Genomic DNA, 230,686 nt, shown 5'->3' on the forward strand with positions numbered 1-230,686 from the left:
AGCCGGCTGCTGCAGGAATGTATAAATATCAGGCCGGAAAATCAAAATCTGTATAAAATATTGCCATGCAGCAGACAATATTTTAAAAATTCACCGAAATTCGATTAATTTTGGTAGGTCTGTCTAATAAGCATTCATTATTTATGGAAAACAGCCAATTTAAGATCCTTCTTGTTGACGATGAAACGGATGTGCTGGAATTTCTCAGTTATAATCTGAAAAAAGAAGGATACCATGTTTTGAAGGCAAAAAACGGTCGTGAAGGTCTGGTACTGGCCCGGGATGAAAATCCTCACCTGGTTATTCTGGATGTGATGATGCCTGAGATGGATGGAATTGAAACCTGCCGTGAAATCAGATTGCTCCCCGGTTTCGCAGATACCATTATCGTTTTTCTCACTGCCCGGGGCGAGGACTATTCCCAGATCGCGGGTTTTGATGCCGGTGCTGACGATTATATTACAAAGCCCATTAAGCCGAAAGTGCTAACAAGCAGGGTAAAAGCCCTGCTGCGCCGGCACAGAAGCAGAAAATCGCCGGAGCCGCCGGTAAATCTGCCGGACCTGACCATTGACCGCGAAAAGTATGTTGTAATAAAAGACGGTAAAGAGATTTCGCTTCCGAAAAAAGAATTTGAACTGCTTCTGCTGCTTACTTCACGTCCAAATAAAGTATTTTCTAGAGAGGAGATATTTTCAAGTGTATGGGGCAACGATGTAATCGTCGGTGACCGTACCATAGATGTGCATGTGAGAAAAATACGTGAAAAAATAGGGCTTGAGAATATTAAAACCATCAAAGGGGTGGGGTATAAATTCGAAGCCTGAACAATCACAAATAAGTCCGGTCTGATATGAACATTGACTTTTCCAATCCCCGTAAACTCGCGCTTAATAATGCGCTGCTGATCACTGCGTTATTCCTGGTGCTGGGTATGTTACATACCTTTCTTTTCCCTGCTGCTTCAGGCTGGTGGCTTATCGCCGGAGGAGGATTGGTACTGTTTGTCTTTACCAACTTCCTCTTCAGATATACCCTTGAAAAATTCATTTATGAAAAAATCAGGCTGATATATAAAACCATCAGAAACCGGAAAATCTCAAAGGATAATGACAAAACTTCCTCCTATAAGGGAAAAACAATCGAAACTGTTTATCAGGAGGTTGCTGAGTGGGGAGAAACGAAAAGCAAGGAAGTTGAAGAACTTAAACGAATGGCAAAATACCGCAGGGAGTTTCTGGGTAATGTTTCCCACGAATTGAAAACACCCATTTTTAACATTCAGGGTTACGTGCTTACGTTGCTCGACGGCGGGCTGGAAGATCCCAGCATCAACAAGGAGTACCTCCTGCGCACTGAAAAAAGCATCAACCGCATGATCGCCATTGTTGAGGATCTGGAAACCATTTCACAACTTGAATCCAGCGAACTTCAACTTAATCTGAAAAAGACGGATATTCTGGCCCTGACCCGCGAAGTAATGGAATTTCTGGAAATCAAAGCCAGGAAAAGAAACAATAACATTTATTTCGGCGGTAACTATGAAAAGCCGGTTTATATTCTTGCTGACAAGGAGCGGTTGCGCCAGGTTCTGATCAACCTGATTGACAACTCGATCAAATACGGTAACCAGGAAAATGGCTCAACCAAGATCAGCTTTTTTGACATGGATGAGAATATCCTTGTAGAAGTAACCGACAACGGCAACGGGATCAATGAGGCTGATTTACCGCGCATATTCGAGCGCTTTTACCGGACCGATAAAGGGCGCTCCCGTGAGCAGGGCGGTTCGGGACTCGGGCTGGCCATTGTAAAGCATATAATCGAGGCCCATGACCAGACCATTCATGTGCGCAGCACACAAGGCGTAGGCACAACATTCGCCTTTACGATGAAAAAAGCATAATCCGGGTTGCACCAAACTTAACCATTGCGTTCGGTGGTAAACACAACCAGCTTTTCAAGTGATTCCCTGGCCGGACCGGGTTTAAACTCCCGGAGTATATCCAGCGCCTGCTCCCTGTATTCCAGCATACGGGCTTCGGCATAGGCAATACCTCCGGTTTCCTTTACCTGTTGTATCAGGGCAGCCACCTTGCGGGGATTATCATTGTTATTTTTCACAACATTGATAATCCTGCGCTTTTCGGGCCAGCTGCTGTTATTGAGCAGGTATATCAGGGGGAGGGTCATTTTCTTCTCTTTGATGTCAATGCCGTTGGGCTTGCCCGTATCGAAGCTTTTACTGTAATCGAAAAGATCATCCCTGATCTGAAAAGCGATTCCGGTAAGTTCGCCGAAACGGTGAAGTTTCTTTACTGTTTCTGCATCTGCCCCTGAAGAAGCGGCCCCGCAGGCACAACATGAAGCAATCAGTGAAGCGGTTTTTTTACGGATGATCTCAAAGTAAATTTCTTCGCTGATATCAAGCCTGCGCGCTTTTTCTATCTGCAATAATTCTCCCTCGCTCATTTCGCGGGTTGCATCCGAAACAATCCGCAGCAGTTCGAAATCATTATTATCAAGCGATAACAATAATCCCTTCGAGAGCAAATAATCACCCACCAGAACAGATATTTTGTTCTTCCACAATGCGTTGAGGGAGAAAAAGCCACGCCTTTCATTGGAATCATCCACTACATCATCATGGATGAGGGTGGCAGTATGTAAAAGTTCGATCAGCGAAGCAGCACGGTATGTCGCATCATTGATGTTCCCGCATGCCTCTGCCGTCAGAAACACAAAAAGCGGCCTGATCTGCTTTCCTTTCCGCTTTACCAGGTACGCCGTAACGCGATCAAGCAGCGGCACATTGCTGCGCATCGAATTCCTGAATCTTTTTTCAAATTCCTTAATGTGTTCCCCGACCGGAGCTTTTATTTCATTGAGAGAGGGCGTCATAAGCTTTGTGAAAGTGTAGCAGGTACAAAGATATTCCAATACAGCAGTCGGATACCTGTTTTGCAAATAAATTTAAAAAGAACCGTATCATCATGGCCGCCAATACCGGACGTTTGTGATTATAATTAGTTCGTACATTTGCACAAAAGTCTGTTATGGCCTGTTTCCTGTTTGATGATATTGTTTTCGGCCCCGTGAAGAGCCGGCGGTTTGGCGTATCGCTGGGGGTGAACCTGCTTCCCCTCGATATGAAATTCTGTACTTTCAATTGTGTTTACTGCGAATGCGGACTCACCCATCCTGCCCAGGACAAAAAAGCAAAGCTCAACAACACCGAAAGCATCATACACTCTTTGGACAGCCGTTTCAGGGAACTGAAAAATAATGGACTGAAGCCCGACAATATTACTTTTGCCGGAAACGGAGAGCCTACCCTGCATCCCGGTTTCCCAACCATTATTGATAATACCATCAGGTTGAGGGATGAAATCTTCCCGCAGGCCGAAATTACCGTACTCTCAAATGCCACCCGCCTGCACATCCCTGCAGTCAGAGACGCCCTGCTGAAAATCGATAACAATGTGCTTAAACTCGATGCCGGCACCCAGGAAACCTTTGAACTGATCAACCGCCCTGCTTCCCCCGTAAAACTGGCAGATATCGTCAGCCGGCTTGCTTCCTTCGGGGGAAGAGTTGTGATACAGACCCTTTTTCTCCGGGGCGTGATCAACGGGGTTTCCATTGACAATACCCTTGAATCGGAGATCGGCCCCTGGCTTGGTTATCTTGAAAAAATCAAACCTTCACGGGTCATGATCTATCCCATTGACAGAAGCACGCCCGAACAGGGAATTGAGAAAATTTCACAGGCCGAACTTCTGGGCATCGCCCGGCGGCTTGAGCCCCTGGCTATTCCCTACGAGGTATTCTGATCAATGAACATTAACTACAGCGCTGTTGTTGATCTGATATATTAAAACTGCAGGTATGTGGGAAAAAGTTGTACTGGAATCAGGTCATAAAATTGCCATTGAAAAAGTCTTTACATTCAGCAACTTCAGCGAGGCTTTTGCTTTTATGACCCGGGTGGCCCTGCTTGCTGAAAAATCGGATCATCATCCGGAATGGACAAACGTTTATAATAAGGTCATCATCCGGTTATCAACGCATGATGCCGGTAATGTGGTCACTGAAAAGGATTATACTTTGGCAGCCGCGATCGACAATTTGTTGTAAACAGTTATTCCTCGCTGATTATCCGGTTTACCGGGGTGATTCAGGGAACCAATGATACAATTCTGTATTTTCGTGAAATGGTAGATTATCCGGTAAAGGTGTTGATTGCTTTCGGTGAGACTTTCACCGGCAATGAAGAGCTGCTGAACTGGCTGCTGAATAACGGCTATCCGGAACTGGCAGCCCTGTCGAGTGCCATCAGGGGCAGTGAGGAGGCATTCAAATGGCTGATGGCCAACGGCTTTCCTGAACTGGCAGCCCTCGATTCTGCCATTGATGAAGATAAAAAAGCCTATGATTGGCTGAATTACCACAAACATTTCTTCCTGGCCGTGTTATCCGATGCCTGTCATAACCAGCCTGAAGCCATTGCCTGGCTCACCCGGCATGATCTGAAGATATTCCTTCTGATCGCTGCTAAAATCAGGCACTTCAGGGATAATCAGACCTTTGATTATCATAAAATTCATTTCTGACAGAAAGTCCGCAAACCGCAGATGCAAAAAACCCCGTCCTGACCGGAACGGGGCTTTCTGCATTTAACCACAATTATTAACTGCACTTTGAATATCCGCAATGCTTACAGGTAAGGCAACCCTCTTTATACATCAGGCCGTCTTTCTCGCCACAGCTCGGGCACTCCGTTTTACTGCTCACCGATGTGCCATCGGGAATATAGCGTTTCAATGCACGGACAACCCCATTCTTCCATGTAGTGATGCTATCATTGTCAAAATTCAGGTTTTCAACCAGGTTAACCAGGAACGGCAGGGGCATCCCGTGCCTCAGGATTCCTGAAATCAGCTTGGCATAATTCCAGAATTCCTTATTGAAAGACCGCGAAAGCCCTTCAATGGTTACTTTGTATCCGTCTTTATCAAGAAACTGAAAATCATATCTTGCCGGTTCATTCTCGACTTTATTGCGCAGTACCCAGCCTTTCTGCACCCAGGGCGGGAGATAGAACCCATCAGCTTTCCCTGTAAAAACCTCATAGGGTTTATTGTCAAGCAGACCGATAACGGCTATCCATTTTTCATAATCATTCTGGAAGCGGACCACATCGGCTTCGAGTTTCTGCGGTCTGGGAGGGGCCTTTGTTTCGCGGAACTCAACAGTATCTTCCTTCTTGTCGGCGCCTATCAGCACCCCTGAGCGTGAGCCATCGCGATAAATGGTCATTCCTTTACAGCCACTTTCCCAGGCTGTTTTATAAACCTGGCTTACCAGCTCTTCGGTAGCTTCCTTCGGCAGGTTAACCGTTACACTGATTGAATGATCCACCCACTTCTGTATGGCGCCCTGCATCTGCACCTTGCTTACCCAGTCAATATCATTCGAGGTGGCTTTGTAATAAGGCGATTTCTCGATGATTGCCTGAAGTTTGGCTTCTTCGTACAACTTTACCTGATCCGGGTCGTAACCGTTTATCTGCAGCCAGTCAATGAATTTAGGGTGAAATACATTATACTCTTCCCATGAATCCCCGACTTCATCAACAAAGGTTACATTGACGTTTTTATCATTGGGGTTCACCTTACGGCGGCGCTTATAGCTCACCATAAAAACCGGTTCTATCCCCGAGGTGGTTTGCGTACAAATGCTGACACTTCCTGTTGGTGCAATGGTCAGCATGGCTATGTTGCGCCTGCCGTTTCTTACCATCTTTTCATACACTTCCGGTGACTCCTGCCTGAGGCGCTGAATGAAAGGGTTGCCTTTTTCGCGCTCGGAGTTGTAGATCGGGAACGGGCCACGTTCACCGGCCAGGTCGGCAGAGGCACCGTAAACCTCAACAGCCAGCGTTTTATGTACTTCAACAGAGAATTTTGTGGCTTCGTCGGTGCCATATCGCAGACCAAGGGCAGCAAGCATGTCGCCTTCTGCAGTTATTCCGATACCCGTCCGGCGGCCCTGCAGGGTCTTCGTTCTGATATTTTCCCACATTTTCCTTTCTATGCGCTTGATCTCTTCATCTTCAGGATCCGAATCTACTTTACCCAGAATGGCATCGATTTTTTCGGATTCCAGATCAATGATGTCATCCATGATCCTTAGGGCATAGGCTGAATGCTTCCTGAAAAGGTCAAAATTAAACCTGGCTTCAGCAGTGAATGGATTCTCTACATAGCCATAAAGGTTCAGGGCGATCAGGCGGCAGCTGTCATAAGGGCACAACGGGATTTCGCCGCACGGATTGGTGGAAAGGGTCTTGAAACCAAGGTCAGCATAGCAGTCGGGAACCGACTCACGGGTAACCGTATCCCAGAAGAGCACACCGGGCTCTGCCGATTGCCATGCATTGTGGATAATTTTATTCCACAATGCCTGAGCGTCAATCTCCTGAATTTTCATCGGATTGTGCGCATGAATCGGGTACTGCTGGCGGTATGGCTTCCCGCTTATGACTGATTGCATGAATTCATCGTCAATTTTTACCGATACATTGGCACCGGTTACTTTTCCCTGTTCCAGTTTGGCATCAATAAATCTTTCTGCATCAGGATGTTTCACCGAAATGGTAAGCATCAGGGCTCCTCTGCGGCCATCCTGGGCTACCTCGCGGGTGGAATTTGAATACCGTTCCATGAAAGGCACTATACCGGTTGAGGTAAGCGCGCTGTTTTTCACCGGGCTGCCGGTTGGCCTGATGTGTGAAAGGTCATGGCCTACACCTCCCCTGCGCTTCATCAGTTGTACCTGCTCCTGGTCTATCTTCATGATGCCGCCATATGAATCGTAGTTTCCATCACCCCCTATCACAAAACAGTTCGACAGGGATGAAACCTGGAAATTATTGCCCATTCCTGCCATGGGGCTGCCCTGGGGTATAATAAAGCGGAAATTCCGGAAAAGCTCAAATATTTCATCCTCGCTTAACGGATTGGGATATTTACGTTCAATTCTGGCTACCTCGGCGGCAAGACGCCTGTGCATGTCATCAGGGGTCAGTTCATAAATATTTCCATCGCTGTCCTTGAGGGCATACTTATTCATCCATACATTGGCTGCCAGTGTATCGCCCCTGAAATATTCCGTAGCCTTTTCAAGGATTTCTTCATGCGAATAAGATACAGGGGCTTTCTTGTCAGCCGCCTGCACTATGGGCTCGTTTTCAATTACCAATTCTTCCATTTTGTTAACTTTCTGTTCCGGTTGAAGTTCGATCTTTTCCGGCACAGCAGGCCTTACGCGCTTTTCAAGCATTTCATTATAATAATCCCCTGCTCTTTCCTTTTCTTTTGTTTCAGCAACCTCTTCGAGATTTGCAAACAAGTTGATATCCATAGTTTAAGGCTCTAATGGTGGTTTTTGAATACGTTAACAGCCAATTTATATTTATCTGATCAAAAGGCAATTACAACAATTTTTACTCCCTTCTGATCGGAAAGACCAATATACAACAGCTAATTGTGAGTGGCAAGATTGACTTTTCAACAATCTCCCCGGATTCTGTCGTAATTGATTGAAACCGAAAAAGAAATATTATTAATAATTATTTTTCGGCAGGGCTTTTCTGGTTAGTTGCATCAAGTAATGGCAGATAGAAATAAGAAACTGATTATCAATATAGAAGCTGAAAGCCGCGTAGGCGTAGCCGGAATGCAAATGTCGTCAAACTTCCCTTTGAGACAGGTTTAAAATTTCCACAATCGGTCAGGAGTTATTAACAATTGACATGGTGAATAACCTGAGGCATTGATTATAAGAGAATAAGGGAAACGGAACAGGCAGAACTATGCGCAAATCGTTCATATCATACTCATTATCAATGATTAAAATGAAATGAAAAAAGAAGGAGGCCTGAATCAGAAGTCGAGGCTAAGGGATATGTAGAACACCGGTTTGTTGATAACCATATCCTCAATACCCCAGGCGTAATCTGCCCTGAGAAAATAACCGAGTAACCTTGTCCGTGCGCCGAAGCCCAACCCGCCAACCAGTGGTTCACGTTGCTCACGGATGGTAATCAGCAGGGGGCCGCGGTTGATTACCCGCGTAAACAATGCGTTTTCATCGGCATAAGGGGTGGCTCCCGTCCAGGCTGTCCCCAGATCGCCGAAGGCAATCAGCTGGAAATTGGTCAGAAAATCAGACCGCAGCGGACGGTTGGCCAGGTAACTAAAGACCGGGAAACGGAGTTCTGAATTGATTACCGCAAAACTGTTGCCGTTCCGCACATTCTGATAGAAACCGCGCATATTCGTAGCCAGGGTCTGGTAGGCATAATTCTGGGAATAATCAATGGGTGCGTCGGTGGTAAACTTCGGTGCTAGCCAGGTGTCAACCCCACCCATATAATAAATGAGCCTGCTTTTACCAAATGAGGTACTGGTGGCAAAACGGTTAGCCCAGATGAAGTTCCGGTGAATGGGCAGATAATGGCGGATATCAAATCCCAGAACCACCATATTGGTGTTTTTGCTGTCCCCGTCGAGTTGCTGGTAATATTCTCCGAAAACCTTGTAACGCAATCCATCGAGCAGGTTCAGCCCAAGTTGCCTTGTGGCATCATAGGTCAGTTCACCCTTACCTGACACCCAGTAACGGTTGATGTCTGGTTCCCGCAGGTTATACTGGTCGGTCGACATAAAAACAGCCCTGTCTTTGCGCATCGAGGCAGTACCTTTTACCGAAAGCAAGGGGTTCAGGGGATATTTCAGAATGTAATGAAGTTCATGAATACGGTATCTTACAATTGAGTAAAGACTGGTTTGCTCAATTGATTGGCGGTGGAAATAGATCTCCCTGTCGAGGCGATGTTTGAGGTTGGCAATGCTGACGACATATTCATTATTCACCAGGTTGAAGTCAAGCCTCACGCCTGCAACAATCCGGTAATCCTCAAGCAGATCGGACAAGCCTATCCTGAAAAAGGCATTTAACCCTGGGGTAAGAAAAATAGGGCCTCCTCCTCCTGAAAAAGGCTGATAGGATGTGCTCAGAAAATTAAAGTCGAGCTGGCTCACCAATTCGTTGATCCGGTATTCCACATTGTAATTTCTTTGTTTGGGAATCACGAAATTATCTTTCTCATCAACAGGAGACAGCCCGCCTTTACTGCCCGGCCGTTTCAGCTCTTCCCTGCCAAGCCGGTACTGATCAAGATCAATGAGACTGTCGGATGCTGGTAATTCCGGGTCTCCGGCATATACATTCACGAAGCGCCTGCGCCTCTCCTTAGGCTTGGCCTGGGCCGGAGCCGACTTCTCTTTCTCTTTCAGCAAGCTGATTTCCAGCATCTTTTGCTCCATGTAGCCGGTAAGCGGCGGCGTTAAGCGCTCAACTCCGCGCGCGGAAGCCTGATCGTAACTATAGATGGTCCTGAACTGGCCCGAGTGGATGATCTCAGCTATTTTTGCCGAACGTGGCGAAGATGTGTGCGACACAATATTCCGGGCGTAATTGGTAAGCCCGTAAGTGCGGGTAAAATAACGGTAATGCGCTGCCGTATCAACATGGGTAATCACGCTGTCGAAGCCGGCGAGGTAACGGTTGTATATCCCGTTCTCATCGCCCAGGTAAGAGATATAGCCCTTTTCATATTCCACCGGCTGAATTTCATTGGAATAGGGTGTATCCGTAATACGACGAAGTACTTTGCCTTTAGCGGCGTAATCATAGAGAAAAAGATCATGCTTATGATCAAATCCCGGTTTACTGATCTTTGGCTCTTCAGTGAGGGTATCCGAAGGCCGGTTGGAACTGAAAACTATCTGCCGGGAATTGTTGATGAACACAGGATTAAGATCGTTATACACATCCCTGGTGATCTGCTCGGCCGCGGAAGCAGCGATATTGTAAACATAAATGTCGGTCTGCCCTTTCCTGACGGCCGACATCACAAACCTCCGCCCATCGTGCGAATAGGCCATATCCACGATTTTTTGAAAACCGTAAATAAACTGCCATGTCCGCCGCTTCGATTCAAGGTTGATCTGGTAAAACCTGATTTCGCCCTTGCGTTCAGTGACCAGACCCAGGGTATTCCCGTTAGGGTGAAACTCTATCAGGGGATAGGAAAGGTCATTCTTCTCATCGAGCCTATGACCCTGCCGGTAGACAACTTGAGATTTACCGTTACGGGTATCATGCAACCACACTTTTACCTGTCCGTCCTGATTGCTGATCCAGGCCATATACTTTCCGTCAGAGCTTAATCGAACACGGTCATAAACTACGGCCTTTTTAACCTTCTTCTGCACCGGAGCGGTGACGGGCTTCAGACGGTTTTCGTCGCTGTTAAGGTATTGACTGCGGTATGATTCGTACCATTCTTTAACCAGATTACGAAACGAAATATTAAGGACGTAAAGAAATCCGGTCTCAACATTGCGGCTTACCCTAGCCAGATAAATGATATTCGGAATTGCTTGCTTACCATATTTGTCTGCGATGTATTTCCAGATTCCATGTCCGGCATAGATGGCATCTTCCCCTTTCAGATGATTGAATTTACGGTAGCGTCCGGAAATGATGCCTTCGCGCATATAGTTGTCAATCTCGGTATTCCAGTCTTCCGCTATGTAAGATACGAGACCGTCGATAAACCAGGCTGGCATACTCATCAGCGTGGCATTGGTAATCTGCCTGCCCACCGAGCCCCCATAAATCGATTGATCTATCAATGCCCTGGCCATTCCCGCCCTGATCTGCTTTTCAAAGTTGGCATAATTGCCATCGAAATAGATAAAGACTTTATTTTCAATGATATGCGTAATACCGCCGATATTATATTGTTGTTCACTGACCAGGCCTATATTGCTCTGTTTAAGATCGGTGAGGGAGTTAAAAACGATGAATTCGATTTTATCACTCATCCGCGTTTCCAGCAACGACTCCAGTTCCGGTAGTATCTCTTTGGCATACCGTGCAGTATAAATGGCCAGTTCCTTACCGTTCAGATAAAAATAGGTATCAAAGTCATTGAACCGGTAGTAAGTCCAAAGGAAATCCCCGTATTGGACACGGCTTTTACCGAACGGCATCTGCGAACCATTATAGAACTGGGCATGCACAGGCATCAGGGACAGCACTCCTAAAAGGAATGTGCCCAATAATTTCAGTTTATAAATACCGTATCTGCCAGACAAATTGTTCATCTTCGATCTGAAAACCAGGATGTAAAATTAACACAAAAATCCCGTACTTGTTGAAGCGGGCCTGAAAACAGGTTTTTTCGCAGCAAATGTCATACCGATATACCAGACAGGCAAAGAAATTTTCATGGCCACGCATAAAATGACACTTTCATGCAGGGCTTTGACGAACCGGAAGACAGCAAACGGATGGAATAATCAGTTACCTTTGCTAATTCATTTGAATTACATGAATTATGATAACCGTTAAAACCTTTGTATTCAATTCATTTTCAGTAAATTCATTTGTCATTTCAGATCAGGATGGCAACTGTGTAATCATTGATCCTGGCTGTGAGAATATCCCTGAACAGCAGAAACTTTCGGGCTACATTGATGAAAAGCGGCTCCGGCCCATAGCCCTGATCAACACCCATTTCCATGTTGACCATATCCTCGGAAATCATTTTGTTTGCAACAGATATGGCCTGAAACCGACCGGGCATGCGGCCAGTAAAATGTTCTGGGAAACAGCCAGGGAGTTTGGGTCCGTTTTTAACCTGAAAGTGGAGGATATTGTTAAACCGGAGATTTTTACCGAAGACGGTGATGTGCTTAAATTCGGCGGCATCACGCTTGAGGTCCGTTACACCCCCGAGCATGCCAATGGCAGCATCTGCCTGGTGAACCACGAACAGAAATTTGTGATTGCAGGCGATGTGCTCTTCTATGGCAGTATCGGGCGGACCGACCTCCCTACCGGCGACTTTGACATCCTGATGGAAAGCATACAGCAGAAACTTTTTACCCTACCGGATGAATATAGTGTTTATCCCGGCCACGGCCCCAAAACCAGCATTGGCTACGAAAAAATGAGCAACCCCTTCCTCAGCTGACAACCGGCTGATGATCACAGGCACTGTATTGATTTTCGTTAACCCGAACCAAGAGACAAATGGAGTTAATTACAACCATAAAGCAAAAAGCCGCTGATTTACAGGCGGAATTGCAGGACATCAGGCGCCACCTTCACATGCACCCCGAACTTTCGATGCAGGAAAAGGAAACTTCGGCATTTATTCAGGCAAAACTTTCCGGATACGGGATTCCTTTCACAACCGGAATGGCGGTACATGGCGTAGTGGGCATGATTGAAGGCAGAAATCCAGGCAAACAAGTGATTGCACTCAGGGCTGATATGGATGCCCTGCCCATAACCGAAAAAAACCAGGTTGACTACTGTTCTCAAAACCCGGGTGTGATGCACGCCTGCGGTCACGATGTGCACATGACCTGCCTGCTGGGAGCGGCCAGTATCCTGAATGATCTGAAAGATCACATTGAAGGCAGCATCAAACTGATCTTCCAGCCCTCGGAGGAAAAATTTCCCGGAGGTGCATCCATGATGATCAAAGCCGGCGTATTGGAAAATCCCGCCCCGCAGAAGATGTTCGGACAGCATGTGCTTCCCTCGCTCGAAGCCGGAAAAGTCGGCATGAAGCCGGGCAAATACATGGCCTCCACCGATGAGATCTACCTGACCGTCAAAGGCAAAGGTGGTCATGGCGCAACCCCTGAATTGAATGTTGACCCTGTGCTGATAGCCGCTCATATCCTTGTTGCCCTGCAGCAGATTGTCAGCCGCACGGCTCCTCCCCAGCTGCCGGCAGTGCTTTCGTTCGGCCGCTTTATCGCCGAAGGGCGCACAAACATCATCCCCAATGAAGTGAAGCTTGACGGTACGCTCCGCACTTTCGACGAAGTCTGGCGCTCAGAAGCCCATCTGAGAATTGAAAGAATGGCTACCTCCATCGCCGAAAGCATGGGTGGCTCCTGTGATGTATTTATCGACAAGGGATATCCTTTCCTCGTCAACGACGATCAGGTCACCGAGGAAGCCCGGCATGCGGCCGTGGAATATCTTGGAGCGGAAAACGTTGCAGACCTTGACCTCAGAATGACTGCGGAAGACTTCGCCTACTATTCACAACAGATTCCATCGTGTTTTTACCGCCTGGGAACCAGGAATGAAGAAAGGAATATTGTGCATAACCTGCATACCGACCGTTTCGACGTGGATGAAAAAGCGCTGGAAGTTGGCGCCGGTCTTATGGCCTGGATGGCGGTGAAATCCTTGCACTGAAAACAAAGGTTGAATTCAGCTTATCAGTTTAATTTTCATGGTTTTTGTTTCCGTCATTTATTCATTATCTTTGTGAGATAAACCAATAAAAAGCAGCAACATGGGATTTATCAACTCTTTGAAGAAACTGTTCGGTACTTCGAAAGAAGCCGCCACTGTGAAGTCAGCCGAACTTAAAGACAAGGCCGCCGATACCTTCGAATCGGTGAAGGAATACACCAGAGAAGTTGCCGATAAACTCGACGACAAGCTTGAAGATGTGGTTGAGGATGTGAAAGAAGCCGCTGCAGAAACCAAGGCGAAAGCAAAAGAATTTGGAACCAAAGTCAGGGACAAGGCGGAAGATGTAATTGAAAAACTGGATGACAAAGCATCTGAAGTGGTTGACAAGCTTGAAGAAAAGATACGGGCTTCCACCGCTAAATCTGAGGAAACCACTGAAGTTGTGGCAGATAATGTGGGAGAAATTGTTGAAGACGCCACTGAAAAGGCCGGGGAAGTTGTTGAAGATGTTGCAGAATCCATTGAATCAAAAGCTGAAGATGTGGCTGATGAAATCAAGGATGTGGCAGATGACGCGACAGAAGAAATTCCTAAAGCCTGAATACGTGACATATACCAAAAAGCCCTGCAGTGATTTGCAGGGTTTTTTTTATTAATCCTGTTTGGATGGATTTCGGGCATCAATCAACCCGGGGTAAAAAATTCCGGGAAAGATTGGCAGGGGCAACTGCTTACCCTGTCTGCTTGATACAGTCAGACAGTTTATTTGCAGGGAAGACAGTTTAAAAAAATAGAGTGCGCTCCAATCTGTGAGCCAATGGCTTTGCCAATAAATCCGGAAAACTTCCTAGGTCAGAAAGTTGTGATAATTTTCCCTGTCAATGATCTGATATGTACTTTGTGGGTAAGCATTCCTGAAACCAGAAGGAATTTTTTGTCCCGGTCTGGACTTCCATTTGAATTCAAATGTATCGAGAATGCCTTCATGCTCTTCTATCAGGTCAATTTCCTGTTGCTGATAGGTTCGCCAGAAATACATATTGACCCTGCGATCTTTTGCCTGATTTTTTTTGATTCTTTCGATTATGCAGAAATTTTCCCAAAGTTGTCCTGTATCATTCCGGCTGGACAAGGGGGTAAAGTTTTGAAGCAGGTTGTTGCGGATGCCCAGGTCGTAGAAATAGTACTTCCGCCCTTTAGATATTTCATTGCGTAAGTTTCGGCTGAACGACGGAAGTGAGAACAGGACAAAAGACTGCTCAAGCAACAAAAGATAGCGTTGTACCGTTTCCACGGCAACTTTGAGCAGGTTACTGAGTTCACGCATTGAAACCTCGTTGCCGGTTTGTAATGCGATGGCTTTAAGAAGGTTCACCAGAATGTCGGATCTTCTTATATTTTCAAAACGCAGAACATCCCTGAACAGATAGTCGGAGGTTAATTCATCCAGCAGCTTCCGTTTCTGTGATTCCGGCCGGTCAATGATGTCGGGATATGATCCGAAAAGCAGAAGGTTTTCAAGCATTTCATCCTTCTGAAACCGGTTAAAGTGCGGTGAAAGTTCGATGAGCGAAACAGGGTACATAATAAACTTGACATTGCGCCCTGTAAGTGGCTCTGACAAAGCATTTGACAGGTCAAAACTGCTCGAACCGGTAGCGAGGTATTGAATTTCCGGATAAGTATCAATCAACAATTTTAGTAAACTACCTATCTGAGGAATTTTCTGGGCTTCATCAAACACCACGATTTTTGCATCGCCAAGGTATTGCCTGATGCGATCCTGGTTCCCCGAATTCAATAGTTCCCATACCTGCTGGCGTTCGCAATTCAAATATATGGCTCCGGATTGCCCTGATATGATCTCATTGGCAAGCGTTGTTTTGCCGACCTGCCGGGGGCCGTAAAGAATAATTACCTTACCCTGAAACAACCATTCAGTGATCTTAGCCTGTAAAGTGCGCTGATACTTCAATTTCTTCATAATATTGAAATATGTCGATTATACCCGACAAATTTAATAAAATTTGTCGGGTATAACAACAGTAACTGATAAAATCTGAATACAAGCGGCCTTTTTAAAATCTGGAGTCTTTTCCCGACAATCGGATAATTTGATTATAAAATTAGAATCAGAATGTTCGTCGAATGCCCGACACAGTTAAAAACTGTTTATATTCGTTGCCTTAATGGTATAGTAAGTCAGCATAATTATCCTGTGATATGAAAACTATAGTATGGCTATTCCTTCTGCTTCTTACCTTTTCTATGTCAGCTTTTACTCAGGAGAACGACGAAGTGTGTAAAGGTTCCTTCAGGCAGGTTGTTTTTGGTGAATCCATCGGAACCACCGGGCTTTCTGTGGTAGATATTGACAATGACGGGATTGATGAGATGATCCTGAGTGCCGGGGATGAAACCTTTGAAGATGGACGTTACTGGTATATTCTTGAATATGTCGCTGCTGAACAGACATTTAAACAGACCTGGGTAAGCCCCTACTATACTGACCGCATTATGATGATGTCGGTACTGGATATCGATGACAACGGGGTTTATGAGGTGGTACTCGGATTGCAGAATGGCCGGGCTGAGATCTATAGTACTGCGGATATGTCGCTGGTCAGCTCTTTTGCGGTTGATCATACCAACACCGGCTATTACAATGAAGGTGTTGTTACTGTGCTTAATGCCGATGCCGACAACGATGGTGAAACTGAGCTGGTGTTTCTGAGTACCGATTCAACCTATTTCTATTCGGGCTATCCGCCGGTGCTGGAACATGTGATTCCTATCGGAGGACAGGACATAGTTTGCGGAAATGTTGACAACGAACCTTCGCTTGAGCTCTGTTACAGTAAGGGAGAGGTTGTCCGGTTAAGGAATGGCGTGTATACGGTTTTATGGGACTTCTACGGGAATCAGAATTATGGATACAGCCGTATCGGACTTGCCGATCAGGATGGTGATGGAAACGATGAGATTTTTGCGTGCGGAAACAATACCATTCAGGTGTGGGATGTTGAAACCCAGTCAGAGAAATACAGCATGGCAGCCGACATTGATCCCCTTGCCTTCTACCTGGCAGATACCGATGACGATGGCATAAAGGAATTGTATTACGGGGAGGCTGACTGGGGTAATGTTTATTGCCGGCTCACAACCACCGGAGAGGTGTTGTGGTCCAGAAATTATGGTCATGGCGGTCTGAATTGTCTTGCAACCGGCAATGTTGACAATGAGCCGGCAAAGGAAATCATCTGGGCAGTTGCCCATGGCAGTACTGGCGAGGATTATCTGTACACCTTCGACCTCGGAACGCAGCAACAGGAATGGCAAAGCGAATCGGTGAACGGCCCGTTTGAGAAAATACAGGTATTCGACGTGGACAACGATGGAATCGAAGAACTCATAACCCTGGCACCAGGCACCAGTAATTATTACAATGAAAGCCAGGTCTCTTTCTGGGACCCATACACGCATGAACAGGAGTGGAAGTCGCCGGGAAATATGTTTTATTATTCTACGGTTATCTTTGATTTTGCCATTTTCGATACCGACAATGACGGAGTATCAGAAATCGTGCTACCCACTTCCAAAAATTACAAAGCGGCCCTGTATGTGCTGGACCCGGTTACACATCAGATACAGAATGAATATTTCTATGATAACCCTGAAAGGTTCACTGACATTGCTATCGCAGATCCGGATAACGACGGAAAAATGGAATATATTCTCGGGGCTCCCACAACCGTAATGGTGGTTGATGTTGAAACAGCCGTTGTTGAATGGTCATTGCCTGAATATCATTATTTTGATCAATATCATTGTCAACTGATGGTAGAGAATATTGATCAGGACCCCGCCGGTGAAATCATCCTGTTTTCAGATTCACTGAAGATCATCGACGGTGTGACCCATGCTGTTGTCACAGTGGGAGATAACATCGCTTCATTTGATCTTTACGACCTCGACAACGACGGATACAAGGAGATCATTTTTGGCACCACTAACGGGGAAATTGGGGTGGTCGATAGTCCGGGAACTACCATTTCGTGGCTGCCGGTGCAGATGGAGAAACGGATTGGTGGCCTGCGGGTGGACGATCTCACCGGTAACAGCGAGCCGGAACTGATTTTTGTTTCATCCGGAAGGGTATGGTTCAGCACGCTGGAAGGGCACATTGAATACACAGCAAGAGTTTCCCGGGATGAATATTATGAGCACTGGCATGTAAATGAGTGTATTGAAATCTCTGATTTTGACCACAACGGTGAAAAAGAGGTATTTGTCGGAGGGAGCTTTCAGGTTACAGAACTTGGAACACATTGTTACCAGTGCGTGGATTTCATTGCAACTACCGAAATGCAGCAGTCAACCTGTGAGCCTGGCAGCGACGGACGGATTGTGGTAACGGCCACCGGTGGTTTGCCACCTTATACCTATGCATGGAACACGGGCAGTACCGGCAGTGAAATCAACGGACTGGAGCCCGGGACCTATCATGTGGTTTCAACCGATCATGTGGGGTGTGTGGAACGGAACGAGGTGATACTGCCACCCCCGGTATTCGATGCTCATCTGGAAGAATCCTACATTACCGGATGTACTGCAGAACATGCGGCCCGGCTTTCGCCCGAGATTGTTGAAGGGCTTCTGCCGGTGACATATCAGTGGAACAATGGTCAAACAGGAGCCGTACTTGAAACAACCGACCCGGGAACATATTCCGTAACAATCACGGATTCAAGGAATTGCGCTGAAACCCTTACCACCGAAGTTACACAGGAAACAGTCCCATTTACCAGTCAGGTGAAACAGATTACCTGTCACGATAGCCCCGCCAGAATTACCCTTACTCCGCAAGGTCAGGCTCCGCTTACCTATTTGTGGTCGAACGGGGCAACAGGTGCTACAGCCGAATTTTCTGTTCCGGGTAATTACACGGTTACCATTACAGGCCCACTTGGATGCAGCCAGGTATCAAGCTACGAAATTGAGCCTTATGAGCCCATTTCCGTGAGCTATACCGTTGTGCCCGATAATCCGTTTACACCCCCGGCCGATGGTTCCATTGATGTTTCGGTTTCCGGAGGCTTTCCGCCATACACCATGAGTTTATCTGACAATTACGGATTGCACGTGGATAGTACTTCAGGCCTGAAGCCTGGTACTTATCAGGTATACCTGTCAGATTCAAAATGGTGTGTTGTCAGAACAAGCATTGATCTGCCTCTGGGAGACAACCGTAATTTTGCCACGGTTTACCCGGTGCCGGCCATCGACTGGCTCACCATCGACCTCGGCATCAACTATCATCCGGATTTCCCGGCAGATTTTGTATTGTGGAATATGAGGGGTAAAGAGATCATCTCAGGGCCCATTGCCGGAGCAATAACCAGGCTGAACCTCACCACCCTTCCCGAAGCAATCTATATGCTGAGGGTAAGACTGAACGGCAGCAAACAGGAGTTTAAGGTAGAGAAGGTGCATTGAGGTAATGGACAATGGTACAGAATTATAAAAACTGAAGAAAGGATTCAACCTGCAGAAGGCACGAAGGGTGATTGCCTGATTACTGAGATAAACAGACTGCATGATAAGAAACTGCCGCAGACTGGCGGATGGGAATCAGCCCGGTCACCGGAAGTCTATTTTATGACAGAATCCCGATGAACCCTGAAAAGTAACAGGTCGAACAGTCAAAGCCCTGTTATTGGTTGCAGGGCTTTATATTATGTTTAAATGTGGGTTTTACCTTACTTTTTCCACAATCAGGATGTAATTAACCTTAGCTCCATAGCAGAGAAAGTATTGTGTAACATTTGGTAAAACCGATATCACTTCCCCGTCAAGTTTGTTCAGAAATTACTTCAGACGTTCCTGTAAGTTGTCCCTGCTTACTTCCAGGCGATGAACCCTGTATTTCATGGTTGCTCCTTTCTTTTTGCCAGTGTTTAGAAACGTATTCGAACTATAGTTTTATTGAACGATCAGCTTTTTTCTCAAATTTCCATGATTGGTCACCATTTCAACAATGTACATCCCCGGCCTGAGTATTGAAATATCCAGGGTATAGTTTACCGGTTTGCTTTGCAGGACTTTTTGGCCGGTTTGGTTGTAAATAACGATTTCCCGGATAGCTGTAGCGTTATTGCCGGAAATCGTTACGGTTTTACCGGCTGGGTTGGGGAAGAGCAGAAAGTCATTTTCAAAACATTTGCTTTTGATTGAGACTTCGTCGCAGGCGGCTTCCACCTCTTCCGGACTGTTGCAGCCGGGGGCGTTGTTATGAATTTCGATGGTTCCGTTTGGACTGGCCAGGTATTCGCACATGCTTTGCACAGCGCAGTTTGATAAAGAAATATTATAAATAATAATTAAATCAGATATTGATCCGGCATCTATATTATCCAAACCGGTTAAACTGGTCAAAGCGGTATAGCTGATACCTAGACCATCACCTATGGAATTCAGATTATTCAATCCCATCAAACTGACAAGAGGACTACTGCTAATGCTAAGATAACCCCCTATTGAAATCAAACCTTCCAATCCCGTAAGACTGGTGAGTGCCAAGTTACCGCCCTCATAACCGCCAATCATTAACGACCCACCAATGGAAGAAAGATTGTCCAGCCCAATCATATTGATCAGGTTGGTGCCATAAATGGAAACATCATTTTTGATTGAGGACACATTATCCAGCCCTGTCAGGCTGGTCAGGGATGAATTCCATTGAAGCCATAACCCACCCGTAATGGAAGATAAGTTCTCCAAGCCTGTCAGGTTTGCCAGTGAATCATTCATTCTAATGTCGAGAGTACCTCCAATGGAGGTCACATAATCCAATCCTGTTAAATTTACAAGGGAATTATTCACATTAATTACAAGATTACCCCCTATTGAAGTCAAACTTTCCAGCCCCGATAGTGTGCTTAGCCCAGTCCATTCAATTTTCAAATATTCTCCTATTGATGTTAAATTATCAAGCCCTGATAAACTGGTCAGATTTTGAAGTCCTTCAATATAAAGTGCTCCACCAATGGAAGTCAGCGCATTTAATCCATTAAGATTTGTAATGTTGCCGCTCCAATTATTTGAAATTGTTACATCCCCTTCAATTTCAGTGCAGCCTGGATAATTGGCCTGGAAATTATCAATCTGTGCCTGAGTGGTAAATGTGATGCCTTCGGGCAGGCAGGACTGGGCAAATCCTGAAGTGTGGCCGATGGCCACAAAGGCCAAAAGGAGTAGTAACTTTTTCATGATAGCTGAACATTAAAAGCTTTTTAAATCACTGTTTTATAAGCTTCGCCGTTTCAACAGTTTTGTCATTTGCCACTTTCAACACATACACTCCCTGTAGTAGTTTTCTGACGTCTAATTGGATTTCAGGTTCCAAAACTTGCCTTTCCAATATTTTCACCCCGCCAATGCTAAACACTGACAAGTGTGCGTTTCCAGAAAAAGCCGGAGCAGCGATCGTAATCTTGTCATCCGAAGGATTGGGATACAATGTCAAAGATTTGACAGGATGCCCAAATTCATTTAGATTGGTTAATCCTCCATTGGTTGTTTTTAAGATTGTACCATTTTGACCAACAGCATAACCTGTTACGGAATCAGTAAAATAAACCCAATTTAATCCATAGGATGTAAGTACGGTAGGTTCTGACCATGTGAATCCTGCATCGTTGGTTTGCAGGAAGATACCTTGACCCCACTCCATCTCCAAACCCACGATATATCCGGTATCAGGAGTTGGAAAACAAACAGAAGCAGGACTTAACATTCCAAAATCATTTATTTTTCCCCAAGATAATCCGCCATCTGTGGTTTTAAAAATGTGCCCCATTCCACCTTCACTTCCTCCTAAGATAAATCCTGTTTCATTATCTCTAAAATATAGATACCCCAAACCTGAGCACTCTCCCTGCCCAAAGGAGAAGCAAGTCGTCCAGTCGTTGCCCCCATTCGTTGTTTTGAATATTATTCCCGAGCATGATCCGGTCCAGCCAAATTGAGTTGCAGATACAAAACCAGTATCAGCACTAGTGAAATAAACCGAATTTAAAACCAAAGGTGAATTATTAGAAAATTCATGTCGTTCCCAGCTTAATCCCCCATCAGAGGTTTTTAACACCAAACCGATTTCCCAGTATGATGTATCGGAAGTGTACCCAACGGCATAACCAATATTTTCTGAAGGGAAATGAACAGAACTTAAAAATGATAAACTATCTGTTGAGTTAAGAAACCATTCTGTTCCCCCGTTAATTGTTTTAAGGATATTGCCAGAGTAGCCAACCACATAACCTGTATTTGCATCAGTAAAATAAACAGATAAAAGGCTGGTCAAAGTACCCGAATACTGTGCTTCCCAGTTAGTTCCACCATCAGTTGTTTTAAGGATAGTTCCACTATTACCGACAACATATCCTGTGTTCGCATCTGTAAAATAACCGGAATAAAGGCTACTCGTGGTTCCCGAATTCTGCGGGAACCATTGTGCCATTGCGCAGTTGGCTGTAACCAGAGTAAACATCAATATGTATAGCTTTTTCATAGCAATTGATTTTTAAGTTTATTGCTTTACAAATTTTCCCACATGCACTGTTGTATCATTTTGCAAGTGCACAAAATACACTCCCCGCGGCAGGACGGAGATGTCGAGTTGGGCTTCAGGGCCGCATATCTGCATTTCCATCACCACCTGACCGGTGAGGGTGTAAAGGGTATTAATGAAGCAATCTGCAGACCCGGGTCCTGAGATGGTGATCTGGCCAGTGGCCGGGTTTGGATAAATATTTAAACAGCCATCCCGGAGTTTATTTACCGGAGGAGCACCGGTATAGATATCAAAAAAGTTCAGTATCCTTTGCAGCAACTCCTCACGGGTATCCGGGTTTTCTCCGTCCTCAAGTTCAGCCAGTGCATAGGAAAAACAAAAAGTACGATGAGCGCCGGGAAGACTATGTTGTACGGCCACAATTCCGTAGTCCTTTTCCACAAAGGCAGCGCCGGCATCGTCAATGGGCACATAGCGGTCGATGTAGGCGACAGAGGACTGCTGACTGCCGGTGAACAACAAGTCTTCAGCCAATGTTCCTGCTTGTCCCTTCAGGCTGTCGATCGGATTGTTCGTCCCATCGGTTGCAGAGGCTATACCAAACATTTCAAGCAAATGGTCATTTTCTGCCTGATCATAACCCAGGGCATCGCCACCTTCCAGGTAAATGTATCCGCCACTCTCAAGATAATCGCCAATGGTTTTAGCCATTACTGCATCCATGACAGTATATCCGGATTCATAATTGCCAAATGAAAGAAATGCTGCCGAAAATCCTTCCAGACTTTCCGGCAGGTTGTTCCGATAGGTGACCGTGTAAACATGCTCCAGAAGATAGTCCCTGATAAACGAACCACTGTATGCGTCACCACCGGCAACACCTTCGTATACAAGGTACCCGGTATTAATTCCGATAAAACCTTCCTTCACCAGGGTATCTGATTCCAATTCATTAGAAACAATCAGCCTGACATCATAAGTGCCCGGATCATAGTAAGTCCATGCCGGATGCTGATCCTGGGAGTCTATGGTTCCGTCGTTGTTAAAATCCCATTGCCATGACAAGGCCGGATGTGCAGGATCGGTGAGCGAGAGATCAGAGAAGTTTACATCCAGGGGAATTCCACCCACTTTTTTATCCGCAATGAAATTAGCCAGGACATAATTCTCTGGCAGTATCTCAAAAAAGTCGAGCACCTTTAGCAGGACATTGTTTTTTGAATTTACAGGATCGGTGTCAACAAGTTCTGCCAGTGAATAGCCGAAATAAAAAGCTTTATGGCCATAGGTTGCAGCACCGTCGAACATAATGGAAACATTGCCGTAATTGTATTCATAAAACGGGACGATGGCATCTTCTACCGGAGTAAGTTTATCAATATACCAATTGTATAACTGGGTTGAGTTATTGAATTCAATCCCTTCGAAAGCACTGCTTTCCGACCCTATCAGCGAATCGAGCGAATGTTCAATCATCACGATCTGATTGCTGCTAACTCCAAAAAGCTGTTTCATGGCAGCATAATTCGGGTAACCAAGGTATTGCATCCCCGTGAACATCCCTCCGGCTTCAATATACAAATTGCCTCCGTTCTCCAGAAATTCCTGGCAGATCATAGTATGTTCCTCCGTTGGAATAGTACCTTCGGAAAGCGTTTCGCCGAAATTTGCATGGGAGAGGAATACGTTGTCAAATCCCTGCAACGTTGCAGGATAAGTGTTGGAATAGGTATAAGGAATACCCAATTGATCGAACACACCTTTGATATAGGTTCCGCTGTAATCCCGTTCGTTGGGTTCCCCTTCAAAAACAAAGATGCCTGAGGGCGCCACCAGGACTTCAACAAACTGCTCGCCGCCGGTAACAATCTCTGCATCACCATCGAATGTAATGGTGAAACCTGCAAAATGAGAGGTGGCATCTTCACTGACCAAGAAGCGAAACTGATTTTCAATGGTGAAGAATCCATCCGGTGGAATATCTACTATTGCAGTATCATTCAAAATAGTAATATACTCATCTTCAGTACTTAGTGTAACTATGACCTGGTCATCGCCTGCATATTGAACAAAATTTCTGAATGTAGGATTCAGGATTACTTCTTCACCGGGCTCATTAATCTGATTCCCATTGGCATCATCAACATTCATACTGAACAGCTCCAGTTTAAGGATTTGCGGCAGGATTACATTTTCTTCCGACAGAAGACGAAAAGCATTTACCCGGCCGGTTCCAAGCTGATATGCATAGCCGGGGTTGAGGGTATCGATGTCATCGGCGGTTCCCAAAAGCTGGTTTATAAGTTGTTCGTTCGACCACGCGGGGTGGTATGATTTTAAAAGACCGAAACAACCGGCAACCAGAGGAGTTGCCATGGAAGTACCCGAAGACAGTCCATAATTGTTTCCGGGCAGAGTACTTAAAATTCCTCCTTCAAGCCCACCCCCGGGTGCAGAGATATCCACACCCGGACCAAAAGAAGAATAAGCCGCTTTGGTGTCGTCCACGCTGACAGAGGCGACCGATATTACGCCAAGGTAGGAGGAGGGATAATGTACGTCATCGTTATTGTTGTTACCGGCAGCGGCCACCACAATACTGCCAAGCCCTGTTGCATAATCAATAACTTCCTGGCTGGCGATGGAATACAGAAATCCTCCCCAACTGTTCGATATGATATCAGCGCCGTTTTCAGCAGCATAAATAATTCCGTCCCATCCATATTCAAGGGTATTATTCTGATCGGCACAAACCGGCATCAGGGTCAGGTTCCAGCTGATACTGGCAATTCCGGTTCCATTGTTGGTAGCTCCGTTCGAAATACCGGCACAATGGGTTCCATGATTCCCGACCGGATTGCCCGGGATTGGATTGGGATTCCCATTGTTTGTGATGAAATTCCAGCCGATCAGGTCATCCGGAAAACCATTGAAATCGTTGTCAATTCCATTTAAATCTCCTGGATCAAGTATCCATTGAATTCCGTTAAACTCCAAAGTGTGGCCGTCACCATCGGCATCTTCGGCCAGGTTTTGCCACACATTGCTTTGCAGGTCAATATGATCCCAGTCAACTCCGGTATCGATGATGGCTATGATGATTTCTTCGGCACCGTTTTCACCTTTGTGGATATCCCACGCCTGCAGCGCAAAAATCTGAGGAAGGTGCTGCAACTGCTCATACAGTACATCATCGGGAACTTCCAGCACGTGCCCGGTTGGAACCGGCTCCGCGTATTCCACATTCGGGTCGGATGAAAAGGCTTCTGCCACCTCCCGTACAGGAAATCCGGCCGGAAAAGAAAGCTTATAAATTCTTGAAAGGTCGGGCACATCTGATCGCAGTTTTGAGGGGTTATACCTGAATCGCTTATCCAGTTCAAAAACCTCAAAATCAACAACCTTTTCGTCCAGCGATTTAATCCCGAAATGCACATCCCCGGTTTGTCTCTGGAATTCACCGGTACCTGGTTTCAGTTTAACGGTAATTTGCCCCTCAACAAAACGCGGACCTGTTTCTTTTGCCGGTATAAATTTTCCTGTCTGACCAAATGAAAGACATACAGTACAGAGAATGGCTGCAGAAAGAAAAGTGAATGTTTTCATAATGAATGAATTTAATGGTTATACACTGTTTTTCGTTATTTCCTTATCAGCTTCGTTACCGCCACTGATTCATTATTTTGCAGACGCACAATAAATACTCCCGGAGGCAGACCGCCAATGTCAATCCGGATTTGTGAACCGGTAAACTTCAGTTCCATAACCAGTTGTCCGGTGAGGGTAAGGATCAAAAGTCTGGCAATGTCTGTTGAGACAGCAGTTGAAATGGTAACCATGTCATTTGCCGGATTGGGATTCAGGGAAAGGGAATTCACCCGCGACACTCCGGAAACAGAAAGAGCATCGCAGGCAGCTTCCACCTCTCCGGGGCTGTTGCAACCGGGAGCGTTATCATATATTTCAACAGTACCATTGGGGTCCGCCAGATAATCGCAGATGCTTTGCACATTGCATTCGGCCAGGGTATGATTGTAAATGATTTCGAGATCCTGAATGGATTGGGAAGTGATATGCTCCAGACCGCCGATGTCTGAGAGGGCATTATTCCAGCGGATTTTCAGACTTCCGCCAATGGAGGTAAGCTGATCCAACCCCTGCAGGGACGATAGTGACTCATTCAGATCGAACCAGCAATGTTGACCTGCGGTAACCAGTGAATCCAGGCCGGTAAGATCAGCCAGGTTATTATTCCCGGCTACAAACAGGCCTCCCCCAATGACAGATAACCGGGTAAGGCCGTTTAAATTTACGAGCAAAGGATTTCCGAAGGTGAATCCATAAATAAACTCTATACCTCCCACCTGCAGGTTTCCCCCGACAGAGGCCAGATTTTCAAGGCCTGAAAGCGTAACCAGTGAATAATTGCCACACAGTTTCAGGTTCCCCTGTACGGAAACCAGGCTGCTGAGCCCGGCCAGGCTGGTAAGCAAGGGATTCCCCGTGCTGTATGGGTATTGTCCCCAGACAATATCTCCGATGATCAGGTCACCGTTGATTTCTGACAGGTTTTCAAGACCCAGAAGATCTTCAAGAACATCATTCTGCTCAATACGTAAATCACCTCCCAGGGTTTCCAGGTTCTGAAGTCCCGACAGGTCACCAAGCAATTCATTGAGTCTGATTTCCAGATTGCCTCCGATGGATAGCAGCACACCCAGGCCATCGAGTCTGGTGATATCAGCACCTGAAATAATTACATTCCCTTCAATCTCCGAGCATCCCGGGTAATTTACCTGGAAATTATCAATCTGTTCCTGGGTAGTAAAGGTGATGCCCTCCGGCAGGCAACCCTGAGGAAAAACTACCTGTTGGCTGATGACAAAACCAATGATAAAGAGCAATAATTTCTTCATTATCCGGTTTCCTGATAACTGATTTGTAAATAGTTGCAGCAGTATTGAATTCAGGATATAATGATCCGGAAGTCATAATAAATTTACCCTCCAGGATTGGAAGCGCTGCCGGAAAGATTGAATAGATGCCAGCAAAGTATGAATAAGGGCAGGAAAAAGCAGGAAGAAAGCCAACAGGCTTCTAAAGGCGTCAAGATACAAATTATTACTCAGAATTCCAAGTAATTGAACCGGTTTTGCATCAGAAGTATAATCCTTAAGCATTTAATTGCCTCAGATCCCGGAAACGGTATTTCCCGCATCAGGGATACTGCAGAAAGAATTATCAGCGGAATTTTGTCCGGTTCAAAATAACCTATAGCAAGGCTTTGATTATGATTTGGATAAATTTACCGGATCAAATATTTTGAAACAAATCCCGGAGGTATCCGTTATTGAGAATAACGCTTCTGATGCAGCGGTTCAAAACCAGCATTTACAACCAATGACCAGTCCGATTTCCATTACCGCTCTTACCTGCGAGTATCTTGCACCGCAAGCGTTGAATCCTGCTTCAACCCACCGCCACGACCATGAAGAGTTGTGGATCATCACCCATGGAAACCCTGAGTACACGGTTGATTTCGTTTCTGAAACCCTGGAAGCCCCGGTAATTGTATATGTTGCCCAGGGGAAGGTCCACTCATTCGTGCCCGACCACCAAACGCGCGGCTGGCTGATCCGATACCGGAATGATTTTATCCCGCAAAGCCGCTTTAATTTTTATTCCGGATTTATTGAGAAGGTTCAATACCCGCTGAGCCACGATTACTGCAGCACCACCCTGCATGCCCTGTGCGAGATTATGCTGAGGGAAAGCACGGAGCACAATCCGGACTATCAGGTACTGCGCCACCTGCTCAGCGCAATACTGGCCAAACTTGAGAAAGATGCACACACTGAATACCTGGGGGAATCCGGCACGGCCAACACCCGCCTGATCACCTTCAACAACTTCCTGAAAATCCTGGAGAATAACTTTCACCGGCCTGAAGGCGCAGATTTTTATGCCGAAAAACTGAACATGACTGCCCGTAATCTTAATCTGATCACCCAGGCTTCGTTCGGAAAAACCGCCACTGATATCATAGAAACCCGGAAACTGATAGAGGCCAGAAGGCTATTGTTGAACACCGAAAAATCCGTTTCGGAAATCGGTTTTGAGCTCGGATATAACGAAAAGTCTTATTTCACAAGGGTTTTCAAAAAGAAGACCGGGATAACCCCCACCGGTTTTCGCGAAAAATCATTTGCCCTGATTTCCTGATCCTGTATTAAAGATCTTTAAAACGGCCACACAACCACAAATTCACGAAGGTTAATCACAAAGGCGTCAAAACTTTGAATGAGCATCTTCCTACTGAAAACTTTGTGGGCCTTAGAGTCTTAGAGACTTAGTGGCTAAAAAAACATGTTAATAGCAGAAATTGACCCAGTCTTAAAAAAGAACAATAGTGAAGTTGCTTTTATTATTACTTAAATGTAAAAGAAAGCAGCCACAAAGGCTCGAAGGCACAAAGATTAATCACAAAGTGATTTGAACTTTAATTGCCAAAGCCAAATTCAATAACTAAGAGGATCACAGAGGCCTTTTGTCCAGACAAGTAAACTATTTAGATACTTCCCGATTTGTATTAAACGACAAATCTCCTTATACCCTGCTTTATTTTAATGACATTAAAATTGATTAGAAAGCCTAACTTTTTGTTTGTCAGCTTTAAATGACTTAGTATCTGTGCTTCCCACAAAGGATTAATTGTTTCAAGGGCTTTTAGTTCACAAATAATTCTATCTTCAACAAGAACATCTAACCTCAGACCTTCATTAAAAGTGATATTATCATAAACAATTGGAATATCAATCTGTCTTTTGAAGTTTAAACCTCGCTTTTTCAACTCATGACAAAAGCAAACTTCATAAACCTTTTCTAATAAACCAGGCCCTAGATTGATATGAACATAATAGGCTGCATCAACAATTAAACTGGCAATTCTTTCAGTATTCTCATCGGGCGGCTGGTAATTTGATCTTTTAATCTTCTCGTTTTCGGTATTAACTGACATAAGAATAAAGCTTTATATGTTTCTGGTAAGTGAAAATACAAAGAATCTGAAAACAATACCAATAAGCCCGAGGAATATTTAATTCAACTTTTAAAGTAATTAAGACTAGTGGCTAAAAAACATGTTAAATAGTATAAATTTCCCCAGTCTTAAAAAAGAACAATAGTGAAGTTGCTTTTATTATTACTTCAATGTAAAAGAAAACAGCCACAAAGGCTCAAAGGCACAAAGATTAATCACAAAGGAATCTGGACTCAGAATGAGCATCTTCCTACTGAAAACTTTGTGGGCCTTAGAGTCTTAGAGACTTAGTGGCTAAAAAAACATGTTAAATCTTATAAATTTACCCAGTCTTAAAAAAGAACAATAGTGAAGTTGCTTTTATTATTACTTCAATGTAAAAGAAAGCAGCCACAAAGGCTCGAAGGCACAAAGATTAATCACAAAGGAATCTGGACTCAGAATGAGCATCTTCTTGCTGAAAACTTTGTGGGCCCTAGAGTCTTAGAGACTTAGTGGCTAAAAACATGTTAAAAAGTATAAATTAACACAGTCTTAAAAGAGAAGAATGAAGAGGGTACTTCTAATTATTACTTCACTGTAAAAGAAAACAGCCACAAAGGCTCAAAGGCACAAAGATTAATCACAAAGGAATCTGGACTCAGAATGAGCATCTTCCTACTGAAAACTTTGTGGGCCTTAGAGTCTTAGAGACTTAGTGGCTAAAAAAACATGTTAAATCTTATAAAATTATCCTTTTCTTAAAAGAGAAAAAAGGAGATGCCCGTTTAAATTCCGCGAAAAATCATTTGCCCTGATTTCCTGATTGTACCACACATGTTCCTGAAAGTGTAACCCTCCGCCTTGCGGACCGGTGTAATTTTGCATCATCAGAAACAACGTAAAACTTTAAGAAAATGACGACAACAAAATGGGCTCTTGATCCCTCACACTCGGAAATAAGTTTCAAAGTAAAGCACCTCATGATTTCAAATGTAAAGGGTGTATTTGCAGGATTTACAATTGATGTTACAACAACAGGAGACGATTTCAGCACTTCTGATATTTCATTGAGCATTGATCCCGCAACCATCAGCACCGGCAATGCCGACCGCGATGCCCACCTGAAAAGTGCTGATTTTTTCGATGTAGACAATTTTAAAGCCATCGCTTTTAAATCAGAAAAGATGGAAAAAGCCGGTGATGATGCATTTAAGCTCACCGGTGACCTGACCATTAAAGGTATTAGCCGGAAAGTAATCCTCGATGTGGAATTTGGCGGCCTGATGAAAGATCCCTGGGGCAACCAGAAAGTCGGTTTCAGCCTTAACGGAAAAATCAATCGCAAAGACTGGGGGCTTAACTGGAATGCAGCCCTTGAGGCCGGTGGCGTATTGGTAGGCGAAGAGGTAAAGATCAGTGCTGAAGTGCAGTTCGTAAAACAGGCCTGATAAATCTGATAGTTTAGGATAAAACAGGTTGGATGGTTGAAGCCTGTTTCACCTCTTTAGAATAATGAGCAGGCAGACGTTAAGTCTGCCTGTAAAATATAACGAATTCACCATCAGAAAATTCTAAAATAAAAAGATTAAACCCTGCGCTATGAACCGAAAGGATTTTTTAAGAAAAGCGCTCATGGGTAAAGGATTACTGCTTACATCAAAACCTGCCGGAGAAATTTTCCGTTACGCAGGGCAGAAATGCCGAATGTGCCGGAGCCATTGGGGTTTAATCATTTACCGGATACAAAAGAAAAATTATGAAAAACAAAGTGCTTCACAAAGCGGGCAGCCGCGGCCTTGCCAATCATGGTTGGCTGGTAAGCAGGCATACATTCAGTTTTGCAAATTACTACAATCCTGAACGGATGAATTTTGGCGTACTCAGGGTGCTGAACGATGATTTTGTGGCAGCGGGGAAAGGTTTTGGCACCCATCCGCACGACAATATGGAAATTATCTCCATCCCGCTCGAAGGCGACCTGGAACACAAAGACAGCATGGGAAATGTAGCCGTAATCAGAAAAGGCGACATTCAGGTTATGAGCGCCGGAACCGGTATCACACATAGCGAGTACAACAAAAACAGCGACAGGCCGGTGAAATTTCTTCAGATCTGGCTGTTTCCCAAATCTCAGAATGTGAAACCACGTTACGACCAGATAACGCTGAAAACAGAAGATCGCCTGAACAAACTACAGCAGATTCTATCGCCCGATCCGCAGGATGCGGGAGTGTGGATACATCAGGATGCATGGTTCCATATGGGCATTTTTGACGAAGGATTTGAGACAAAATACCAAATCAGAAAAAGCGGGAACGGGGTTTACGCCTTTGTGTTGAAAGGAAGTTTTACCATTGATGGAACTGAGCTCAGTGAACGTGACGGACTGGGGATCAGCGATGAAGACGGTGTCGATATAAAGTCTGGCCAGGCCGGCTCAGAAATTCTGCTTATGGACATACCCATGAGCATTTAAAAACAAAAAACATGAACCGGCGAAAATTTCTGTTATCATCTTTGGCCCTGTTAATAACACCTTATGCCATAAAAGTAAATGCGTTGCAAAATATAGTTTCACATTGGGGAAACACCCCCTCCATGCCGGTGCTTTTTCTCGGCCATGGCAGTCCGATGAATGCCATTGAACTGAATGAGTTTTCACGTGGGTGGCAACAAATTGGAAAAAGTCTTCCGGTCCCTAACGCTATTCTTTGTGTTTCAGCACATTGGGAAACGCGTGGTACTTTCGTCACCGCCACGGAAAAACCGCGTACCATTCACGATTTCGGCGGTTTTCCCCAGGCATTGTTCGATGTTCAGTATCCGGCGCCCGGAAGTCCTGAACTGGCAATTGAAACCAGCAAAATAATTACTCATACCAACGTCGGACTGGATGAGCGCTGGGGACTTGACCATGGCGCCTGGAGCGTGATCAGACACCTATATCCGAATGCCGACATTCCGGTAATACAACTCAGCCTTGACTACGGTAAATCGCCCCGTGAGCATTATGAGCTTGCTGCCGGACTTGCTGCACTGCGTAAAAAAGGTGTATTGATCATCGGCAGTGGAAATATCGTACACAACCTGCGGATCATTGACTGGAAAAAACCCGATTCAGGATATGACTGGGCTGTTGAAACCGATTCAAAAATGCGGCAATGGATTGCAGAAGGAAACCATCAGGCATTAATTGATTATAAAAAGGCCGGAAAGGCTTTTGAACAATCTGTCCCCACTCCGGAGCATTACCTGCCATTGCTCTATACACTCGGACTTCAGGAAAAAAACGAGGACGTCTCCTTCTTCAACACCAAAACCATTATGGGGTCGATTTCCATGACTTCGGTGAAGATAGGATAGCATGCAGATGAAAATTTCATAATACCCCGGAATTGCTTTTCCTGAGATAAATATAGACAAAAACAAAGAATAAAACTCCTGAAACAAGACTTACCGGAAGGCTGTAAATGCACGACATCAGCGGAACGTAAAATAGAACAGCTTTCCATTCCAGGCCTGAAATAGCTCCCGTTATTTTACCAGTCAGGTAGGCCACTACCCAGCCTGTAATAAATGCGGCCGTCGATGAGGCAATCATCATTGCCAGCGAAAGGAAGGCGTTAACAAGTACAGAGAACAGATCTGAGAGAAGTTTCCCGGCCAGCAACCTGAAAAGAAAAGCACCCGCACATGCCCCGGCTGCAAAGGAGGCTATTCCGGTAATCATTACTTTCCAGAGGGGACCTTCCATCCCGCTTCCCGGGCCCCAATCCAGCAAATACCCAGGAATGGTCAGAATCAGGCCAAAGATGCTTCCTGCAAATGCCGCGAGCACCATTCCGGCATTCCTGATGATTCTCCGCTTTTTGTCGTTCATCACTGGCATGGTGGCTCCCTGAAATTACTGAACTGATCCGGTTGTTAATAAAAACCATTGAGGGCCTTTACAAGCTTCCTGGTTACCGGTAATCAGGGCGGCCCAATATCATTGATAAATGTACCATAATTATCAGGGTGAAGTCTTTCAGCAGCCAGCGATAAAACAGCTCCTCTTTGTTCATCATGAAGTTGTTTCAGATAAGTGGCCAACAACTGCATACCGGAGGCCGTGTAATAGTTGTAATTATTATCAACAGCCCTGAAATATGACAGTATATACGGAACAACCAAATCCTTGTCTGAAGCCGGGACTGTCCAGTACAGGCGCTTTAAAGCATTGATATTATCCGGTTCCAGTTCAAGGATTCTTCTGTACATGGCAATGGCTGTATCGCGACAGGAATCCCCTTTGCGGGAATAAAGCGCAGCAACTTCACTCAGAAGTCTTATATTATCAGGATCTGATTGCAGTAATTTTCTGTATTCAGGATAAGGATCATACGGTTGCTTTCCTGTCTCCATTAATTCTTTTGCCATAACCCCATAAACCGGGTCAGTTTCCGATATCGTATCCGTGTGCAAAAGGGCAAGCTTCCTGTTGCCTGATAATAACCAGCCAAAGTGCAATACATTGATCAAATTATATCGGTATTCAGGATTAACCGGATTTAAAAGGACTGATTTCTTAAGATGTTTTACAGCGGAGTTCATTACACCTGGGATAAGCAGCCACTCCCAGGGCGTGTAGAATTCCACCAGTGCTATCGTCATCGCATTTTGTCCTGCCCAATAATGATAACGGGCATTCCCGGGTTCATAATGACATGCTTTCCGGAAGCAATATCTGCAATCTTTCAGCGTTGGTTTAAGAATCCTCCATACATCTGTAAACTTTTTGCAATTCTGCAGTTTAATCCAGTCCAGGCAGCGTCCCTTTTCGAACCATAGTTCTGCGTTATCAGGGGTGACTTTCAAAGCAGAATCAAGCAATGAAAGGGCCATCTCCGGATTGCCATTCATCCTGCTTTCATAAGCCCTGAATGCAATACCGGAATTTTGAGCATAAAGACCAAAAGCTGTGATCAATTGTAAGGTGATCAGCACACAAAGCAACCTTTTCATAATTTACCAGGTTTAAGATCAGATGTAAAAAAACAGATGCTGCCCTCTCAATGTAAAATCCGGTAAATTACCTCATCACAAACGGAACAATGATTGAGATAATCCCGGTACATACAACCACCAGAATAAACAGATTGTACCGCACACTGTAGCTGCTCATCAGTGAAGCATCATAATATTTGTCGACCTGTTGATCAACATACATTTTAATCAACCCGTTAAGAAGTTTGGTGCGGGTTTGTTTGCCTTTGGTCAGTCCGATTATGGCAACCAGATTAATGATGATGATCAGTGCAACAAAAATGAACATCACCAACAATGCGGTGTCATCGGTACGTGATTTTTCGACCGATCCTGAATTGATAGCCAGCGCTATCAGGTTGAGGGCGATGGAAGCAAGAATGAAAATAATATCCGTTTTTGCATTCTGCTGCAATTCGGAAGTAATGTGTTTGTGAACGTGCTCGATCATGGCTTTAGTTTTTTCAATGAATTGATATAAGAGAGTTCTTGTGCGTTCTAAAAAGCGGATTATCTGATATCCGGTTGATTTATAAAACGCCATTGCTTGATATGCGTACCAGGCCAACCGGCCTTAAACCGGAAGGTATCGGGTCCATGAATTGCATTAATAGTAATGATGGCAGTAATACAGGAAGCAAGTACCAGGGTGCTGCCCAGTGCCCAGTATTTATACCTTTCCGCATTCAGTTCCCCTTCTTTAAAATTGTAACTGATAATCGGCGAGAGAAAGAGGGTGAGTAAGGATAAATAGATGGTTGGTTCTACAAAACCTCCGAATTCGTTCTTTTTTGCAGGGCGAAATTTCAGATAGTCTATTTCTGGCAATGCAAAGCTCATGAAACCAGAATCCCTGAGCGCTTCAGAGGTAAAATATTTCACTGGAATGGTTGATTGATGCTTTATCCCGTTGGTGAACACTGAATTTATTTTTACTTCATTTAACCTGATCCGGATAGAATCGGCGGTGCCGCCAAGGAATATCCCGTTATAATAATTATATTCTTTCAGGGTATCGTTATCATTCAACAGACGTCCGATTTCGAGTCTCATTTCAGGTTTCAGTCTGAGCGTTTTTACCTTCGAATTGCCTGAGACCTGTTGCATTTGAACCTGCCAGGGCTGAGCATTCAGTATAATTACGAAACTCAGCGCTATCATAAGCAGAAATAACTTTCTCATCTCTGTGATTTTAAGATATGGACCAATTGCAAAGTCCGAAACTAATTAATCTCCTGAAAAAAAACAGTGACTTGGTTTAATACATTCCTGAAACATTTCAAGATTTAACCTCCTCAAAAAACCAGCTTCTAAAACGGACTGAAAAATGAGAAGTAGTGATGGCAGATTTTGTCGGGCGGCTCAAACAGGATCTGGCTAGGGACACCTGACGCCTTTGAGAAGTATTTGTCAATGGCAGCTGCCTGCTGCTGAAGTTTTTCACCTTCTTCCTGATTGCCAAGAAACATGTTAGCCCTTGCCATCAGGCCCAGCGTGTATGCCTTAAGAGGGACAACCGGTTCAGGCAGGGTCTGAAGATATTTCTCAAAACAGGTGATTGCAACCGGTAACTCAGTGGAAGCAATTTCCCTGTTCTGCATTACTTTCATCATATGATACCTGCCGAGCTGAAGTTGAAGCAGATTGGCCGAAGGATCCCTGCTTTTCACTTCATTGTAATACTTTTCAGCTACCTCCGGATTCCCGGCTAAGATTCCGGCAATTGCCGTGCGGTAAAGGAGTTCGGGGGTCCGTCCGTTTCCGGCAATTTCATTTTCCCAAAACTTAACCAGATCAGTTCCTTCAGGTGCGAGTACCTCTCTGGCCCTGGCGCCGAAATAAGCATTTGTTTCGGAAAGCTTTCCGGCATAATGTGCAGCCTGCGCACTATCGCCTCCCATCTCAGGCGGTAGCATTCCGTAAATCTCTACAAGATAGAGCATGGGTTCATAATAATCGGGTTTCAGCAGCAGCACCTTCCTGAGTAAGCTACAGGTCTCATCCACGGCACCTTTAATCTTGTCCTCCTGCCCCGTTTGCATAAACATAAATGCATTCATAAAACCGGAAACTGCCCTGTAATAAGCATAGATTACATTATCCGGCTCCAGGTCGGCTGCCTTACTGATGTGGGCGGTAACGTCTTCCAGGCGGGTACCTCCTCCCCCGGTCAGCAGGTAAAAGTTTAGCCTGGCCATTTCGTAATGCGCCATGGCATTGGTTGAGTCTGTGTCAAGCACCTGCAGAAGCAATGCTTTTGCTTCATCCACCTGGCCGCTCATCCTGAGTTCATAAGCCCTGAAGACATCCCTGTCTCCGGGATTCCCGCTTATATAAGCCATGGCGGCCAATGAACAGGCAAGCAGGTAAAAAATCATCACATACTTTTTCATGATCATCCGGTTTAAAATAAGTGGTTTTTTTGTAACTTTAAGAATCGAAATTAGTATCTGCTTCGCTTTTTCATTTGAATCAACCTTGTAAACCGATTGTAAAACACTTTACCACCGTTTTGCCATCGGTTCAACCGGAAATTAACCACTTTTGTGAACGACAGGGATTTACTGACCTTCGGAATCCTGAAGCAAAAGATTGTGGAACGTATGCTGCAGTCCTATCCGGGAATCAATCCTTCCATTTCACAATGGAAAGGACAGGAGATCGTTGATTTTCAGGAAGAATTACTGCAAAAGGTGAATGCCCATATCAGTGAAAAGTGGTTTTACATGCACATGAAATCGGAAAACGGGGGGCTGCCGCGCATCGATATCCTGAACATCCTGAGCCGCTATGCCGGATATGCAAACTGGGATGATTTCAGATTCAAACATGCGGCAAATTCAACCAGACTTCATTCATTGAAGCATGCCAACCGCTACTTCTACTTTGTACCTGTTGCGGCACTGATTTTATCTGGTTTGTTTTTTCTTCTGTTCAAATTGCTGAACACAAAGGAATACCGCTTTACCTTTTATGATGCTGATACAGGCAATGCAATAACGAACAGCCTTATCAAAGTCAGTATGCTGCGTGACAACGAATCCCCGGTAAACTATCTGTGTGGTACCGACGGAAGTTTCGTTGTGAAAACAGGCCGGGCCAGTCTCCGGTTTGTTGTGGAAGCGCCATGTTATCATACGGATACCATAGTCAGGTTGCTCGACAAGTTTAATCCTCAGGAGTCCGTAACCCTGAGGCCGGATAACTATGCGCTGATGATTCAGTATTTTTCGGCCAGCAGGGTGACCGACTGGCAGAGAAGAAGAGACCAGCTGAACGGAATCATTTCGGACAATGCGATGATTTACCAGGTAAATGGCAAGGAAACCCTCGGAGTGGAATTATACAACAAAGGGGAGTTTATCAATAAACTGACGCTTCCTTCTGCCAGTTTACAAGGAATTGAAATTTTTGACACCAGGTATGAAGCGGGTAAAATTTCACTGATCCGCTTCAGGCAAAAGGAGGTAAAGCCATGAGAAAAAGTTACTATATACTGATGGCTATCCTTACCTGGTTTATACTGAGCTCAAGGTCGTGCGGCCCGGAGGAAGAAAAAAAAGCCGGAAGAGAAAAAGCCGATCTGGAGCAGTCCAGAGAGCGGATCAGGACTGAATTCGGAGCGGATATCCTTTCAGAACAATCATTGAGGGCCTTTGAGATCAATGCAAAACAAAAGATCGTGGATTATGGCGATTACCTGGGCATCGCTTTCAATAAAAATCTGGATACAGCCCTCAGGGCCGAGGCTGAACGTATGATCAGCAATATGTTTACCAGCGAAGATATTGCCTTAAACAGGCATCTGGGCTTAATCACCAACAACAAAATTCTGAAAAATAAAGGAGTAACCGGCCTGCACAACGCTTCAGGGTTCCAATCAATCTCTTTTCAAATTGAGGATGTGTGTATTGCAGCGCTGCTCAGGCCTGCCGGAGAATCCTGTTACACCGGAAAATTAAACTTCAGTTGTACCACATCAACAAGCACAAAACAAGATACCGTAAACCTGGGAAAAGAAAAACTGAGTGCATTGTTTTATGCCCGTAAACTACCCAAAGCATTCGGCAACGACACGCTGCTGATGTGGAGCGTGTTTCTGGGAGAGATCAGGTAACAGCATCCGCTGATATTTCATTTCTCTCCGGACCTTCCTCAATAAAAAAGTTGAGCAAACTCAATTCCGGGCTTGTGCCCCTCACCTCCTGTATGCTTGCCGGGGAAAGATATGGGGGTTAATTTTGCAGCATCAAAAATTCAGCAACATGAAACAGACCTTAAATACCTCCTGGAACGGCAATATGCAGTTTGATGCCCTTGTAAGCGGACATCATGTAATTATGGATGCGAGAGCGGAAGTGGGCGGACAGGATGCAGGACCCAGGCCCAAAGAGTTAATGCTGGCTTCACTGGCCGGATGCACCGGCATGGATGTAATCTCCATCCTGAAAAAGATGCGGGTGGAGCCCAAAACCTTCAACATACGCATAGAGGCTGAACTCACCGAAGAACACCCTAAACACTACAGCGGCATGCACCTTATTTATGAATTCTCCGGGGATGGGCTGGATGAAGAAAAACTGCGCAAAGCCATTGATCTTTCTCAGGACCGCTACTGCGGCGTTTCGGTGGTTTACCGCAAAGCAATGCCCATCACTTACGAAATCAGGATAATGGAAAACGAATAAAGTTCATCCAGCATCTTAAACAGAATAACCAACGACTTCAACCCAAATAGTTAAAAATCAAAAACAATAAGACAATGCTCTACACCAACCTTCACCATGTAATGACGGCTGCTGAACATCAGAAGCTGATTAACGAAAACCAAAATGTCATGATCTGTTGCGGCCGCATGGGCCCCATGTGTATTCCCGTTTACGGAATCATGGAAGATCTCGAAGAGGAATACAAACATGTGAAATTTGCCGATATGGAATTTGACAATCCTGAGGCTTATGTGATCCGCGATGTGCCGGAAGTACGTGGCTTTATGGGGATTCCCTTCACCATGTATTATAAAAACGGCAAACTGGTAAAAGCCACTTCCAGTATCCAGAGTATGAGCCAGGTAAGGGCCATCCTTGACAATGAATTTGCTCCTGTAACAGTCAGCTAACCTGACTCCGGGTATTTCATGAACCGGAATAACCTGAGGTCCTGCTTATCTGCCAGACACCTCATGTTGTTCCGGTTCCAGATAATTTATCAGAAGACTTTAAAAGGGACTCCGGATTCCCGCTAACCATTCCGGAATTTGAAAATGAATACAAATAACCACTTCGATGCCATTATTATAGGCGGAGGCCCTGCGGGAATGACTGCCGGAATATACCTTTCGAGAGCCAGACTGAACACATTGATAATCAGTGATGGAGTGCCTGGCGGTCAGATGATTTTAACCCATGAAATTGCAAACTACCCCGGGGTGGAAAGCATTTCGGGTTACCAGCTTTCCAATATCATGAAAAAGCAGGCCAAAAGTTTCGGCTGCACGATCAAAGGAAATTCCCAGGTAACAGACCTGCAACTTGAGGGTGAAATTAAGTCTGTTACCTTGTCAGATGGAACAACTTATACCTCAAATGTCATTATCCTGACGCCCGGTGGCCGCTCGAGGACCCTTAACGTGCCTGGTGAAGCTGTATTCAAAGGCCAGGGAATTTCCTATTGCGCTACCTGCGACGGAGACTTTTTCACCGGGAAGGAAATAGTGGTGGTAGGTGGCGGCAACTCCGCCCTCGAAGAGGCAGTGTCACTGACCAAATATGCCACCAAAGTGACCATCGTGCACCAGTTTGACCATTTCCAGGCATTTGAATACGCGGTGGAAGAGGCGAAAGCCAACCCGAAGATCCATTTCATCATGGAATCAACCATTACCGGTTTCCATGGCAATGAAAAACTGGAGCACGTGGATATTAAAAACCTGAAAACCGGAGAAGTGCAAAACTTCCTTACCGACGGGGTGTTTATCTTTATCGGATATGTTCCGAATACCGAATTTCTAAAGGGAAAAGTTGAAATGAACCAATGGAACGAAATCCTGGTAAACAGCGATATGGCCACCAGTATTCCTGGCGTCTACGCCGCCGGTGATTCCATCGTGAAGCGTTACCGTCAGGTTACAACCGCCGTTGGTGACGGGACCATTGCCGCCCTGGCCGCTTCCGGCTATATTCATCAACTGAAATCCAGACATCTCCACGAAACTTTAGCTCACTGATATGTCAACAGGTCTGATTATTGCCATCACCATTGTCGCACTTTTTGCAGTTTACATGATTTATTCTTTCAGAAGAATGAAAAACATGTCCGCTGTGCCCGAAAGTGAAAAGATCATTACCCTTACCGATAAAAACTTCCTGAGCCAGACTAAAAAAGGATTGGTCCTGGTTGATTTCTGGGCCGAATGGTGCATGCCATGTAAAGTGATGGGCCCCGTACTGAACGAACTGGCTGAAGATGAAAATTTTAAAGCCGTTGTTGCCAAACTGAATGTGGATCATTACCAACCAGTTTCACAGCAATTCGGCATCAGGGGAATCCCTACCATTATCCTGTTCAAAAACGGGAAAGAAGTAGATCGGATAGTAGGTATCAAGCCGAAAGATTTCCTTATCAAACAGGTAAACAAACATTTGTAAGATCGGTGTTGTTTAACAGCGGTTTTGCAAAATGCTTGAACCTGGATAAACAGGAAAATTGTTAACCAATAAATCCAAATATCAATGAAGATAAGTTATTTGCTCTCTTTTTTACTGGCACTGACAGTTATTTCTGTTTCAGGCCAGCAAACAGGCATTGAAAAGCAGGCTGTTATGATTGAAAATCAGAGCAGTTTTGGTTTTACCGAAACAATGGAAGTGCTTTCAAAAACAATTGCAGAGAAGGGTTGGAAAATCACCACCATCCATGATCTGCAGGAAACCATGAAGAAAAACGGAAAGGAGGTCCTGCCGGTTAAAGTGATTGAATTGTGCAATCCTGCTCATGCTTTCGGGATCCTTTCGAAGGATGAATACCGTGATGTAAGCCCCATGCTTCCCTGCCGGATTTCAGTATATGAGAAATCTGACGGAAACACTTATGTTTCGCGGATGAATGCACCCGCCTTCGCGGCAATGATTGGCGGGGATGCCGCAGCAACCATGGTAAAGGCCTACAACGAGACAGAAGAAATGCTCAGACTGGTTATACAATAATTACCTGAAATCAAGACCAACCAACGATGCCGGCGGGGTTAACTACCTGCCGGCTTTTTTATTTTTATGAAGGTTCAGGGGGTCATCCTGCTGACAAAGTTCGCGGCGTTATTATCCAGCAAAGTCATATCGGCTGAATCGGTAATTCCGTCTCCATTCACGTCCGAAAGCAGATATCCTGTTGCAAAACCCTGCGCGTCATTATCCACTACAGTCATATCCGCCGAATCCACCACTCCGTCCTGATTCACATCTCCGGCAAAAATAAGGAAAACATCCCCGGCAGGTTTAAGATTGCCGCCCCAGGCCCTGGTAACAGCATCGGAAAAATTATAACCTACACTTGCATTACTGAATGAAACAGGACCGCTGCTCCAGGTTTCAATGCTGTTCCGGTGTTTTATCACAATAAAATAATCTGATGAAATTTCCGGCGACAGTGTGAGCTGAGCATTGCCTATAATGTCAAGGAACACTACAAAAGGACCCGCCGCCAGCGCATAGGGCGCTTCAGCCTCCCGGAGTTCCACCTGAATCAGGTCCGCAATATCACCGGGAAACTGGTCTCCTGATTCATTTTTCGCTTTGTTCATCCCAGGGCCCTGATACAATCCCTCGAGTAAAACGGTCAGATTCAGGACTTTCTCCTGTAAGCCTTGCTGAGTAAGCGTAACCTCTACCGGTTCCAGTCCCGGAACAACAACAGCAATGACGGCCACCCGCTGCGTACTCCCTGTATTTGCCTCATAATCCGCAACCAAAGACCCGTTTCCGCTTCCTGATGGCGTAACCACACACCATTCCTGATCTGAAAAAGCCTCCCAAATACTGTTTGACTCCACTGTAAAATCAGCGTTACCGGAAGCCGCATCAACCATCAGGTTTGAAGGAGTGACCGATAAAGTTCGGAATGTTCCTGAAACCATTATATCATCCACACATATCCCATAACCGTATTTTGCGTTGCCTTCGAAAGCAATACAATAGGTTTCCGAAGCATCCGGCAAATCAAGGGAGTGCATCGTCCATGAAGCAATGTTCTGAGTGTATGACTGAAGCAATATCCATTCACTGTCAGCGGTGGTCCTGTATAAAACCCTGAGTTCATCCTGATCCGGCGACCAGAAGGCCTGTGTATGCCAGAATTGAAGGGAGGGGTTGATCAATGCACTCAGGTTCAGTGGCGGACTGATCAGCCGGGTTTTGTTATCTGCTGAAGAATTATCTTTCAGGCATGCATTGTAAGCGCCTCCGTGCGCAGTTGCCGGGTTGCTGCTACCATTTCCGGCAATGAAAGTCCAGTTGATTCCCGAATTGTTTACCTGCTCCTGGGTCCAGCAGGCGGGGATCAGACCTCCGTTTTCGAACCCTTCGGTAAAGGGAAACTGCTCAATGACATCGCAACTGGTGGTAAATTGAATGTTTTCTCCGTAAACGGTACCTTCAGCATTGCTTGCATAAGCCCTCGCGTAGTATGTCGTACTGGCAGAAAGGCCCGAAATGAGGCTGATAAATGAGCCCGCACCGCTTCCATCCTGGGTGTGCTGGCCTGACAGCGACGGATTGACTGAGGTATCCCAGCAAACGCCACGCGCGGCAACAGGAGAACTCCCTTCACAGATCACCTCACCCCCACAGGTCGCCGAGCCTGAAGTAATATCAGTTACACCGGATGTTGAAACCCCGGCCGAGGGGATTAGCTGAATATTCTGCGTATAAGTACTGAAATCGGCAATGGTCAGATTGCTGAAAGTCTGCGTCTGGTAACAGGGAGCACTTACCTGCAGGGTGTATGTTCCGGCTTTAACCGGCCTGTAATAATCACCATGAAGCACCGAAGAATAAACTTCCGAATTATCTGCATCATGTCCGGTCAGGGTGATTTTGGCCTTTACGGGCAGTCCTGACAACTGGTCGGTTACCACACCCCTGAAACCGTATGTTGCCTGCTTCAACAAATTCAGCATACTGGGGTAATTGTAGTTCCAGTAGTCAGGTAGCTGGGCAGCAGCCACCATTTTGGTGGTGGAGATTTCAATGGTAACTTCCCGGCAATGCCTGAAATAATTCATATAATCCTGCCGTCCGCCGGTAATCCGGTACCAGGCATAGCCGTTGGTAATTCCGTTATCCAGGTCATCCATATACCAGGAAGGGCCATTTACCTGACAGGCATCCGCATATTCACGGCTTACCATTACCCACCAGCTGTTATCGGCCGTCAATCTGCTCCAGGTATCCCACGGATAGTTCACCACTTCAATACCTCCGTGAAAGTTGGCCCCGGCAACAAAACTGCGCTGTTCAGCAAAATTCATAAAAGCGACAGTTTCCGGCTGCCATGCATTTCCGTCGGGATGGTCACCTTCGGCCGGATCAGGGTAGTTGCGGTTCAGATCCACAAAGTTTGCATTATAACGGCGTGCACCGCTCACAGAACTGTTGCCGCCGTAATATGTTCCGTCGGGATTGGCCAGTGGACAAATGTATATTTCCATATTGTCAACCAGATTCGTAACCTCAGGATCCGTGCCGTAGTTCTGCAGCAGGTATTCAATCAGGTGAAGCATTAATACATAACCGGTGGTTTCATCTCCATGCATGGAAGAAGAATAGAAAAATTCAGGCTCTGCTTCGTCTTCATTAATATTATCCGAAATTTTCGCGACCAGCAGCTTTCGCCCGCTTGCCAGGGTACCGATGTTTTCCACCCGGCAAAGCGAAGGATACAGTGTCTGAAAATCCGCCATAATTGCTTCATAAGCCTCATAAGTAGGGTAGAAGTTCCATGTGGTCCGCACAGCGCCGGATAATTCCACCTGGTCGCGCGTGATTACGCCCGGTGCATCGCCCGGATGCGGCAGAATGGTAATGTTAAAGCCCTGCCCTGAAAACTTTTCAAATTGTTTGCGGTTCGCGTATGCCCAGACCGTATCGTTCATGATATTATCCATGGAGATTTGTCTGGAAACAGCCAGCAGGTCCACCTCCTTCGTGAAAGGAAAGCAAAAGTGAATCTCCTGATCATCAGAAAAAACCCGGAATCCCGGATTCTGAGCGCTGGTCTCATGAATGATTGCCACAAGGAGACACAGCAGAATCAGCAATTTTGGTTTCATAAAATACGCTTTTCAGATGATCTTAATGTGCTGAAAATCATCTACGGCAAACAGAAAAGAGGATTACAACCTTGATGTTTATCCTTCAAAAGAGGGAAATAAATCAATGAAGCATCTCAATAATCAATGGTCAGAATCCTGCCTTTGGTAAAGTTGAAAAACTGATCCTTCTGAGCCAGCAACACTCCGGGCATAAGATCAGCCTCACTTTTACCGGCTGCCTTCAGGCAGGAGGGACAGGCAAAGATTGTAACACCCTTTTCCATGAGCAGCTTCAGCGATTCTTTCGAACTTGGGAAAGTCGGATAACTCACGTCAATGGCATCATTCAGCACAACTTCAATCCCTTTGATGTCAAAATACAACAATACATCCTTGTCTTCGGCCATCATAACCGCCTGCTTCAGTGCCATTACTACCTTGTGGGGGCTTTCGGGGCCACTCGAAATATGGTAGAATACGCCATCGCGCGGAGCTACAGCAGTGGTATCCTGCACAATGTTTACTTCTTTTTCAATGGTCTCCCTGCAAGAAGTTGCCACGAATACAAGGGCTATCAACCCCAACAAGATTCTTTTCATAAAATATGGTTTTAGGAAACATAAAAATATGGATTAATAAAGCAAAAAGCAATAGCAATTTCAAACGGATATATCCCAACCGGAGGGTTATGCGGGGGCAATTACAATTATTTCGCCATTAAAATCAACTTTATCCCCCGGGTATAATTTTTTTCGTTTTTGCAGTTCAACTGTTCCGTTCACTTTTACTTTGCCTTCAGTGATCATCAGGTTGGCTTCTCCACCAGTTTCGGCAAGGTTAAGCAGTTTGAGTAACTGATTAAGCTGTATGAAGGGGTAATCTGATAAGGTAAAACTTTTCATTTGCCGGATTTTTATCAAATTTAGTGAGGTTCATGATAGAAAAGTATTTTTACGGCAGGTTTTTAGTTATAAAAGGGTACTTTCCGGTCAATGAACCCCTGAATAAATGCAGGTTCAATCTGTGCGGATGAAAACCTTAGTATTGGAATCTTCTCCCTTCCGTTCACTTTTCTTACTTTTGCGCTTTACTAAAAAACAACCATGCAATCAGTCTTTACCCCCACGCAATATAAATTGCTATCACTGGCAACAGGAAAAATATTTAAAGACAACGGATGGATGCTCGATGCGCCGGGTGAGGATAAACCAGCGCTGATCCGTGCAATTTACGAAAGACAACAGTTGCATTTAAGGGGTAATGACACTGGTTTATATACCTTTTCCGACTGGTTGCCACTGAAGCGCACCCTGGAAGGTTCATCTGCCCCGGTGACCTACAAAAGTGAAGGACTAGCCGCAACATTGGGGCTAAAAAACCTCTGGATTACTTTCAGCGGATACTGGCCCGAGAAAGGCGCCGGTATGACTACCTGTTCCTTTAAGGAAACCGAAGCTTACTCCGTGTGTGGCCGCATGGATCCGGCCCTGAAACAGGTGCTTGTTGTCGCATCGGCAGGAAATACTGCACGGGCCTTTGCAAAGGTTTGTTCCGAAAACAATATTCCCCTGCTGCTATGCGTACCTCACGATTACATCAATGCCCTGTGGTTCGAAAAACCGCTTAACCCTTGTGTAAAACTGGCTGTAACAGCACATGGAAGTGACTATTTCGATGCCATTTACCTATCGAACCTGGCCACTCAATGCGAGGGGTTCCTGGCTGAGGGGGGTGCAAAAAATGTGGCCCGGCGCGATGGCATGGGCACTACCGTGTTGTCAGCGGTCACCACCATCGGACAAATTCCTGAGTATTATTTTCAGGCTGTTGGCAGCGGCACCGGCGCCATTGCAGCCTGGGAAGCCAACCTGAGGCTTATCGCCGACGGACGGTTCGGTAGCAACAAAATGAAACTGATGGTTTCGCAGAACGCGCCCTTTCAGCCTATCTACGATGCATGGAAAGCCGGCTCCCGTGCCATGCTTCCTTACGACGACGACCTGGCCAGGGAACATGTTACCGAAATTGATGCCAAAGTACTGTCGAACCGGCGGCCGCCCTACCCCATTAAAGGGGGCCTTTACGATGCCCTTCTAGATACCGGAGGAGATGTGTTGAAAGCAACCAATCGCGAAGCCCGGGCAGCCAAGGAACTTTTCCTTGAAACGGAAGGCATCGACATCTATTCTGCTGCTGCCGTTGCAACCGCCTCGCTGAAAAACGAACTGAATGCCGGCCGTCTGGACCCTGACGCCCTTATTATGTTAAATATCACCGGGGCCGGCGAAGAACGCTTTAAACGTGAGCACAGCCTTTTCTATCTGGAACCTTCACTGCATTTCGACATTACGCCGGAACTTCAGGAAGTCAGGGAAAAACTGAACACCCTCACCTGGTAAGCGAAATTCGCACACTTACTTCTGATGCATGTATCTGTAATACAGTTTACTGCCGGGATATATGACATTCCCTCCATCGGGATTATGCCCGTAATACAGGCATCAACGCCCGTTTAATAATCCAAAATCAATTCTTACCTTTGCCGCATGGCAAACTACGACGAACTTTTCAAAAAAATAACCGCCCATGCCAAGGAGTATGGGTTTATATTTCAGTCAAGCGAGATCTACGACGGCCTCAGCGCCGTATATGACTACGGCCAGAATGGCGTGGAGCTGAAGAACAACATCAAGGAATACTGGTGGAAGGCGATGGTACGATACCATGAGAACATCGTGGGGATAGATTCGGCCATTTTTATGCATCCGACCATCTGGAAAGCATCGGGCCACGTGGATGCATTCAACGATCCGATGATCGACAACAAGGACTCGAAAAAACGGTACCGCGCCGATGTACTGGTTGAAGATCACCTCGCAAAACTTGAAGAGAAAATCAACAAGGAGGTTGAAAAAGCCGCCAAACGCTTTGGTGATGCCTTCGACGAAGGCCAGTTCAGGGCCACCAATCAAAGGGTGCTCGAAAATCAGGCTAAAATAGACGCTATCAAGCACCGTCTTTACACAGGACTTGAGAACAACGACCTGTCCGATATCAAGAAACTGATTGAGGATTGCGAGATTGTTTGTCCCGTTTCAGGTTCGCGCAACTGGACAGAAGTAAGACAATTTAACCTGATGTTCTCCACCCAGATGGGCTCGGTCAGCGAGGAAGCCAATACCATATTTCTTCGGCCTGAAACCGCCCAGGGTATTTTTGTGAACTTTCTGAACGTGATGAAGACCGGCCGTATGAAGATCCCTTTCGGGATTGCCCAGATCGGCAAGGCTTTCCGAAACGAAATTGTCGCCCGCCAGTTTATCTTCCGCATGCGCGAGTTTGAGCAGATGGAGATGCAGTATTTTGTGCGCCCCGGCACTGAACTGGAGTGGTTTGAATTCTGGAAGAAAGAGCGACTGAAATGGCACCTTTCCCTGGGCCTCGGTGAAGATAATTACCGCTTCCACGACCACGAGAAGCTGGCCCATTACGCCAATGCCGCTGCCGATATCGAATTCCGTTTCCCATTTGGATTCAAGGAACTGGAAGGCATTCACTCCCGCACCGATTTTGACCTTGGCGCCCATCAGCAATACTCGGGCAAAAAAATCATGTATTTTGATCCTGAGCTGAACGAGAGCTATGTGCCTTATGTAGTGGAAACCTCCATCGGTCTCGACCGCACCTTCCTGGCCCTGCTCAGCAATGCTTTCACCGAGGAGAAACTCGACGATGGCTCGGAGCGCGTGGTCATGAAACTCCCCCCGGTGCTGGCACCCATCAAAGCCGCCGTGTTACCGCTGGTGGCCAAAGACGGACTGCCTGAAAAAGCCCGCCAGATCATGGATACGCTGAAATATGATTACAACTGCCAGTACGAGGAGAAAGACTCCATCGGCAAGCGCTACCGCCGGCAGGATGCCATAGGAACCCCTTACTGTATCACCGTCGACCACCAGACCCTGGAGGACAATACGGTCACCATCCGCGAACGCGATACCATGCTGCAGGAACGGGTGGACCTGGGGAATGTCAGCAAGATCATCGCGAAAAAACTGAAGGTAAACTAATCCTGATCAGCAAAAAAGCAGACAGCAGACCCCGTGGTCTGCTGTTTTGTTTTATTATCCTGAACCTGCCGCATGAATATTCCGGAAGACCGGCTTCAGACCAACTGTGCTAGATTTATCTCAGGTTATCCAACCGGAATAAAATGATTCATTTATTATTAAAAGCATTCATGGTATTGGTTGCCCCGGCGGCAATGTAGCTTTTAATCATTTCCACAGCTACGGGAATGCGCTCCATAAACAGTTTCTCTTCTTCGCGTGTAAAACGCCCCAGCACATATTCCACCTGGAATCCCCTGGCAAAGTTGCTGCCGATGCCCACCCTCAGCCGTGGAAAATTGTTATGCCCCAACGTTTCTATAATATGGTTCAGCCCGTTGTGGCTTCCTCCGCTTCCCCTGGTTTTCAGACGGAAAACGCCGGAATCTAGGTCGAGGTCATCAACAACTACGAGCGAATTTTCAATGGGAATATTTTCCTGTGTAAGCCAGTAACGGTAGGCCTTACCACTCAGGTTCATGTAGGTAGTGGGTTTGATGATGATCACCGTTTTCCCCCGGTAACGGGCCTCGGCCCGCGATACCAGGCGGTCGGAGGTAAATCTGGCACCAAGATCCTGCGCCAGGGCATCGGCAATGATGAAACCGATGTTGTGCCGGGTGTTGGCATATTCATCACCTATGTTTCCAAGTCCGGTTATCAGATACTTCACAGTTTATGCTGATTTAGACAGGTGCTGTCCGGTTTTGGGAAAACAGCCGGGTTCAGACCTGATTTTATTCTGAGATCAAAAATACTTATTCCGGGAATATGATCCGATGATCCGGAAAGCCATAGACAATAAAAAAACCGGAGGCAGTGAATGGTGTCGCCTGCCTCCGGTATTCATATTCAGTAGTTCCCTGATTATTTTCCGGGTGCTGCAGGCTCAACATTACGGGTTGACATAACGCTGACGATCACACCACTCCTGATATCGAGGAATTCTACATTTTCCATTTTCAGGTCGCCAACTTTTACCGCCTGGTTCAGGTCGAGATTGTTAATGCTTACCTCAACTTCGTCGGGTAAGTGCTGGATCAACGCCTTGATTTTCAGTTTGCGGAATTTCTTGACCAGTTTACCACCGCGCAGTACGCCGGGCGAAGTGCCGGTAATGCGGATGGGAACAGAAATGATCACAGGTTTCAGGGGATCCAGTTCAAGAAAATCAGCGTGCAGGATACTGTCGCTTACCGGATGAGACTGAACATCCTGCAGGATGGTCAGGTATTCTTTACCGTCAACATTGATGTTGATAAGGTGTGCATTCGGGGTGAAAAGGATGGGCTTAAAGCTTACTTCATCGGTTGAGAAGTGAACCTGGTCTTTGCCGCCGTAAATTACACAGGGTACTTTACCTGCAGCGCGCTGGGCCTTAGCATCTTTTTTCCCTACGTTCCCGCGAAGGGAACCGCTCATAGATACTGTTTTCATTGTTTAGAGATTTAGTTGATGATTATTAAAGGTAACCTTATGGTTATTCAAATTTGAAAAGTGTTGAGATGGACTCGTAGTTGTGCACCTTCCCTATCACATCAGCCAGCAGGGTTGCGGTACTGATCACCTTGATCTTCGGGCTTTCACGCCGCAGGGGGATGGTATCAGTAACGATGACTTCGGTAAACGGAGAAGCTTCAATCCGTTCGATGGCATTTGCCGAGAGGAGCGGATGCGTGCAGAAAGCCCTGACACTTGCAGCGCCGTTGTCCATCATCAGTTTTGCCGCCTTACAGATGGTACCGGCGGTATCGATGATATCATCCACAAGGATTACGTCCTTTCCGGTGACATCGCCGATCAGTGCCATGGTATCCACCTGGTTTGCCTTTGATCGCTGTTTGTAACAAATTACAAAACTGGTATTCAGTATCTTGGCATAAGCTGCAGCCCTGCGGGTCCCTCCGGTATCGGGGGATGCCATTACCAGGTTGGGCAGGTTCAGCTGCTTGATAAAAGGCACGAAGATCGAAGAAGCGTAAAGGTGATCAACAGGTACATCAAAGAACCCCTGAATCTGATCGGCATGCAAATCGATGGTGATGATCCGCTGAACGCCTGCGGCAGTAAGCAGGTTGGCCACCAGTTTGGCGGCTATCGACACCCGGGGTTTATCTTTCCGGTCCTGCCGAGCAAACCCGAAATAAGGGATGACGGCAATGATATGCCTGGCCGATGCCCGCTTGGCAGCATCGATCATCAGCAGGAGTTCGAAAAGGTTGTCGCTTGGGGCAAAGGTTGATTGTACAATAAACAGGTCGTTCCCCCGAACATTTTCTTCGAAGGAGGGTTGAAATTCACCATCCGAAAAATCAGTGATCAGGACATCACCAAGTTTCTTACCATAGCTGACAGCTATCTTTTCGGCCAGGTAACGGGTGGCTCTGCCCGAGAAAATGTTAACCACTGTGGCCATTTCAGATGTGCTAATAGAGGTTGAACGATCCGGTTTTAAGGCCGCAAAATTATAAATTATTTTGAAGGTTGAGGTAATGATTTTAACAAATGTTAAAAATAAACCTTCTAAACCCTTGATTTTTCGGCAAATTAGTATTACTTTTGCACCCCTTTTGAGGAGCGCGGTAAGGCGAGTGGGGTGCAGACAATATCAGGGATAATATAGCCGTTACATTCGATGTCCGTGCAAACATACGACTTTTTTTAAACCGGCAGCTAAAATAATGGCTATTCAATCCTCTTCAGGAAGTGGATATCTCAACACATAAAACCTTCAAAGAATGAAACTCTCGCAATTTCGCTATCAACTGCCCAATGATCTGATTGCAAAGCAACCGGTCGATAACCGGGACAAATCGCGGCTTATGGTATTGAACCGCAAAACCAAAACCATTGAACACAGGATGTTCACTGATATTCTGGAATATTTTGGAGATGGCGATGCATTTATAATTAACGACACCAAAGTGTTTCCGGCACTGCTTACCGGCGAGAAGGAAAAAACCGGAGCTAAAATTACCGTATTCCTGCTACGGGAGCTCAACGCGGAAGCCCGCTTGTGGGATGTTCTGGTTGATCCGGCAAGAAAAATCCGTATCGGCAACAAGTTGTATTTCGGTGATGATGACTCATTGGTTGCTGAAGTGATTGACAATACCACTTCCCGGGGCCGCACCCTGCGGTTCCTGTTCGACGGCCCCTATGACGAATTCAAGAAAACCATTGAAAGCCTTGGCAAAACACCCCTTCCGGAGGAACTGCAGGCCATTCGCGAAATTCTTCCCGAAGACAAGGACTGGTATCAAACCATTTACGCTTCCAAAGAAGGGGCGGTTGCCGCTCCAACAGCCGGCCTCCATTTCAGCCGGGAGCTTATGAAACGCCTGGAACTCAAAGGAGCCTCATTCGCTTCAGTTACGCTTCACGCGGGTGTGGGTAACTTCAGGGCCATTGATGTGGAAGACCTCACCAAACACAAGATGGACTCCGAAGAACTGATCATTGACGAGGAAGCCGTCCGCATCGTCAACAAAGCCAAAGAAAACCGCAAACAGGTATGCGTGGTCGGCACTACCACAATGAAAGCCGTGGAATCATCGGTTACTATCTCGGGCATGCTGAAACCATACAAAGGATGGTCGAACAAGTTTATTTTCCCTCCTTACGAGTTCAGTATTCCAACCTGTATGGTCACCAACTTCCACCTGCCTCAGTCACCCATGCTGATGATGACGGCCGCTTTCGCCGATTTTGATTTCCTGATGAAAGCATATAAGGAAGCCATCAACGAAAAATACCGCTTCTTTACTTATGGCGATGCCATGCTGATTTTGTAAAGTCACGGACAAAATATCCGCAAGGCTGTCACTGAAGGAAAAATCCTCTTCAGCGGCAGCCTTTCTCTTTGCGTTTCAGCCACCCATGCCCGGGAAGGCCGTTTGCAAATCAGCGGTTTTCTGCGTAGGTTTGTTTAAAAATTCCGATCTGTGGAACGTTTCGTGATTATTGTAGCCGGTGGTACAGGGCAACGAATGGGAGCCGGAATCCCCAAACAGTTTCTTCCTTTATGCGGCAGGCCGCTGTTGATGCATACCATGGAGGCCTTTCACCGCTTTGATGCAAAGACCCGCGTGGTGCTGGTACTGCCGGCCGGACAGGCTGTGCTGTGGAATGAGTTGTGCACCCTTCACGGATTCACCCTGCCCCATAAGTTGGCAGAGGGAGGTGAAACCCGTGGGATCTCGGTGCGCAACGGGCTGGATACCATCTCGGCCACAGGGGGAGTTGTGGCCGTGCACGATGGCGCAAGACCGCTGGTAAGCCAGGAAACAATTGCTACAGGATTTGCCCTTGCCGAAAGCGGGAAAAATGCCGTTCCCGCCTTACCCCTTACCGACTCGCTCAGAATCATTGACGGGAACGGCACCCGCGCATTAGACCGGACTTTGGTAAGGCGGGTTCAAACTCCGCAGTGTTTTCCGCTGTATGTCCTGCGCATGGCCTATGATCATCCGGACTTCATGCACTTTACCGATGATGCCCAGCTGGTTGAAAAGGCCGGTTTTGCCATTACCCTGTATGAAGGCAATGCCGAAAACATCAAAATTACCGCACCTTTTGATCTGAAACTGGCCGGATTACTGGCCGGGGGAATGACACCTGGATTATTGAGTCAGCAAAACAGGCAATATGATGAATGAAGAAGGACGTATACTTGCCAATCGTGAAGGGTGGGTTTCCATTGTCGGGAACCTCCTGTTGTTTATACTTAAATTCTGGGCCGGGATTGTTTCCGGCTCCATTGCCATCATCGCAGATGCCTGGCATACATTGTCTGATTCGCTGACCTCGGTGGTGGTGCTGGCCGGGGTTAAGCTTTCGTCGCGTCCGGCCGACCGTGAGCACCCCTTCGGGCATGGCAGGGCCGAACTTATCGCCGCATTGGTGATCGGCGTGCTGCTGAGCGTGGTGGCGTTTAATTTTGTGGTTGAGGGGGTACAACGACTTCGCGACCGTCAGGCAGTGAATTACGGGGCCTTTGCCATTATTGCAACAGTAATCTCTGTTGTGGCAAAAGAAGCCATGGCCCGTTACGCCTTTTGGGTTTCCAAACGTTCGGCTTCACGCTCGGTAAGAGCCGATGCCTGGCACCACCGTTCCGATGCCATCTCGTCCGTTGTTATCCTAGCAGGTATTTTTCTGGGCAAACATATCTGGTGGATTGACGGTGTGCTGGGGATTATAGTGGCATTCCTGATTTTCTATGCAGCTTACGATATCCTCCGCGACGCCATGAATACCATGCTGGGTGAACAGCCAGAGCCTGAACTTATCTCGCAGATAGCAGAAATATGCCGCAATGAAAGCCTGCTTGAACTTCAGCCGCACCATATTCATGTGCACCGCTACGGTGAACATACGGAACTGACCATGCATATCAGGCTTCCTGATAACATGACCCTGTTTGATGCCCATGAGATAGCCACTCGGGTTGAAGTCCGGCTGAAAAAAGAAATGAGTATCATCAGCACCATTCATATGGAGCCACAGGGCCTTACCCACCCCTGAGACGACGGCCTTTCCAGCGTACAGGCATTATCTGGCCGGTCAGGGCAACGAGTGTTGTGTAAAAAGCCACCAGCGGCTCGGCCGGAATTATCAGCCACAATAATACATGCTTTCGGGTAAACCTTATAAACCCTGCAAGCAATGGCAGATCTGCCAGGGTTTTCAACAGGAGGATCAACAGAAACCATAACATAAATCGCGGGACAAAAAGTCCGGCAACCAGGCTGAATACCAGCAGCGCGTTCATTAAAAAAACCATCGTTGCCGAAAGGATAAGCGGAGGATATCTGTAGGCCATGCTTTTTGAAGTCCACCGCAGGCGTTGGTTTAAAAAATCACCAGGGGTCCCGGCTGGTCCCGTAAACACGAGGGCATCGCGGCAGCGGGCAAAGGCGATTTTATCACTGCCATACCGGTCAAGCATGGAAAGCATCAGAAACACATCGTCACCCGACACCGTCTGATTGCGGAGTGCATCACCCTGCAACGAACGGTAGGCCTTAAGGGAAAATCCCATATTTGCGCCATTGCACATCAGCGGAAATCCTGCGCCTATGGATCCCGCCCCTGAAGCCACCAGCGAAATAAATTCCAGATCCTGAAGTTGCCTGAATATACCGTCCGTATTCTTAAATGTCACAGGGCCTGAAACAAAAACGGCCTTCCGGCTTTCCATCACCGATACCATGGCAGCAATCCAGCCCGGGGTAACTTCGCAATCGGCATCGGTAGTCAGGATATAAACTCCACGGGCCTGTTCCAGCGCCAGCGCGATGGCTGCCTTTTTCCCGTGACGACCGGTCTGGCGGAACAGGTAAAGGTTAACTTCCGGATTTTGCTTAATAAATTCTTCAACGATCGCAGCAGTCTGATCTGTAGAATAGTCATCCACCACCAGCACTTCAAATCTGTCACGCGGATAATGCTGATCAGCAAGGCTTTGCAGGCACAATCCGATATTCTCCGCCTCATTTCTGGCGGCTATAATCACACTGACCTTCTCCGTTGGTCTCAATGGCGGGCAGCCCCCCAGCCGTGACCATCCCCTTGCAAGCAAGGCCATCAGAAGCACGTAACCGGCGGTTATCAGCAACGGAATCAGTATCAGCGCGGGAGCAGTCATAGGTTCATGGCTTTCTGATGATACTGATCCTCCTGATAAAAAAAACACCCAAAAGTGCCGGCAATGCCAGATTGATGATCCATATCAGGGTGGAAGCAGAGAGTATTGATGCTGCAGCCGCGGTATTGCCTCCAAAATACATCCCGATAAAGTAAATGGAAACAGATCCCCTTATGCCCAGATCGGCAAGCGCAACGGTAGGGATGGCGGCCATCACAAAATAAGTTAATGAAATCAGCATCATGGCCTGAAAATAAGGGATTTCCAGGCCAAATGCCCGGAGGAGCAGGTAAAACTGTGCGGAAAAAACCAGGTATCTCAGGGCGCTCAACAGCAGCACTCCGGTCAGTGTCCGTCTGCTAACCCTTTCTATTACTATCAGATACAAATTAATATGCCTCCATTGCGGCCGGATAAGTTTGTCGAGGCGGGCGGTAATCACCGGAACTTTGAGGAGTAGCAGCACCAGCAGCAGAGAAAGAAGCAGCATGAAAATTCCCAGGCCGGCATACAGATAATCCTGCCACCGTTCGCTGAAACCCACATATTGCGGAATAAAAAACAGCAGGGCGACCATACCCGCCACCAGGGTGACTATCAGTTGGCTTATACTGCCGGCAATGGTAAGCAGGGCACTTTTGATGCGGTTTGCCCTCAGGGTGAAGATGCGGCCAAGGAACTCGCCCACCCGGTTGGGGGTAAACAGGCTGAAGGTAATGCCCGCCAGCACAGACCGGAAAGCAGAAGGGAGGGTGACCGGTTCAAGATACCGGATCAGTGAGCGCCATTTTACCGTTTCGAGCAGCCAGTTCAGCGGCATCATCAGCAATACTGCAGGCAACAACCAGCGAAAACCTTCCGAATGAAGACTCTCAGCCAGTTGTTGACTGAAATGCGCAAAATCGCCAAGCACAAACACCTGCCGGTAGATAAACCAGCAGGATGCCGCAACAATGAGTATACGGGCCGTGCTATTAAGTGTTTTCTTTACCTTTGCTGAAAGTTTCATTGCGCTATAGTATCCGATCCATGGCAGGCGAACGCATCATCCTCGGCATTGACCCCGGCACCCAGGTTATGGGCTACGGTTTAATCGCCGATAAAGGTAAGAAAATAGAGCTGATCACCCTGGATGTGTTTAAGTTCGCCTCTAAAGAGCCGCAGGCACTGAGGCTGAAGCGCATATTCACTGCGGTTCTCGGGCTTATCGACAAATACCACCCTGATGAACTGGCCATTGAAGCCCCTTTCTACGGCAAAAATGTGCAATCGATGCTGAAACTCGGGCGGGCACAGGGGGTGGCCATGGCCGCAGCGCTTTATCGCGACATTCCCATATTTGAGTACTCACCGCGCAAAATCAAACAATCCATTACCGGTAACGGCAGTTCATCCAAAGAACAGGTTGCCGGTATGCTCGGACATCTGGTAGCGCTGGGCGATGAACCGAAAATGCTTGACGCCACCGACGCCGTGGCAGTGGCAGTGTGCCATTATTACCAGGGAAAACCGGAAGCACAGGGGAAAAACTATTCTGGCTGGAAGAGCTTTCTGGATCAGAACCCCGGCAGAATCGCCAAAAAATAGGTAATCAGACACAACCCTCAGCCGCCGGACCGCTTATTTGCGCAAAGATATCCTGAAGGTAGTCCCCCTGCCCGGTGATGAGGATTTCACATAGATTTTCCCATCGTGAATTTCGCGGATAATCCGCTGGGTAAGCGACAGGCCAAGCCCCCAGCCCCGCTGCTTGCTGGTATAGCCGGGATTGAAAATGGTGCGGAATTTCTTCTTCGGAATTCCTTTCCCGGTATCCGAGATATCAATGTGAACCAGATTTTCCTCTTCACTTATTTCGATGCGTATATCGCCTTCACCCTCCATGGCATCCACGGCATTTTTCACCAGATTCTCCACCACCCAATCGAACAGCTGGTAGTTAAGCCGGGTAAGTATAACGGCATCGCGCTGAGGCTGGACATAAAACGATACTTTATTGGAAGTGCGCGTTTTCAGATAAGCCACAGAGTTGTATATCACCTCCACCAGATTCTCGGTTTTCAGGTTCGCCGCCGATCCGATTTTGGAAAAACGCTCGGCAATGGTATTCAGGCGGCTTACATCTTTGTCCAGTTCATCTATAGTTTCATCTCCTATATCCTTGGTCCTCAGATATTCCACCCAGGCCATCATGGATGAAAGCGGTGTTCCCAGCTGATGTGCGGTTTCCTTGGCCAGCCCCACCCACACCTGATTTTGCTCCGAACGGCGTGCAATGCTGAAAAGCAGATAAGAAACCAGTAAAAATATACCAATAATAATAAGTTGAATAACAGGAAAATACCTTAACTGAGTCAGCAGAAAGGAGTCTTTATAGAAAATGTAATGTTTCCTGTCGGCAATAACGATCTCAATGGGTTCATTATAGGCCGCCATTTCATCGATGGTATTTTTGACAAATGCAGGATCGTTCAGCCGCGTGGTATCAATTTTACCCCATGCCACCAGTTCGGTACGGGTACTGTCGGTAATAATCACCGGAACCGAAGCCGAATTGTTGACCACCTCGTTGAAGAAGGATTCCACCAGGTCGTCGAGCACCACTTTCAGTTCAGAAAACAGCCGTGAATCCTTATAATAGAAATACACGAAGTTACCTGAATAATAATCGAGCTTGAGCGGGGGATATACCGAAAACTCCTCCAGGAGTGCAGGGGTGAAGTTTTTGACTGTATCCGGATCAAAGTCCACATTGCGGGCTTCCTTGATATTTCCCTGCCCATCAGCCAGGATAACCGGAATGGAAGTATTTTTTGAGATGATGCTCAGATAGAAGAGGATGTTCTCATCATCGCCTGCCTCTACCATCCGTTCAGTAGCCTCGGCCAGGATTTCCACCCTTTTGCGTTCTTCAGCCCTGATCTGATCAAAAAAATCATCGGTGTAATTAACCAGGCTTACACGTTGCTGAATGGCGTTGGCCCAGGTTGTGATTTTACTCCGCTCATCCCTGGCTATGTTCTTCACCAGCTGGTTTGTGTACCACAGCGAAAAACCCACGATCAGCAATGCGATCAGAAACAACCAGCGCTTCCAGGTTTTCTTCTGCTCGTATATGTTGGTAACCCGGGGTTTAAAAAGTTTTCGGATATTCATCTGGATTAAGCTAGATGATACAAATATCGGATATTTATCGGAAATTGCTCAGTACAAGTCAATCCAATGTATTACTGCCATTAAGGACATTTTCCATTAGAGTTGATTCTGTCAGGTCAGTCTTCGTCCCATTCTATTTCAAACTTTACTTCTGAGGCCTTTTTATCCTTTGTTGGTGCATTACGGTCTTTCCCAAACTCCGACCTCAGGGCCTGCCTGAGTTCCTGTTTCTGATTTTTAAAGTCATCTGCCATTTTTTTCACCACTGCCTGGCTGTCGTAACGAAACACCGGCTCGTCAACCGTTCCGGTAAGGTGCAGGAAAAGCCGGGTATTTCCGCCTTCAGCTGTTTCATAGGCACCGGAAGGTGCCGGATTGCGTCGTTTTTTGTTCCTTCCTATCTCCGAAAGCAGCAGATTCAGATGGTAGTCGATGTCGTTGCCAAAGGTGTGTGATCCATAACCCTTCAGGCCCATGACCGACGATTTCACTTCCATTTCAGGAATCATCACCGTTTTGCGTGCTATTTCAATGCGGTTTTTCAGGGTGGAAAACTTCACATTCATCAGTTCGCCCGCATCCAGAAAGCGCGACAATTCCTGAAAAGGTTCAAATCCGACCAGTTCCCCGTCCCTGATTTCAAGGTCGGCGATGGCACTCACCGAGGCGGCATCCGTTTCGAAACGGTTATTCATGGTAGCCCCGTACTGAACTTCGGCATCGGCCCGGCCTTTCAGGTGACGGCTCTGCAGGCTGGTTTGCCCGAAATCTCCGAATTCCCTGAACAGTCGCCGGATATCCACATTTTTCAATGAGGCATTACAAACCATCTGGGCATGACTGCCGTACCGGTTGTTGAGCACCCCGCTGCCACTGACATCTCCATCCATGGCTTTCATCGAAAAGGAGTCAACCCTCAGCACCCTGTTGTCCAGGCTTAACCTGCCGCTGACCTTTTCGGCGCTGAAATCCCGGTAGGTAAACAAATCACATGAAATCGCAGCATTGAATCCTACCCTTTCGGGGAAAATCCCTGTTGCGGGATTACCGGGCTGCCCCACCCCGGTCGCGGGTGCCGCCGAAGCCGGTGCAATATCTTCAAGGCAGAGCCTTTCCGAACGAACATCGGCATCAAAAAACAGGGATTGATCCTCTTGAAAAAGAAAAGCGGCCAGATTGCGGAAATTTCCCGACAGGCTGAGGTCGCTCCGGCCGGTTCTCAGACTGAGCCGGTCCACCATTACCGAGCCGTTCTGCAGTTCAAGAGCGGCATTGAGATCTGTTATCCTTCGCCCGTCTTGCACAAGCACAAAGTCCGCGTCCGCCAGGCTCACCAGACCCGAAGCCTTCTCAGGCACCCTGGCAGCGGCATCAAAGCTCCCTTCGTAGCTGATGTCAGCCACCAGTTTTCCGCGGGCATCCGTAATCTGTCCTTCAGGCATAAAGGCTTCAATCTCATCCAGGAAAAGTAAAGCACTGAGGGTCAGGCTCACCTGTGGCCTGCCGGTGTTTTCGAGCAGCAGCTTTCCCCTGAAATTTCCTTTTCCCGCTGATCCTGCGAATTCAGTAAGCTCAAGGCGATCTGTCCGGTTGCTGGTTCTGGCCGTATAACTGCCCATAGCTGTTATTCCGCTAAGCCGGGTTTTGTGCTGCAGATGGGCGAGGCTGCCCTTTTTGACAGAAAAACCGGCTGTCAGTAAAGGCAATTTGTTTCCACCGTAATTGCCTTTTACCCTAAGTTCCGCTGTGAGTCTTCCACCCGGCCGGTAGTCCTTCAGGGAAGCTGTAAACCGCTCCGGTATCAGGGCAATCAGTTGCTCAATGTCAGCCTGCTTTACGAACAGGACCAGATCCATCGCATTGACCGGCTTTCCGTATGACAACAGGCCGTTCAGACTGAAATCTTCTCCCCCTGCATGTATACCTGCTCGCGTGATATTAATAGTTCCGGCATCCTGGTCAAGGATCACAGCGGCGTGAAGATCGATGGGCTCCTTCAGCGAGTAGTCGTCGGAACCTATAAGCAGCCTTTCGGCCGTAACGTTTCCTGAAAGACCGGCCTCCACCACCGCTCCTGAAATCTTTCCTTTCAGGGTAATATAGCTGATGTCCACTGCAAGGTCGTTACCGTCAACCAAATCGCGGTAGTAAACCTTTGATTTGCGCATTACCACGCGCTGAATGTCGAAATCAACCTGTTCCCCCTCTTCACCGCCACTCTTTTTCCAGATTTCATAGTTATTCCTGCCATTCTGATCGCGCCAGAGTGTCACCGAAGCCTCATTGATGTCAATACTCCGGATGCGGTATTCCCCGGTAAACAGGCTGAAAATACCAAAACGGAGGGAGACAGCCCTTGCATGGAGCAGCCCTGGTGTATTTTCTGCCCCGGCAGGAGGTTTTATGGCAACCTGCCTGAATACAACGGAGGCGTCCGGAAAATTCCTGAACAGGGTAAACTCCACTTCCCCGACTTCGGCCGGGGCCAGCAGGTGCTTGTTGATTTCAGCGACCACCAATTGTTTGGCTTTATCTCCATAAGTAAGAGAAACAATCCCAAGAACCACCAAACCAATAACCAGAAAAGCCGCAATTGCTGCAGCAATCTTTATGGTTCGCCTGTTATGCCGGGATGATTCTTGCATGTATAAAGGTTCCGGAGTCTGATCAGAAACTAACGATTATTCCTGAAAATCATTGCATCGGTTGGTGAAAGAAACGCTATCGCTTTCAGTATGCGATCCGTGATTCTCAGCTGTTCAGCATACTCCTCACGGTCCTGACAATACCGTCAGTATCAAATCCGCACAAGGCATACAACTCTTCCGGTTTTCCCTGGGTGATAAATTCATCGGGGATGCCCAGCCGTACGACCCTGGCCTGATAGTTACCGGCGGCCATAAACTCAAGCACCGCGCTGCCCAGTCCGCCGTTGATGGTTCCGTCTTCAACGGTAACAATGCGGTTGTACTTTTTAAACACCCCGTGCAGCAACTGTTCGTCAAGGGGTTTGAGGAAGCGCATATCGTAATGGCCGGCCAGAATACCGTCGCGCTGAAGAATGTCACAGGCTTCGGCGGCAAAATTACCCGGATGGCCGATCGACAGTATGGCCACACCTTCGCCATCGCGCAGTTTACGACCGGTACCGGCAGTGATTTCCATAAACGGTTTCTTCCAGTCGGTGGAAAGTCCCCTGCCCCGAGGGTAGCGGATTACAAAAGGACCTTTGCCGTCGAGCTGAGCGGTATACATCAGGTGACGAAGTTCCGCTTCGTTCATGGGTGCGGCAATGGTAAGCCCGGGAATGGCCCGGAAGTATGCCAGGTCGTAAGCGCCGTGATGCGTGGGCCCGTCTTCACCGACCAGACCGCCGCGATCGAGGCAGAACACCACCTGCAAACCCTGCAGCGCTACATCGTGAATTACCTGATCGTAAGCCCTTTGCATAAAGGATGAATAAATATTGCAGAAGGGGATCAGTCCGCGTGCGGCCATACCGGCCGAAAAAGTTACGGCATGCTGCTCGGCAATTCCCACATCAAAAGCCCGGTGGGGCATCACGCTCATCATCATGTTAAGCGAACAACCCGAGGGCATGGCCGGGGTGACCCCGACAATTTTAGGATTCTTCTCCGCCAGCTCAATAATGGTTTTCCCGAAAACATGCTGATACTTCGGAGGCAGGCTTTTACAGGGCTTTTCGATGATTTCCCCGGTGGTTTTGTCAAACATTCCCGGAGAATGATACAGTATCTGATCCTGTTCCGCCTTCTCGAAACCCTTTCCCTTGACGGTAATTACGTGCAACAGGCGCGGACCGGGGATATTGCGGATGTCGTGCAGCAGTTTGGTAAGCCTCACCACATCGTGGCCGTCGACCGGGCCGAAATACCTGAAATTGAACGCTTCAAACAGGTTACTTTTATTGAGGATGGTACTTTTCAGGGCATTCCCGATCTGCTTTACCACGGCCCGTGAATTCTTGCCGTAGCTGGTATTGCCGCCCATCATTTTCCAGACCTTGTCTTTCAGCTTGTTGTAGGCCCTGGAAGTGACAATATCGAGCAGGTACTCGCGCAGGGCGCCCACATTCTTGTCAATGGCGATGCCGTTGTCGTTGAGGATTACCAGCAGGTTGGTATTGGAGACACCGGCGTTGTTGAGGGCCTCCATGGCCATGCCGCCGGTCATGGCTCCGTCTCCGATCACGGCGATGTGCTGTTCATTGTTCCCGTTCAGCAGCCTGGCGGCTGTAGCCATGCCCAGTGCAGCAGAGATGGAAGTGGAAGAATGGCCAACGCCGAAGGCATCGTACTCGTTTTCACTCATTTTCGGGAATCCGGAAATGCCCCCGTAGGTACGGTTGGTATGGAAAGCATCCCTTCTTCCGGTAATGATTTTATGCGCATAAGCCTGATGACCGACATCCCAGATCAGTTTATCCACAGGAGTATTGAAAGCGTAATGGATGGCCACGGCCAGTTCAACAGCCCCCAGGCTGGCGCCTAAATGACCCGGATTGGAAGAGATCACCTCGATGATAAACTGCCTGATCTCGCTGCAGAGCAGCGGTAGTTCATCTTCCCTGAGCAGGCGGAGATCGGCCGGGGAATTGATTTTATTCAGCAGTTTTAGCGGTATCTGTGGCGTCATGATCCCTGACGGATTTTAACGGACAAATGTACAAATTATTAGGGTAGCGGGATGTTTGAAATAATTACCCAGATTAAACATCTTCAAACAGCAGATCGGGTTTACCACCATAAAATAAATAGTTCAACCCTTCCGGGATTTCTATCGATTAACTCAGAATAAATAAAATGAGGTTATTCAATGACTTCTCTTAGCTGAACTTTTTAAACTACCATTCAAAGAAAACAATAGCTTTTGAACAGCAATTCTTTAATCACTATATGGAAAATGAAGCAGAAGCAATATGAGCAGAACTTTCTTATCATTATGCAAATCCTTCGGGTTGGATATGGATAAAATATTTCAATTCCATCAATTTCCAGGGGTTTGACTATTTGATTGATCCCCTTGATGTTGATTCCAAATTCATAAGAAATAAACTCTGATGGATTCCTGTCGATTTATCAGGTCACTTTTCAATTGCACTAATCAATCACTTTGACTTTGTTAAAGAATACCCCATTCTGAGTGATTGTTCTGAATAAATAGATCCCGGTTAGTATATCAACCGGCAAATAAAAATAACCATTTGCTGAGACAGCCGTATGTACCAACCTGCCGGTTAAGTCAAATATTTCAACCAAAGTTCTCCCAGTTGAGTTTAAAATACGGAATTCATCTTTTATTGGGTTCGGGACTATCATCATCTTTAATAATCCGGTCGATTCTTCAACAGAGTTTGGGATTATTTTTACATAAGCAGGCAACGATAATTTTTCACCGCAATAATTCCAGATCCTGCATTGATAAACACCTGTATCAGCCGGAGTAACCGGGAATATTTCAAGAGTCGTGGTATTACATCCCATAAGCGCAGTCCCGTTGAAAAACCATTGAACCTCATGCTCTTCACCTGAAGTTGCCACGATCGAAAGCAAGGCTTGACTATCTTCTTCAACAAATTGACTTTGAGGATGCTGTATAATTTCCGGCGTTGAAATATAATTTATACAGATCTCCCGGGTGTATTGTGCATACCACTCATTCCAGACAATACATCTGTATAATTCTTCCCCATCATTTAAAATCGTATTATTGATCCTTAAAGTATCCGACTGGCAATTACTATAGATATCATTATTTTCCAGAGAAATCCACAAGCTGTCCTGCCATATTTGCCATTGGTACTGCAGATTCAAACCAAGTGCATTTACTCCGATAAAATTTTGGCCCCCTTTACAATTAATCTGAGAATTTGTCGCATCCATGATGGTCACTCCTGTTGAATCACAGCCCGGGACATCACACCCATACAAGTCTGTTTTAACCACCCATGCCCTGTCAGGCCAGTCATTCTCCGGATCTTCCATCACAATACTGCCACAAAATACAATGTTCTCATCAGGTGTCAGAATACCATTATTCACAAAGGCCATATGCGTTCCCGGCCCTCTGTACATAATACCCGGCCGGTAGTAAATGCTATCTGCATCAGCGGTAATTTTAAAAATAAAGCCTTCATTGTCAAGTCCCGCGCTTCCAAAGAATTTAAAACTGCCGTCGCTCAGTTTGAATAACCCATAAACTCTGGGATAGTATAGGACATCACCAAGTGTTTTACTCCAGAGTATCTGCCCTTCCAAAGTAAACTTTGAAGCCTGCAACTTCCCGCCCTGAGTACCAATTGAAAGCAGCGTAGAATCTTCCAGCATTGCCAGTTCATAAATCATTCTTGTGTTATCATAATTGAATACAGTGGTCGACCATGTAATGGTTCCTGCAGCGCTTAGCCTGGCAAACCTGGTCATTCTGGCATTATTGTTTGATCTGCTGTAACTCAGGAAAAAATCTCCGTTTTCAAGTTCAATAATACTGGAAACATTAATAAAATCATTATTAGAACTTATATCTTTCATCCATTCCATGGAAAGATCTTCCCTGAACTTCATCAAACGGCTGGCAAACGGGAAAACATCACAAACCAGCAGATATCCGTTATCCCTGGTTTTATATGCTTTGAGAGGTGTGAGGCTTGCTGAATCGGATAAAGCAGCATCATACAGTACTTTTGTAAACAGAACCTGACCTGTGGAATTAAACCTGATCAGCAAAGGTCGCCTGATATACTGTTGAGAAATTTCAGATTGAACAACAAACCAATCGTACAAGGAATCATTAACCCGGAAAAGATTACACCCGGAGGAGAACCTGTCATAATCAGCATTATAGAACTGCCTGCTCCAGATCAGGTTTCCTTCTTTATCAATTTCATATAGCAACAGTTTATTCCCGGTATATGGGATGATATATGAATCAACATCTCCCGCTATGATGAAACCTTTTTCAGTTTCTATAATGCTCTGGGCTTTTTCATGATCTGCCTCGGGCCCGAAATGATAAATTTTGTTAAAAATAAAAGATTGAGCGTTTAAATTAAAACACAAGGTAACGATAAACCCGGTCATCAGAATTATTGTTCTCATAAATAATCATGTATTATTAATATTACAACTATTTATCCCAGCCAGAATCATTATTTTATATTATTATGCCCGGGAAAAAATACAGTATGCGAAAACCTTCACCTTATAATACCATGGTTTTCAAATAACTGGAAACCCGGTAATAGCAAAAAACTACAAACTTTTGCTATCGTATTATGCTTACTCTATATAAAAGACAATCAAAGCTGTGTTTACCCCTATCAATAAAGGAGAAAATGCCTCATTTTTTTTATTTCATCCGCATCCTTAAATAAAAACCTTAATCATCAGGCAAAACTGACAAATAACCGAGAATGAAAAAATCAATATCAGGTTGTTAATCTGCTGCTTGAACGCATCGATAATAAAGTAATGTCAGGAAGTCATGATTTCTATAATAAAAACAAGAGGCTTTTCACCGGCTTCTCATGAACAGTTCAATTCCCGGACAATATTGAGGTCGGGCATAACGGGCCCTGCAGGGAATAATCAATGATTTATGGGGGGGGGGGGTAAAATTGGGTGCTCTGTATTGAATCAAGGTTTAGCGATTAGCAGTAACAATTTTACCATTAAGCATCGAAATGTAGTACATTTGCGGGTTAATTTCCAATCATAAACAGCAATGAACATTATCATAGCCGGAGACGGGGAAGTCGGGTTCCACCTGGCCAAAATGCTTTCCGGCGAAAACCATAACATCACCATCGTAGATCCGCATCAGGAGCTGCTGAAGATGATTGAAACGCATACCGACCTGATGACCATCACCGGGGATTCCACTTCCATCAGTGTGCTGGAGCAGGCCAATGTGCGCCGTGCCGACCTGCTGATTTCGGTGGTTCACGACGAAAAAATCAACATCACCACCTGTGTGTTGGGCAAAAAACTGGGCGCCCGCCGGACGATCGCCCGCATCAACAACACGGAGTATCTGACCATCGAGAACCGTGAAATCATGCGCTCACTGGGGATAGATGCCATGGTTTGTCCCGAGCGGATCGCTGCCAAAGAGATCGTGAAGCTCCTCGGGCAGACCGCGGCCACCGAAATCTTCGACTTTTCCGAAGGCCGCCTGTCGCTCTTTCTTATCAAACTGGATGAAAAAGCCCTGGTGCTGAACAAGACCCTCAACCAGGTTGCCCATGAAAATCCCCGCCTCGATTTCAGGGCGATTGCCATACACCGGAATAATAAAACCATCATCCCGAAAGGGGATGATGTATTTAAACTAAATGACCTGGCCTATGTGATCACCAAACCCGACGGGGTGGACTCCCTGCTCAGGCTTGGCGGCAAACAGAAACAGGAGATCCGCAATGTGATGATTGTCGGTGGGGGCCGCATCGGCCGGAAAACCGCTCGCCGCATCGAACGCGACATGAATGTGAAGCTGATCGAAATCGACAAGGAACGCTGCCTGAACCTGATCGACCAGCTGGAACACACCCTGATCATCAATGCAGATGCGCGCGACATCGACCTGCTCGAAGATGAAGGTATCCGCAATATGGACGCCTTTATCGCGGTGACCAACGACTATGAGACCAACATCCTGACCTGCCTGCTGGCCCAGCGTTTCGGCGTAAAGCGCGTGATCCCGCTGGTGGAGAACATCGACTACATCGGCATATCGCAGAGCATCGGCATAGAAACCATCATCAACAAAAAGCTGATCACGGCTTCGTACATCGTACGCTTTACCATGGATGCCGAGGTTACAAGCATCAAATGCCTCAGCGGTATCGACGCCGAGGTGCTCGAGTTTGTCGTTAAGCCGGGAGCCTATGTCACCCGCCGCCCCATCAAAAAAATCGATATCCCGAAAGGATGTATCATCGGCGGAATCGTCAGGGGGATGCAGAGTTTCATTGCAGTAGGCGATTTCCAGATACAGGAAGGCGATAAGGTGGTGATTTTTGCCCTTCCGGAAGCCATCAGCAAAGTTCAGGCCCTGTTTAATTAATTTTATACATATCTTTCAGCCCAGATCGATCAATCATAATCTGTTATGGCCGCCAAAAGCAGGATCAACCTGAATGCCATTATGAAGATCACCGGATTGCTGATGGTGATTGAAGGATTGTTTATGCTCAGCAGCCTGGGATTTTCGGCCTGGTATGATCCTTACTGTCTGGACCACCTCCGCCTGTTTGATCCCGCGCACGATTTTCTGCCACTGTTGGTTTCTGGCAGCGGAATAGGGCTGGTGGGACTAATACTCTGGTCTTTCAATAAAAAACTTGACCAGAACTCAATCGGTAAACGCGAGGGGTACATCATTGTATCGCTCACCTGGGTTATTATTTCATTTTTCGGAGCCATTCCCTTTATTCTGAGCGGCGTTACCACCAGCTATACTGACGCGTTTTTCGAAACCATGTCAGGATTTACCACTACAGGGGCAACCATTTTCACCGATATAGAAGCACTCCCCAAAGGCATTCTTTTCTGGAGAAGCATGACCCACTGGATAGGGGGCATGGGAATCATAGTTTTATCCCTCGCCATCCTTCCCATCCTGGGTATAGGAGGTATGCAGCTCTTCGTAGCAGAGGTTCCCGGTCTTACGCCCGACAAGCTGCACCCGCGCATTACCCAAACAGCCAAACGCCTGTGGATCATTTACGTGGCACTAACACTTGTACAGACTATATTGCTGATGCTGGGCGGAATGAATTTATTTGAAAGTCTTTGTCATGCATTTGGCACCATGGCAACCGGGGGATTCGGCACGCGGAATGATTCGATTGCCGGCTTTTCACCTTACATTCAGTACGTAATTATTATATTCATGTACCTTGCGGGAATATCTTTTACCCTGCACTACTTCACCATAAAACGACAGTTCTCAAAGGTATTCCGAAACGAAGAACTGCGGGTGTATACCATGTTGCTGATCACCGCAACGGTAATCATCGCAGCAGCGCTTTTTTACACGCAACACCTCGGGCCCGGCAAAGCTTTCCGCGATGCCCTTTTCCAGGTAGTATCCATAGTTACCACCACCGGATTTATCACCAGTGATTACCTCCTCTGGCCATTCTTCACCTGGTTGCTGCTCTTCCTGCTGATGTTTACCGGGGGCTGTGCCGGATCCACCGGTGGAGGCATTAAAATTGTACGAATCATCCTGCTTTTTAAAAACAGCCGGATGGAACTAAAGCGCATTGTGCATCCGCAGGCTTTGCTGCCCGTGCGCCTGAACGGAAAATCCATCTCACAGCAGATCATATTCAATGTGCTGGCTTTTTTCCTGATCTACATCATCATATTCGCCTTCGGCTCATTGGTGATGTCAGCGATGGGAATGGAGTTCGAATCTGCTGTTGGCGCTGTTGCCGCCAGCCTGGGCAATATCGGCCCCGGCCTTGGCACTGTCGGTCCTGTCCTGAATTACAGTACTGTCCCCATGGCCGGCAAATGGGTGCTCGCTTTTCTGATGTTGCTGGGTCGTCTGGAACTGTTTACGGTATTGATCCTCTTCTCCGCCTCTTTCTGGAAAAAATAGAATTTTGAAGGTTACCTTTCAGGAATGATCCCTTCCAAGCCTGACAGAATATCAACTCCCGGCCGGTGAAAAAGATGGCTGTTTTGCTTTATCTTTGCAGCCACAAATGAGTCAACGCCTGCCTTCGTACCGGAAAATATGGGATATCTCCCTTCCCATCATACTGAGCCTGGTTGCCCAGAATGTGGTAAATGTTACCGATACGGCTTTCCTTGGACGGGTTGGAGAAGTGGAACTGGGCGCTGCAGCGCTTGCCGGTCTTTTCTATATCTCACTCTTCATGCTGGTGTTTGGGTTTGGCATCGGGGCGCAGATTCTGATTGCCCGCCGTAACGGAGAAAAAAACTATGCCGATATCGGAAGAATTACCGACAACAGCCTGTATTTCCTGACTTTTCTCGGACTACTGCTTTTCCTGGTCATCAAATTTTTCTCTCCGTATATGCTGCGGCCGATGATTGCTTCCGACGCCGTTTACAGCGCCAGTCTCGACTTCCTGCAATACCGGATCTACGGACTGTTTTTTGCTTTTGCAAACGTACTGCTGCGCTCCTTCTACATCGGAACAACCAATACCCGTGTGCTCACCTACAATGCCCTGATTATGGCAGGGGTTAATGTTCTGCTTGATTATGTGCTTATTTTCGGCCACCTCGGCTTTCCGGCCATGGGCATCAAAGGTGCTGCCATCGCTTCAGTAATTGCAGAACTCGCCTCTGCCATCTTTTTCTTTACCTATACCTTCCACCGGGTAAACCTGCATCACTACAATCTCTTCCGGTTTGGACGGTTCGACTGGAAAGTGGTCCGCACCACCCTCGAAATTTCCGTATTTGTCATGCTGCAGTATTTTCTCTCCCTTGCCGGATGGTTTGTATTCTTTATGATTATTGAGAAGATGGGAGAACGCCCGCTGGCTATTTCAAATATTATCCGGAGCGCTTACATCGTGCTAATGATCCCGGTTTTTGCCTTCGGATCAACTACCAACTCCCTGGTCAGCAACGTAATAGGCCAGGGCAGACCCGATTATGTGATTCCCCTGATTAAAAAAGTTGCCCTGATGAATTTCATACTGATCGGAAGTGTAGTGCTGGTTTCTGCATTTATTCCACGGATTCTGATATCTGTTTACACCTCCGACCCGGAACTGATCTCCCAGACCATCCCGTCATTTTATGTTGTCATGTCAGCCCTCCTGCTGTTTTCGTTTTCCAGTATCCTTTTCAACGGTGTCAGCGGAACTGCCAATACTGCTACTGCCCTGCTGATAGAATTCGCTACCATTGCCGTTTACCTGATTGTTGCATGGGTACTTGCTGTAAGGATGAATCTTGAGATTGAACTGGTATGGACCAGCGAATATATTTACTTCATGGTGCTTTCATTGCTTTCATTCCTCTACCTGAAATCGGGGAAATGGCGAAAAAAGTTGATTTAGCAGAGATTATGTCTGACCTACTGATACGGACAATTGGCTTTTCAAAAGAAAAAGTCTGAAATAATTCGCAATTTATCAGAGCCGGGCTATATTTGCAGGGAACGATAAAGCATCCTGGCTGAATGGTTTGAACCGGTTCCATTAAAATACCGGCTATTCCGGCAGGCAAATGCCCGTAAAGTTCACAATATCGACCATTAAATTTCTTAGCCCGCAACAGCGTATGATCAGGTTATCAGTAGTGATCATTACATACAATGAAGAACGCAATATTGGGCGCTGTCTTGAATCGGTGCACAGTATAGCCGATGATATTGTGGTGCTTGATTCGATGTCAACCGATAAAACGGAAGATATTTGCAAAGCGCACGGGGCAAGGTTTGTCCAACACAAGTTCGAAGGCCATATTGAACAGAAAAACAGGGCGATAAATCATGCCCTGTACCCCCATATACTGTCTCTTGACGCGGATGAAGCCCTGGATGAAACCCTGACAGAATCCATACGAAAGGTTAAAGAGGACTGGAAACATGACGGATATACCATGAACCGCCTGACCAACTATTGCGGAAAGTGGATATACCATTGCGGTTGGTATCCTGACCGTAAACTCAGGTTGTGGGACTCCCGCAAAGGGCGCTGGGGAGGCGAAAACCCACACGACAGGTTCGAGCTCACCGAAAAAGACGCATCCACGGCTCATCTGGAAGGAAACATCCTTCATTACAGCTATTATACCCTCAACGATCACTACAGGCAGGTGGAATACTTTACCACCATCCTTGCAAGAACACAGTTCAACAACGGAAAGCGTGCCCCCTGGCTGGTAATGGTGATAAGTCCTTTTGTGAAATTCCTGCGCGACTACTTTATTAAACTCGGTATACTTGACGGCCGGGCAGGCTTTACCATCTCGCGCATAAGTGCCTATGCAACCTATCTGAAATACAGGAAAATAAGGCAACTTCAGCAATCGAAAAACAAACGGGCTTGAGCAGACAACGCAATTACCGGAAGATCATCATCAGCCGCACCGACAGTATTGGCGACGTGGTGCTTACCCTGCCCCTGCTTGGTCTGCTCAAAAAATACTATCCCGGAACGGACATTGTATTTCTCGGGCAGTCCTATACCAGAGCGGTGGTAAAAGCCTGCGAACACGCTGATGAATTTATCGACTGGAAAGAGATATCGTCATTGCCGTTTCCGGAACAGGTTAAGTTTATGCACAACCTGCAGGCCGGACTTATCCTGCATGTATTCCCTGTAAAGGAAATTGCACACCTGGCAAAACGTGCCGGTATTCCTGAACGGATCGGATCCACCGGACGGCTTTATCATTATTCTACCTGCAACAAACTGGTAAGACTTTCAAGAAAAAACTCCCCCCTGCACGAAGCAATGCTAAACATCAGACTGACTTCCGGCCTGCTGAAAGGGTCCATGATTCCGGTGGAAGACATTCCCGGCCTTTATGGAATGAACCGGATAAAAAGCCTCCCGGAACCTCTTGAATCCCTGATCGACCGCGCACGGTTCAACCTGATTCTGCATCCGAAATCAAAAGGAAGTGCCCGTGAGTGGGGCAGTGCCAATTTCGCGAAACTATCGGCCATGCTTCCTGCATCAGAATATAAGGTATTTATTACCGGAACAGCGGCTGAAGGCGCCATGCTGAAAGAAGAAGGCTTTTTTGATAAGGCCGGTGAAGTGACTGATACTACAGGAAAAATGAGTCTGGATGAAATGATTTCGTTCATCAATACAGCTGACGGCCTGATCGCAGCCAGCACAGGTCCGTTGCATCTGGCCGCTGCACTGGGCAAGGTGGCGCTGGGTATTTATCCACCTATCCGGCCTATGCATCCCGGACGCTGGGCCCCACTGGGTAAAAGAGCTGATTACCTTGTTGCAGATAAGGAATGCAGCCAATGCAGAAAAACAGGCCCCTGCCAATGTATGCTGAGCATCAGCCCTTTGCAGGTAAAACAAAAACTTGATTCGTTGGTTAACCCATAACTTTATAGAACCAAAGCTATGCACAAAGACGGTGAATGGTTTGTCATTGTCAATCCTAATGCCGGTCGGCGTAAAGGAGAGAAGGACTGGCTTGAAATAGCACGACTGATGAACGAGGCAGGCATCAGCTTTACCAATGTCTTCACCGAGCACCCCAACCACGCGGTAAGGCTTGCCCGCAAACATATCGAGGCCGGATTCAGAAAGATCATCGTGGTGGGTGGCGATGGCACCCTGAATGAGGTGGTGAACGGCATCTATACCCAAAAGCGTTTGCCGCCCGCCGAAATCACCCTGGCCATGATCCCGGTGGGAACCGGAAATGACTGGGGCCGGTCATTCAACATTCCCCTGGATTATAAAGGTGCCATTGATGTGATTGCACGCGAAAATACCAGACTCCAGGATGTGGGCAAAGTAAGCTATCACAGCAAGGACCTTCAGAAACAACGGCATTTTATCAACATGGCCGGGCTTGGATTCGATGCCATGGTAGCCAAACGCACCAACAAGGTGAAGCAGGAAGGCAAAAGCGGCCCCTTCTCATACCTGATCAGCCTCTTTACCAGCCTGATCAGTTACAAAGCGACTTATGCCAGGGTAAAGGTTGACGGACAGGAACTGAAAGCGGGCGTTTTCACCATGAGTGTCGCCATCTGCCGCTTTAACGGAGGAGGGATGATGCAGGCGCCGAATGCCATCCCCGACGACGGCCTCTTCGATGTAACCGTAATCACCCGCGTGAGCAGACTGCTGGTTATCCGCAGCGTGAAAAAGCTTTACGATGGCTCTTTTCTGAAACTTCCCCAGGTAAAGACATTCAGGGGAGCAAAGGTGGAAATAGAGTCGGATCAACCCATGTACCTCGAAACCGACGGCGAATCGCTCGGACATACACCTATGAATTTTGAAGTAATTCCGCTGGGGATTACTGTTGTGGCCGGGAACTAAACATTTTCCAGCCCGCCGGACTTAATTGCATTAGAACAGACAAGCTCTTGGCAGGAATATATATCCATATCCCCTATTGCAGGCAAAAATGCCACTACTGCAACTTTTTCTCGGTCGCTTCCACGAAGTTTATGCCCGAAGTCGCTTCGGCTATTGCCCGCGAAGCTGTGCTCCAGCATTCGTATCTTAACGACGCAACAGTTTCATCAGTTTATTTCGGCGGCGGAACCCCTTCCCTGCTCAATTCTGCTCTCCTTGGCGGGATTATGGATGCCGTTACAAACAACTTTTCCCTTTCGGGGGATGCGGAAATCACCCTGGAAGCAAATCCAGACGATGTGAGCCGTGATAGTCTGAAAGCCTGGAAAGAGCTCGGCATCAACCGGCTGAGTATGGGCGTTCAGTCTTTCCGTAATGAAGATCTGCGCTATCTGAACCGCATCCACACAGGAAGCAAGGCCCTGGAATGCATTGACCTGGCGCAGGATAACGGATTTGAAAACCTCACCATTGACCTTATTTACGGATTCCCGGTGCTGAGCGACGAGGCCTGGCTCGGGAACCTTCAGCAGGTCATCAACAGAAAAATCCCGCACCTTTCGGCTTACGCGCTCACGGTAGAACCGCGCACAGCACTCGATGTGATGATCCGCAAGGGGAAAATTGCCCCGGTGGAGGAAGGTCAGGCGGTGCGGCATTTCGAACTGCTGATGGAAGCCATGGAAAAAGCCGGATACCTGCATTATGAAATCTCCAACTTTTGCAAACCTGACCGGTATGCCAGGCATAATACTGCCTACTGGAAAGGCGAACCCTACCTGGGACTGGGCCCGTCGGCGCACTCTTTCAATGGAGGATCAAGGCAATGGAATGTTTCAGGAATCGGAGAATACCTGCAGGCCATCGAAAGCGGAAAAATTCCGCATGACATTGAAATCCTTGAAATAAATCAGCAATTCAATGAATATGTAATGACCGGACTGCGAACCATGTGGGGCTGCCGGGAAAGCGAAATTGCACTTCGGTTCGGAAAAGATTACCTGAGTCATTTCGTGAAAGGCATCGTTAAATACGTTGCTTCAGGCCATATCCTGAAAGACCACGAAGTTTATATCCTGACCAATAAAGGGAAACTTATGGCCGACGGCATTGCGGCAGATCTGTTTGCGGACGACGGATTGTAAATATTGACATCAGAACGGAACGTTTGCATCAGTCCGGAACACACGGTTATTCTCCATACATTCGCTTCACTAAATAATCCATGACTTCCATGAGAAAACTGTTACTGCTGATATCCGTAACTTTATTGGCCGGCTGCTCCCATAAAATAAGCACAAATTTTCAATCCGCGACTCCGGCACCGGCAGATACCTTATGCAACCCTGAAATTCTGAAAAACAGCGACCTTTTCGGACTCGATGCCCAATATCTGGGAAGTATAACGCTGGATGAGCCAATCGTTTACATGCGCCGGAAAGTTTGCTCTGAAGAGGCAGCCATTGAAATATTAAAATCCAATGCATGTAGCCTGAATGCCAACCTCATAAATATCATTCTGGAAATCAAACCGGGAGCAGATTATCCCCCATATCACAGAAGTGCCTGTTACAGATGCATTGCAAAATATTACTACGTTAAAATAGATGAAAATTCAAAGCCCATCCTTAAAGAAGATGTCCGGAAAACGATCAGCTGGGAGGATAAAACAAAAATCAGATGGGACAATTTTATGATAGAACTGCCGGAGTCAAGCGAAGTCCCATACGAGTTTATCTCAAGAATTTTTGTAAGCTGGAAATGGTCACACTGGACGGGAGTTTGTAAAAATTATAAAGCTCAGGCGGTTTTTTACAGCGATATCTCGAAGGTTAAGAAATCATTTAAAACCACCGAAAATGAAAAACATATTAAGTTGCTCTTTACTTTAACCCAACTCTATGCAAAAAGGTTAGAGAACAATCTGAATTCATGGAAGCCAATAATTGGAAACAGGAAGAAATTATTCAGCATAATCAATTGGTATCATATGGATTTGGAAAACGCTAAAACAAGGTTTTATGAGGAGACAGAATACGGTGAAAATGAAGCGGCTCTTAAAAAATGGGAAGACGAAATAAATACAGAATTGGAGCAGCTTACCAATGGTGAGAAAGACCCCAACGAGAAGTAAAGCATGTTGCGATGCATTTGCAGGCAATGACAGGTGCAGGAAAATGTTATTTTCTTTATTTCTCACATATGGATTTCGATGTTGTCGCAGACTACGCCGAACAGTCATTTATCATTGCTTTTCAGCACAATCCGTATGGTAACCGGCTGGTGGTCGGCTTCGGTAAAACCGGTTTCGGTAGTTTCAACGTTCAGCAAGTCAATATTGGGTGATAATACAAAGAAATCAATCAGGGTGGTTCTGGTTTTGCCTGCCGTATAAGGGATGTTTACATCACGGTTGGTGCTATGCAGGGGATCATAGGCAAACTTCCAGCCTTCAGGCAGAAAATCATCAGGAATGGGAGGCTCGATCAGTTTTGGCAGGTATTGCGGCAGCAGCAGGGCTGTGTCGAATCCCACCGGATTCTGGTTCCAGTCGCCCCCTATCAGTACAAAATTTCCTTTGGTATATTCGGTTTCCATCAGTTCCCTGAGCTGGGCAAGTTCGGTTTTGCGAATCTCCGCTGCATCACTGAAGGCCGAATTGTGGGTGTTAACCAGTACCAGTTCTTTCCCGAATCCCGCATTATACCTGGTTACCAGGTAACAACGCTTCAGCATAAACAGTCTCATCGGCCATGAGTAGCCTGATTTAAATGCAACCCGAACCGCACCGGAGGGTGTATGCTTTGACAGGGTTAAAAGTCCTGCCCTGACCTTCCCCATAGGGTTGGTGACCGGTAAAGGCACCCAGGCCTGATAGTTCATGGCGAAGTAATTTCCGAAATCGCTGAAATGATCCGTGACCATCTTCAACTGATTCGAATACCAGCTTCGTCTGGCACATGCATCCACCTCCTGCAGCAACATAAAGTCATGTCCTGAAAAGGTCTCCAGCCTTTTCAGGACGCCGTCTTCATATACCGATAATTGTTCCCTGCCGGGCCGGGCCATCTTTCCGCCTTCATAAAAAAAGTCCATTTCGGCGCCCAGACCGCAATAGCCGATGTTGTAAGTTGTTATTGTCATTGTATCGGGAACAATTCCCGCCTGCCCTTCCACAGGAAGATGAACCATTTCACCGGGGCTGAACTCCCGGATGGTTTGCCAGGCAAGAAAACCTGCAATCAGAATCAGCAAGGCAAGCAGGATGCCGGCTAAAACGCGCAGCATGGCTGAAATTGTTCTTTTCACGGTCATGACAGGAATGTTTATGAAATATTCTCAAATTTATAACAAAAATCCTGAATTTCAACTCCCGGAATCAGCCCGGTTTCTCGTACACGGAACTGAAGTGACGTGGATTCCTGTATGGATAAATCCGGATATAATTATCCTGACTCATTCCTGGTTGTAACCATTATGCGGATATACTATCTAACCTCCGGTTATTACAGGCCTGAAGCCGTATTTGATGAGAAATCAAAAAATAATTAATTTTACATCCCGATAATCGCAGTTTAATAAAGAAACCGTCATATGCCAATCCTTGGTTCCATCATCAAGAGCGCGATAGAATTCCCCAGTAAGATACCTCTTGAAAAAATCAGGCGTTTATCGCCCGAAAAGCAACAGATGGCTACATTAAAAAAGCTCCTTCGCGAGGCCCAGTACACCGCGCTTGGTGAAACCTATGAATTTGGCAATATGCTCAGGCAGAAGGACTTCATTCAGGCATTCCGCCAAAAGGTCCCCTTGCATGACTACAATGCCATTCATCAGCGCTGGTGGTACCGCACACTGAACGGTGAAGCGTTTGTAAGCTGGCCCGGTAAGGTGAAGTATTTTGCCCTGAGTTCGGGAACCAGTGAAGCTTCCAGCAAATACATCCCGGTGACGGCAGATATGCTCAGGGCGATCAAGAAAACCAGCATCAGGCAGATTTTTTCGCTGGCCAGGTATGACTTCCCGCGCGAATTTTATGAACGCGGCATCCTGATGCTCGGCGGCAGCACCCATCTGCAGTTCAACGGCACCTATTACGAGGGTGACCTTTCGGGAATTACAGCCGGAAATATTCCTTTTTGGTTCCAGCACTTTTATAAACCAGGCAAACGCATCTCGAAAGAGCGTGACTGGACCACCAAACTCGATGAGATCGTCAAGAATGCAAAGAACTGGGATATCGGCGTGATCGTCGGCGTTCCCGCATGGCTGCAGATACTGATGGAAAGAATCATCAAACACTATAATGTAAAGACGATTCATGATGTCTGGCCGAACCTGTCGATATACGTTCACGGCGGAGTTTCGTTCGCCCCTTACGCCAAAACATTTGAAAAGTTGCTTGCCCGGCCGATTACATACATTGAAACCTATCTTGCTTCGGAGGGGTTTATTGCCTATCAGTCGCGCCCGAATACCAATGCGATGCAACTGGTGCTCGACAACGGGTTATTCTTTGAATTTATCCCTTTCAATGACAAAAACTTTGACCATGAAGGCCATTTCCTTCCTGATGCTGAAACCCTTACCATTGATCAGGTTGAGGAAGGAAAAGAATATGCCCTGATACTGTCCTCCTGCGCCGGCGCCTGGAGATACCTGATCGGCGACACCATCAAATTTACCAGCAAGGCCTTGTCAGAAATTGTGATTACAGGCAGGACCAAACATTTTCTGAACCTCTGCGGGGAACACCTTTCGCAGGAAAACATGAACAGGGCCATACAACTGCTTGAAGAACAGACAAATATTCCCGTACCTGAGTTTACCGTTGCCGGAATCAAACATGACAGTATGTTTGCCCATAAATGGTACCTGGGAACCCCTTCCGATCTATCAACCCTTGATGTGAAAGCCATCCGCGACCGCATTGACCAGAACCTGAAGGATCTGAACGATGATTATCGTGTGGAGCGTATTGCCGCCATCCGCGAAGTGCTGGTTGAAGTGCTGCCGTTGCAGCTTTTCTATGATTACATGAAAATCCTGGGCAAAGAGGGCGGACAGCACAAGTTTCCGAGAGTTATAAAAAATGAAAAGCATCTTCACTGGGAAGAATTTCTTGACAAAAACTACCGGAACAGAATGTAAATTCCGGCCGGTATCAAACACCGGCTACAGGAACGGGTTAATATATGATATGCAAGTAAGAACAATCGCATCCATCAGATAATATGCACCCTTTTCTCGAAGGTATGATTCTGGGACTGACCCTGGCCATAATGCTTGGCCCGGCTATGTTTTCGCTGATTCAGACCAGCATTCACAGGGGGCTGTACAGGGGCATTCTGCTTGCAGCCGGCATATTTCTGAGCGACCTCGTCCTGGTTTTACTCTGCTACCTGGGCGCCTTACAAGTGTTTGGCAATCAACGCAACTATCTGATGTTCGGAATAATAGGCGGAATTATTCTGGTAGCCTTCGGTATTGTGACATTCCTGCGTAAAGTTCATATTGCCGATGATAACAGCCTGATGGAAGTGAAAATGCCGGGGCCGCTCACCTATATTTTCAAAGGTTTCTTCCTGAATTTCGCCAATCCCTTTGTATGGATTTTCTGGATTTCGGCAATGGTAACCGTCAGCAGTAGCCATGAAGCCGATTCAAGCGCAATTGAAGCATTTTTCAGCGGAACCCTGCTCACCATTTTTGCCACCGACATGGTCAAGGTGGTTGTTGCCAGCCGTTTAAAACATTACCTCAAGCCCCGCTTCCTGATTATGATTAACCACGCGGTTGGAATATTGCTGGTTATTTTTGGGATTTACCTGGTAGTCAGAACATTTATGAACTTCTGAAACAAACGGTTAACAAGGGTCAGGCTTCCCCGGCTTCCGGAATTTTAATATCTTTGATATTCAGCTGAATGGACTTCTGATTGTTCCATTCATTTTCCTCTATGTGGTAGCATATGCTGAAGGGTTTCCCCTGGCAGATGTAAGGATAATAATCACCCTGTTGGAAGGCAATTGCCGGGAAGGGCGATGAAGAGATTTCGGGATGTCCGATGGTCAGTTTCAGGTGGTTCTTGCCGACAATCCTGCCGTATCCGTTGTCTATCACACTGTCGGTCTGGAATACCGGCGACATATTTCCAGGGCCGAAAGGGGCAAACTGCTTCAGCACCTTGAAAAATTTTGGCCCGATTTCATTCAGGTTGATCCTGAGGTCAATTTCCACTTCCGGAGATAGCATATCTTCCGTAATTCCGCGGCTCACCACCTGTTCGAATTTTTCGATGAATTCGTCCAGTTTTTCCGGTTTTAGTGAAAGACCGGCAGCATACTTGTGCCCGCCGAAATGTTCGAGCAGGTCGCTGCACTCGTCAATGGCATCATAGATATCAAAATCCTTGATCGAGCGCGCCGAACCGGTTACCAGACCATTTGAATGGGTAAGCACAATGGTAGGCCGGTAATAAACCTCTATCAGTCTCGAAGCTACAATCCCAATTACGCCTTTGTGCCATTCCGGATGATACACCACTGTTGATTTCGCCTTCAGGAGTTTCTGGTCGTTCTTAATGGCATCCAGGGCCATATCGGTAGTGGTGGAGTCGAGGTCGCGGCGGGTGGTATTTAAATCGTTGATCTGCTGCCCGATAATTTCGGCTGTCTCTGCATTGTTGCAGATCAGCAGTTCCACCGAATTGCGGCCGCTTTCGATGCGTCCTGCCGCATTGATGCGGGGACCAAGCAGGAATACAAGATCCGAAATGGTCAGTTCCCGCGTGAAAATACAATCTGTATCATCGCCGTTATTGCCGTTATTCACCAGCTCCTCTACCAGTCTTACTTCAGCGCCCGGCTTCCGGTTGATATTTGAAAACTTCAATATGGCTTCGAAGCCGGGCCTCGGATTGCTGTTGATGAGTTTCAGTCCGTAATAAGCCAGAATCCTGTTTTCGCCGGTGATGGGCACGATGTCAGAAGCAATGCTTACCACCACCAGGTCGAGGTACTTGTAGAGGCTTTCGAATGCGATGTTCCGGCGTTGTGCAAGTGCCTGTATCAGTTTAAATCCCACGCCGCAGCCCGAAAGTTCCTTGTAGGGATAATCGCAGTCGGGACGCTTGGCATCGAGTACCGCAACCGCATCGGGCAAATGATCGTCGGGCCTGTGATGGTCGCAGATAATAAAATCCACCTGATATTCATTGGCTTTGCGGATTTTCTCAATGGCCTTGATTCCGCAATCGAGGGCGATTACCAGTCTGAAATTATTGTCATGCGCGAAATCAACCCCCTTAAAAGAAATACCATAACCTTCGGAATAACGGTCGGGAATATAAAAATCAAGGGCTTCATGCCCCAGTTCTTTCAAAAACGTATAAACCAGCGATACGGCAGTAGTGCCATCCACATCGTAATCACCATAAACGAGAATTTTCTCTTTGTTTTCCAGTGCTTTTACGATGCGCTCCACGGCTTTATCCATATCCTTCATCAGGAAAGGATCATGCAACTGACTGAGCGACGGCCTGAAAAAATCCTTCGCCTCTTCAAATGTACTCACCCCCCGCTGCACCAGCAACTCGGCCAGTACAGGACCAATCCCAAGCTCAGCGGACAAAGCGGCAACCTTATCGGGATTGCCCCGCGCTTTCAGTACCCAGCGTTTCTGCATTTTTCTATATTTTCGAATGGTAAAATTAGGGATTATGAAGTAAAGATGGAAGGAAAAATTAAAGGATAATCTCAAAGCCCGGATAATCAGGCTGCCAGGCTTAGATAACAATGGCTTGAAGATAAAATGCTGATACTATCCAAACTGGTATTATTCCGGAGATAATTCCTTCGGGCTGTATTGCCGTTTCAGCCAGCTGCTGAGGCCATCGAGGCCCGGGAAGAGCACCCTTTCGGTGATATTGGCCTGGTCGAGTTTGTCGCGTATTTCCCATTTAAGTGAAGCCGGGATAATGATCCGGTAAAAAAGTTCGGGATGATCCTCAAGCCAGTGGTTCATCAGCAGACTGGAACCTGACATCAGCGAAAAAAGTGCGTGCTGGTTAACAATGCGCTCGTCCATCGACGGAGGCTCCAGAAATATCACAAACCGCCTTTCATGCAGGGTATCCAGCTGTTTTAAGGAGTTACATTGTGTATCAAGCATTTGCGGGGTAAATACGTTGGATCCTTCCTCCATAATGGTGGTGTGCAGCGGAGCCGGCAAAAACTCACTGGATTTCACATAGTTCATGCACCAGATTACCCCGTCGATGTCGAACTTCTGCAGATTGGCCGTGGCAAAATGCAAGGCAACAAAAGGTGAGTACGTCCAGTCGAGCAGACGGGTGGGCAACCCGTGGTGCTGGGCCAGGGCCATCAGGTTCCACACCGATTCACCAGGCACGGCATTGCGGTGGGCATATTTCCTGAAGTTGCGCAACAGATGACGTTCCAGATCGCTGTATGGCCCTTCAAGGCGCATCAGGCTTGTTTTCAGCTCATAACGCGCATCCGACAACCCCCTGAAAATAAAAGAGGAACGGAACCTTCCCAGGCGCTGATCATATGCATCGCGAAAGAGCAGATCCTGTAATTCTATCCAGCTGTTGGCGGTTAGGTCGTTGAGCATATCGTTGATGTGTTTAGGTGTTCGGGTACGCAGGTGCTCGGGTGTGCTGGTGTTTGGGTGCGCTGGTACCGGGTATGACCATGAAGCAGGTTTTTCCGGAGATTAATCATTCGGCCCGAAACCATCCGGCCAGGATTGCATCCCGGAGCCGGCAATTTCAGAAGGTCGACCTCATGGCTTCTACCGGATCGAGTCGCGAAGCCGACCAGGCAGGCAGGAAACCCGACACAAGTCCGATGAACGCTGAAACACTGACACCAAGAATAATATTTCCTGCCGTCAGTATCAGATTCATGTCAAAAGCGGCAGAAATGGCCAGGGTGATTACAAAAATAATCAGCAGACCTACAATCCCGCCGAAAAGGGAGAGAAACACCGCTTCGAACAAAAACTGCAGCAAAATAAAATAGTTTTTTGCGCCCATGGCTTTCTGAATCCCGATTTGCGCAGTACGTTCCTTTACTGAAACAAACATTATGTTGGCTATTCCAAAGCCTCCGACCAGCAGCGAAAAACCGCCAATGATCCATCCAACCAGCGAGATCACGCTGAAAAGACTGTCAAAGCCTTGCGAAATCACGCTGGTTTCGTTGATGGCAAAATCGTCTTCCACACCGGGCTTAAGCTTTCGTACCGAACGCATAATACCGGTAAGCTCATCCCGGAGTTCATCATTGCTGACCTGGGGCTTAGCCCTGACCATAATAGCCGCGCCGAGATTGTCGCGTTTAAGGTCAATGAAATTCCGTGCAAAGTTCACCGGCAGAATCACCTGATCGTCATTGGAATCGCCGAAGTTTACGTTGCCTTCCTTTTTGAGCAAGCCGATCACTTCAACCTTTTGTCCGAATACCTTGATGCGCTGCCCTACAGGGTTGGGTATGGTAAAAAGGTTTTTCACGATATCGCTTCCTATGATGGCTACCGGCCGGCCTCCTGCCGATTCTTCGGTGGTAAAATACCGCCCTGTCGTGAATTCGATGGGGGTTACATCGCTGTATTCGTGTGATACAGCAACGATGGTGGCGTTTTCGACCGCCGCATTTTCAAACTTAACGGTCCTGTTAAGTGCCACCATGTATCCGCTGGCCTCCGTGGCCTGGCTCCTGCGCTGAATCTCGGCCAGGTCGGTCATGGAGGGCTCCGGGCGTTTCATATATTTCCACCAGGGATAATCACTTCCACCAAAGGCCCATGGCCATTTCTGAACATATAACACATTGCTGCCCAATGTATTTATACTATCTCGTATGGTCCTCTCCACCGAATCGAAAACCGTAAAAACTGAAATAATGGAGAAGATGCCGATGGTGATACCCAGGAGTGAAAGCAGGGTGCGAACTTTATTCACAACAATGGCCGTAAGCGCGAACATGTAGCTTTCACGGATAAGCCGGATAAATATCAGCGATCTTTTCATCAGTATAGCTCTGAGGGTTGGTAAAGGTAAGAAAAATCAGAATCAGGGAATCCTTGAGTTCAAAATTACAGGCTTTCCGCTTATACTGCAGAAGTTTGAGATAAATGTGACAGCCACAAACTATATGACAGGAAAAATTGCTGAAGATTTTACCTGTTAACCAATAACAGACAGGTGGTTCCATGGTCCGACCAATTCCGGAGAGGGAAGTGCAACACCTGACAGATCAATCCTACCTGCCATTACCGGGAAGTCCGGGCAAGTTTAATGTTTTATTGTATAAATCTTTTCAACTGAACGATTTCATCCTTGCAAACTCAGCCGATTTTTAATAAACTTGCACAGCCGTAAAGAGCGGGATGCTTTTCCGGTATTACTTTGTATTACTGACAAATACACTACGTTGTAATTGATCACATTTAGTAATCCTACCGCTTCAATCAGGGAGAATAAAATATGAGCGAAAAAAAACAGATCAGGTCGGCCCTGATATCGGTGTATCATAAAGACGGCCTTGAACCGGTCGTAAAGTTATTGAATCATTGCGGTGTTGCCATATATTCCACCGGGGGAACCCACAGGTTTATTGAATCGCTGGGCATTCCGGTACAAACAGTAGAATCGCTGACCGATTATCCCTCCATTCTCGGAGGAAGGGTAAAGACGCTTCACCCAAAGGTATTCGGTGGCATTCTGGGCCGTCGCGACAACATCGCTGATCAGTCAGAAATGCAGCAATACGGCATTCCGCCCTTCGACCTGGTGATTGTGGATCTCTATCCGTTCGAAAAAACGGTGGCTTCAGGGGCCGGGCATCAGGAGATTATCGAAAAGATTGATATCGGCGGGATCTCCCTGATCCGTGCCGGCGCCAAAAACTACCGTGATGTGCTGATCGTTCCCGACGCAAAACATTATGCTGAATTGTTAGAGATATTAGGTGCTGACACCTGCTTTGTTTCGGAAGAAGAGCGCCTGCGTTTTGCCGCCTATGCTTTTGCCATGTCGTCGCATTATGATTCAGCCATTTTCAGGTATTTCTCCGGCCTTACAGGATACCGCGAATTCCGTCAGAGCAATGGCAATGCACACCTACTTCGGTATGGCGAAAACCCGCATCAGCAGGGTGAGTTTTTCGGCAGGCTCGACGAGGTATTCACCCAGTTACACGGCAAGGAACTCTCGTACAATAACCTGCTTGACCTTGACGCAGCCATCGCGTTGATCAGCGAATTCAGCACAACAACTTTTGCCATCATAAAGCACAACAACGCCTGCGGCATTGCTTCGCGCGAAAACCTTGTTGATGCCTGGACCGCAGCCCTGGCAGGCGATCCTGTATCTGCCTACGGGGGAGTGCTGATAACCAACGCTGTGGTAGATGAAGCAACCGCATCTGAAATCAACAAATTATTTTTTGAAATTATCCTTGCACCCGGGTACGAAAAAAATGCGCTGGAGCTTCTGCAAACAAAGAAAAATAGAGTAATTTTGCAGGCTAAATCGTTTGATTTTCAGGGCAAACAGTTCAGAAGCCTTTTAAACGGCGTATTACAGCAAGATAAAGATACTAAGTCGGAAACCCCTGACGGGCTCAGGATAGTTACGGACAAGGCTCCTTCAACGGCTGAAGTAGCAGACCTGCTGTTCGCAAATATTGTGGTAAAGCACAGCAAATCAAATGCAATTGTTCTGGCGAAGAACGGGCAGATGCTGGGCAGCGGCGCCGGGCAGACGTCAAGGGTGGATGCGCTGAAACATGCCATTGAAAAGGCAGGCGCTTTCGGATTCGATCTGAAAGGGGCGGTCATGGCATCCGATGCCTTTTTCCCGTTTGCCGATTCGGTGGAACTGGCCCATAAGGCCGGCATCACCGCGGTGATTCAGCCCGGAGGATCGGTAAGGGACGAAGACAGCGTGAGTTATTGCAACCAACACGGCCTGAGCATGGTATTCACCGGCATCAGGCATTTTAAGCACTGATAATAAAGATATTCGGATAATGGGACTTTTCTCTTTCATGACCAAGGAGATCGCGATGGATCTCGGAACGGCCAACACGATAATAATCTACAACGACAAGGTGGTGGTTGATGAGCCTTCCATTATTGCCATTGAGCGCAACACCGGAAAAATCATTGCGGTGGGGAAACGCGCCATGATGATGCATGGAAAGACCCACGAGAACATCAAGACCATTCGTCCCCTGCGCGACGGAGTTATCGCTGACTTCCAGTCGGCCGAGTATATGATCAGGGAACTGATCAAAATGACCGGTCCCACCCGCAGCCTCTTCCCGCCTGCCCTGAAAATGGTTATCTGTATCCCTTCGGGTATCACCGAGGTGGAAGAGCGCGCCGTGAAGGATTCGGCCGAGCAGGCCGGAGCCAAGGAAGTCCGCCTGATCCATGAGCCAATGGCAGCAGCTATCGGGATCGGGATCGACGTGCTGGAGCCAACCGGAAATATGATCATTGACATAGGCGGAGGTACAAGCGAAATCGCCGTGATCGCCCTGGGCGGAATCGTCAACAACAAATCAATCCGTATTGCCGGTGATGACTTCAACAACGACATTGAGGAATACATGCGCAAGCAGCACAACATCAACATCGGTGAACGCACTGCAGAAGCCATCAAGATCAATGTGGGCGCAGCCATGACCGAAATTGACAACCCTCCTCCCGACTATCCGGTACATGGCAGGGATATGCTGACCGGTATTCCCAAGGAGATTTATGTAAATTATTCCGAAATTGCCCATTGCCTCGATAAATCCATCTCAAAGATCGAAGCCGCTGTGCTTAATGCGCTGGAAATGACGCCTCCGGAGCTTTCAGCCGATATCTACCGCACCGGTATCTACCTTGCCGGAGGAGGATCAATGCTCCGTGGCCTCGACAAACGACTGCATCTGAAAACCAAGCTGCCTGTACATGTGGCTGAAGACCCGCTCAGGGCTGTAGCCAGGGGCACAGGCATCGCGCTTAAGAACTTCAATAAGTTCACCTTCCTGATCAAATAACAAATCCTGATCAGGATGCAGCAGCCTGAGGAAAAACTATGCGACATATTCTGGCATTCATCTGGAAACACAACTTCTTTTTCCTGTTCCTGTTACTGGAAGTGGTGTCAATAGTCCTGATTGCCAACAAGAGTTTTTACCAGCGTTCGGTGCTTTCCAATGCCACCGACCGGGTTACAGGGGGTATCTTTACGACATGGTCAGGTATTACTTCCTACTTTTCCCTGAAGCAGGAAAACCAGAGGCTGGCAGAAGAAAATGCCAGGCTGCACAAGATCCTCACCCGGGAACAGCTTACTTCTGACACGCTTACCTATAAAATCACCGACACTGTCTATAACCAGCAGTATATCTTCACGACAGCCAGCGTTATCAGCAATTCGACCAACCGCCGCGATAACTATATTATGCTGAACAAGGGCAGACGGCATGGCATCGAACGCGATATGGCGGTCATCAACCCCCAGGGAGTAGTAGGCACGGTGGTCAGTGTTTCGGAAAACTTCAGCTGGGTGATGTCGCTGCTGAACAAACATTCCAAGGTAAGCGCCCGCATCGACAGGCTGAACCAGATGGGCACCGTAGTGTGGGAAGGCGGAAATCCGGCCAAGGGAACCCTGCTCGACATCCCTGCACACGTGAAGATCAACAAGGGCGACACCATCACCACCAGCGGCTACAGCCACATATTCCCGGAAGGAATTATGATGGGTACAGTCGAAGAAATTGAAGTGGAAACCGGCGACCATTTTTACACCATACATTTCCGTTTCTCAGCCGACCTGAACAGCCTGAGGCAGGTATATATTGTTAAAAACCTGTTTGATCTGGAGCAGCTGGAACTGCGTAAAAACATTATCAATGAATAAGGCATACGGCAAGGATATCCTAAGGTTTTTTGTGCTGATCGCATTGCAGGTGCTGATCCTTGATCACATCAACCTGGGCGGATACATCAACCCCTCTCTGTATGTGCTGTTTATCCTGCTGCTTCCTTTCGAGATACCCGGCTGGGCGCTGTTGATCTCCGCATTCCTGATCGGATTCAGCGTTGACAGCTTCAGTAATTCCACTGGTCTGCACGCCGCGGCTTCGGTATTTATGGCATTCCTGAGACCCTGGGTAATCCGTATGGCCGGGGCCCCGGCCGAGTATGAAGGAAACCTGAAACCGGGCATCGCCGATATGGGCTTCCGCTGGTTTTTTGCCTATACCCTTATGCTGGTGTTTGCACATCAACTGTTGCTTTTCCTGTTTGAAGCATTCCGGCTGGAAGAGATCGGTTATGTGTTGATCAGGGTTTTGGCCGGCAGCACCTTAACCATTATACTGATTATCCTCGCCGAATATCTTTTCATGCATAAACGGAAGTAATCCGCGTGAACCCCATTTTACAACGGAGCCATAAGCTCCCCGCAAAATCTTATCTTTGCGTGGAATAACCAACGCTGCCATGAAGACTTTCATCCCTCCCGACGATTGTTCGCTCGGAAATATTGACGCTCCCTGCTTCCGCAACCTGCTTCCCGAGGAGATTGATCTTGCCCGCAACAGCAAGACACGGGTGATCTTCCGCAAAGGGGAAAACCTGACCAAACAGGGTGCGTTCGCTTCGAGTGTGCTGTTCATTATGGATGGCCTCGCAAAGCAGTATGTAGAAGGAGATGCAACCCGAAATTTCAACCTGAGGCTGTTGAAGGGCGGTGAATTTGTGGGACTTTCAGTGGCTTTCAATAACCATACTTACCAATACTCGGTAGTTGCCCTGCGCGAAACCACTGCCTGCCTGATAGAGAAAGAGGCTGTAACCAGCCTGATCAAAGCCAACGGAGCCTTTGCCTACAATATCATTAACCGCTACTGCGCACAAAACAGCAAACTGTATAACTCTATCCGTGACCTTATGTACAAGCAGATGAACGGCCGGCTTGCCGGAGCGCTGCTTTATCTGTGGAATGAACAGGTGAGCGCTGAGGTATTCCCTTACCTTAGCCGTAAAGATATCGCCGATTTTGCGGGGCTCTCAACAGAAAGCACGGTTAAACTGCTGAAAACCTTTGAAAAAGAAGGGCTGATCAGCCTGGAAGATAAGGATATACGGCTGAACGATGTGGCGGGTCTGGAGCAGATAAACCTCCGCGGATAATGCTGCCGGTTATTCAGGCACTGACCCTTATAAATGTTTACGATAGTAATGAAACACCGATGGGAAAAGGGTTAAAATTGAAATCAGCGCACCGGTAAGCGCAAAAACCGGCTGCAACAGCGATGAGTAACTGAGCATAATGATCTGCACATTGATCCATATAATCAGGATAAAGCCATAGTACAGGGAGAATGTCCAGCACCAGTGCTGCTTATGATACAGGTTAAACAGTTCCGGCCATTGCCAGGGCGGTCTGACGAACAGCCCCCAGGCAATCAGCAGCGGAAGCAATCCATTGAATAACAGTAATATAATTCCGGGTATTAAAAAGGTGTGGAAAGGGCTGTTTGATAGAATTTCAGTGCTCATCATCATCTTACTCCCATCGGGTGCGGTAACCAGTGCATATCCGCCGTAGATTCCTCCGATCCCGGTAAATACCAGCAATAAGACAAGCAGGTAAACCATTAATGGAACTCGTGTATTATTTGCCATAATGATAGTTTTGGTAAATCTATGGCAATATTTTAAATATCCATCCTCTTTTGTGCAAAAAGCCGGCTTTTTCTGAAATACGCATTCAAATTACCGGAGAACCAGCTTGAATCCGGCAACCTCTTTTAATGAAAATCCCGTATCCCGCATGCCCTGATGAAAATTTATGCCTTATTGTTGCAGATTTTCCGGGTAAGCAGGGATTTTTCCGGTTTTCCCGAGGCAATCCGGGAAGCATGAATAATCCGCGTTTTTCATGTCAGAGTACCAAACCTTCATTGGCTTTTTCAGGTATAAACAAGTCGCAACCGGACAGAATACAGGGTCAGCTCAAATAAATATCATCCGATACGGAACAGATCACGCGGATGGCGTCCTCTTTAAAATCATTCCAAATTAATCCCTGCAGGAAGTTAATCTACCGGATTTCAGGTTTTTGAGTTATCTTTGTACCACTGATTCTCGCAAAATGAAAGGCATTAAATCATACATCAGCCTTTATCATTGTTTTGGCCGCGGGCTCTATGAGTGCTGGCTGTGCTAGCTGACTATCCGTTTACTTCTCCCGGAAACCCGGGAATTTCCCGTTTCATCTCATATTATAATAATCCTGCATTGCCATGAAAGGCTGTGTATTTGATATCAGGCATTATTCCGTTCATGATGGCCCGGGCATCCGCACGGCAGTTTTTCTGAAAGGCTGTCCGCTGCGATGCCGCTGGTGCCACAACCCCGAAGGGCTGGAACCGGAACCTGTGCAAGTTTGCCGTGAAAGGCAGGCCGGAGGCAAAACCATCCGCCTTACCGAAATCATTGGTAAATCAATGACACCGGCCGAAGTGGCTGAAGAGGTGCTTAAAAGCCGCATTTTTTTCGAAGAATCAGGAGGAGGTGTCACCTTTACCGGTGGGGAGCCCCTCATGCAGCCGGAATTTACCGAAGCCTGCCTGCAACTGATGGCGCGGGAGCACATCCATACCGCCCTTGACACCTGCGGGTACGCATCACCGGATATTTTCATCCGGATTGCAGCCCGGGCTGACCTTATACTTTTTGACCTGAAACATGGTGATTCCGATATCCATCTGCAATTTACCGGAGTTCCTTCCGGACCTGTGCTGACGAACCTGCGTGCATCGATTGAGGCCGGTTTTCCCCTGATTGTGCGCATTCCGCTGATTCCGGGGTTTAACCATTCAGCAGATACATTGATCAGCATGGCCGGCTACCTCCGGGAAACCGGCTGGTCCGGCCGTGTGGACCTGCTCCCCTATCACCACATCGCTACACATAAATATGAAAAACTCGGCATAAACTATTGCATGAGAGACATCCGGCCGCCATCAGCAGCGGAGGTTGAACAGGCAGCAAAAATTTTCAGGGAACGCGGTTTCATAGTCAGTGTCGGAGGATAACCTGAAAAAGGCATTTAACAACTTTTAAATCAGATAAAAACATAAAAATGAACGAAAGAATCAGCTTGCTGAGACAAAACAGTCTTGATGCCGTCAACCGCATCTCGGGAGAGCGTGCAGGGCTGGTCACAGCATTTTACAGGCAGCCGTTTGTTGCTTCGCTCCCGGTTCCCGTGCAACGGGGTATGGTGCTGAAGCATATCATGCAGTATAAAAGTTTGTATTTCGGTCAGGGAGAGTTGATTGCGGGGGAAAGGGGCCCGGCGCCAAAAGCCGTACCCACTTATCCGGAAGTTTGCGTGCATTCGCTGCAGGACCTTGAAATTCTGGATTCCAGGCCGAAGGTTTCCTATAAAGTGGATGAAGAAACCCGGGCACTTTACCGCGACGAGGTGATCCCGTTCTGGAGCGGCCGCTGTGTGCGTGACCGCATGTTTAAAGCACTTCCGGATACCTGGAAACAGGCTTACCAGGCCGGAATTTTCACCGAGTTTATGGAACAACGGGCACCGGGTCATACCGTGGCCGGTGAAAAAGTATTCGGCAAGGGCATGAACGACCTGATGGCCGATATTGATCAGGCGCTTGATAAGCTTGATTATCTGAACGATATGGAGGCCCTGGTAAAAGCCGAAGAATTGCATGGAATGCGGTTGGCCTGCGAGGCGCTGGTTGTGCTTGCCGGCCGGTATGCAAAGCTGATCGAAGCGCGGATTCCGGCAGAAAAAGATCCCGGACGCCGCGATGAGCTCCTGGAAATGGCAGCCATTTGCCGGAAAGTACCGGCCAATGCTCCCGAAACTTTTCATGAGGCGCTACAGCACTACTGGTTTATCCATCTGGGGGTCATCACAGAGCTTAATCCCTGGGATTCCTTTAACCCCGGACGCCTCGACCAGCACCTCTGGCCCTTTTACAGCAGGGAAATGGCCGCGGGAACGCTCACCAAAGAACGGGCCATCGAATTGCTGCAAGCCTTCTGGATCAAATTCAACAACCATCCGGCACCGCCTAAAGTCGGAGTCACAGCGCAGGAGAGCAATACTTATACCGATTTCTGCCTGATCAATATAGGCGGAGTAAAGGCCGACGGCTCAGATGCGGTAAATGAACTGAGCTACCTGATCCTTGATGTAATTGAAGAGATGCGGCTATTGCAGCCCAGCTCCATGGTTCAGTTGAGCAAGAAAAATCCCGACGCCCTGATCCACCGTGCAATCAGGATCATCAAAACCGGATTCGGGCAACCTTCGGTTTTCAATACCGATGCCATTGTGCAGGAGCTTATGCGACAGGGGAAAGCCCCTGAAGATGCCCGTCGCGGGGGCGCTTCAGGTTGCGTGGAAGCCGGGGCTTTCGGTACCGAGGCCTATATCCTGACCGGTTACTTTAACCTGCCGAAAATCCTTGAGCTCACCCTGAACGATGGCAAGGATCCCCTTACCGGTGAACAAACCGGTCCGCAAACCGGCGATCCGGCGCTGTTTTCTGCTTATGATGAATTTTTGAAAGCCTTCCGGAAAATGCTGCAATACTTTGTTGACATCAAAATTGCCGGCAGCAATCTTATAGAGAAAATCTGGGCTACGCACATGCCGGCGCCTTTTCTCTCATCCATCATCGACGACTGCATCGCCAGCGGCCGCGATTATAATGCCGGCGGGGCCCGTTACAACACCAGTTACATACAGGGCGTCGGGCTGGGTACCATGACCGATTGCCTTACGGCAATTCATGAGCAGGTGTTCAGACGTAATCGTTACTCCATGGCAAACCTGTTGAAAATGCTGGCAGTAAACTTTGAAGGTTATGAGGATGAACTGGCCATGCTGCTATATGAAACCCCGAAATACGGGAACGATGATGATCTGGCAGATGTGCATGTGAAAGAGGTTTTTAATGCATTTTTCGAAGCAATTGACGGGCGGAAAAGTCCCAGGGGAGCCACCTACAGGGTAGAGATGCTTCCGACAACCTGCCATGTATATTTTGGCAGCAAGATCAAAGCACTGCCGGATGGCCGCCTGGCCGGGAAGCCCCTATCGGAAGGCATTTCGCCGGTACAGGGCGCCGATCGCAAAGGTCCGTCCGCAGTCATCAAATCAGCCGTGAAATTTGATCATATCAAAACCGGTGGTACCCTGCTGAATCAGAAATTTTCACCTGATTTTTTCAGGGACGAAACGGCTATTGTAAAACTTGGACAACTTGTGAGGGCTTACTTCCGCATGGACGGGCACCACATTCAGTTTAACGTGGTTTCGGCCGACACCCTGCGAAAAGCACGGCAACACCCCGAAGCTTTCAGTAACCTGATTGTCAGGGTAGCAGGATACAGCGACTATTTCAACGACCTTACCCCCGAGTTGCAGGAAGAAATTATCTGCCGCACGGAACAGGAACAGATGTAAAACCGGTTAAAGCGGAAAAGTCTGTTTCATGCTGTAGGGCGCAACCCTTAAAACCCGGGAAAGCAGGATCCGACCTGTTGTCCGGGTTTTTTCATTCAGCCCTCTCCTCCTTTTGTTTTCCGAACCCTGTTAATCTTTAACTTTGTAAGGAATTCATAGCCCTTGACCGTTACCGATGGCGAATAAATCCCTCGCTTCACGAAAACAGACAGTTATAGCCATTTTTCTGGCAACCGGCATCATATTTCTGGGCAGGCTTTTCTACCTGCAGATCATAGACGACAGCTATGAACTTTCGGCCAACAACAATGTATTACGCTATGTTACCCAGTATCCGGCCCGCGGCCTGATTTACGACCGCAACGGCAAACTGCTCGTTTACAATGAAGCGGTTTATGATCTGATGGTACTTCCCAGGCAGGTAAAAGACATCGACACCCTGGAGTTTTGCCGCCTGCTCGAAATCACCCCCGAAGGTTTTGTACAACGCATGAAAAAGGCCAGGGATTACAGCCGTTTTAAACCCAGCCTTTTTGAGAAGCAAATCTCAAAGGAAACCTACGGATACCTGGAAGAAAAGATGTACCGATTCCCCGGTTTCTTCGTCCAGCCGCGCACCCTGCGCAAGTACCCTGAGCCAATGGGCGCGCATCTGCTGGGGTATGTAGGCGAGGTCAACCAGTCGATCATCGATAAAGACCCTTACTATAAATCAGGAGATTACATCGGCATCAGCGGTATTGAGAAATCTTACGAGGAAGATCTCCGCGGGAAAAAAGGTATAAAAATCCGCATGGTGGATGTGCACAACCGTGAAGTAGGAAGTTTTCAGAACGGGTTATACGATACCCTGGCCGTAATGGGCAAAGACCTTTACCTCACCATTGATGCAGAGTTGCAACAGTACGGAGAACTGCTTATGCAAGGCAAAATGGGCAGCGTAGTGGCCATTGAACCTTCATCGGGCGAAATCCTTGCGTTTCTCTCAAGCCCCACCTACGATCCCAACCTGCTGGTAGGAAGGGTCAGGGGGAAAAACTTCAGTGAATTGTCGAAAGATCCCGTTAAACCTTTGCTGAACCGCGCCATGATGGGACAATACCCGCCCGGATCCACCTTTAAGATGGTGAATGACCTGGTGGGTATGCAGGAAGGGGTGCTGAACACGCATACCCATTATACCTGCCAGGGGCCGGGCTCTTCCCCTATCCGCTGCACCCATCACCATCAGTCTCCGCTCGATGTATATGTAGCCATTCAGCAGTCGTGCAATCCATTTCACTGGCAGGTATACAGGAGTATCCTTAACAATCCGCGGCGAAAAAATGTAAAGGAGAATTATACTGCCTGGAGAAATCATATCATGAGTATGGGTTTCGGCCATAAACTGGGAACAGACATGCAATTTGAACTGAGCGGCAATATCCCTTCGGCTGAAAAGTTTGATGCCATATATGGCAAAGGCCGCTGGAATGCAATGACGGTCAGATCATTGTCAATTGGTCAGGGAGAAATTCTGGTTACTCCCCTGCAGCTTGCCAACTCGGCGGCGGTAATGGCCAACCGGGGATATTACATCGTTCCGCATGTAGTAAAAAGTATGGGCACAGATAAACACGGTGAGAATAAATTCAGTAAAGTAACATCAACCATTGATCCGGCATATTTTGAAATCGCAGTGGAAGGAATGCGACAGGTTGCTACCATGGGTACAGCCAAATGGTATCAGATAGAGGATATCACCATGTGCGGCAAAACAGGAACGGCTGAAAATCCCCACGGTGAAGATCATTCACTTTTTATGGCTTTCGCCCCGGCTGACAACCCGGTAATCGCCATTGCAGTGATTGTTGAAAATTCAGGTTTCGGATCCACATGGGCTTTGCCTGTTGCTTCGCTGATGATTGAAAAATACATCAAACGTGAGGTAGCGCGCAAAGACATCGAGGAAAGAATGATTAACGGCAAACTCTACTGATAAATGGTAAGGGAACGGAATAACGTATTCAACAACATCGACTGGACCCTGGTCATTATTTACCTGGTACTGGTGCTGATGGGATGGTTGAACATTTACGCTGCCGTATACAACGAAGATCATAAGAGTATTTTCGATCTGAGCCAGAGCTACGGGAAGCAGATGCTTTGGATCATCACCTCCCTGTTTATCGGATTGGTAATCCTGCTGACGGATGCCCGGTTTTTCAGCACTTTTGCTTACCTGATCTACGGAATTACCATACTGTCGCTGATCGCGGTGCTGCTGGTGGGCAGCGAAGTTTCCGGGTCCAAGTCGTGGTTCGAGATCGGCGGCTTCAGGCTTCAGCCGGCCGAATTTGCCAAGTTCGCTACCAATCTTGCTATAGCACGGTTTTTCAGCGGTCAGCACATCAACGTCAAAGATTTTAAAACCAGGATCATACCACTTATCCTTTTGGGTATACCGGGCCTGCTTATCCTGCTGCAGAACGATACCGGCTCGGCTCTTGTCTATTCATCATTTATTCTTGTGCTTTACCGGATGGGCATGTCAGGCAATCTGCTGCTTGCAGGTGCGCTTGTGGTTCTGATTGCTCTGTCAACACTCATGGTCGGGCACATATATGTATCCGGATTACTGGTAATCATGGCCGGGCTGCTCTTTGCCTTTATGAAGCGGAACCGCAGGAATATCATTAACCTGCTGGCGCTGCTGGCGCTAGGCATTGGCTTTACCTTTTCGGTGGAATATGTGGTTGAGAACTTCCTTGAAGAGCATCAGAAAACCAGGATCAACGTGCTGCTGGGCAAGGAACTCGACCTGAAAGGTGCCGGTTATAATGTAAACCAGTCAAAAATTGCCATTGGTTCGGGAGGCTTCCTTGGCAAAGGCTACCTGAATGGTACGCAGACAAAATATAACTTCGTCCCCGAGCAAAGCACCGACTTTATTTTTTGCACTGTTGGTGAAGAGTGGGGGTTCGTGGGTTCGCTGGTGATCATTGTGCTGTTTTTGTATTTCCTGACCAGGATCGTAAACCTGGCCGAGCGACAACGATCCGACTTCAGCAGAATATACGGTTATGGGGTGGCCGCCATCCTTTTCTTTCATTTTATGATCAATATCGGGATGACCATCGGTCTGGTTCCGGTAATCGGAATTCCGCTGCCGTTTTTCAGCTACGGCGGATCATCACTCTGGGCCTTTACCATTCTGTTATTTATTTTCATCAAGCAGGATGCCAACCGGAATGCCCTGCTTTAAATAATCTGCCTCATAAACCGCAATCCATCAAATATGCCCGAAACAGTACTGCAAGTCAATGACCTCAGCATCGCATTTCATGGCGAACATGGCTGTCAGCAGGCAGTACGTCAGGTTTCCCTTACGCTGAAGCGGGGCGAAACACTTGGCATTGTGGGAGAAAGCGGTTCCGGGAAATCGGTAACCTCCCTGGCTGTTATGCGATTGCTGCCTTCCGGGATCAGCAGGACAGACAATGGAAGCATTGTTTTTAACGGAAAATCCGGCGAGATCATCGAAATTCACAACCTCAGTGAAAAGGAGATGCTCCGGGTCAGGGGAAAAAAAATCGCCATGATTTTCCAGGAACCGATGACCTCGCTGAATCCGGTTATGCGTTGCGGCCGTCAGCTTACCGAAGCGGTGAGGATGCACCTGGGCTATGATAAAAAGAAAGCCAGGGATTATGTGATTTCCCTTTTCAGTGAAGTAATGCTCCCCGATCCTGAAAGGGCTTACCGGGCTTATCCCCACCAACTTTCAGGCGGTCAAAAGCAAAGGGTGATGATTGCAATGGCCATTGCCTGCAGACCGGAAATCCTGATTGCAGATGAACCCACCACCGCGCTCGATATGACGGTTCAGAAGGCCATACTCAGACTGCTGATTACGTTACAGCAGAAATACAATATGAGTATGATCTTCATCAGTCACGATCTTGGTGTTATATCCGAAATCGCCGGATCCGTTGCCGTGATGCAGGAGGGACAGATTGTTGAGTATGGCAGGGTCAGCGAGATTTTCAGCAAGCCGGAACACCCTTATACCCGCGGACTGATAGCCTGCCGCCCGCCACTCAATATCAGGCTGCGCAGACTCCCGGTTGTCAGCGACTATACTGAAACAAAGGAGGAATCAAAGGAAATCCGGCATCTGTTTTCCGCGGCAGTAACCGCTGAAGAACGCAGGTTGAATCACCTGAAACTTTATAAAAACGATCCCCTGCTGAAGGTCGAAAATCTCTCGGTACATTATCCATTGCCAAAACCAATTTTTAAAAAAGAACGAAGCTGGTTCAAAGCGGTGGATGATGTAAGTTTCAGTGTATACAGGGGCGAAACCCTCGGGCTGGCCGGCGAATCGGGCTGCGGGAAAACGACCCTCGGCCGGGCATTGCTCAGGCTGCTGGAACCAACCTCAGGAAGTATTACTTTCAAAGGAACAAACATTGCTGCCCTGAGCCGGAAAGAACTCAGGATGACAAGGAAAAATATGCAGATTATTTTCCAGGATCCCTACTCTTCTCTGAATCCAAGGATTACCGCAGGTGAAGCGATCATTGAACCATTGCTGGTGCATAAAATCATCAATAATGAAAAAGATGGAAAACCTAAGGTAAAAGACCTGCTTGAAAAGGTTGGCCTGAAGCCTGAACATTACCACCGCTACCCCCACCAGTTTTCGGGCGGACAGCGCCAAAGGATCTGTATCGCCAGGGCGCTTGCCCTGAATCCCGAATTTATTATCTGCGACGAGTCTGTCTCAGCCCTGGATGTTTCCGTTCAGGCTCAGGTTCTCAACCTGTTGAACGACCTGAAAACAGATTACGGGTTCACCTTTATTTTCATATCCCACGACTTATCTGTCGTACGGTTTATGTCTGACAGAATCATGGTGATGAAGGAAGGAAAGATTATTGAATCGGGCGAAGCGGATACCCTCTGTGAAAAACCGCAGAAAGCTTATACACGGGACCTGATTGCGGCAATTCCCGGCAAGGCGTTTAATCCAGCGCCCTGATTACTTCCTCAGCCCTGAAAGGCTTGGTAATGTATCCATCCATACCGACAGCATAACAGCGTTCGCTTTCATCAGACACTGAGCTGGCGGTCATAGCGAAAATCTTAACCTTTTTACGGTTTTCCGATTCCTCAATTTCCCTTATCTTCAGTGTGGCCTCAAACCCATCGAGTTCCGGCATGTGTAAATCCATCAGCACCAGATCATAATCCTGTTTCCGGAATTTCTCCACCGCTATGCGACCGTTATCCGCTATATCAATGGTCTGCTGGTACTTTTGCAGCAATAACAGTGCGACCTTCTGATTGATGGCATTGTCCTCGGCTATCAGAATTTTTTTCCTTTCGTTCTCCATTCCTGAATTCTGTTGAAATGTTACTTGCTGTCGTTCCGGCCCGATCCGGTAATCCGGATTTTATAAAAATTACTGAATACCAACAGGAAGCATCCCGCCTGCCAAAAGCCAGTTTTTCCTGTCGTTGTATTTATCTGTCTTTTTATGAAAAGTAATCCCTGATCTGCGTTATTTTCTGAATTTTTTTTATAAAAACGGCATTCTGCGGCCTTTTTGGCAATTCCGGATTTCAAATCCGGTTAAATTCCTACCTTTACAATAATAATTATCTGACCATGGCAAAAAAGAAAAATCCCAGAGCAAAGACGGTAAAACACGACCCGTTTATCAATACGGTTGAGGCGCTCTTCTCATCCAATCCGTTTAAATCATTTAATTTCAGGCAGGTCGCCAAAATGCTAGGGGTAACCGACAAAGTGAGCCGTGAAATGGTAAAGACGCTGCTTGAAAAACTGGCGGCAGGAAATGTGATTCTTGAACTGAACCGCGGAAAATACAAGTATAATCCCGAATTACTTGCCGATAAACTGCTGAACACCACCATTATCGGAATTGTGGACATGAAGCAGACCGGCAAGGCCTACGTATCAACGCCCGACCTTGATGAGGATGTGTTTATTTCCGCCAATAACACCGGCCACGCGCTGCACGGTGACAAGGTGAAGGTTCATCTCTTCCCGATGCGCAAAGGGCGGAAAACAGAGGGACAGATTGTTGAAGTACTTCAGCGGGGAAGAAGTCAGTTTGTAGGCACGGTTCAGATCAGCGGCAAGTTTGCGTTTCTGGTGCCCGATGATGTTGCAATTCCGGTTGATATTTTCATACCGCGTGAATCGCTCAACAAGGCCGGTCACGGGCAGAAAGCCATCGCACGCATTACGGAATGGCCCGAGCGGTCGAAAAATCCGTTTGGTGAAATCATTCAGGTCCTCGGCAAACCCGGCGACAATAACGTGGAGATGAACTCCATCCTGGCTTCATTCGAGTTTCCGCTTCAGTTCAAACCGGAGACCCTGAAAGAAGCGGAAAAAATTCCCGTGGAAATCTCTCCGGCCGAAATAGCCGTGCGCAGGGATTTCAGGAATATATGGACCTGCACCATCGACCCGCCGGATGCCAAGGACTTTGACGATGCCCTTTCGCTCCGTAAGCTCGAAAACGGAGAATGGGAAGTCGGGGTTCATATTGCCGACGTTTCGCATTATGTAAAACCCGGAACTGCCATTGACAAGGAAGGATACGAAAGAGGCACCTCAATATATCTGGTTGACAGAACCATTCCCATGCTCCCGGAAAAACTCTCCAATATGGTCTGCTCCCTTAGGCCCAACGAAGATAAGTTGTGCTTTTCCGCCGTATTTAATATGGATGAACAGGGCAAAATAAGCCGGGAGTGGTTCGGCAAAACCATCATAAACAGCAACCGCCGCTATAATTATGAGGAAGTGCAGGCGATGATCGAAGGAGCCGATGGCGATTTTAAACAGGAACTGCTGATACTGAACGGCCTGGCTACCAGATTGCGGGAAGAAAGATTCAAAAAAGGCTCCATTGCCTTCCACACCCAGGAAGTTAAATTTGTGCTGGATGAAACGGGTAAACCCATTGATACCTATATCAAGGAGCAAAAGGAAGCCAATATGCTTATTGAGGACTTTATGCTGCTTGCCAACCGGAGGGTTGCTGAAAAGATCGGCCGTAAGACGGGCGATTCCAAACCAAAAACTTTTGTTTATCGTATTCATGACGAGCCCAACCCGGAAAAACTCCAGCGTTTTGCAGAATTCCTCACCAAGCTGGGTTACAAAATCAACCTGGGTACCCGCAAAGGACTGGCCAGTTCCTTCAACCACCTTTTTGATCAGATCGCTGGAAAGGGAGAGGAAAACATGATCGAATCCATTGCCATCAGGACAATGTCGAAAGCGGAATACTCCACGGTTAATCTCGGTCACTATGGCCTTGCATTCCAGTATTACACCCACTTCACCTCGCCCATCCGCCGCTATCCCGACCTGATGGTACACCGCCTTCTGGAAAGGTACCTTGCCGGAAAACCATCGGTAAACAAAGATGAATATGAAGAATACTGTGTTCACAGTTCCGATATGGAGCGAAAGGCGGTTGAAGCGGAACGTGCTTCGGTAAAATACAAGCAGGCAGAATTCCTGATGGATAAAATAGGCCAGGCATTCAGCGGACTGATCTCCGGCGTGAGTAAGTACGGCATTTACGTTGAGCTGGAAGGAAGCAAATGTGAGGGGATGGTATCACTGAAATATATGGATGATGATTTCTATTACCTTGACGATGAAAATTACAGGGTGATCGGACAGCATCATGGCAGGGAATTCAAGCTGGGCGACCCGGTACGCATCCGCGTGAAGCGGGTGGACCTGCAAAAAAAACAGATGGATTTTGTACTTGATTCGAATGGCGTTGATCCAAAAAGGAGATGAATTGTTTAAATACCAAATCATTGAACTATGGAAAATTTTATCGCTTATAATCCCACCACGCTGCATTTTGGCAGGGATGTTCTCCGTACCCTCGGACAAACGGTCAACCGTTATGGTAAAAAGGTACTGCTGGTTTACGGAAAAGGTTCAATCAAAAAGAACGGGCTGTACGATGAAGTGTTAAAACAACTTGAATCCATCGGTGCAGAAGTATATGAATACGGCGGCATCCGGTCAAATCCGGTTGTTCAGGATGTAGATGCGGCAGCGGCTATCGGCCGTGAAAATATGGTGGATGTAATCCTGGCCGTTGGCGGGGGAAGCGTAATCGACTCTGCTAAGGTGATTTCGGTGGCCATTCCTGTTGAAATCCCTGCCTGGGATTTCTTTTCACGAAGGGCCATGCCAAGAAGCGCTGTTCCGCTGATTGCCGTGTTGACACTGGCTGCCACAGGCACCGAAATGAACCAGTTTGCAGTTTTATCGAATCACGAAGCAGAAGTTAAAGGAAGTATCGGCAGCCCGCTGATCTTTCCCAAACACTCCTTCCTCGATCCTCAATTGACCATCCCGGTGCCGCGCAATTACACGGCTTATGGCATTGCCGATCTGATTGCACACGCGCTTGAGGCTTATTTCGGGAAAGGGGAAGATGCCACCCTTACCGACCGGTTTGTATTTTCTATCATCAGAGAGGCAATGGAATATGGCCCTGCCCTGCTTGATGACCTCTCAAACTATGAGTTAAGGGCAAAAATTATGTTTGCCGCTACCATGGCCCTGAACGGGATGACCATGTACGGGCGTGCATCGGGTGAATGGGGGGTACACAGCATCGGGCATATCCTCTCCCTGATTTATGATGTACCGCACGGGGCATCCCTGACTATTGTCTATCCGGCCTGGATGCGGTTACTACGTGACCGGATTCCTCACCGCCTCGCACAATTGGGTGAAAATCTTTTTAATGTCAGGGATCCGGAAGAAACAATTTCCCGGTTCGAGGATTTCTTCCGCCGCATCGAATGCCCGGTCAGACTTAAGGAAGCAACCGGCGATCAGGCCAACCCGGAGGAGATTTTCAGGGTAATGGTCAGCAATAAAGCGGCCACCTATGTTCACAAACTGGATCATGACGACTACAGGAAGATTATTGAATTAATGATGTAACTTTACTCTTCCAAACCCGGTTAGTTTTATGGCAAATAAAAACAAAAAACGCGGTTTTATCGGAAGGTTGGTCCATCGAATATTTAAAAGTCAGAGAGAGGCTTTTTATGGTCCGCATCAACCATTGGCCGGCATTCCGCATCAGGAACCGGTAAACCCGGCTAAACGGAAAAATAAACCGGCACCTGCTGAACCAAAACCGGTGAACCGCGAAACCCTTGCCGCAAACCTGCTGAACCAAAACCTGAACAGGCAACCTGAACAGCCCGGTAATCAGAATTCTTTACCAGTAAATCCTGACAGGGAACGCCCGGTCTTCCCTGTAAAGCAGGTGACAAAACCAGGAAAAAGAAAATCACTACTGAAAAGACTTTTAAAAAGAAGCAAAAAAAGGCAGGAAGAACCAGCTATAAAAATCGAAAAACCCAGGCCTGAAAGGCTCAACCAGGTTTTGCGTTCCGAAATCAGGCCCATGTTAAATTCCCTGGGGCTTTTCCTGCTTTCGTACATGGTGGTTTATTTTATCTACCAGTTTGCCGCTATAATTGCTGCATCCGGCTTTGGGATCGATTCAGTGCTCTATTATTACGAGCTTTACTTTCCTATTGGAAATTACAGCCCTTTATGGTCGAGATTGAATATCATTGCCATTACTTTCATCAGCCCGCTTATCTCGCTGGGTATAGCCATTATCCTGCTCAGGGGGATTCTTCCGCGTGAAAAACCCGGAGTCCAGGCACGGTTATTTTTTCTCTGGACAGCTTACCACGGTGCCACACATTTTCTCGGCGCCTTTGTTGCCGGTATAGTCACTGACCTGGGGTTCGGATACGTTGCCAACTGGCTATATATGAATGTATCCATAAAACTCCTGATATCCCTTGTGTTTCTGTTTATTCTTGTGGTTACCGGCTATCACAGCACCCGCTTTGCCATAGAAACCATCGCGCCGGCCCAGCGCAACAACAAATCCAGGGTAAGAAAGGCATTGTTTTTCCGGTTTCTGTTGCCATGGCTGATCGGGGCAGCACTTCTGATCATCGTAAAAACCCCTGATGCAACGCCCCAGCATGAAGACATCATGATCTATGACACGGTCATCATCGCGTCAATGGGATTTCTCGTAATTCCATTGCTGTTCAACCAGAAAGCACGCCCCAGACCGTTCGGGAACCGCATGAATTACTACAGGAAGCCTTATGCCTACATTGTTTTATTGACTTCCCTGCTGACACTGGCAATTTTCAGGCTGCTGCTGAGCCATGGATTACACTTTGTTATCCGATTCAGCTTTGATGTCGGTTTCTATAAGTAAAAGGCCAGAAAAGACAGACCTTCAGCCTACCCCCCGTTCAGCAAATGATTGGTGCCAACCATGCCCACCCCAACGGTATTGTTGGTGGCTTCGTCAATAATAATCAGGGCACCGGTTCTCCGGTTAACATTGTAAGGATCGACAAATAGGGGTTTGGTAGTGCGAAGCCGGACGCAGGCAATGTCGTTCAGCCCGACGGAAAGATCATCCGGAATTTTTTCCAGTGTATTGACATTTACCTTGTATTTGACCTCCTGAATGATGCAACGAACATCTCGGGTGGTATGTTTTACCGCATACTTTCCATTGATCTGCAAAGGTTTTTCATTCATCCAGCACATCATAACTTCAATGTCCTGTGTTATCAAGGGCATATTTTCCTCTTTCACCAGCATATCGCCCCTGCTGATGTCGATATCGTCTTCGAGGGTAAGTGTAACTGACATAGGCGGCCATGCTTCGGGAAGGGCCCCTTTGTAAATATCAATGGACCTGATCTTGCTGCTGAGCATGGAAGGAAGAACAATCACTTCATCCCCGGGCCGAAAAACCCCTCCGGCTACCCTGCCGGCGTAACCCCGGTAATCATGAAATTCATCCGATAAAGGCCTGATTACATGTTGAACGGGAAAACGCGCATCCACAAGGTTATGGTCATTACCGATTTCAATATGTTCAAGCACATGCCGGAGCGTACCGCCTGCATACCATGGCATATTCTGTGAGGCATCCACAACATTGTCGCCGTGCAGGGCGCTGATAGGGACATAGGTAACCTCACGCAGCTTCAGTTTATTGGCAAAATTGTTGAATTCCAGCCTGATTCGTTCATAAACCTGCTGACTGTAGTCGACCAGGTCCATTTTGTTGATGCAGATAATCACATGGGGGATCTGCAGCAATGAAGCAATATAAGAATGGCGACAGGTTTGTTCTGTAACGCCGTTTCTGGCGTCAATCAGGATAATGGCAGCATTGGCGGTAGAAGCGCCGGTAACCATATTCCGGGTATACTGAATATGACCCGGCGTATCGGCAATGATAAATTTCCGTTTGGGTGTGGCGAAGTAACGGTAAGCCACATCGATGGTGATCCCCTGCTCCCTTTCGGCCCTGAGCCCATCGGTAAGGAGGGCCAGGTCAATATGCTCATTACCGCGGCGGATACTGGCCCGCTTAACCGCTTCAAGCTGGTCTTCAAAGATGGATTTGCTGTCGTAGAGCAAACGGCCGATCAGGGTGCTTTTACCGTCATCCACGCTTCCGGCAGTTGTAAACCGGAGCAGTTCCATATCCAGATATCCTTTGGTCGAAAATTCACTCATAATTGTATTTATTAACGCATGCTGAATCAAACAGAGAAAAAGGGGCATGAACTTTTCAGAAGTAGCCCTCCTTTTTCCGGTCTTCCATGGCGGCTTCCGAGCGCATATCATCGGCCCTGCCGCCCCTTTCGGTAACCCTGGTGGCCGCTATTTCATCAATAATCTCCTCAATATTATTGGCTGCGGAAAGGGTAAGGCCGGTACACGAGATATCCCCGATCGTACGACATCTGACCGTTTTGGTTTCGTAATGTTCATTCTCCTTCAGGGTCATAAAGGGGGCTTTGGCAAGCCAGACGCCATCCCTGTTGAATACTTCGCGCTGATGGGTGAAATAGATCTCCGGCAACTCTATTTCTTCCTTCATGATGTACTGCCATACATCCATTTCGGTCCAGTTGCTGATGGGAAACACCCTGAAATGCTCTCCCAGGTTTTTCCGGCCATTAAAGATGTTCCACAACTCCGGACGCTGGTTTTTAGGATCCCACTGTCCGAACTCATCGCGGTGGGAGAAGAACCGTTCCTTTGCCCTGGCTTTTTCCTCATCACGCCGGCCACCGCCCATGGCAGCATCAAATTTATACTTTTCGATGGTATCAAGCAGGGTGGTTGTCTGAAGTATGTTACGGCTGGCGGTAGCCCCCTTTTCTTCAACTACCCGGCCTGTATCTATACTTTCCTGAACAGAGCCGACAATAAGCTGCGCCCCGAGTTTCTTCACCAGGTTATCGCGGTAAACGATGGTTTCTTCAAAATTATGACCGGTATCGATGTGCAGCAGCGGAAATGGCAGTTTTCCCGGCCAGAAGGCCTTGACAGCCAGATGGGTCATCACGATCGAATCCTTACCACCCGAAAACAGCAGGACTGGCCGCTCAAACTGGGCAGCTACCTCACGGATAACATAGATGGATTCGTACTCCAGCTCTTCAAGGTGGGTAAGTGTAAACTTATTTTTCATGCTTCAAACTTGATTTTTGGAACGATGAACCCGAGGAGTTCGGCAATATTCTGCTCCGGAGCCTTGGAGGTTGTTTCAATCTCATAGTCGGGGTTCTGAGGGATTTCAAAGGGGGCGCTGACCCCGGTGAAATCGGAAATTTCGCCCCTGCGCGCTTTCCGGTACATCCCTTTGACATCACGGGCTTCACAAACCTCAACAGGAGCATTCACAAATACACTGACCAGATTATCTGATCCGATGATATTCAGGGCAAGCTTGCGCAGCCTTTCTGTTGGAGTAATAAATGCATTGATGGTGATGATGCCGCTTTCAACAAAAAGTTTTGAAATTTCGGCAACCCGCCTGATATTCTCTTCCCTGTCGATGGCTGAAAAACCAAGATCACTGCAAAGCCCTCTCCGTGTGACATCCCCGTCGAGTAACCTCACATGAAAGCCTTGATCAAGCAAGGCTTTCTCAAGGCCGGCACCCAGCGTGGTCTTGCCCGAGCATGGAAGGCCGGTCAGCCAGATTACCCTGGCCTTCTGCCCGAAACGCTTTTCCATGATCTGCCTGTATCCGGTTTCACTCATAATCCAATTCTCCTGCAGGATAATGTTTGCAAAGCTACTACTATTTTTTTGATTGCCCGCCAGCTTGCCAAAAACGGAAAAAGGCCACCTTTGCGGATGGCCTTCAACACTTTAGCCCGATAAGTCATCAGGTCTTCCTGAACATTTTATCAACCAGGCCTTCCTCTTCAGGTTCCTGGTCATCGGTATAGTATCCGTATCCGTAACCCGATCCGTAGCCATATCCGTAACCATAGCCATAACCATAGCCGTAACCGTAACCATAGGAATTCTTGTCCATTTTTACATCATTCACCAGAATGGTCATGTTGGGGATGTTTCTGGACTCGATATCCGCGATGATTGAACCAAATACTTTCTTGTTGGTATAGTTCTGACGGACGACGAATACCTTTACATCGGCATATTTCATCAGCAGGAAGGCATCCGTTACCAGACCCACCGGCGGGGTATCGATAATGATGAAGTCATAGATCTCCTTCAGTCCGTCAATCAACTCGTCGTTGCGGTCCGAAGCAATCAGTTCTGCCGGGTTCGGTGGAACCGGTCCGGCCATCACGATATCAAGGTTATCAAGCGGCGATTTCTGGATGATGCCCTGCAGATCGCTCCGGTGAATAAGGAAAGAGCTTATCCCTTCGGTGTTCGACAATCCGAAATCCTGATATATCTTGGGTTTACGCAGGTCGTAGCCCATCAGCAGGGTTTTCTTTCCGTAGAGGGCAAAGATGGAAGCCAGGTTGATTGCGGTAAAGGTCTTCCCTTCGCTGACCATGGTCGAAGTGATCAGAATTACCTGCTTTTCCTTATTCTGTGCATAATAGCTGAGGTTGGTCCTGATTGACCTGAACGACTCTGAAATGGACGACTTCGGATATTCTGCCACAACAATCTGACTCTCTTTGCTGTTGTGGATCACATGCCCGATCATAGGGAGTGATGTCAGGCTCTCAAGATCCTTCTTATCAATCAGTTTGTCGTTGAAATAATCCTTGCCAAGTACGTAAACGACCGGGAAAACCAGACCAAGCAGAAATGCGATGGTGTAATTGAGCGTTTTCTTCGGGAAAACAGGCTGCAACTGATCTACGGTTGCCTCATCAATCACTTCATTGTCAGGCATATTCGAAGCCCGGGTAATCTGGGCCTCAGATCTCTTTTCCAGCAAATAGGTGTAGATGGCATCGTTCAATTTGAATTTACGCTCAATTCCAAACAAGGCCCGTTGCGTTCCCGGCAAGCGGTTGATCCGTGTTGACAGTTGATTGATGCGGTTGTTGATATCCCTGATTGCAATATTGGAGGTATTTACAATATTTTTGATGTTCTCTTCAAGGGTTCGCTTATTCACCCTGATCCGGTCGTCAAATGATGCAATGATCGGATTTTTTTCACGGGCAGTCAGCAGGGCTTCACCCCGTTCGGCATACAAACGGGTCAGTTCATTGATCAGTGTAGTCAGTACAGGATCGTCTATACCCATTGAAGACGGGACGGTGAGACCATCAATATTATCTTCATTATTCCGGAGGTAATTCTGCAAATACAGATAGTATTCATTTTTAACGATCAACTCGGCCTTCCTTTCTTCAAGGTCACGCATCATGGTAAATACCTGCTGCGACTGGAAATCAAGGTTCATCACCTCGTTGGTAGTCCTGAACTGCTGCAGGTTCATTTCGGCCATCTGAAGCGAGTCGGAAATCCCGAGCAACTGATCGTCAATAAAGTTGATGGTATTGGTAGCAATCTGGTTCTTTTTTTCAAGACTCCGCTGAAGATATGCTGTCGTAAGCATATTCAGAAAGTCGGCAGCCTTGTGCATATTGTTGCTCCTCATTGAAATTTCAACAATAGAGGCCTCCCTGTTGATCGGCTCAATGGTATAATCCATAAATTGCCTGGCAAGATCCTCTGTTTTGTTGAACATGAAAAACATATTTTTCCCCAGATGTTCTTTAGGGACATAATTCGGATTAAGTATAATTTTAAAATTGTGGTAACGTCCCTTGATCTCCTGCCCGAATCCAAAGGTACCGCTGATGGCTACCTGCTTGCTGATGTCCTCCAGCTGCCTGTTGCTGGAAAAACTATACAGAAAGGCAGCTTCTCCTTCGGTGGATAGGGAGTATTGATTTTCAGGCAGAATCTTCAGGTTAAACCTCAGCCCCGCTGGCTGGGGAAAGGCCGTATCAAAAACTACAGTAAAAGGGGATTGGGTATACAACTCGCGGGTAACAAAATTGTCTTCCAGAAAATAGGAAACCCTGAAATCCAGCGCCCGAATTGCCCTGTTTACCAATGACCTGCTCTTCAGCACGCCTATCTCATTATTAAGATTCTGATTGCTTTTCAGATTACCCAGCCCCAGCAACGCCTGGGGGTCAAAACCAGTTTTGTCATCTTTTACCATCACTGTAGTGCTCACCTTATACACCGGTTCGGTGTATTTGTTGAACAGAAAAGCGATGATCATCGCGATAAAGATGGTGATGATGAAAAAATACCAATAGCGGTAAAATTTGAAGAATAATTGTTTGAAATCAATCGATTCTTCCTGGTTCATTTCTTTGATATAATTCTCCACGACGATATTTTATTTTAAAAAGTTCAGGATAAGCAATGTTGTTGAAATGGTTGAAAAAAGAATTGCATAGGGGAATGCTTCAAAAGTGAAATTCTTGTTGCTCATTGGCTCCACGTAAACAATATCATCAGGCTGAAGATAATATGCATCCGAGGTGAGGATGTCGGATTTCAGCAGGTTGATGGTATGTATGCTTGACCCATCTTTTGTTTTCCGGATCACGGAAATTTTTTTTCTGTTGGCAAAATTTGTCAGATCCCCCCCCAGACTGATGGCCTGGAAAACATTGATGCTGTTCTGATATACCTGGTAAGTTCCGGGCCTCTCAACTTCGCCCAACAGGCTGATCTTGAAATTTACCAGTTTTACTGTAACTGTAGTAAACTGAAAATATTCATCCACCACTTTCTGAAGCCTGTCTCTGACATCATTAACCGTCAACCCTTTAACCATAACCTTTCCAACTACCGGAAAATTAATATACCCCGAATCATTCACCAGGTAACTGTTCAGATAAACCCCGGCCTCCGTTGACATCTGGTATCCCATTGTCTGGTTTGCAAGGAAAGGATTGCTTGTCTTGGTGTCCAGGCTTTTTACATCAATGTAAAGGTTGTCACCTGGCTGCACCCTGTAATCGGTAGTATGACTGTTTGGGAATTCCGTTTTATCACCCTTACTGTAATTTTCAGCATCCTGCAGATATTTAACTTTTTTCAGGGAAACACAGGAAGTTGCCATAAGGGCGATAAACACAAAGAATAAAATACGTTTCATATGCCGGGATTTAGGAAATAAAATTCTGGTTTGTGTTATGTTAATTGTTATTTAGCGGCAAAGTAACAGGAGAACAAAGATAAAATGTTATTCAAAAACCGTGATAAACAAAGCAATGATAACACGTTTTTTCTTAAATAGTTTCGGAATCCGGCGTTTTCAGTCTTACATAATCTGAATTTTATGAAATAAGACCCATTCTGCACCGCACCGCATCATACTTGAACGGTTTTGCAAAGATAAGATTCCCTGCCCATTTAAAGGAACAATAATCTATTGATTATTCAGTTATTCCGCAACAGCCTCCCCCTTTAAAGTCGCCGGAGTGCAGGCAGTTACCCTGACCCTGACATAATCTCCCGGTTTATAATTCTCCCTGGGGAAAACCACCACTTTATTCTGGCTGTTTCGTCCCGAAAGTTCTTTCCCTGATTTTCGTGACAAACTTTCTGCCAGTACCTCAAAGGTTCTACCAATATCCGCATGGTTGCTGCGGAATGACAATTCCTGCTGAAGGTCGATAATTTCCTGAAGGCGGGTGCCTTTCACCGCTTCGGGAACATCATCCTTATATTTCTTATGAGCCAGTGTATCAGGTCTTTCAGAGTACTTAAACATAAATGCATAATCATAGGCAGCCCATTTCATCATCTCCAGGGTCTCCTGGTGATCCTGCTCCGTTTCGCTGCAAAAACCGGTAATAATATCTGTGGAAATGGCGCAGCCGGGCAGAATACGCCTGATGGCTTCAATGCGCTGACGATACCAGCTGCTGTCGTACTTCCGGTTCATCAGTTTGAGGATGCGGTCGCTGCCCGATTGAACCGGCAGGTGTATTGACCGGCAGATATTCGGGTGGGCTGCCATGGTATGCAACAGCTCATCGGTCAGGTCTTTGGGGTGAGAAGTTGCAAAACGCACCCGAAGCAAGGGATTCACCAGTGCAACACGTTCCAGAAGTTTTGCAAACCCGGTTCCGTCATCCCATTTATACGAGTTTACATTCTGTCCCAGCAGGGTCACTTCGCGATATCCCTGGCTGAAAAGATCTTCAGCTTCTTTGACGATGGTCTGCGGGTCACGGCTGCGCTCCCGGCCGCGGGTATAAGGCACCACGCAATATGAACAGAAATTTTCGCAACCCCGCATAATGGAGATAAAGGCCGATACCCCGTTACTGTCGGGCCTTACAGGATTGATATCTGCATAGGTTTCATCGGCCGAAAGAATGACATTGATCGCCTTCTGACCGCCCTCGGCAATATTCAGCAAACGCGGCAGGTCGCGATAGGCGTCGGGCCCAACGATCACATCCACCATTTTCTCCTCGCTGATCAACTGCTCCTTGAGTCTTTCGGCCATACAACCCAGTACGCCGATAATCAGACCGGGTTTCTGCTTTTTGTACCGCTTGAACTCCTGCAGGCGGGCCCTCACGCGCTTTTCTGCATTGTCCCTTATTGAGCAGGTATTCACGAAGATAAGATCGGCCTCCGCAATGTTGCCGGTGGTTTCAAAGTCATGATCGGTCATGATGGAACCCACAATCTGGGTATCAGAAAAATTCATCTGACAGCCATAGGTCTCTATATAAAGCTTACGTTTCTGATCCACAATAAAATTTTAATGAAAACAACCGCTGCTTCCCTGCACCGGGCGGCAAAAATACACATTATTTGAACAGCCTCATTTTTACCTTGTTATAAATTATTCTTGGTGTTCTAAAAGTGTGGTATCTTTTTATTGCGTTACTTTGTGCCCGTTTTTAAAACATTGATTATTAATCAGCATTTGTCAATATGATCAAAAACCTGGTGATCGTAGAATCCCCTGCAAAAGCAAAAACCATTGAAGGCTTCCTTGGTAAGGATTTCACTGTTAAGTCGAGTTTCGGCCATGTACGCGACCTTTCAAAGAAGCAACTCGGAGTAGACATTGAACACGATTTTAAGCCCAAATATGAAATTTCCGGCGACAAGGTTAAGCTAGTGAAGGAGTTGAAAAAACTGGCTTCCGAGGCTGAAATTGTCTGGCTTGCTTCCGATGAAGACCGTGAAGGGGAAGCCATTTCGTGGCACCTTACCGAAGCCCTCGGGCTGGATAAATCAAAAACCAGGCGGATTGTATTTCATGAAATCACCAAAAGTGCCATCACCGAAGCCATACAAAATCCAAGGGGCATCGATAAAAACCTGGTGGATGCGCAGCAGGCGCGCCGGGTGCTCGACCGTCTGGTAGGATTTGAAATCTCACCGGTGCTGTGGAGGAAAGTAAAACCCGCGCTTTCAGCCGGCAGGGTGCAGTCGGTAGCGGTCAGGCTGATCGTGGAGAGGGAGGAAGAAATCAAATCATTCAAGAGTTCATACAACTACCGGGTTACTGCCACATTTATCCTTCCGGGCGAAGAAGGTCAGCCGAAAATTGCTGCCGAACTCAGCCGTCGCTTTCCCGAGAAACCGGAAGCCCTGGAATTCCTGAACACCTGCGTGGGAGCAGACTATCAGGTAGCCGATACCGAAACCCGCCCGGCAAAAAAATCGCCCGCTCCGCCATTTACCACCTCCACCCTGCAGCAGGAGGCCAGCCGCAAACTGGGTTTCTCCGTGGCCAAAACCATGATGGTGGCCCAACAGCTTTACGAAGCCGGAAAAATCACCTATATGCGTACCGACTCCGTAAACCTGTCGTCACTCGCCATCAATATGGCCAAAGAGGAAATAACTTCGCTATACGGTGAGAAGTATGTTAAAACCCGCCAGTACGCCACCAAATCGAAAGGCGCCCAGGAGGCCCACGAAGCCATCAGGCCTACTTATATGAATCACCGGGAAGTTTCGGGCGATGCATCTCAGAAAAAACTTTACGACCTGATCTGGAAACGCACCATTGCTTCGCAGATGAGTGATGCCGAACTGGAGCGTACCACCGTGACCATCAGCATTTCAAAATCGCCGGAAAAATTTGTCGCTAAGGGTGAAGTAATCAGATTCGACGGCTTCCTGAAGGTTTATCTCGAATCGACGGATGACGAAAATACTGATTCGGAAGAGGGGATACTTCCTCCGCTGAAAACCGGACAACCCCTCAGCCTGATTGAAATGCTGGCCACGCAGAAATTTTCGCAGCAACCCCCGAGGTATACTGAGGCCAGCCTGGTAAAAAAGCTGGAGGAACTGGGCATTGGCAGACCTTCAACCTATGCTCCGACCATCTCAACCATCCAGAAAAGGGAATATGTGGTAAAGGAAGACCGGCCCGGAGTTCAGCGCAGCTTTGACCTGCTGAAACTGAAAAACGGAAAAATCAGTGAATCGGTAAAAACCGAAACTTCGGGACAGGAAAAGAACAAACTATTTCCTACCGATATCGGCTCGCTGGTAAACTCTTTTCTGGTACAGTATTTTGAAAATATCCTTGACTACAACTTCACGGCCAGCGTGGAAAAGGAATTTGATGAAATCGCGCAGGGACAGAAAGTCTGGAACCAGATGATCAGGGAATTCTACTATCCTTTTGCCAAACAGGTGAAAGAGACCCTTGAGAAATCGGAGAAGGTCAAAGGAGAACGCTTGCTCGGAACCGATCCTGAATCAGGCAAAAACGTGTATGTAAAAATCGGTCGCTTTGGCCCTATGGTGCAGATCGGCGAATCGGAAGACGCTGAAAAGCCGCGCTTTGCAAGCCTGAAAAAGGGACAAAGCATTGAATCGCTCGCCCTTCAGGAAGCCTTGAAGCTGTTTGATTTCCCACGAACCATCGGCGAATACGAAGATGCGGAAATGACCGTGGCCATCGGCCGGTTCGGGCCCTACGTAAAACATAAATCTGCCTTCTATTCCCTGGCAAAGACCGACGACCCGGCTTCCATTGATGCCGAACGGGCGGTTGAACTGATAGAAGAAAAGCGCAAAAAAGAAAAAGAGCGCGTAATCCGGATTTTCGAAGAAGATCCTGAAGTCCAGGTGCTCAACGGCCGCTACGGGCCCTATATTGCCATCGGCAAATCCAACTACAGGATCCCCAAAAGCACCGATCCCGCTTCTCTTACACTGGAACAGTGCAGGGAAATTGCCGCGAAATCGGATGCCGCCCCGAAGACCCCCGGAAAAGGAAAGTTCAGAAAAAAGTAAGCCCCGGCACTCATCCCGGCATCCTGCATGCCATTGCCGGTGCAGCGCTTTATGCCTGTCACCGCATCTACTCATTTGCAAAATCCAGGGAAAATCCATAGGTTTGAGCGCTTAAAACCCCTCGTTGATTATGGATATCTCCATCTATTTTGAACCATTGCCTGATGAGCTGTTTGATGGTGCCGAAACCATTTCGCATCCGCGCATCGGACAACAAATACTCGCTTACCGTCAGAATGCTGATTTCCCGGAAGCGGCTGATGTTGACATCGCCATCATAGGCGTGGTGGAAGATCGGGCCGCGGTGAAGAACGAAGGCTGCGCCGATGCTGCCAACGAGGTGAGAAAACAGCTTTACCGGCTGTTTCCCGGTTCCTGGACGGCACGTATTGCCGACCTGGGCAACATCAGGCAGGGATTTACCATTGAAGATACTTACTATGCGCTATCTTCCGCTGTTTCATACCTTGTTGCAAACAAGATCCTCCCGGTCATCATCGGTGGAGGCCAGGACCTGACGTATGCCATGTACAAAGGGTATGAGAAGCTGGAGCAGATCATTAATATGGCGGCCGTGGATCCGATGTTCGATCTTGGTGAAACACAGTCGGAACTGGATTCTCATACCTATCTCAGCCGCATCATCATGCAGCGGCCCAACTACCTGTTCAACTACACCAACCTCGGGTATCAGACCTACTTTGTCGATCAGCCGGCGCTCGACCTGATGAAGAAACTGCTTTTCGACAGCTACCGGCTGGGCCTGCTTACCGCCGACATGAAAGAGACCGAGCCGCTGGTGCGCAATGCAGATATGCTTTCCTTCGATATGGGCGCTATCAGGGCTGCCGATGCCCCGGGCAATGCCAATGCCGGCCCCAACGGTTTTACCGGAGATCAGGCATGCCAGATCGCACGCTATGCCGCCATGAGCGACAAACTTTCCTCTATCGGATTTTTCGAATATAACCCTGCATACGACCGCAGGGGAATCACGGCACAATTGCTTGCACAGATGATCTGGTATGTGTTTGAGGGCTTTAATGCCCGGAAAAAGGATATCCCCTCCCGCGAGAGCGATGCTTTCATCCGTTATACCGTGCCTACCAGCGATTTCAGCGACGGCATCCTTTTTCTGAAAAGCCGCAAAAGCGACCGCTGGTGGATGGAAGTAATCTGCGGCGCCGACAACCGCCGGAAATATGCCAATCATTACATCGTTCCATGCACTTACGAAGATTACCAAACCGCCTGCAACAACGAAATTCCCGACCGCTGGTGGCAGGTGTATCAGAAACTGATGTGAGAAGGAAAGGAATTGCGGATTGCGGATTGCGGAATGATTGCTCTTATTTATCGCTTTTTTTTGCTAAAGACAGGATTAACAGGATTAACAGGATTTTCAGGTTTAAAAGGGTATTGATACCAGAGAAATTCCGGATCGGGTTTGGTCCCGGGAGACGGCAAAAGCCGGATAACGAGAGATTGCGGGGCACGAAGGAGGGCATACGTGCCAACAGGGCATCCGCGCCAGTCAGGTGAATGAAAATTGCCACTAATGCACGAATTTAATGAGTGTGCACGCGCCTTCCTATGCCTGCCGCGGACCCTGGAGAGATGGTTAGATGCACGAACGGGGACGTTCGCGCCAACAGGGGGATTTTCACTAAATCAGTGAAATGATTGAGACAGGACCGGCCTTCCAAAAATGGCGTTAAGAAAACAGGCAGCATGAATTAAAGAAGAAACGTGTGCGAAGATGTCTGGCGATGCACGGGTGATTTTTGTACATCGGTATTAAGCAGAGAAAGAATGTAACAACCTTCGTTTCTTCCGGCCAAAATGCTCGCCTGTTTTCAGCTATTTTTGGGAAGCCTTGATCTTTTGGTACTTTTGGATCAAGCCAAAAGTACGGAAACCAAAGAAATTGTAATCCGTTGAGAATGAGTGATTATTAGTGCGGACATACTTGCATCTTGTTAGGCCTTCTTTTTATCCCCGCATGACATTTCCCGCTCAAAGACCCCACCGTACCAGACAGGTGAATGAAGATTGCCACGAATGCACGAATGTAATGAGTGTGCACGTCTTCCGACGCCTGCCGCGGACCCCGGAGAGATGGTAAGAAGCACGGACGGGGACGTTCGCGCCAACCGGGGGATTTTCACTAAATCAGTGAAATAATTGAGACAGGACCGGCCTTCCAAAAATGGCGTTAAGAAAACAGGCAGCATGAATTAAAGAAGAAACGTGTGCGAAGATGTCTGGCGATGCACGGGTGATTTTTGTACATCGGTATTAAGCAGAGAAAGAATGTAACAACCTTCGTTTCTTCCGGCCAAAATGCTCGCCTGTTTTCAGCCATTTTTGGGAAGCCTTGATCTTTTGGTACTTTTGGATCAAGCCAAAAGTACGGAAACCAAAGAAATTGTAATCCGTTGAGAATGAGTGATTATTAGTGCGGACATACTTGCATCTTGTTAGGCCTTCTTTTTATCCCCGCATGACATTTCCCGCTCAAAGACCCCACCGTACCAGACAGGTGAATGAAAATTGCCACGAATGCACGAATGTAATGAGTGTGCACGTCTTCCGACGCCTGCCGCGGACCCTGGAGAGATGGTTAGATGCACGAACGGGGACGTTCGCGCCAACAGGGATTGTGGATTGCAGATTTTAGATTGAGGATTTCGGAATGATTGATCTTATTTATCGTTGTTTTTTGTTAAAGACAGGATTAACAGGATTTTCAGGTTTAAAAGGGTATTGATACCAGGGAAATTCCGGATCGGGCTTGGTCCCGGGAGACGGCAAAAGCCGGATAACGAGAGATTGCGGGGCACGAAGGAGGGCATCCGTGCCAACAGGGCATCCGCACCAGTCAGGTGAATGAAGATTGCCACGAATGCACGAATGTAATGAGTGTGCACGTCTTCCGACGCCTGCCGCGGACCCTGGAGAGATGGTTAGATGCACGAACGAGGACGTCAGCGCCAACCGGGGGCTTTTCACTAAATCAGCGAAATAGTCGCTCCTTAAAAACTATTTTTCCGAGCGGGAAAAAATAAAAAAAGAGGCTCAACCAGCGTTTGAAAAATGAAACGAAAAAACTCTAGTTTGAGTTTTTCCATCATTTTCTTCAGATTCCATGCGGTTGCAGCCATCAAAGCATTGATTTGTATGCCTTTCTCTCCTAAAAGGTAGTTCTGTCCCATTCGAAAATCTGTTTTCAGATGTCCGATAATTGGCTCGATAGCTGCCCGTGATCTGAACTTTTTACGTTTCTTATGTTTCTGAGCAATTGTATCGCTGGCCTTGGGTTTATGGGGTGTCAGGATCTTTACACCTTCAATCTCTGACCTTCCTCTTCCTCCCCGGTCATAAACCACTTCCTGAGGTAGCTTTATGTCATTGCTAATCATTTGATTAATCAAAGGCTCAATCGTGTGGCCATCGAAGGGGTTACCCAAAAATGCACTGATGGCTAAAATAATCCTCTTCCCTTTTTTGCCAGTGGTAATCAACCCTACTTTGTTGCCAAACTCATATTGCTTATGTGGTTTGCCTTTGGCTATGCAACGGGTAAAGGGCTTGTGAAGGCTGTAAACCTTGTCGGTGTCGTTTTTCTGCTGGTTGACAGCACGATGATAGAGTTTCAGTTCTTTTGCGTACTTCCCTTGCTGTTCCTCGCTCATTTTTCGACCCAGCTCCCTCAACAACGTATTGGCAATGGTCTTTAGACGTCTTTTTGACTTTTTTGCCTTTTTGGCTCGTCGGGGATGCTTGCCATTGTAAGTGTCGCGTAGCAGTTGCTTACTCTCCCTGGTGTATCGTTGCCGTTGATCAATATCTTCTTTCTCAGCTATTTTGTTGCATTGGTCTATAACTTTCTTGCATAATTTGGCATCTGTTGGAAACGTAGTATTGTTTTCCTGAACGGTTGTATCTGACAAGGAAAACTTCGATTGCTTGTGAACAGATTGCCCGTGCAGTTTTACACTGTATGCAAATATTTTGCCTATTCCTTCTTCTCCCACACGATTGCGAAAGTGAGTGAAATCGCTCGGGTCAAAAGGAAATTTATGTTCGAAAAAGACTCCCCCGCAGAAATATTGAAAGTAAACATCACGAACCCAAACCTCAGGAATACGGTCATCTCCAAGATTATAAATGTGTTTTAAGAGCAAGCAGCCAACCATTAACCTGATAGGAACACTGGGTGCTCCCTGATCAGAATAATAGACCGAGAATTCTTTCTCAAAATATCCCCAATCAATTTTATTGGCTAAACGAACAAGCTCATGATCCAAATTGATAAAATCGTCAAGCATCGGACGAAATAATTCCCTCTGGCTCTTTGTGGGTGATTTTCCAAGCATAATTTGCAGGTTTTTATGCATTAAAGATACAAAATCCTGCATAAATAGTCGCTAAAAAATGATGCTTATTTATTGACATTCAATTGTTTATAACTTATTTAAGGAGCGACGAAATAATTGCGACAGGACCGGCCTTCCAAAAATGGCGTTAAGAAAACAGGCGGCATGAATTAAAGAAGAAACGTGTGCGAAGATGTCTGACGAAGCACGGGTGATTTTTGTACATCGGTATTAAGCAGAGAAAGAATGTAACAACCTTCGTTTCTTCCGGCCAAAATGCTCGCCTGTTTTCAGCCATTTTTGGGAAGCCTTGATCTTTTGGTACTTTTGGATCAAGCCAAAAGTACTGAAACCAAAGAAATTGTAATCCGTTGAGAATGAGTGATTATTAGTGCGGACATACTTCCATCTTGTTAGGCCTTCTTTTTATCCCCGCATGACATTTCCCGCTCAAAGACCCCACCGTACCAGACAGGTGAATGAAGATTGCCACGAATGCACGAATAGAATATATGCGTTTTAATCCCGATGGGTGTCATAAACTGAACAAGGAGTTTGAAATGCGTTGAAGGAAGTAACAAGATATATGCGATATCCGGAAGCGTCTGCGCCAGACAGGTATCGCATGCAAACAATACAAGTGAACTCTTACATCTTACTTCTTACTTCCCGCTATTTCATAATGATAAGCCAACCGGCTTTAGAGCCCCAGCGACATGGCCAGCAACTCGGCAATGTCGTAGTTTTTTACCTCTTCCTGCTTGTCTTTGAACTTAATGCCGTCAGAAAGCATGGTCATGCAGAAGGGGCAGGCGGTGGCCACTATCCGGGCGCCGGTGGCCAGCGCTTCTTCGGTGCGTTCGGTGTTCACCTCCCTGTTTCCGGGCTCTGCTTCCTTGAACATTTGGGCGCCGCCGGCACCGCAACACAGCGCTTTGCTCCGGTTCCGGGGCATCTCGGCGGTGCGTGCCCTCAAGGTGGCGATCACGGCCCTGGGCGATTCATACTCGCCATTGCCCCTGCCCAGGTAACAGGGATCATGAAATACAATGGTCTTGTCGCTGAAAACCGCCGGGTCCGCCTTGATCCTCCCTTCTTCAACCAGCATCCTGAGAAACTGCGAATGATGGGTGACCTCGTAATGTCCACCCAGGTCGGGATATTCATTTTTGAAAATATTGAAACAATGCGGACAGCAGGTGATGATCCTTTTGACATTATAGGCCTTCAGCGTTTCAATCACCGTCAGTGCCTGCATCTGAAAGGTCATCTCGTCACCGGCCCTGCGGGCAGGATCGCCCGTGCAGGTCTCCTCCGTGCCCAGCACGGCATAACTGATTCCGGCGTGATGCAATAGCCGCACAAAAGCACGGGTTACTTTCTGATAGCGTTCATCAAAAGCGCCTGCACAGCCAACCCAGAAAAGGTATTCAGGGGTTTCGCCCCGCGCAGCGAGATCGGACATTAAAGGGACTTTGATTGTGTTCATTATTTCTTGTGTTTTCTTTGTCTGTAGGATATTTGAAAATTAAAAAATATGAAAATGTGAAAATGCCCGTGGCATAATTTTCACTTCTTCCGGCTACTGTTTCTTTGTTCCAACATTTCGTGCTTTAAGTTCTCTCTGGCAGTTGATAGAATTTTATAGAGGATTTTCCTTATTATTTCAATTTTCTCAAGAAGTGAAGTATTCGTTGGATATGATTTTGCTGCAGCACATAATTCCAACCAATAGGCTGTCTCATCGGCTTCTTTGGTTGCAATTTTCATCTTATGAATAAAATCCAGCCGGCTTTCACTCTGCTGTGCTTCTCTGACATTGGCTCCAATGGATGTACCGGATTTAAGCAATTGTTTCGCAATCACATACTTTTGCATCTTTTCCAGCATTTCTGCAAAATCAATTATTTCAAGGGCAAACTCAAAAGTCAATGACTTGATAATGTTCTCTTTACTTTCCATTTTCTTGTGTTTTTATAATTAAACGATTTAATTGAACTACATCTGATTCAGTAAACTATTCATCCTTAAACAATAACATTGATCGGTCCTTTTCCCGGATCAGGAATCAAGGAGCAGTATTTAATCATTTACATATTTACAGATTGATTCATTTTCAAATTAAAGCAGGTCTGCCCACTTCATCCTGTCCTCGGCAGGGTATTGCCAGGGAGCGCCGTTGTTCTGGATGTTCTGCAGCATAGAGGCGATGGACGGGGGCATGGTGGCTTCCTCCATCACCAGGTAGCGCCGCATATCAACGATCAGCGTGGGGTGGTTGATGTTGATGGGACATTCCTGGGCACAGGCATTGCAGGTAGTGCAGGCCCACAACTCCTCGGCGGAGATAAAGTCGCGCACCAGGGATTTTCCATCGTCAAAACTCAGGTCTTTGAGCAAACCCGGGCCTTTCTCCTTCATTCTTGCCCGCAGGTCCACGAATATTTTACGGGGCGAAAGCTTCTTACCGGTAATGTTGGCCGGACATACGGAAGTACAGCGGCCGCATTCGGTGCAGGCCAGGGAATCCAGGTAGTTTTTCCAGGTAACATCCTCCACATCCTTCACACCGAAACGGGCCGGGGCGGCTTGTCCCTCAGGCGCCGGGGCAAAGGCCGTTTCCGGATTCATCATCATCCTTACCTCATTGGTAACACTCTCCATATTGGGCAGTTGTCCCAGCGGCTCCAGCCTGCTCAGCAGCACATTGGGCACAGAGGTGAATACATGAAAATGCTTGGAGTAAGGCAGTATATTGGCAAACGCGAATATCAGCAGGATATGCACCCACCAGCTGACCTCATGAAGTACAATAAGTTCTCTTCCTTGCCCGAACAAAACCGGAGCCAGGGCCGCGCTCAGGGGATATGCGCCTTCGTATCCGCCCGGATGCATCTGAACATACGTGAGGTTGATCCCCGCCAGGGAAACCATCAGCATAAAAATAATGCCCAGGGCTGCCAGGGCGTCGAGTTTCGACTTTTTCTGCATTTCGATGCCCGAGAACCGGCGAACGGAAATGAACAGCCGGCGACCCAGGAAAAGCAGCATCGACAACATAATCACATACGCCATGATATCGCCCGAAGCCATCACCACATCGTAAAACCAGCCGGTGAAGGCCATGCTCCTTTCAAGTCCTGAGATTCCGTCAATCACCATCTCAATGCTTCCCAGGGTGATGACCATAAAACCCCAGAAAACCAGGGCATGCACCAATCCTATCAGAGGAAACCTGAAGATCTTGGTCTGACCGATGGCGACTTTCAGCACCAGGCTGATACGCTGTCCCCAGCTGCTGATGCTGAATGGCTTTGTAAGTGTGAAGAACTTATAGATCCTTCGGATGGTAAAGGCAAAGATGCCGAGTGTAATCAGCAATGCCACCGTAAAAATGATCTGTTTTGTCATAAGTAGGGTTTATCCGGTGAAAAGCAGTTGCAAGATAGGAAATACTTCTGCAGTAAGCGAAAATCCCGCTTGATTTTTATTGTATGCAGATATGTACATATCAGTAAATCATATTCCGGAAGCTGTATGATTTATTTTGAATAACTTATGCTCATAGCAATCAAATTATTTCACAGAGAAGTCACAGTGGTCTTAATTCTTCTCTGTGTAACTCTGTGATGCCTCAGTGTTCTCTGTGTAACTGTTTGTTGCACATATATTCAACCAGTTGCACGGAGAGATTTAAATTCTTTCCCCGAAATTGCCTTATACATTTATACAATTCTTTGGTTTGATTGTGGAGCTGCCATAGCGAAAAACAGCGCTTCAGCAAACCATCAAGCCGGAAAATCAGGATGGCCTCCAAAAAAAAGCAGAATAATTTTGCATTTCTGAAAAATGCGTTACTTTTGACCGCAGCAAGCTGAGTATTATGCGTCAGAAACCTCTCTTCCGGCTTACTTCCAAGACCATCTTCCGCAACATCAAGAACCGGGACGAATATCAGTTTTAATTGCTTTTATCCTGTCATTTTATTGACGCAATTCATCTATTTATTACTTTAATTGATTAATTATCATGGAATTACCATTTGCAGAATCATATAAAATCAAGATGGTGGAGCACCTCCGCCGCAGCACCCGCGAGGAACGCGAACAATGGATCAGGGAAGCCAATTACAACCTTTTCAAGCTTAAAAGCGAGCAGGTATTTATCGACCTGCTTACCGACTCGGGCACCGGTGCCATGAGCGACCGGCAGTGGAGCGAAATGATGTTGGGTGACGAAAGTTATGCCGGCGCCTCTTCGTATTTTAAAATGAAAGACACCATCAGGGAAATCCTGGGCTTCGAATATTTCCTGCCTACTCATCAGGGCCGGGCTGCCGAGAATGTTCTTTTCTCCGCGCTGGTCAAAGCAGGTGATATCATTCCCGGCAACTCCCACTTCGACACCACCAAGGGACATATTGAATTCCGCAAGGCCAAAGCGGTGGACTGCACCATAGCCGAAGCCTTCGACACCACCGTCAATCATCCCTTCAAGGGCAATCTTGACCTGAACAAACTGGAAGACGTGCTGAAAAGCCATCCGAAAGAAAAAGTTCCGTTTATCGTGGTTACCGTAACCTGCAACTCTTCGGGCGGGCAGCCGGTTTCTATGGAAAACCTGCGCGGCGTCAGGCAACTGGCCGACAAATACGGAATTATGGTGGTCTTCGACTCGGCCCGTTTCGCCGAAAACGCTTACTTCATCAAGACCCGCGAGGCAGGTTATGCCGGCAAAACCATACGCGAAATTGTGCTGGAGATGTTCAGCTACGCCGACGCCATGACCATGAGCAGCAAGAAAGACGCCATTGTGAATATGGGCGGATTTATCGGCATGCGCAGCAAGGAACTTTTCGAAAAGGCTTCCGTTTTCAACATTATGTTCGAAGGCTACATCACTTACGGCGGGATGTCGGGCCGCGATATGAACGCCCTGGCCCAGGGGCTGCGCGAAGGCACCTGCTTCGATTACCTTGAAACCCGCATCAGCCAGGTGGCATACCTTGGTCAGCGGCTGGTTGACTTCGGCGTGCCTGTGCAGCAGCCCTTCGGCGGACATGCCATCTTTGTGGATGCCAAGCGTTTTCTGCCCCAGTTGCCCAGGGAACAGTTCCAGGCACAGACACTGGCCGTAGAGCTTTACCTTGAAGGTGGCGTGCGCGGTGTGGAAATCGGCGCCCTGCTGGCCGACCGCGACCCGGAGACCCGCGAAAACCGCTATCCCGCGCTGGAGCTGCTGCGCCTTACCATCCCGCGAAGGGTCTACACCAACAACCATATGGATTATGTGGCCACCGCCCTCGCCAATGTGTATGAACGCCGCAACAGCATTATCAAAGGACTGAAAATCACCGGTGAAGCCCCTATTATGCGGCACTTCACCGTTGATCTGGCCAAAGTATAATCTGACTTTGTTTCCCGTACAGTGCAACCATTTACCAGGTTGATGAATGCTGGTCCGGACAACAAAAAATAAATCAGGATACGGAATATTTAAATTTTTCGTACATTTGCCATCCCAAATCGGGAACAATTGCAGCGTTTAACCTGCAAGGGCCTATAGCTCAGTCGGTTAGAGCACCTGACTCATAATCAGGTGGTCCCTGGTTCAAGTCCAGGTGGGCCCACTGGAAAAATACAGAAAATGAAAGGAAAAACTTCATTTTCTGTATTTTAACCCTGATTTTAAAGCGTTTGGCTTGCGCTTTAAAATGTGTTCTTTTCAATGTTTACGGCAATTTTTTCTACAAAATTTCTACACAAATTTTAAAGTTAAGTTGCCATGAACACTTCTCACTTCAGAATCATCCAGCGTACCGAAACAACCAGAAAAGACGGTACATGTTCGTTATATCTCTATGCGAACATTAATGGTGTTAAAATGTACTTTACCACCGGAAAATCTATCCTGGCAAAACATTGGAATCAAAAGTCCCAGAAAGTTTCTGCTAATTGTAACGACTTCACCGAAATTCAGGATGCAATTGACCTGTATCTAAGCAGGGCCAAAGAGTTCATTGCCCGCGCCAACATTGAAAAACAAACTATTGATCTGGACGCTTTCGAAAGAATGCTACGCGGAGAAGTATATGACCACACAGACTTCATCGCTTTCATAGAGCATGATATCAAAAATAACTGTGGAAAATATTCGCAAGGAACAATAGCAAATTACAATGTGCAGTTAACCAAACTAAAAGGTTTCCGCAAAAAGATCTCTTTTCAACAGCTTAATCCTTTCTTCTGGCGGGAGTATGAATCATACTTGTTTGGATTGGGCAATAATCCTAATACCATACATAAAGCGTTCAGGACTCTTAAAGTTTTCATTAACAGGGCTATTGAGCAAGGAATTATTCAGGCTAATCCTTTTGCAAAAATAAGAGTTGAAAGAAATGAAGGCAATATGCAGTTTCTGACCAGAGAGGAATTGGGTAAGCTGGAAAAGCTCTACAAAGGGTTTATGACTGTCGAACTGAAAAGGACACTCCAGTACTTTCTTTTTTCATGCTATACCGGACTACGGTATTCCGATATTAGAGAACTAAAACAAAAGCATCTTTTTCTCGGAGAAGAAAGTCATATAGAAAAAGTGATGTTTAAAACAAACCGGATAATCAGGATTCCACTTATTGAACAAGCAATAAGACTAATGCCTTCAAAAACGCTTGCAGAACTTGCGGTTTTCCATGTTTATTGCAATCAGGTAACTAACAGGCACCTTAAGAGCATTATGAAACTTGCCGGAATTAATAAACGCATTTCGTTCCATTGCGCACGTCATACATTCGCTACTATTACTTTAGGACTGTGTAACGATATTGCTGTAGTCAGTAAGCTACTCGGACATACAAAGATTGAAACGACTCAGATTTATGCTAAAGTACAAGATGAACAGAAAAGGAAGGCGATGAGAATGTGGAATGCGAAATAGCAGATTCAAATCAAATTCATCAGGATTAGTATTCGTGCTCTAAAGAAAACGTATGCTGCAAACTCAATTGAAACTGATGTTGAAGATGTTTTCAACAAATGGTTGTTGACAAAATACAATATTAGATTTATAGAATGGCCAAACTCTGCACTATATTTATTGTGCAATTGTATTTAAGTTTCAGCTATGCAAAATACTAGAGCCGGCTTGAATCCACCCGAACTTTTATAAAAAAGCATTATGTGTACAATCCGAGATGTTAAGCCTCTTATTGAAAAATTAGTAGGTAAAAAATGTAATCACATTGACGAACATGTATTGAATTTGACACTATTCAAAAACGGAGATGGTTTAGGTTATAGCCAATTTAACGAAGTTTTATTATTATTAGGTTATAATAGAGTCGCTGACTTCTTCTTTCAATTTCTTGTAACTGAAGAACTGGAAGGAGAGGACAGTATATTCTCATTCCCATCGATCCAAGCATTAGAAGAAAAGATTAATCGCTTCATTTATTTTGGACTGCTTTGGTATGGAAATGTGAGATTTGCATTTAAGAAAGGCTGTAGTTTAGAATAGCGTTGTATTATGAAAATATTGTTTATCTTTGCTCAAACTACTTGCTAATGGACTATCAAGAAATATTATCAGCCATTCGCGCCTTACCCTCGCACCAACAGGCGAACCTGATTGCAGAATTAACGGGGAACGAAAGTGCCCCCGACTACCTATCATTACGCAGAAACCAACTGATAAACAAGCAGGTTGGCTGTCCTCATTGCGGAAGCCTAAGGTTTTACAGATTTGGCAAGGATAAGGGCAGCCAACGCTTTAAATGCAGAGCTTGCAGTCGAACATTTACGGAGTACACGGGCACATGGCTAGCTGGTCTGCATAAGAAAGAGCTTGTTAATGATTACCTTGAACTGATGCATAAGTCCATGTCATTGGATAAAATAAAGTTTGCTCTGAGCATTAACAAGAAAACCGCCTTTGATTGGCGTCATAAAGTGCTTTCCTCTCTCGAAGAGGTAAGGAAGGATGATTTCAACGGGATTGTTGAGAGTGACGAAACATTCTTTTTGCTGTCAGAAAAAGGGAAAGAACAGCAAACAAGGAAAGGTCGCAAGCGAGGGGGTAGCTCCTCTTCAAGAGGTGTTTCCAAAGACCAGGTGGCTGTAATCGTGACGTCTGACCGTAAGGGGGCGATGGATATGAAGGTGGTCACCCTCGGGCGCATCAGCAAAGCTGACATCGAGAACGCCATTGGGAACCGAATTGAAAAGGACTCCATCCTATGCGCTGATGGGCACGTAAGCTATAAGGGCTTTGCCAAGGATAACCAGCTTTCATTGGTGGTGCTACGCGCAGACCTTAAGCAATATGTTAAGAATGGCATCTATCACATACAAACCGTAAACTCTTTGCATAATCGAGTGAAGAAGTGGATTGACTCAACGTTTTGGGGCGTCTCCACAAAATATCTTCAGAACTATTTAAACTGGTACAGAGTACAGCAAGCAGTCAAGAGCTCGCTTAGACCTACAGAAGAAGTCGTAAAGTACACAACACTTGACCTTTTAAGTCTTACGAGATACCGAACAATTGGAGAGAAATATCAAACGTTAAAAGCAACGCACTTATAAACTACAGCCTTAAGAAACTATCAACAGATTATGAAGAATTATGGCAAATGTTAGAACTTACAAGACCATATTCACTTGACAAATATATTAATAGACATGGACAAATAAATGAAATCAATAATATCCCTGCAAACAAGACTTACTTATTAGGGTATATTATTGAAGATAAGCTAAATGAGATTGTTCAATTCGATCCTTCTAATGGAGAAGCCTTAATGTTATTAAAAGAAAGAAAGGAGTGGCTTGAACAAGGCAAAAGAAATCAAATGTCCTTTCTTACATCAGACCATTTGGATGTATATGTTGCAACATCAATGCGATTGGAACATGAATACCTCCTGATCAGCAAGTTGGTTAACCTAATCTTTAATTCTGATATTTTAAAACCTCTAAATATCAGATGGTTTGACCCTACCCAGGCTTATTGTGAAAATAGGATAGATAAGGGATTATCCGAAGCATTGATGTTGAAAAGGGCAAAACTTACTCTATATCTTGTTCAGGAATCTGACACTTTTGGTAAAGACTCAGAACTTGCTTCAACCCTTGCTCAAGGAAAGCCAGTTATTGCATTTGTGCCAGAAGGTAATAAGGAATATGTTGATTCGTTGCTGGAAGAATTGCACCGATTAAATCCATCTGTTTCTGAACAGGAGATAATATTAAGACAATTGAAAATTTTTAATCCGAATCTTGCATGGGAAGTTGAAAACCAAGAATTAAGAAACTGGATAGAAAATCCCGAAAAAGCACCAATAGAGAACCTCAAAGATCTTTTATACAGTACTGTAGAACAAACTTATAATAAACGTGCAAAAACATTAAAAGAAACACATCCCCTAGGTATCCAGGTTAGTTTACGCACAGGTGTTGCAAATGGCGTACTTGTTGTAAGAACTATTGAGGACTGTTCCAGACTAATCGAAACAATTTTATTAAATAAAATGAGTTTTAAAGTTGAAAAATTACCAGAACCTAATGAAGAATATCTTACTTTAGTCGAGGATATTTCTAAATCCATTTTCCGAGTTAAAACCGGTGACGAAATTCTGACTAATTCTTTCTGGAATTTTTATCTAGAATGAATGTTTAAAACCCTTATACAATGAGCAAGGACAAAAATCAATTAAACAAACCTACACCATATGATGTTGGTCGATATGGTGGATTGTCAGGTAAACCTGGACACACAGGTGGATCAAGAGAGAAATCACCTTATGATCTTAATTCAACAAGATCAGGGAACAGATCTCACCTAACGAGAAGTCCTCATTCTAAATAATTAGGCTCACATTAATAATTTATTCAAACGAAGAGTGTAGTATCGTTTCTACACTCTTCGTTCATTATTAGGTTTAAAGGTGATGAGAATCTGTAAAATTGAAGATGCAGTTAAGGTCGGAAAAACTTTTAAATATAATTGGTACCGAGGACATTCCAGGGCCTATAACAATTTGAAACCCCGAATTTTCAGAGATGAATTTTACAGCCAGGGGCACCAAGCAATCTCACCCGATACAGAGTTTCAGTTTGTTTATGACTTCAAACGAATTGCCCCTGCCTTATATTCTGCTTTACCAGCCAACGATAACAATCTGGAATGGTTGATTTTAATGCAACACTTTGGAACTCCAACAAGGCTTTTAGATTGGTCCGAAAGCATTCTTGTAGCACTATTCTTTGCAGTCATTGACAATCCATCTGAGGATGGCGAGCTTTGGTCTATCTTTCCCCAGGAACTAAATAAGCTGTCGGAAATTGATGGATATCCCCAGCAAAGTCATAAATATCTGAAATATCTTTCAGATGCCCCCTTAATAGAAAATAAAATCAAATTAAAAGAAAGCCTAGAGATTACTACGCCGCCCAATTTACCGTTAGCGTTTTATCCAACGCTAAAATTTTCAAGAATGAATACCCAACAGAGTGCTTTTACAATTCATCCTGTACCATCAGAGGAAAATGATATCATCTCAAAACTTACTAACGATAAGCATTTATCCAGATACATCATTCCTAAAGAGACAAAATCAAATATCATTGAAGAATTAAACTGTTTGGGAGTTAGTTATCGAACATTGTTCATGGATCTTGACAATTTGTCTAAAGATTTGATAAGAAGATATCAGAATCCTGCATGGAGCTGTTGGGGGCAACCGGATCAACCAAACTTTGATTCCATCCTGTAACCTTTCGGACGGAATTGATACTAGCGACTAGAGTAATGTGACTTATGCGAATCAAGGGTTAAAATATTAAAGAAATGAATGCTGCGGAGATTTTTCCGAAAACATGAACCAATAATCCGGCAGTTGAACGAGTTTTAGAAGCCCTTTGAAAGTCAGTTTTTTCGATGAGCCAGTTAAATAAAGCCTCTATAGGTTGCCTGATTGTGGATACGGCTTTGGAAAACAAATCATTATAAGCTCTATCAAAATTCTTTTCCCAGTTTGATTGATTTTGCACTCCCTTAATTGGAGTAAGCATCAACGAGTTCTTTGAATTAGCCAGGTTGTTGAAATAGTCAACGTTATGGTAGATTTTATCTCCATAAAAAGTTCGGTTTTCGATATTCTCCCATGCATTTTTAAAAACATTCAGATCATTCTCAGATGCAGCAGTAACAAGAAGTTGTTCCGGGTAAGGTAATTTTTTAGGATGTTTAAAAGCCAGTGCGTGAAGTTTCAAACCAAAGTAGTACATGGCTTTTGTAGAACAATAACCTTTATCAGTGATTTCACGAGCTACTTTACCAACGCGTTTACCAGAACATGTAATTATTGGAAGAGAATCCAATACACTTTCATTGTCTGAGCATGTAACTGGTTTATACTCCGCCAACAAAGAGCCAGCGAATAGCTTGAAAGCTTCAGAAAGCCTATTTAAACGGTTATTAAATGCGGTGTAGGAAGGCAACTTTGGAAACCAGGAACGCAAATAATCATTGGCAAATGAATGGATCTGCTTGATCTTCACTCGCTGTTCCTGATTGACACAAAACAAATAAATGGTCATAATTTCCTGATCTGAAAACGCTGGTTCATCATTGTTGCTAAACCGCATACAAGAAAATTTTAGTTCATTCTCGTACTTTTCGCAAACTTGAAAGTAAATTTTGATTAATTTGTCTGCCTTAACCTGAGATATCATATCTTAAGTGGTGTAGTGGTATATTCCACTAAGATACTGATTCTCAGGTTATTAATAAAATATATTATTCATAACTTGTTAACAATCAGATTGTTAACAACTGCTTACTAATTTAACTTCAACCCTTGATTCGCATGACTTAATACCATTTATGGCAATTTGTCAGCAGTGATTAGATTATTAGATGTTAAACCGAAACCAAGTTAATTCAATTTTAACTATTCGTGTATCTCTATCTTAATTCTTGCGCCATCAATAGTAACTTCAACCGCCATCCATTTCTCTAAAGACTCGATCTTTTTAAACCATCCATCATAATCAAGACAATTGTCGATTATTTCTAAAATGATAATCTGCTTAATGTGATCATAATCGATCCTCATTTTGTCAAACACACATAAGGGTTGCAATTGAGAAAAATGCTTGGAAGGTTCAATCGTATCTGCTAGACATAAAAGGAATAATAACCCATGTTCTTTTTTTTTCAACCTTTTTTCATGGTGGTTTATGATTATTAAATCTATCAAACCGCTTCTCGTATATAATTCTAGATCCTCCTCTTCAGTACAAAACCAAATGTTATGGGCTATAATGATACTTGCAATGTGTTTATACCAATCAATATGGTCTGAAGACCAGTGCAGCCCCTTGTAAGAAAAGTCTGTTTTATCAAATGGCAAATTATCTGATTTCGCATTAGATTTAGCTGCCCTTATAGCTTTGTTGAGGTTTTTTATCAACCGATCATAAAGTAGAAGGCCTCCAATAATCCCATGATTTAGAAAATGGCGTTTCTTCCTGCAATAATTGAAATAATTTTTAACAACGCAAGAACTGTGAGGGTCTTCTTGAAAATCATGTAAACCGTTATTAGTGATCTTGAGATTAGATTTTAATCTACTAAGTGAATATTCATCAGGTGGAAATCTATTTTTGTCATTTTCAATATAGTACCCATAATCATGGTATAAGCAACACAGATACCAAAAGTATTCAAATTTAGGTTTATGGGTTTGAGTCTCTAGAACAATTTCTTTAAGAAATAATCCAAGGAAAAAAGTTGAAAGTGTATGAATATTCTTAAATCTATCGTAATTAAGAGTTGGATCAATTACTGCAAATTTATTCCCAGTATTGAAATAATTATTAACGAATCGATTTGCAATTGCTTCATCGGAAAATGGGAACTGATCAAAGTTCATATTGTGGTAATACTTCCAACTTCCACTATTAAATAACTTCTTATAAATCGAATGGAAAGTTTCCATAAGCACTTTTTTACAGGCATTTAAAAGTAGTTATTCCTGATCAAATAATAGAATCAAATCAAAATATGTGCTTATTCACTTTAAGTTTGATCCAGGATCCTAGGTTTGTTATATTATCGACAATTTTTTATTCAAAAGGCTATCGTGTTTAACTTTAAAAAAATAAAACCTTCTGTATTCCTACGCCAGTAAGGATTTTGAGTTTTGTCCTTTGGAAAAGTTAATTTCAACTGTACTTTTAAAGCGGCTCACGCGAATTTCTTAAAGCGTGAGAACCCATGAAAAAGAACCGGAAAAAGAAAAGTAAAAAAAGAAAAAATACAAGAACCCATTTGCCGTTGAAAAAGTGGCAACTGATCCTTAAAGAAATAGCAACTAACTGCCTTGCCAATTGGATTTATGAATTATTGAAACTCTTATTGAAATTGTTATTTCATTATTGGGCTTTTTATCAAGGATTCCAATTGATCACGAACTGAATTTAACCTTAAATTCAGCTCAACCTTCCTGTTAAACTGCTTACAATTGGCAATACTAGCCTTTAGTTTTTCAATTTCTTTTTCAAGTGTATAAAGCTGTTGCTTATACTCAACCAAGTCCCTCAATGACTTATTTGCCATCTTTGGGGCTCCGGAAAGTTGATTGCAAAAATCATGATATACTGCATCAAGGTTTCTTTTTAGATTTAACGAGTATTTATTCTCATTTGACTGAAACCAATCAGTCCTGAATCTCCAATCAATGACTGAATTGTTTTCATTTAATGGGTGGGGATGCTTAACCGATGTTGACAAGTATATTTCTGTGTCTTTTTCGATGATGAAAATAATATTGTAAGGAATCGCTTTGTCAATGAGTTCCAGAAGTAAAGGTATCTCCTCTTTAATTTTCAGTTCAACCTTGAAAATTTGAATTTCCTTGATTTCATCCGCTTTCAGATTTAAAGTTTGCGGCGATAGCTTGTATAACCAACTGATACGGGCAACAAGATTGGTTAACAATTTTTTCTGCTTCACATTGGAATATGATTCAAAGGCATTCTTTGGAATTACCTTGCCTACTCTGGCAGAAGCGGGTATATCAAATATGTCCATTCACCGCACTATTAAGAACGAAATTAGCTTAAAGTCTTCAATGCCTTTAAGTTTTTCCTGAAGCGCAGTTGTCCCTCCTGCCTTGAAGAGACTCAGGACTTCCTTTTCCTCTTCAGTGCGAAGGATTGAACCAATACTCTGCTTCAACAATGATGAATATGAGTCCATCCGGTGATAATCGTCAGTTTCAAAGGCTAACTCTTTGCACAGCTCAATCATTGGTTCACTTTTACCCTTACAAAGCAAACGCACAGCATCTAAAATCTTCTTGGATTCAACATGATTCAGGTAGAGTTCTCCGGAATTTTTAATGTAAACAAGATAAAAAGGATGAAGACGATTTAATTTATTGATATTGATGCCTGAGTTTATGTTTTTTAAAATAAAAACTACTCCTGATTGTAAATCTTCGGTTGACTGAACCACTGTATGTAATCCTTCCGGAATATGAGTAAGTCCGCCATAAGACTTAATAAAATTTGAAAGGTCAACACGAAAATCATTAAGACCCAGGTCTGTAATACTAACCCCTTCTCTCAGATCTTCCAGGTCAATGACTTCTTCCTGCAGTTTCCGAAGCTGAATCTTTCGATATTCCAGATCCTTTTCATTTGCATTCAGAATATTATCATCTCCGGTGCTGGCCATGTTACTGATTAACATCCGGCTTTCAACACGTTGCTTTAAATTAATATATGCATCAAGTGTAACATCCGGCCAAAAGTTAACCAATGTAATACTTGAGTTCTTTGAGCCTATTCGGTCAATACGGCCAAAACGCTGAATAATCCTTACCGGATTCCAGTGAATATCATAGTTTACCAGAAAATCACAATCCTGTAAATTCTGGCCCTCTGAAATACAATCAGTCGCTATCAATAATTCTATCGAGTCATTCAATCCGGGATACACCAGTTCTTTGTCCTTTGACAGTGGTGAAAAACAGGTAAGCAAAGGATTTAAGTCAGCCGGAATACTTTTTACATTACTGCTTTTCCGGGAACCGGTAATAACTGCCGTGTGAATGCTATATTTTTCCTTTATATGTCCCTGAATGTTTTCATACAGGTAATTAGCGGTATCCGCAAAGGCAGTAAAAACAAGTGCCTTTTGATTCCCATTGTTGAAGGGCTGGTTTATCTTATTGTCCAACAATGAGATAAGTTGTTGAAGTTTGTAATCATTCTCACCCCTGACATCAACAATATCACTCCATAATTTATTGAGTATCAACAAATCTTCACTTAGATCCTCCTTCCACCGTGTGGTATCCATATCAGCGATATAGACTTTTACTTTTCTACCAATTACATTTTCTTCATCTCCCCAATCAGCCTCCCAATCAAACTCTTCATCATCAAGTTTTGCCTGAATACCATCATATTCCCCTGTTCCTCCCCTGGCGATAGTTTTTAGAGCTTGTTCAATTTGGGTAATAATGCCCTCAAGTGTGAGCCTGAATGAATCCACCGAGCTTTCCAAACGTTTTAGCAAATTGATCCTCATGAGTACCTGGAGGCTTCTCTCACGGTCTAATTGAGTTAGCCTTCCTGACTTGACTGTTTTATCGTAAAGATCGGCATACAGCCCGATTTTGCTTTGAAGAATGTAGTTTAGAGGGGAGTATATAGACAAATTCAACAATGTCAATTTCTCGGCAATGTCAACATATGTAACTTCTCCGTTTTTCGTTAAAGGACTTTGAATTGAAACCGGTTTATTACGCTCAGGAAATTTTCCGATAGCAGTAGTATCGTAATAAGTAGTAATGTGCTTTCTGGACCTTGCGATAGTTAAAGAATCGAGAATCTCAAAGAAGTCAAAATCAAGCATATCCAACAACTTTTCCGTTGTTCTTTCTGCTGCATCGTATCTACTCCAGACATTAAATGCCTGTTGTGCTTTCCGGAAAATAAGATCGATTCCTTTATCGGTATCTAATTTACTATCAATTATTGTAGGATCACCTTCATAGGCCAAAGCTAATTGGTTCCTTAAGTCATTAAATCGATTGTTTACTGGTGTTGCTGAAAGCATGAGTACTTTAGTTTCAATACCTTCCTGAATAACCTTCCTCATCAGACTTTGGTATCTGTTTTCCTTTCCGGAATTGGGATTGTTATTCCTGAAATTATGCGATTCATCAATAACAATAAGACCATAATTACCCCAATTCACTGTTTCAAGATTGCGGCCATTACTCATACCTCGACTTCGGGTAAGGTCTGTATGGAATAATACATCATAGCGAAAACGATCGCCTGATAAAATATTGTTCTTATCGTTGTGTCGATATGTATTCCAGTTTGCTTCGAGTTTTTTCGGACAAAGAACCAAAATATCTTTGTTCCTCATTTCATAGTACTTGATTACACCAAGTGCTGAAAAGGTTTTGCCTAATCCCACACTATCAGCCAATATGCAGCCTTTGTATTTTTCCAACTTATTAATGGCTCCAATAACAGCATCCTTTTGAAAGTTGTAGAGCTTACTCCAGATCAGCGTTTCTTTGAATCCTATCTGGTCATTAGGCAGGTTATCCATGGATATATCTTCCAGGAAGTCATTGAAGATATTGTAAAGAGTAATGAAATAGATAAACTCAGGACTATTCTCATTGTAGGCACTCTCAAAGTAATCCTGCACTTTGTGGGTTACATCCTGTAGGTCTTCCTCATTTTCCCAAATCTGATTGAACCATTCAAGAAACGCTTTACTATCGGGGTAGTCAGATTTCTGTATAAGGGTTGGAAATCCTTTTTTTTGGGTAATCCCTAGGTCTGATGTTGTAAAACTACTCAGATTTGAATATGCAAATTCCTCCTGATTCCAATTCTTAACATGAATCATTCCATTGATTGGCAGGTTCTGGTGCTTATTCGATTTAAAAACAACCTTCTCTTTTACCCACCTGGAGCACTCTCTGGCAATAGCTCTTTGGTTAAGCTGATTCTTTAATCTAAGCTCAAATTCACCCCCACATAGTTCAGATTCCTTATAAATGTGAGGGATATAAAACAGTCGGGTATGTTTAGTAAAGTTTTCTTCAATGAAAGTTGGAGAACTGAAAACAAATCTCAGTTCATCAATCTTTTCTAATTCCTTCTTAAGGGCTTCGAATGCATAAATAGAAAAGGATGAGGCGGCAATGCACAATTTGCTTCCCTTTCGAATGCTTTGTTTTAGATCATCTCCAAGACGGGTATTTATGTTATCTATTAGCTTCATTAGATTTTTAGGTTGCTAACAAAATTCTGCGTCGCATTTATTAGTCTAACCATAGCTGATACAATGTTATCTATAATCTCTCCCCATTGCTCTACGGGACTTTTGTATCCTCCATCATTGAAGTCTTTTCTGATGCTACACACCCTATATCCTTCAAGGTCTGCCCAATTTAATTCAGACCCAAACGATTCTTCTATCACTAGTTGATTTATCTTCAACTTATTAAGTATGTTCAAATTCTCTACATCCTGCCCTTTGCCCCTATCAATTCTAAGTTCAATCCTGGTTGAAAATTGATTTACCCAATAAACATAGGTAAGGCCTTTAACTCCGGCAGTAGCCCCAATCCATGCATCCCGCCCTGATGCAGTAATTAATGAGAATAATTTCAAATTCTGCTTAATGGACAATGCCAATAATTGATCCCAGAATGCTTTTCTTAAATCATCTTGTTTTGAATGCTCCTTTTTAATTTTCCCAATTTGTTTGGATTCTTCGCTCGGGCCAGAGATTACAGTTAGCAGGGGTGCGGGATTACTTTCACCAATCTTAATGGCTTGTAATTTTATCAAGAAAAAATCGCAACCATTATCACCTTCATTCAACCAGGCAATTGCATTTATATGCTCTTGTTTAGGTGTTTCAACAATCCAGATTGCAATTTTAGCTTCGAATGAAGTTAAATAGGTTATTAACTTGCCTAGATGGTCATGATTGCTGGCCCCGAATTGATTTTCAATCACAACGATATCACCAGATGCAGTCTGAGCTTTTATATCAAGGCTAAAGTTACCGGTTGATTGTTCCCGTTCAGCATTCGATAGCTCAATTCCAATAGCCTCACCTAATGCATCTATATTTTCACATAGCCAGGGAGTCAGATTCTTATCTTCGTATTTAAATGCATCCTTGATCGGGATTCTTAAAATTTTCTCAATTTTGGTCATAATGGTTGTACTATTTCGATTAATCTTGAAAAACTACTTACCTTCTCAAACCTCACCTCATTGCCACTTATCTCCTTAAAATGCTCTGTTGCGCAATGGATTTTAAGTTTCTCTATTTCCCTTAAATCCATATCCGAATCGGAACCTTTTGTTTCTGTTACAAAATATATGTGGCGGACCTTTTCTTTATCAAACACAATGGCCCAGTCCGGACTGTAGTTTGCAACGGGGGTGGATATGTAAAAGCTCTTGGGCAGTTTAGCATAAACAACTACCTCAACACTGTTTTCAAGTGCTTTCGCGAAATCAGATTCAATTTTTGAATCAGAAGTAAGGTAATCGTAGATGTGCTTCTTTAAGAGGTCGGTATTACGAAGAGCAAATTTATCGTTCGAGAAAACTGTTTTGGCGTCATGCCTCTCTTCAATTTTGTGATAGACAATGTTATTGATGATCAGGCTTGCCTTTACTTCATTAATCAGCTTACTGCATTTGGCAATAAACTCTTCCGGATTTTTCCTCAGTAACAAGAACTTTTCTTCTTTAATCGCTTGTAGAATTGCAACAATGGTATTCCGGGTCAGATTAGTCAGTACTTCAATTTCTCCAACAATATCATAAACGGCATTGGTGTAAAGATCGTTTTTCAACTTAAGGTATTGACGTTCCGATTCTTTGACCAATACCCCTTCTTCCATCTGTTCCTTTGTGCCTTCCTGTAATTCCCCTGTTTTCACTTCATAGACCCTGTCTCCAATGTTTAGCTGGGCATTGATACGGATTTTACTGTCATTGATCAGCTTGTCTGTGTCAAACTTTACTTCGTAAATGGTTTTCAGGTTTATTTTCTCCCAAAGTTCCTGAAATTCCTTCTTTTTGAAATTCTTGTTTGGATTCAGCACAATTGTTTGCCTTTCATCTTCCGGTTTGAATACTTCACCGGTATATATGGCCTTTAGTATTTTACCAATTGATTCCCTGTATGGTTCAAGGTGCTCTGGCAAAGGCATTTTGTTTTGTTCAATAAGTTCCCTTCCTTCGGTGGTTATCTTGTCATTTTCGTCAATAACATCATTCATATAAAGCAGTTTATTGAGTTTTTTAGCATCCTCTTCAGTAAGCCGATGCTCTTCGTCTTTTTCATTGGTCACTAATTTTCCAACAAAATATTCTACTTCTGCCTTTTGTGGTCTGTCTTTGAGAGTCGCAGCAATTTCACTCTGCAACCCCCTGGCAAAGGTTTCATAGCTTTCCGAAGCAACTACAGTGAGTTTATTTATTTCATGAACCTGATCGCCTACTGATTCAAAATCAAGCCGGTTTCCGTTCTTGTTTACGCATAGCCGCATACCACGGCCAACTTCCTGTCTTCTTCGTGTCTGGCTTCCTCCGTCTGCATTTTTTAATGCACATATCTGGAATACATTGGGGTTATCCCAGCCCTCTTTCAAGGCGGAGTGCGAGAAAATAAACCTGGTGGGTTCCTCAAAACTCAGCAATCGCTCCTTATCCTTCATAATAAGGTCAAAGGCCGAAATATCATCAGAGTCTTCACTGCCTCGTTTTACAGAAGGATCAACCAGTTTGTTTTTCTTATCAATGGAAAAATATCCTTCATGAACTCTATGGGCTTCATCCCGTTTCAGATATTCCCCATAATTCGTAGGCATATATCCCTTATGAACTTTTCCGGGATCTGAATCTTTCAAAAAGTCATTGTACTCCTGCTGGAACAGGTCAAGAAAATCATTTCTTACACTATTATACTCTTCTTCAAAGATTCTGGCATATTCACCAAGGGCCTGTTCACCTGTTTCATCATATACACGGTATTTCTCCACCGAATCAATGAAAAACAAGGAAAGTACCTTAATACCCTTTTCAAAAAGCTGTTTTTCCTTTTTCAGGTGCGACATGATGGTTTCACGTATCTGTACCCTGCGGAAGGCATTTTCATCTTTATCATTGAGAATATCACCCGGATAAATATCCTGCCCTGCTACAACAATCTTATTCTGGTAGCCGTTTATTTCTGTAATTGTTTGATTTTTATAAGCCGGGATATTGCCTGATAACTCGTAAAGATTTGCACTTTCAGCCAATTTCTGACGTACTTTCTTTACTCCCTCACCGACTCGCTTCTCAAACTCAACAACTGCATAGGGCGGTTTTGTAGTACTCAGGCTGATCTGTTCAAGATACAAATACCCCGTGGTTCCGGTTGAGCCTTTCAGATTAATCCCTTTAACCTGTATTTTCTTTACCAATCGTTTATTATAAGCATCCAGCGCATCCAAACGAAAAACCTTGTTATATTCAACTTTGTGGGTAGCAGAGTAACGCAAGGTTAACAAAGGATTGAAGTCCTGCATATTCTTCAATGTCTTTTCACCATCCACTGATTGTGGCTCATCAATAATCAGTATAGGATTGGTTTGAGCAATAATGTCTATAGGCTTTCTGGTGCCGAATTGATCAAGCTCCTGGTAGATTCTCCGTGCATCTGCGCCGCTGGCATTAAATGCCTGGGTATTGATGATCATTACACTGATCCTGCTGTCTGAGGCAAAGTTTTCAATATCCTGTGGTCTGCCGGAATTGTATATAAAAGGATTAATCTTATGCCCGTATAATTCCTGAAAATGATCCTGGGTAACCTGAAATGATTTAAATACACCTTCGCGTATGGCAATGCTCGGCACGATTACGATGAACTTACTCCAGCCATATCGTTTATGCAGTTCATACATTGTCCGGATATAGGTATAGGTTTTACCAGTGCCTGTTTCCATCTCAATGGTAAGGTTATATCCCAGTTTTACCCCATTTGGCCGTTCAATCTGCTGGCTTTCACGCAAATCGTTATCCTTCTGGACTTTGCGAATATTTGAAAGAACATGATCTTCGGTTATTTGTAATAAACTATTCCTGTAACCTATTTCCTCTTCAATATCGTATTCAATGGTTATTGCGCCTGTTGATGCTTGCTTTGCCTTCCGGATAAGTTCTTTGCTTCGCTCCAGCGTAAACCGGTTTGTTTTGAGTGGTTGCCCGTCAAAACAATCAACAACGGCTTTCACGGCCTGTATCTGGAAGTCTTGTTCTTTAAATTGTAGTTTCATGCCTGTTTGATCAAATTCGATACTTTAAAACCAGATGCTGTTATCCTGTACTTTTGATTCCTGTCATTGAGGTTTTCAGGAATGGCAAATCCAGACCATCCTATTTCCTTCAAAGGGTCAATATGTCGTTTCCGATTTGTTGAATGTTTGGATAGGCCAATAGTTTGAAGTATTTCTTTACTTGTCTTTGGCCCTTTCCTTATCATATTTAGTATTTCTACCACGTTTTCACATATCTCCTCCTTTAGAATCCTGATTACTTGGTCACTTAGTTGGTCATTAACTTGGTTACTTACTTGGTTACCAGCTTGGTTACTATAATCTATAACATCATCTAATGTGCTGAATATTATATCAATAGCCTGGGTACTTACTTGGACACTAACCTGGTTACTTAATGTGGCAAGTGGATGATTTACCGGAAGTGCCATTTTATATCACTTTCATTTCTGTCTCCGGACTAAGTTGCTTCAATAGCTGCTTTACATTCACTTTTGCTGTATCGTCTTTAAAGCCATTATCTCTGAAAACAATACGCAAAGGAGCATCACTGGCAATAGCGTGGGCAAATTCTTCATCTATTCCGATGTCAAAACAAGCATAAAGTGAGTTTTCTGCCACTTTAAATACCTGCTTGCCGATAATAGTTGCTTGCTCAATCTTTAGCGAGAGTGGCAAACCCCAATCCAGCATAACCTGGGCCAATAAATCATCGGCCGTTCTATCCGGCTTAACATTATCGGCAAAAAGGTCCAAGGCTTTTTGATTGTAATCCTGGGGTTTGTAATACACATCCTGCATATTGCTGGAATCAAGCCGATACACCCGGAAACCGGTGTCCAGGTTATTTAAGGCAGATTGTAACTTGTAAATCTCTGCTTTTAAGGTCTCTACTTTGGGGTCTCCTTCCATGGGTAGTTTTCCTTGTGTCAACTTTTCCAGTTCTGCCTTCTTTTCATTAACCGATGATAATAGATTGTCTATTATTTGCTTGGCAGCTTTCCTGATACGTGCTTTACCAATTTCAGAAATGGTTTTGTAGCCTGATCTATATGCATCACTATTTTCTTCCGTTTTTTCGGGAAGTTGAACTAAAATGAATTGTCTCATTTCACTATCCTCTGCATTATTCATCATTAATGCATGAGCACTTGTCGCTGAGCCTGCAAAAAAATCTAAATAGATATCTCCCTTTGGCTTTTCATCATTAGTTCTAATGCTAAATAACTGAGTAAGTAATCTAACAGGTTTCGGAAAGGGGAATATTGATTTCGGAAGTAGCTCTTGAAAATCCCTAGATCCCTCTTGAGTGTAAGGACCATCAAATATGGAAAGAGGAGTCCCTCTGCGCATATACCCATTTTCATCTTTCAAGTATCCTTTGAATCTAACTTTAAAAGAACCATCCTTTTGTTTGTTAAACAAGAGTTGATTGTTTTTTTGAGCAATTTCAACTCTTTCTTTAGACCAAAGCCATTGTTTCTCTGGCCAAATTTCAATTCCATCTTTTAAAATCGGGAATCTCAAATTGGGCCTATCACCCATACTAGTGGTATCCAATGGCCAAGTTGCATAAGGCCCTCTGAGTTCATAATTTTCATCTTTTTTATTGTACATTGATGCAGTCTTCTCAGAATATGGGATGGAAATATCCTCGACTTTTGACAAATTTTTTGCATAACATAAAATGTATTCATGTAATCCAATCCAACCAATAGATTTTGCACCCCCTCCTGTTTTATTCTTCCAAACAATTTCTGTTAAAAAATTACTTTCACCGAAAATTTCATCACACAGTTTTTTTAAATTGTGTGACTCATTTTCGTCTATAGAAATAAAAATTAGGCCATTCTCCTTTAGCAAATTTCTTGCTAATTTCAAGCGAGGGTACATCATGCTTAGCCAGTCAGAATGATAACGACCTGAAGAATCGGGATTTACAACAAGTCGTTGATTGTAATCATCCTTCTGCCCGCTCTCAAATAACTCAACAGCAGCATCTTTATTCAAGTTGTCCTTATACACAAAATCCTTCCCTGTATTGTAAGGTGGATCAATGTAAATCATCTTTATCTTTCCCAGGTAGCTTTCCTGCAGGAGTTTAAGTACTTCAAGGTTGTCGCCTTCGATGTACAAGTTTTCGGTACTATCGAAGTTAACGGAATCTTCTCTCACCGGCCTCAACGTCTTATTGGTAGGCAAATTGGCTGTTACAATGGCTTCCCGCTTTCCGGGCCATTTAAGGCGGTATCGTTCTTTAGTCCCTTCTACAACTGTATGATTAAGTTCTTGCTTAAGCAAGTCAAAATCAATGGCTTTGCCTTTGGCACTTTCAGTTACACAGTTAGGAAAAAGTGCAGCAAGTTTTTCAAAGTTTTCGTTCACCAGGTCGGGTGAAGCAAGGTCTAATCTGTCTTCCATATCTTTAGTCTGATTGCCTTATCAACGGTTTCTCAGTCCGGTTCTTTCATCTTTTCTTTAAATACTGATAGCCCTTTAAGGGATTAAACAGCTAATTTATGCTATTTATGAAAACCAGCAGAACATTGGTTCAAAGAAATCTGATTCTTAAACTCTGAATACTACTCCTATCCAACCTTAAAAACTCCAAATCAGGGTTTGGTTAACCTATTTGACAAGTAATTCAGCATTTAGAATTAAGAACGGAATTAAGATTGTGCAGATAGTGTTGTTTTCAGATTATAAACAGAAGGGATTACCAAACTCGGTCAATTAGATTATTCGTTTTGATGAGTAATATTCATTTCGGGAGCAGTTAAAACCATAAGTTCTGTCTAATTGCAATCCGTTGATCAGAAATATACAATAATACAGTCTTTTACTGCTATGATTTTACGCTAATACATCCGCTTTTTACGGTAACCCGCACAATTTTTACGATAACTAACAATATAAACAGCGTTTACCTACTTCTATTTTACGATAAGAACTGTTGTTTTGACAATAATTTTACAAATAAACTTCGCCAAGCAGTAAATTATCAGAAAATTCTGGCCAATCCCAGTCTGTTCTTCCGCATTTTAAAAGGCTATGAGGTTTTGAATTGCATAGAAGTAATGCTCTGCAATGGTTGAGTGTCAATATAAGCAATATTTAGAACTGTAACCTTCCATCTATTGAACCTTTTGCCACTCAACCAAACACCACAGTATCAGCAATTCTGTAAAAGTTCACTGCCTTTATCCAACTATGCAAACTTTCCAATAGTTCTTGACTACACCGAATTGCTATGATCAGATAATCTTCAATGATCCTTTGCCCCGGAATAACTGGTCTGGTTTGCTCCGGAATTGGGGGTCAGAATGATCCGGAGTCTACAACTACTCGAAGACCGGTACGGGAAAAGGTCTACCATCATCACTTCGCAACTTCCTTTAAAATCCTGGTATCAATATCTGAATGAACCTACCCTGGCCGATGCAATTATGGACAGATTGTCAGGTGCAGCCCATAAAATTGAACTAAAAGGAGAATCTCTAAGAAAGAAATCCAAAGAATAAAAAACCTATTTTTGCCCTTTCACCGTTCATTACATAGTGGCCTACTTTCGACCGGAATCACTGGCCTAGTTTGTCCGGAATATTCACGCATCAATCATTACAATGGGATAATATGATTCCAGTGGGCGTTGCAACCATGCATGTACGTCATTGCGCGCATAATCAAACATTCGGCTAATCTGACTTGTACTGTATTCTTTTCCGTATATATCTCCAAAGATATGGCCCACTTGCTCTGTGGTTAACCCCGCCCCATATAGATTGAAAGCAAGTTTGCGGCACTCTTCTTCCTGATCACGAAGAAGGCTTAACAATATCGGATAAAACTGCCCCTTCCGGCTTCGTGGAACTCTAAGCTCCAGGATTTTACCCCGACCAAATGTCCTTCGGGGCCTATAGCCATTACTCATATCGCCATTTAAGGCGTTATGTTCTTCTCGTTCTGCTCGCATCATTGCTTCAAGACTGAGCTTCTGCAATTCCTGTAAACCATTCTCTTTGATGGCAATTTCTTCCAAAATCTTTGTAACTTGCTCTTGTGTAAAGTGTAGGTTTTTCATCTTCTAAATTTTTAAGTTTCACAACCTTAAATTTGGAAAAATCTCACTTTACACACTTTTTGGGACAGTATCTGAGATTTCTGTGGATGCTCTTAATAAAATTGCTAAGTATTTCGGAATGACCATCGACCAGATTGTAAACTTTGATGGCGTTGTACCGCAAGAAATAACCGTGGAAGATAAAACCCTGATGGAACAGGTTAAAATGATTCAGGAACTAGAACCCGAAGAAAAAAGTATGGTTTTCAAAATGGTTGACACTTTCTTAACCAAGAAAAAATTCAAAGATTTCTTTCAAAAAAATGTGGCTATGCTGTAAAAATAAAACGCCAAGCTGTAAGCCTAGCGTTTTAAATATTCTAGTAAATCTTATTAATATCTTTGAATATATGCAGTTTATTTTGGGCTAAATCCAAAAACAATATTTGTTCATACTTTCTTCTTTTTTCTCCATTTTCTACCTTAAAATCTTGATAAATACCTGAGTAATAAATATCATCTCCTTTTAATATTTGATTATACAGTTCAGTATTATCATCACACTGCCCAAGTATATTATTCATTCCTGACCATACAGTCGTATCAATTTCATCGTACTTTGACCAAGTTGTGATTTTGTATTTAGGGTTTTTTCCGAAATAACCATTAAGAGGATAGGTATAAAATAACGAGTCAATCTTTATGTCTTTTACGGAATAAATATTTACATCATACGGCCAACAATGATAATCTGAAACAAATTTCAATTCAGTATCTGGGAGTATGTTTGAAGAGTTTCGACATCCAAAAATTAAGATTAGCGTTAAATAGATTACTATTTTTTTCATATTCAATTTATTTAAAATCAATAAGGTATCTATAGTCTATTTTCGGTGATTCCGGTGTTGTAAGCCTTATTGTTCCTGTGCCTTTGCCAATAAAACCAAATGGAGTTGGGTTTCCATTTGATCGCAATCTATCACCAACTATAGATCCTAAAGCTGAATAATCAAAGACATCAAAAAAGCCTGTGGCGTCATCAGTTACAACCCGTACTGTTCCTAAATCACGATTAACTATTGCAAGTCTGATAGTGCCATAAACATCGGATAGAGTTTCATCTGATGCAGGTCGCCAGATGATGCTGGAACTTAAAGGATGATTTGACCATCCATTGAAAAAATCGACACTTTGTGAATTAGTTTTAAAGTCTTCTATTGATAATTTACTTGATTTAAAATTGAACTTACTAATATCTACAGTTAAAGGGGTTCCACCACCAAAATGATACCAATCAATTGATTCTTCTTGTGTAACAATTCCATCGGCATCAGGTCGAATCCTGGGCGTAGAAGTCTTTGTCTTATCTGAATTGTAATTAACATCATTGTATGTTGTACTACCAATATCTTCAAAACGCCTATATTCTGTACCTCTATATGTTTCTCCTTTAGCTAAATCTTTGTCATTTGAACTTGTTACTTTGTCATTCCAATAAATCGAGCCATCAGCTCCTTCAACCCAATCATCCAATGCTCCCGTTGGATCAACTCTTGCAATAGGATTATTTTGACAATAACTGTATGGGCTAACCCAGCTTCTTTGGTCTGCCAACGGATCCACAGAGTGCCACCTCCCCAACACCGCATCATACATCCTCGCCCCATAATCCAGCCAATCCAGCCCCAACTCATCCTGGAACATTTTGCCGTTGTAAAGGTATTCATTGGCCGGGTGTTTGGCTTCTTCAATGGTTACCCGGGTGGTAAGTCCTTTGATGTTCATACCGAACGGGTAATAACTGTTTACCTGTTTCACGGCCAGGGCATTGTTTTTATACCCGAATACCACTCGGGTATTGCCCAAATGATCCTTAAGGTGGGTTTCGGTAAAATGTACAGCAGTTCCATCCATAATAACCCGGCCTTCATCAAAATTTATCCATGCAGGGGTGTTGTTGACAATAACAAAGTTAGAGATAAAATCGGTGCGTTTGGTTAATATTTTTGCCTCAATCACATCCTGACGGAGTTTATTGCCGGTTGCATCGTAATAATAATCCAGCTTGCTGTCCTTTGAAAAATATACCTCTTTCGGAAGATTCATGTGGTTGTATGTAATGCCAATGATCCCCTTGTTGGCATCTTTGATAACATTGCCATTGGCATCATACTCATATTCAGGGATTGTTCCGTTAAAGAAATTGGCATTATCGTAAAAATCATAGCCATTGTCGGTAAGTATATCATCGTCAACGGCTATCAACTGATTGCCATTGTAATGATAGGTAAGGTTGTCGATGATGTCCGTATTCCAGTTGCTGAGGCTGCCTTTACGTTCAATGCCTTTTATGTTCCCGTTTAAATCGTATGATTTTATAAGTTCATTATACTTTGAGGTTTGTTGCCATGCACCTGATGTATACTCGCTGAAAACAGCATTTTCAAGCCTGGATAATTCATCGTATGAATACACATAAGCCTTACGACCTGTGGTTGGGGGAGTTAATGAGCTACTTGTTTGTACTGTTTGCCATTCTGTAGCTGAAATATTTCCATTAAACCGCGCCGTGTTGTTCAATCCTTGATTGATTGTATTGTAATAAATATTCATCCCGAAAAGATCACCTGAGGAGCTGACCTGAGAAGGATTGTTGATTGCACTGAGCCAACCGCGAATGTTATAGCTGTAATCTACAGTTTGAAGAGATATTCCACCTTCTGAGATTATTTTTTGCCTGAGTTGGCCCAAAGGGGTGTATTTGTTTTGTACTTTATGTAAGGCCATCACATCACCAACCTGATAGTCACGCAGGGAAAGCCTGCCAAAATTGTCGTATTCAAAGGTATATTTCTCAGTTATGCTTTGCGGGACACTATTAGGCGGAATATACTTATGCTTAATGTTGGTATTATACACTGTATTTGTAATGTTTTCTGGCTGTCCGTTGTAGTAATTATTTGTAGTTATTGTATAAGCCCCGCTAATATGTCCTTTTTGCCTTACCTGTATTACCCGCCCCCGTTTGTCATAATACGTAACAGTGGGAAGTAAACTCCCTTGCGATAAAATGAATGTGACAGTTGGCAGTCCCTTTATAAATTCAGTATCTGGCTGTGAAACAGAAAAGTTGGCATCTGCAGGATTAAAATTCATTTCTGAATCGCTGGCAATAGGTTGTGGGGTATAAGTGCCATCTGATACTACGATGACATTGTAGGTATCATAATAAGTCAGGGTTTGTATAGAGCCAGGATGTGCCCAGGGGAAGGACTGCCCTGAGTAGTAATTGTAAAATGATACCGGGTAGCTTGAAGGATGAAGTAGATACTCCCAGCAATAATTACTGGCATCAGCTAGAGATTGAACCTGATCGCGGGTTTGGCTGGAGTATTCAGTGGTAATGCCGGTAATAATCACCCTCCCCAATGCATCGTATTTGGTATATAACCACTCATAAGCCTTTACGGCCCCGTTCATTTTTCGCATATTACCATCCTGATACATAATGGGCATATCAATTTGATTATAAACAGTATACTCGGGTTCTTTGCCGGGGAGCTTCTTTTCAATCAGCCTTTTTCGGTTGTCATATTTATAAAAGTAAACGAACTTTCTAGCCAGGTCGTCTGACATTGAAAAATTGCCGGTAATCTGACTGCTTCCCTCTGGGGATATTACAAACCTGAGCAGGTTAAAATCATCATAAACATAATAAGTGTCGGCATATTCATTAAGTGGGGCTTTGGAACGTTTGAGTACCACATTGCCCAGTTTGTCCTTGAACTTATAGGATATTGCCCCATCTTCAGCGGTTACTTTTGTAACATAAAGTTCGGCTGCCGGATAAAGTCCATTATGAACACATAAATCGCCTGTTGCTTTCCAATTAATTGCCTTGAGTTCTGCACTGCTATTGTTGGTTAGATACTCAAAGCTAACAAAATGCCCATCCTCCAATTGCCAGTCATCGCCGGGGGCTCCCTGCTTAACTATCCTCTTAAGCGGTGATTTTTCATATTCAACCGGGGCATTCCCAAATCGATCATAGTAATTATCTTCATAGAAAGCCATTAATTCATCGGCATAGTCCTCCCTATAGACAGGCTCTCCTGTATTGGCAATATAGGGCTGATAATTTGTTTCATCGAGTCCAACCTCATTATATACCTTAGGCGTTACCATTGATTTGCCATCAGGTGCAAATCCGGGTACTACGGTTTGCGACAAACGGCCTAAACCATCATAGTATTGTATGGTTCTTATGGCATGGGTTAACGGAGTGTTGCCCGATATGCTGCCGGAGGTTTTGTAACCAGCGACTTTAAGGTCCCAGGTCTGAATATAATTATGGTCGGTAGATTGAGCATTTGCCGCGAAAGCATGAAACAATACAATCAACAGTAATGTAAAATATTTGTTTGTTATGGTTTCCATAATTATAGCTTTTCCGGATAGTTATAATTTATTGATGACTTTACAGGAAGTTCCTGCATTGGTGGTTATATAAAAAAGGTAAGTTCCCGGAGGTTGATTCTGCAGGTTGTAGGTAAATTCAAAGTTATTTACAGGGATGTTCTGCTCCAATACAAATCCGGTTTGTTTTGTAATGGTGATATTCTGAATGGGCAGAATTTCTCCACGTACCAGAGTCACCATGTTACTGGTGGGGTTTAGGTCACGCTCTTTAACATCCCGGTTCTTATGGATACGGCCGTCAACTTCAACCGCCAAAGCCCGCTCGTGGCAGTAAAAGTCAAGCACAAACCGACCGAAAGGATGCTGAGGTCTGAATTTTAGCCCTGCACATTTTCTGTTCTTCAGTGCCCGCCAGAGGAGCATTTCGGCTTCGGTATCTGATCTGCGTAAGATTGCGGCCACTTTATTGGTCTCAGCAGAAGCTCCATGATGAAGTATGTCAGGGGTTGTCTTTCCCAGATACGCCATATTGAGTGCTATATGATTATACCATGCTTCTCGATACTATCCCAAAAAGTGTGTAAAGTGAGATTTTTCTAAATTTAAGGTTGCGAAACTTAAAAATTTAGAAGATGAAAAACCTACACTTTACACAAGAGCAAGTTACAAAGATTTTGGAAGAAATCGCCATAAAAGAGAATGGTTTACAGGAATTACAGAAGCTCAGCCTGGAAGCAATGATGCGAGCAGAACGAGAAGAACATAACGCCACAAATGGCGATATGAGTAATGGGTATAGACCTCGAAGGACATTTGGTCGGGGAAAAATTATTGAGCTTAGAGTGCCACGAAGCCGAAACGGGCAGTTTTACCCGATACTATTAAGCCTTTTACGTGATCAGGAAGAAGAATGCCGCAAACTTGCCTTTAATTTATATGGTGCTGGATTAACCACAGAGCAAGTAGGCCAGATATTTGGCGATATCTACGGAAAAGAATACAGCACAAGTCAGATAAGCCGCATGTTCGACTATGCCCGCAATGATGTACAGACATGGTTACAACGTCCTTTAGAGCCGTATTATCCCATTATAATGATAGATGCTACCTTTATCTATACCCGACGAATTGACCATGTTAGCAAAGAAGGATATTACACGATTTTGGGAGTCAGGGCCGATCGAACCCGGGAGGTGCTTGCAGTAATTAATTTCCCGACTGAAAGTGCCAATGCTTGGGAGGTCGTGCTACAGTCACTTAAAGAAAGAGGATTAAAAGAGATTGGGTTAATTGTATGTGACAGCCTTACTGCTATTGAGGATTCCATATGGAGACAGTTCCCGGAAACTGAGATTCAACTTTGTGCAATTCATCTGCAACGCAATGTAAACAAACACATTAAGCCTAAAGACAAAGCGCTGGTTGCAGAAGATTTAAAAGAAGTGCTGAGAACTGGAGATCGCAATGATACCGTTGAGAAAGGATATCAACGATGGCTAGAATTCTGCAGTAAATGGGGGAAATACTATCCGTCGATAAAAAGGATGGGAGAAAATAACCGCTATAAATTAAATTTCACCTACCTCGGATATGATTATAGAACCCATAATATGCTTTATTCTACCAACTGGATAGAACGGCTCAACAGAGACTATAAACGAACAACAAGAATGCGCGGCGCTTTACCAGGGCCAGATGCCACTATTCTTCTTTTAGGATATGTGGCTATGACCAGATCAGCATACCAAAGGAAGATCCCTAAGATTGATTATGAACAAAACAAATTTCACTGGGAAGAATGAATGGCAGCTCCACTTCGGCTACGCCTTCGTTCCGCTGCCATTCATTCTCAATTGAAACAAAAAAAATGAATACCTTTGAATTTAGAAGAAGAACTCATTACACACAAAAAGGGATACTACCTGCTTCTCAGTTATATAAAGGTACAAAACCATTTATTCATTTTTGTCATCCACGGTAGGCCTGCCAACCAGTTGTACAGGCTTCTGCCCGGGCAAAGGTAGATACCTTCCCTATATTATTTTAGATGAAGTTCACTGGACGCTTACGTTGAAATTATCCTATCTACCCATTCTTTCAGCCACTTTCATTGAATTACAAATTCAATGGTCATTATGGCGGAATTGCATATGTGATGAGCAAGTCAAGGAAGAAGTGTAATCCCTATCACAGCAAATAAGATACATAAAAGTATCAAAAAAAAATGTATTGGGTAATTTTCTCCAATTATCAAACCATTTTTTTTCCACCAGCCTGTATATACTTGTCGAGAAAAGAATAATGATAAAAGTGCGAGAAAAAAGAAAATAATTGATAAAAACATTGTTTAGGTTTTTCAGCTTAATTACCAAAAGTACTTTGTAAGGTTTTGTCAATGATTGCTTTGGGTCCATCAATCCAAGCGTTTATTCCAACTTTCTCCATTGCCGAAAAGCCTTTACTGTTCATAACTGGAGTAGATAAACCTAATCCGGCTGTAGTTGTTATAAGTTTCGAAGTACCAAGTTGAACATTCCCTCTTGCAAAAGCAATTCCTGATTGCGCATAACCACCAAATGCAGAAATGGTCCCTCCCAAAACAATCATTGGCAAACCAATTTCAGCGCCAATTCCTGTGGCCGTAAAGCCATAACCTGACAAACTAATTAGATCTCCTGATGTTTCAATTGATGAAACTGCAATATCTAAGGCACAAGAAAGAAACTTTTCTTTCCCATAATTAATATTTTCTATCATTAGTCCTACCTGTGATTTTTCAGATAAAGGGCTGTTCCTGCTCAAAAGCTGTCCTTTTAAACCTGCATTATTTAAGACAGTTTCCTGTGCATTTACAGGAGCGTTTGAAATGGAAACAGGTACATTCTGATAGTAATTTATATAGTTCCCATCGCCTGCGCCAATAGAAGCAGATGTACCAACATTTTTGAACTGTTCTCCATTTACGGTAATTTGTTGTTGGTTCTCATCCTGCCATAATAATGCTCCACTTTCTGATTGATACCAGTCTGCTGAACGTCCATCGGGGTCAATCAAAACTATCGGGTTATTGTGGCAGTAATGGGATGGTGTCCAGGATGGAAAATCTTCCGCCAACGGATCCACACTATGCCACCTCCCAATCTGCGCATCATAAAACCTTGCGCCATAATCCAGCCAATCCAACCCCAACTCATCCTGGAACATTTTGCCGTTGTAAAGGTATTCATTGGCCGGGTGTTTGGCTTCTTCAATGGTTACCCGGGTGGTAAGGCCTTTGATGTTCATGCCAAACGGGTAATAACTGTTTACCTGTTTCACGGCCAGGGCATTGTTTTTATAGCCAAACACCACACGGGTATTGCCCAAATGGTCTTTGAGGTGGGTTTCGGTAAAATGTACTGTGGTTCCGTCCATAATAACCCGGCCTTCGTCATAATTTATCCATGCAGGGGCGTTGTTAACAATAACAAAGTTAGAGATAAAATCGGTGCGTTTGGTTAATATTTTTGCCTCAATCACATCCTGACGGAGTTTATTGCCGGTTGCATCGTAGTAATAATCCAGTTTGCTGTCATTTGAAAAATATACCTCTTTAGGCAGATTCATGTGGTTGTATGTAATGCCAATGATCCCCTTATTGGCATCTTTGATAACATTGCCATTGGCATCATACTCATATTCAGGAAGTGTTCCGTTAAAGAAATTGGCATTATCGTAAAAATCATAGCCATTGTCGGTAAGTACGGCATCGTCAACGGCTATCAACTGATTGCCATTGTAATAATAGGTAAGGTTGTCGATGATGTCAGTATTCCAGTTGCTGAGGCTGCCTTTACGTTCAATGCCTTTAATGTTCCCGTTTAAATCGTATGATTTTATAAGTTCATTATACTTTGAGGTTTGTTGCCATGCGCCTGATGTATACTCGCTGAAAACAGCATTTTCAAGCCTGGATAATTCATCGTATGAATACACATAAGCCTTGCGCCCTGTGGTTGGGGGAGTTAATGAGCTACTTGTTTGTACTGTTTGCCATTCTGTAGCCGAAATATTTCCATTAAACCGCGCCGTGTTGTTCAATCCTTGATTGATTGTATTGTAATAAATATTCATCCCGAAAAGATCACCTGAGGAGCTGACCTGAGAAGGATTGTTGATTGCACTGAGCCAACCGCGAATGTTATAGCTGTAATCTACAGTTTGAAGAGATATTCCACCTTCTGAGATTATTTTTTGCCTGAGTTGGCCCAAAGGGGTGTAATTGTTTTGTACTTTATGTAAGGCCATCACATCACCAACCTGATAATCACGCAGGGAAAGCCTGCCAAAATTGTCGTATTCAAAGGTGTATTTCTCAGTTATACTTTGCGGGACACTATTAGGCGGAATATACTTATGCTTAATGTTGGTATTATACACTGTATTTGTAATGTTTTCGGGCTGTCCGTTGTAGTAATTATTTGTTGTTATTGTATAAGCCCCGCTAATATGTCCTTTTTGCCTTACCTGTATTACCCGCCCCCGCTTGTCATAATACGTAACAGTGGGAAGTAAACTCCCTTGCGATAAAATGAATGTGACAGTTGGCAGTCCCTTTATAAATTCAGTATCTGGCTGTGAAACGGAAAAGTTGGCATCTGCAGGATTAAAATTCATTTCTGAATCGCTGACAATAGGTTGTGGGGTAAAAGTACTGCCTGATTTTACGATGACATTGTAGGTATCATAATAAGTCAGGGTTTGTATAGATCCAGGCTGTATCCATGGAAAGGACTGCCCTGAGTAGTAATTGTAAAATGATACCGGGTAGCTTGAAGGATGAAGTAGATACTCCCAGCAATATTCACTGGCATCAGCTAGAGATTGAACCTGATCGCGGGTTTGGCTGGAGTATTCAGTGGTAATGCCGGTAATAATCACCCTTCCCAATGCATCGTATTTGGTATATAACCACTCATAAGCCTTTACGGCCCCGTTCATTTTTCGCATATTACCATCCTGATACATAATGGGCATATCAATTTGATTATAAACAGTATACTCGGGCTCTTTGCCGGGGAGCTTCTTTTCAATCAGCCTTTTTCGATTGTCATATTTATAAAAGTAAACGAACTTTCTAGCCAGGTCGTCTGACATTGAAAAATTACCGGTAATCTGACTGCTTCCCTCTGGGGATATTACAAACCTGAGCAGGTTAAAATCATCGTAAACATAATAAGTGTCGGCATATTCATTAAGTGGGGCTTTTGAACGTTTGAGTACCACATTGCCCAGTTTGTCTTTAAAATTATAGGCTATTGCCCCATCTTCAGCGGTTACTTTTGTAACATAAAGTTCGGCTGCCGGATAAAGTCCATTATGAACACACAAATCGCCTGTTGCTTTCCAATTAATTGCCTTGAGTTCTGCACTGCTGTTGTTGGTTAGATACTCAAAGGTAACAAAATGCCCATCCTCCAATTGCCAGTCAGCGCCGGGGGCTCCCTGCTTAACTATCCTCTTAAGCGGCGATTTTTCATATTCAACCGGGGCATTCCCAAATCGATCATAGTAATTATCTTCATAGAAAGTTATTAATTCATCGGCATAGTTTCCCCTATAAACAGGCTCTCCTGTACTGGCAATATAGGGCTGATAATTTGTTGTATCGAGTCCAACCTTATTATATACCTTAGGCGTTACCATTGATTTGCCATCAGGTGCAAATCCGGGTACTACGGTTTGCGACAAACGGCCTAAACCATCATAGTATTGTATGGTTCTTATGGCATGGGTTAACGGAGTGTTGCCCGATATACTGCCGGAGGTTTTGTAACCAGCGACTTTAAGGTCCCAGGTCTGAATATAATTCTTGTCGGTAGATTGAGCATTTGCCGCGAAAGCATGAAACAATACAATCAACAGTAATGCATTATATTTATTTACAATAGTTTTCATAATTATAGCTTTTCCGGATAGTTATAATTTATTGATGACTTTACAGGAAGTGCCTGCATTGGTGGTTATATAAAAAAGGTAAGTTCCCGGAGGTTGATTCTGCAGGTTGTAGGTAAATTCAAAGTTATTTACAGGGATGTTCTGCTCCAGTACAAATCCGGTTTGTTTTGTAATGGTGATATTCTGAATGGGCAGAATTTCTTCACGTACCAGAGTCACCATATTACTGGTGGGGTTGGGAAAAGCTGTAATACCGTCATCATCTGTTAATATATCCACCTTCAGACTGTCGGAAACCGAAATACATTCGTTCCCGGCGGTTAGAATTAACCATACACTTTGGTTGCTGATGTCATTATTTGAGAAATAGTAGGTCGTTTGAAGACCAGATGAAGGGCTGAAATAACCATCCCCACTTGTGGTCCATGCAGGGCTTTGGCCTGATTCCATAGCACCTGCCAAAACAAGCGGTGAACCGGGTTGAACAATGGTGTCGTTTCCTGCAAAAACCAAAGGGATAGGGATTAACTCCACATGCAGCGTATCATAAGCTATACACCCATAAGCATTCATTGCCATGAGTGTATATGAACCATGTTGGGTCACTTCAAGCGGTGTATTCGGTAAACCATCGGGCAGCCACTTAAATCCACTACTGGTAAAATCAGGTTCAAGCATTATGGTTTCCCCCGGGCAAAGGTAAAGATCAGGTCCGGCATCGATGGTATATCCTGCACACATATCTTTAAACAACAGGGTAAATATGTCTTTTGACCCTGTCGACTCCATGGTGTAACTCACGCTATCATAAGCTGTTAGTAGCAAGGTCTCAAAGAAGTTGCCCGCAGCTGCCAGGGTATTGTCGGTGTTTATCAATAACTCTGAAACAAAATCTTCGGAAGTGCCCGGAAGGTTGAAAGTCGCCTTCAGAATACCTCTATGATCATACTTTGCAATAAAGGTATTTCCAAAAAAACCTTCTGGCTGAAGTTCTATCATCTCCCCATTCTCACCGGGAATTGCAAGAACGTGCGTAAAACTTCCCGAAACAAAGAAATCACCCTCGTTACCTGGTGCAATAGCCCAGCCGTAATCATTACCAATTGAGCCTGCTGTATTAACCCATTGCAGTTTCCCGGTACTATCCCAAACGGCAGCCAGTAAATCAACCCCTCCCTTTCCGGTAAGTATTGAATCGGCAAGTATGGCCGACCCTTTAAAGCTACCTGCAACAGCGGTTTGGTTCTGTTTTGTTAATGCAACCGATTTAATCTCAACTTCTTCCGGACTTGAAATTAACCCGATGTGTTGTAGTTCAAGATTTTGATTAAACCAGGCAACAAATGCATCGCTTTTGCCTAACGATATCAGGGTTGTATCGGCCAGGGAAAGGGTATCAGAAAACACACCGGCAATTACTACTGACGAATCGTTGCAACTCAACCCTCCTAGTCGAGGATTGCCCTCTGCCGGGAAAAACAGGGGTGCCTGAATATTTAGCTCCGTATCCAGCCGTGTTATGAAAAAACCACTTTTACTTGTTGATTGTACATTTTCTATGGTAATCGTATCACAGTATGTTCCTGCCAGATACAAATTATCTGAATGAGTCCCTGCCAACCTGATGTTTGATATGCATCCCCGGGGATTTGAAACTGGTTTTGTATTTAGTACGATCCCCTGAGGATTCATGATGGCAATAAACCCGCTTGAGTGGGCCATGCCTGATATGGTAATACTGTCGAGCGAAAGAGTATCCTGAAAAATGCCTGTTAAAAAAATATTGTTACCAAATGCAACCATTGAGGTAAAAGTGTCGAAGCCTTTGTTGTTGTATTCTTTCTGCCTGATTATGTTGCCCAGGCTGTCGGTAAAAGCTACCCATGCATTTATATTGCTTGTTGCAAACAATCCTAAGGTATCGCCGGGTAAGTTATCCGATATGCTGCCACAATATATGTAATCGCCATTGTTCTGTCTGATAACTCCATTTACAAAATCCCATCCAGGTCCGCCAAAACGTTCGGCCTTAAGCATGGAGAGTTGCTGGCTGCTGCCAAACATAGGCAGTAAGATAATTACCAATACGGCCAATAATGCGGAAAATCTGTATCTGATAGTGGATTTCATGACTGCTCCTTACTTTATTGTTCATCAGTGCGATAATGATAATCGTTCTTTTTAATGATATTGCCTTCAAAATCTTTGACTAATTCAAGCCTGCCAAATGGATCGTAGATGTAAAACTCTGGTTTGTTGCTTTCGTTGCTGATTGAGGTAACTCCTATCAGGGGTTCGTGGGTGTAGGTGGTCATTTGGGCATCGGAAGGATGGAACCGAAGGTCATCGAAATAGACAGTACCACTTTCGGAGCCTACATATACCTTAATCTTAAGATTTTCTCCCTGCGAGAAGTAAGGCTGTATTTTATGCCTGGGTAGTTCAACATCGAGCTTATGCCATAGACCGTCTTCAAATTCGTTGTTAACCCTGACATGGCTTGACCATACTCCGTTTACCTCAATATGCAAATATGCCCCTTTGCCTTTTGTCCATACACTTGCTTTATAACCGCTGTGCTTTTCAGCGTTCTGGCCAACAGTAAAGATCTGGTACGGACCATAACCGGTTACACTCATAGAACCCTTACCAGTGAACACATTCTCCGGTATGGTTATAAAACTGTTGGCATCATACTTTGACCAACCGTTTAGTTCGTTGTTTTCGAAGGAGGTGTGGCCGGATTCGGAAAGGGAGGCGTTTGAAATTTTTGCTATCTGAAATAATAGATTATAGCCCCAAATCAAAGCTGATTTATCCTTTAGATTACTCAGGTACTCTGTAACATTATATTTGGTATCATATTTATCAATTGATAATTTTTCTTTGTATTTGCTATTAAATGCAAGTTCCTGATTGTCATCTAAATAACAACTGGTAAATGATTCCATTGGTTCAATATTATCTAAATTATATTTTCTATTATATAACACAATTTCATCATTAAATAATTTATTTCTAGAAATACTACCATTCAATAGAAAATCCTTGTTATCTCTGTGGATTATTTCCTGGACCTCAATAGGTTCTGACCTAATATTTTTCCCGATCATTATTTTCAGAACTAAACCATCATTTTTATTAAGCCAGGTTCCAGATTGACAATTTCTATATGTATTACCACAGTTAGTAGTATCTTGAATATAATAATTATTGGATTGCACTAAGCAATTAGCATTACCAAAACAATCCGCATCTCTATCATTTTTATATATTAAAGCCAATTCCATACAAGAATTGTAACTTGGCAAGCATTTATTATTTATAATGTCTTGAGGATATTGGTACTTTGTTTTTAATAAATTATCTTGTTGACTATGAGTTTTAGAGATTTGACTTAATAAAAAATCGTTATATTCATAATTCTGATGTACAACTACTGGACTTATATTATTAAGAAATGTTTTTGTTGTAACACTCTCCAATCTTTTATATCCGGTATTATAATAGTTTACCCCCCATACAATGTCATTGAATTGAAGTATAATATGAGCAATGGGGGTTTGATTATGCAATATTTCCTTGTCCCAGAAATGCGAATAATACATTTTTGCATTAATATAATAAATGTCATTTTCATTTATATTTTCTACTGCGGAGTAATTATAGGTTTTATCCAGCAATGTAACACCATTTTCGTTTTTTACAACCTCTCTTTCGAGGTTACCAATATACCAACTGCAATCAGGAGCTGTAAAATGGGGGTAATTATCTTTTACATTATAAGAGTTAAAAAAATGATTTTCGATTAAATGATAATAATCAATGTGTGCGTGTTCTTTTCGTACGGTTTGGCGAGTAAAAGGCTCAAAATCCGGGGACAAAAATGAAGGATTAAAACTAAACAAATATTCAGTACTTCCATTACCAGTTATAAATTTGACAACTTTTTTGTATCCTACATATCCACCGCTCACTCGTCCAATAGAACAGTATGATAAATTCTCTCTAATTGTAATAGCATTTTGAATTTCATCCTGACCAAAAATCGTGTTATATGAATTATTATTCCACATTGCATCAACATTTCTATGGGCAAAATCTGGCAATTCGGTAATTAAGCCTGATGAATAACCATTTTCATTATAACTATAATTTTCAATAATTGGTACCTGATTTTCATCAGGCACTGTTGAAACTGAAAGAATTCGTAGACCTGGGCCCACCCGTTCAATCCCATCTAATAAAAAGCTATTCAATTCATATTCGAATTGCTTAATCCCTTTGGTTGGATAAGTAATTTTTTTCAACATACAGGCTCTGGTGTTTTCAAAATTAGGCTCTCTGTCTATGTCCTTATTTATATCATTAAGAACATATTCTGCCCCAGGATAGTTAGTTCTGGGATAAATTGAATATATGGAGTTGTATATGGGATTATTATAGTCTAGTGGATATACATATATTATTGGAGTGGATGTTCTTCGGTTAACACTTTGCTTTTTATAATATCCCCAAAAATCTATCTCCGAACTGTTTCTTGGCGGGAGGTTTCCTTCATAATAATCGAATTTCCATTTCTTCTCACCCTCCTTTATACTATCTAATTTCAAACGTTTTGTAAATGTTGGGTAATATTGTAGTTCGTGTGAGTAATCATTTTCCGGCTGAAAATAGGATTTATAAAATTCCCATGTAATACTCTTTGACGATATTCCTGAACGTATAATTATTTTATCAAGTGCTTTGGCATCTCCAATAGATACATTCCCTAACAATGGATCGTTAATATCTTGTCTTTCCTCTTGTTCTGCTATAAAATCTATAGTTATATCATCACAAGTTATACAACTGAGCCTATAACTTCGTGTCGTTTGATAATTATTGATTCTTCTTATTGAAAATGGATGTTGTGGGTCAACTGGGATTGCACTTCCATCAATCTCATAGCGCTCTCCAACATATTTGGTTTCTGATGTTGAAGAATAAAATGAATTATTTTCAGGAAGATAAGTAAAATTAATATTTGAGATATTATCAGGAAATTCAATTTTATAAATGTACCATGACAAATAGTAGAAAGTATTTTCGTTTTGCCACATTTTATTAAATTTACCGCCATAGTATTTCTTTTGATAATAGTCATTCGTTAAAGTGAGATAATTATCTTCTGTATCATAATATGTGAAGTAATATTGGTTGAGCAATTTTTCTTTGTAATTATTTCCAAAATAGTATTTAACACCTTTGTCATCAGTTAAAATAAATGTTTTAATCGAATTGTAAGAGGGATTTGTAGCAAGAGATTCTCGTTCTACAGAAATCTTAAAACTATTTTTGTGTTCTCCAATGAATTTTATTTGTTTATCTTTATCAAAGATAAATTTACCAGTCAAATTACCAATGGCGAAACTATAGATATCGGGTTCTCCATCCATTAAGCCTGTTGCATAATCCAATAATGTTAAATATTCTCCCATGGATTCACCAGGTTCCCAGGTCAGAATGCCATCCTTAAGTTCTTGGTAAAATATATTACCTGATGATGAAGTATAGCCATTATAATTCAGTTCATCGGGCAGGCCTCTGATTTCTCTAGTTATCATGCCTCCTGCATTTAAGCTCCAGCCCAGCCCAGCCCATGAGGCCAATTCGTTTACTCTAAAACCACCCGTAGAATATGTTAAGGTTATCGGTAATTCATGAACGCCAGCATGTATTTGATAAATAGGTATCTCAATTTTTGCTTGTCCCGTGAACAGATCTACATGACTATCAGTGTATAATCCAAGTGAAGCTGCATGTGGACTAGCATTCACAAGTCGAACAGGATACATAATAGAATTTAAATGCTCTTGAGCCCAGTTAAGAAGGGGAAGAACGCTTAAAGATACTATCAATAAAGAATATTGAAAAACACTCTTACTCCAATACCAATTAGTTTTTGAAAAAGGAATCATATTAGCAATATTTTTTGATAAGACTTTGTTTTTAATCACTTAACCCACAAGTTGAAATATACGTACCTTTTAATAAAACTGACATATATTACTTTGTGGATTTAGAGTTTATTCACTTTTGTGTTTTAGATTGTTATTAGCGATCTGACTCAATTAACTTTCATTTTTTATTACTTGAACTAATGCAACAAAAATCTATTAGCCCAATATGTGTTTTAGTCAATAATTAGACCACTTCTATCATACATTTGAGACCAGAACGACTAAACCTGAACAAATGCCTGCCCCTATAACTATTCCCCATGGACCGCCCCAAAGCCCTCCCATTACGCCACCACAAATATCTACAATTCCAATTTTCCACCATATATTGATTTTTCGACTATTTGCAAATAGAACATGATAGGGGTGTGATGGATTATTATTTGCCTCATACCAGAAACTTAAGCTATTTCTGGCAATTGATGCTGCGCTTAATAGGATTAGATGCTCTTTTGCAGTCAAGTCAATGTTTCCTACTTTTGTTTCATATACAATTATTTCATCTAAAAACAATGATATATCACTTCCTGAACTCAATACTATTTCTTCAAGTTCTATAAGATAGTTTTTCGCTATAGCACTGACTTCATCATTGTTAAACAAATCAGTTGCAAATTCCGTAAGTGTAAAGTCCTCACTATACATTTCGTAAGAAAAATTTAGATATTCATATGGATTTATCCCATCAACTGGGTCAACTTTTGTTGATACCCATTCTACTATAGACTCAATTTTTGTTGAATCAAACATACCTGAATCGACTCCGTTATTGTAATCTGCCCATTCAAGTAGCATTTCATTGTGAAGTTCTCCAATGTATTCATAGGGATTAACTGATTGCTTTATATTTCCATTAGGTAAATCATCCTGTACAACTTCGTTATTACAACCACTGAATAAAATGAAAGTAACGAAAAGTGTTGCAATTGAATAAACAATCTTTTTCATAGGTTTGGTTTTTAGTTAGAAAAAAATATTATTTAAAAAGAAACATTACTGTTCCATTAAAATCTAAAAAAGTCCTTTGATATATTTGAAATTTGGTTAGTTACAGGTGTTTTTCGATCGAAAGGCCTTGGATTTTAGTTTTGAATCAGATTAATCCGATTGCATATGTACCAAGACAAATACGTTTTCGTCAATTGGTCTCGCTTCTGAATCGAAGCAAATTCAATCGTATTGTTATCAAATTCAATGGAGACAAATACCTGAAACTTTTCTCTTGCTGTAATCAACTACTGGCTTTTATGTTCGGGCAATTGTCAAATCGTGAAAGTCGGAGAGATTTGATTGTCGCACTTGATGCTCATCATTCCAAATCTTATCATTTGGGCTTGGGCAAGAATGTTTCAAAATCATCTCTGGCCAGAGCCAACCAAGACAGGGACTATCACATCTTTGAAGAGTATGCTTACTATCTGGTAAATGAAGCCAGGCAGAAACGGGTTTCTGACATCTTCAAGCTTGAAGGTAATGTCTATGCTTTTGATTCAACGACGATTGACTTGTGCCTTTACGTATTCTGGTGGGCGAAGTTCCGTAAGAAAAAAGGAGGAATCAAAGTGCATACATTATATATGATGTGGAGATACAGATACCGGCATTTCTCCATATCACAGAAGCTTCTGTTCACGACTCTACCGCAATGAAAGAAATCCCTTATGAATCAGGCTCATATTACATATTTGACCGTGCATTTAATCACTTCAAGATGTTGTATAAGATTCATTAAATAGGAGCTTTCTTTATTGTAAGAGCAAAAAAGAACCTTCAATACAAGATAATCAAATGGAAACGAAGATTGCCTTGGAAAGTACTTTCAGATTTAACAATTGAATTGATAGGATTTTATCCTAAGCAATACTATCCAAAACATCTTAGATTGGTTAGATATTGGAATGCAGAACAAAAGCGAGAGCTTGTATTTGTAACCAATGCAATGCATATTTCTGCACTTTAGGTTGCTGAGCTTTACAAGAACCGCTGGCAAGTCGAGCTTTTCTTCAAATGGCTAAAGCAACATCTGAAAATCAAGAAATTCTGGGGAACTACTGAAAATGCCGTTCGGATTCAAATCTACGCGGCCATGTGCACTTACTGCTTGGTAGCAATCGTCCAAAAAGACATGCAACTTGGCAGAAGTACTTATGAGGTCTTGCAGATCCTGAGTATATCTTTAACAGATAAAACTCACCTTCGAGACTTATTTGATAGAACAAAATTTCAAAATGACAAAGAACGTTTTAGGCTTAATGAGCCAAATTTAATCTATTTTTGAGGATGCTCCAATTTAAATGGGACACTAAAGACTTAACATTTCTAATTACTATTGCAAAGAAAACTAATAAATTACTTATTAAGCTATCCCTTTTGCATATTATATGAGTTTATGACATATTATATGTCAGCCAAAGCAATTCCTCCTTTGATTTGCATATTACCTGTTGTTTTTGCTGAGCTACTTTAGATTGAATCAAATCATTTAACTCATCATCAACAAATAAACTACAATTAGACTAAACAAATCATCAATCGTCAGAAGCTCACCACTTCCTAATTAATCATTATCCCAAATCACAGTTGTCTAGAAAAAAAGAAGAGTTAGAAAGTTATTGTAAAACTAACCAACTCTTCATATAGTTTTGAGTCGCCAAATTTAATACTACATGGATAAAGTAAACACTTTTTCGGCACCTCGGTTTTCGAACAGATGATCTCATTAATTGATGTATCAATAATTTCTATGACAGTCAATCATTACAGTTCTGACCGGTATGTAAAGAAGTTCAAAACAAAAGATCACTTGATAAGTATTCTGTTTTGTGCTTTTGCCATGCGTCGCTCATTACGGGAGGCATCTGGTGCAATGCTTTGTTTATCTGACATGACCAAGCATTTACAGCAAGATAATATCCCCAGGCGGAGCAAATTGGCAGATGCAAATCAGCTACGTTCATCAGAAGTATTCGGGTATATTTACAATCAATTGCTGCTCAAGCATGGTCATTTTATCTCAGACAGCCGGATTAAAGATGTTATTAAGTAGCAGATAGAGATATTTGACAGCTTAACAATCAGCCTTTTTCAGGATATATTGAAATGTGTTGGCCAAAAACAACAAAACGGCAAGAGAAAAGGAGGAATCAAAGTTCATACAATCATGAACATTGATGAAGCGGTTCCAAAGATGGTATGGTTCACACCTGCCACCACCCACGACCATGTTTTACTTTAAAAGTTAAAGCTTGATTCCAATACAATCTACGAGTTTGACAAAGGCTACAACGATTAAAAAGCATTCCGGAAGTTTTGCAACCACCAGGCTGGTTTCGTTACCCGCTTAAAGATAATGCTGTATTTGAATCTGTTGAAAAACAACCCATTGATGAAGACATTCATTCAAGGGTAAAGCAAGATGAAATTATAACAATCACTGTTAAGGATGGCGGTGGTCAAAACAAGCTTAAGCTAAGAAATATCAGATTCTATGACAGGATATTTAAACGAGAGCTTGAATTTCTAACCAACTTGTTTGAAATGCGGGTGGATTTGGTTGCTGCCATTTATAAACTTCGATGGCATATAGAGTTGGTTTTCTAGCAATTATAGCAGATTTTCCCATTAAAATACTTTGTTGGGGACAACGAGAATGTGATTAAGATTCAAATATTGCGCTATATATTGCATATCTTTTGACGTCTGTTGTGCAAATAAGTTTTAAAAGAAGCTGGGCATTCTCAAATCTGGTTGGTCTTTGCAAGATTCATCACTTTAACTATATCCATCCGATCAGTTTTCTGGAGAATCCTGACAAAGACAGGAAAAAGACAATCAAAAATAAAGAGCAGTTTGCCTTGTTTTAAAAAGGGACTTACTTATAAAAGTTGAAAGATTTGGAAATTATTGTAATTGATTATCTATCTATTACATAATCAAGGCTTGCTTTTTGTAATTTTACCTGACAACAGTGAATCAATATTGTTATTTTTGCAATAATAGAATTATTTTTTATTTCATCATAAGAATATAGTATATGCAAATAGGTCAAAAAATACGAAAAGTACGCGAATTGCGCAATTTTACTCAAGAATTTATGGCAAAAAGTCTGGGAATTACTCAAGGGGCTTATAGCCGAATCAGGGCAAACGCATCTAATTTTTAAGGGTTTTTAAAAGGAATTCATTATCCCAACCACAGATTTTGCGTCTGCTTTTTATGCCGACTTTTAAGTTGTTCTTTTTGAGAAGGTTAATTGCGATTCTGTTAAGAGATGAGAAATTTTGAGCTGCATTTCTATCTCTTTTCCTGCTAAGATCTTCTCCAAATGCCACATCTAATACCCAATGCACTTTATTTTCAATTCCCCAGTGCTTTCTGGCACTTTTTCCAATTATGGGTGCTTTTGTCAAAGTACTGATGTAATAGTTGATATCCTTTTCAACTTTACCAGTTGCTTTAAAAATTCTTTCACGTTCGATTTTCACCACTGATTTCAGTCCGGCCCATTTGTTGCTACAAAACATTAAACTAAGGTCTGTGATTATAGAACATTTGCGGTTCTCAATACGGCCATGACCATAATCTACTTCCTCATAATAGTCATTTATTGGTAACATTCTGAAGCTATCTACTATCTCTTCCAGTAATTCAGGTTGATTATCTTTAACAGACAGAACATAGTCAGCTTGTTTTTTGACGATTTGTCTTGCTATTGATTTTTGACAGCCCATTGCATCAATGGTTACCGTACTCCCTTTTATTAACAAGGAATCTAAAAGCAATGGTATTGCCGTGATCTCGTTTGACTTATCTTCCACCTTTATCTGCCCAAGTATAAGCTCATTTTGGTCGGCCCAGGCACTGACTATATGGGTTGCCGATTTGCAACCTTGCTTGCGCGAACCTCTCATCGTTTTTCCATCAATATGAATTGTTTCTCCTGAGGTTATGTCGACCAAAGAGGCAACCCATTTCAAAAACCTGCTTTCAAATTCATCTGGATCTAAAGCAGCAAAAAAGCGATTGAATGTGTCATGTGAGGGTATTCCGTTAGGTAATTCAAGAATGGTTGAAAGCCAGTGCTGCTTATTCTTTCCATACAGTTCCATTTCGTCCCATGATTCAACTCCACTTAAAACAGCCGCAATGGATATAAAAAGTATATCGTTCATCAGGTGACGTTTGGTTCTTTCAATTCTCGGGTCTTTCATGTCCGAAAAATAAGACATTAATCCATTTTCTTGCATACGTTTATATTAGTCTGATTATCAGGCAAATATAAACATTTAATTTAGTAAAAACAAATTATTCTATTGATATTCAGTCACTTAAATGAAAAAATATTTAGATGCGTTTGCCCTGATAGCCGAATAGAAACTGGTCAAACAATGATTGACTTAAATCGAATGGAAGAAATAGCGAGAATACTTAATGTTGACACTTTTACCATAATGAAATTTGACGAAAGCTTCATTTTTAGGAAAAGTAATAATAATTGAGTAAGTGAGTTCGTGAATTACAATGGCTTTCTTGCTGCAGGAGAGTATAAATAATAGTTTTCTCGAATTGCATTCTAGAAATTTAGGTTATGGGATCCATGAATATTCCGGAGCATACCAGGCCAGTGATTCCGGACTTATGTAAGTCCTAAGCAATGAATGGTAAGAGGGCAAAGAAAGATAGAGTATTATTCTATGTTTTTTACAGAAAGATACTCCTTAAAGTTAAATTTTATGGGCTGTACCTGACAATCTGTCGATAATTGTATCGAAAAGAATAGGATCATCCAGGTATTGGTGCCAGGATTTGGCAGAGGGCTGTAAAACGATAATGGTCGCACTTTTTCTTCGCCATGCTTTAAATCCGTGTTTCCAACGACCTAGCTTTTTCATAGAATGACCAAATATCGTAATAACGCCGCAAATAGATGAACGCGAAGAAGCAAATGCGATAGCCTTTTATTGCCTTTTTCAATTGAAATTTTTTCTAAGAGAGATCTCTCTTAGAAAATAATATTTAAGAGTAATTATTATTAGATATACTATTATTATAGGTGCAAATTGTGTGCAGAACAGGTCAACAGATAGGTGTACAGAAAAAAATTATGGCGCATGCAGGTTAATTCTTACTTTACTTGTTGAACATTTACATTGAGCATCATAATCACTTTAAAAACGAATCCCATCGGTTAGTTGTTCCCAGTAACTCTATTGTGGCCCAATCATTTGAATTTGATCAAGTGATTACAATATGAAAAATATTGCTTTAGCAGAAAGAAACGGGTAACTTTGAGCTTTGTCTTATGTAGTTAATGATCAGTCTTTTAAGTATGTTTTCGATCTCGTCTGAATATATTGTTTCTTAAGAGACAAGTAACAAACTAAAGTTGAGGTTGCCAGCCGGATTTTATGACAGCAAATTGAAACTATATAGTTTCGAATTAAAAAATCACTTCCAATGCAATTTGGCAGGGAACATAGCAGATTGCCAAGGTGTTTACATATTATAATCGAAGAGCAAGGTTTACAGCCTCAATCACTATCTGATAATAATCTGCTTAACCTAAAATTGCCAGTGTAGAAATCTTACGTTTGAGTAGATTTTTCATCACCAATTACTTTTTGGAGGAACTTCCCAAGAAGTAATCCACCCAAATAAACCAAGCGGGGGTCTATGGCATTATTATTTGCTTTCGGAGCCTGTTTTCGGTACTTATTATTCAGCTTATTATCCGAAGCTGACTCAGTGTCTTCGTTTAGGTCAGGAGTTACTTCCTGTATTTCCTCAACTATATTAGTGGAAGCATCATCAAGCTCTGTTTCTGTTACAACATCTTCCTGAACTGGTTCATACAATGTATCTTCAACAAAATAAGCATTAGAGATTTTTCTGGACCGACGGTCAAGGTATGCTAACTGACGGCAGGAATCGGAGCAATACCGCCTGGAGATTCGCTCAGCAGTAAATAATTGCTTGCAGTGCTCACAGTAACGAATTATTTGGTCACTCATTTGCTTTTGTATTTTTGATGGATAAGTGTGAAAGCCCTAAAAGAATCTACTGAAACTTTAGCATAACAGGAAAAGGTATGAGCCTTGAGTTTACAGTAAACATCTCATTTCTTATTGGCTTATTGGAGCTGTCCATTTTGATTAATTGCATGAAATGATTTGATATCTGGCTCAGGTGGTTTCTTCTGATCTCCACAAAATAGTCTCGCCTTTTCACGATTTGCCTTCTTTTTCAATGCTAACTCTGTTTGGAATGTTTTTCGTTTAATCCTGGATTTTTGAATTTCCATCCACAACTCTTCATGATTTAACCTAAAAGAGAAATAAAACCCACGTGTATGATCAGCCTCATATGCCAGATGCCAATATTTCTGAAGATCAAAAATTAGCTTTAATCTATAATGACGGGACTGATATTTCATTAATATAGCTGGTATCCGTCCTTCTGCATTCCTTGCGGACGAATACCCGGCCATCCGGGCAAACAGAGCATCAAAAGATGTCTTCTTGAAACTGTCGTTTTGCAGAATTGATTTAAGCCCAACATGAGCGCAGAACAGGGCAATTTCAAACTCTGATTTTTCATTGAATGCAATATCATGAAAGATCTTGATTTTTATTCCCCCTCTGGGAGACTTTCTCCTTATCCAATCTTCATACAAAAACTCCCCTTCTACTATGTTAGAAAGGAGACTATTTATTTTGACACCGAAAAATTTAGCAGCAAGTTCAAATCGTTCCATCATTTCTCCAAACTGGAATCTTGTTCTTGCATGGTGGTACAAACAAAACTTGATAATCTTCTGACATGCTAAATCTTTATTATCAAAAATTCCGTTTAACAAATTTATTGGTATGTTCATATACCTGTCCTCCAAATTGGTATCAAGTCCATAAGGAATCGGGTATCTGAGTGAGGGATCAATTGGCTTTCTCATTACTACAGTTGTTTTAGAAAATAAAAAGGTGGCTTAGGTTCTTTTCAATGTATACGGCAATATTACCTCTGGCTTGTTTTGAGGTATTCATTGATGGCTGCCTGAGTAATCCTGCGTCCATCAGCAGTAGTTTTCAATTTACCTGCCTTTACAAGGTTTTTGATTGTAGTATGGCTACGGCCAAATATCTGAGCAACTTTAGCAAAGCTATAGTTCAAGCCTGCATTTAAGAGTGCTGTTTTCTTAATTTCATGCGATTCGATTGCCTTTTCGACAATCCTTTGCAAATCGCTTTCTGACAAGGTAGTCATCAGGTAGTTTTCCATTGTTCATCAGTTTTAGTTAGTTAACGAGTTGTTTGAGTGAAAAGCAAAAATTTTTTCTAAATAATTGCAATAAATATTTGCAGATTTAAAATTTATCACCCACCTTTGTATTGCAATTAACAATTGCTTGTTGCAAATTTAGCATTTTTTCTATATGATTTGCAACTATTTCTAAATATTTTTTTATTAACACTTTTTTTATGCCTATTAAACAGCACATTGGAGCCAGAATAAAAGATTTGATCAACAGTTCAAACCTGTCGGTTAAGGAAGTTTCAGATAAGATGGGAATTTCTCCACCTAATGTTTATCGGATTTATGAGCGGGAATCCGTTGAGACTAAATATCTTGTCAAACTAACTGAAATTTTTGGTATCCCGATTAGTTATTTTTTTGATGATGTTGACTCAAAAAAGCTGGAAAGTGAAATATCCAACCTCAAAAAAATGCTTGAACTCAAAGAGGGGGAGATAAAATCGCTGAAAGAAAAAATTGAAATGCTTGGTAAGTTGCTGGATCTAAGCGAATCACAATTGAAGAAACGGGTTGAATCAAATAACTTCCTTGCTTCCTTATTTAATATTCTTGAGGATCCGAAATATAAAAATCTCGGAAACAATATTTCAGCCAGAATGTATACCTTAGCCAAGGATTTATTAAAGGAAGGTGATGTTAACGCTTATTTACTGGTTTCAAAGATATCTAATGACCCTGAAATGGTCAAACTGATAGAACTAGCAAACAAGAAGATGCCCCGCTCACTCTGATTTCTGCAAAATTTCTACACTAACAATAAAAATATTAACAAAAAGCCCGTCAACATTGAAAAAGAGAAAACCTGGTTCAAGTCCAGGTGGGCCCACTTAATTTTCTTGAAATAATCAGGTGCTCCCTGGTTCATCCCGATAGCGATCGGGACCAGGTGGGCCCACTCACAGCCACAAGGGTTTCAGAACATTTACGTTTTGAAACCCGTTTTTATTTGCACAAAAGGTATACTGGATCTCCATCCCTGACGGACCCCTGCCATATCCAATAAGTGCCTGTTGAGTTGCCGTTTAAAACGTCATTGAGTTTTCAATTCAATAAATATCACTGCATTTGACATACAAAGCCACCTGGTGCAGGGTCTGAGCAGGTCAGGTGATCCGGTTTCAGGACTTCAGAATCTGCAAAATGTCTAGATGATTAAAAACTAATCTATGATTGGAGCGGGATTACAACTGGCAGTATGATGCCCGACATAGTTAAATGCCTTGAAGCAGGCAACAGTTTACTATCATATTTCTCAAAATGCTCTTAAGCCCAGGATAGAATTATTATATAATTAAAATTCAATTGTTTACATCTTGGTATCCGGCAATTTGTGCGTCCCTTTTGCAGTTAGAGATTCTTTACGACTAACCGGATTTGAACAATCTTTTCTGATCAACGTTTACGCATTTTAAAACACCAGAAGCATGAAGAACAAACTTTTCATTTTACTCCTGTCGGTTTTCCCATTCACCCAGAATTTTGCGCAGGATTATTCGTTTGAGGATTTTATCGGCACGTGGAATGGATACATAAGCAGCAATTCTTTTGGAGGTTATAATGACCCGATGACAATGATTATTGAAGAGGATGGTTTCTACACCGAAACATCCGGTCACCTGATGCCAACAATCTACCCCAATACACAACAATCGGAATTCGATGAAACTACAAACCGTTATCACTGGTGGTATCTTCAAACTGTATATGCAGGGCAATATACTTACCAGCATATCTTTTATGAAGTGGTATATTTCCAGAACGATACCCTTGAGATGCATTATAATTTCTGGGATGATCCGGAACCTCATCCAGAGGCAGGCACGATATTCCTGGTTCGCGAAACTGCTGTTGGCATCGATGATCTGCCGGCACCTGTAAATAATCCTCTCAGGAAGCTGTTAAAAGCATACGATCTGACCGGCCGTGAAGTTGATCCGGAAACGAGCGGGGCCATCCTTATTTATCAGTACGATGACGGAACCCGTGAAAAAAGATACAATAACAATCCTTACCGGAACAGCGGCATAAGATAAGATCCGAAGCCTCGGGTTGAATTCGCGCAATGAAACGGGTTTCAATACATTTAAGTTTTGAAACCCGTTTTTATTTGCGCAACAGGTAGATTGGATTTAAATCCCTGACAGACTTTAACTTTATCCGGCGAACGGCTTATATAATACCAATTTGAAGATCATCAAATTCCCAATCCAGTAAATACCACTTCATTTGACAGATACAGACACAAGGATTCAGGATCTTAGCATGTGACATGATCCAACTCTGTGACTGACCAATACTAAAACTTTAAAAAGATATTCTAATCTGTATAATGCTTTTGATAATTACAATTTATTCCCAGGCTGAGCAGATCATATTGCCTGAATCTGAATTTTCAAAAACTTGGCGCTGAAGCATGAAATTATTCAACATTATGAATTATTCCGGCATAGAATTTCACGATTTCGGCCTATTCTATGGCTTCAGGTTTTTGATACACCTGTTTGTCCTCATTTTCTCCTGATTTATTAACCAACAACTCAATGCCATTGAGTATTTTATTATAATGTTGAAATGAAAATTCGGTAAATGCACCCTTTTTGGAGAAAGACTTGAGGTAGGCTACATCAGGTTTTGTTTTGTAATCGCGGATATATTCATAATATCCGCGGCTGTGGAGAAATGCAGTATAAGCATGGCCTTCAGTCATTGTTACCTCCGGATAAGTAATCACAGCCTCATTCCCTACTTCAGGCTGCTCCAGATAAAGATTATCCGGGGCCTTAAGCAATTTACTGACATCTGTGCCTTTTTCATCCACCGCAGATGTTGGATCCAGATACTTGATTTTTACAGGCAAATTCTCTGTGAAATCCATAGCCGCATAATCGAGCTCCCAGAACATTTGTCCGCAGGTGAGTTTGATCCTGAGGTTATCGGATTTTACGTCAGACAAATCAATGGGCATTACCAGATCGCGGGCTGCCAGCGGACCTACCATGTCGAAATAATCTAAAAACTGCCAGCCATTTCCTGTTTCAAGATAAATTGACAGCAACAGGCCTTGATCCAGCATCCATTGTATACTTTTTTCCGGAAGGACCCGTTTCCGTTGTTCTGCAAAACGGTTGTAAGCAGTTCCAAAAAGCTTGGTAAACTCTCCATAAATGTAATCGAGCCATAGGGAATTTTTTGCATTCAGTATCAACTTACCAAATTCAGCATTTTCAGGCTTGTTGAATGAAATAATAAGTGAATTCTGCTCTTTGGGATCAACATTCTGATCATTAAAAAGATAATAACCATGATCTTTGGCTTTAAGTAAATCTGAATAGTCAATGCCTGATTCAGAATTAGCCATATAGGGAAAAACAACAGAAGAAAAGGTCTGGGTATTTCCATTTTTATCAAGCAATACTTCTGATCCGGAAGGATGCTCGACAATCATCAATTTTGCCAGGTTGATGTATTGCCTTTCAAGCAGTTCATTAGAGATTTTCATTTTAAATTCACCTCCGTCCGGTCGAAATCCGGGCAGAGGTAAATAATCATCACGCTCAAGCGACGAAAAGACAGCCCCTCCATATATTTCACCCATAAATTGATATGATTGCCCATTGAAAGTATAAACAAACGGACACGAACTCTTGGTTAATAAAACAAGAACCATAAATATTACAAATGCAGTCAAAAGAATGCCTATAGTTGTGAAAACGTATGAAAAGGTTGTTGTTGCCTGGTCTTTATCATATAATTCGATTTTTGACACTGAGGCCAGCTGAACTACTACGTGTAAACTGTCAAGCATCAGATACTGATTGGTATATATGTGCAATTCATTGATCGGGCTGGGATCATCTATGTTGTATCGGTTAGGCTTGCCAGGGTTGGTTGTAAGATAATTCTTATGGTTGAAATCAAGTGGCGTAATCAGGCCTCTCAACTCATTTTTATCCTGATCAAGTTCAAGTGAACTGAAATGCCATGCTTCCTCACCCAGATGCAGTATAACGTACCTCTCAGGATTCAATGTATGCTCATTCATTTTCTCAGCCGGAACCTGCATTACTTTGTAGTAATGACATCCTATAACCAGGTTCAGAAATGCAAACAGCACAAAAAAAACTATCCCGGGCAGATACCTCTTTTTGAAATTCATTTCAGATCCTGAAAATTCCCTGAGGTTACTTTCGTTTGTTTTCATGATTTTTCTTTTTAAAACTGGTTCCTATGGCTATTCCATATCTGATGTAGGGTCCGAGAGATAACATATATCCTGCATCCAGGTTACTTGTCATCACCAGACGTTCAGACAAATGAAACATGAATCCGGTTTGAACAAGCGCAGCATAGGTGTTGCACCTATTCATATAATAATTTTGATATACTTCAAAATATTGCCCGATCTCTAAACCAAGTCCGGTAAAGAATCTGACTTTGCTTAATTTTCCCGGATAATAGGATAAATCCAGACCAAGGCTATATAGTCGCTCCTTAAATAAGTTATAAACAATTGAATGTCAATAAATAAGCATCATTTTTTAGCGACTATTTATGCAGGATTTTGTATCTTTAATGCATAAAAACCTGCAAATTATGCTTGGAAAATCACCCACAAAGAGCCAGAGGGAATTATTTCGTCCGATGCTTGACGATTTTATCAATTTGGATCATGAGCTTGTTCGTTTAGCCAATAAAATTGATTGGGGATATTTTGAGAAAGAATTCTCGGTCTATTATTCTGATCAGGGAGCACCCAGTGTTCCTATCAGGTTAATGGTTGGCTGCTTGCTCTTAAAACACATTTATAATCTTGGAGATGACCGTATTCCTGAGGTTTGGGTTCGTGATGTTTACTTTCAATATTTCTGCGGGGGAGTCTTTTTCGAACATAAATTTCCTTTTGACCCGAGCGATTTCACTCACTTTCGCAATCGTGTGGGAGAAGAAGGAATAGGCAAAATATTTGCATACAGTGTAAAACTGCACGGGCAATCTGTTCACAAGCAATCGAAGTTTTCCTTGTCAGATACAACCGTTCAGGAAAACAATACTACGTTTCCAACAGATGCCAAATTATGCAAGAAAGTTATAGACCAATGCAACAAAATAGCTGAGAAAGAAGATATTGATCAACGGCAACGATACACCAGGGAGAGTAAGCAACTGCTACGCGACACTTACAATGGCAAGCATCCCCGACGAGCCAAAAAGGCAAAAAAGTCAAAAAGACGTCTAAAGACCATTGCCAATACGTTGTTGAGGGAGCTGGGTCGAAAAATGAGCGAGGAACAGCAAGGGAAGTACGCAAAAGAACTGAAACTCTGTTATAGATCTGTCAACCAGCAGAAAAACGACACCGACAAGGTTTACAGCCTTCACAAGCCCTTTACCCGTTGCATAGCCAAAGGCAAACCACATAAGCAATATGAGTTTGGCAACAAAGTAGGGTTGATTACCACTGGCAAAAAAGGGAAGAGGATTATTTTAGCCATCAGTGCATTTTTGGGTAACCCCTTCGATGGCCACACGATTGAGCCTTTGATTAATCAAATGATTAGCAATGACATAAAGCTACCTCAGGAAGTGGTTTATGACCGGGGAGGAAGAGGAAGGTCAGAGATTGAAGGTGTAAAGATCCTGACACCCCATAAACCCAAGGCCAGCGATACAATTGCTCAGAAACATAAGAAACGTAAAAAGTTCAGATCACGGGCAGCTATCGAGCCAATTATCGGACATCTGAAAACAGATTTTCGAATGGGACAGAACTACCTTTTAGGAGAGAAAGGCATACAAATCAATGCTTTGATGGCTGCAACCGCATGGAATCTGAAGAAAATGATGGAAAAACTCAAACTAGAGTTTTTTCGTTTCATTTTTCAAACGCTGGTTGAGCCTCTTTTTTTATTTTTTCCCGCTCGGAAAAATAGTTTTTAAGGAGCGACTATATACTCTGTTTGCCGGATAATTAACCTGAATGTCTGTGTTGTTTAAACTTTCCTTGCGACGCGGATCAAGCCCTATCGAAACAGGCACTCTGTAACTTAAATTCCTCAGGGGAGTAAAAAATTCATATTTAACTGTCAATGATCTATAAAAAATATCAACTACGTTTAAACTTAATACATGGCGACTGAAAATATAATCAATTGTTTCGGATTTCTCCGGAATGATTTGTGAAGGAATCTGATTATCGTCAAAGTACGTTACCGTTCCGTCATTCAATACAATCTTATAATAATCATTTTTATACACGACATTAATCAACCCTTCCGTCTCGTTGTAATCATAAAACTTTAACAGGGTTCCGCTTATTGTAATATCCCTTACAAGCCTGAAATCGCCGTTTTTCAGAAACAGGGTATCCTGTGCATGCATTTTCAGACCAACTAGCATACTAAACACTAAAATAAGCCAGAACGCAAACCTGAAAACGCTGAAAGTGTCTGAACAGAAACCCGGAAAACCTTTTAATATATATTGAACAGTACGGCTTCTGGTTCTTTTTGAGAAAAAGATTTTATGAAAAATTATCAAATAGTTTGTTTTCATAGTCTCAGGTATAATGCTGATATTAAACCTTTTTCAGACAGAAGCAAACCTTGCCTGATTTCCTTTAACCTGAAGATAAATCAATAAATTAAGAGGAAGTTTTTTGTAAGTCAGGAAGCGTATCTCACAAGTTTTCAGACTCAACAAAGACGCTTTTTCAGAAAGAATAAAAATTCAAAAATCATGCAGGGGTGCGTCATTGATTTAACGGACAGATTAAGGAGAATATGTAAGTGCCCCGTTAACTGTGATTTACACAAAGTTAGAAAAATAACATTAAAATGTCAAGTAAGCAAAGGACATATTATAATTAATTAAATTAAACCTGGCAGGACAATCAGGCGGGTTCAGCAAAACGGCATCCAGCTGCGCTGAGCTCTCCGCCCCCAACCCAGCGGCATTTGTAATGCTGCTATGAACATCATTGAATTTCCAATTCTATAAATATCAATGCATTTGACATCCAAAGCCACCAGTTTCAGGATCTGAGCAGATCACGTAATCCTGCTTCGGGGCTGTTTAATACTAATACTTTAAACTGCTCCTTTGTACTGCAAAATGCTTTGGATAATGTAAATTATCAACTGTCTGGAGGCTTTTCTGTCACCACAAACCTGAAAAGACCGCGCCACTGCTTTTATACCAGGGCAAGCTTTAACGATGCGCCTCCAGTTCTTTGATTCTCTTCAGCAGTTCATCTATCTGCTTTTGTTGGTTTTCGATGATCGCCTGCTGTTCCTGCATGCCTTTAACCAGTGGCACCACAAACTCGGCATAGCGCAATCCGTAAAGTCCGGATTCGCTTTTAGGGACATCCAGCCCGCTGAAATCATATCCTGTTTCCAGAGCGGCTTTTTCGACCTCCTGGGCAACGAAACCCGAATAAACCTCCATGGATTTCTGCTGCCGGCCCTCTGCTTCCAGCCGGAGGAGCTTTTCATTTTCTAATGAATCAGGCCGGTTTTTACGGCGTTTACTCCTGAAGTCCGCCAGTTTTTCGACATCCATCTGGTAGGTAACCGGTCGCAGTTTCAGGATGAAATCCAGGCCGGCCACATTCTCCCTGACATTGAACTGGTAACTTTCATCCGTGGTAAGAGTGGTCCACCCGGTATAACCGCCGATGCTGGTTACATTATCATTTCCAATCCTCACCTGGTATGAGGCATCTACCTCGGCATAATATCCAAGTGCGGTAAAGTTCTCAGCGAAATCTTGACTAACACCTGCAGCCACTCCTAACATTGTACCACGTGAGCAATGGCTAGTTCCCGCCCATTGATATGGTCCAGACGCATCTCCCACTGCTACATTATCCTCCCCTGATGACAAGTTACTTAGTGAGGATCTACCTATCGCAGTATTATTAGAGCCGTCTGACAAATCTTCAAGCGAACGGTATCCGATGGCGCAATTCCCATACCCACTTGCATAAGTACCTAATTTTTCTAATGCCTCATAGCCTAAGGCTGTATTGTAACAACCGTATGCATCTGAATAAAGCGCCTCACTTCCAATTGCAGTATTATAATATCCATAGGTATTTGAATAAAGTGCCCCACTTCCTATTGCTGTATTCGAATATCCAACGGTATTTGAGTACAGAGCATTAGATCCTATGGCGGTATTGGAAGTTGCATGATACGAAGCAGATACGTTAAGGCCATTGTTATACAAAGCGCTGTCGCCGATTGCCACGAGGTCACTCCGGTCCGTGTTGCTGTATAAGGCACGCAATCCGATAGCGACATTGGAGGAGCCCGTGGTATTGGAATAAAGAGTTGCGTATCCGAACGCGGAATTATAGTTTCCGATGGTGTTTGTCTGGAGGGAAGCACTGCCAAAAGCCGCATTACGTTCCCCCTGGGTGTTGGACTTCAGGGCTGGGAATCCGCATGCGGTGTTTTGGTAGCCTGTAGTGTTGCATTCCAGTGCCCTGTGTCCCACTGCCGTGTTGTAATATCCCCCGGTATTGGCGTACATCGCCCTGTAGCCCAGGGCAGTGTTCCAGAAACCGGTGGTGTTGGAGTACAGGGACTTGGGCCCCACGGCAGTATTTTCTGTGCCGTGGTATGATTGTACAGCATTCAGCCCGTTGTTGTAAAGGGCGCTATCGCCCACCGCCACCAGGTCGGATTGTTCCGTGGCATTGGCCAGGGCCATCGCGCCTATGGCGGTAATCCCGGTGCCTGCATCACCATTTTGCAAGGCCTGCATACCCAGTACCGTATTGTTAGCGATATTCCATGGACCCCGGCCCACGGTCAGCCCGTTGATCAGGGCATCCCCGTTTGCAACATGGAATCTCGCCGCCGGGCTGGAGGTCCCGATGCCCACATTGCCTGCATTGTAATAGATCGTTGTTCCGCTGTAAAGCCATGGACCAGCATTGCTGCCCACCAGTTTCCAGTTTGGCACCATCCTGGAACCAGCATTGTAATAAAAACCTGCTGTCGCATCATTCTGGAAAACCAGCAGCCCAGGGGCAGGCAACAGAATGGAATTACGCTGGGCCATAGACATTTGCGGGATGAGAAGGCCTTTTGAAGTGCTTTGCACATCCAGCATGGCGGAATTATCCGGGAGGCTACCATCGATGTTTATGGCTACCTGGGATAAAAGTATACTGCCCTGAAGCAGTAACATCAAAATTAATATTGAAATCTTTTTCATCGCTGACGGATTTGATTTATAATTTCCCGAAGCTGATAATCTTTATTACTATCAGAAGCTGGGTTTATAATAACCAGCTATAAATTTACCGCTATAAGATACGAAAAATCATTTGAAAATCAAACAAAAACGGGAATTAGTGTATTCACTGGCGACCCTAAAGGTCACCGTCACGCGCGGATAAAACCTAATGTATGGCAGGCTAAATCCCGGGGAGCAGCCGGCTGCAGCGGACCAGCCTCCCGCTCTTTGAACAGCATCAAATTCCAAATTCAATAAAAATATTATTGTCCGGTAAATTATTTGCAGACTCCTCACCCGTTTGCCCGGGTTCGGAATGATAAGGCTATCCGGTGGATTAACCGGAACAGTTGGTGGTTGGCGCCAAAGCCGTCAACCACCAACTGTTTTAGTATGTTAAAGCCTGTAATTTCGAACAGCGTGAAAAATCTTTATGATATCTTCCTGAAGAAACAGCTATTACCGGAATATTAATAAATAAAAATTCCTGCCTGACCCAGCCCCCAAACAATAAACGGTCAGCGGGAAAAACGGCTTGAATCCACGCAGGTTTCCCCCAATTTTATTCAGGACTCCCGTTCCGGCAACTTCGAAAATCAATGGAATTCTTCATGCATTAATGCTATATTTGTAATTCAATCAACCATTTATGACCGTGAAACAGAAAGTGATCATAGTTGCCGGCCTGGTTGTATTTGCCCTTGCCGGTATGCTGGGATTTATGTCGTCGAAAAATAACATGCCCGACGACGAAAATACCGCAGCCCTCAATTACCAGACCTATTGCGCCGGCTGCCACGGCGAAAAGCTTGAAAAATTTACCGCCAAAAAATGGATGGACGAACCGGATAACGCCTCCATCATACAGAGCATCAAAACGGGTCTTGAAGCAGAAGGCATGCCGGCCTTCGCACAGACTTTTACAGATGCCGAAATAGAGGAACTGGCTGCCTATGTCAGAAAAGGAATCCCCGCCGACAGAAGCCTGCTGAAACCTGCCTTAAGAGATGGGGATGTTACAAAGTCGGAGGTACAGGATTTTATCACTGAGACTGTGGTGACCGGTCTGGATGTGCCCTGGGGACTGGCATTTCTGCCCGGCGGCGATCTGCTGATTTCGGAACGCGCCGGAACGCTGCACCGCTTTTCAAACGGAAAACTATCCCCGCCCATCGAAGGCCTGCCACCCATCAGGGCGAAAGGACAGGGCGGGCTGCTCGACGTTTGCCTGCATCCTGATTACCACGAAAACGGATGGATCTACATCGCCTACAGCGCCCTGTACACCGAAAGCGGGAAATCCCTCAGCAATACGGCCATTATGCGGGCCAGGCTGGAAGGCAACCGACTAACGGATCAGCAGGTACTCTTCAGGGGAACCCCCTATACTGACCGTTCGCATCACTTCGGGTGCAAGCTGGCCTTCGACGGCAAGGGGCATCTGTTTTTCGGTATCGGCGACCGGGGGCAGCACTTCGATTTCCCGCAGGAACTTGACAATGCCAACGGAAAGATCCACCGCATCAACGACGATGGCTCCATCCCTGCCGATAATCCGTTTGCAAATGTCAGCGGCGCGCTGCCTTCCATTTACAGCTACGGGCACCGGAATCCGCAGGGCACCAGCATTCATCCGCAAACCGGCGAACTCTGGGTGTCGGAGCATGGTCCCCGCGGGGGGGATGAGTTAAACCTGGCGGAACCGGGCAAGAACTACGGCTGGCCGGTGATTTCTTATGGAATCAACTACAACGGCACCATTCTGACCGAACTGACGGAAAAAGAAGGCATGGAGCAGCCCGTTTATTACTGGACCCCCTCCATTGCCCCCTGCGGCATGACATTCCTTACCGGCGGCCGCTATAAAAACTGGGAAAACAACCTTTTTATCGGTTCACTCCGGTTTGAATACCTTGAAAGGGTGGTGATGAACGGTAAGTCGGTTACGCACACCGAAAAGCTGCTGGAAGAGATCGGCCGTGTAAGAAACGTGGTGGTAAGCCCCGACGGTCTGATTTACGTGGCCACTGAAACACCCGGAAAGATCGTGCGGCTGATTCCAGTGGAAAAGAAATGATCCCAAGGTTTTCGCACCGGGTACATTATTGAAGTCCGACCAACCAGACCGGTTATTTCATCTAATATGTTCATGCATGCCAATAAAAGGCCTGACATTTATTCTCTCCGTTGCCCTGCTGTTACTGTCAGGCCAGACAAATATTTTTAGTCAGAATACCGGTCAGCTCCCGGCCGGCACTCAGTCGCCGGATACAGCCATTGTCCTGGAGAAGATCACCATTGAAGGCTTCCGTCTGAGCCGGTATCAGCGTTTATTCCCGGGAAATCTGGCTGTTGTTTCCGGCGATGAGCTTGTCCCTGCCGACGGCACCAACCTGGCCGCCACGCTCAATACTATTCCCGGCGTAAACATGCAGAGCGGCACTTACGCCACCAACCGCATTGTGATCAGGGGAATGGGGAGCCGCACGCCATACAACACCAACCGTATCAGGTCCTACCTCAACGAAATCCCCCTGACCACCGCCGACGGCATTTCAACCCCCGAAGACATTGATGCTGCCGGCCTTGGCCGGATTGAAGTGATCCGGGGGCCGGCATCCGCGCTGTATGGTTCGGGACTGGGAGGAAGCATCAACTTATTCACCCCCGAAAAGTTGCAGCAGGAGGGCATATTCAATTTAAGCTACGGAAGCTTCAACACCCTCAGGACCGGTTTCTCGGGAACGGTCAATACCGCAAAATCCGGCTGGTGGGGCAGCCTCAGCCACCTGAATTCGGGCGGTTACCGCGATAATAATGAATTCAAACGCACAACCTTCATCACCACGGGCAGATGGAGACAACCCAAATGGTCGATGAAATCCACACTGATGCTGACGGGTTCGGAGGGTGAGATTCCGAGTTCGCTGGGCAAAACACAGTTTGAAAACGAACCCCGGGCAGCAGCCGCCAACTGGGCCGCGATTGAAGGCTTCAAGCGGATAAGGAAGACTTTGGCGGGAACCACCCTTACCAACAGCCTGTCGCCCCGCCTCAGCAGTCAACTTACCCTTCACGGGAAGTGGAGCGATAACTTCGAAAAAAGACCTTTCAACAACCTCGGCGATCAGACCCTGAGTGCCGGAATCCGTGGAAAGCTGAGCTATAACCGGCCTGCCACCGATTGGGTGCTTGGCATTGACTGGAGTACGGAACAGTACAAATGGAGGCTTGATCTGGACGGCATCCTGCTGAATGAGAACCGTGAAAACCGCGACCTGCTGGGCTTGTTTGGCATTATGAATTACAGGCCTGCCCCCCGCCTCAGTATTTCGCTGGCCGCGGCCCTGAACCATATCCGCTACCGGCTCACCGATCTGTTCGCCGGTGATGGCGACCAGTCAGGCAACCGCCATTTCCCGGTAATTATCTCTCCGCGGTTCGGAATCAACTATGCCGCCAACAACCACCTTACTTTTTATGTTTCGGCGGGTCATGGATTCTCCATGCCTTCGCCCGAGGAGACCCTCCTGCCTGCCGGAACCGTAAATCCGGATATCAGGCCCGAACAGGGCATGCAGTACGAAGCCGGCACACGCATGAATCTGTTGAACAAAGCATTGGAGGCAGAAATTTCCTTTTATTGGATAGCACTTGACGACCTGCTGCTGACCAAACGCATCACCGAAGATATTTTCACCGGAATCAATGCCGGAAAAACCCGTCACCAGGGAATGGAGTTGCTGCTGCGGAGCAGGATCCTCAATTCAGGAAACTTTCCGGGAAAACTGAAAACCACTTTCAGTTACACCTTCTCCCGGAACCGTTTTATCGATTTTACCGACGATGGAAATACTTATGATGGCAATGAACTTCCCGGCATCCCTGAACATTACGCGCAATTGCAACTAAACTGGAACCCGGCAGAAAAACTGGAATTGAGCACGCACTTACAATATACCGGCAATCAACTTATCAATGATGCCAATACAATGGCGTATGAAGGATATTTTCTGCTGAACCTGAAAGCCCTGGCTCAGTTTCACCTGAAGAAAACCGGAAAGCTCAGGGTATTTGCAGGTGTCAATAACCTGACCAATACACACTATGCTTCCATGCTGCTGGTGAATGCCCCGGCTTTCGGCAACAACGAACCGCGTTATTATTATCCTGGTCTGCCCAGACATTTTTATGCGGGGGTGGAGGTCAGGTTTTAATTCGGGAAGAAGTTCTAAACCCGGATTATACATTTGACAATGCTTAATCGGGTAAAAAATATCTGAGGCCCTTTATAAATTAAGGCAGCGGCATTTACCAACTGAAACTCTGTTATAGATAGAAAGGACAAATTATTTCTGACCTATTTCAGTTTGGCAGAACCATCTATCTCTTTTGACCAGAGGGTTGTACTACACGATAAGTCGCTTTATGTATGCCAACACCTGTAATTGTAAGGCTTTTCCAGTGAACCGGCAGGCAGGGGGTTTGTTGGACAATCCCCGCATCTGTCAGATGCAGACCGCCAAAACCGAATATAACAGCCTGAAGGAGCCCCCCGGCGCCGGTAGCAAAATACGTATTGTCAAAGTCTGCCGTTTCGGCAAGAGCGCCAAAAGGAGGGCGTTTGTTGGGAACATATCCTTTTTTAAATAGCCGGAATGCTTTTTCCGCTTCACCCAACCTGGCATAAAGTATGGATAAAATTGAATGGCTCATGGCAGGGCCTTCGGGAGCTATCCTTGGTTCATAATATTCAAGGTCAGATTTAACCTGATCTCTGTCTGTAATCACCTCAAGAGGATAAGACAATAAATTCACATCCGCCTGCTTAATGATTTCCCCGTTATATTCAGCATGTTCGCGGGTAACGCCATTCTCCATTTTCAGAATTTTCAGATTACCTGAAACTTCATCCCAAAGCTTATCGTATTGCAATCCAAGCACTGATGCGGCTTTTGCAGCATATTTTAAGACCGTAATAACAGACCCGTTGGTAAAGGCATTGTCATTCACGTTGGGGGCAAATTCATTGGCTCCCACCACATTGTTGACAGACCATGACCCGTCTTCATTTTTTTCAGCCCTGCTAACCCAGAATGCCGCAATTTCAGCCAGCACCGGATAAGCCTTACTTTTAAGCCAGGCTGTATCATGTGTCACACGGAAATAATTCCAGATGGCAATTCCGATATCTGCAGTGATGTGATGCTCGAATGTACCGGTAAGTGCCCACGAGGGCGTAGCTTCTTCCCCTGTGTCGTCTGATTCCCAGGGGTACATGGCGCCCTGATACCCGTAAACAGAAGCTTTTTGTTTTGCCTTTTCAAGCCGGTTTATCCTGTAATCGAGCAAGGAAGCGGCTATCTGCCCGTTGAAAACAAGCAACGGGGGAAACATCCAGAGCTCTGTATCCCAGAATACATGCCCGTTGTATATCCTTGATGAAAGGCCCATGGGAGGGATGCTCAGACCGGTATTGGGCGCTGCAAAAGCATATAAATGGTACAATGCCAACCTGACGTCTTTTTGCGATTCTTTATCCCCTTCAATGATTATATCGCCCTTCCACAATTCTTCCCAAAGCTCTTTATGCTGACTCATGGCTTTAGCTTTGTTGTCGCGCATCAGATAAATTACCATCCGCTCCGATTCATTCTGAGGATCGGCAAAATCGCCGGAAGTGCATACCGCACCTGCCCAGGCAAAACTCAGGGTTTGTCCTTTTCCCTTTACACTTTTAAAATTCAGATGATGCTCATATTCATCCACTAAGACATGGCTGAGTTCAGGCGATTCTTTTTCGAAAATAAATGAGGCTGTGGCTGAAATTTTATTCCTGTGATACCTGCTGACCGCGTTGGATTGCAACAAAGGCATCTGAATTTCATTATCTTTCAGAATCCTGAATGTGGAAATCCCCGGAAGGAGATCCTGCGGTGTGTGGATTACGCCCGAAACACTGATATTGATTGATTGATGTAAAGAGGTGATCTTTACATCCGTAAGTGCCATATAAGGCATACCCCTAAGGGCGCAGGTCCGGTACGATATGCTTGCTTTGTTTTTGAAAACAAATGAAGTCTCTAAATAAGCCTCTTTCATATTCAGTACTTGCTGCCATCCGGATACCGACTGAAGGTCAACAGTTTCCCCGTCAATTGTTATATTCAGGCCGGCAAAATTTATGCCTTCCATAATTTTACTGACGCCCAGATCAGATTCTTTCTCATAAACATTATTGAGAATAACGGATTTTACCTTAAACGGAATTTCCGCCGGGGTTAAACCGATTCTTCCGTTTGCCAGCGCAATACCTATGTAGTTCTCTGGATTTTTTACGACAATCATCCATGATGAATCAATATCAGGTGAATGCACCCGGCCATAGCCCAGGGTACATAAAGAAAAGAAGAGTAGTGTGAATATATTGTTTTTCATGTCTTTACAGTTTTCAATGATATTATGTTCAGGACACCAGCATGCCGTAAGAAAGGGAACGGAAAACCCGTTCCCTTTACTCAAAGCACACACCAACCAACCAATGATTTAATAACCGGGATTCGGAGTAAGATTGGGATTTACATCCAGTTCAGTCTGAGGGATTGGGTAAAGTCCCTGCCGCGCCGGCTGATATCCAAGCGGGCCAAGTTCCTGTACGGCAAGGCCCCAGCGAACCAGGTCAAAATACCGCTTACCTTCGAGGGCAAGCTCCACCCGCCGTTCATGAACAATAGCAGCAAAAAGATCCTCTGAACCGGTAAGATCGGGGAGTATCCCTGTATTTCCGCCGCGGGCACGCTGCCTGATAAGATTGATCTTTGCAACGGCCTCTCCGGTATTCCCGAGTCTGAAAGCTGCTTCGGCATATCCAAGCAGAACTTCGGCATACCTTATTTGTTTCAGATTCTGCTCGTGCCGCTCTGCATTCCCGCCTACCGGAACATCCACAACATATTTACCGTAACTCATACCGGTTTCAGGCGCCCATGCAGCCTGAAAAGGAAAGTCTTTTACTTCCTCCGAAATGATATCGCCTTCCCTGATGACCGTATATCTTAAGCGGGGGTCGCCTTCCTCAAATTCGTCAACCAGATCCTGGGTAGGCATGCAGAATCCCAGGCCGAAGATGGTAGATCCGTTCCTGGGCCTTACCCAGAAGTTGAAACCATTGCCATAGGAAAACTCCTCCCCTCCCTTGAATTGAGTTTCAAAAACAGACTCAACGCCATTGTCGGATTCCGGCTTGAAAATATCGCCAAAATTAGTTAGAAGGCTGTAGTTCCCACTTTCAATAACCGATTTGTAAGCATCAAATGCATCCTGCCATTTTTCCTGAAACAGATAGGCATTCCCCAGCAATGCCAGCGAAGCCCCTTTGTCGGCCCTGCCAAGTTCGGCAGCAGAATACTGGTTCTTCCAGGGGAGCAAACCGGCGGCAGTAGTCAGGTTTTCTTCGATAAATGCCCAGGTTGCCTCTCTGGTTGCCCTGGCAGGGGTTTTCTCAGCGTTTTTGGTTGTAGACATAATCGGAACACCGCCATACCTTATGACCAGGTTATAGTAATAGAAACCCCTCAGAAAATATGCTTCTCCGAGTATCCGCTCTTTCTTCGCCTGATCCATTTCGATATCAGGCACATAATCCAGCACCAGGTTGCAGAGGTAAATACCCTTGAAATACAATCCCCAGATGGTCTGATTTACCCCGTCGGTAGCACTGAAATTCAGGTTGTCAAAGTTGGTAAGGGCTGCCAGGTCCACGCCCTGACCTTTAACGGCATCGTCTGATATGATGTCCTTTTTAAATGCAATGCTCTTCATCCAGAAATCGTGCAGTATTGAATAGGCCGCATTGGCTGCGGCTTCGGCATCTTCAGCCGTCTTGTAAAAATTGCTCGTTGACAATACGCCATTGGGCGACTTATCGAGGAATCCATCATCCTTCTGGCAGGAGGAAGCAAAAAGCAGCAAAACAAGTGCCGTTATTGTTGCAATGTATATTTGATTTTTCATGACAGTTGCGTTTTTGCGGTTACTACATTGAAATTGTCACACCCATAATAAAACCCCTGTTCTGCGGATATGTAACTTCATCAAATCCGACAGTACGATCGCCCAGGGTAGCCCTTGCCGCACCAACCTCAGGATCATAACCTGTGTATTTGGTGAAGGTGAGCAGATTTGAACCCGATACAAAAACACGGGCACCTTTTAAACTTAATTTCCGGGCCATGTTCTCAGAAAGGGTATAACCGATCTGAAGGTTTTTTAACCTGAGGTAAGAGCCATCTTCAATGTATCTGTCTGAACCCCTTGCATTCTGATTGGCATCAACCGTACTGAGCCGGGGCTCCGTATTACTGCTGCCTTCGCCCGTCCACCTTTCCAGAATGGCCGTGCCTTTGTTGTAATTGTATCCCGAATTGGTCAGCCAGAATTTGGTTGCATTGTAAATCTCATTCCCGTACTGACCCTGCAGAAACAAGGATACATCAAAACCCTTGTATGAAAGCCCCAGGTTCAGTCCAAAAAACATATCCGGATAGGGATTCCCTATAAAGGTCCTGTCATCGCTGTTAATCACACCGTCACCGCTTATATCCTTAAACCTGATATCTCCGGGAACCGCTCCGGGTTGCTCGGCATGTGCATCTATTTCTGCCTGATTCTGAAAAATACCGTCAGTTACATAGCCATAAAATTCACGGATCGAATGACCCACCTCGGTTCGTGTGGACATATCGAAAAACAATCCGGAAGTGATGGCCTCGTTATTTTCGCCAAGATTCAGCACCTCATTTTTGTTGGTGGTAAGGTTGGCGTTAACGTTGTAATTGAGTTTCCCGATCTTGTCTCTCCAGATGACCTGGAATTCCAGTCCTTTGTTTACAATTTCACCTACATTCTCGTAACCGGTGCTTCCAAATCCGGAAGTTGCCGGTTGCGGCAGAATCAGCAGCATATCGGTGGTATTTTTCTTATAGTAGTCGGCAGAGAAATAAAGCCTGTAGTCAAAGGCCGAGAAATCAACTCCGAAATCGAGCTGTGTGGTTGTTTCCCACTTTACATCAGGATTAAAATCAGATGCCGGCAGATAACCAACCTGTATGACCTGAGGATTTCCGAAAGGATAAAAAATCTGTTGCAGAACACTCGAAAAGGCGTACAACCCTATATCCTGATTGCCGAGCTGCCCCCATGAAGCCCTGATTTTCAGATCGTCGATGAAATCTGATTTGAAAAAGTCCTCACCCGATACTCTCCAGCCTGCGGAAACTGAAGGGAATAAACCCCAGCGGTTCTTCTTTCCGAAGCGGGATGAGCCATCGTAACGGGCATTTAATGACAGCAGGTATTTATCGGCAAAATCGTAGTTAATCCGCCCAAAGTATGACAACAAAGACCATTCTGTCAATCTTCCCCTGGCTTTATCGTTGGCCGAACCGGCATCAAGGTAGTGCAGGTAATCTTCGTTGCTGCTGAAATTCTCACGATATCCCGAAACCAGACCGGTAGACGCCTCCTGCATGGTATTCCCCACCAGGGCAGTCACTTTATGCAGGTTAATTTTCCTGGTATATTCAAGGGTATTTTCCCAATTGACATCGAAATAATTGATCAGCTGATGATTCAGGCTGTTTATCAGCCGGTTGGCGTTGCCTTCCGAAAAGGTCGGATCAAAATCAATGGTCTGGAGTGAATACACATTCAGTCCTAGATTTGATTTGAATCTGAGTCCTGAAATAATGTCATAGCTGGCAAATATGTTCCCGAACAGTTTGTTATTGGCCTGGGTCTTGTCAGATCTGTCGGCCATTCCCAACGGATTCTGTGCATCGCCTTCGTTTTCTCCCGGGCCGGCATAGGTGCCATCCTCATTATAAACCGGAATGGTAGGCGGCTGAAAGATAGCTGACCTCACCACACCGTTGATCTCTGTATCAATCAGGTTTTCTTTGATCCGGGACAGGTTCATATTCGCTCCGACAATAAACTTTTCAGTGACGTTGGAGTTGAGGTTGAAGCGAAGATTGTATCTCGTGAAGTCCGAATGCTTTACAATTCCGTCCTGAGCAAGATATCCCAGTCCGAGCAGATAGGTGGTTTTATCATTCCCGCTGCTTACCGACAGATCATATTTTTGAAAAGCGGCATTCCGGAAGATGGCATCCTGCCAGTCGGTACCCTCGCCTAAACCAGGATTGTTCCATACCGGAGCAAGTCCGGCATTGGTAAGGGCTTCGTCCATTACCATGGCATACTCGTCAGCAGTAAGCAATTCGAGCTTGTTTGATATTTGCTGAACACCATAGGTCGCGTTAAACTGAACCATAGATTCCCCTTTGATGCCCTTCTTTGTAGTAATCAGCACTACCCCGTTGGCGGCCCTTGCCCCGTATATTGCTGCTGCCGAAGCGTCCTTCAATACACTTATTGATTCAATATCATTGGGATTCAGGCTATTAAGATTTTCTTTCGTTGGCACGCCGTCAATCACATAAAGCGGATCGCTGTCACCAATGGTCCCTATGCCCCTGATGCGAACCTGTATGCCTGCTCCGGGGGTTCCGTAGTTCTGAGTTACCTGAACCCCGGCGGCCTGTCCCTGCAGGGCATGATCTATGCCCACCACCGGACTCTTCTGAATATCCGCGCTGCTGATCGTTGAAACAGCCCCGGTAATGTCACGCTTTTTCTGGGTGCCATATCCGACCACCACCACTTCGTCCAGACTAAGGGCATCCTGAACCATAATAATGTCTATTACGGTTTCATCCTTCAAAATAATTTCAACAGTCTGATAACCAACATATGAGAAAACCAGCACCACTTCGCCTTCAGGAACTGTAAGGCTGTATTTTCCTTCGACATCCGTTACCGTGCCAAAATTAGTTCCCTTAACCCTTACAGTTACCCCCGGCAGGGTACCCGATTTGTCCTTAACCACTCCGCTTACTTTTCTGGCCGGATCATCAGTAATGCCTGCGTCTGACGTTATCAGCATCCGGTTCTTCGAAAGCAGAATAATTTTATCTATAATCCTGAACGATAGTCCGGTTCCCTGCAGAACAGTTTTCATGACATTCTCAATCAACTCATCCTGCACATTCACCGTTACCTTCTTTAAAACCATTTTTTCAAGGTCAGCCTGATAGGCAAACTCAAATTCAGTCTGCCTTTTGATGTCATTGATTACTTTCTCAAGCGTAACATTCTTGTAATCAAGGCTGACCCTAACTCTTTGTGCGTAGCTCTCAGCAGCCGTTACTGAGATAAAGGAGCATAGCACCAGTATCAAGCTGATATTTGACATAATGAGAATTCTGAGTAAAAAACTCCTGTCAAAAGCCTTGGCCTTTGCTGCATCTTTCATACTTTTGTAAAGATTTAGTTAAAAACTTCATTGGTTTTCTTGATTAAATCTGACTGAACCGGAAAAATGTGCGAGATTTTTCCGGTTTTTTTCTTTCAGGGCCCCATAGGTCTTCGCGTTTTGGTTGGATATTTTCTGATATTCAAAGAATTTCATTTGCCGGACTTTTCTTTAACATGCATCTCCATTGAAGGTGCCACAAACTTCAGCATCTCAAAAACAGTGTCGAAACTCTGTGATTTCTTGAATACAAAGTTGTACCTGGCATCGTCCTTCCGGGTCTTCAGTGAATCAATGATAATTTCGACTCCGTAAACCTCTTCAATCTTTTTCACGATTTCATTCAGCCCTGCATCTTCCAGCATTACAAGGCCCTCTTTCCAGGCTGTGTAAATACCGGTATTTACCTGACTGATTTCTATGCTGTCACCCTCAGGCCAGGCCTTTGCCATCTGTCCAGGAATCAGCGAACCGGCTTTTCTGCCTGAATCATCCAGCAGATTCACGGCTCCTTCAATCAGCACGACCTCGACCTTTCCCGATGCATTTGTGTTAACATTGAAACTTGTACCGGTTACTTCAACAGTAAATGCCGGTGTTTCTGCAAGAAACCGTTTTGCTTTGATTTTGGCCACCGCCAGGAAAACCTCACCTTCAATTTCAACTTTGCGCTCTTGCTCATCAAACCGTTCAGGATAACTGAGTTTAGCCCCCAGATTAAGCCATGCTTTTGTTCCGTCAGGCAATTCAATGTATTTTATTCCCTGATTTATCCCGTTTTCAACCAACACCATTTTAGTCCCTTTGCTGAACCGGGCCACTTCCATCACCACCACACCTAAACCAAACAGTATAGCAAAAACGGCAGCAATCCTCAGCCAGCGCATTCCTGTTATACGCCTGCGCCCGGCCTCAAGTCTGTCAATCCGTGCATTTATTCCGGCAATGGGTTCAGTGAGGGCTTCATCTTCCGAATATCCTTTGACCCTCAGGGCATACCACAACGATTTCATCCTGGTATAGGTTCTCATATTTTCTTCGGATTCCGACAGCCAGCGCTCAATCAACTTCTCTTCCGATTCATCGGCAAGTCCCTGTATCTTCTTCAACAGCAATATTTCATCAAACTCCTTCACGGGCATTATTTTAGTGTCCTATACACCAATGACAATTAACGATGGAAAAATACTTAGCCGGAAACTCACTTTTTTCAACCAGATTCCGAAAAAGTCCGTTTTTATTAAAAACCAGACCCTACCGGCTTTCCGGCTTTATCCTTAGAAGTTAAAACGATACTGATAAACGGGAAGACCGGCAGTATTTCCGTATGGAACCTGCCCGGGATTTATTACAATACTCCGTTGAGAATTTTTAATGAATTGACTTACCGCGGATTATGAAAATTTGTTTAATGATAACAAAATATTCATAATCATGTCATTGCTGCCTGCCCCGCCACTTTTGCGGGGTCTTTGCAGCCTGCATCCTTGCGCGATTCTTAAATTTAACGGACTATTGTTATTATAGAAATCATTTATTTCCGGAGATCCGGCAAGAATCTGCTCACCAATTCACGGCAGTAAGAACGGAAGGATAAAGAATTTGTCTTTCAGTTTGTTTCGCAACTGTTTGAGGGCAGAATATATATGAGCTTCTGCAGTGCGTTCCGAAATATTTAGTTCTGCAGCTATTTCTTTTACTTTCTGATTGCCGATATAGCTTTTTATAAAAACTTCCCTGCATTTTTCAGGCAAAGCTGCGATGGCGTCTTCTATCTCTCGCCCCAACTCCAGCGAAAACAATCTTTTAATAACATCATTTTCTTCAGGATCATAATAACGGACTTCATCAGTAGTCGCCAATGCCTGGTTCTTTTTATAGGTTTCCCTGATTTTATCCGATTTTATCCGGTTAAGACAGGCCCTGTATACCGATCGAAAAAGATATGATTCCAGTGAAGTGTGAATCGTTATGGATCCGGCATTATCCCAGAGATACACCATCAGATCCTGAATGATATCTTCAACCGAGTCCCGGTCAAGGAACAACTCTCCGTAAGCAAGCAAACGGGGATAATACTCCCTGAAAATAACATTAAATTTCTCCCGGTCCTTTTGCTCAGGCAACCGGTTCAGACTGGCATTAAGATTCATAACCGGTTATTGGTCGGAAGCATCGGTTTTCAGACTTGCAGATATAGAGGTCAAGAGAATTCATGCCGGCAGCCATACATTCATTTTCTATCAATTGCCGGAACAAGCGGTGATTGATATATACTGCTACTCCCGCAAAGATAACAATTCAGTTTATAAACCAAAGCCAATGATATATGAATCAATGATAAAATAAGTCCTGAATACTAATCTATATGTTAAAAGGGATTTACTGTTGCTGAGTAAGATTATATCTGTGAAGGGGAGGGTTTGCCATAGTCCCATCCTGTTTTGGTTTGCATTCTTAATAAAAAAAGCGCCTGACAGAACAGTCAGACGTTTTTATTGCCCCGATAGGACTTCAAAGACATTAAGTAATCTATTGTTTATCAGTGTTATATAAACATGCTGAAATATAGGGGATGAATAAGGGGATACATTTTTTTGCCTTTTTGTTAGCCCTGCCAGGGCCACACATGGTTAATTGCGAAGTCAGAATCAACAAAATATCCCAGCTATGAAAACACCCTACGGAGAAGTTTCTATCCTTAAACTCCACCCGACCACCCAAACAATTCCGGGTCTGATAAAATTATATTAATAACAGCCATAATCATTAACGAATTTTCAAAATTCTGAGCCTCGTGTCCAGCAAAGCCTGGTATTTGGCTTTCATTTCCTGTGATAAAAAACTGATTTCTATTAATTCATACCATTTATCAACCGCTGATGAGATTGATTGGAGAATTTTGTCAATGCTCTTAGGGTTTAACTCACATTTTTCAACTCCAAAATAGTCAACCAGAATATTGCGTGTTAAATGCCTTTTCCTCCCCTTCAAGGGCAATGCAATTTCTTCATCTTGTTTTTTATATTCTATGGTTGAATTAACAAGGTCATAACATGGGGAGAGCGAGACTTTATCATTATTAGTAATAATGGAGAAATTTTTCAGATGCATATCTTCATTACCAACCAGATAACTAAATATGACCAGTTTAAATAGTTTCAGCTTTTCAATTGCAGGGAAAGTGCAATAATCATTTATCAATTTAACAACCTTCTCCATGCTGTAATCATACTTTGTGTCCCTGCTCATTCCTGCCAATTGTGCAAAATCTTCCACAGGTACTTTATCATTCTTTCCCTTTCTGTCAAAACGTTTGATGAAATAGGTCAGTGACCCGTCCTTAGACCATATCAGACCATGTAAAGGAACATCCAAACCAATCATTTCTGCAAGTTTCATCGTCAGGTCTTCATTCTCCGGCATTTCCGGATAAAGCTGATGCTGTGGTTTTAGTATAAACCGCCCCCCTGTATCGATGATTTCGAATTTTCCTTCTTTAATATTCAATTTTGCACTTAGCTTTGGCTGTACACCCTGAATTGACATTCTTGTTGCACGGATGTATGCCTCTCTTCTTTGTTCAGCTGCAGTGTATTCAATTTCTTTCAATGTCTTTAACCCAGGTGACAAAAGCCTGAGTCCTGCATCGCTATACCGGCTATCCCCACAAGGAACATATGTTATCGGGCAGCGGTTCATTCTGTAACTTCTTTTACAGTAACAACGCCTATCATATCTTCTCCAACAGCTATCAATTGAGAGAAACAATCATTTTTATCAATTTTTTTTATTTTCAGCAAACCTTCCAGTTGAAATCCTTCAGGCAACAAGCCATCAAAAAAGGGCGGAAACATATTGAACTTATAAACCTTTCCCTTAACAGGCATTGTTCGTGAAACTGCAAGACCATCATACTCCTCATGATATTCAAATAAATACGCTATGTTTTGCACTAACTCGGTAAGAATTCCTGCTTCAACACCTTTAACGAAAACCTTAGCCTTTCTCATTTCCCCTGTTTTGTAAATCCTCCAGTAAAGGACTGGTTAATACTATTTTTATGTTAAGTACTTTAAAAATTTTTTGCAAGGTGTCTAATTGAACAGCTTGTTTTCCTTTCTCAATATCATAAATCACAGTTTTGCCAACTCCTGCGAGCTCTGCTAGCTGAACACGGCTTAATCCGGCTACTTTTCTATGTAACCTGATCACTTCTGCTAATTCCTGAAATTGCGCCATTTTTACTTTTATTGCGGTAAAAATAAGCAATTTTTAATAGAATATAAAATATTTAGTCAAATATTACTGCCATAACAGTAATATTGAATCTTTTAGCAATCATTATGATATAAAAACACAATAATTTACTGCTATAGAGGCAATATTTTATAATAATGAATTCAATCCGAACAAAAAACTGTATTTTACCGCCAAAACGGTAACGATATCACTAAAGTAACTTTAAATAAATCCCGGTCTATAGGTATATCGCCGACCTTATAACCAAAAAGATAGAGTAACTGGTTTACCTTATCAAGCCGAAGGGCTTGCTTGCCTTGTTCAAAATCCCGTTTAACGTTTAGTATATGCAAAGTAGGCGATTGCGTGCTTCAAACTTATCAAACCGTTACGATTTTGAAGCGGGCTACGACCCTTGAATTTACTACTATTTCGCCTATTTTATATATACATTGTTAGCAATTGTTGGTATTGAATTATCGAATTTCATTTTGCAAATTTCTCAAGTAATTCTGCTAAATATTGAGCAGCCTTTTGAGCACCAGCCTTTGGAATTTCAGGATAAGTCACATTCGAACCGATAATTTTTATTATTTGGTCAGCTAATAAATCAGGAGTGGTTTTTGAAAGCCTTGATTTTATACCTGATCCTCTTTGTTGTAAGATCCGCGATACATTTGCCTGTTCGCAATGACCTTCCAGCGGAAAATATATGATAGGTTTTCTTAATGCAGTCAGTTCTAAAGTTGAGGTGGCTCCTCCCTGGACTATTGCAAGGTCACACGCTGCAAAATGCTCATAAAGGTTTGGTACAAAGCCTCTTAATTCTATATTTTCCGGCAGATTTAATGAATCCTCTGCAAGTCTTGGACCTGTGACAAACACTGCTTTTAAGTCAGGAATTTTGTACTTTGCTATTGTATAAGCCTTTCCACAAAGCTCAAGAAGCTCTTTTCCAATTGCCGTACCTCCCAGGGAACAAATTAGTAAAGGATCATTTCCATATCCCAGTTTTCTTCGAATTTCTTGTTTATCAGAGTAATTTGATACATCAAAAGGGAATACATAACCTATAAATGTATACATAGCTTTTGCAAAATTCCGTCTGTTAGGAAGCAATAATCCAAAAGTTTTGTTTGGCACATCTTCCAATTCTCCGACAAATAAAGCAAGATCATAAGGTGGTTTTTGTTAACGTCGATAATCCCGACACCAGACTCGATTCCAATAATAGACTCTTAGCTGTTCTATCGGATTAATTGTCATGGCGTCAAGTCCTGCAAAATCAAAAATCATCACAAAAGGGAAATTTTAACTTCCGGATGTTCTCTTAATGCCAGGTTAATTTCATAAGTTTCATCTCCAATTACAAGATCATACTTCTTTGAAGCTATCATATTCAGGAAAAATTCTATGTTCTTTTTCCATTCCGAACGTGATTTTAACAAATAGCTTAAAAGATTCAAACTTGAACCTTTTGCTGCTTTTTCAGCTGAAAGATTCTCATTATCATATTTTTCAGCTCCGGGTACAAGTTTCTCTCCTGCTTTTTCTAAAAGTATGGTTGCAGGATTTGCGGCTAGCCATTCTATTTTGGCTTCAGGAAGATGCTTTCTGAGATGATCAGCAATTGCTAAATCTCTGGTAATGTGCCCAAGGCCCAGAGTTCGCTGATATACAAAACATTTCCTTTTTCATGATCACCTGGTATTAAAATTATTCTTATAATATAGGTATACTATTTTAATGTCAGATGGCTGAATTCAGCAATTCCAATTATTGCTAGCTTGATGCGGCTATGTTGTTAATCTTCATTCAGGCTTCAGCAATATAGAACAGATGTATAACCGGTTAAGTTTTTGACTGTAAAAATTATAGCATTCGAACTCGCATTGATGTTTCCCGGATATCATTGTGTTCCGGCTCTTTGGCAGGGCCAATTGATTATGAGTCCCCCATCCCGATAGTTATTGGGAATCGGGGCCAACCAACTAAGCCCTGTTGCATGTGGTGGATATAGGCCTGTTAATCCTTTATTACATATAATAATAAAAAAGGGTGTAAGGTTAAATATTTGTGAAGGATAACCCGCCATTTGAACCAATTTTTTAGTAACTTTATTGTGGAGCTAGTGTTCTTTTATTCCTGTCATTCAATACGTAATGAAAATCTGCGACTCATGAAGAAATATATCTTTTTTATTCAGGGGTTGATGCTGTCAGTCCTTTCCCTGGCCAAACCGGTAACAATGGAAGATGCCCGCGTGGTGGCTGACATTTACTTCAGTCATTTCAGCGGCAGGGTCGATCCAGTCCTTCTGGATTTTACAGGATTGACATATGACAATATCCTGGTTTACTATGTCTTCAATTATTCCGGCGGAGGATTTGTGGTGGTAGCCGCTGATGATGCGGTAATTCCGATAATGGCACAGGCGAATGCAGGCTATCTGGAAAAAAGCAGCCCTTGCCCGTCGGTAAAATTCTGGTTTGAATCGATTAGTAAAGAAGTTTTCCGGATTGTATCCATGGGGGCGGATAATTCAGCAACCATAAAAAGATGGGACCGCATCCGCAATCATGAGTTCAGTTATCTTACCCGTGACGTGGGTCCCTTACTGAGTACAACCTGGGACCAGGGTGTATGGTATAATTTCTATTGCCCCGCCGACTTGGCAGGTCCGGGTGGTCATACCTGGGCAGGCTGTGTTGCCACCTCCACCGGGCAGATCATGAAATATCACAGCTTCCCTGTTCAAGGTGTACTGGCACATTCTTATGTGCTCCCGGTTTATGGCACTCAGTCTGTTAATTTCGGTGAGACCACTTATCATTGGGAGGCAATGGATGTCACCGCCAACCAATCGTCTTACCAGGATATTGCCACATTGCTTTATCACGCGGGAGTTGCGGTTGAGATGAGCTATTCACCTTACGGTTCAGGTGCTTCCGAAAATGAGATCCCCTGGGCTTTATCCACATACTTCAACTATGATCCCTCGACTGTTCGGCTTGAATATAAAGCCGATTATTCCGATGCTGAATGGGAGGAAATGATGAAAGCTGACCTCAATGCTTCTCTGCCTTTATTTTACGGAGGAGATGATGGAACCTCCGGACACGGCTGGGTGTGCGACGGATGGCGTCCAGACGATAATATGTTTCACATGAACTGGGGATGGTCAGGTAATTCAGATGGCTGGTATGCCATTGGCGCACTCAATACGTTCAATGGCAACTACAATAATAACAATTTCATAATCAGAGGGATCAGGCCCGGCAATGCCGAACTGATCGTTCGGATCACCAACCTGGTACATGGGGAAATCATCGGATATGGGCCGATCGTGAATATAAACTGCTCGCTGATTGCCGGAACGGCTAATACAATGAATCTTTTCATGGATGACAGTTTGATCTATACCACAGGCCAGGCTGATTTCACTTTCGAACTTGCCACCCTGGATTATGACCTGGGCCTGCATATCATAAAACTTGAAGCAATAAATGCATCTGATACGGTATTCCATGCCGTGGAAGTAGGTAACATCGGGTGGGAGGAGCAGGCATCGGCCTTTACCAATGAAGGGCGGGGAATAAAGTACATTTGCGCCGTTGACTCGCTTGTTGCTTGGGCTATTGCCTATGATGGAGTATACATGAACAATTATATCCAGGAATTTACACGTACTGTAAACGGCGGAGAAACCTGGACACCGGGAGTCATTTCAAACTGTTCCGGCCTTGAGCCGGCCATGATCTTTGCCTTAAATTCTGACACGGCCTATTGTCCTATGTTCAGGCAAACAGGAAGCAACCCCCAGGGTATTTATGTAACGTGGGATAACGGATCAAGCTGGACCAGGCAAACCAGTGCGTCTTTCAGCGATGCGGCCTCCTTCCCGAACGTAGTCCATTTCTTCAACAAGTACGACGGCTTCTGCATGGGAGACCCTGTGAACGGGGAATTTGAAATTTACACCACTACGGATGGAGGTAATACCTGGACACCGTTACCGGGAGACGTCATCCCCGATCCGTTTGTCAATGAATACGGTGTTACGGGCTATTATTCGGGTGTTGGAAATAGCGTCTGGTTCGGGACCAGCAAGGGAAGGGTATTCCGTTCTTCCGACAAAGGTTTGCACTGGGATGTCAGCACGACCACTTTTGCCGGCAGGTACGTTGATGTCAGGTTTGCCGATGGGCTTCATGGGCTGGCCCAGGACAAAAACCTGAATAACACCGGCGCTTTATGTGAAACTTTCGACGGGGGTGTGACCTGGTCGCCGGTGACAATCAATGGACAGATCGGGACTAATGATTTCTGTTTTGTGCCGGGAACTGATAACACATGGTTAAGCAATGAGGCCGGTTCGAATCCCGGTTCTTTCTTCAGTATGGATGGCGGACATTCCTGGGAGCGGATTTCCGGAACGGAGGGCCGTCAGTTTCTTGCCCTGGACTTTATCAACAACCGGACGGGCTGGGCCGGAGGATTTAACTTGAGCTCCACGGAAGGTGGGGTATACAGCTTTATCGGCTCCTTACTGGCTGGATCTGTACTGGCTCCTGTTACCGGGCTATATGCCATCGTTACGGGCACAAATGTTGACCTTAATTGGACGGCCCCTGCTTATGGCCAGGTTTCGGGATATTATGTCTACCGCAATGACACCCTGCTCACTGCTGTTCCGGTTACATACCCTGTTTATAACGACTTCCCCGTTCCAATTGGCATGCATACCTATTGTGTAACTGCAGCTTACAGTTCGGGTGAATCAGAGGCTGCCTGTACACAAGCTGAGATCACTTATGGTTTTGAAGAAGAAAATGACTTGATAATAAAATTTTATCCGAATCCGGTTCGTGAAATTTTCATCATTGAATCCCCGGTGTATTTCAGGTGTGCCCGTCTATTCAACCTTTCAGGACAGCAAGTATTTGAATGTGAATCTCATAGAAAAATCCTCCGGATACCCACTGGAAATTTTCAGCCCGGAATCTATATTATTCAGGTTGTTTTGAATGACAAAATAATAACTGCCAAGATTTTGATCGAATAAGATGTGTGGGTCTACAGATCTTTTTGTTGTACCTCATCAATGGAAAGTGATATTGGACTATTTAACTAAAAATAACTGCTTCTTTATCAGAATGATAGATACTTACTAAGTATTCAAGGAGCTATACATTGCTTTGAAAACATAATGAAAAAACCGCACCTGTTGTTGATATACAGGACTTTCATTACAGGCTCAGGTACTGCATCTGGTCCGCCAGCTGGCGGAGAAGAAACCCGATTAGAAAAGGCAGAGCCTGATCCGGTCAGGGGTTGACCCGACCATGCCTATGCATACAGCAGAACGCGGAAAGGTGGCTGGGCGGTGGCACAAAGCCAGATTTTAGAAACTACCATCACAGTTGACCGGTTGAAGAAACGTGGCTATCAGGCTATGCTGGATATTTATGAAAGGATTTCCCTTCAACTTAACGAACCGCTGTACCAGCCTGCCGGCTGGCAGGTACGAGGCCCGCTTGGTTTACACTGAGCGCAGCCGAAGTGTACAGTGGTGTGAGAGGCGCTCCGGTGGGCCTAATGACTCACCGGCCGTCTACTCGATTGTAGCCAGTTATTTCAACTTCAAAAGAGGTACTGGTTGATTTAATTCATCCCAATATCCACTGTTACTTTATTAATCTTTCCGGAAAACTTATTGTCTCCCTCTTTGTACTTGTTCGTCACATTTGTTTCATTGTCCGTATCTACATCCACGCCTTCATCTCCTGAGTTTGCAAAGGGTTGTGCTTTAGGGATGTAACCTTCGGCTACTTTTTGACCATCAATGTATAGAGTGCAATTTCCGCCTGTACCCGGTTTTGGTTCGTCTACTAAAAACTCATACTTAATCAGGTGCTTTCCCGCTTCAAGGACCCTGGATGAGGCAATATTGGTGTGTTCAAGACCAAAAAAGTTGTAATCATGATGCACGTTTCCATTTTTCATATAAAGTGACCAGTCACCAAACCGACCTGCCTGACTAATAATAACTCCATCGGTTTTGGAGTCCATTAATTCCACCTCAGCTAAAATAGTGTAATTCTTACTTCTATTGTTGATGAAAACATTCTCCATAATGCCCGTCATACCCTCATAAAGGGTTAATGATTCTCGATCTCCCATGATATCAGCTCGTCCGGCAATTTCTGCATTGAATCTTTCAACCCTTCTGTCATCAATTGGCATTACATGATATTTAATGGCTTCTTCCATGAAAAGATCCTGCAGTTCTTTTAGTTTTTCGGGATTGGACTGTGCCAGATTATTGGCCTGAGAAAAATCTTCATCCACATGATAGAGTTCCCATACATCATTTTCAAGTGAAGGTAATTCAACCATTAACCATGGAATGGAATGCCGTGTAGATGCCGTCCAACCTTCATGATAGATGCCCCGGTTACCAAACATTTCAAAATACTGAGTAGTATGCGTTTCTGGTGCATTTGCATCATCAAAAGAATAGGCGAAAGACGTACCGGCAAATGGTGTTTGCTCCGTTCCATTAACAGAAGTTGGGAAGGGCAAGCCAGCGGCTTCAAGCACCGTGGGTGCGACATCCGAAACATGCGTAAATTGCGAACGAATTTCACCTTTTGATTTTATTCCATCCGGCCAGTGTACCACCATACCGTTTCGCGTGCCTCCAAAATGCGAGGCAACCTGCTTGGTCCATTGAAAAGGGGTATTGGTTGCATGTGCCCAACCAATGGCAAAATGCGGAAATGTGTTCGGTCCACCCCAGTCATCAATATGGTCCATTATTTGCGAAGCTTCACCAATAATTCCGTTTAATGCCATCATTTCGTTATAGGTCCCTTCAGGTCCGCCTTCGGCACTTGATCCATTATCTCCAATCACATAGAAGAACAGCCTATTGTCCAATTCACCCATTTCCTCCAACCGGCTACGAGTCTTCCTACTTCATGGTCAGTATGTTCAGCAAAAGCGGCAAATACCTCCATTTGCCGGGCAAAAAGTCTTTGTTGCTCAGGGGTTTGGCTTTCCCAGGATGGAATTTCTGCGGGTCGTTCAGTAAGCTGGGTATTCTCCGGTGCTATTCCCATGGCTTTTTGACGGGCAAGAGTTTCTTCTCTTAGTTTATCCCAACCCTGATCAAACCTGCCTTTGTATTTTTCAATATATTCTTTGGGCACATGGTGCGGTGCATGCGTTGCACCGGTAGCATAATAGATGTAAAATGGCTTATCGGGTGTCAGTGCCTGTTGCGCGTTTACCCATTGAATGGCCTTATCTGTCATATCGGTCGTAAAATGGTAGTCCGGGCCTCGCTCCACTTCAACGCACACCGTTCCATCATACACAGCAGGTGCCCATTGATTGGTCTCGCCACCGATAAATCCATAGAACTTATCGAAACCGGAGTGGGTCGGCCATCTGTCAAAGCGTCCCGAAACAGAAGCTTCCCAGGGAGGTGTTTCATGGTATTTCCCAAACATGGCCGTGCTGTAGCCATTCAGCCGCAATATTTCAGCAAGTGGGGCAATGCTGTTCGGACGAATACCCGTATTACCATGAAAACCTCTTGCAAGTTCCATTATGGCTCCAGCATTGTTTTGATGGTGGTTTCTACCAGTCAAAATGGCCGTACGTGTGGGAGAACAAAGAGCAGTTGTGTGAAAGCAATTATACCGCAATCCTTCACTCGCCAGTCTATCTGCGACAGGTTCATTTATCGGCCCTCCAAAAGAACTGGCTGCACCAAATCCCTGATCATCGATTAATACAATAACCACATTGGGGGCATTTTCAGGTGCCTTTACTTGAAACCTGGGGGGGGAGGAGTGGCATTGCGTGCATCAAGTTCTGTAACTGCCTGATATGTTGGTTCCTTAATTGGAAGTACAGTGCGGTCCAGGTCATCTGTACTAACTGATTTTGTTTCGCTTTTTTGTTAAGTTTGATTGCAAGCCACTGCACAGAGCAAGGTGACCGCAATATAATAAGTACCAAAATTTTCAATTTTTCTAGTTTAAGTATTCTGGATTGTTATTTCAAGTCATTATTTGCATTAATATCAATATTCACCGAATTTTATTAATTGGCTACAACGGAAAGGCATTTACGCTGTGCGGGGCTTAGTATTCCGTCTGCCCGGTACTGTCGACCCGTTAGGATTGGTGAACAAGAATTGATTGTGATGCTGGGCGTTTTCGGTCTGCCCATAGCTGAAGCCGATTAATGATTTACAGATGAAGTATGCGTGTCTGCCCGCATGGTGTAAATGTTTTTGTTAGGCGTAGTTTATATTTCACTGAATAATCTTTCTTTGTCAGTTGAACTTACATCACCGTAGTCTTGCTTATCAATAATTACAACTTCGTTTTCAAAGCTTCTCAGTTCTTTTGCAATTATTTTAAAATAACCATTTGTTTCAAGTTCCTTTCTCGGCAAATTAAGTCTAGCAGATGCAATGAAGTTTATCTCTTGGCAATATTTAACCAGTCTAGATGCCAAATTTATACACGGGCCTATGCAATCAACTGTACCATTGTTCTCTATTAGTTTAAAGATTGTCCCTTGTGCAATACCGAATTTAATTGTAGCTGGTAAGTCACCAACAGGTATATCCTCGATAAGCTTTTTGTTTATTTTGCTAAAATGGAGTTGTAAATTCCACAATCTATTTATAAGTCTAATTTTGAAATTTGGCTTTGATAAAATTCGATCTTCAGTATCTTCCCAAACGTAAAGCATACCATCGCCCAAAAACTTTCTCATAAATGGTTTGATTTCCAATGCCGGCAATTCCTGAGCAATTTCCTCTGTCCAAAACTCTGTCCCACCCCAAATATTTATTTCTACACAATCAATAATCTGATTTATGTATTCTGTCATGTAATATTGAATATCAGGCTTATTAAAAAACTTAGTGAATCCTGATATGTCAAACACTAATGCCAAGCCAACAGTTGCTCTTTCTGCATCTTTAAAGCCGGAGAATTTGTCTTGAATGCTCATTTGATTTAAGGTTTTAAAATTACGCCTAACGGCCGAGGCTAAACGCTGGCGGGCAGTTTTGAAAATATCTCTTTCCGGCCAGCACAATTTTCATTAAAAGTACAATCTTTCTTCTTACAACCATGAGCCCGATAGCGTTTTAGCCTTTGTTATGGTGCGTTTTTTTTATTTTCAATTTTTGTTCAACCGAATTCCCAATTCTCCTTCTGAAGTAGAGTAAACTTGAGAAAAGTACAATGCTTAAGATTCCGATAGGAAGAATCATTTCGAGAATTTCATAGCTACCGTTTGTCGAAACTCTACTATAAAGGATAAAACCCAAAGTTAATGTTGTAAAATAAAATCCGATCAACATTATTGGATTTGGGTAAATTGTACCAATGATGTAAGTCCTGTTTTGGTGATTGAATTTAGTTCCAGAGAAAAATCCAAGAGCATCGAACGAATGATATCCTCGGAAAAGATTCCATTTTTCCCAAAGTGAAAATTGATTTTTTGATATGTCTTTGCCTCTTAAGATCGTATTTCGATCAAAATATTCTGCCTCATAAATTCTTTCTAGATCATTGTCTAGGTTCAAAGAGCTATATGGATAGAGGTAGAGATAGCTTTTCGCAAAAAATAATTTTCTTATAAACGATTTCATTTCTTTTTTTAAATGCACCATAACGGTTTGGCGCTTGGCGCAGTGGCGGATTTCGGAGCACAAAACTGTCAATACACCACAAAAGTTGATGCGAGGTAGAATATTCAATTAACCACGTCACCCGCCATTGAGCCAAACGGCTGTTAGCAACAGTTTTTCTGTCCTTTGTCATTGTTTACCAGTCAGTTCAGAAATTATTGTCTCTATCTTTTGATTGTATTCGTTAATCTCATTTTGGTATTTGTCTGTGTCTTCGTCAATAGCTTTATAAATAAGTTCGTAACTCTTGATTCTAAGTTCGCAATATTCTTTTAGTTTGGTATTTCTCGCTCTAATTGGTAATGGCAAATCAAGGTCTTTAAAGCTATCAATTAGTTTTATGTTTTCATTCCAATAATAAAGTCCCCTATCCTTAATTTCTGATAGTAATTTTTCGTTCGGTGTTCCTTCGGGTAAATTGTAAACTTCCAACGCCATTGACTCCATTGAAACAAATCGCTCCATTTCCTTATCATATTTTCCAATGTCATTTGGTAAAGATTTGTAAACCGTTAAAGAAGAAATTAACAAAGCAACTGTCAATGCCCCGATAGTCGAGAACTTGATTGCATTATTCTCAAACTGTTTCAAACTAGGAACAAAGCCATAACCAATAATTAGTCCGCTTAATAGTCCGCCAATATGTGCTGCATTGTCAATTCCACTATTAGGTTTTAGTCCATTTAGTATGTTGTAACCTACGAAAACTGCAATACTTGTCAGTAGTGCTTTTTTTACTGATTTGTCAAGCAAGTTGGTTGTCAACAGTGCAAGAAAAACACCATACATACCAAAAATAGCTCCTGAAGCTCCAGCACTGATAGTCAAGTCGTGCCACCACAAACTTGTCATACTAGCTGCAATACCTGAAATTAAATACGCAGCTAAAAATCTTGTCTTTCCCAGATATGGCTCAAGTAAAAGTCCAATGTAAAGCAATGCATACATATTTAATAGCAAATGCAAAATCCCGATATGCAAGAAACAAGCTGTAAATAATCTCCACCATTGTCCTTCTAATGTCATTGGTCGGAAATTGGCTCCCCAGTTTAGTAAGTCTTGGTTGTCTGGTAGAAGTATATGAACTCCTGAAATCAACATTATTACAAAAACGAGAAGATTAATATTTATCAGAATAGGAGATACAAAGTATCCTTCGGTTGGTTTAAATACCGAAAAAAAGTCTGTTATCTTTTCTTTTGTTGTTGATGGTGGTTTGCTTAAAATATCGTCTTCTTTTGAAGCATAGCCTTGCCGAAGTTCTGTAAGTTTTGTTTCAATTTCTTCTTGTGTCAACGCACTTTTTACTTCTTCTAATTTTGAAAGTAATGCTTCAATATTTTTTTTGTTTTTGCCCCAATCTATTATTTGACTTCCGGTGCATTCGCTTTTTATGTTTACAATTCCATTGTCAATTTTAACCGTAATTTCTTCGCTCCAAGAACTCCAAGAAAATTTTGTATAAGCGATAAATCCAGTCTCACTTACGAAACTTACATTCCAGTCAAGTTTGAATGCAGCTTCTATTGCAAAAACTAAAAAATGTTCTTTGTCGAGATTGTCAAGTTGGTAGTCTTGAACGTGTTTAGGTGAAAATCCAAATGCCATATTTCTGTTTGTTATTTATTGGGTTGTCGTCTTTTTAAAATTGGTGCTAACGTTTTGCGTGTTTATGTCAGGCGGGCATAGCACGAACTTATTTATTAACCGCAAGTTGTCCGCCCGCTTGCATAAACACGCTGTTAGGCGCAGTACCTATGAACAAAACACTACATTATTACACTAAAGATTTTACATTTCTTTGCGGTCAAAAACACGAAAGACCAGCACCTGCACTTGGTGAAGATTCATTTAAGAATGACAAGAAATATAAGAAATGTAAAAACTGTCTAAAGAAAATGAAAGGCACAGAACTCGAAAAGTATTGCGCCTAACGTCCGCGTGTATATACAGTGCAGGCTCAGCCTGCTAAAAGTACTTCAAAAAACTCAAACCTGCTCAATCGCATTGGATATACACGCTGTTGTAATACGGCTTCCAACTCAACCTTCAAAATTGACTCAAATCCGAAAAAAGCCAGGATCTCCGTGAATCTTCCATAGATCGTGCCCATCCAGGAAACCACTGCTGTCCGGCCATTATGCGTATTCTGAGAATGTCCCGTATTGGCCTGATCTTCGGTATTTTGCAAAGAAATTCAACTTTTTAAGCTGTATTACAACGTCCGCGTGTATATACAGTGCAGGCTCAGCCTGCTAAAAGTACTTCAAAAAACTCAAACCTGCTCAATCGCATTGGATATACACGCTGTTGTAATACGGCTTCCAACTCAACCTTCAAAATTGACTCAAATCCGAAAAAAGCCAGGATCTCCGTGAATCTTCCATAGATCGTGCCCATCCATGAAACCGCTGCTGTCCGGCCATTATGCGTATTCTGAGAATGTCCCGTATTGGCCTGATCTTCGGTATTTTGCACAGAATTTCAACTTTTTAAGCTGTATTATAACGTCCGCGTGTATATACAGTGCAGGCTCAGCCTGCTAAAGGTACTTCAAAAAACACAAACCTGCTCAATCGCATTGGATATACACGCTGTTATAATACGGCTTCCAACTCAACCTTCAAAATTGACTCAAATCCGAAAAAAGCCAGGATCTCCGTGAATCTTCCATAGATCGTGCCCATCCAGGAAACCGCTGCTGTCCGGCCATAATACGTATTCTGAAAATGTCCCGTATTGGTCTGATCTTCTGGATTTTGCACCGGATTTTATCTTTTTAAGCTGTATTATAACGTCCGAGGCTAAGCGCTGGCGGGCTCTTTGAATACTTATCTATCTGGCCAGCACTATTTCTCAATAAAAGTACAATCTTTCCCCTAATAACCCCGCGCCCGTTAGCGTTTAGCCTTTGTTAGCACATGTACTTTTTTATTTTAATTTTAATTTTTCAACAAGTTCTCCTTCAACAATCACTTTACAATTGATAGTTATAATTCCGTCGTAACCTGTTTCTCTTTTTTCATTTTCTTTTAAAATTGTCAAGCCATGCGGTCCACGGTATTCAGGAAGAATTTTTTGATAAAATTCCTTTTTTGTCATGTATCCATTCTCTGTTGTCTTTGAACAGTCAAAAAATGCAATTCTCTTTTCGTTGAAATTGAATCCATTTGTAAAACTGCCTAATTCACCTTTTTTCATCTCAAATGGAGCAAAGAAAACGCTATCAATATATTGTATTTCAAATTTATTCATCACCGCAGACGTGTCAATTCCGCAACTGTCAGTTTTAAACGATTGCCCAAAAGTCATAAATGCTGCCAACGAAAGAGAAATCATTAATATCATTTTCTGTCTCATATTCTTAGTATATGTGCTAACGTTCAAGGCTAAGAAACGTGCGGATTTAAAATCGCAAATCTTTCTCTCAAGAACGAATTTATATTAAATGTAATCATCTTCATTTAAACGAGATTCCGCATGTTTTCTTAGCCATTGTTGGGCACAGTTGTTCTTTAATTTTTTATGTACATTTCTTTTCCTTTCCCGAGTTCTTGTCCGTTTGCGATGAAGCGGATTCGTTTTTTCGTATTCCTCGGAATCTGGACAATTAAGAATGGAGCTTGAATTGTCGAATCGTTTTCAGTGTCAGAATTGACAAGACTATAGTCGAATACAATCTCAGAGGTGCTTTCTTTAATCTCATTAATTTCAAATTTGTCTAAGCCCTGTTTTTCAGTGTCGATATGAAAAACTTGAACCAGCATTTTCTTCTTGAAAAGCTGTGGGTTAGCTAGGTCGTATTTGTCCCTGAATTCTGTCGGAAGTTGTTCGAGATTAAAATACTTATTGAAACAAACAATCTGATAGTTTTCGAAGGGTGAGTCGTTGCCCTCTGCAATGATTGAGTATTCAATGTTTGAAAAGTTCTGTTCCTGACTAAATGAGTCGAAACTGAAGAATAAAATACCGAATGTGATTAGAAGAATGTCTTTCATAAGTGTCTCATTTTTCCCAATTGTGCCCAACGTTCGAGGCTAAGCGCTGGCGGGCACTTTTGAGAATATCTCATTCCGGCCAGCAGAATTTTCAATAAAAGTACAATCTTTCTCCTTACAACCATGCGCCCGTTAGCGTTTAGCCTTTGTTGTGCACAGGTTATCCTCCTGTCCCTATTGTTATATTTTTCGACATTGTTGATTCGCCAAAGTTTAATCTAATTATATATTCTCCTGATTGAATCCCTGACAAATCAAGTAGTAATACACCAGAACTAACTGTAATAAAACTCTCACCGGATAAAATCTTATCCCCAGTTAGGCTAAATATAGCATAGTTCAAAGTCCCTCTCTGATTACTTAAATAGTTGATGTACAATGCGTAACTATCATACGGCATTGATATATGAAACCCACGTATGGTATCATTTTTACTAAAATCAAATCCAATTGATAATATTGCTGTCCGATTGTATCCGGGGGCCTCTGCATAATAAGATAGTTTTCTAACAGTTGAATCAATAGATATACCAGTTGAATCCATGGCTTTAAAACCCTTTGAATCGATATCATAATAAATCTTTGAGTTATATGGCTCAGTTTTAAATTGCACTTTGTAACTCATTGTGGCCAAACCGGCATAAAGTATGGAATCATTATAATCCATCTCCATTATGTCATCTATTACAACTTTACTGATCTTAATATCAGGTTTGTTATCCTCTTTTTTACAGGATGCTGTAATAAACACCAACACTATCAATAACTTGATTGTAACATTTAAGATTTTCATATTTATTTGAATTAATGGTTTTCTGTTAAATTAACTTGTGCACAACGTGCCGCAGCTATGCCCAGTAGCCGTTTTGCGGGGTTCGTTTCTGTCCAAAGATACAATGTTACTGCGGGGTACGCTGTTTCAAGTTGCTCTTTCATAGGCTATTGGGCATAGGTGCTGTTAGGCGCTGGCATTTTTATCTAATTCTTTTTAACTTTTTCATTTAAGATATTTGAAAATTCTTTTAATTCTCTTGCAGAAAAACTAAACAATCTTCTAATAGTTCTTCCGTTTTTTCTTTTAATTACTATCCAGTTTAGGTTAAATATCATTGTCTTTATTTTATAATCATTAATGTTTTCAAATGCAATTCCAAACTCATTTTTTAAAATTGGATGACGTAGCATTTCTTTGAAAACAATTACATCATGGTAAACAATTGTCTTAAATAGTTTAATCGGCCAAAAGGGAAATAACGCAAGAAGGGTTGATATAAGCACTAAAAAAAAATAAAACCATAAGGAACTCATATCGATTTCTTTAAAATATTCTAATATCTGAAATGAACTTAAAAAAATTACTAACCATAATCCAATGGTTAAAATATTCCTAAAACAATTTTTAAATTCAAAAAGAGGTTCTTCCATTTTAGAAATTTCTTTAAAATGAACATCTATGCTTGCGCCTAACGAGTGCATACCCGTGACTAATCCAGGTAATTTAATCAACTTTTAAGATTAGCCTTAACATATTGTCATTCAGGAATAAAATCCAAAAATCACGGATACTCTTCTTATTTTTAAACGCTTATAAGCGCTTGAAATCGCAAAATTATATACGCAACTCAGGCCCAAATGTATAGCATTAAAGGAAAAAATGCAATAAGCGATAGTAAATTACATAAACACAATAGCCATTCAGAAGCGCTGTGAATACCTTTTTCACAAATAAAAAAGGCTGGACAACTTCCAACCTTTTGTAATTGTAAATTATGAAAAATCTGACGCAAAGTGTACACCATTTGCGTACATGTTAAAAAATCAGAGGTTATTGTATCTGACTTTCAATGGATTGCATCCTTTTTTGTAGCCCCGATAGGAATCGAACCTATATTTAAAGTTTAGGAAACTTCCGTTCTATCCATTGAACTACAGGGCCATGGTTAACGGGCTGCAAAAATAAACAATATTTAAACATCATGCAAGCGCTTATAAGGCGCTTTATATTTTTCAGAAAATTAAGCATATAATCATGCTTTTCAGCCTTCCGTTGCCCAACAATCCCTATTTTTGTCCCCTCATTTTCATTCTATTAACTATGAAAAAGTCCCTCGCCTTTCTGTTGCTGCTTATTTCCGTCACAGCCACCGCACAGTTTGAAAAACATTTCTACAACAAAACCCTGCGTATCGACTATATGCATGCCGGTACCGCCGGTTCGGATGTTTATGCGCTCGATGAACTGATTGAAGAACCGTACTGGGGGGGATCAAGAACGAACCTGGTTTGTCCTTTTGATTACGGCAACTATAAATTCACGGTTACCGATACAGCCTCCGGCGAAATTATTTATTCAAAAGGCTATTCCAGCCTGTTTGCCGAATGGCAGACTACCGCGGAAGCCAGGGAAACGCGCCGGGCCTATCCCGAAAATGTCGTTATGCCCTATCCAAAAAAGCCGGCAATCGTGGATTTTTACAAAAGAAACCGCGATGGTCAATGGGAAAAGCAGTTTACCCTCAACATCGACCCGAAGAGCTATTTCATCAAAAAAGAACGGAGGCATGAGTTTTCGTTCTTTATGGTAAATGAGGCCGGAAAACCTGAAACCTGCCTCGACATTGTCTTTATTCCCGAGGGTTACACCGCTGAAGAAATGGATAAATTCAAAGCCGACAGCCGGCGGTTGGCTGACTTTCTGCTTCAGTGCAAGCCATTCGACGAATACCGGGGAAATATCAATATTTATGGTGTAGAAGCTGTATCGGCCGAAAGCGGGGCAGATATCCCCGGCAAGGACATCTGGAAGAAAACCATCCTCAACAGTAACTTTTACACCTTCGACATTGAGCGTTATCTCACGACCTATGATATGAAAAGCGTGCGCGATGTAGCCGCCAATGTCCCCTACGACCACATCTGCATCATCGCCAATTCCCAGGTATACGGAGGAGGGGGTATTTACAACCACTACGCCCTTTTTACCAGCGACAATCCTTTTGCCAATTATGTTTTTGTGCATGAGTTCGGCCACAGTTTTGCCGGACTGGGAGATGAGTATTACAATTCCGAAGTGGCTTATGAAGATTTCTATAACCTCAGCATAGAACCCTGGGAACCGAATCTGACCACCCTGGTTGATTTCGATACGAAATGGAAGGATATGGTACCGGAAGGAACCCCCGTTCCGACCCCGGCGGGAGATAAGAACAAATATCCTGTGGGCGCTTACGAAGGAGGAGGATATATGACGAAGGGCATCTTTCGTCCGGCGCATGACTGTACCATGAAATCATTGTCCTATAACAATTTCTGTCCGGTATGCCAGAAAGCCATCAGGGAAATGATGGAAATTTATATCCGTTGAAAGGAAATGCAAAAAACTACGGGAGCTGCCTGAAATTATGCCTGAAAAAAGCACACCTATAATTTTCATGCGGATGCATCCGGTCAACATTTACTGACTTTTTACAGAGGGAACCTGAAACATTGAAAACGGAAGTTGATTTTTCAGATCTGGGACTGATAGAATATGGCGCTGCCTGGCATTTGCAGGAGAGGCTTTTCTCCCGCATCATCGGTCAGAAAAGATCAGGGGTTTTCCCCACGGATAATTACCTGCTTTTTTGCGAGCATCCGCATGTATACACCCTCGGGAAAAGCGGTTCGGAATCGAATCTGCTGCTTGACATGATTCAGTTAAAGGCTAAGGATGCCACTTTTTATCATACCAACCGGGGTGGCGACATCACCTACCACGGACCGGGTCAGATTGTCGGCTATCCGGTGCTGAATCTTGAACCCATTGTTAATGGCGCCCGGGAATATGTCGGAAAAATGGAGGAAGCCATTATCCGGACCCTCTCCCGTTACGGCCTGGCTGCCGAAAGACTGGCCGGCGCTACCGGGGTCTGGCTGGATACAGAGTTCCCTGAAAAAACAAGAAAGATTTGCGCCATCGGCGTCAGGACCAGCCATTGGGTCAGCATGCACGGCTTTGCCTTTAATGTAAATACCGACCTTAACTACTTCAATTACATAAATCCCTGCGGCTTTACCGACAAAGCAGTTACCTCTTTGTCAGCCGAACTCAGAAGCCATGTGAATATCGACGAGGTAAAAAAACTGCTGGCATCAGAACTGGCGGAAGTTTACGGGCTGAAATTAAGGGAATTGCCACACGGATTACTTTTAACCGATTAATTATGAGTGACATAAAATCAATTTGTGTATTTTGCGGTTCTTCTCCCGGAGCTTTAACCGAATACAGCTCGGCCGCACGCGAACTGGGCCGCTTGATGGGCCTTCAGGGACTTACGCTTGTTTACGGAGGCAGCAACATCGGGCTGATGCGCGTAATTGCCGATGCCTGTATGGCCAACGGGGGGCACGTGATCGGGGTGATGCCTCACGGGCTGATTGACCGGGAAGTGGCTTACCGTGATCTGAAGGAATTCCATGTTGTAGCCTCAATGAGCGAACGAAAGGAGAAAATGGCAGCACTATCAGATGCTTTCATTGCAATGCCGGGAGGAATCGGCACACTGGATGAGATTTTTGAAGCCATGTCGTGGAACCAGCTTGAAATCATGGACAAGCCCATCGCCCTGCTGAATACTGCCGGTTTTTACAACGACCTCGTTAAGTTTCTCGACCACGTTACCCACCAGAAGTTTGTCAGACCTGAGCACCGGAACAACCTTATTGTGCATGAAGATCCTGCCACGCTGATCGCCGGCATTCGCAATCACGTAAACCAGAAAGTGGACAGTAAATGGATCGATGACCTGAAATCGGAGACGGCAAAACGGCTGTAATCAGCCTAAAATTTTATTGTTATCCTGACCGGTTGCATCAGAAAGCCGGTTGACAAAATCAGCGATCTCCCTGCTGTTCTGGTCCATCATGCACCTGAAGTGCCCTTTCGGACATTTTTCAAAACCGATCTTGCTGCAGGGCCTGCAGCTCAGGTTTCTCACCTCCGCTACAAGATGGGGTTCTCCGGCTTTAAGATAGGGATACATCCCAAGTTCGGGAACGGTATTTCCCCATACCGAGACCACCGGCTTATGAAATGCCGCGGCAATGTGCATCAGCCCGGTATCGTTCGAAACCACGGCCACCGCCTGCTTAACGAGCGAGGCCGACTGCATCAGGCTGAACACTCCGCAGGCATTCAGAACTCCGGAGCCCAGTGCTTCCGCGACAATCCCTGCCCTTTCCCTGTCTTCGGGGCCGCCGAGCAACACCACAGGCAGGCGGAGCAACCGGCAGACCTCAATCATCTTTTCTGCCGGTAATATTTTGGTTTTGTGCCGGCCCCCGGTCACCAGGGCCACATAACCGGTACGAAATTGCTCCGGCAGCCGACCAGTATCAACTTCGTCTCCTTCAGGTATATAAAACTCCAAACCTTCTCCGTCCCCGGACACCTTCAGCCTTGCCGCGGCTTTGAGGTAGCGGTCAACTATATGTACATCCGGCATCACCCGGAGTTTAAGCCTTACCAGTAGCCATTTGCGCAGATTGAGTTTGTTAAACCGGCTGAAAGGCCTGCCCAGCGCGAGAATCACCTGCCAGGAACGCAGGTTGTTGTGCAGGTCGATGATGAAATCGTAACGATGGCTCCGGAGCTCCGGGAGCGCTTCCCCTACTGTCTTCCGGATGGTGATAACTTTATCGATGCGCGGATTGGCTTGCAGCACCGGGGCATAGGCTTCCTTGGTCAGGAAGTGGACTTCCGCACCTGGCAATTGCCGTTTTACCGCCCTTACCACCGGAGAGGTAAGCACGATATCACCAATAGAACTGAACCGGACGATCAGGATTTTTCGGGCCATCGGGCAATGCAATGTTCAGAAAAGCAAAAGTAATACAAATGCACAGATTAGCCCGTACCAGTTTCACCGGGTGTTGCATCCTGTTCACATCACAAGCAACTTGCCTCCGGGGAGACTGACTTCTTTACTGCTATAAACATTTATCTTTGCAGCATGATTTTTACAGACACCCACACCCATCTTTACCTGGAGGAGTTTGACCAGGACCGCCGCGAAGTTATCGAAAAGGCGTCCGGCGCAGGCGTCAAATACATGATGCTGCCCAATATCGACAGCACCTCCATATCCACTATGCTTGCGCTGGCTGATGAGTTCCCCGGCAACTGCTTTCCCATGATGGGCCTGCATCCCACATCTGTGAAGGAAAATTTCAGGGAAGAACTGGCTATTGTTGAAAAGCAGTTACAGGGCCGGAAATTCTACGGAATAGGTGAGTGTGGTATAGACCTTTACTGGGACAAGACCTTCGCAAAAGAACAGGAGTTTGTATTCAGGCATCACATTGAACTGGCGCTTTCATTCAACCTGCCGTTGATTGTGCATATCCGGGAATCGTTCAATGAGGTGATCCGGATACTCAAGGATGTTAACCAACCTGAACTCCGCGGTATTTTCCATTGCTTCTCCGGAAGTCCCGAGCAGGCAAAACAGGCCACCGGGCTGGGTTTCAGCCTGGGGCTCGGCGGGGTGATCACATTTAAGAACAACAGGATGCAGGAAACACTGAAACATGTTGATATGAAACATCTTGTGCTTGAGACCGACGCCCCCTTCCTGGCGCCCATGCCTTATCGCGGCAAGCGGAATGATCCGTCCTACATTCCAATTATAGCTGAAAAAGTGGCAGAGATAAAGGGTATCAGTCCAGAAGAGGTGGCCCGTAATACAACAGAAAACGCCAGGAAGCTTTTCCGTTTCGATTAAGAACCGGTTTCATGTGGTAACATACCGGCAGTTCGCGTTAATTTTGACTGATCGTAGTTTTAATGTTTACAGATAAATATATGGAATCCAACATCCTTGTAATATACACCGGCGGCACCATCGGCATGATACAGGACCCTGCCACGGGAGCCCTCACACCGTTTAATTTTGATGCCCTGTACAAGCACATCCCCATACTTCAGAATTTTAACTGTCGCATCGACTCCTACTGTTTTGATCCGCTTATTGATTCATCAAACATGAATCCCTCCTTCTGGATCAAACTGGCAAAGGTTATAGAGGAGAATTACGAGAAATACGACGGTTTCGTGGTGCTTCATGGCACCGATACCATGGCTTATACGGCATCCGTGCTGAGTTTTATGCTTGAGAATCTTAATAAGCCCGTGGTATTTACCGGCTCACAGCTGCCCATGGGAGTTTTGCGGACCGACGGCAGGGAGAATTTTATCAATGCCATTGAAATCGCGGCAGCCCGGGCCGAAGATACACCCATCGTCCCGGAAGTATCCATCTGTTTTGAAAACAGGCTGATGCGCGGGAATCGGACCAATAAATTCAACGCTGAAAATTTCAATGCCTTCCTGAGCGGAAACTATCCCCTGCTTGCCCAGGTGGGAGTGCACATCCGGTATAACCATCAGCATATTCTCAAACCAAACTTCAGGAAACTGAAAGTACATCTCAATCTTGACCCCAATGTGGCGATTTTGAAACTATTTCCGGGAATAACCGAAAACGTGGTCAGAAGTATCCTCAATATCCCGGGCCTGAAGGCACTTATTCTGGAGACATACGGAGCCGGAAACGCGCCCACGGATGCCTGGTTTTTAAAAGCACTCAGCGATGGTATTGCAGGCGGGATAACCATTTTTAACGTAACGCAGTGTAAAGGGGGCTCGGTTGAGATGGGCAAATATGAAACCAGTGTACAACTTGGAAGCATTGGTGTAGTGGGTGGATATGATATTACCACCGAATCGGCAGTTGCCAAAACCATGTATCTGCTCGGAGAGGGCTTTTCGGGGGGGCAACTTTCACAAATGCTGCAAACGCCGCTCAGGGGAGAATTAACCATCGATTAGAGAGACCCTTATCAATTAATTACAAACACTGAAAAAGTTCACCTGAAACATCATTTAGAATCTGTCTAAATTGCTAAAGTGTTGATTAACGGATAAATGATTAAAAGTGAAGGATTAAAAAATATGGTTGAAAACTTATTGTTCACATTTTTTTGTATTTTAGCGCCCTGAAATTCGAATAAGAGGCGTTAAGTTGAGCCTGTTACGGAGAGATGGCCGAGTGGTCGAAGGCGCACGCCTGGAAAGTGTGTATACGCCAAAAGCGTATCATGGGTTCGAATCCCATTCTCTCCGCCAATAATTTGAAAAACTGATAATTCACACAATAAACTGAAACAAAAACAAGTTCCTTTTAAAACAAAAATCAATAACCATTAACTATGAAAAAATTAATTGCGTTTTTGACGGTAGCAGGAATGCTCACTTTTGGAGTAACCAGCTTTGTTATGGCACAGGATGAGGCTGCTGCGCAGACTGAACAGACTGCTGACACTACAGTACAGGAAGAAGCTGCAGCTCCGCAGGAAACCCAGGAAACCCTGGTAGCTGAAGAAGAAGCGCCTAAATCATTCCATCAGGTGCTGAAACAAAAATTTATTGAAGGTTCACCCGGATGGATGTTCCCTGTGCTGCTCGTGCTTATCCTTGGTCTTGGTCTGGCCATTGAGCGCATCATTTATCTTAACCTTTCAACTACCAACACACAGAAACTGCTGAACAAAGTTGAAACAGCGCTTGAAATGGAAGGTGTAGGTGCTGCCAAAGAAATCTGCAAAAATACCCGCGGCCCCGTTGCCAGCATATTCTTCCAGGGTCTCGACCGTCACGACGAAGGTCTTGAAATGGTTGAAAAATCAATTGTTTCCTATGGCGGTGTATTGATGGGACGTCTTGAAAACAACCTTTCGTGGATTGGTTTGTTTATCGCCCTTGCCCCCATGCTCGGATTCCTTGGAACAGTTGTTGGTATGGTTCAGGCTTTTGACGCCATCGAAGCTGCCGGCGATATTTCTCCGACCGTTGTTGCCGGTGGTATGAAAGTGGCCCTCTTGACAACCGTATTTGGTCTTATCGTGGCCATTATCCTCCAGATCTTCTACAACTACCTGATCTCCAAGATCGACGGTATTGTAAACTCCATGGAAGATGCTACCATCTCGTTCATGGATATCCTGGTAAAACACAAAAACGCTAAAAAGTAAAACCCATGCAAGACAGTCCTTTAATCAACATAGGCCTCTACCTCGCTTATATCCTGATTGCTGTTGCTGCAATATCAGCGATAGTGTTCCCCCTGATCCAGACTTTCGGTAACTTCAAGAAAGCCAAGGGCGGATTGATCGGGTTTCTGGTGCTGGTTGGCTTGTTGTTGCTGGCTTTTGCTTTATCACCGGCCGAAACCGGCGCATTTTACGATAAGCATGAGATCTCGGCAACTACATCCAAAGTAATCGGAGGCGGCTTACTGGCTACCTATATCGTTTTTGGCGGTGTGGTCATAAGTATCCTCTATGCCGAAGTGGCAAAGTGGTTTAAGTAATTATCTCCTTTAAGAAAGGATGAACTATGGCAAGAAAAGTTCCCGAAATTAATGCCGGGTCAATGGCGGATATCTCCTTCCTCCTGCTGATCTTCTTCCTGGTTACCACAACCATGGATGTGGACTCAGGTATCGTCAGGAGATTACCTCCTCCCCCGGATCCCACGGCCGAAACTCCGGATGTTAAAGAGCGCAATGTTTTTAATGTGCTGGTCAATAAAAGCGACCGTCTGTTTGTAGAAAGCAGATGGGGCGACATCAGCACCCTGCGCGCAGAAGCAAAAGAGTTCCTGGCAAATCCCGGTAACCGTGAAGACCTTCCTGAGAAAAAACTTGAGACCATTCCCTTCCTGGGTGAATACCCGGTTTCGAAAGGCATCATCTCGCTTAAAAATGACAGGGGCACCTCGTATGATATGTACATTCAGGTACAAAACGAGTTGACCGCGGCAGTGAATGAACTCAGGGACGAACTCTCAAGACAAAAATTCGGGGTTAAATTTTCTGAATTAAGTCAGGAATATACTGACGCCATTCAGAAAGCCATCCCGATGTCAATTTCTGAAGCTGAACCTGAAGATATAGGAGGGACAAAGTAATATGGCACGGTTTAAGAAAGAAAAGTCAGGTGATTTACCTGCAATCAGCACTGCTTCGATGCCAGACATCATTTTTATGCTGCTATTCTTCTTCATGGTAACCACAACCATGCGTGAAGTTACCCTGAAGGTACGCAACACAATGCCTGAGGCCACCGAAGTTCAGAAACTGGAGAAAAAAGCACTGGTAAGTTTTATTTACATTGGTCCTCCTTATCAATCGAATCTCTACGGAACGGAATCGCGTATTCAGCTGAACGACAGTTTCCGCACCGTGGCCGACATCGCTGAATTCATATATACTGAAAGGGAAGCCCGTGTTGAAGCCGACCGTCCGCTGCTGACAACTTCACTTAAAGTTGACAGAGAGGTGAAAATGGGCGTTGTTACTGATGTTAAACAGGAACTTCGTAAAGTCGGCGCCTTTAAAATCAACTACTCTACCCGTAAAAAAGCGGCTAAATCACAAGATTAATTTTCATAGTTAATGATTCAAAAAGGGCGGTTCTTTGCAGAGCCGCCTTTTTTTTTGCAGAAAACCTTGCAGCCGGAAACCTATAAATTATAAACCTGCTTTAACACAGGGATTTCCACTTTGTCGAACCCTGCATCGTGAAGGTGTGACCGGTAGGCAGTTGTTGCATCCGCATCTCCATGAACCAGAAATGTCTTTTTAATCTTTTCCTTCGACTGACATCCCAGATAACTGATCATCTCCTGGTAATCACCATGGCCGCTGAATGCTTCGATCCGCTCAATCTTTGCCCTGACCTGGTGAATCACCCCGAAAATAGATACTTCAGGATCTCCCCTCAGAATCCGCGCCCCAAGGGTTGACGGGCTGCAGTAACCGACAGCCAGCACGGTGTTCTTCGGATTGCTCAGGTTATTGGCAAGGTGGTGCTTGATCCGTCCGGCTTCCATCATACCCGATGCAGAAATGATCACGCAGGGTTCATTCAGTGTATTCAGCTTTTTGGAGTCATCCGCACTCTTAATGTATTGCAGCGAACTGAAGCCGAAAGGATCCGGATCATTTTCCATTACTTCCTGTACGTCGCGGTTGAGGGTGTCTGTGTGCAGACGGAAGATATCGGTAGCATTGACCGCCAGCGGACTATCTACATAGATTTTCACTCTTGGCAGCTTTCCCTCATTGAAATAGTTATTCAGGGTATAAACTAACTCCTGGGTACGGCCAATGGCAAATGAAGGGATAATCAGCTTCCCCTTTTTGTCAGCACAGGTTTCGGTAACCACGCGCAGAAGTTCAGCTTCAGCATCCTGCCTCGCCGGATGCAGGCGGTCGCCATAGGTAGCTTCAGTAATAAGGTAATCACACTGCGGAAAAGCATCGGGTGGACGCAGGATGCGGTTTTCAGGCCTGCCGATGTCGCCGGTGTAGGCTATCCGGACAAAATCGCCCTTGTCACGTATTTCAATGCTGATAACCCCGCTGCCCAGCATATGGCCGGTATTGGTGAATTTCACCCTGATATCGTTGTCGATGTTGAACTTACGGTTGTAAGGAACCCCGATAAACAACTCCATACATTTGCGGGCATCGTCGAGGGTATACAGCGGTTCAACAGGCTTCAGTCCCTGACGGGCCCTCTTCTTGTTGAAATAGTAGTTATCGTTCTCCTGAATGTGCCCGCTGTCGGGAAGCATGATTGAGCATAAATCGCGGGTGGCATTGGTACACACTACCGACCCCCTGAAACCGTGACGGTACATATACGGGATCAATCCCGAATGGTCGATGTGGGCGTGCGACAGAATGATGTGGTCGACTTCCGCCGGATCCACACCCAGATCGCGGTTCATGGCATCGGTTTCAAGCCCCTTTCCCTGATATACCCCGCAGTCGAGCAGGATTTTTTTTCCTGCTTCTGTGGTAATAAGGTGCCGGCTTCCGGTTACCTCCCTGGCAGCGCCTAAAAATTGAAGTTTCATAATTGAGTGCTATGAGATGAATAAATCAGTGTTGGCTATTATGAATTTCAAATGTAGCCAAAATATGACACTTCAAACCCAATCCCGGAGAGAACAATTACAATAGGACCGAAAAAAATGACAGCCTGAATTCGACATTAAATTAATACATTTGATGTCCGAACTTCTTACCAGACTAACTATGGTTCTGAATTACATCTGGGTAGCTTTTTTTATCATCGCTTTTATAGTAGGGCTGTTCCGGCTGATTTTCATGGGAGATGTGTCTATTTTCCCGGAAATGATGAACAGCACTTTTGAGATGGCCAAAACCGGATTTGAGATTTCGCTGGGGCTTACCGGGGTGATGACCCTGTGGATGGGACTGATGAAGGTGGGTGAATCGGGCGGTATTGTCAACCTGATGTCAAAAGCCGTCGGGCCGCTCTTCAGCCGGCTGTTCCCCGAAATCCCCAAAGGCCACCCGGCCAGCGGATCCATTATGATGAATATCGCCGCCAATCTGCTGGGGCTCGACAATGCCGCAACACCGCTGGGATTAAAAGCCATGACCCAGTTGCAGGAGCTGAACAAGGACAAGGATACGGCAAGCAATGCCATGATCATGTTCCTGGTGCTGAATGCATCGGGACTAACACTTATCCCCGTGAGCATTATGGTTTACCGGGCACAGCTGGGGGCCGCCGACCCCTCCGATGTGTTTATTCCCATCCTGCTGGCGACCTTCTGCTCCACACTTACCGGAATTGTCGCGGTATCGGCATTTCAGAAAATAAACCTGTTCAACAGGGTGATCCTCGCTTACCTGGGAGGATTTACGCTGCTGATCGCGTCCATTATCTGGTACTTCAGCACCATCTCTCAGGAACAGGTAACGGTGATTTCCTCCGTAGCCGGAAATCTTATCCTTTTCGGGATCATTTTCTCATTCATTACCCTGGGGCTGGTCAAACGGATCAACGTTTATGAGTCGTTTATCGAAGGGGCAAAAGAAGGTTTCAGCATCAGCATCCGGATCATTCCCTACCTGGTTGCCATACTGGTAGCCGTAGGCGTTTTCAGGACCTGCGGTGCCATGGACTTTCTGGTACAGGGGATAGGAAGTGGTTTTGCCGCCCTGGGCATGAACACTGACTTTGTGGATGCCCTGCCCACCGCCTTTATGAAACCGCTCAGTGGCTCAGGTGCAAGAGGCATGATGGTGGATACCATGAAACAATATGGCGCGGATTCATTTGCAGGAAGGTTATCCTGTGTCTTTCAGGGCGCCGCCGATACCACCTTTTATATTGTTGCCGTCTATTTCGGATCCGTTGGCATTAAAAAGACCCGCTACGCCATCACCGCCGGACTGCTGGCCGACCTGGCAGGAGTAATAGCCGCCATTTTTGTAGCGTACTTGTTTTTTCACTGATCTGCAGCCCAAGATCTGAAGTGATTATATCCTTACAAGTATACTTTTTCAGAATTTCAGGCCCATTTTTCTGATTATATTCAGAATATCCGGCCTGTTTTTCTGAATAACAGTCAGTAAACCGCTACCGGACCTAAAAACAGTATTCAGCTTTTACATCTCATATTCTCTCCGGTATGATCACTGAGAATATCGGTAAACCACACAAATAGGAGGAATTAATCCACATTCCAAACCGGAGCGAAGCGGAGTTCACCGAAGGTAAATCCAAAATCCGAAATCCAAAATCCGAAATCCATGAACCCTCAGGCATTACTTAAGAAATACTTCGGTTACGATCATTTCCGCCTCAACCAGGAGGAAGTGATTATATCGGCATCAGCCCGCAAAGACACTCTGATAATTATGCCAACCGGAGGCGGGAAATCAGTTTGCTATCAGATTACGGCACTGATGAAAGAGGGGGTATATATCTTAGTCTATCCCCTGATCGCGCTGATGAAAGATCAGCTTGACGGAAGCCCCAACAACAAAACGCCCGGCAATAAATACCGGGCGTCCTTAAAATCGTACGCGGGAGGATTTTATCCCTTCAGTACTCCAAGTTCCTTACCAACTTTGGTAAAGGCTGCAATACATTTATCCAGATGCTCGCGCTTGTGGGCGGCTGAGATCTGAACGCGGATACGGGCCTGTCCTTTGGGCACAACCGGGTAGTAGAATCCGATCACGTAAATTCCTTCGTCCAATAATTTAGCGGCCATATCCTGGCTCAGTTTGGCATCGTAAAGCATCACGGCGCAAATGGCGCTGCGGGTTGGTTTGATGTCAAATCCCGCATCCACCATCCTCTTCACGAAATAAGCGGTATTCTCGTGCAAACGATCCTGCAGTTCATTGGTTTCGGCCATCATATCAAACATTTTGATACCGGCGGAAGCAACGGTGGGCGGGATGGAATTTGAAAAGAGGTAAGGACGTGAACGCTGACGCAGCATTTCGATGATTTCCTTTTTACCGGTGGTAAATCCGCCGATGGCGCCGCCAAAGGCCTTGCCCAGCGTACCGGTGATGATTTCAATCTTTCCGCGGATGTTGAAAAGCTCGGTTACCCCGCGACCGGTTTCGCCAACCACGCCGGCAGAGTGACATTCGTCAACCATCACCATGGCATCGTATTTCTGTGCCAGTTCGTGAATTTTGTCCATAGGGGCGACGTTTCCGTCCATAGAGAATACGCCGTCGGTAACGATCAGCCTGAAGCGCTGGGCCTGAGCAAGTTTCAGCTGCTCTTCCAGATCGGCCATATCGGCGTTGGCATAACGGTAGCGCTGTGCCTTGCAGAGCCGAACGCCGTCGATGATGGATGCGTGGTTCAGGGAATCAGAAATAATGGCATCCTCTTCACCGAGAAGGGGTTCAAACACACCACCGTTGGCATCGAAGCAGGCTGCATACAGAATGGTATCTTCCGTGCCGAAAAATTCGGCAATCTTGGCTTCCAGCCTTTTGTGAAGGTCCTGGGTGCCGCAGATAAAACGAACCGACGATAGTCCGTAACCGTGGGAATCGAGGGCTTCCTTGGCGGCGGCGATCAGCTTGGGATTGTTGGATAATCCGAGGTAGTTGTTTGCACAGAAGTTCAGCACTTCGGCGCCGCTGTTCACCTTGATTTCAGCTCCCTGGGGAGTGGTGATAACCCGTTCATTCTTGTAGAGTCCGGCTTCCCGGATGTCGGCCAGTTCTTTCTGCAGATGGGCCTGAAGACGATCGTACATAGTGTATTTTTTTAAAGTTACAGTTGATTGTTTTTGGAATAACAGTGGCGCAAAGATATCACTTTTGATTTTCAGGAAAAGGGATTTTGCAAATATTTAGCAGTGATTTTCAGCCTGTTTAAAAACAATGTGAATACCCTGAAATGCAACGATATGAAAACTGATCAAAGTTTTGTGATTCTGCAAATTATTGTACATTTGCCGCACTTATTGTTAACCGGTTAACAAACAAATAAACCTACTTAAACCCATGAAAAACATTTTAGTTATTGGCTCGGTGGGCCAGATCGGATCAGAACTCACCCTTGAACTTCGCAAAAGATATGGCAACGGCAATGTAGTTGCCGGATACCGCTCAACCTTACCCACCGGCGAACTGCTGGAATCGGGCCCCGCTGAGGTGGTTGACGCCACCAATGCCCAACAGATTGCTGATGTTGTTAAAAAGTATAAAATAGACACCATCTATAACCTGGCAGCCATTCTCTCGGCAGTGGGTGAAAGCAAACCCCAGGTTGCCTGGAATATCGGCATCGGCGGACTGATGAACTGCCTTGAGGTAGCCCGCGAATATGGCTGCGCCGTTTCAACCCCCAGCTCCATCGGCGCTTTCGGCGGTGGCACTCCCCTTGACAACACCCCACAGGATACCATCATGCGTCCGCAGACCATGTACGGCGTTTCAAAGGTTGCCGGTGAGCTGCTGAGCGATTACTATTTCAAACGTTTTGGCGTGGACACCCGTTCGGTCCGTTACCCGGGCATTATTTCAAACGTTACCCTGCCAGGCGGCGGCACCACCGATTACGCCGTTGAAATTTATTATGAGGCCATCAAACATAAAAAGTTCACCTGTCCGCTGGGCGCCGGCACCTTCCTCGATATGATGTACATGCCCGATGCCATCGAAGCCGCCATCGACCTGATGGAAGCCGATCCTTCAAAACTGAAGCACAGGAACTCCTTCAACGTGACCGCCATGAGCTTCGATCCGGAGATTATTGCCGCAGAAATTAAAAAGCATATTCCCGGTTTCGAAATGACCTACAATGTTGATCCCATGAAACAGGCCATCGCCAATTCGTGGCCCAACAGCATGGACGACAGTGCCGCCCGCCATGAGTGGGGCTGGAACCCGAAATGGAACCTCCGCGCCATGACCGAAGATATGCTGAAGGTGATCGGCGAGAAACATGCCAAAGGACTTATCTAAAATTTCTGATTTCGGATTTTTGATTTCGGATTGATAATTTCAACTTCTGATCTTTTACTTCTGACTTCCGATCCCAATTGCTTTCAGACCTAATTTCTATTGAGGTGACCTAACAAGTTTTCTTTTAACTTGTTAGGTCACCTTTTTTACTTTGATTTTTCGGATTTTCTATTTCTTCCCGTCAGCTATCGTGACCAATATCCATCGAGGTGAACTGACAAGTTTTCTATTTTAGTTGATCAGGTCTTTTTTTATCGACTCCGGGTTTTCAGATCCGCAGATAGCATCTGCAAACAGCGGAGGCTGTCATTTTTTTAATGTAATTTTGCAAACGCTGAGAAATCAGGCAATCCGAAATCCGAAATCACTTCATGCAAATCGCCGCCCTCGTATCCGGCGGAGTCGACAGCTCCGTAATGCTCCACCTGCTGAAAGAGCAGGGTTATGAGCCTGTGATCTTTTATATCCTTATCGGGATGAAGGACAAGGAAGGCTTTCTGGACTGCCCTTCGGAAGAGGATATTGAAATCACCACCTGGCTTTCGAAAAAATACGGGCTGCGCATGGAAGTGGTGACCCTGCAGGAAGAGTACTGGAACAGCGTGGTAGCCTATACGATTGATTCCGTAAAGAAAGGACTGACGCCCAACCCGGATGTGATGTGCAACCGCATGATCAAATTCGGCAGTTTCAACGATAAATACGGCAAAGACTTCGATGCGATTGCCACGGGGCATTACGCTTCAACCCAGTTCAGGGATGGCATCAAGTACCTGGCAACTGCAAAAGATAAGTTCAAGGACCAGACCGATTTCCTGGCCCAGATTACCTATGCGCAGCTGCAGAAACTGATGTTTCCGATTGGCGGGCTGCCTAAATCCGAGGTTCGCAGGATTGCCGCTGAAGCCCGGCTGCCCAGCGCCGGCCGCAAGGACAGTCAGGGCATTTGTTTCCTGGGAAAGGTGAACTACAACGATTTTATCCGGAAGTATGTGGGTGAAAAGGAAGGAAATATCGTGGAGCTGGAGACCGGGAAAATCCTGGGCAAACACAAAGGGTACTGGTTTCATACCATCGGACAGCGCAAGGGGCTGGGGCTAAGCCAAGGCCCCTGGTTTGTGGTGAAAAAGGATACGGAAGAAAACGTGGTTTACGTCTCGAACGGTTACGACCCCCTGACCCAGTACCGCAACAGCATTCAGCTTAAGGGATTCCATTTTATCTCGGGCAACCCCTGGCATGATTTGAGCCGGCCCGCGGATATTACCTTCAAGATCCGCCACACGCCCGAATTTAACAAGGGTAGACTGGTATTTACCGGAAGCGGGGCCGTTATAGAATCGGAAGTACCCGTTTCGGGGGTGGCCGCCGGACAGTTTGGCGTGGTTTACGATGCTGCGGGCGAACTCTGTTACGGCAGCGGGGAAATTGACTGGCAATAAACACAGCTGATTTTACATTTTTTTAACCCTGCGATAATTCAAGATTAATATCAATGTATTATTCTTGCAATCAAGTAAAAAAATATTGCAGGAAAAACATTACAAAACCATTGTTGTATCTGATGTGCACCTGGGAACAAAGAACTCCGGGGCAAGGCAACTGGTAAGATTTCTGAAAAAAAACAGCTGCGATACGCTCATCCTTAACGGAGACATTATTGATGGCTGGCGGCTGAAACGTTCAGGAAAATGGCAGAAAAAGCACAGCCGATTTTTCAGGCTGATTATCAACATTCTGGATCAAAAAAAAACAAGGATTATATATATCCGGGGGAATCATGATGATTTCCTGGATCAATTCATCCCTTTCACCTCCGGAAAATTCTCAATTGTGAAGGATTATATCCTCGAATCCGGCAACATGCGTTATTACGTTTGTCATGGTGACATTTTTGACCTGTTTACAAGCCGGCTGCGTTTTGTGGCAAAGCTTGGAGACACAGGCTATACTTTCCTCCTCTGGTTGAACCGCCGGATCAACAGATACCGGATCCACAAAGGCAAACCTTACTATTCCTTTTCTCAGGCTGTGAAACACAAAGTTAAAAGCGCAGTTTCATTTATCAGCAATTTCGAAAATGAAATGTGCAGGATAGCCCGCTATAATATGTGCCATGGAATCATCTGCGGGCACATCCACCAGCCTGCCAACAAAATGATTGACCATATCCATTATATGAACTCCGGGGACTGGGTTGAGAGTATGACTGCCCTGACAGAGGATTATCAAGGCAAGTGGGAAGTATATTATTATATTGAAAGTACGCCTGATTTAAGCAATGTAGTATTCCCTGAAAATTGAAACCCATTATATACTTTTTAAATCGAATATTTCTACATGGCCGAGAATCTCTCAAAAGAACATGATTATTCGCCCGGGGGTTTTCAACAACAACGGGCCTTCAAATCCATTCAAATACAAACATAATTAGCTGGCTATACAGCATTACAAAATAAAAAAATGCTGTGACTGGTAATTAATCCTTATATCAATGGATTAATTACAGGATATATCCCGAAATTTCTCTCCTAAGACTTCCAACCAACAGCAAAGTTATTTCAAAAAAATTGGATTTAAACAACAATGCTGAACCTCTCTGTTATTGGAATTTCATTCATAAATACAGGCCGCTTCTTTAGATCAAGTTTAAATAACAATCTGCTCTTGCCACAGGGCGATTGATTCGGTATTTTTGTTTTGCTGAAAGCGATACTCAACTGATTCACTACTATTCCGGGCTGCCAGGCATTACTTATATCACGCAAATCCATTAACCTAACAAAAATAACATTATGAAATTCTGTACAAGTTGTGGTAGTGAACTTCGCGAGGGCGTGAAATTCTGTCCCTCATGCGGCAAACCGATCCAGGCTGAGAGCCAGCCTCAATCCCCGGTCAACCAGCCCGTAACCCCGCCTCCCCCTCCGGTTTATCAGGCGCCTCAGCCGGCTTATGAAGAACCTGTTTACGGAACAACGAAACATACAAACCTTATTCAAAGGGTGATCAACATCATTATCAAGCCCAAAGAAGAATGGAGGGTAATTGCTTCGGAAAAGCCTGACACCACAAAGTTGCTGGTTGGTTACGCCCTGATCCTGGCTGCCATCCCGGCAATTGCTTCCTTTATCAAATTCGGGGTAATCGGGGTAACTTACTGGGGATATACCTCGCGCAGCATTGCCGGCGGCATTCAGTACGGACTTGTTCAGTTGCTCTCGGCCCTGATCGGCGTGTACATTCTTGCCTGGATCATTGATCTGCTTGCACCGTCCTTTGACTCAAAAAAAGATTTCGGAAGATCATTGCAACTGGCTGTATATTCCACAACGCCTCAATGGCTGGCCGGTATCCTTTTAATCCTGGGTACAAGTATGAGCATATTGGTACTGCTTATCGGACTATATGCCATTTACCTGCTGGCGGTTGGAATGCCGGTTCTTAAGGAGACCCCGAAAGAAAAAGTTGTGGGATATGTTGTTGTAACCATCATCGCCATGATTGTGCTGACATTTGTTGTCGCGCTGATTATCGGAGCTATTGTCGGCCTGTTCTTTGGCGCCAAAATGATGGGTATGTAACCCAGCTTAAAAAAGTTCATTAAACTGCCACACCATGAAATACTGCCCTCAGTGCGGAACCGGTTTTGAACCGGGCGCACGCTTCTGCAACGAATGCGGATTTGACAAACAGAGTCTTGAAACTGAAATAGCCGGAGCAGCATCCGCAGATCAATCTGATAAGCCCCGGCCGCAGCATCAGCAACTTTGTCCGAAATGCGCCGCTCCTTTGCCGGCTGAAGACCGGTTTTGCGCTGAGTGTGGCTTCGATAAACAGGCTGCGGCAGCAGCCGGAATAACGGCAACTGATTTCCCGGAAGAAACGCCACAGGAACCTGAAAAGCCGGCAAAAACATGCCCTGAATGTGCCGCCCTGCTTACCGATGAAGAACGGTTTTGTCCGCAATGCGGATTCGATACAGCAATGGCGGCGGCAGGTGGAGAAACGCCGGCGGATGCCGGATCTGCAGAGGTAATTGCTGACGCGGTTTCAAATGAACAGCCGGTGGAAGAGCCTGTTGCTGAATCTGTTACACCAGAACCTGTTTGCCCGCAATGCGGAGGTCCGTTGGCTTATGAAGAGCGCTTTTGCCCCGGATGCGGCTTCGACACCTCAGCAACCCCAAAAGAGCCGGCAATAATTACACCTCCGGCAGCACCGGAAGCGCCTCCTGAACCGCCTGCTCCCGTTGAACAGCAGGCCGACGGACAGTATTGCCCCAACTGCGGCGCATTTGTGGTATCAGGCGACCTTTTCTGCCAGGATTGCGGATACAGAATGACCGATATGGTTGCAGCCGCCACGGGCGAAGAAGTGAAACACGAAACCCAACTGCCTCCCCCGGTGGTTCCGGTTGTTGAAAAAACGGTTCACACCCCTCCGGTCGCTGCCCAGGCTCCGCCTCCGGCTGCCTTACCACCACAGCCTGTGGTATCAGAAGCCCGAAAACCTCAAAAAAGCAGGAAAGGAATCCTGATTGCCTTACTGGCGCTATTGGGCTTAGCGGTGTTGGGCGCAGGCGGGTGGTACGCTTATCAGCATTTCTTCAGCGGGACAAAAACAGAAGTAGCGGAAGTAATCCCTGCAGAAACAGTGCCGGAGCTTCCTGTAACTGAGCCGGAAATAATCCTGCCGGCAGAAGATTCGGCAAGCACTGAAATTGCTGAAGAGGTGCCGGTGGTAAAAGAACCTGAAAAAAAAGCCCCCAAACCGAAAAAGACGACGCCCAAAAAGCCGGCGGAAGCTCCGAAGCAACAACCCGCTCAGGAAGAGCCGGTGAAAAAAAACGAACCCCTGACCGTGGTAATGAAAAACACCACCACGTCCAAATCGCCGAGAACGCTTTACAACACCTTCAATACCGAACCGGTAAAGGGCAACCCTCCTTTTGCCAATAAGGTTAAGTTTGACAAGGCCATGGTTGTGACAAGGATTATCACTTTTCACTATAATGAAGGAAACGGGGCGCCCGCAGGCACCATCACCCTCGAAGGCCGTAAAAAAGAGACCGGCGGTCCATGGCAGGCACGGAATGCGCCCGGCAGCGACGGGACACCCAACGAAAAATGGATCTGCGAACCCAATGCACGAATGGAAGCAGGCACTTACAAGGTGGTAGTTTCGGATGATAAATCCTGGTCTTTCAACACAAAATCAGGCCGTAAGGGAATGGTGATTATTGAAGGTTACGAAGCAGACTGACCCGGTGATGGAAAAACCGCAGAACAAACAATGGAATGTAGTAAAAACGTGGATCATCCTCACGGTATTGTTCCTTTTCGGGTGCTTTACCCCGGCATTGTCCGGCATCGACGGGATGAACGGCGGATTTGCCATCATCACCATTTGTGGTTTTCTGGTGATTTGCGGAATCATCGTGATAGCAGTTTATCTGAAACGCGCCCGGCAACTTGACAGGATGATCAGCGACGATCAGAATCTGGCCAGATGGGAGATCGATAAACCGCTCTGGGATAGATACATTGAACTTGATTTTTCCGAAGATAAGTCAATCAGCAAAGGAACTTTTATACTGATTTCCGTGATATCAGTCGTAATCGGAATAGCTCTGAGTCTTCTTGCCGGAGATATCCTTATGCTCTATATATGTCTGGGAATCATTGCTATATTGATAATTCCGGCCTTTACTTTTCCCTGGTTCAGAAAAAGAAATAAACTTAAGAGCCCTGCATTGGTCATTATTTCCGAATACTCGGTTTATGTAGGCGGGGCTTATAACAACTGGAATATGCTCGGTTCAAAACTCGACGGTATTTCGCTGGACAAAACGGATAAACTGCTTCTCATGCGCTTCAATATGAGTTATCCTGCGCGGACCGGAATTGAGCATTATGAAATAAGGGTGCCTGTCCCTGAAGACCGGGAGGAAGAAGCCAGCCGCATCCGGGAACATTTCGGTTATTAAACAGATTGATCATTAATCATAAAATCACAGAATTATGGCTTTTTGTGGAAATTGCGGAACCCGTCTGAAAGACGGCGCCGTTTTTTGTCATGAATGCGGAGCACGGCAGGATGCCGGAGCAGCACCACCCGTCAGGCAAACCATGCAACCCCCTTCAGCTCCGCCCCCGCCCGTGTATCAGGCCCCACCACCTCCGCCACCCGCCACGGCAGTAACAGGCGCGATAAAATTCAGCGTTGAAGAGAAACAGATGCTGAAAATGGTGAAGGTTGAGATGCAGAACACGATGTTCCGCTGCGAATCGGGCGCCATGTACTACATGCAGGGCAACCTTCAGATAGAATCAAAAATGCCCTCGGCCGGTGGGTTGCTCAAATCAATGGTGACAAAAGAAACAGCTTTTAAGCCCACCATCAGCGGAACCGGAACAGTTTATCTGGAACCAAGTTTCGGAGAGTTTACCATTATGGATCTTAAGAATGAAACCTGGATCCTGGACAAAGGCGCTTATTATGCTTCGGAAATGGGCATAGAAGTCGGCCTCTGGACCAACAAGGCCATCAGCGGGCTGTTTTCGGGTGAGGGATTTTTCCAGACGCAGGTTTCAGGGACGGGCAAAGTGATTGTGGTCTCCAACGGCCCGCTTGAAGAAATTAACCTGGTAAATGACCGGCTGGTGGTTGACGGTTCCTTCGCCATTGCACGCACGGCAGGTATTGATTTTACCGTGAATAAAGCGACCAAGGGCCTCTTTTCATCCTGGACATCGGGCGAGGGCATCGTGAATACCTTTACCGGCACCGGCAAGGTGCTGATTGCCCCTGCCGCAAACCGTCATGTTACCATGATGAACTACCTGGGATCGATTTACCGCAGGGTGATTGCGATAAAGAATTCATAAAACGCAGATCCGGCCCGGTAATATTTCACCGGTAAAAACCGGATTATTCTTTCGTGAAGGTGATTTTCCATAATCCGCGGAAATCACCTTCTTTATAACCTGTTGCCAGGTCACCGGGATATTGCTGCCTGATAACTTCAAGTGTTCCGGGCAGGATGTCTTTCCCCGCTGCTCCATGGCAACTGAGACAGGCCGGCATCGCCACCCTGATGGGTTTGTAATAAATCAGGGCACTGTCTTCGTTAAAGATCAAGGGCGATGCAGCGTTTAAAGAACCCAATTTTTTCAGCAGGGCCGCTTCTTTTTCGCCGGGCTTATTGGCGGGATTGCGGTATTTATCAGATATCCTCTGAATCCTGCAGTTATATTTCAGCGCAAGTGAATCGGTAAGCGCCATGGCACGTTCGTTACAGAAAGCGACCGCGTGGCCTGCCCCTCCGGCTTTAGTGGCAAGCATCACGTTTGACAGTAAGACCTGTTGAACAGCCACCGTAATTGAATCGCCAAGCTGTATAAAAGCAGTGGTATCAAATCCCCTGCTGTCTGAATTGCCAGGCTGATTTGATTGATTGCAGGAAATAAGAACAAACAGAAGCAGGAAAGAGATGCCGGAAAGTAGTTTTCTCATAGGATTTTTAATGTTTAATCAATGTTGTCCGGTTAAGTTATGAGATTCTTCTCCCGCAAAATGCGGGATCAGAATGACTTTGACTTACATGGGTTTGATGGGGAGGGGGCTTGGTGGCGGCTATACCGCCACCAAGCCCCCTTTGATTATCTTTAATGTATTGTCATTCTGAACGCAACGTAGTGAAGTGAAGAACCGATCCCGATACCAT

Annotated in this window: 171 protein-coding genes, 3 tRNA genes and 5 pseudogenes; 91 read left to right on the plus strand and 88 right to left on the minus strand. The window is 44.5% G+C overall.

Annotated features, from left to right (window positions below):
- The first annotated feature begins 143 nt into the window (after window positions 1-143).
- The gene (locus tag TBC1_RS10070) at window positions 144-827 is read left to right on the plus strand and encodes a response regulator transcription factor (RefSeq protein WP_062041672.1); all 684 of its coding nucleotides are present in this window, start codon (window positions 144-146) and stop codon (window positions 825-827) included.
- A 26-nt stretch (window positions 828-853) separates the two neighbouring features.
- Window positions 854-1,906: a sensor histidine kinase gene (locus TBC1_RS10075; RefSeq protein WP_062041675.1), complete on the plus strand. Its 1,053-nt coding sequence runs from the start codon at window positions 854-856 to the stop codon at window positions 1,904-1,906.
- Between the two features lie 17 nt (window positions 1,907-1,923).
- On the opposite strand, the gene TBC1_RS10080 is transcribed toward TBC1_RS10075, so the two are convergent.
- A complete protein-coding gene (locus tag TBC1_RS10080) occupies window positions 1,924-2,901 on the minus strand; it encodes a polyprenyl synthetase family protein (protein ID WP_062041678.1) in 978 nt (325 codons plus the stop codon).
- 155 nt (window positions 2,902-3,056) lie between these two features.
- On the opposite strand from TBC1_RS10080, the gene TBC1_RS10085 reads away from it, so the two are divergent.
- The 3 genes from TBC1_RS10085 (at window position 3,057) to TBC1_RS10095 (ending at window position 4,613) form a co-directional block, all read left to right on the plus strand.
- Window positions 3,057-3,833 carry a radical SAM protein gene (locus TBC1_RS10085; RefSeq protein ID WP_062041681.1) on the plus strand — a complete coding sequence of 259 codons (777 nt, stop codon included), beginning with the start codon at window positions 3,057-3,059 and terminating at the stop codon, window positions 3,831-3,833.
- Between the two features lie 55 nt (window positions 3,834-3,888).
- Window positions 3,889-4,137, plus strand: coding sequence for a 4a-hydroxytetrahydrobiopterin dehydratase (locus TBC1_RS10090; protein WP_062041684.1), 249 nt, complete (start codon window positions 3,889-3,891; stop codon window positions 4,135-4,137).
- 77 nt (window positions 4,138-4,214) lie between these two features.
- Window positions 4,215-4,613, plus strand: a complete 399-nt coding sequence (locus TBC1_RS10095) for a hypothetical protein (protein WP_172668871.1) — start codon at window positions 4,215-4,217, stop codon at window positions 4,611-4,613.
- Window positions 4,614-4,689: 76 nt separating this feature from the next.
- On the opposite strand, the gene TBC1_RS10100 is transcribed toward TBC1_RS10095, so the two are convergent.
- The gene (locus TBC1_RS10100) at window positions 4,690-7,272 is read right to left on the minus strand and encodes an adenosylcobalamin-dependent ribonucleoside-diphosphate reductase (RefSeq protein WP_082189607.1); all 2,583 of its coding nucleotides are present in this window, start codon (window positions 7,270-7,272) and stop codon (window positions 4,690-4,692) included.
- A gap of 674 nt (window positions 7,273-7,946) precedes the next feature.
- Entirely contained in the window at window positions 7,947-11,240 is a 3,294-nt protein-coding gene (locus TBC1_RS10105; RefSeq protein WP_062041690.1) for a TolB-like translocation protein, read from the minus strand.
- Between the two features lie 233 nt (window positions 11,241-11,473).
- Between TBC1_RS10105 and TBC1_RS10110 the strand changes: the two genes are divergently transcribed.
- The 3 genes from TBC1_RS10110 to TBC1_RS10120 all read left to right on the plus strand — a co-directional run bounded on the left by TBC1_RS10110 (window position 11,474) and on the right by TBC1_RS10120 (window position 13,963).
- Window positions 11,474-12,112: an MBL fold metallo-hydrolase gene (locus TBC1_RS10110; RefSeq protein ID WP_062041693.1), complete on the plus strand. Its 639-nt coding sequence runs from the start codon at window positions 11,474-11,476 to the stop codon at window positions 12,110-12,112.
- Window positions 12,113-12,171: 59 nt separating this feature from the next.
- Window positions 12,172-13,359 (plus strand): M20 metallopeptidase family protein, encoded by a 1,188-nt coding sequence (locus tag TBC1_RS10115; RefSeq protein ID WP_062041696.1) that lies wholly within the window; start codon window positions 12,172-12,174, stop codon window positions 13,357-13,359.
- A gap of 100 nt (window positions 13,360-13,459) precedes the next feature.
- Entirely contained in the window at window positions 13,460-13,963 is a 504-nt protein-coding gene (locus TBC1_RS10120; protein WP_062041699.1) for a hypothetical protein, read from the plus strand.
- Between the two features lie 246 nt (window positions 13,964-14,209).
- Here TBC1_RS10120 and TBC1_RS10125 read toward each other — a convergent pair whose 3' ends face one another.
- Entirely contained in the window at window positions 14,210-15,346 is a 1,137-nt protein-coding gene (locus TBC1_RS10125) for an ATP-binding protein (RefSeq protein ID WP_062041701.1), read from the minus strand.
- A gap of 239 nt (window positions 15,347-15,585) precedes the next feature.
- Between TBC1_RS10125 and TBC1_RS10130 the strand changes: the two genes are divergently transcribed.
- Complete coding sequence (locus TBC1_RS10130; protein ID WP_062041704.1) at window positions 15,586-18,858, plus strand: hypothetical protein; 3,273 nt, start codon at window positions 15,586-15,588, stop codon at window positions 18,856-18,858.
- Between the two features lie 486 nt (window positions 18,859-19,344).
- Here the strand turns inward: TBC1_RS10130 and TBC1_RS10135 are convergent, their stop codons facing one another.
- The 4 genes from TBC1_RS10135 to TBC1_RS10150 are packed head-to-tail and all read right to left on the minus strand — an operon-like array spanning window position 19,345 to window position 26,850.
- A complete protein-coding gene (locus tag TBC1_RS10135) occupies window positions 19,345-20,631 on the minus strand; it encodes a T9SS type A sorting domain-containing protein (RefSeq protein WP_082189559.1) in 1,287 nt (428 codons plus the stop codon).
- A 28-nt stretch (window positions 20,632-20,659) separates the two neighbouring features.
- Window positions 20,660-21,931: a YCF48-related protein gene (locus TBC1_RS10140; RefSeq protein ID WP_062041709.1), complete on the minus strand. Its 1,272-nt coding sequence runs from the start codon at window positions 21,929-21,931 to the stop codon at window positions 20,660-20,662.
- A gap of 18 nt (window positions 21,932-21,949) precedes the next feature.
- Window positions 21,950-25,540, minus strand: coding sequence for a S8 family serine peptidase (locus TBC1_RS10145; protein WP_062041712.1), 3,591 nt, complete (start codon window positions 25,538-25,540; stop codon window positions 21,950-21,952).
- Between the two features lie 35 nt (window positions 25,541-25,575).
- The gene (locus TBC1_RS10150; protein ID WP_062041715.1) at window positions 25,576-26,850 is read right to left on the minus strand and encodes a T9SS type A sorting domain-containing protein; all 1,275 of its coding nucleotides are present in this window, start codon (window positions 26,848-26,850) and stop codon (window positions 25,576-25,578) included.
- Between the two features lie 484 nt (window positions 26,851-27,334).
- Here TBC1_RS10150 and TBC1_RS10155 point away from each other — a divergent pair, with 484 nt between their 5' ends.
- A complete protein-coding gene (locus tag TBC1_RS10155; protein WP_137305573.1) occupies window positions 27,335-28,156 on the plus strand; it encodes a helix-turn-helix domain-containing protein in 822 nt (273 codons plus the stop codon).
- 367 nt (window positions 28,157-28,523) lie between these two features.
- Here TBC1_RS10155 and TBC1_RS10160 read toward each other — a convergent pair whose 3' ends face one another.
- The gene (locus TBC1_RS10160; protein ID WP_082189560.1) at window positions 28,524-28,952 is read right to left on the minus strand and encodes a GxxExxY protein; all 429 of its coding nucleotides are present in this window, start codon (window positions 28,950-28,952) and stop codon (window positions 28,524-28,526) included.
- A gap of 917 nt (window positions 28,953-29,869) precedes the next feature.
- Between TBC1_RS10160 and TBC1_RS10165 the strand changes: the two genes are divergently transcribed.
- The 3 genes from TBC1_RS10165 to ygiD all read left to right on the plus strand — a co-directional run bounded on the left by TBC1_RS10165 (window position 29,870) and on the right by ygiD (window position 32,318).
- A complete protein-coding gene (locus TBC1_RS10165; protein ID WP_062041721.1) occupies window positions 29,870-30,403 on the plus strand; it encodes a YceI family protein in 534 nt (177 codons plus the stop codon).
- A gap of 308 nt (window positions 30,404-30,711) precedes the next feature.
- Window positions 30,712-31,431, plus strand: coding sequence for a pirin family protein (locus tag TBC1_RS10170; RefSeq protein ID WP_062041725.1), 720 nt, complete (start codon window positions 30,712-30,714; stop codon window positions 31,429-31,431).
- Window positions 31,432-31,442: 11 nt separating this feature from the next.
- Window positions 31,443-32,318, plus strand: a complete 876-nt coding sequence (gene ygiD / locus TBC1_RS10175; protein ID WP_172668872.1) for a 4,5-DOPA-extradiol-dioxygenase — start codon at window positions 31,443-31,445, stop codon at window positions 32,316-32,318.
- Between the two features lie 16 nt (window positions 32,319-32,334).
- Here the strand turns inward: ygiD and TBC1_RS10180 are convergent, their stop codons facing one another.
- From TBC1_RS10180 to TBC1_RS10200, 5 genes are all read right to left on the minus strand, one after another.
- A complete protein-coding gene (locus TBC1_RS10180; protein WP_137305575.1) occupies window positions 32,335-32,835 on the minus strand; it encodes a hypothetical protein in 501 nt (166 codons plus the stop codon).
- Window positions 32,836-32,927: 92 nt separating this feature from the next.
- The gene (locus TBC1_RS10185) at window positions 32,928-33,959 is read right to left on the minus strand and encodes a tetratricopeptide repeat protein (RefSeq protein ID WP_062041732.1); all 1,032 of its coding nucleotides are present in this window, start codon (window positions 33,957-33,959) and stop codon (window positions 32,928-32,930) included.
- Between the two features lie 67 nt (window positions 33,960-34,026).
- On the minus strand, window positions 34,027-34,431 hold the full coding sequence (locus tag TBC1_RS10190) for a hypothetical protein (protein WP_062041735.1): 405 nt from the start codon (window positions 34,429-34,431) through the stop codon (window positions 34,027-34,029).
- A 59-nt stretch (window positions 34,432-34,490) separates the two neighbouring features.
- On the minus strand, window positions 34,491-35,162 hold the full coding sequence (locus tag TBC1_RS10195) for a hypothetical protein (protein ID WP_062041737.1): 672 nt from the start codon (window positions 35,160-35,162) through the stop codon (window positions 34,491-34,493).
- 128 nt (window positions 35,163-35,290) lie between these two features.
- The gene (locus TBC1_RS10200; RefSeq protein ID WP_137305577.1) at window positions 35,291-36,373 is read right to left on the minus strand and encodes a tetratricopeptide repeat protein; all 1,083 of its coding nucleotides are present in this window, start codon (window positions 36,371-36,373) and stop codon (window positions 35,291-35,293) included.
- 153 nt (window positions 36,374-36,526) lie between these two features.
- On the opposite strand from TBC1_RS10200, the gene TBC1_RS10205 reads away from it, so the two are divergent.
- The 7 genes from TBC1_RS10205 to TBC1_RS10235 all read left to right on the plus strand — a co-directional run bounded on the left by TBC1_RS10205 (window position 36,527) and on the right by TBC1_RS10235 (window position 41,185).
- Window positions 36,527-37,459, plus strand: a complete 933-nt coding sequence (locus TBC1_RS10205) for a hypothetical protein (RefSeq protein WP_062041743.1) — start codon at window positions 36,527-36,529, stop codon at window positions 37,457-37,459.
- Window positions 37,456-38,097 (plus strand): hypothetical protein, encoded by a 642-nt coding sequence (locus TBC1_RS10210; protein WP_062041746.1) that lies wholly within the window; start codon window positions 37,456-37,458, stop codon window positions 38,095-38,097. The genes TBC1_RS10205 and TBC1_RS10210 overlap by 4 nt, the downstream gene beginning before the upstream one ends.
- Before the next feature lie 148 nt (window positions 38,098-38,245).
- Window positions 38,246-38,668, plus strand: a complete 423-nt coding sequence (locus TBC1_RS10215; RefSeq protein WP_062041749.1) for an OsmC family protein — start codon at window positions 38,246-38,248, stop codon at window positions 38,666-38,668.
- Between the two features lie 74 nt (window positions 38,669-38,742).
- On the plus strand, window positions 38,743-39,099 hold the full coding sequence (locus TBC1_RS10220) for a YbbN family protein (protein ID WP_062041752.1): 357 nt from the start codon (window positions 38,743-38,745) through the stop codon (window positions 39,097-39,099).
- A 144-nt stretch (window positions 39,100-39,243) separates the two neighbouring features.
- Window positions 39,244-40,206 carry an NAD(P)/FAD-dependent oxidoreductase gene (locus tag TBC1_RS10225; protein WP_062042972.1) on the plus strand — a complete coding sequence of 321 codons (963 nt, stop codon included), beginning with the start codon at window positions 39,244-39,246 and terminating at the stop codon, window positions 40,204-40,206.
- 1 nt (window position 40,207) lies between these two features.
- Window positions 40,208-40,627: a thioredoxin gene (trxA, locus tag TBC1_RS10230; RefSeq protein WP_236695652.1), complete on the plus strand. Its 420-nt coding sequence runs from the start codon at window positions 40,208-40,210 to the stop codon at window positions 40,625-40,627.
- A gap of 84 nt (window positions 40,628-40,711) precedes the next feature.
- Window positions 40,712-41,185 (plus strand): DUF302 domain-containing protein, encoded by a 474-nt coding sequence (locus tag TBC1_RS10235; protein WP_236695653.1) that lies wholly within the window; start codon window positions 40,712-40,714, stop codon window positions 41,183-41,185.
- Window positions 41,186-41,259: 74 nt separating this feature from the next.
- On the opposite strand, the gene TBC1_RS10240 is transcribed toward TBC1_RS10235, so the two are convergent.
- From TBC1_RS10240 to TBC1_RS10250, 3 genes are all read right to left on the minus strand, one after another.
- Window positions 41,260-44,304, minus strand: coding sequence for a M14 family zinc carboxypeptidase (locus TBC1_RS10240; protein WP_062041756.1), 3,045 nt, complete (start codon window positions 44,302-44,304; stop codon window positions 41,260-41,262).
- A gap of 116 nt (window positions 44,305-44,420) precedes the next feature.
- Complete coding sequence (locus tag TBC1_RS10245) at window positions 44,421-44,885, minus strand: DsrE family protein (protein ID WP_082189561.1); 465 nt, start codon at window positions 44,883-44,885, stop codon at window positions 44,421-44,423.
- Window positions 44,886-44,972: 87 nt separating this feature from the next.
- Complete coding sequence (locus TBC1_RS10250) at window positions 44,973-45,188, minus strand: RNA-binding S4 domain-containing protein (RefSeq protein WP_062041759.1); 216 nt, start codon at window positions 45,186-45,188, stop codon at window positions 44,973-44,975.
- Window positions 45,189-45,389: 201 nt separating this feature from the next.
- Here TBC1_RS10250 and TBC1_RS10255 point away from each other — a divergent pair, with 201 nt between their 5' ends.
- Both TBC1_RS10255 and TBC1_RS10260 read left to right on the plus strand, forming a co-directional pair.
- Complete coding sequence (locus TBC1_RS10255) at window positions 45,390-46,685, plus strand: cysteate synthase (protein ID WP_062041762.1); 1,296 nt, start codon at window positions 45,390-45,392, stop codon at window positions 46,683-46,685.
- 147 nt (window positions 46,686-46,832) lie between these two features.
- Window positions 46,833-48,356, plus strand: a complete 1,524-nt coding sequence (locus TBC1_RS10260) for a glycine--tRNA ligase (protein WP_062041764.1) — start codon at window positions 46,833-46,835, stop codon at window positions 48,354-48,356.
- A gap of 148 nt (window positions 48,357-48,504) precedes the next feature.
- Here the strand turns inward: TBC1_RS10260 and pth are convergent, their stop codons facing one another.
- The 3 genes from pth to TBC1_RS10275 all read right to left on the minus strand — a co-directional run bounded on the left by pth (window position 48,505) and on the right by TBC1_RS10275 (window position 50,811).
- Window positions 48,505-49,068 (minus strand): aminoacyl-tRNA hydrolase, encoded by a 564-nt coding sequence (gene pth, locus TBC1_RS10265; protein WP_062041767.1) that lies wholly within the window; start codon window positions 49,066-49,068, stop codon window positions 48,505-48,507.
- A gap of 194 nt (window positions 49,069-49,262) precedes the next feature.
- Complete coding sequence (locus tag TBC1_RS10270; protein ID WP_082189562.1) at window positions 49,263-49,832, minus strand: 50S ribosomal protein L25/general stress protein Ctc; 570 nt, start codon at window positions 49,830-49,832, stop codon at window positions 49,263-49,265.
- 43 nt (window positions 49,833-49,875) lie between these two features.
- Window positions 49,876-50,811 (minus strand): ribose-phosphate pyrophosphokinase, encoded by a 936-nt coding sequence (locus tag TBC1_RS10275; protein ID WP_062041772.1) that lies wholly within the window; start codon window positions 50,809-50,811, stop codon window positions 49,876-49,878.
- Between the two features lie 322 nt (window positions 50,812-51,133).
- Here TBC1_RS10275 and queA point away from each other — a divergent pair, with 322 nt between their 5' ends.
- From queA to TBC1_RS10290, 3 genes are all read left to right on the plus strand, one after another.
- Window positions 51,134-52,189, plus strand: a complete 1,056-nt coding sequence (queA, locus tag TBC1_RS10280; RefSeq protein WP_062041775.1) for a tRNA preQ1(34) S-adenosylmethionine ribosyltransferase-isomerase QueA — start codon at window positions 51,134-51,136, stop codon at window positions 52,187-52,189.
- A 150-nt stretch (window positions 52,190-52,339) separates the two neighbouring features.
- Window positions 52,340-53,053 carry a 2-C-methyl-D-erythritol 4-phosphate cytidylyltransferase gene (locus TBC1_RS10285; protein ID WP_062041778.1) on the plus strand — a complete coding sequence of 238 codons (714 nt, stop codon included), beginning with the start codon at window positions 52,340-52,342 and terminating at the stop codon, window positions 53,051-53,053.
- Entirely contained in the window at window positions 53,043-53,921 is an 879-nt protein-coding gene (locus TBC1_RS10290; RefSeq protein ID WP_236695654.1) for a cation diffusion facilitator family transporter, read from the plus strand. Before TBC1_RS10285 ends, TBC1_RS10290 begins: the two co-directional genes overlap by 11 nt.
- Here TBC1_RS10290 and TBC1_RS10295 read toward each other — a convergent pair.
- Window positions 53,908-55,044 (minus strand): glycosyltransferase, encoded by a 1,137-nt coding sequence (locus tag TBC1_RS10295; protein ID WP_062041781.1) that lies wholly within the window; start codon window positions 55,042-55,044, stop codon window positions 53,908-53,910. The genes TBC1_RS10290 and TBC1_RS10295 overlap by 14 nt on opposite strands.
- Window positions 55,045-55,048: 4 nt before the next feature.
- Window positions 55,049-56,053 (minus strand): lysylphosphatidylglycerol synthase transmembrane domain-containing protein, encoded by a 1,005-nt coding sequence (locus TBC1_RS10300; RefSeq protein ID WP_062041784.1) that lies wholly within the window; start codon window positions 56,051-56,053, stop codon window positions 55,049-55,051.
- Between the two features lie 20 nt (window positions 56,054-56,073).
- On the opposite strand from TBC1_RS10300, the gene ruvC reads away from it, so the two are divergent.
- Entirely contained in the window at window positions 56,074-56,631 is a 558-nt protein-coding gene (gene ruvC, locus TBC1_RS10305; protein WP_062041787.1) for a crossover junction endodeoxyribonuclease RuvC, read from the plus strand.
- A 33-nt stretch (window positions 56,632-56,664) separates the two neighbouring features.
- Here ruvC and TBC1_RS10310 read toward each other — a convergent pair whose 3' ends face one another.
- The 4 genes from TBC1_RS10310 to TBC1_RS17995 all read right to left on the minus strand — a co-directional run bounded on the left by TBC1_RS10310 (window position 56,665) and on the right by TBC1_RS17995 (window position 64,565).
- A complete protein-coding gene (locus TBC1_RS10310) occupies window positions 56,665-58,200 on the minus strand; it encodes a sensor histidine kinase (RefSeq protein WP_062041790.1) in 1,536 nt (511 codons plus the stop codon).
- A gap of 116 nt (window positions 58,201-58,316) precedes the next feature.
- Window positions 58,317-60,845, minus strand: a complete 2,529-nt coding sequence (locus TBC1_RS10315) for an AsmA family protein (protein WP_062041793.1) — start codon at window positions 60,843-60,845, stop codon at window positions 58,317-58,319.
- 106 nt (window positions 60,846-60,951) lie between these two features.
- The gene (gene dxs / locus TBC1_RS10320; protein WP_062041796.1) at window positions 60,952-62,856 is read right to left on the minus strand and encodes a 1-deoxy-D-xylulose-5-phosphate synthase; all 1,905 of its coding nucleotides are present in this window, start codon (window positions 62,854-62,856) and stop codon (window positions 60,952-60,954) included.
- A 464-nt stretch (window positions 62,857-63,320) separates the two neighbouring features.
- Complete coding sequence (locus TBC1_RS17995) at window positions 63,321-64,565, minus strand: immunoglobulin domain-containing protein (RefSeq protein WP_172668873.1); 1,245 nt, start codon at window positions 64,563-64,565, stop codon at window positions 63,321-63,323.
- Between the two features lie 1,378 nt (window positions 64,566-65,943).
- On the opposite strand from TBC1_RS17995, the gene trkA reads away from it, so the two are divergent.
- From trkA to TBC1_RS10365, 8 genes are all read left to right on the plus strand, one after another.
- A complete protein-coding gene (gene trkA / locus TBC1_RS10330; RefSeq protein ID WP_062041802.1) occupies window positions 65,944-67,284 on the plus strand; it encodes a Trk system potassium transporter TrkA in 1,341 nt (446 codons plus the stop codon).
- A gap of 45 nt (window positions 67,285-67,329) precedes the next feature.
- Window positions 67,330-68,829 carry a TrkH family potassium uptake protein gene (locus TBC1_RS10335; RefSeq protein WP_062041805.1) on the plus strand — a complete coding sequence of 500 codons (1,500 nt, stop codon included), beginning with the start codon at window positions 67,330-67,332 and terminating at the stop codon, window positions 68,827-68,829.
- Window positions 68,830-68,935: 106 nt separating this feature from the next.
- Complete coding sequence (locus tag TBC1_RS10340) at window positions 68,936-70,270, plus strand: MATE family efflux transporter (protein WP_062041808.1); 1,335 nt, start codon at window positions 68,936-68,938, stop codon at window positions 70,268-70,270.
- A 169-nt stretch (window positions 70,271-70,439) separates the two neighbouring features.
- Entirely contained in the window at window positions 70,440-71,264 is an 825-nt protein-coding gene (locus TBC1_RS10345; RefSeq protein ID WP_201781649.1) for a glycosyltransferase family 2 protein, read from the plus strand.
- Window positions 71,261-72,289, plus strand: coding sequence for a glycosyltransferase family 9 protein (locus TBC1_RS10350; protein ID WP_062041814.1), 1,029 nt, complete (start codon window positions 71,261-71,263; stop codon window positions 72,287-72,289). Before TBC1_RS10345 ends, TBC1_RS10350 begins: the two co-directional genes overlap by 4 nt.
- A gap of 18 nt (window positions 72,290-72,307) precedes the next feature.
- The gene (locus TBC1_RS10355) at window positions 72,308-73,240 is read left to right on the plus strand and encodes a diacylglycerol/lipid kinase family protein (protein ID WP_062041816.1); all 933 of its coding nucleotides are present in this window, start codon (window positions 72,308-72,310) and stop codon (window positions 73,238-73,240) included.
- A 47-nt stretch (window positions 73,241-73,287) separates the two neighbouring features.
- The gene (hemW, locus tag TBC1_RS10360; protein ID WP_062041818.1) at window positions 73,288-74,424 is read left to right on the plus strand and encodes a radical SAM family heme chaperone HemW; all 1,137 of its coding nucleotides are present in this window, start codon (window positions 73,288-73,290) and stop codon (window positions 74,422-74,424) included.
- Between the two features lie 284 nt (window positions 74,425-74,708).
- Window positions 74,709-75,413, plus strand: a complete 705-nt coding sequence (locus TBC1_RS10365; RefSeq protein ID WP_137305579.1) for a hypothetical protein — start codon at window positions 74,709-74,711, stop codon at window positions 75,411-75,413.
- 104 nt (window positions 75,414-75,517) lie between these two features.
- On the opposite strand, the gene TBC1_RS10370 is transcribed toward TBC1_RS10365, so the two are convergent.
- Entirely contained in the window at window positions 75,518-76,594 is a 1,077-nt protein-coding gene (locus TBC1_RS10370) for an endonuclease/exonuclease/phosphatase family protein (protein WP_062041825.1), read from the minus strand.
- Between the two features lie 279 nt (window positions 76,595-76,873).
- Here TBC1_RS10370 and TBC1_RS10375 point away from each other — a divergent pair, with 279 nt between their 5' ends.
- Both TBC1_RS10375 and TBC1_RS10380 read left to right on the plus strand, forming a co-directional pair.
- Window positions 76,874-78,430 (plus strand): GH3 family domain-containing protein, encoded by a 1,557-nt coding sequence (locus TBC1_RS10375; protein ID WP_062041828.1) that lies wholly within the window; start codon window positions 76,874-76,876, stop codon window positions 78,428-78,430.
- An 83-nt stretch (window positions 78,431-78,513) separates the two neighbouring features.
- On the plus strand, window positions 78,514-79,137 hold the full coding sequence (locus tag TBC1_RS10380) for a LysE family translocator (RefSeq protein ID WP_062041832.1): 624 nt from the start codon (window positions 78,514-78,516) through the stop codon (window positions 79,135-79,137).
- 19 nt (window positions 79,138-79,156) lie between these two features.
- Here TBC1_RS10380 and TBC1_RS10385 read toward each other — a convergent pair whose 3' ends face one another.
- The 3 genes from TBC1_RS10385 to TBC1_RS10395 form a co-directional block, all read right to left on the minus strand.
- Window positions 79,157-80,965 (minus strand): single-stranded-DNA-specific exonuclease RecJ, encoded by a 1,809-nt coding sequence (locus TBC1_RS10385; protein WP_062041835.1) that lies wholly within the window; start codon window positions 80,963-80,965, stop codon window positions 79,157-79,159.
- A gap of 150 nt (window positions 80,966-81,115) precedes the next feature.
- Window positions 81,116-81,916 carry an FRG domain-containing protein gene (locus TBC1_RS10390; RefSeq protein WP_062041838.1) on the minus strand — a complete coding sequence of 267 codons (801 nt, stop codon included), beginning with the start codon at window positions 81,914-81,916 and terminating at the stop codon, window positions 81,116-81,118.
- Between the two features lie 157 nt (window positions 81,917-82,073).
- Window positions 82,074-83,336 carry an ABC transporter permease gene (locus TBC1_RS10395; RefSeq protein ID WP_201781650.1) on the minus strand — a complete coding sequence of 421 codons (1,263 nt, stop codon included), beginning with the start codon at window positions 83,334-83,336 and terminating at the stop codon, window positions 82,074-82,076.
- A 456-nt stretch (window positions 83,337-83,792) separates the two neighbouring features.
- On the opposite strand from TBC1_RS10395, the gene purH reads away from it, so the two are divergent.
- The 5 genes from purH (at window position 83,793) to TBC1_RS10425 (ending at window position 88,507) form a co-directional block, all read left to right on the plus strand.
- The gene (gene purH, locus TBC1_RS10405) at window positions 83,793-85,319 is read left to right on the plus strand and encodes a bifunctional phosphoribosylaminoimidazolecarboxamide formyltransferase/IMP cyclohydrolase (protein WP_062041844.1); all 1,527 of its coding nucleotides are present in this window, start codon (window positions 83,793-83,795) and stop codon (window positions 85,317-85,319) included.
- 19 nt (window positions 85,320-85,338) lie between these two features.
- Entirely contained in the window at window positions 85,339-86,361 is a 1,023-nt protein-coding gene (locus tag TBC1_RS10410) for a rod shape-determining protein (protein WP_062041847.1), read from the plus strand.
- Between the two features lie 38 nt (window positions 86,362-86,399).
- Window positions 86,400-87,230, plus strand: a complete 831-nt coding sequence (gene mreC, locus TBC1_RS10415) for a rod shape-determining protein MreC (protein ID WP_062041850.1) — start codon at window positions 86,400-86,402, stop codon at window positions 87,228-87,230.
- The gene (gene mreD, locus TBC1_RS10420) at window positions 87,223-87,735 is read left to right on the plus strand and encodes a rod shape-determining protein MreD (protein ID WP_062041853.1); all 513 of its coding nucleotides are present in this window, start codon (window positions 87,223-87,225) and stop codon (window positions 87,733-87,735) included. The genes mreC and mreD overlap by 8 nt, the downstream gene beginning before the upstream one ends.
- A 79-nt stretch (window positions 87,736-87,814) precedes the next feature.
- Window positions 87,815-88,507 (plus strand): Crp/Fnr family transcriptional regulator, encoded by a 693-nt coding sequence (locus tag TBC1_RS10425; RefSeq protein WP_062041856.1) that lies wholly within the window; start codon window positions 87,815-87,817, stop codon window positions 88,505-88,507.
- 27 nt (window positions 88,508-88,534) lie between these two features.
- Here TBC1_RS10425 and TBC1_RS10430 read toward each other — a convergent pair whose 3' ends face one another.
- Window positions 88,535-89,002 (minus strand): hypothetical protein, encoded by a 468-nt coding sequence (locus TBC1_RS10430; protein ID WP_137305581.1) that lies wholly within the window; start codon window positions 89,000-89,002, stop codon window positions 88,535-88,537.
- A 620-nt stretch (window positions 89,003-89,622) separates the two neighbouring features.
- On the opposite strand from TBC1_RS10430, the gene TBC1_RS10440 reads away from it, so the two are divergent.
- The 5 genes from TBC1_RS10440 (at window position 89,623) to TBC1_RS10460 (ending at window position 97,851) form a co-directional block, all read left to right on the plus strand.
- A complete protein-coding gene (locus tag TBC1_RS10440) occupies window positions 89,623-90,417 on the plus strand; it encodes a glycyl-radical enzyme activating protein (protein ID WP_062041865.1) in 795 nt (264 codons plus the stop codon).
- Window positions 90,418-90,464: 47 nt separating this feature from the next.
- Window positions 90,465-92,828: a trans-4-hydroxy-L-proline dehydratase gene (hypD, locus tag TBC1_RS10445; protein WP_062041868.1), complete on the plus strand. Its 2,364-nt coding sequence runs from the start codon at window positions 90,465-90,467 to the stop codon at window positions 92,826-92,828.
- Window positions 92,829-93,003: 175 nt separating this feature from the next.
- Window positions 93,004-94,806, plus strand: coding sequence for a penicillin-binding protein 2 (gene mrdA / locus TBC1_RS10450; protein ID WP_082189564.1), 1,803 nt, complete (start codon window positions 93,004-93,006; stop codon window positions 94,804-94,806).
- A 3-nt stretch (window positions 94,807-94,809) separates the two neighbouring features.
- Window positions 94,810-96,072, plus strand: a complete 1,263-nt coding sequence (rodA, locus tag TBC1_RS10455) for a rod shape-determining protein RodA (protein WP_062041871.1) — start codon at window positions 94,810-94,812, stop codon at window positions 96,070-96,072.
- Window positions 96,073-96,105: 33 nt separating this feature from the next.
- Window positions 96,106-97,851 carry an ABC transporter ATP-binding protein gene (locus TBC1_RS10460; protein WP_062041874.1) on the plus strand — a complete coding sequence of 582 codons (1,746 nt, stop codon included), beginning with the start codon at window positions 96,106-96,108 and terminating at the stop codon, window positions 97,849-97,851.
- On the opposite strand, the gene TBC1_RS10465 is transcribed toward TBC1_RS10460, so the two are convergent.
- Window positions 97,835-98,206, minus strand: coding sequence for a response regulator (locus TBC1_RS10465; RefSeq protein ID WP_062041877.1), 372 nt, complete (start codon window positions 98,204-98,206; stop codon window positions 97,835-97,837). The genes TBC1_RS10460 and TBC1_RS10465 overlap by 17 nt on opposite strands.
- Before the next feature lie 275 nt (window positions 98,207-98,481).
- Here TBC1_RS10465 and rnr point away from each other — a divergent pair, with 275 nt between their 5' ends.
- From rnr to TBC1_RS10485, 3 genes are read left to right on the plus strand one after another with little or no spacing between them, the layout of a single operon-like run.
- The gene (gene rnr / locus TBC1_RS10475) at window positions 98,482-100,665 is read left to right on the plus strand and encodes a ribonuclease R (RefSeq protein WP_062041883.1); all 2,184 of its coding nucleotides are present in this window, start codon (window positions 98,482-98,484) and stop codon (window positions 100,663-100,665) included.
- 27 nt (window positions 100,666-100,692) lie between these two features.
- Window positions 100,693-101,835 carry an iron-containing alcohol dehydrogenase gene (locus tag TBC1_RS10480; protein WP_062041886.1) on the plus strand — a complete coding sequence of 381 codons (1,143 nt, stop codon included), beginning with the start codon at window positions 100,693-100,695 and terminating at the stop codon, window positions 101,833-101,835.
- A gap of 28 nt (window positions 101,836-101,863) precedes the next feature.
- Complete coding sequence (locus TBC1_RS10485; protein ID WP_062041889.1) at window positions 101,864-103,150, plus strand: hypothetical protein; 1,287 nt, start codon at window positions 101,864-101,866, stop codon at window positions 103,148-103,150.
- A 26-nt stretch (window positions 103,151-103,176) separates the two neighbouring features.
- Here TBC1_RS10485 and cysN read toward each other — a convergent pair whose 3' ends face one another.
- The 6 genes from cysN to miaB all read right to left on the minus strand — a co-directional run bounded on the left by cysN (window position 103,177) and on the right by miaB (window position 110,992).
- Window positions 103,177-104,475 (minus strand): sulfate adenylyltransferase subunit CysN, encoded by a 1,299-nt coding sequence (gene cysN / locus TBC1_RS10490; RefSeq protein WP_062042995.1) that lies wholly within the window; start codon window positions 104,473-104,475, stop codon window positions 103,177-103,179.
- A gap of 55 nt (window positions 104,476-104,530) precedes the next feature.
- Window positions 104,531-105,439, minus strand: coding sequence for a sulfate adenylyltransferase subunit CysD (cysD, locus tag TBC1_RS10495; protein WP_062041892.1), 909 nt, complete (start codon window positions 105,437-105,439; stop codon window positions 104,531-104,533).
- Window positions 105,436-106,014, minus strand: coding sequence for an adenylyl-sulfate kinase (gene cysC, locus TBC1_RS10500; RefSeq protein ID WP_062041895.1), 579 nt, complete (start codon window positions 106,012-106,014; stop codon window positions 105,436-105,438). The genes cysD and cysC overlap by 4 nt, the downstream gene beginning before the upstream one ends.
- Window positions 106,015-106,141: 127 nt before the next feature.
- On the minus strand, window positions 106,142-108,601 hold the full coding sequence (locus tag TBC1_RS10505; protein WP_062041898.1) for a GumC family protein: 2,460 nt from the start codon (window positions 108,599-108,601) through the stop codon (window positions 106,142-106,144).
- A gap of 9 nt (window positions 108,602-108,610) precedes the next feature.
- Entirely contained in the window at window positions 108,611-109,378 is a 768-nt protein-coding gene (locus tag TBC1_RS10510; RefSeq protein WP_082189565.1) for a polysaccharide biosynthesis/export family protein, read from the minus strand.
- 288 nt (window positions 109,379-109,666) lie between these two features.
- Window positions 109,667-110,992 carry a tRNA (N6-isopentenyl adenosine(37)-C2)-methylthiotransferase MiaB gene (gene miaB / locus TBC1_RS10515; RefSeq protein ID WP_262490422.1) on the minus strand — a complete coding sequence of 442 codons (1,326 nt, stop codon included), beginning with the start codon at window positions 110,990-110,992 and terminating at the stop codon, window positions 109,667-109,669.
- A gap of 185 nt (window positions 110,993-111,177) precedes the next feature.
- On the opposite strand from miaB, the gene topA reads away from it, so the two are divergent.
- Window positions 111,178-113,508, plus strand: coding sequence for a type I DNA topoisomerase (gene topA, locus TBC1_RS10520; protein ID WP_062041907.1), 2,331 nt, complete (start codon window positions 111,178-111,180; stop codon window positions 113,506-113,508).
- A gap of 130 nt (window positions 113,509-113,638) precedes the next feature.
- Window positions 113,639-114,814, plus strand: a complete 1,176-nt coding sequence (locus TBC1_RS10525) for a formimidoylglutamase (protein WP_062041910.1) — start codon at window positions 113,639-113,641, stop codon at window positions 114,812-114,814.
- Window positions 114,815-116,543: 1,729 nt separating this feature from the next.
- Here the strand turns inward: TBC1_RS10525 and TBC1_RS10530 are convergent.
- From TBC1_RS10530 to TBC1_RS10545, 4 genes are all read right to left on the minus strand, one after another.
- The gene (locus TBC1_RS10530) at window positions 116,544-117,929 is read right to left on the minus strand and encodes an IS5 family transposase (RefSeq protein WP_062041913.1); all 1,386 of its coding nucleotides are present in this window, start codon (window positions 117,927-117,929) and stop codon (window positions 116,544-116,546) included.
- A 658-nt stretch (window positions 117,930-118,587) separates the two neighbouring features.
- A complete protein-coding gene (locus tag TBC1_RS10535; RefSeq protein WP_082189567.1) occupies window positions 118,588-119,376 on the minus strand; it encodes a (Fe-S)-binding protein in 789 nt (262 codons plus the stop codon).
- 80 nt (window positions 119,377-119,456) lie between these two features.
- Window positions 119,457-119,849, minus strand: a complete 393-nt coding sequence (locus TBC1_RS10540) for a four helix bundle protein (RefSeq protein WP_062041919.1) — start codon at window positions 119,847-119,849, stop codon at window positions 119,457-119,459.
- Window positions 119,850-120,008: 159 nt separating this feature from the next.
- Window positions 120,009-121,298 (minus strand): 4Fe-4S dicluster domain-containing protein, encoded by a 1,290-nt coding sequence (locus TBC1_RS10545; protein ID WP_062041922.1) that lies wholly within the window; start codon window positions 121,296-121,298, stop codon window positions 120,009-120,011.
- Window positions 121,299-121,916: 618 nt separating this feature from the next.
- Here TBC1_RS10545 and TBC1_RS10550 point away from each other — a divergent pair.
- The 7 genes from TBC1_RS10550 to TBC1_RS10580 all read left to right on the plus strand — a co-directional run bounded on the left by TBC1_RS10550 (window position 121,917) and on the right by TBC1_RS10580 (window position 128,658).
- Window positions 121,917-123,293, plus strand: a complete 1,377-nt coding sequence (locus TBC1_RS10550; RefSeq protein ID WP_062041925.1) for a tryptophanase — start codon at window positions 121,917-121,919, stop codon at window positions 123,291-123,293.
- A gap of 149 nt (window positions 123,294-123,442) precedes the next feature.
- Window positions 123,443-123,516, plus strand: a tRNA-Ile gene (locus TBC1_RS10555).
- Window positions 123,517-123,671: 155 nt separating this feature from the next.
- Window positions 123,672-124,823, plus strand: coding sequence for a site-specific integrase (locus TBC1_RS10560; protein ID WP_062041928.1), 1,152 nt, complete (start codon window positions 123,672-123,674; stop codon window positions 124,821-124,823).
- A gap of 240 nt (window positions 124,824-125,063) precedes the next feature.
- The gene (locus TBC1_RS10565; RefSeq protein ID WP_062041931.1) at window positions 125,064-125,402 is read left to right on the plus strand and encodes a hypothetical protein; all 339 of its coding nucleotides are present in this window, start codon (window positions 125,064-125,066) and stop codon (window positions 125,400-125,402) included.
- 47 nt (window positions 125,403-125,449) lie between these two features.
- Window positions 125,450-126,469, plus strand: coding sequence for an IS1595-like element ISLesa1 family transposase (locus TBC1_RS10570; RefSeq protein WP_062040413.1), 1,020 nt, complete (start codon window positions 125,450-125,452; stop codon window positions 126,467-126,469).
- 47 nt (window positions 126,470-126,516) lie between these two features.
- The gene (locus TBC1_RS10575; RefSeq protein WP_062041934.1) at window positions 126,517-127,554 is read left to right on the plus strand and encodes a hypothetical protein; all 1,038 of its coding nucleotides are present in this window, start codon (window positions 126,517-126,519) and stop codon (window positions 127,552-127,554) included.
- Window positions 127,555-127,833: 279 nt separating this feature from the next.
- Window positions 127,834-128,658 carry an FRG domain-containing protein gene (locus tag TBC1_RS10580; RefSeq protein WP_062041937.1) on the plus strand — a complete coding sequence of 275 codons (825 nt, stop codon included), beginning with the start codon at window positions 127,834-127,836 and terminating at the stop codon, window positions 128,656-128,658.
- A gap of 58 nt (window positions 128,659-128,716) precedes the next feature.
- Here the strand turns inward: TBC1_RS10580 and TBC1_RS10585 are convergent, their stop codons facing one another.
- The 8 genes from TBC1_RS10585 to TBC1_RS10620 all read right to left on the minus strand — a co-directional run bounded on the left by TBC1_RS10585 (window position 128,717) and on the right by TBC1_RS10620 (window position 141,699).
- The gene (locus tag TBC1_RS10585; protein ID WP_236695655.1) at window positions 128,717-129,532 is read right to left on the minus strand and encodes a transposase; all 816 of its coding nucleotides are present in this window, start codon (window positions 129,530-129,532) and stop codon (window positions 128,717-128,719) included.
- Between the two features lie 305 nt (window positions 129,533-129,837).
- Window positions 129,838-130,887: a hypothetical protein gene (locus TBC1_RS10590; protein WP_062041943.1), complete on the minus strand. Its 1,050-nt coding sequence runs from the start codon at window positions 130,885-130,887 to the stop codon at window positions 129,838-129,840.
- A 428-nt stretch (window positions 130,888-131,315) separates the two neighbouring features.
- Window positions 131,316-131,981, minus strand: coding sequence for a DUF4391 domain-containing protein (locus TBC1_RS10595; protein WP_062041946.1), 666 nt, complete (start codon window positions 131,979-131,981; stop codon window positions 131,316-131,318).
- On the minus strand, window positions 131,982-135,209 hold the full coding sequence (locus tag TBC1_RS10600) for a helicase-related protein (protein WP_062041949.1): 3,228 nt from the start codon (window positions 135,207-135,209) through the stop codon (window positions 131,982-131,984).
- Window positions 135,209-136,156, minus strand: a complete 948-nt coding sequence (locus TBC1_RS10605; protein ID WP_062041952.1) for a DUF4268 domain-containing protein — start codon at window positions 136,154-136,156, stop codon at window positions 135,209-135,211. Before TBC1_RS10605 ends, TBC1_RS10600 begins: the two co-directional genes overlap by 1 nt.
- Window positions 136,153-139,278 (minus strand): type III restriction-modification system endonuclease, encoded by a 3,126-nt coding sequence (locus tag TBC1_RS10610; protein ID WP_062041956.1) that lies wholly within the window; start codon window positions 139,276-139,278, stop codon window positions 136,153-136,155. Before TBC1_RS10610 ends, TBC1_RS10605 begins: the two co-directional genes overlap by 4 nt.
- The gene (locus tag TBC1_RS10615) at window positions 139,275-139,709 is read right to left on the minus strand and encodes a Fic family protein (protein ID WP_062041959.1); all 435 of its coding nucleotides are present in this window, start codon (window positions 139,707-139,709) and stop codon (window positions 139,275-139,277) included. The genes TBC1_RS10610 and TBC1_RS10615 overlap by 4 nt, the downstream gene beginning before the upstream one ends.
- A 1-nt stretch (window position 139,710) precedes the next feature.
- Window positions 139,711-141,699 (minus strand): site-specific DNA-methyltransferase, encoded by a 1,989-nt coding sequence (locus tag TBC1_RS10620; RefSeq protein ID WP_062041962.1) that lies wholly within the window; start codon window positions 141,697-141,699, stop codon window positions 139,711-139,713.
- Window positions 141,700-142,601: 902 nt separating this feature from the next.
- On the opposite strand from TBC1_RS10620, the gene TBC1_RS10625 reads away from it, so the two are divergent.
- Window positions 142,602-142,799: an ATP-binding protein gene (locus TBC1_RS10625; protein WP_062041965.1), complete on the plus strand. Its 198-nt coding sequence runs from the start codon at window positions 142,602-142,604 to the stop codon at window positions 142,797-142,799.
- 86 nt (window positions 142,800-142,885) lie between these two features.
- Here the strand turns inward: TBC1_RS10625 and TBC1_RS10630 are convergent.
- Window positions 142,886-143,359, minus strand: a pseudogene (locus TBC1_RS10630) (transposase); the annotation flags it as partial.
- Window positions 143,360-143,477: 118 nt separating this feature from the next.
- On the opposite strand from TBC1_RS10630, the gene TBC1_RS10635 reads away from it, so the two are divergent.
- Complete coding sequence (locus tag TBC1_RS10635; protein ID WP_062041971.1) at window positions 143,478-143,678, plus strand: hypothetical protein; 201 nt, start codon at window positions 143,478-143,480, stop codon at window positions 143,676-143,678.
- Between the two features lie 40 nt (window positions 143,679-143,718).
- Here TBC1_RS10635 and TBC1_RS10640 read toward each other — a convergent pair whose 3' ends face one another.
- The 3 genes from TBC1_RS10640 to TBC1_RS10650 are packed head-to-tail and all read right to left on the minus strand — an operon-like array spanning window position 143,719 to window position 148,285.
- Window positions 143,719-144,186, minus strand: coding sequence for a hypothetical protein (locus tag TBC1_RS10640; RefSeq protein ID WP_137305585.1), 468 nt, complete (start codon window positions 144,184-144,186; stop codon window positions 143,719-143,721).
- A gap of 7 nt (window positions 144,187-144,193) precedes the next feature.
- Window positions 144,194-147,775 carry a DUF6443 domain-containing protein gene (locus tag TBC1_RS10645; RefSeq protein WP_062041975.1) on the minus strand — a complete coding sequence of 1,194 codons (3,582 nt, stop codon included), beginning with the start codon at window positions 147,773-147,775 and terminating at the stop codon, window positions 144,194-144,196.
- A gap of 21 nt (window positions 147,776-147,796) precedes the next feature.
- Window positions 147,797-148,285 carry a DUF559 domain-containing protein gene (locus TBC1_RS10650; RefSeq protein ID WP_062041978.1) on the minus strand — a complete coding sequence of 163 codons (489 nt, stop codon included), beginning with the start codon at window positions 148,283-148,285 and terminating at the stop codon, window positions 147,797-147,799.
- Between the two features lie 104 nt (window positions 148,286-148,389).
- On the opposite strand from TBC1_RS10650, the gene TBC1_RS10655 reads away from it, so the two are divergent.
- On the plus strand, window positions 148,390-149,559 hold the full coding sequence (locus tag TBC1_RS10655; protein WP_062037726.1) for an IS256 family transposase: 1,170 nt from the start codon (window positions 148,390-148,392) through the stop codon (window positions 149,557-149,559).
- A gap of 559 nt (window positions 149,560-150,118) precedes the next feature.
- Here the strand turns inward: TBC1_RS10655 and TBC1_RS10660 are convergent.
- The 4 genes from TBC1_RS10660 to TBC1_RS10675 all read right to left on the minus strand — a co-directional run bounded on the left by TBC1_RS10660 (window position 150,119) and on the right by TBC1_RS10675 (window position 160,644).
- Complete coding sequence (locus TBC1_RS10660) at window positions 150,119-153,694, minus strand: DUF6443 domain-containing protein (protein ID WP_062041981.1); 3,576 nt, start codon at window positions 153,692-153,694, stop codon at window positions 150,119-150,121.
- Window positions 153,695-153,715: 21 nt separating this feature from the next.
- The gene (locus tag TBC1_RS10665) at window positions 153,716-155,824 is read right to left on the minus strand and encodes a T9SS type A sorting domain-containing protein (RefSeq protein WP_062041984.1); all 2,109 of its coding nucleotides are present in this window, start codon (window positions 155,822-155,824) and stop codon (window positions 153,716-153,718) included.
- Between the two features lie 14 nt (window positions 155,825-155,838).
- A complete protein-coding gene (locus TBC1_RS10670; RefSeq protein ID WP_062041987.1) occupies window positions 155,839-159,654 on the minus strand; it encodes a hypothetical protein in 3,816 nt (1,271 codons plus the stop codon).
- Between the two features lie 240 nt (window positions 159,655-159,894).
- Window positions 159,895-160,644, minus strand: a complete 750-nt coding sequence (locus TBC1_RS10675) for a hypothetical protein (protein WP_062041990.1) — start codon at window positions 160,642-160,644, stop codon at window positions 159,895-159,897.
- Window positions 160,645-160,838: 194 nt separating this feature from the next.
- Between TBC1_RS10675 and TBC1_RS18165 the strand changes: the two are divergent.
- The 5 genes and pseudogenes from TBC1_RS18165 to TBC1_RS18300 all read left to right on the plus strand — a co-directional run.
- Window positions 160,839-160,973: pseudogene (locus TBC1_RS18165) on the plus strand (DUF4372 domain-containing protein); the annotation flags it as partial.
- 67 nt (window positions 160,974-161,040) lie between these two features.
- Window positions 161,041-161,974 (plus strand): annotated as a pseudogene (locus TBC1_RS10680) (IS4 family transposase).
- A gap of 423 nt (window positions 161,975-162,397) precedes the next feature.
- Window positions 162,398-162,742: pseudogene (locus TBC1_RS18080) on the plus strand (DUF4372 domain-containing protein); the annotation flags it as partial.
- Window positions 162,743-163,005: 263 nt separating this feature from the next.
- The gene (locus tag TBC1_RS18085) at window positions 163,006-163,296 is read left to right on the plus strand and encodes a hypothetical protein (protein WP_201781652.1); all 291 of its coding nucleotides are present in this window, start codon (window positions 163,006-163,008) and stop codon (window positions 163,294-163,296) included.
- 433 nt (window positions 163,297-163,729) lie between these two features.
- Window positions 163,730-163,858, plus strand: coding sequence for a helix-turn-helix domain-containing protein (locus tag TBC1_RS18300; RefSeq protein WP_082189568.1), 129 nt, complete (start codon window positions 163,730-163,732; stop codon window positions 163,856-163,858).
- On the opposite strand, the gene TBC1_RS10690 is transcribed toward TBC1_RS18300, so the two are convergent.
- From TBC1_RS10690 to TBC1_RS10705, 5 genes are all read right to left on the minus strand, one after another.
- On the minus strand, window positions 163,848-164,942 hold the full coding sequence (locus TBC1_RS10690; RefSeq protein WP_062041993.1) for an ISAs1 family transposase: 1,095 nt from the start codon (window positions 164,940-164,942) through the stop codon (window positions 163,848-163,850). The genes TBC1_RS18300 and TBC1_RS10690 overlap by 11 nt on opposite strands.
- A gap of 477 nt (window positions 164,943-165,419) precedes the next feature.
- Window positions 165,420-165,587: a hypothetical protein gene (locus TBC1_RS17950; RefSeq protein ID WP_154669514.1), complete on the minus strand. Its 168-nt coding sequence runs from the start codon at window positions 165,585-165,587 to the stop codon at window positions 165,420-165,422.
- 693 nt (window positions 165,588-166,280) lie between these two features.
- Window positions 166,281-166,706, minus strand: a complete 426-nt coding sequence (locus TBC1_RS17810; RefSeq protein WP_137305587.1) for a hypothetical protein — start codon at window positions 166,704-166,706, stop codon at window positions 166,281-166,283.
- Window positions 166,707-166,825: 119 nt separating this feature from the next.
- A complete protein-coding gene (locus tag TBC1_RS10700; RefSeq protein WP_062041999.1) occupies window positions 166,826-167,644 on the minus strand; it encodes a hypothetical protein in 819 nt (272 codons plus the stop codon).
- Between the two features lie 62 nt (window positions 167,645-167,706).
- Window positions 167,707-167,970 carry a helix-turn-helix domain-containing protein gene (locus tag TBC1_RS10705; protein WP_062042003.1) on the minus strand — a complete coding sequence of 88 codons (264 nt, stop codon included), beginning with the start codon at window positions 167,968-167,970 and terminating at the stop codon, window positions 167,707-167,709.
- Between the two features lie 200 nt (window positions 167,971-168,170).
- On the opposite strand from TBC1_RS10705, the gene TBC1_RS10710 reads away from it, so the two are divergent.
- Together TBC1_RS10710 and TBC1_RS10715 are read left to right on the plus strand one after the other, a co-directional pair.
- Window positions 168,171-168,737, plus strand: coding sequence for a helix-turn-helix domain-containing protein (locus tag TBC1_RS10710; protein WP_062042006.1), 567 nt, complete (start codon window positions 168,171-168,173; stop codon window positions 168,735-168,737).
- 693 nt (window positions 168,738-169,430) lie between these two features.
- Window positions 169,431-170,039, plus strand: a complete 609-nt coding sequence (locus TBC1_RS10715) for a hypothetical protein (RefSeq protein ID WP_062042009.1) — start codon at window positions 169,431-169,433, stop codon at window positions 170,037-170,039.
- A 434-nt stretch (window positions 170,040-170,473) separates the two neighbouring features.
- Here the strand turns inward: TBC1_RS10715 and TBC1_RS10720 are convergent, their stop codons facing one another.
- Window positions 170,474-172,207, minus strand: a complete 1,734-nt coding sequence (locus TBC1_RS10720; RefSeq protein ID WP_062042012.1) for a hypothetical protein — start codon at window positions 172,205-172,207, stop codon at window positions 170,474-170,476.
- On the minus strand, window positions 172,188-172,373 hold the full coding sequence (locus tag TBC1_RS10725; RefSeq protein WP_062042015.1) for a hypothetical protein: 186 nt from the start codon (window positions 172,371-172,373) through the stop codon (window positions 172,188-172,190). Before TBC1_RS10725 ends, TBC1_RS10720 begins: the two co-directional genes overlap by 20 nt.
- A 184-nt stretch (window positions 172,374-172,557) precedes the next feature.
- On the opposite strand from TBC1_RS10725, the gene TBC1_RS10730 reads away from it, so the two are divergent.
- Window positions 172,558-173,943 carry an IS5 family transposase gene (locus tag TBC1_RS10730; protein ID WP_236695656.1) on the plus strand — a complete coding sequence of 462 codons (1,386 nt, stop codon included), beginning with the start codon at window positions 172,558-172,560 and terminating at the stop codon, window positions 173,941-173,943.
- On the opposite strand, the gene TBC1_RS10735 is transcribed toward TBC1_RS10730, so the two are convergent.
- Both TBC1_RS10735 and TBC1_RS10740 read right to left on the minus strand, forming a co-directional pair.
- Entirely contained in the window at window positions 173,911-174,558 is a 648-nt protein-coding gene (locus TBC1_RS10735) for a hypothetical protein (protein ID WP_062042018.1), read from the minus strand. The two genes, TBC1_RS10730 and TBC1_RS10735, sit on opposite strands and share 33 nt — an antisense overlap.
- 654 nt (window positions 174,559-175,212) lie before the next feature.
- Window positions 175,213-177,231, minus strand: a complete 2,019-nt coding sequence (locus tag TBC1_RS10740; protein ID WP_082189569.1) for a tail fiber domain-containing protein — start codon at window positions 177,229-177,231, stop codon at window positions 175,213-175,215.
- A 670-nt stretch (window positions 177,232-177,901) separates the two neighbouring features.
- Here TBC1_RS10740 and TBC1_RS10745 point away from each other — a divergent pair.
- Together TBC1_RS10745 and TBC1_RS10750 are read left to right on the plus strand one after the other, a co-directional pair.
- A complete protein-coding gene (locus tag TBC1_RS10745; RefSeq protein ID WP_062042026.1) occupies window positions 177,902-179,329 on the plus strand; it encodes a PQQ-dependent sugar dehydrogenase in 1,428 nt (475 codons plus the stop codon).
- A 76-nt stretch (window positions 179,330-179,405) separates the two neighbouring features.
- Window positions 179,406-181,469 carry a TonB-dependent receptor gene (locus tag TBC1_RS10750; RefSeq protein WP_062042029.1) on the plus strand — a complete coding sequence of 688 codons (2,064 nt, stop codon included), beginning with the start codon at window positions 179,406-179,408 and terminating at the stop codon, window positions 181,467-181,469.
- A 166-nt stretch (window positions 181,470-181,635) separates the two neighbouring features.
- Here TBC1_RS10750 and TBC1_RS10755 read toward each other — a convergent pair whose 3' ends face one another.
- The 9 genes from TBC1_RS10755 to TBC1_RS10795 all read right to left on the minus strand — a co-directional run bounded on the left by TBC1_RS10755 (window position 181,636) and on the right by TBC1_RS10795 (window position 194,011).
- Window positions 181,636-183,690, minus strand: coding sequence for a glycosyl hydrolase family 95 catalytic domain-containing protein (locus TBC1_RS10755; protein ID WP_082189570.1), 2,055 nt, complete (start codon window positions 183,688-183,690; stop codon window positions 181,636-181,638).
- 108 nt (window positions 183,691-183,798) lie between these two features.
- Window positions 183,799-185,265: a RagB/SusD family nutrient uptake outer membrane protein gene (locus tag TBC1_RS10760; RefSeq protein WP_062042032.1), complete on the minus strand. Its 1,467-nt coding sequence runs from the start codon at window positions 185,263-185,265 to the stop codon at window positions 183,799-183,801.
- A gap of 22 nt (window positions 185,266-185,287) precedes the next feature.
- Window positions 185,288-188,626 (minus strand): TonB-dependent receptor, encoded by a 3,339-nt coding sequence (locus TBC1_RS10765; protein ID WP_062042035.1) that lies wholly within the window; start codon window positions 188,624-188,626, stop codon window positions 185,288-185,290.
- A 152-nt stretch (window positions 188,627-188,778) separates the two neighbouring features.
- Window positions 188,779-189,762 carry a FecR family protein gene (locus TBC1_RS10770; protein ID WP_172668875.1) on the minus strand — a complete coding sequence of 328 codons (984 nt, stop codon included), beginning with the start codon at window positions 189,760-189,762 and terminating at the stop codon, window positions 188,779-188,781.
- A gap of 435 nt (window positions 189,763-190,197) precedes the next feature.
- A complete protein-coding gene (locus TBC1_RS10775; RefSeq protein ID WP_062042041.1) occupies window positions 190,198-190,779 on the minus strand; it encodes an RNA polymerase sigma-70 factor in 582 nt (193 codons plus the stop codon).
- Window positions 190,780-191,395: 616 nt separating this feature from the next.
- Window positions 191,396-192,328, minus strand: coding sequence for a HipA domain-containing protein (locus TBC1_RS10780; protein ID WP_062042044.1), 933 nt, complete (start codon window positions 192,326-192,328; stop codon window positions 191,396-191,398).
- A complete protein-coding gene (locus TBC1_RS10785) occupies window positions 192,325-192,639 on the minus strand; it encodes a HipA N-terminal domain-containing protein (protein WP_062042046.1) in 315 nt (104 codons plus the stop codon). The genes TBC1_RS10780 and TBC1_RS10785 overlap by 4 nt, the downstream gene beginning before the upstream one ends.
- Window positions 192,626-192,868 (minus strand): helix-turn-helix domain-containing protein, encoded by a 243-nt coding sequence (locus TBC1_RS10790; RefSeq protein WP_062042049.1) that lies wholly within the window; start codon window positions 192,866-192,868, stop codon window positions 192,626-192,628. The genes TBC1_RS10785 and TBC1_RS10790 overlap by 14 nt, the downstream gene beginning before the upstream one ends.
- A 486-nt stretch (window positions 192,869-193,354) precedes the next feature.
- Window positions 193,355-194,011, minus strand: a complete 657-nt coding sequence (locus tag TBC1_RS10795) for a glycosyltransferase (protein ID WP_236695669.1) — start codon at window positions 194,009-194,011, stop codon at window positions 193,355-193,357.
- Between the two features lie 1,036 nt (window positions 194,012-195,047).
- Between TBC1_RS10795 and TBC1_RS10800 the strand changes: the two genes are divergently transcribed.
- Window positions 195,048-197,933, plus strand: a complete 2,886-nt coding sequence (locus TBC1_RS10800) for a C10 family peptidase (RefSeq protein ID WP_062042055.1) — start codon at window positions 195,048-195,050, stop codon at window positions 197,931-197,933.
- A 599-nt stretch (window positions 197,934-198,532) separates the two neighbouring features.
- Here TBC1_RS10800 and TBC1_RS18170 read toward each other — a convergent pair.
- The 8 genes and pseudogenes from TBC1_RS18170 to TBC1_RS10855 form a co-directional block, all read right to left on the minus strand.
- Window positions 198,533-200,682, minus strand: a pseudogene (locus tag TBC1_RS18170) (arylsulfatase).
- 508 nt (window positions 200,683-201,190) lie between these two features.
- Window positions 201,191-201,907, minus strand: a complete 717-nt coding sequence (locus TBC1_RS10810; RefSeq protein ID WP_062042058.1) for a hypothetical protein — start codon at window positions 201,905-201,907, stop codon at window positions 201,191-201,193.
- 814 nt (window positions 201,908-202,721) lie between these two features.
- Window positions 202,722-204,200, minus strand: a complete 1,479-nt coding sequence (locus tag TBC1_RS10820; protein ID WP_062042064.1) for a rhomboid family intramembrane serine protease — start codon at window positions 204,198-204,200, stop codon at window positions 202,722-202,724.
- A gap of 1,323 nt (window positions 204,201-205,523) precedes the next feature.
- Complete coding sequence (locus TBC1_RS10835; RefSeq protein WP_137305591.1) at window positions 205,524-205,952, minus strand: hypothetical protein; 429 nt, start codon at window positions 205,950-205,952, stop codon at window positions 205,524-205,526.
- A gap of 155 nt (window positions 205,953-206,107) precedes the next feature.
- A complete protein-coding gene (locus tag TBC1_RS10840) occupies window positions 206,108-206,590 on the minus strand; it encodes a hypothetical protein (protein ID WP_062042076.1) in 483 nt (160 codons plus the stop codon).
- Between the two features lie 160 nt (window positions 206,591-206,750).
- Entirely contained in the window at window positions 206,751-207,383 is a 633-nt protein-coding gene (locus TBC1_RS10845; RefSeq protein ID WP_062042078.1) for a hypothetical protein, read from the minus strand.
- Window positions 207,384-207,568: 185 nt separating this feature from the next.
- A complete protein-coding gene (locus tag TBC1_RS10850) occupies window positions 207,569-208,096 on the minus strand; it encodes a hypothetical protein (RefSeq protein ID WP_137305593.1) in 528 nt (175 codons plus the stop codon).
- 358 nt (window positions 208,097-208,454) lie between these two features.
- Window positions 208,455-208,526: transfer RNA gene (locus TBC1_RS10855), tRNA-Arg, on the minus strand.
- A 159-nt stretch (window positions 208,527-208,685) separates the two neighbouring features.
- On the opposite strand from TBC1_RS10855, the gene TBC1_RS10860 reads away from it, so the two are divergent.
- From TBC1_RS10860 to TBC1_RS10870, 3 genes are all read left to right on the plus strand, one after another.
- Window positions 208,686-209,954: a M64 family metallopeptidase gene (locus tag TBC1_RS10860; RefSeq protein ID WP_062043005.1), complete on the plus strand. Its 1,269-nt coding sequence runs from the start codon at window positions 208,686-208,688 to the stop codon at window positions 209,952-209,954.
- A gap of 122 nt (window positions 209,955-210,076) precedes the next feature.
- Complete coding sequence (gene lipB, locus TBC1_RS10865; protein ID WP_062042084.1) at window positions 210,077-210,790, plus strand: lipoyl(octanoyl) transferase LipB; 714 nt, start codon at window positions 210,077-210,079, stop codon at window positions 210,788-210,790.
- A gap of 2 nt (window positions 210,791-210,792) precedes the next feature.
- Entirely contained in the window at window positions 210,793-211,404 is a 612-nt protein-coding gene (locus TBC1_RS10870; protein ID WP_062042087.1) for an LOG family protein, read from the plus strand.
- On the opposite strand, the gene TBC1_RS10875 is transcribed toward TBC1_RS10870, so the two are convergent.
- Entirely contained in the window at window positions 211,405-212,427 is a 1,023-nt protein-coding gene (locus tag TBC1_RS10875; RefSeq protein ID WP_062042091.1) for a glycosyltransferase family 9 protein, read from the minus strand.
- Between the two features lie 153 nt (window positions 212,428-212,580).
- On the opposite strand from TBC1_RS10875, the gene TBC1_RS10880 reads away from it, so the two are divergent.
- The 7 genes from TBC1_RS10880 (at window position 212,581) to TBC1_RS10910 (ending at window position 217,071) form a co-directional block, all read left to right on the plus strand.
- Window positions 212,581-213,351, plus strand: a complete 771-nt coding sequence (locus tag TBC1_RS10880) for a TatD family hydrolase (protein ID WP_062042094.1) — start codon at window positions 212,581-212,583, stop codon at window positions 213,349-213,351.
- 80 nt (window positions 213,352-213,431) lie between these two features.
- Window positions 213,432-214,457 (plus strand): asparaginase, encoded by a 1,026-nt coding sequence (locus TBC1_RS10885; protein WP_062043008.1) that lies wholly within the window; start codon window positions 213,432-213,434, stop codon window positions 214,455-214,457.
- 206 nt (window positions 214,458-214,663) lie between these two features.
- Window positions 214,664-214,754: transfer RNA gene (locus TBC1_RS10890), tRNA-Ser, on the plus strand.
- An 83-nt stretch (window positions 214,755-214,837) separates the two neighbouring features.
- Window positions 214,838-215,659, plus strand: coding sequence for a MotA/TolQ/ExbB proton channel family protein (locus tag TBC1_RS10895; RefSeq protein WP_062042097.1), 822 nt, complete (start codon window positions 214,838-214,840; stop codon window positions 215,657-215,659).
- A 5-nt stretch (window positions 215,660-215,664) separates the two neighbouring features.
- Window positions 215,665-215,997 carry a hypothetical protein gene (locus TBC1_RS10900; protein WP_062042100.1) on the plus strand — a complete coding sequence of 111 codons (333 nt, stop codon included), beginning with the start codon at window positions 215,665-215,667 and terminating at the stop codon, window positions 215,995-215,997.
- 26 nt (window positions 215,998-216,023) lie between these two features.
- The gene (locus tag TBC1_RS10905) at window positions 216,024-216,596 is read left to right on the plus strand and encodes an ExbD/TolR family protein (RefSeq protein ID WP_062042103.1); all 573 of its coding nucleotides are present in this window, start codon (window positions 216,024-216,026) and stop codon (window positions 216,594-216,596) included.
- Between the two features lies 1 nt (window position 216,597).
- On the plus strand, window positions 216,598-217,071 hold the full coding sequence (locus tag TBC1_RS10910; RefSeq protein WP_062042106.1) for an ExbD/TolR family protein: 474 nt from the start codon (window positions 216,598-216,600) through the stop codon (window positions 217,069-217,071).
- 80 nt (window positions 217,072-217,151) lie between these two features.
- Here TBC1_RS10910 and TBC1_RS10915 read toward each other — a convergent pair whose 3' ends face one another.
- Complete coding sequence (locus TBC1_RS10915) at window positions 217,152-218,552, minus strand: MBL fold metallo-hydrolase RNA specificity domain-containing protein (RefSeq protein WP_062042109.1); 1,401 nt, start codon at window positions 218,550-218,552, stop codon at window positions 217,152-217,154.
- Between the two features lie 181 nt (window positions 218,553-218,733).
- On the opposite strand from TBC1_RS10915, the gene TBC1_RS10920 reads away from it, so the two are divergent.
- Window positions 218,734-219,966 (plus strand): nucleoside recognition domain-containing protein, encoded by a 1,233-nt coding sequence (locus TBC1_RS10920; RefSeq protein WP_062042112.1) that lies wholly within the window; start codon window positions 218,734-218,736, stop codon window positions 219,964-219,966.
- A 297-nt stretch (window positions 219,967-220,263) separates the two neighbouring features.
- Window positions 220,264-220,644 carry a DEAD/DEAH box helicase gene (locus tag TBC1_RS17820; RefSeq protein WP_137305595.1) on the plus strand — a complete coding sequence of 127 codons (381 nt, stop codon included), beginning with the start codon at window positions 220,264-220,266 and terminating at the stop codon, window positions 220,642-220,644.
- Here the strand turns inward: TBC1_RS17820 and kbl are convergent.
- Entirely contained in the window at window positions 220,551-221,744 is a 1,194-nt protein-coding gene (gene kbl, locus TBC1_RS10925) for a glycine C-acetyltransferase (protein ID WP_062042115.1), read from the minus strand. The two genes, TBC1_RS17820 and kbl, sit on opposite strands and share 94 nt — an antisense overlap.
- A gap of 250 nt (window positions 221,745-221,994) precedes the next feature.
- On the opposite strand from kbl, the gene TBC1_RS10930 reads away from it, so the two are divergent.
- From TBC1_RS10930 to TBC1_RS10965, 7 genes are all read left to right on the plus strand, one after another.
- On the plus strand, window positions 221,995-222,957 hold the full coding sequence (locus tag TBC1_RS10930) for an NAD-dependent epimerase/dehydratase family protein (RefSeq protein WP_062042118.1): 963 nt from the start codon (window positions 221,995-221,997) through the stop codon (window positions 222,955-222,957).
- Between the two features lie 371 nt (window positions 222,958-223,328).
- Entirely contained in the window at window positions 223,329-224,399 is a 1,071-nt protein-coding gene (gene mnmA / locus TBC1_RS10935; RefSeq protein ID WP_062042121.1) for a tRNA 2-thiouridine(34) synthase MnmA, read from the plus strand.
- A gap of 64 nt (window positions 224,400-224,463) precedes the next feature.
- The gene (locus tag TBC1_RS10940) at window positions 224,464-225,261 is read left to right on the plus strand and encodes a UDP-2,3-diacylglucosamine diphosphatase (RefSeq protein ID WP_236695657.1); all 798 of its coding nucleotides are present in this window, start codon (window positions 224,464-224,466) and stop codon (window positions 225,259-225,261) included.
- A gap of 491 nt (window positions 225,262-225,752) precedes the next feature.
- Window positions 225,753-226,541, plus strand: coding sequence for a Yip1 family protein (locus TBC1_RS10950; protein ID WP_082189612.1), 789 nt, complete (start codon window positions 225,753-225,755; stop codon window positions 226,539-226,541).
- Between the two features lie 34 nt (window positions 226,542-226,575).
- A complete protein-coding gene (locus TBC1_RS10955; RefSeq protein WP_062042130.1) occupies window positions 226,576-228,222 on the plus strand; it encodes a zinc ribbon domain-containing protein in 1,647 nt (548 codons plus the stop codon).
- 7 nt (window positions 228,223-228,229) lie between these two features.
- Window positions 228,230-228,946: a hypothetical protein gene (locus tag TBC1_RS10960; RefSeq protein ID WP_137305597.1), complete on the plus strand. Its 717-nt coding sequence runs from the start codon at window positions 228,230-228,232 to the stop codon at window positions 228,944-228,946.
- A 34-nt stretch (window positions 228,947-228,980) separates the two neighbouring features.
- Window positions 228,981-229,847 carry an AIM24 family protein gene (locus TBC1_RS10965; RefSeq protein WP_137305673.1) on the plus strand — a complete coding sequence of 289 codons (867 nt, stop codon included), beginning with the start codon at window positions 228,981-228,983 and terminating at the stop codon, window positions 229,845-229,847.
- A gap of 43 nt (window positions 229,848-229,890) precedes the next feature.
- Here TBC1_RS10965 and TBC1_RS10970 read toward each other — a convergent pair whose 3' ends face one another.
- On the minus strand, window positions 229,891-230,475 hold the full coding sequence (locus TBC1_RS10970; RefSeq protein WP_062042136.1) for a Tll0287-like domain-containing protein: 585 nt from the start codon (window positions 230,473-230,475) through the stop codon (window positions 229,891-229,893).
- Window positions 230,476-230,686: the final 211 nt, after the last annotated feature.

Origin of the sequence: Lentimicrobium saccharophilum, from assembly GCF_001192835.1 — a bacterium.
Lineage (GTDB): Bacteria > Bacteroidota > Bacteroidia > Bacteroidales > Lentimicrobiaceae > Lentimicrobium > Lentimicrobium saccharophilum.

Coding starts and splice junctions, on each gene's coding strand:
- TBC1_RS10380 (WP_062041832.1), top strand. CDS start 78,514: ATGCACCCTTTTCTCGAAGGTATGATTCTGGGACTGACCCTGGCCATA.
- TBC1_RS10460 (WP_062041874.1), top strand. CDS start 96,106: ATGCCCGAAACAGTACTGCAAGTCAATGACCTCAGCATCGCATTTCAT.
- TBC1_RS10580 (WP_062041937.1), top strand. CDS start 127,834: ATGAGAATCTGTAAAATTGAAGATGCAGTTAAGGTCGGAAAAACTTTT.
- dxs (WP_062041796.1), bottom strand. CDS start 62,856: ATGACGCCACAGATACCGCTAAAACTGCTGAATAAAATCAATTCCCCG.
- TBC1_RS10745 (WP_062042026.1), top strand. CDS start 177,902: ATGACCGTGAAACAGAAAGTGATCATAGTTGCCGGCCTGGTTGTATTT.
- TBC1_RS10550 (WP_062041925.1), top strand. CDS start 121,917: ATGGAATTACCATTTGCAGAATCATATAAAATCAAGATGGTGGAGCAC.
- TBC1_RS10090 (WP_062041684.1), top strand. CDS start 3,889: ATGTGGGAAAAAGTTGTACTGGAATCAGGTCATAAAATTGCCATTGAA.
- TBC1_RS10675 (WP_062041990.1), bottom strand. CDS start 160,644: ATGAAAAAGATTGTTTATTCAATTGCAACACTTTTCGTTACTTTCATT.
- TBC1_RS10950 (WP_082189612.1), top strand. CDS start 225,753: ATGAAATTCTGTACAAGTTGTGGTAGTGAACTTCGCGAGGGCGTGAAA.
- TBC1_RS10385 (WP_062041835.1), bottom strand. CDS start 80,965: ATGCAGAAACGCTGGGTACTGAAAGCGCGGGGCAATCCCGATAAGGTT.
- kbl (WP_062042115.1), bottom strand. CDS start 221,744: ATGTACGATCGTCTTCAGGCCCATCTGCAGAAAGAACTGGCCGACATC.
- TBC1_RS10125 (WP_062041701.1), bottom strand. CDS start 15,346: ATGAAGAAATTGAAGTATCAGCGCACTTTACAGGCTAAGATCACTGAA.
- TBC1_RS10755 (WP_082189570.1), bottom strand. CDS start 183,690: ATGAAAAACAATATATTCACACTACTCTTCTTTTCTTTATGTACCCTG.
- TBC1_RS17950 (WP_154669514.1), bottom strand. CDS start 165,587: ATGAAAAAGCTAGGTCGTTGGAAACACGGATTTAAAGCATGGCGAAGA.
- TBC1_RS10870 (WP_062042087.1), top strand. CDS start 210,793: ATGAGTGACATAAAATCAATTTGTGTATTTTGCGGTTCTTCTCCCGGA.
- TBC1_RS10670 (WP_062041987.1), bottom strand. CDS start 159,654: ATGATTCCTTTTTCAAAAACTAATTGGTATTGGAGTAAGAGTGTTTTT.
- TBC1_RS10915 (WP_062042109.1), bottom strand. CDS start 218,552: ATGAAACTTCAATTTTTAGGCGCTGCCAGGGAGGTAACCGGAAGCCGG.
- TBC1_RS10340 (WP_062041808.1), top strand. CDS start 68,936: ATGAGTCAACGCCTGCCTTCGTACCGGAAAATATGGGATATCTCCCTT.
- TBC1_RS10085 (WP_062041681.1), top strand. CDS start 3,057: ATGGCCTGTTTCCTGTTTGATGATATTGTTTTCGGCCCCGTGAAGAGC.
- TBC1_RS10610 (WP_062041956.1), bottom strand. CDS start 139,278: ATGAAACTACAATTTAAAGAACAAGACTTCCAGATACAGGCCGTGAAA.
- TBC1_RS10255 (WP_062041762.1), top strand. CDS start 45,390: ATGCAATCAGTCTTTACCCCCACGCAATATAAATTGCTATCACTGGCA.
- cysC (WP_062041895.1), bottom strand. CDS start 106,014: ATGAGTGAAACCGGATACAGGCAGATCATGGAAAAGCGTTTCGGGCAG.
- TBC1_RS10260 (WP_062041764.1), top strand. CDS start 46,833: ATGGCAAACTACGACGAACTTTTCAAAAAAATAACCGCCCATGCCAAG.
- TBC1_RS10190 (WP_062041735.1), bottom strand. CDS start 34,431: ATGATCGAGCACGTTCACAAACACATTACTTCCGAATTGCAGCAGAAT.
- cysD (WP_062041892.1), bottom strand. CDS start 105,439: ATGAAAAATAAGTTTACACTTACCCACCTTGAAGAGCTGGAGTACGAA.
- rodA (WP_062041871.1), top strand. CDS start 94,810: ATGGTAAGGGAACGGAATAACGTATTCAACAACATCGACTGGACCCTG.
- TBC1_RS18300 (WP_082189568.1), top strand. CDS start 163,730: ATGCAAATAGGTCAAAAAATACGAAAAGTACGCGAATTGCGCAATTTT.
- TBC1_RS10625 (WP_062041965.1), top strand. CDS start 142,602: ATGATCCGGAGTCTACAACTACTCGAAGACCGGTACGGGAAAAGGTCT.
- TBC1_RS10370 (WP_062041825.1), bottom strand. CDS start 76,594: ATGACCGTGAAAAGAACAATTTCAGCCATGCTGCGCGTTTTAGCCGGC.
- TBC1_RS10560 (WP_062041928.1), top strand. CDS start 123,672: ATGAACACTTCTCACTTCAGAATCATCCAGCGTACCGAAACAACCAGA.
- TBC1_RS10535 (WP_082189567.1), bottom strand. CDS start 119,376: ATGAACACAATCAAAGTCCCTTTAATGTCCGATCTCGCTGCGCGGGGC.
- TBC1_RS10070 (WP_062041672.1), top strand. CDS start 144: ATGGAAAACAGCCAATTTAAGATCCTTCTTGTTGACGATGAAACGGAT.
- TBC1_RS10525 (WP_062041910.1), top strand. CDS start 113,639: ATGGATATCTCCATCTATTTTGAACCATTGCCTGATGAGCTGTTTGAT.
- TBC1_RS10425 (WP_062041856.1), top strand. CDS start 87,815: ATGAAGACTTTCATCCCTCCCGACGATTGTTCGCTCGGAAATATTGAC.
- TBC1_RS10930 (WP_062042118.1), top strand. CDS start 221,995: ATGAAAAACATTTTAGTTATTGGCTCGGTGGGCCAGATCGGATCAGAA.
- TBC1_RS10780 (WP_062042044.1), bottom strand. CDS start 192,328: ATGAACCGCTGCCCGATAACATATGTTCCTTGTGGGGATAGCCGGTAT.
- TBC1_RS10650 (WP_062041978.1), bottom strand. CDS start 148,285: ATGGCGTATCTGGGAAAGACAACCCCTGACATACTTCATCATGGAGCT.
- hypD (WP_062041868.1), top strand. CDS start 90,465: ATGAACGAAAGAATCAGCTTGCTGAGACAAAACAGTCTTGATGCCGTC.
- TBC1_RS10240 (WP_062041756.1), bottom strand. CDS start 44,304: ATGAAACCAAAATTGCTGATTCTGCTGTGTCTCCTTGTGGCAATCATT.
- TBC1_RS10115 (WP_062041696.1), top strand. CDS start 12,172: ATGGAGTTAATTACAACCATAAAGCAAAAAGCCGCTGATTTACAGGCG.
- trxA (WP_236695652.1), top strand. CDS start 40,208: ATGTCAACAGGTCTGATTATTGCCATCACCATTGTCGCACTTTTTGCA.
- TBC1_RS10510 (WP_082189565.1), bottom strand. CDS start 109,378: ATGAAACGTATTTTATTCTTTGTGTTTATCGCCCTTATGGCAACTTCC.
- TBC1_RS10920 (WP_062042112.1), top strand. CDS start 218,734: ATGGTTCTGAATTACATCTGGGTAGCTTTTTTTATCATCGCTTTTATA.
- TBC1_RS10570 (WP_062040413.1), top strand. CDS start 125,450: ATGGACTATCAAGAAATATTATCAGCCATTCGCGCCTTACCCTCGCAC.
- TBC1_RS10145 (WP_062041712.1), bottom strand. CDS start 25,540: ATGAAAACATTCACTTTTCTTTCTGCAGCCATTCTCTGTACTGTATGT.
- TBC1_RS10820 (WP_062042064.1), bottom strand. CDS start 204,200: ATGGCATTTGGATTTTCACCTAAACACGTTCAAGACTACCAACTTGAC.
- TBC1_RS10715 (WP_062042009.1), top strand. CDS start 169,431: ATGAAGAACAAACTTTTCATTTTACTCCTGTCGGTTTTCCCATTCACC.
- TBC1_RS10100 (WP_082189607.1), bottom strand. CDS start 7,272: ATGGAAGAATTGGTAATTGAAAACGAGCCCATAGTGCAGGCGGCTGAC.
- TBC1_RS10730 (WP_236695656.1), top strand. CDS start 172,558: ATGCAGGATTTTGTATCTTTAATGCATAAAAACCTGCAAATTATGCTT.
- TBC1_RS10635 (WP_062041971.1), top strand. CDS start 143,478: ATGACCATCGACCAGATTGTAAACTTTGATGGCGTTGTACCGCAAGAA.
- TBC1_RS10165 (WP_062041721.1), top strand. CDS start 29,870: ATGACGACAACAAAATGGGCTCTTGATCCCTCACACTCGGAAATAAGT.
- TBC1_RS10840 (WP_062042076.1), bottom strand. CDS start 206,590: ATGAAAGACATTCTTCTAATCACATTCGGTATTTTATTCTTCAGTTTC.
- TBC1_RS10860 (WP_062043005.1), top strand. CDS start 208,686: ATGAAAAAGTCCCTCGCCTTTCTGTTGCTGCTTATTTCCGTCACAGCC.
- TBC1_RS10120 (WP_062041699.1), top strand. CDS start 13,460: ATGGGATTTATCAACTCTTTGAAGAAACTGTTCGGTACTTCGAAAGAA.
- TBC1_RS10880 (WP_062042094.1), top strand. CDS start 212,581: ATGATTTTTACAGACACCCACACCCATCTTTACCTGGAGGAGTTTGAC.
- TBC1_RS17820 (WP_137305595.1), top strand. CDS start 220,264: ATGAACCCTCAGGCATTACTTAAGAAATACTTCGGTTACGATCATTTC.
- TBC1_RS10080 (WP_062041678.1), bottom strand. CDS start 2,901: ATGACGCCCTCTCTCAATGAAATAAAAGCTCCGGTCGGGGAACACATT.
- TBC1_RS10105 (WP_062041690.1), bottom strand. CDS start 11,240: ATGAACAATTTGTCTGGCAGATACGGTATTTATAAACTGAAATTATTG.
- TBC1_RS10440 (WP_062041865.1), top strand. CDS start 89,623: ATGAAAGGCTGTGTATTTGATATCAGGCATTATTCCGTTCATGATGGC.
- cysN (WP_062042995.1), bottom strand. CDS start 104,475: ATGAGTGAATTTTCGACCAAAGGATATCTGGATATGGAACTGCTCCGG.
- TBC1_RS10750 (WP_062042029.1), top strand. CDS start 179,406: ATGCCAATAAAAGGCCTGACATTTATTCTCTCCGTTGCCCTGCTGTTA.
- TBC1_RS10270 (WP_082189562.1), bottom strand. CDS start 49,832: ATGAAAACAGTATCTATGAGCGGTTCCCTTCGCGGGAACGTAGGGAAA.
- TBC1_RS10720 (WP_062042012.1), bottom strand. CDS start 172,207: ATGAAAACAAACGAAAGTAACCTCAGGGAATTTTCAGGATCTGAAATG.
- TBC1_RS10905 (WP_062042103.1), top strand. CDS start 216,024: ATGGCAAGAAAAGTTCCCGAAATTAATGCCGGGTCAATGGCGGATATC.
- TBC1_RS10185 (WP_062041732.1), bottom strand. CDS start 33,959: ATGAAAAGGTTGCTTTGTGTGCTGATCACCTTACAATTGATCACAGCT.
- TBC1_RS10290 (WP_236695654.1), top strand. CDS start 53,043: ATGATGAATGAAGAAGGACGTATACTTGCCAATCGTGAAGGGTGGGTT.
- TBC1_RS10900 (WP_062042100.1), top strand. CDS start 215,665: ATGCAAGACAGTCCTTTAATCAACATAGGCCTCTACCTCGCTTATATC.
- TBC1_RS10095 (WP_172668871.1), top strand. CDS start 4,215: ATGGTAGATTATCCGGTAAAGGTGTTGATTGCTTTCGGTGAGACTTTC.
- TBC1_RS10605 (WP_062041952.1), bottom strand. CDS start 136,156: ATGACCAAAATTGAGAAAATTTTAAGAATCCCGATCAAGGATGCATTT.
- TBC1_RS10485 (WP_062041889.1), top strand. CDS start 101,864: ATGGCAAATAAAAACAAAAAACGCGGTTTTATCGGAAGGTTGGTCCAT.
- TBC1_RS10790 (WP_062042049.1), bottom strand. CDS start 192,868: ATGGCGCAATTTCAGGAATTAGCAGAAGTGATCAGGTTACATAGAAAA.
- ygiD (WP_172668872.1), top strand. CDS start 31,443: ATGAACCGGCGAAAATTTCTGTTATCATCTTTGGCCCTGTTAATAACA.
- TBC1_RS10530 (WP_062041913.1), bottom strand. CDS start 117,929: ATGCAGGATTTTGTATCTTTAATGCATAAAAACCTGCAAATTATGCTT.
- TBC1_RS10110 (WP_062041693.1), top strand. CDS start 11,474: ATGATAACCGTTAAAACCTTTGTATTCAATTCATTTTCAGTAAATTCA.
- TBC1_RS10225 (WP_062042972.1), top strand. CDS start 39,244: ATGAATACAAATAACCACTTCGATGCCATTATTATAGGCGGAGGCCCT.
- TBC1_RS10355 (WP_062041816.1), top strand. CDS start 72,308: ATGCACAAAGACGGTGAATGGTTTGTCATTGTCAATCCTAATGCCGGT.
- TBC1_RS10465 (WP_062041877.1), bottom strand. CDS start 98,206: ATGGAGAACGAAAGGAAAAAAATTCTGATAGCCGAGGACAATGCCATC.
- TBC1_RS10245 (WP_082189561.1), bottom strand. CDS start 44,885: ATGAAAAGAATCTTGTTGGGGTTGATAGCCCTTGTATTCGTGGCAACT.
- TBC1_RS10200 (WP_137305577.1), bottom strand. CDS start 36,373: ATGAAAAAGTATGTGATGATTTTTTACCTGCTTGCCTGTTCATTGGCC.
- TBC1_RS10595 (WP_062041946.1), bottom strand. CDS start 131,981: ATGGACATATTTGATATACCCGCTTCTGCCAGAGTAGGCAAGGTAATT.
- TBC1_RS10430 (WP_137305581.1), bottom strand. CDS start 89,002: ATGGCAAATAATACACGAGTTCCATTAATGGTTTACCTGCTTGTCTTA.
- TBC1_RS10785 (WP_062042046.1), bottom strand. CDS start 192,639: ATGAGAAAGGCTAAGGTTTTCGTTAAAGGTGTTGAAGCAGGAATTCTT.
- TBC1_RS10690 (WP_062041993.1), bottom strand. CDS start 164,942: ATGCAAGAAAATGGATTAATGTCTTATTTTTCGGACATGAAAGACCCG.
- TBC1_RS10365 (WP_137305579.1), top strand. CDS start 74,709: ATGCGCCGGAAAGTTTGCTCTGAAGAGGCAGCCATTGAAATATTAAAA.
- TBC1_RS10275 (WP_062041772.1), bottom strand. CDS start 50,811: ATGGCCACAGTGGTTAACATTTTCTCGGGCAGAGCCACCCGTTACCTG.
- TBC1_RS10645 (WP_062041975.1), bottom strand. CDS start 147,775: ATGGAAACCATAACAAACAAATATTTTACATTACTGTTGATTGTATTG.
- TBC1_RS10390 (WP_062041838.1), bottom strand. CDS start 81,916: ATGCTCAACGACCTAACCGCCAACAGCTGGATAGAATTACAGGATCTG.
- mreC (WP_062041850.1), top strand. CDS start 86,400: ATGCGACATATTCTGGCATTCATCTGGAAACACAACTTCTTTTTCCTG.
- TBC1_RS10140 (WP_062041709.1), bottom strand. CDS start 21,931: ATGAAAAAGCTATACATATTGATGTTTACTCTGGTTACAGCCAACTGC.
- TBC1_RS10545 (WP_062041922.1), bottom strand. CDS start 121,298: ATGACAAAACAGATCATTTTTACGGTGGCATTGCTGATTACACTCGGC.
- trkA (WP_062041802.1), top strand. CDS start 65,944: ATGAACATTATCATAGCCGGAGACGGGGAAGTCGGGTTCCACCTGGCC.
- TBC1_RS10345 (WP_201781649.1), top strand. CDS start 70,440: ATGCCCGTAAAGTTCACAATATCGACCATTAAATTTCTTAGCCCGCAA.
- ruvC (WP_062041787.1), top strand. CDS start 56,074: ATGGCAGGCGAACGCATCATCCTCGGCATTGACCCCGGCACCCAGGTT.
- TBC1_RS10300 (WP_062041784.1), bottom strand. CDS start 56,053: ATGAAACTTTCAGCAAAGGTAAAGAAAACACTTAATAGCACGGCCCGT.
- TBC1_RS17995 (WP_172668873.1), bottom strand. CDS start 64,565: ATGATTTATGAACTGGCAATGCTGGAAGATTCTACGCTGCTTTCAATT.
- TBC1_RS10590 (WP_062041943.1), bottom strand. CDS start 130,887: ATGGAAACTTTCCATTCGATTTATAAGAAGTTATTTAATAGTGGAAGT.
- TBC1_RS10135 (WP_082189559.1), bottom strand. CDS start 20,631: ATGAAAAAGTTACTACTCCTTTTGGCCTTTGTGGCCATCGGCCACACT.
- TBC1_RS10150 (WP_062041715.1), bottom strand. CDS start 26,850: ATGAAGAAATTATTGCTCTTTATCATTGGTTTTGTCATCAGCCAACAG.
- TBC1_RS10895 (WP_062042097.1), top strand. CDS start 214,838: ATGAAAAAATTAATTGCGTTTTTGACGGTAGCAGGAATGCTCACTTTT.
- TBC1_RS10220 (WP_062041752.1), top strand. CDS start 38,743: ATGCTCTACACCAACCTTCACCATGTAATGACGGCTGCTGAACATCAG.
- TBC1_RS10160 (WP_082189560.1), bottom strand. CDS start 28,952: ATGTCAGTTAATACCGAAAACGAGAAGATTAAAAGATCAAATTACCAG.
- TBC1_RS10565 (WP_062041931.1), top strand. CDS start 125,064: ATGTGTACAATCCGAGATGTTAAGCCTCTTATTGAAAAATTAGTAGGT.
- TBC1_RS10660 (WP_062041981.1), bottom strand. CDS start 153,694: ATGAAAACTATTGTAAATAAATATAATGCATTACTGTTGATTGTATTG.
- TBC1_RS10375 (WP_062041828.1), top strand. CDS start 76,874: ATGCCAATCCTTGGTTCCATCATCAAGAGCGCGATAGAATTCCCCAGT.
- TBC1_RS10615 (WP_062041959.1), bottom strand. CDS start 139,709: ATGGCACTTCCGGTAAATCATCCACTTGCCACATTAAGTAACCAGGTT.
- TBC1_RS10760 (WP_062042032.1), bottom strand. CDS start 185,265: ATGAAAAATCAAATATACATTGCAACAATAACGGCACTTGTTTTGCTG.
- rnr (WP_062041883.1), top strand. CDS start 98,482: ATGGCAAAAAAGAAAAATCCCAGAGCAAAGACGGTAAAACACGACCCG.
- TBC1_RS10170 (WP_062041725.1), top strand. CDS start 30,712: ATGAAAAACAAAGTGCTTCACAAAGCGGGCAGCCGCGGCCTTGCCAAT.
- TBC1_RS10740 (WP_082189569.1), bottom strand. CDS start 177,231: ATGAAAAAGATTTCAATATTAATTTTGATGTTACTGCTTCAGGGCAGT.
- TBC1_RS10335 (WP_062041805.1), top strand. CDS start 67,330: ATGGCCGCCAAAAGCAGGATCAACCTGAATGCCATTATGAAGATCACC.
- TBC1_RS10810 (WP_062042058.1), bottom strand. CDS start 201,907: ATGAGCATTCAAGACAAATTCTCCGGCTTTAAAGATGCAGAAAGAGCA.
- TBC1_RS10835 (WP_137305591.1), bottom strand. CDS start 205,952: ATGAGACAGAAAATGATATTAATGATTTCTCTTTCGTTGGCAGCATTT.
- TBC1_RS10075 (WP_062041675.1), top strand. CDS start 854: ATGAACATTGACTTTTCCAATCCCCGTAAACTCGCGCTTAATAATGCG.
- TBC1_RS10725 (WP_062042015.1), bottom strand. CDS start 172,373: ATGAATAGGTGCAACACCTATGCTGCGCTTGTTCAAACCGGATTCATG.
- TBC1_RS10155 (WP_137305573.1), top strand. CDS start 27,335: ATGACCAGTCCGATTTCCATTACCGCTCTTACCTGCGAGTATCTTGCA.
- TBC1_RS10845 (WP_062042078.1), bottom strand. CDS start 207,383: ATGAAAATCTTAAATGTTACAATCAAGTTATTGATAGTGTTGGTGTTT.
- TBC1_RS10210 (WP_062041746.1), top strand. CDS start 37,456: ATGAGAAAAAGTTACTATATACTGATGGCTATCCTTACCTGGTTTATA.
- TBC1_RS10585 (WP_236695655.1), bottom strand. CDS start 129,532: ATGCGGTTTAGCAACAATGATGAACCAGCGTTTTCAGATCAGGAAATT.
- TBC1_RS10395 (WP_201781650.1), bottom strand. CDS start 83,336: ATGAAAAGATCGCTGATATTTATCCGGCTTATCCGTGAAAGCTACATG.
- queA (WP_062041775.1), top strand. CDS start 51,134: ATGAAACTCTCGCAATTTCGCTATCAACTGCCCAATGATCTGATTGCA.
- TBC1_RS10480 (WP_062041886.1), top strand. CDS start 100,693: ATGGAAAATTTTATCGCTTATAATCCCACCACGCTGCATTTTGGCAGG.
- TBC1_RS10310 (WP_062041790.1), bottom strand. CDS start 58,200: ATGAATATCCGAAAACTTTTTAAACCCCGGGTTACCAACATATACGAG.
- TBC1_RS10640 (WP_137305585.1), bottom strand. CDS start 144,186: ATGAAAAAAATAGTAATCTATTTAACGCTAATCTTAATTTTTGGATGT.
- TBC1_RS10655 (WP_062037726.1), top strand. CDS start 148,390: ATGAAAAACCTACACTTTACACAAGAGCAAGTTACAAAGATTTTGGAA.
- TBC1_RS10960 (WP_137305597.1), top strand. CDS start 228,230: ATGGAAAAACCGCAGAACAAACAATGGAATGTAGTAAAAACGTGGATC.
- TBC1_RS10885 (WP_062043008.1), top strand. CDS start 213,432: ATGGAATCCAACATCCTTGTAATATACACCGGCGGCACCATCGGCATG.
- TBC1_RS10665 (WP_062041984.1), bottom strand. CDS start 155,824: ATGAAATCCACTATCAGATACAGATTTTCCGCATTATTGGCCGTATTG.
- TBC1_RS10965 (WP_137305673.1), top strand. CDS start 228,981: ATGGCTTTTTGTGGAAATTGCGGAACCCGTCTGAAAGACGGCGCCGTT.
- topA (WP_062041907.1), top strand. CDS start 111,178: ATGATCAAAAACCTGGTGATCGTAGAATCCCCTGCAAAAGCAAAAACC.
- mrdA (WP_082189564.1), top strand. CDS start 93,004: ATGGCGAATAAATCCCTCGCTTCACGAAAACAGACAGTTATAGCCATT.
- TBC1_RS17810 (WP_137305587.1), bottom strand. CDS start 166,706: ATGAGTGACCAAATAATTCGTTACTGTGAGCACTGCAAGCAATTATTT.
- TBC1_RS10540 (WP_062041919.1), bottom strand. CDS start 119,849: ATGGAAAGTAAAGAGAACATTATCAAGTCATTGACTTTTGAGTTTGCC.
- TBC1_RS10775 (WP_062042041.1), bottom strand. CDS start 190,779: ATGAATCTTAATGCCAGTCTGAACCGGTTGCCTGAGCAAAAGGACCGG.
- TBC1_RS10875 (WP_062042091.1), bottom strand. CDS start 212,427: ATGGCCCGAAAAATCCTGATCGTCCGGTTCAGTTCTATTGGTGATATC.
- TBC1_RS10765 (WP_062042035.1), bottom strand. CDS start 188,626: ATGAAAGATGCAGCAAAGGCCAAGGCTTTTGACAGGAGTTTTTTACTC.
- TBC1_RS10705 (WP_062042003.1), bottom strand. CDS start 167,970: ATGGAAAACTACCTGATGACTACCTTGTCAGAAAGCGATTTGCAAAGG.
- TBC1_RS10575 (WP_062041934.1), top strand. CDS start 126,517: ATGTTAGAACTTACAAGACCATATTCACTTGACAAATATATTAATAGA.
- purH (WP_062041844.1), top strand. CDS start 83,793: ATGAGCGAAAAAAAACAGATCAGGTCGGCCCTGATATCGGTGTATCAT.
- TBC1_RS10130 (WP_062041704.1), top strand. CDS start 15,586: ATGAAAACTATAGTATGGCTATTCCTTCTGCTTCTTACCTTTTCTATG.
- TBC1_RS10710 (WP_062042006.1), top strand. CDS start 168,171: ATGCCTATTAAACAGCACATTGGAGCCAGAATAAAAGATTTGATCAAC.
- TBC1_RS10195 (WP_062041737.1), bottom strand. CDS start 35,162: ATGAGAAAGTTATTTCTGCTTATGATAGCGCTGAGTTTCGTAATTATA.
- TBC1_RS10620 (WP_062041962.1), bottom strand. CDS start 141,699: ATGGAAGACAGATTAGACCTTGCTTCACCCGACCTGGTGAACGAAAAC.
- mnmA (WP_062042121.1), top strand. CDS start 223,329: ATGCAAATCGCCGCCCTCGTATCCGGCGGAGTCGACAGCTCCGTAATG.
- TBC1_RS10235 (WP_236695653.1), top strand. CDS start 40,712: ATGAAGATAAGTTATTTGCTCTCTTTTTTACTGGCACTGACAGTTATT.
- TBC1_RS10250 (WP_062041759.1), bottom strand. CDS start 45,188: ATGAAAAGTTTTACCTTATCAGATTACCCCTTCATACAGCTTAATCAG.
- TBC1_RS10180 (WP_137305575.1), bottom strand. CDS start 32,835: ATGAACGACAAAAAGCGGAGAATCATCAGGAATGCCGGAATGGTGCTC.
- TBC1_RS10955 (WP_062042130.1), top strand. CDS start 226,576: ATGAAATACTGCCCTCAGTGCGGAACCGGTTTTGAACCGGGCGCACGC.
- TBC1_RS10410 (WP_062041847.1), top strand. CDS start 85,339: ATGGGACTTTTCTCTTTCATGACCAAGGAGATCGCGATGGATCTCGGA.
- TBC1_RS10970 (WP_062042136.1), bottom strand. CDS start 230,475: ATGAGAAAACTACTTTCCGGCATCTCTTTCCTGCTTCTGTTTGTTCTT.
- TBC1_RS10700 (WP_062041999.1), bottom strand. CDS start 167,644: ATGAGAAAGCCAATTGATCCCTCACTCAGATACCCGATTCCTTATGGA.
- mreD (WP_062041853.1), top strand. CDS start 87,223: ATGAATAAGGCATACGGCAAGGATATCCTAAGGTTTTTTGTGCTGATC.
- TBC1_RS10735 (WP_062042018.1), bottom strand. CDS start 174,558: ATGAAAACAAACTATTTGATAATTTTTCATAAAATCTTTTTCTCAAAA.
- TBC1_RS10215 (WP_062041749.1), top strand. CDS start 38,246: ATGAAACAGACCTTAAATACCTCCTGGAACGGCAATATGCAGTTTGAT.
- TBC1_RS10295 (WP_062041781.1), bottom strand. CDS start 55,044: ATGACTGCTCCCGCGCTGATACTGATTCCGTTGCTGATAACCGCCGGT.
- TBC1_RS10600 (WP_062041949.1), bottom strand. CDS start 135,209: ATGAAGCTAATAGATAACATAAATACCCGTCTTGGAGATGATCTAAAA.
- TBC1_RS10800 (WP_062042055.1), top strand. CDS start 195,048: ATGAAGAAATATATCTTTTTTATTCAGGGGTTGATGCTGTCAGTCCTT.
- TBC1_RS10910 (WP_062042106.1), top strand. CDS start 216,598: ATGGCACGGTTTAAGAAAGAAAAGTCAGGTGATTTACCTGCAATCAGC.
- TBC1_RS10315 (WP_062041793.1), bottom strand. CDS start 60,845: ATGCAAGAATCATCCCGGCATAACAGGCGAACCATAAAGATTGCTGCA.